The organism is Streptomyces sp. NPDC057900 (assembly GCF_042887885.1).
Classification (GTDB): domain Bacteria; phylum Actinomycetota; class Actinomycetes; order Streptomycetales; family Streptomycetaceae; genus Streptomyces.
This window is the reverse complement of the sequence record NZ_JBHVOI010000010.1, coordinates 56,243-256,801: the sequence shown is the minus strand read 5'-3', so window position 1 is coordinate 256,801 and position 200,559 is coordinate 56,243. Positions and strand designations below refer to the sequence as shown.

The 200,559-nt window shown below is 71.6% G+C and carries 176 protein-coding genes, 1 tRNA gene and 2 pseudogenes (1 of these 179 running past the window's edge); 102 read left to right on the top strand and 77 right to left on the bottom strand.

The annotated features are described in order from the left end of the window. Window positions 1–93 precede the first annotated feature (93 nt). Complete coding sequence (locus ACFVQ0_RS29625; RefSeq protein ID WP_390092256.1) at window positions 94–708, bottom strand: phosphatase PAP2 family protein; 615 nt, start codon at window positions 706–708, stop codon at window positions 94–96. Beyond that, window positions 708–1,352, bottom strand: coding sequence for a DedA family protein (locus ACFVQ0_RS29620; RefSeq protein ID WP_390092267.1), 645 nt, complete (start codon window positions 1,350–1,352; stop codon window positions 708–710). Before ACFVQ0_RS29620 ends, ACFVQ0_RS29625 begins: the two co-directional genes overlap by 1 nt. Before the next feature lie 267 nt (window positions 1,353–1,619). Here ACFVQ0_RS29620 and ACFVQ0_RS29615 point away from each other — a divergent pair, with 267 nt between their 5' ends. From ACFVQ0_RS29615 to abc-f, 3 genes are all read left to right on the top strand, one after another. After that, a complete protein-coding gene (locus tag ACFVQ0_RS29615) occupies window positions 1,620–1,976 on the top strand; it encodes a BlaI/MecI/CopY family transcriptional regulator (protein ID WP_390092266.1) in 357 nt (118 codons plus the stop codon). Then, a complete protein-coding gene (locus ACFVQ0_RS29610) occupies window positions 1,973–2,911 on the top strand; it encodes a M56 family metallopeptidase (RefSeq protein WP_390092255.1) in 939 nt (312 codons plus the stop codon). Before ACFVQ0_RS29615 ends, ACFVQ0_RS29610 begins: the two co-directional genes overlap by 4 nt. Window positions 2,912–3,178: 267 nt before the next feature. Continuing rightward, the gene (gene abc-f / locus ACFVQ0_RS29605) at window positions 3,179–4,822 is read left to right on the top strand and encodes a ribosomal protection-like ABC-F family protein (protein ID WP_390092254.1); all 1,644 of its coding nucleotides are present in this window, start codon (window positions 3,179–3,181) and stop codon (window positions 4,820–4,822) included. Window positions 4,823–4,834: 12 nt separating this feature from the next. Here the strand turns inward: abc-f and ACFVQ0_RS29600 are convergent, their stop codons facing one another. The 5 genes from ACFVQ0_RS29600 to ACFVQ0_RS29580 form a co-directional block, all read right to left on the bottom strand. Next, complete coding sequence (locus ACFVQ0_RS29600; RefSeq protein WP_390092253.1) at window positions 4,835–5,341, bottom strand: NUDIX domain-containing protein; 507 nt, start codon at window positions 5,339–5,341, stop codon at window positions 4,835–4,837. Between the two features lie 58 nt (window positions 5,342–5,399). Beyond that, window positions 5,400–5,810, bottom strand: coding sequence for a PTS fructose transporter subunit IIA (locus tag ACFVQ0_RS29595; RefSeq protein ID WP_390092252.1), 411 nt, complete (start codon window positions 5,808–5,810; stop codon window positions 5,400–5,402). Then, complete coding sequence (dhaL, locus tag ACFVQ0_RS29590; protein WP_390092251.1) at window positions 5,807–6,421, bottom strand: dihydroxyacetone kinase subunit DhaL; 615 nt, start codon at window positions 6,419–6,421, stop codon at window positions 5,807–5,809. Before dhaL ends, ACFVQ0_RS29595 begins: the two co-directional genes overlap by 4 nt. Before the next feature lie 56 nt (window positions 6,422–6,477). Then, on the bottom strand, window positions 6,478–7,464 hold the full coding sequence (dhaK, locus tag ACFVQ0_RS29585; protein WP_390092250.1) for a dihydroxyacetone kinase subunit DhaK: 987 nt from the start codon (window positions 7,462–7,464) through the stop codon (window positions 6,478–6,480). 344 nt (window positions 7,465–7,808) lie between these two features. Next, entirely contained in the window at window positions 7,809–8,204 is a 396-nt protein-coding gene (locus ACFVQ0_RS29580) for a molybdopterin-binding protein (protein ID WP_123467041.1), read from the bottom strand. Between the two features lie 229 nt (window positions 8,205–8,433). On the opposite strand from ACFVQ0_RS29580, the gene ACFVQ0_RS29575 reads away from it, so the two are divergent. Together ACFVQ0_RS29575 and ACFVQ0_RS29570 are read left to right on the top strand one after the other, a co-directional pair. After that, window positions 8,434–9,927, top strand: a complete 1,494-nt coding sequence (locus tag ACFVQ0_RS29575; protein WP_390092249.1) for an MFS transporter — start codon at window positions 8,434–8,436, stop codon at window positions 9,925–9,927. A gap of 82 nt (window positions 9,928–10,009) precedes the next feature. Continuing rightward, window positions 10,010–11,041, top strand: coding sequence for a glutathione S-transferase family protein (locus tag ACFVQ0_RS29570; RefSeq protein ID WP_390092248.1), 1,032 nt, complete (start codon window positions 10,010–10,012; stop codon window positions 11,039–11,041). 14 nt (window positions 11,042–11,055) lie between these two features. Here the strand turns inward: ACFVQ0_RS29570 and ACFVQ0_RS29565 are convergent, their stop codons facing one another. Then, a complete protein-coding gene (locus ACFVQ0_RS29565) occupies window positions 11,056–11,556 on the bottom strand; it encodes a tetratricopeptide repeat protein (protein WP_390092247.1) in 501 nt (166 codons plus the stop codon). 205 nt (window positions 11,557–11,761) lie between these two features. On the opposite strand from ACFVQ0_RS29565, the gene ACFVQ0_RS29560 reads away from it, so the two are divergent. The 4 genes from ACFVQ0_RS29560 (at window position 11,762) to ACFVQ0_RS29545 (ending at window position 17,913) form a co-directional block, all read left to right on the top strand. Further along, window positions 11,762–13,984 (top strand): NADP-dependent isocitrate dehydrogenase, encoded by a 2,223-nt coding sequence (locus ACFVQ0_RS29560; protein WP_390092246.1) that lies wholly within the window; start codon window positions 11,762–11,764, stop codon window positions 13,982–13,984. Window positions 13,985–14,309: 325 nt separating this feature from the next. Beyond that, entirely contained in the window at window positions 14,310–16,040 is a 1,731-nt protein-coding gene (gene ctaD / locus ACFVQ0_RS29555; RefSeq protein WP_390092245.1) for a cytochrome c oxidase subunit I, read from the top strand. A gap of 35 nt (window positions 16,041–16,075) precedes the next feature. Continuing rightward, complete coding sequence (locus ACFVQ0_RS29550) at window positions 16,076–16,420, top strand: hypothetical protein (RefSeq protein WP_390092265.1); 345 nt, start codon at window positions 16,076–16,078, stop codon at window positions 16,418–16,420. Between the two features lie 131 nt (window positions 16,421–16,551). Further along, on the top strand, window positions 16,552–17,913 hold the full coding sequence (locus tag ACFVQ0_RS29545) for an NAD(P)/FAD-dependent oxidoreductase (protein ID WP_390092244.1): 1,362 nt from the start codon (window positions 16,552–16,554) through the stop codon (window positions 17,911–17,913). 63 nt (window positions 17,914–17,976) lie between these two features. Here the strand turns inward: ACFVQ0_RS29545 and ACFVQ0_RS29540 are convergent, their stop codons facing one another. The 5 genes from ACFVQ0_RS29540 to mutA form a co-directional block, all read right to left on the bottom strand. Beyond that, window positions 17,977–18,975 (bottom strand): aldo/keto reductase family protein, encoded by a 999-nt coding sequence (locus tag ACFVQ0_RS29540; protein WP_390092243.1) that lies wholly within the window; start codon window positions 18,973–18,975, stop codon window positions 17,977–17,979. Window positions 18,976–19,033: 58 nt separating this feature from the next. Next, entirely contained in the window at window positions 19,034–20,278 is a 1,245-nt protein-coding gene (gene rho / locus ACFVQ0_RS29535; protein ID WP_390092264.1) for a transcription termination factor Rho, read from the bottom strand. 244 nt (window positions 20,279–20,522) lie between these two features. Beyond that, complete coding sequence (gene meaB / locus ACFVQ0_RS29530; protein ID WP_390092242.1) at window positions 20,523–21,506, bottom strand: methylmalonyl Co-A mutase-associated GTPase MeaB; 984 nt, start codon at window positions 21,504–21,506, stop codon at window positions 20,523–20,525. A 12-nt stretch (window positions 21,507–21,518) separates the two neighbouring features. Next, window positions 21,519–23,720, bottom strand: a complete 2,202-nt coding sequence (gene scpA / locus ACFVQ0_RS29525) for a methylmalonyl-CoA mutase (RefSeq protein ID WP_390092241.1) — start codon at window positions 23,718–23,720, stop codon at window positions 21,519–21,521. After that, entirely contained in the window at window positions 23,720–25,579 is a 1,860-nt protein-coding gene (gene mutA / locus ACFVQ0_RS29520; RefSeq protein WP_390092239.1) for a methylmalonyl-CoA mutase small subunit, read from the bottom strand. Before mutA ends, scpA begins: the two co-directional genes overlap by 1 nt. A 220-nt stretch (window positions 25,580–25,799) precedes the next feature. Between mutA and ACFVQ0_RS29515 the strand changes: the two genes are divergently transcribed. From ACFVQ0_RS29515 to ACFVQ0_RS29505, 3 genes are all read left to right on the top strand, one after another. After that, complete coding sequence (locus ACFVQ0_RS29515; RefSeq protein WP_390092238.1) at window positions 25,800–26,228, top strand: DUF6325 family protein; 429 nt, start codon at window positions 25,800–25,802, stop codon at window positions 26,226–26,228. A gap of 69 nt (window positions 26,229–26,297) precedes the next feature. After that, window positions 26,298–26,591: an SHOCT domain-containing protein gene (locus ACFVQ0_RS29510; RefSeq protein ID WP_390092263.1), complete on the top strand. Its 294-nt coding sequence runs from the start codon at window positions 26,298–26,300 to the stop codon at window positions 26,589–26,591. A 337-nt stretch (window positions 26,592–26,928) separates the two neighbouring features. Beyond that, on the top strand, window positions 26,929–27,726 hold the full coding sequence (locus tag ACFVQ0_RS29505; protein WP_390092237.1) for a tyrosine-protein phosphatase: 798 nt from the start codon (window positions 26,929–26,931) through the stop codon (window positions 27,724–27,726). Window positions 27,727–27,775: 49 nt separating this feature from the next. On the opposite strand, the gene ACFVQ0_RS29500 is transcribed toward ACFVQ0_RS29505, so the two are convergent. Beyond that, window positions 27,776–28,270, bottom strand: coding sequence for a hypothetical protein (locus tag ACFVQ0_RS29500; RefSeq protein ID WP_390092236.1), 495 nt, complete (start codon window positions 28,268–28,270; stop codon window positions 27,776–27,778). Beyond that, complete coding sequence (locus ACFVQ0_RS29495; protein WP_390092235.1) at window positions 28,267–28,842, bottom strand: hypothetical protein; 576 nt, start codon at window positions 28,840–28,842, stop codon at window positions 28,267–28,269. Before ACFVQ0_RS29495 ends, ACFVQ0_RS29500 begins: the two co-directional genes overlap by 4 nt. Before the next feature lie 211 nt (window positions 28,843–29,053). Between ACFVQ0_RS29495 and ACFVQ0_RS29490 the strand changes: the two genes are divergently transcribed. Next, entirely contained in the window at window positions 29,054–29,458 is a 405-nt protein-coding gene (locus tag ACFVQ0_RS29490) for a DUF1992 domain-containing protein (RefSeq protein WP_390092234.1), read from the top strand. 57 nt (window positions 29,459–29,515) lie between these two features. Next, on the top strand, window positions 29,516–30,007 hold the full coding sequence (locus ACFVQ0_RS29485; protein WP_390092233.1) for a GNAT family N-acetyltransferase: 492 nt from the start codon (window positions 29,516–29,518) through the stop codon (window positions 30,005–30,007). 48 nt (window positions 30,008–30,055) lie between these two features. On the opposite strand, the gene ACFVQ0_RS29480 is transcribed toward ACFVQ0_RS29485, so the two are convergent. The 3 genes from ACFVQ0_RS29480 to ACFVQ0_RS29470 form a co-directional block, all read right to left on the bottom strand. Then, on the bottom strand, window positions 30,056–30,445 hold the full coding sequence (locus tag ACFVQ0_RS29480; protein ID WP_390092232.1) for a VOC family protein: 390 nt from the start codon (window positions 30,443–30,445) through the stop codon (window positions 30,056–30,058). 155 nt (window positions 30,446–30,600) lie between these two features. Then, window positions 30,601–31,428, bottom strand: coding sequence for a VOC family protein (locus tag ACFVQ0_RS29475; protein ID WP_390092231.1), 828 nt, complete (start codon window positions 31,426–31,428; stop codon window positions 30,601–30,603). A 128-nt stretch (window positions 31,429–31,556) separates the two neighbouring features. Continuing rightward, complete coding sequence (locus tag ACFVQ0_RS29470) at window positions 31,557–31,889, bottom strand: DUF6479 family protein (protein WP_390092230.1); 333 nt, start codon at window positions 31,887–31,889, stop codon at window positions 31,557–31,559. Between the two features lie 199 nt (window positions 31,890–32,088). On the opposite strand from ACFVQ0_RS29470, the gene ACFVQ0_RS29465 reads away from it, so the two are divergent. From ACFVQ0_RS29465 to ACFVQ0_RS29435, 7 genes are all read left to right on the top strand, one after another. Next, window positions 32,089–32,493 (top strand): hypothetical protein, encoded by a 405-nt coding sequence (locus ACFVQ0_RS29465; protein WP_390092229.1) that lies wholly within the window; start codon window positions 32,089–32,091, stop codon window positions 32,491–32,493. A 101-nt stretch (window positions 32,494–32,594) separates the two neighbouring features. Further along, window positions 32,595–33,161, top strand: a complete 567-nt coding sequence (locus tag ACFVQ0_RS29460; RefSeq protein ID WP_390092228.1) for a 2Fe-2S iron-sulfur cluster-binding protein — start codon at window positions 32,595–32,597, stop codon at window positions 33,159–33,161. Continuing rightward, the gene (locus ACFVQ0_RS29455; protein WP_390092227.1) at window positions 33,158–34,144 is read left to right on the top strand and encodes an FAD binding domain-containing protein; all 987 of its coding nucleotides are present in this window, start codon (window positions 33,158–33,160) and stop codon (window positions 34,142–34,144) included. Before ACFVQ0_RS29460 ends, ACFVQ0_RS29455 begins: the two co-directional genes overlap by 4 nt. Before the next feature lie 19 nt (window positions 34,145–34,163). Then, entirely contained in the window at window positions 34,164–36,263 is a 2,100-nt protein-coding gene (locus ACFVQ0_RS29450; protein ID WP_390092226.1) for a xanthine dehydrogenase family protein molybdopterin-binding subunit, read from the top strand. A 173-nt stretch (window positions 36,264–36,436) separates the two neighbouring features. After that, window positions 36,437–36,967: an ATP-binding protein gene (locus ACFVQ0_RS29445; protein ID WP_390092225.1), complete on the top strand. Its 531-nt coding sequence runs from the start codon at window positions 36,437–36,439 to the stop codon at window positions 36,965–36,967. A gap of 196 nt (window positions 36,968–37,163) precedes the next feature. Then, window positions 37,164–38,576, top strand: a complete 1,413-nt coding sequence (locus ACFVQ0_RS29440) for an NADP-dependent succinic semialdehyde dehydrogenase (protein WP_390092224.1) — start codon at window positions 37,164–37,166, stop codon at window positions 38,574–38,576. 49 nt (window positions 38,577–38,625) lie between these two features. Beyond that, window positions 38,626–41,013, top strand: a complete 2,388-nt coding sequence (locus tag ACFVQ0_RS29435; protein WP_390092223.1) for a phosphoketolase — start codon at window positions 38,626–38,628, stop codon at window positions 41,011–41,013. Between the two features lie 65 nt (window positions 41,014–41,078). On the opposite strand, the gene ACFVQ0_RS29430 is transcribed toward ACFVQ0_RS29435, so the two are convergent. Next, a complete protein-coding gene (locus ACFVQ0_RS29430; RefSeq protein ID WP_390092222.1) occupies window positions 41,079–42,194 on the bottom strand; it encodes a chemotaxis protein in 1,116 nt (371 codons plus the stop codon). A 195-nt stretch (window positions 42,195–42,389) separates the two neighbouring features. Here ACFVQ0_RS29430 and ACFVQ0_RS29425 point away from each other — a divergent pair, with 195 nt between their 5' ends. Next, window positions 42,390–42,956: a hypothetical protein gene (locus tag ACFVQ0_RS29425; RefSeq protein ID WP_390092221.1), complete on the top strand. Its 567-nt coding sequence runs from the start codon at window positions 42,390–42,392 to the stop codon at window positions 42,954–42,956. 10 nt (window positions 42,957–42,966) lie between these two features. Next, on the top strand, window positions 42,967–44,301 hold the full coding sequence (gene glsA, locus ACFVQ0_RS29420) for a glutaminase A (RefSeq protein WP_390092220.1): 1,335 nt from the start codon (window positions 42,967–42,969) through the stop codon (window positions 44,299–44,301). Window positions 44,302–44,334: 33 nt separating this feature from the next. Here the strand turns inward: glsA and ACFVQ0_RS29415 are convergent, their stop codons facing one another. Continuing rightward, complete coding sequence (locus ACFVQ0_RS29415) at window positions 44,335–45,159, bottom strand: endonuclease I family protein (protein WP_390092219.1); 825 nt, start codon at window positions 45,157–45,159, stop codon at window positions 44,335–44,337. A gap of 252 nt (window positions 45,160–45,411) precedes the next feature. On the opposite strand from ACFVQ0_RS29415, the gene ACFVQ0_RS29410 reads away from it, so the two are divergent. The 3 genes from ACFVQ0_RS29410 (at window position 45,412) to ACFVQ0_RS29400 (ending at window position 48,170) form a co-directional block, all read left to right on the top strand. Further along, entirely contained in the window at window positions 45,412–45,636 is a 225-nt protein-coding gene (locus ACFVQ0_RS29410) for a hypothetical protein (RefSeq protein ID WP_390092218.1), read from the top strand. Between the two features lie 92 nt (window positions 45,637–45,728). Continuing rightward, entirely contained in the window at window positions 45,729–46,886 is a 1,158-nt protein-coding gene (locus ACFVQ0_RS29405) for a methyltransferase (RefSeq protein ID WP_390092217.1), read from the top strand. A gap of 105 nt (window positions 46,887–46,991) precedes the next feature. Continuing rightward, window positions 46,992–48,170, top strand: a complete 1,179-nt coding sequence (locus tag ACFVQ0_RS29400) for an acyl-CoA dehydrogenase family protein (protein WP_390092216.1) — start codon at window positions 46,992–46,994, stop codon at window positions 48,168–48,170. Window positions 48,171–48,217: 47 nt separating this feature from the next. Here ACFVQ0_RS29400 and ACFVQ0_RS29395 read toward each other — a convergent pair whose 3' ends face one another. Continuing rightward, complete coding sequence (locus tag ACFVQ0_RS29395; RefSeq protein ID WP_390092215.1) at window positions 48,218–49,378, bottom strand: agmatine/peptidylarginine deiminase; 1,161 nt, start codon at window positions 49,376–49,378, stop codon at window positions 48,218–48,220. 255 nt (window positions 49,379–49,633) lie between these two features. Between ACFVQ0_RS29395 and ACFVQ0_RS29390 the strand changes: the two genes are divergently transcribed. Beyond that, window positions 49,634–50,170 carry a TetR/AcrR family transcriptional regulator gene (locus tag ACFVQ0_RS29390; RefSeq protein WP_390092214.1) on the top strand — a complete coding sequence of 179 codons (537 nt, stop codon included), beginning with the start codon at window positions 49,634–49,636 and terminating at the stop codon, window positions 50,168–50,170. On the opposite strand, the gene ACFVQ0_RS29385 is transcribed toward ACFVQ0_RS29390, so the two are convergent. The 8 genes from ACFVQ0_RS29385 to ACFVQ0_RS29350 all read right to left on the bottom strand — a co-directional run bounded on the left by ACFVQ0_RS29385 (window position 50,099) and on the right by ACFVQ0_RS29350 (window position 59,462). Then, on the bottom strand, window positions 50,099–50,995 hold the full coding sequence (locus ACFVQ0_RS29385) for an ABC transporter ATP-binding protein (RefSeq protein WP_390092213.1): 897 nt from the start codon (window positions 50,993–50,995) through the stop codon (window positions 50,099–50,101). The genes ACFVQ0_RS29390 and ACFVQ0_RS29385 overlap by 72 nt on opposite strands. Further along, complete coding sequence (locus ACFVQ0_RS29380) at window positions 50,988–51,965, bottom strand: ABC transporter ATP-binding protein (protein ID WP_390092212.1); 978 nt, start codon at window positions 51,963–51,965, stop codon at window positions 50,988–50,990. The genes ACFVQ0_RS29385 and ACFVQ0_RS29380 overlap by 8 nt, the downstream gene beginning before the upstream one ends. Continuing rightward, on the bottom strand, window positions 51,962–52,816 hold the full coding sequence (locus tag ACFVQ0_RS29375) for an ABC transporter permease (RefSeq protein WP_390092211.1): 855 nt from the start codon (window positions 52,814–52,816) through the stop codon (window positions 51,962–51,964). The genes ACFVQ0_RS29380 and ACFVQ0_RS29375 overlap by 4 nt, the downstream gene beginning before the upstream one ends. Further along, on the bottom strand, window positions 52,813–53,772 hold the full coding sequence (locus tag ACFVQ0_RS29370; protein ID WP_390092210.1) for an ABC transporter permease: 960 nt from the start codon (window positions 53,770–53,772) through the stop codon (window positions 52,813–52,815). The genes ACFVQ0_RS29375 and ACFVQ0_RS29370 overlap by 4 nt, the downstream gene beginning before the upstream one ends. After that, window positions 53,769–55,430: an ABC transporter substrate-binding protein gene (locus tag ACFVQ0_RS29365; protein ID WP_390092209.1), complete on the bottom strand. Its 1,662-nt coding sequence runs from the start codon at window positions 55,428–55,430 to the stop codon at window positions 53,769–53,771. Before ACFVQ0_RS29365 ends, ACFVQ0_RS29370 begins: the two co-directional genes overlap by 4 nt. Before the next feature lie 103 nt (window positions 55,431–55,533). Further along, the gene (locus ACFVQ0_RS29360) at window positions 55,534–56,547 is read right to left on the bottom strand and encodes an agmatine/peptidylarginine deiminase (protein WP_390092208.1); all 1,014 of its coding nucleotides are present in this window, start codon (window positions 56,545–56,547) and stop codon (window positions 55,534–55,536) included. A gap of 215 nt (window positions 56,548–56,762) precedes the next feature. Further along, window positions 56,763–58,520 carry an amidase gene (locus ACFVQ0_RS29355; protein WP_390092207.1) on the bottom strand — a complete coding sequence of 586 codons (1,758 nt, stop codon included), beginning with the start codon at window positions 58,518–58,520 and terminating at the stop codon, window positions 56,763–56,765. A gap of 360 nt (window positions 58,521–58,880) precedes the next feature. Further along, window positions 58,881–59,462 carry a TetR/AcrR family transcriptional regulator gene (locus tag ACFVQ0_RS29350; protein WP_390092206.1) on the bottom strand — a complete coding sequence of 194 codons (582 nt, stop codon included), beginning with the start codon at window positions 59,460–59,462 and terminating at the stop codon, window positions 58,881–58,883. A gap of 198 nt (window positions 59,463–59,660) precedes the next feature. Between ACFVQ0_RS29350 and ACFVQ0_RS29345 the strand changes: the two genes are divergently transcribed. Then, on the top strand, window positions 59,661–60,251 hold the full coding sequence (locus ACFVQ0_RS29345) for a TetR/AcrR family transcriptional regulator (RefSeq protein ID WP_390092205.1): 591 nt from the start codon (window positions 59,661–59,663) through the stop codon (window positions 60,249–60,251). Between the two features lie 181 nt (window positions 60,252–60,432). Then, window positions 60,433–61,626, top strand: coding sequence for an agmatine/peptidylarginine deiminase (locus ACFVQ0_RS29340; RefSeq protein WP_390092204.1), 1,194 nt, complete (start codon window positions 60,433–60,435; stop codon window positions 61,624–61,626). 441 nt (window positions 61,627–62,067) lie between these two features. On the opposite strand, the gene ACFVQ0_RS29335 is transcribed toward ACFVQ0_RS29340, so the two are convergent. Continuing rightward, window positions 62,068–63,045: an ArsR/SmtB family transcription factor gene (locus ACFVQ0_RS29335; RefSeq protein WP_390092262.1), complete on the bottom strand. Its 978-nt coding sequence runs from the start codon at window positions 63,043–63,045 to the stop codon at window positions 62,068–62,070. A gap of 84 nt (window positions 63,046–63,129) precedes the next feature. On the opposite strand from ACFVQ0_RS29335, the gene ACFVQ0_RS29330 reads away from it, so the two are divergent. The 7 genes from ACFVQ0_RS29330 to ACFVQ0_RS29300 all read left to right on the top strand — a co-directional run bounded on the left by ACFVQ0_RS29330 (window position 63,130) and on the right by ACFVQ0_RS29300 (window position 71,829). Beyond that, a complete protein-coding gene (locus ACFVQ0_RS29330; protein ID WP_390092203.1) occupies window positions 63,130–64,083 on the top strand; it encodes an aldo/keto reductase in 954 nt (317 codons plus the stop codon). A gap of 10 nt (window positions 64,084–64,093) precedes the next feature. Continuing rightward, the gene (locus tag ACFVQ0_RS29325; RefSeq protein ID WP_390092202.1) at window positions 64,094–64,963 is read left to right on the top strand and encodes a helix-turn-helix domain-containing protein; all 870 of its coding nucleotides are present in this window, start codon (window positions 64,094–64,096) and stop codon (window positions 64,961–64,963) included. Window positions 64,964–65,129: 166 nt separating this feature from the next. After that, window positions 65,130–65,996: an ABC transporter ATP-binding protein gene (locus ACFVQ0_RS29320; RefSeq protein WP_390092201.1), complete on the top strand. Its 867-nt coding sequence runs from the start codon at window positions 65,130–65,132 to the stop codon at window positions 65,994–65,996. Window positions 65,997–66,151: 155 nt separating this feature from the next. Next, window positions 66,152–67,216: an iron-siderophore ABC transporter substrate-binding protein gene (locus tag ACFVQ0_RS29315; RefSeq protein WP_390092200.1), complete on the top strand. Its 1,065-nt coding sequence runs from the start codon at window positions 66,152–66,154 to the stop codon at window positions 67,214–67,216. Continuing rightward, on the top strand, window positions 67,213–69,318 hold the full coding sequence (locus tag ACFVQ0_RS29310) for an iron ABC transporter permease (protein ID WP_390092199.1): 2,106 nt from the start codon (window positions 67,213–67,215) through the stop codon (window positions 69,316–69,318). Before ACFVQ0_RS29315 ends, ACFVQ0_RS29310 begins: the two co-directional genes overlap by 4 nt. A 103-nt stretch (window positions 69,319–69,421) precedes the next feature. Then, window positions 69,422–70,546: a peptidase C39 family protein gene (locus tag ACFVQ0_RS29305; RefSeq protein WP_390092198.1), complete on the top strand. Its 1,125-nt coding sequence runs from the start codon at window positions 69,422–69,424 to the stop codon at window positions 70,544–70,546. 50 nt (window positions 70,547–70,596) lie between these two features. Further along, on the top strand, window positions 70,597–71,829 hold the full coding sequence (locus ACFVQ0_RS29300; RefSeq protein ID WP_390092197.1) for a GNAT family N-acetyltransferase: 1,233 nt from the start codon (window positions 70,597–70,599) through the stop codon (window positions 71,827–71,829). Window positions 71,830–71,838: 9 nt separating this feature from the next. On the opposite strand, the gene ACFVQ0_RS29295 is transcribed toward ACFVQ0_RS29300, so the two are convergent. Beyond that, a complete protein-coding gene (locus tag ACFVQ0_RS29295; RefSeq protein WP_390092196.1) occupies window positions 71,839–72,453 on the bottom strand; it encodes a TetR/AcrR family transcriptional regulator in 615 nt (204 codons plus the stop codon). A 73-nt stretch (window positions 72,454–72,526) separates the two neighbouring features. Between ACFVQ0_RS29295 and ACFVQ0_RS29290 the strand changes: the two genes are divergently transcribed. The 5 genes from ACFVQ0_RS29290 to ACFVQ0_RS29270 all read left to right on the top strand — a co-directional run bounded on the left by ACFVQ0_RS29290 (window position 72,527) and on the right by ACFVQ0_RS29270 (window position 79,001). Then, window positions 72,527–73,354 carry a class I SAM-dependent methyltransferase gene (locus ACFVQ0_RS29290; RefSeq protein WP_390092195.1) on the top strand — a complete coding sequence of 276 codons (828 nt, stop codon included), beginning with the start codon at window positions 72,527–72,529 and terminating at the stop codon, window positions 73,352–73,354. A gap of 183 nt (window positions 73,355–73,537) precedes the next feature. Then, window positions 73,538–74,143 (top strand): GPP34 family phosphoprotein, encoded by a 606-nt coding sequence (locus ACFVQ0_RS29285; RefSeq protein ID WP_390092194.1) that lies wholly within the window; start codon window positions 73,538–73,540, stop codon window positions 74,141–74,143. Between the two features lie 58 nt (window positions 74,144–74,201). Further along, window positions 74,202–75,101, top strand: coding sequence for an oxygenase MpaB family protein (locus tag ACFVQ0_RS29280; RefSeq protein ID WP_390092193.1), 900 nt, complete (start codon window positions 74,202–74,204; stop codon window positions 75,099–75,101). 17 nt (window positions 75,102–75,118) lie between these two features. Beyond that, window positions 75,119–77,365, top strand: a complete 2,247-nt coding sequence (locus tag ACFVQ0_RS29275; RefSeq protein WP_390092192.1) for a tetratricopeptide repeat protein — start codon at window positions 75,119–75,121, stop codon at window positions 77,363–77,365. 91 nt (window positions 77,366–77,456) lie between these two features. Beyond that, entirely contained in the window at window positions 77,457–79,001 is a 1,545-nt protein-coding gene (locus ACFVQ0_RS29270; protein WP_390092191.1) for a phytoene desaturase family protein, read from the top strand. A 7-nt stretch (window positions 79,002–79,008) separates the two neighbouring features. Here ACFVQ0_RS29270 and ACFVQ0_RS29265 read toward each other — a convergent pair whose 3' ends face one another. The 11 genes from ACFVQ0_RS29265 to ACFVQ0_RS29215 form a co-directional block, all read right to left on the bottom strand. Next, window positions 79,009–79,983: an acetylxylan esterase gene (locus tag ACFVQ0_RS29265; RefSeq protein WP_390092190.1), complete on the bottom strand. Its 975-nt coding sequence runs from the start codon at window positions 79,981–79,983 to the stop codon at window positions 79,009–79,011. A 4-nt stretch (window positions 79,984–79,987) separates the two neighbouring features. Further along, window positions 79,988–82,420 carry a polysaccharide lyase 8 family protein gene (locus tag ACFVQ0_RS29260; RefSeq protein WP_390092189.1) on the bottom strand — a complete coding sequence of 811 codons (2,433 nt, stop codon included), beginning with the start codon at window positions 82,418–82,420 and terminating at the stop codon, window positions 79,988–79,990. Between the two features lie 10 nt (window positions 82,421–82,430). Then, window positions 82,431–83,591: an SGNH/GDSL hydrolase family protein gene (locus tag ACFVQ0_RS29255; RefSeq protein WP_390092188.1), complete on the bottom strand. Its 1,161-nt coding sequence runs from the start codon at window positions 83,589–83,591 to the stop codon at window positions 82,431–82,433. Further along, entirely contained in the window at window positions 83,579–84,658 is a 1,080-nt protein-coding gene (locus ACFVQ0_RS29250) for a DUF1565 domain-containing protein (protein ID WP_390092187.1), read from the bottom strand. The genes ACFVQ0_RS29255 and ACFVQ0_RS29250 overlap by 13 nt, the downstream gene beginning before the upstream one ends. Further along, window positions 84,655–85,257, bottom strand: a complete 603-nt coding sequence (locus tag ACFVQ0_RS29245) for a hypothetical protein (protein ID WP_390092186.1) — start codon at window positions 85,255–85,257, stop codon at window positions 84,655–84,657. Before ACFVQ0_RS29245 ends, ACFVQ0_RS29250 begins: the two co-directional genes overlap by 4 nt. A 3-nt stretch (window positions 85,258–85,260) precedes the next feature. Beyond that, on the bottom strand, window positions 85,261–87,240 hold the full coding sequence (locus tag ACFVQ0_RS29240; RefSeq protein ID WP_390092185.1) for a hypothetical protein: 1,980 nt from the start codon (window positions 87,238–87,240) through the stop codon (window positions 85,261–85,263). Between the two features lie 3 nt (window positions 87,241–87,243). Beyond that, the gene (locus tag ACFVQ0_RS29235; protein WP_390092184.1) at window positions 87,244–89,031 is read right to left on the bottom strand and encodes a heparinase II/III family protein; all 1,788 of its coding nucleotides are present in this window, start codon (window positions 89,029–89,031) and stop codon (window positions 87,244–87,246) included. After that, on the bottom strand, window positions 89,019–89,783 hold the full coding sequence (locus ACFVQ0_RS29230; RefSeq protein WP_390092183.1) for an SDR family NAD(P)-dependent oxidoreductase: 765 nt from the start codon (window positions 89,781–89,783) through the stop codon (window positions 89,019–89,021). Before ACFVQ0_RS29230 ends, ACFVQ0_RS29235 begins: the two co-directional genes overlap by 13 nt. A gap of 44 nt (window positions 89,784–89,827) precedes the next feature. After that, window positions 89,828–90,751, bottom strand: coding sequence for a carbohydrate ABC transporter permease (locus ACFVQ0_RS29225; protein WP_390092182.1), 924 nt, complete (start codon window positions 90,749–90,751; stop codon window positions 89,828–89,830). Beyond that, window positions 90,738–91,580 carry a carbohydrate ABC transporter permease gene (locus ACFVQ0_RS29220; protein WP_390092181.1) on the bottom strand — a complete coding sequence of 281 codons (843 nt, stop codon included), beginning with the start codon at window positions 91,578–91,580 and terminating at the stop codon, window positions 90,738–90,740. The genes ACFVQ0_RS29225 and ACFVQ0_RS29220 overlap by 14 nt, the downstream gene beginning before the upstream one ends. Before the next feature lie 138 nt (window positions 91,581–91,718). After that, a complete protein-coding gene (locus ACFVQ0_RS29215; RefSeq protein WP_390092180.1) occupies window positions 91,719–92,993 on the bottom strand; it encodes an ABC transporter substrate-binding protein in 1,275 nt (424 codons plus the stop codon). A 225-nt stretch (window positions 92,994–93,218) separates the two neighbouring features. Here ACFVQ0_RS29215 and ACFVQ0_RS29210 point away from each other — a divergent pair, with 225 nt between their 5' ends. Further along, window positions 93,219–94,346: a LacI family DNA-binding transcriptional regulator gene (locus ACFVQ0_RS29210; protein ID WP_390092179.1), complete on the top strand. Its 1,128-nt coding sequence runs from the start codon at window positions 93,219–93,221 to the stop codon at window positions 94,344–94,346. Between the two features lie 42 nt (window positions 94,347–94,388). Here the strand turns inward: ACFVQ0_RS29210 and ACFVQ0_RS29205 are convergent, their stop codons facing one another. Then, a complete protein-coding gene (locus tag ACFVQ0_RS29205; RefSeq protein WP_390092178.1) occupies window positions 94,389–95,012 on the bottom strand; it encodes a TetR/AcrR family transcriptional regulator in 624 nt (207 codons plus the stop codon). A gap of 122 nt (window positions 95,013–95,134) precedes the next feature. Between ACFVQ0_RS29205 and ACFVQ0_RS29200 the strand changes: the two genes are divergently transcribed. Then, entirely contained in the window at window positions 95,135–96,163 is a 1,029-nt protein-coding gene (locus ACFVQ0_RS29200; RefSeq protein WP_390092177.1) for an aldo/keto reductase, read from the top strand. Between the two features lie 42 nt (window positions 96,164–96,205). Here the strand turns inward: ACFVQ0_RS29200 and ACFVQ0_RS29195 are convergent, their stop codons facing one another. Beyond that, window positions 96,206–98,056, bottom strand: a complete 1,851-nt coding sequence (locus tag ACFVQ0_RS29195) for a serine hydrolase (protein WP_390092176.1) — start codon at window positions 98,054–98,056, stop codon at window positions 96,206–96,208. A 181-nt stretch (window positions 98,057–98,237) separates the two neighbouring features. Here ACFVQ0_RS29195 and ACFVQ0_RS29190 point away from each other — a divergent pair, with 181 nt between their 5' ends. From ACFVQ0_RS29190 to ACFVQ0_RS29180, 3 genes are all read left to right on the top strand, one after another. Continuing rightward, window positions 98,238–99,347 carry an NAD(P)H-dependent flavin oxidoreductase gene (locus ACFVQ0_RS29190; RefSeq protein ID WP_390092175.1) on the top strand — a complete coding sequence of 370 codons (1,110 nt, stop codon included), beginning with the start codon at window positions 98,238–98,240 and terminating at the stop codon, window positions 99,345–99,347. Then, window positions 99,344–100,885, top strand: a complete 1,542-nt coding sequence (locus ACFVQ0_RS29185) for an acyl-CoA synthetase (protein ID WP_390092174.1) — start codon at window positions 99,344–99,346, stop codon at window positions 100,883–100,885. The genes ACFVQ0_RS29190 and ACFVQ0_RS29185 overlap by 4 nt, the downstream gene beginning before the upstream one ends. 90 nt (window positions 100,886–100,975) lie before the next feature. Continuing rightward, a complete protein-coding gene (locus ACFVQ0_RS29180) occupies window positions 100,976–102,514 on the top strand; it encodes an acyl-CoA synthetase (protein ID WP_390092173.1) in 1,539 nt (512 codons plus the stop codon). On the opposite strand, the gene ACFVQ0_RS29175 is transcribed toward ACFVQ0_RS29180, so the two are convergent. Together ACFVQ0_RS29175 and paaK are read right to left on the bottom strand one after the other, a co-directional pair. After that, the gene (locus ACFVQ0_RS29175; RefSeq protein WP_390092172.1) at window positions 102,487–103,275 is read right to left on the bottom strand and encodes an SAM-dependent methyltransferase; all 789 of its coding nucleotides are present in this window, start codon (window positions 103,273–103,275) and stop codon (window positions 102,487–102,489) included. The two genes, ACFVQ0_RS29180 and ACFVQ0_RS29175, sit on opposite strands and share 28 nt — an antisense overlap. Window positions 103,276–103,446: 171 nt before the next feature. Then, window positions 103,447–104,742: a phenylacetate--CoA ligase PaaK gene (paaK, locus tag ACFVQ0_RS29170; RefSeq protein WP_390092171.1), complete on the bottom strand. Its 1,296-nt coding sequence runs from the start codon at window positions 104,740–104,742 to the stop codon at window positions 103,447–103,449. Between the two features lie 207 nt (window positions 104,743–104,949). Here paaK and ACFVQ0_RS29165 point away from each other — a divergent pair, with 207 nt between their 5' ends. Next, window positions 104,950–106,473: an alpha/beta fold hydrolase gene (locus tag ACFVQ0_RS29165; protein WP_390092170.1), complete on the top strand. Its 1,524-nt coding sequence runs from the start codon at window positions 104,950–104,952 to the stop codon at window positions 106,471–106,473. A 17-nt stretch (window positions 106,474–106,490) separates the two neighbouring features. Here the strand turns inward: ACFVQ0_RS29165 and ACFVQ0_RS29160 are convergent, their stop codons facing one another. Next, window positions 106,491–108,125, bottom strand: a complete 1,635-nt coding sequence (locus ACFVQ0_RS29160) for an FAD-dependent oxidoreductase (protein ID WP_390092169.1) — start codon at window positions 108,123–108,125, stop codon at window positions 106,491–106,493. Between the two features lie 276 nt (window positions 108,126–108,401). On the opposite strand from ACFVQ0_RS29160, the gene ACFVQ0_RS29155 reads away from it, so the two are divergent. The 7 genes from ACFVQ0_RS29155 (at window position 108,402) to ACFVQ0_RS29125 (ending at window position 113,730) form a co-directional block, all read left to right on the top strand. After that, window positions 108,402–109,523, top strand: a complete 1,122-nt coding sequence (locus tag ACFVQ0_RS29155) for a TcmI family type II polyketide cyclase (RefSeq protein WP_390092168.1) — start codon at window positions 108,402–108,404, stop codon at window positions 109,521–109,523. A gap of 76 nt (window positions 109,524–109,599) precedes the next feature. Beyond that, window positions 109,600–110,034 carry a cupin domain-containing protein gene (locus ACFVQ0_RS29150; RefSeq protein ID WP_390092167.1) on the top strand — a complete coding sequence of 145 codons (435 nt, stop codon included), beginning with the start codon at window positions 109,600–109,602 and terminating at the stop codon, window positions 110,032–110,034. Further along, on the top strand, window positions 110,031–111,299 hold the full coding sequence (locus ACFVQ0_RS29145) for a beta-ketoacyl-[acyl-carrier-protein] synthase family protein (protein ID WP_390092166.1): 1,269 nt from the start codon (window positions 110,031–110,033) through the stop codon (window positions 111,297–111,299). Before ACFVQ0_RS29150 ends, ACFVQ0_RS29145 begins: the two co-directional genes overlap by 4 nt. Further along, window positions 111,296–112,543, top strand: a complete 1,248-nt coding sequence (locus ACFVQ0_RS29140; RefSeq protein WP_390092165.1) for a beta-ketoacyl synthase N-terminal-like domain-containing protein — start codon at window positions 111,296–111,298, stop codon at window positions 112,541–112,543. The genes ACFVQ0_RS29145 and ACFVQ0_RS29140 overlap by 4 nt, the downstream gene beginning before the upstream one ends. A gap of 40 nt (window positions 112,544–112,583) precedes the next feature. Then, on the top strand, window positions 112,584–112,841 hold the full coding sequence (locus ACFVQ0_RS29135; protein WP_311307478.1) for an acyl carrier protein: 258 nt from the start codon (window positions 112,584–112,586) through the stop codon (window positions 112,839–112,841). A 1-nt stretch (window position 112,842) separates the two neighbouring features. Further along, window positions 112,843–113,322, top strand: a complete 480-nt coding sequence (locus ACFVQ0_RS29130; protein ID WP_390092164.1) for an SRPBCC family protein — start codon at window positions 112,843–112,845, stop codon at window positions 113,320–113,322. A gap of 75 nt (window positions 113,323–113,397) precedes the next feature. Next, window positions 113,398–113,730: a TcmI family type II polyketide cyclase gene (locus ACFVQ0_RS29125; RefSeq protein ID WP_073738915.1), complete on the top strand. Its 333-nt coding sequence runs from the start codon at window positions 113,398–113,400 to the stop codon at window positions 113,728–113,730. Between the two features lie 73 nt (window positions 113,731–113,803). Here ACFVQ0_RS29125 and ACFVQ0_RS29120 read toward each other — a convergent pair whose 3' ends face one another. From ACFVQ0_RS29120 to ACFVQ0_RS29110, 3 genes are all read right to left on the bottom strand, one after another. Next, a complete protein-coding gene (locus ACFVQ0_RS29120) occupies window positions 113,804–114,877 on the bottom strand; it encodes a methyltransferase (RefSeq protein WP_390092163.1) in 1,074 nt (357 codons plus the stop codon). 35 nt (window positions 114,878–114,912) lie between these two features. Then, window positions 114,913–115,986, bottom strand: coding sequence for a nitrous oxide reductase family maturation protein NosD (locus ACFVQ0_RS29115; protein WP_390092162.1), 1,074 nt, complete (start codon window positions 115,984–115,986; stop codon window positions 114,913–114,915). A 207-nt stretch (window positions 115,987–116,193) separates the two neighbouring features. Next, on the bottom strand, window positions 116,194–117,822 hold the full coding sequence (locus ACFVQ0_RS29110) for an acyl-CoA synthetase (RefSeq protein WP_390092161.1): 1,629 nt from the start codon (window positions 117,820–117,822) through the stop codon (window positions 116,194–116,196). Between the two features lie 166 nt (window positions 117,823–117,988). On the opposite strand from ACFVQ0_RS29110, the gene ACFVQ0_RS29105 reads away from it, so the two are divergent. The 7 genes from ACFVQ0_RS29105 to ACFVQ0_RS29075 all read left to right on the top strand — a co-directional run bounded on the left by ACFVQ0_RS29105 (window position 117,989) and on the right by ACFVQ0_RS29075 (window position 125,593). Beyond that, window positions 117,989–118,789, top strand: a complete 801-nt coding sequence (locus ACFVQ0_RS29105; protein WP_390092160.1) for a crotonase/enoyl-CoA hydratase family protein — start codon at window positions 117,989–117,991, stop codon at window positions 118,787–118,789. Window positions 118,790–118,804: 15 nt separating this feature from the next. Beyond that, window positions 118,805–119,746: a Zn-ribbon domain-containing OB-fold protein gene (locus ACFVQ0_RS29100; RefSeq protein ID WP_390092159.1), complete on the top strand. Its 942-nt coding sequence runs from the start codon at window positions 118,805–118,807 to the stop codon at window positions 119,744–119,746. Continuing rightward, window positions 119,747–120,799, top strand: a complete 1,053-nt coding sequence (locus tag ACFVQ0_RS29095; protein ID WP_390092158.1) for a thiolase domain-containing protein — start codon at window positions 119,747–119,749, stop codon at window positions 120,797–120,799. Continuing rightward, window positions 120,792–121,958: a thiolase domain-containing protein gene (locus tag ACFVQ0_RS29090; protein WP_390092157.1), complete on the top strand. Its 1,167-nt coding sequence runs from the start codon at window positions 120,792–120,794 to the stop codon at window positions 121,956–121,958. Before ACFVQ0_RS29095 ends, ACFVQ0_RS29090 begins: the two co-directional genes overlap by 8 nt. Window positions 121,959–122,025: 67 nt before the next feature. Beyond that, window positions 122,026–122,433: an ACT domain-containing protein gene (locus tag ACFVQ0_RS29085; RefSeq protein WP_390092156.1), complete on the top strand. Its 408-nt coding sequence runs from the start codon at window positions 122,026–122,028 to the stop codon at window positions 122,431–122,433. Between the two features lie 90 nt (window positions 122,434–122,523). Beyond that, window positions 122,524–123,024, top strand: coding sequence for a hypothetical protein (locus ACFVQ0_RS29080; RefSeq protein WP_207314634.1), 501 nt, complete (start codon window positions 122,524–122,526; stop codon window positions 123,022–123,024). A gap of 328 nt (window positions 123,025–123,352) precedes the next feature. Next, on the top strand, window positions 123,353–125,593 hold the full coding sequence (locus ACFVQ0_RS29075) for a glycoside hydrolase N-terminal domain-containing protein (protein ID WP_390092261.1): 2,241 nt from the start codon (window positions 123,353–123,355) through the stop codon (window positions 125,591–125,593). Here ACFVQ0_RS29075 and ACFVQ0_RS29070 read toward each other — a convergent pair. After that, on the bottom strand, window positions 125,569–127,782 hold the full coding sequence (locus ACFVQ0_RS29070) for a germacradienol/geosmin synthase (RefSeq protein WP_390092155.1): 2,214 nt from the start codon (window positions 127,780–127,782) through the stop codon (window positions 125,569–125,571). The two genes, ACFVQ0_RS29075 and ACFVQ0_RS29070, sit on opposite strands and share 25 nt — an antisense overlap. Window positions 127,783–128,079: 297 nt before the next feature. Here ACFVQ0_RS29070 and ACFVQ0_RS29065 point away from each other — a divergent pair, with 297 nt between their 5' ends. Then, window positions 128,080–129,411 (top strand): N-acetylmuramoyl-L-alanine amidase, encoded by a 1,332-nt coding sequence (locus ACFVQ0_RS29065; protein ID WP_390092154.1) that lies wholly within the window; start codon window positions 128,080–128,082, stop codon window positions 129,409–129,411. 100 nt (window positions 129,412–129,511) lie between these two features. Here the strand turns inward: ACFVQ0_RS29065 and ACFVQ0_RS29060 are convergent, their stop codons facing one another. Beyond that, window positions 129,512–130,648, bottom strand: a complete 1,137-nt coding sequence (locus ACFVQ0_RS29060) for an aminoglycoside phosphotransferase family protein (RefSeq protein WP_390092153.1) — start codon at window positions 130,646–130,648, stop codon at window positions 129,512–129,514. Window positions 130,649–130,879: 231 nt separating this feature from the next. Between ACFVQ0_RS29060 and ACFVQ0_RS29055 the strand changes: the two genes are divergently transcribed. Continuing rightward, entirely contained in the window at window positions 130,880–132,379 is a 1,500-nt protein-coding gene (locus ACFVQ0_RS29055; protein WP_390092152.1) for a hypothetical protein, read from the top strand. 25 nt (window positions 132,380–132,404) lie between these two features. Here ACFVQ0_RS29055 and ACFVQ0_RS29050 read toward each other — a convergent pair whose 3' ends face one another. After that, a complete protein-coding gene (locus tag ACFVQ0_RS29050) occupies window positions 132,405–133,862 on the bottom strand; it encodes a PP2C family protein-serine/threonine phosphatase (protein WP_390092151.1) in 1,458 nt (485 codons plus the stop codon). Between the two features lie 631 nt (window positions 133,863–134,493). On the opposite strand from ACFVQ0_RS29050, the gene rpmG reads away from it, so the two are divergent. Beyond that, a complete protein-coding gene (gene rpmG / locus ACFVQ0_RS29045; protein WP_390092150.1) occupies window positions 134,494–134,658 on the top strand; it encodes a 50S ribosomal protein L33 in 165 nt (54 codons plus the stop codon). Window positions 134,659–134,863: 205 nt separating this feature from the next. Here the strand turns inward: rpmG and ACFVQ0_RS29040 are convergent, their stop codons facing one another. The 4 genes from ACFVQ0_RS29040 to ACFVQ0_RS29025 form a co-directional block, all read right to left on the bottom strand. Further along, a complete protein-coding gene (locus ACFVQ0_RS29040; protein ID WP_390092149.1) occupies window positions 134,864–135,532 on the bottom strand; it encodes a DUF1275 family protein in 669 nt (222 codons plus the stop codon). A gap of 112 nt (window positions 135,533–135,644) precedes the next feature. Continuing rightward, window positions 135,645–137,018 (bottom strand): cryptochrome/photolyase family protein, encoded by a 1,374-nt coding sequence (locus tag ACFVQ0_RS29035; RefSeq protein WP_390092148.1) that lies wholly within the window; start codon window positions 137,016–137,018, stop codon window positions 135,645–135,647. Window positions 137,019–137,087: 69 nt separating this feature from the next. After that, window positions 137,088–138,632, bottom strand: coding sequence for an SDR family oxidoreductase (locus ACFVQ0_RS29030; RefSeq protein WP_390092147.1), 1,545 nt, complete (start codon window positions 138,630–138,632; stop codon window positions 137,088–137,090). Window positions 138,633–138,832: 200 nt separating this feature from the next. Next, window positions 138,833–139,450 carry a sigma-70 family RNA polymerase sigma factor gene (locus ACFVQ0_RS29025; protein WP_390092146.1) on the bottom strand — a complete coding sequence of 206 codons (618 nt, stop codon included), beginning with the start codon at window positions 139,448–139,450 and terminating at the stop codon, window positions 138,833–138,835. A gap of 161 nt (window positions 139,451–139,611) precedes the next feature. Between ACFVQ0_RS29025 and ACFVQ0_RS29020 the strand changes: the two genes are divergently transcribed. From ACFVQ0_RS29020 to ACFVQ0_RS28980, 9 genes are all read left to right on the top strand, one after another. Further along, window positions 139,612–140,613, top strand: a complete 1,002-nt coding sequence (locus ACFVQ0_RS29020) for a MerR family transcriptional regulator (RefSeq protein ID WP_390092145.1) — start codon at window positions 139,612–139,614, stop codon at window positions 140,611–140,613. Between the two features lie 135 nt (window positions 140,614–140,748). Further along, on the top strand, window positions 140,749–141,999 hold the full coding sequence (locus ACFVQ0_RS29015) for an NAD(P)/FAD-dependent oxidoreductase (RefSeq protein ID WP_390092144.1): 1,251 nt from the start codon (window positions 140,749–140,751) through the stop codon (window positions 141,997–141,999). 131 nt (window positions 142,000–142,130) lie between these two features. Continuing rightward, window positions 142,131–142,967, top strand: a complete 837-nt coding sequence (locus tag ACFVQ0_RS29010; RefSeq protein ID WP_390092143.1) for a VanZ family protein — start codon at window positions 142,131–142,133, stop codon at window positions 142,965–142,967. A gap of 130 nt (window positions 142,968–143,097) precedes the next feature. Further along, a complete protein-coding gene (locus ACFVQ0_RS29005) occupies window positions 143,098–143,997 on the top strand; it encodes a DUF4389 domain-containing protein (protein ID WP_390092142.1) in 900 nt (299 codons plus the stop codon). After that, the gene (locus tag ACFVQ0_RS29000) at window positions 143,994–144,716 is read left to right on the top strand and encodes a DUF4230 domain-containing protein (RefSeq protein WP_390092141.1); all 723 of its coding nucleotides are present in this window, start codon (window positions 143,994–143,996) and stop codon (window positions 144,714–144,716) included. Before ACFVQ0_RS29005 ends, ACFVQ0_RS29000 begins: the two co-directional genes overlap by 4 nt. A gap of 287 nt (window positions 144,717–145,003) precedes the next feature. Beyond that, a complete protein-coding gene (locus ACFVQ0_RS28995; RefSeq protein ID WP_390092140.1) occupies window positions 145,004–145,519 on the top strand; it encodes a lytic polysaccharide monooxygenase auxiliary activity family 9 protein in 516 nt (171 codons plus the stop codon). 263 nt (window positions 145,520–145,782) lie between these two features. After that, window positions 145,783–146,202 (top strand): hypothetical protein, encoded by a 420-nt coding sequence (locus ACFVQ0_RS28990; RefSeq protein WP_390092139.1) that lies wholly within the window; start codon window positions 145,783–145,785, stop codon window positions 146,200–146,202. 124 nt (window positions 146,203–146,326) lie between these two features. Continuing rightward, window positions 146,327–146,773 (top strand): nitroreductase family deazaflavin-dependent oxidoreductase, encoded by a 447-nt coding sequence (locus ACFVQ0_RS28985; RefSeq protein WP_390092260.1) that lies wholly within the window; start codon window positions 146,327–146,329, stop codon window positions 146,771–146,773. 193 nt (window positions 146,774–146,966) lie between these two features. Further along, the gene (locus tag ACFVQ0_RS28980; protein WP_311307504.1) at window positions 146,967–147,365 is read left to right on the top strand and encodes a DUF6221 family protein; all 399 of its coding nucleotides are present in this window, start codon (window positions 146,967–146,969) and stop codon (window positions 147,363–147,365) included. A 66-nt stretch (window positions 147,366–147,431) separates the two neighbouring features. Here ACFVQ0_RS28980 and ACFVQ0_RS28975 read toward each other — a convergent pair whose 3' ends face one another. After that, on the bottom strand, window positions 147,432–147,620 hold the full coding sequence (locus tag ACFVQ0_RS28975) for a DUF6381 family protein (protein ID WP_385038336.1): 189 nt from the start codon (window positions 147,618–147,620) through the stop codon (window positions 147,432–147,434). Between the two features lie 166 nt (window positions 147,621–147,786). On the opposite strand from ACFVQ0_RS28975, the gene ACFVQ0_RS28970 reads away from it, so the two are divergent. Next, a tRNA-Met gene (locus tag ACFVQ0_RS28970) sits at window positions 147,787–147,860 on the top strand. 59 nt (window positions 147,861–147,919) lie between these two features. Here the strand turns inward: ACFVQ0_RS28970 and ACFVQ0_RS28965 are convergent. Next, window positions 147,920–148,318, bottom strand: a complete 399-nt coding sequence (locus ACFVQ0_RS28965; RefSeq protein WP_390092138.1) for a MerR family transcriptional regulator — start codon at window positions 148,316–148,318, stop codon at window positions 147,920–147,922. Window positions 148,319–148,371: 53 nt separating this feature from the next. On the opposite strand from ACFVQ0_RS28965, the gene ACFVQ0_RS28960 reads away from it, so the two are divergent. Next, the gene (locus ACFVQ0_RS28960; protein ID WP_390092137.1) at window positions 148,372–149,484 is read left to right on the top strand and encodes an alkene reductase; all 1,113 of its coding nucleotides are present in this window, start codon (window positions 148,372–148,374) and stop codon (window positions 149,482–149,484) included. A 45-nt stretch (window positions 149,485–149,529) separates the two neighbouring features. Here ACFVQ0_RS28960 and ACFVQ0_RS28955 read toward each other — a convergent pair whose 3' ends face one another. Next, entirely contained in the window at window positions 149,530–150,273 is a 744-nt protein-coding gene (locus ACFVQ0_RS28955; RefSeq protein ID WP_390092136.1) for an AraC family transcriptional regulator, read from the bottom strand. A 54-nt stretch (window positions 150,274–150,327) separates the two neighbouring features. Here ACFVQ0_RS28955 and ACFVQ0_RS28950 point away from each other — a divergent pair, with 54 nt between their 5' ends. Further along, on the top strand, window positions 150,328–151,536 hold the full coding sequence (locus ACFVQ0_RS28950; RefSeq protein WP_390092135.1) for an MFS transporter: 1,209 nt from the start codon (window positions 150,328–150,330) through the stop codon (window positions 151,534–151,536). Here the strand turns inward: ACFVQ0_RS28950 and ACFVQ0_RS28945 are convergent. Further along, window positions 151,537–152,329: pseudogene (locus tag ACFVQ0_RS28945) on the bottom strand (AraC family transcriptional regulator). It abuts the gene before it with no gap. 93 nt (window positions 152,330–152,422) lie between these two features. On the opposite strand from ACFVQ0_RS28945, the gene ACFVQ0_RS28940 reads away from it, so the two are divergent. Further along, a complete protein-coding gene (locus tag ACFVQ0_RS28940) occupies window positions 152,423–153,229 on the top strand; it encodes a sulfite exporter TauE/SafE family protein (protein ID WP_390092134.1) in 807 nt (268 codons plus the stop codon). Window positions 153,230–153,270: 41 nt separating this feature from the next. Continuing rightward, window positions 153,271–153,810, top strand: coding sequence for an AAA family ATPase (locus ACFVQ0_RS28935; protein WP_390092133.1), 540 nt, complete (start codon window positions 153,271–153,273; stop codon window positions 153,808–153,810). Window positions 153,811–153,891: 81 nt separating this feature from the next. On the opposite strand, the gene ACFVQ0_RS28930 is transcribed toward ACFVQ0_RS28935, so the two are convergent. The 3 genes from ACFVQ0_RS28930 to ACFVQ0_RS28920 form a co-directional block, all read right to left on the bottom strand. After that, on the bottom strand, window positions 153,892–155,268 hold the full coding sequence (locus ACFVQ0_RS28930) for an MFS transporter (protein WP_390092132.1): 1,377 nt from the start codon (window positions 155,266–155,268) through the stop codon (window positions 153,892–153,894). 127 nt (window positions 155,269–155,395) lie between these two features. Beyond that, window positions 155,396–157,048, bottom strand: a complete 1,653-nt coding sequence (locus ACFVQ0_RS28925; RefSeq protein ID WP_390092131.1) for an amidohydrolase — start codon at window positions 157,046–157,048, stop codon at window positions 155,396–155,398. 204 nt (window positions 157,049–157,252) lie between these two features. Continuing rightward, a complete protein-coding gene (locus ACFVQ0_RS28920; protein WP_390092130.1) occupies window positions 157,253–158,152 on the bottom strand; it encodes an Lrp/AsnC family transcriptional regulator in 900 nt (299 codons plus the stop codon). A gap of 222 nt (window positions 158,153–158,374) precedes the next feature. Between ACFVQ0_RS28920 and ACFVQ0_RS28915 the strand changes: the two genes are divergently transcribed. Beyond that, window positions 158,375–159,391, top strand: a complete 1,017-nt coding sequence (locus ACFVQ0_RS28915; RefSeq protein WP_390092129.1) for a C-terminal binding protein — start codon at window positions 158,375–158,377, stop codon at window positions 159,389–159,391. Window positions 159,392–159,396: 5 nt separating this feature from the next. Continuing rightward, the gene (locus ACFVQ0_RS28910) at window positions 159,397–160,197 is read left to right on the top strand and encodes a class II aldolase/adducin family protein (RefSeq protein ID WP_390092259.1); all 801 of its coding nucleotides are present in this window, start codon (window positions 159,397–159,399) and stop codon (window positions 160,195–160,197) included. Here ACFVQ0_RS28910 and ACFVQ0_RS28905 read toward each other — a convergent pair whose 3' ends face one another. The 9 genes from ACFVQ0_RS28905 to yhfZ form a co-directional block, all read right to left on the bottom strand. Further along, window positions 160,198–160,449 carry a hypothetical protein gene (locus ACFVQ0_RS28905; protein WP_390092128.1) on the bottom strand — a complete coding sequence of 84 codons (252 nt, stop codon included), beginning with the start codon at window positions 160,447–160,449 and terminating at the stop codon, window positions 160,198–160,200. A gap of 88 nt (window positions 160,450–160,537) precedes the next feature. After that, on the bottom strand, window positions 160,538–161,779 hold the full coding sequence (locus ACFVQ0_RS28900; protein WP_390092127.1) for a phosphopentomutase: 1,242 nt from the start codon (window positions 161,777–161,779) through the stop codon (window positions 160,538–160,540). Window positions 161,780–161,789: 10 nt separating this feature from the next. Beyond that, window positions 161,790–162,953 (bottom strand): YhfX family PLP-dependent enzyme, encoded by a 1,164-nt coding sequence (locus ACFVQ0_RS28895; RefSeq protein WP_390092126.1) that lies wholly within the window; start codon window positions 162,951–162,953, stop codon window positions 161,790–161,792. Window positions 162,954–162,955: 2 nt separating this feature from the next. After that, a complete protein-coding gene (locus ACFVQ0_RS28890; RefSeq protein WP_390092125.1) occupies window positions 162,956–164,080 on the bottom strand; it encodes an aminotransferase class V-fold PLP-dependent enzyme in 1,125 nt (374 codons plus the stop codon). A gap of 1 nt (window position 164,081) precedes the next feature. Beyond that, entirely contained in the window at window positions 164,082–165,038 is a 957-nt protein-coding gene (locus tag ACFVQ0_RS28885; protein ID WP_390092124.1) for a phosphotriesterase, read from the bottom strand. 91 nt (window positions 165,039–165,129) lie between these two features. Then, window positions 165,130–166,464, bottom strand: a complete 1,335-nt coding sequence (locus tag ACFVQ0_RS28880) for a YhfT family protein (RefSeq protein ID WP_390092123.1) — start codon at window positions 166,462–166,464, stop codon at window positions 165,130–165,132. A gap of 43 nt (window positions 166,465–166,507) precedes the next feature. After that, the gene (locus ACFVQ0_RS28875; RefSeq protein ID WP_024491812.1) at window positions 166,508–166,864 is read right to left on the bottom strand and encodes a DUF2620 domain-containing protein; all 357 of its coding nucleotides are present in this window, start codon (window positions 166,862–166,864) and stop codon (window positions 166,508–166,510) included. Window positions 166,865–166,925: 61 nt separating this feature from the next. Then, the gene (locus ACFVQ0_RS28870) at window positions 166,926–167,312 is read right to left on the bottom strand and encodes a transcriptional antiterminator (RefSeq protein ID WP_390092122.1); all 387 of its coding nucleotides are present in this window, start codon (window positions 167,310–167,312) and stop codon (window positions 166,926–166,928) included. Between the two features lie 95 nt (window positions 167,313–167,407). Beyond that, entirely contained in the window at window positions 167,408–168,346 is a 939-nt protein-coding gene (yhfZ, locus tag ACFVQ0_RS28865; protein WP_390092121.1) for a GntR family transcriptional regulator YhfZ, read from the bottom strand. A gap of 129 nt (window positions 168,347–168,475) precedes the next feature. Between yhfZ and ACFVQ0_RS28860 the strand changes: the two genes are divergently transcribed. Next, the gene (locus ACFVQ0_RS28860; protein ID WP_390092120.1) at window positions 168,476–170,113 is read left to right on the top strand and encodes an MFS transporter; all 1,638 of its coding nucleotides are present in this window, start codon (window positions 168,476–168,478) and stop codon (window positions 170,111–170,113) included. Between the two features lie 48 nt (window positions 170,114–170,161). Here the strand turns inward: ACFVQ0_RS28860 and ACFVQ0_RS28855 are convergent, their stop codons facing one another. Continuing rightward, entirely contained in the window at window positions 170,162–170,818 is a 657-nt protein-coding gene (locus ACFVQ0_RS28855; RefSeq protein WP_390092119.1) for a class I SAM-dependent methyltransferase, read from the bottom strand. Window positions 170,819–171,220: 402 nt separating this feature from the next. On the opposite strand from ACFVQ0_RS28855, the gene ACFVQ0_RS28850 reads away from it, so the two are divergent. The 3 genes from ACFVQ0_RS28850 to ACFVQ0_RS28840 are packed head-to-tail and all read left to right on the top strand — an operon-like array spanning window position 171,221 to window position 172,811. Continuing rightward, on the top strand, window positions 171,221–171,382 hold the full coding sequence (locus ACFVQ0_RS28850) for a hypothetical protein (RefSeq protein ID WP_390092118.1): 162 nt from the start codon (window positions 171,221–171,223) through the stop codon (window positions 171,380–171,382). Beyond that, window positions 171,379–171,948 (top strand): sigma-70 family RNA polymerase sigma factor, encoded by a 570-nt coding sequence (locus ACFVQ0_RS28845; RefSeq protein ID WP_390092117.1) that lies wholly within the window; start codon window positions 171,379–171,381, stop codon window positions 171,946–171,948. The genes ACFVQ0_RS28850 and ACFVQ0_RS28845 overlap by 4 nt, the downstream gene beginning before the upstream one ends. Then, complete coding sequence (locus ACFVQ0_RS28840; protein WP_390092116.1) at window positions 171,945–172,811, top strand: hypothetical protein; 867 nt, start codon at window positions 171,945–171,947, stop codon at window positions 172,809–172,811. Before ACFVQ0_RS28845 ends, ACFVQ0_RS28840 begins: the two co-directional genes overlap by 4 nt. 37 nt (window positions 172,812–172,848) lie before the next feature. On the opposite strand, the gene ACFVQ0_RS28835 is transcribed toward ACFVQ0_RS28840, so the two are convergent. Then, window positions 172,849–173,787, bottom strand: coding sequence for a carbohydrate kinase (locus ACFVQ0_RS28835; protein WP_390092115.1), 939 nt, complete (start codon window positions 173,785–173,787; stop codon window positions 172,849–172,851). Window positions 173,788–173,879: 92 nt separating this feature from the next. Then, entirely contained in the window at window positions 173,880–174,629 is a 750-nt protein-coding gene (locus ACFVQ0_RS28830; protein ID WP_390092258.1) for a dienelactone hydrolase family protein, read from the bottom strand. Window positions 174,630–175,157: 528 nt separating this feature from the next. Between ACFVQ0_RS28830 and ACFVQ0_RS28825 the strand changes: the two genes are divergently transcribed. After that, window positions 175,158–175,958, top strand: a complete 801-nt coding sequence (locus ACFVQ0_RS28825; RefSeq protein ID WP_390092114.1) for an SAM-dependent methyltransferase — start codon at window positions 175,158–175,160, stop codon at window positions 175,956–175,958. 76 nt (window positions 175,959–176,034) lie between these two features. On the opposite strand, the gene ACFVQ0_RS28820 is transcribed toward ACFVQ0_RS28825, so the two are convergent. After that, entirely contained in the window at window positions 176,035–176,763 is a 729-nt protein-coding gene (locus ACFVQ0_RS28820; protein WP_390092113.1) for an alpha/beta hydrolase, read from the bottom strand. 311 nt (window positions 176,764–177,074) lie between these two features. Between ACFVQ0_RS28820 and ACFVQ0_RS28815 the strand changes: the two genes are divergently transcribed. The 17 genes and pseudogenes from ACFVQ0_RS28815 to ACFVQ0_RS28735 form a co-directional block, all read left to right on the top strand. Further along, window positions 177,075–178,928 (top strand): glycosyl hydrolase family 28-related protein, encoded by a 1,854-nt coding sequence (locus ACFVQ0_RS28815; RefSeq protein WP_390092112.1) that lies wholly within the window; start codon window positions 177,075–177,077, stop codon window positions 178,926–178,928. Between the two features lie 219 nt (window positions 178,929–179,147). Continuing rightward, window positions 179,148–179,804: a ThuA domain-containing protein gene (locus tag ACFVQ0_RS28810; RefSeq protein WP_390092111.1), complete on the top strand. Its 657-nt coding sequence runs from the start codon at window positions 179,148–179,150 to the stop codon at window positions 179,802–179,804. Next, the gene (locus ACFVQ0_RS28805; RefSeq protein WP_390092110.1) at window positions 179,789–180,886 is read left to right on the top strand and encodes a Gfo/Idh/MocA family protein; all 1,098 of its coding nucleotides are present in this window, start codon (window positions 179,789–179,791) and stop codon (window positions 180,884–180,886) included. The genes ACFVQ0_RS28810 and ACFVQ0_RS28805 overlap by 16 nt, the downstream gene beginning before the upstream one ends. Window positions 180,887–180,954: 68 nt before the next feature. Further along, window positions 180,955–183,987, top strand: a complete 3,033-nt coding sequence (locus ACFVQ0_RS28800) for an alpha-mannosidase (RefSeq protein ID WP_390092109.1) — start codon at window positions 180,955–180,957, stop codon at window positions 183,985–183,987. Between the two features lie 247 nt (window positions 183,988–184,234). Continuing rightward, a pseudogene (locus tag ACFVQ0_RS28795) lies at window positions 184,235–185,192 on the top strand (hydroxyacid dehydrogenase). A 130-nt stretch (window positions 185,193–185,322) separates the two neighbouring features. Continuing rightward, complete coding sequence (locus ACFVQ0_RS28790; RefSeq protein ID WP_390092108.1) at window positions 185,323–186,294, top strand: ABC transporter permease; 972 nt, start codon at window positions 185,323–185,325, stop codon at window positions 186,292–186,294. After that, a complete protein-coding gene (locus ACFVQ0_RS28785) occupies window positions 186,291–187,232 on the top strand; it encodes a carbohydrate ABC transporter permease (RefSeq protein WP_390092107.1) in 942 nt (313 codons plus the stop codon). Before ACFVQ0_RS28790 ends, ACFVQ0_RS28785 begins: the two co-directional genes overlap by 4 nt. Before the next feature lie 14 nt (window positions 187,233–187,246). Further along, entirely contained in the window at window positions 187,247–188,905 is a 1,659-nt protein-coding gene (locus ACFVQ0_RS28780) for a substrate-binding domain-containing protein (RefSeq protein WP_390092106.1), read from the top strand. Then, complete coding sequence (locus tag ACFVQ0_RS28775; RefSeq protein WP_390092105.1) at window positions 188,902–190,902, top strand: DUF2264 domain-containing protein; 2,001 nt, start codon at window positions 188,902–188,904, stop codon at window positions 190,900–190,902. Before ACFVQ0_RS28780 ends, ACFVQ0_RS28775 begins: the two co-directional genes overlap by 4 nt. After that, window positions 190,895–193,987 carry an alpha-mannosidase gene (locus ACFVQ0_RS28770; protein WP_390092104.1) on the top strand — a complete coding sequence of 1,031 codons (3,093 nt, stop codon included), beginning with the start codon at window positions 190,895–190,897 and terminating at the stop codon, window positions 193,985–193,987. Before ACFVQ0_RS28775 ends, ACFVQ0_RS28770 begins: the two co-directional genes overlap by 8 nt. A gap of 149 nt (window positions 193,988–194,136) precedes the next feature. Continuing rightward, window positions 194,137–195,351: an ROK family protein gene (locus ACFVQ0_RS28765; protein ID WP_390092103.1), complete on the top strand. Its 1,215-nt coding sequence runs from the start codon at window positions 194,137–194,139 to the stop codon at window positions 195,349–195,351. A gap of 189 nt (window positions 195,352–195,540) precedes the next feature. Then, window positions 195,541–196,365 carry an aldo/keto reductase gene (locus ACFVQ0_RS28760; RefSeq protein WP_390092102.1) on the top strand — a complete coding sequence of 275 codons (825 nt, stop codon included), beginning with the start codon at window positions 195,541–195,543 and terminating at the stop codon, window positions 196,363–196,365. A 50-nt stretch (window positions 196,366–196,415) separates the two neighbouring features. After that, window positions 196,416–197,435 (top strand): aldo/keto reductase, encoded by a 1,020-nt coding sequence (locus ACFVQ0_RS28755; protein ID WP_390092101.1) that lies wholly within the window; start codon window positions 196,416–196,418, stop codon window positions 197,433–197,435. Then, window positions 197,432–197,845, top strand: a complete 414-nt coding sequence (locus tag ACFVQ0_RS28750; RefSeq protein WP_390092100.1) for an SRPBCC family protein — start codon at window positions 197,432–197,434, stop codon at window positions 197,843–197,845. Before ACFVQ0_RS28755 ends, ACFVQ0_RS28750 begins: the two co-directional genes overlap by 4 nt. A 71-nt stretch (window positions 197,846–197,916) precedes the next feature. After that, the gene (locus ACFVQ0_RS28745) at window positions 197,917–198,549 is read left to right on the top strand and encodes an HAD family hydrolase (protein ID WP_390092099.1); all 633 of its coding nucleotides are present in this window, start codon (window positions 197,917–197,919) and stop codon (window positions 198,547–198,549) included. A gap of 89 nt (window positions 198,550–198,638) precedes the next feature. Beyond that, entirely contained in the window at window positions 198,639–199,079 is a 441-nt protein-coding gene (locus ACFVQ0_RS28740; RefSeq protein ID WP_390092098.1) for a MarR family winged helix-turn-helix transcriptional regulator, read from the top strand. Window positions 199,080–199,116: 37 nt separating this feature from the next. Continuing rightward, window positions 199,117–200,559: the 5' portion of an MFS transporter gene (locus ACFVQ0_RS28735; RefSeq protein WP_390092097.1), read on the top strand. 384 nt of this gene lie beyond the right edge of the window; only the first 1,443 of its 1,827 coding nucleotides appear in the window; its start codon is at window positions 199,117–199,119; the stop codon falls past the right edge of the window.

Sequence of the window (200,559 nt, the reverse complement as noted above, 5' to 3'; positions counted from 1 at the left end):
CCAGTACAGGGGCCTGGGGCCGGCACGCCGAGAGCACGCACCTGACGCCGCCCGGCCGCCCTACGGGCAACGACGGCAGTTTGACGACACGCCCTAGAGGCGGCTTGTCCCCACCGCCACCAGTGGTCGCAGCCGGGTGTCACGCAACCGGACCACCGCGGGTGCGCAGCGGCCGGCCGCGACAGTCAGCGGCCAGGCGACCAGCGCGCCGATCAGCAGCCCGAAGAGCACATCGTGCGGGTAGTGCGCGCCGATCCATACCCGGGACGCCGCCATCAGCAGCGCGGCCGGCACCGCGACCGCTCCGAGCCGCCGGTCGGCCAGCCAGATCGCCGTCGCGGCCGCCGCGGCGATGGCGGCGTGATTGCTGGGGAAGGACCAGTCGCCGAGCGCCGGGCACGCCTCCACCGTCACGACATGCAGCGTGTGGCAGGGGCGTTGCTCGTGAAAGGCGGACTTCACCACATCGTTGACGAGATACGTGGCCACGACGACGAGCGGGGCGCAGAGCGCCATGGCGGTACGCGCCGGGTCCGACGACCGGGAACGCCACCAGGACGCGAGCATGAGCACCGCGAACAGGGCGAGCCCGTAGTCCGACCACAGGCGGACGGCGGTGTCCAGGACGGCGGGGGAGCGCTGGGCCAGCTCGGTGACCCAGGTGTACAGCCCACCGTCGATCGAGGTGGCCGCGGAGGCGAGCGGCATCAGTTCTTGTCTCCTTCGGCAGCACTCCGGTTACGGGAGCGGAGCAGTTCGGCGGCGAGCGGGATGAGGGAGACCACGACCACGAGAGCCACGATCGGAAGCAGGTACCGGTCGACGTTCGGGACCGAGGACCCCAGCGCGTATCCGGCGAGGACCAGCCCGGCCGTCCAGACCACGCCACCGATGACCTGCCACAGGGCGAACACCCTGGCCGGGACGTCCAGCGCGCCGGCCAGCGGATTGAGCACCGTGCGTACGACGGGGACGAAGCGGGCCAGCACGATCGCGCGGGCGTGCCCGTATCTGGCGAGCAGCTCCGCGGCGCGCTCCGCACCCTCGTGCAGTCGCCCGGAGCGGGTGCGGGCGAGCAGGGCCCGGCCGCCCCGGCGGCCGAGCCAGTAGCCCGTCTGCGCGCCGAGCAGCGCTCCGGCCACCGCCGCGAGCAGCACCTGAGGCAGCGACAGCCCGACCGGGCCGTGGGCCCCGTCGACGCTCAGCAGGCCTGCCGTGAACAGCAGGGAATCGCCGGGCAGGAAGAAGCCGACAAGCAGCCCCGTCTCGGCGAAGAGCACGACGGCGACGCCGAGCGCGCCGAACGTGCCGAGCAGCGAACCGGCGTCCAGCAGGTTCACCGCTTGCGGCATGGCCGCCAGTGCAAGTACGGACACGGTGGAGGTTCTCCCATAATGGTGAGCGGGTGCCCCGGTGGAACACCCGGACTGACTACAGTGATGTAGACGGTCTACATCACTGTAGACGCTCGAAGGGGGAGGAGAGTTCCCATGCCACAGGTGAACGGAATATCCGACGGAGAATCCGCCCCCCGGCCGCACGAAGGACCGGGCACCGGGAAGACGCCCCCGGCCCGGCGGCAGCCCGCCCCGCAGGCACCGGACGCCGGTCAGACACCGGTGGAGCGGCGTCCGTCCGGTGAGCTCGAATCCACGATCCTGGCGGCCCTTTGGGCAGCGGGTGCACCGCTCACCGCCGGCCAGGTGCAGGGAGCGATCGGGGCGGAACTCGCGCGGACCACCGTCACCACCATCCTGTCGCGCCTCCACGAGAAGGGCTCGGTCGCCCGCACCAGGTCCGGACGCGGGTTCGCCTACACCCCCACGGAGGACGCCGCCGGGCTGACCGCCCGCCGGATGCACAGCGAACTTCGCAAGGACGAGGACCGCGGCACCGTACTGGCACGCTTCGTCTCGCAGCTCAGCGACGAGGACGAGCGGCTCCTGCGCGAGCTGCTCGACGGGGAGGCCGGATGATCTACGCCGTATGGATTCCGCTGCTGGTGCCGTTCCTGGTCGTTCCGGCCGCCCGCCGGCTCGCGGACGCGCTGTCTCCCCGGCGGGCCGTCCGGCTGCTCACCGCGACGGGCGCGGGCCTGGCCCTGTGCACCGTGTGCGCGCTGGCCCTGCTGGTGGTGCCCGGCGCCGCCCGGCTGTCCGCCGTGGCCGCCGCCGGAGAGTTCGTACGCCCGCTTGCCGCCGCCGAACCGGCCCTCGCCGTCCCGCTCGCCGCCGCCGCGCTCGTGCTGCTCCTCGGCTGCGCCGCGGCCGTGACCCGTGCGGCGCGCGGCCACTGGGCCCAGCTCCACCGGGGCGCCGGCCCGGAGCCGGACCGGGGGAGCGAGCTCGCCGTGCTGCGGGATGCCCGACCCGACGCCTACGCGCTGCCCGGACGGCCCGGCAGACCCGGCCGGATCGTCGTCACCACCGGGATGCTGAACGCCTTGGACCCCGTCGAACGTGACGCACTCCTGGCCCACGAGCGCGCGCACCTCACCGGGCGCCACCACCTGTACCTCGTCGCCGCCGAGCTGTCCGCCCGCTGCCACCCGGCGCTCCGCGCCCTGCGCGCACCCATGGGATACGCGCTGGAACGCTGCGCCGACGAGGCCGCCGCGCAAGCCGTCGGGAACCGCGCGGTCGCCGCCCGCGCCATCGGGCGCGCCGCCCTCGCCACCCGGACGGCCGGAGGAACAGCCCCGCCCCGCCCCGCACCGGCGCTCTCCGCGGCGGCCGGGCCCGTCCCGCGCAGGGTCGCCGCCCTCCTCGGCCGCACCGCCGCGCACCCGCGCGTCGGCCGCGCCGCGGCGGCGGCCCTGATCGCATGCCTGGCCGTCTCGGGAGCGGCCGCTCTCGACGCGACGCACGACCTGCACAGCAGCATCGAGACCGCCCAGGGCGAGACCCCGTAGCCGCTGCCCGGGACCGGACACGGCCGGGTACCGACGGGGCGGAAAGTGACCTGACAGCCCCGCGCCCCGTGCCTACACTGACACCCATGGGTTCGTACTACTTCTTCCGCTGATTCCGGCCCGGGGCGCCACCCCGCGCGACGCCGAGCGTCGCCGTCGGCCCGCGTGGCCCACCCACGTGGCACCGCCCCTCCGCCTGTCCGGCATCCCCGCCCGCCGCGCCCGGTCACGGGCCGCGTAGGCATGTCATCCGAGGAAGAGCGACCCATGTCCCCCAAGCACGACCGCGCCCAACTCGCCCTGAAGGACGTCTCCAAGGCGTACGGAGACCGCACCGTCCTCGACCAGGTGTCGCTCACCGTCCGCCCCGGCGACCGCGTCGGAGTCATCGGCGAGAACGGCTCCGGGAAGTCCACGCTCCTGCGGCTGCTGGCCGGGGCGGAGACACCGGACAGCGGCGAGATCACCGTCCGCTTCCCCGGCGGCACCGGCTACCTCTCCCAGACACTCGCGCTGGACCCCGCCCACACCGTTCAGGACGCCGTCGACACGGCCCTGTCCGGACTCCGCGCGCTGGAGCGGCGGATCCGCACGGCCGAAGCCGCACTCGCCGAACCCGGCGGCCCGGACGACGCCCGGCTCGCCGCATACGGAGACCTGCTGACCGAGTACGAGGAACGCGGCGGCTACCTGGCCGACACCCGGGTCGACGCGGCGTTGCACGGCCTAGGACTCGGACACCTCACCAGGGAGCGCCGGCTCGGCACCCTCTCCGGCGGCGAGCAGTCCCGGCTCGCGCTCGCCTGCGTGCTGGCGTCCGCCCCCGAACTGCTGCTGCTCGACGAACCGACCAACCACCTCGACCTCAAGGCCACCACCTGGCTGGAGGACCAGCTGCGCGCCCACCGGGGCACCGCCGTCGTGATCACCCATGACCGGGCGTTCCTGGAGCGGACCACCACGGTCATCGTCGAGGTGGACCGCGACCTGCGCGGCGTCGTCACCTACGGCGACGGCTGGCACGGCTACCGCACGGCGAAGGCGGCCGCCCGGCGCCGCTGGGCTCAGGACCATCAGGAGTGGCTGGACGAACTGGCCCGCACAGAAGAACTGGTGAGCGCCACGGGCCGGCGGCTCGCCGGTACCGGGAGCGACCCGGGGGAGGGTTTCGGCAAGCACCGCCGCTCGCACGAGGCCAAGCTCTCCGGTCAGGTCAGAGCCGCCAGGACCCGACTGGAGGCGCTGCACCGGGCCCCGGTTCCCGCCCCGCCCCGGCCACTGCGCTTCACCGCCCGACTGGACCTCGCCGCCGAGGGCGAACCGCCGCGGGGCCCACTGGTGGAGCTCGACTCCGTCTCGGTCGGACACCGGCTGCGCATGCCCGCACTGCGGGTGACGGCCGGGCAGCGCCTGCTGGTCACCGGGCCCAACGGCGCCGGCAAGTCGACCCTGCTGAGGATCCTGGCCGGAGACCTCGCCCCCGGGAGCGGCACGGTGCGCCGCCGGGCCCGGATCGGGTACCTCCCGCAGGAACTCCCCGCCCGGCCCACCCGCCGCACGCTCCTGGCGACCTTCGCGGCGGGACGCCCCGGTCACGCCGACGAACACACCGGTCCGCTTCTCGCTCTCGGACTGTTCCGCCCCGAGGATCTGGGCGTTCCGGTGGCCGACCTCTCCGTCGGCCAGCAGCGCAGGCTGGCGCTGGCCCGGCTGGTCACCCGCCCCGCCGATCTGCTGGTGCTCGACGAGCCGACGAACCACATCGCCCTCGACCTGGTGGAGGAGCTGGAAGCTGCCCTGGCGGCCTACCCGGGCGCTGTCGTGGTCGTCTCGCACGACCGGGGCTTCCGCGGCCGCTTCACCGGCGACCGGCTCGAACTCCGCGGGGGCGCGCCGGCCGGGGGCCCCTGACGGGTCGGCGGCTCAGGACCCGCCCGGCGCGGACGGCCTCCGCTCGCCCCTCAGCACTTCGCGCAGCCGGTCCACGAAGACCCGCTGCCCTTTGACGAGACGCTCGGCGGCCACCTCCGGGGGGCACCAGGCGAACCGGTCGATCTCCGGGAACTCCCGCCGCACGCCGGACCCCCGGGGCCACTCCATCGTGAACGTCCCCGGAACGGCCGTCGCCGGATCGAGGTCGGCCTCCAGCGCCCACACCGTCACGGTCTTGCCGCCGGACTGCCGGGACTCGCCCAGCGCCAGCCACGCTCCGGCCGGGGCCGGGTGGCCGAACTCCTCCCCGAACTCCCGCCGGGCCGCGGCCGCGGCCTCCTCCTCGGGGCCGTACTCGCCCTTCGGCACCGACCACGCCGCGCTCTCCCGGCCCGCCCAGAACGGGCCGCCCATGTGGCCGAGGAGGACTTCCAGGCCGGATTCCCCGGTGGTGCGGAAGAGGAGGAGCCCGGCGCTGCGCCGCTCGTTCGGTGACATGCCGTCAAGTGTGGGCGAAGGGGCCGGGGACCGCGCCCGGCGACACGGCGGCCCCGGCCTACAGCTTGCGGTAGTCGTACGCCTCCGTCGCGGCGGCCGCCACGGCGTCGAGGTCGCCGCCCGCCGACGCGGTGACCACCGCGGCCACCGCACCCTCCACCAGTGGGGCATCCACCAGCCGTGCCCCGTCCGGGAGTTCGTCGCCCTCGGCCAGCATCGCCTTGACCGTGAGCACCGCACTGCCCAGGTCGACGAGTACGGCGACACCGGCGCCTGCGTCCACCGATCTGGCCGCCTCCGCGATGAGCTCCGCACTTGTTCCGAGGCCGCCCGCGGGTGTGCCGCCCGCGGCGGCCACCGGGGCGGTCGCGCCACCGGCCGCGAGCCCCCTGGCCAGCGCGGCGACCGCCTCCGCCACCGGCCCGCTGTGCGAGACGAGCACGATTCCGACCTGCTTGTCCGCGCTCATGCGGCGCCCCCGGCGGCGTCGCCGGTCTCCGCCAGCGCGTCGATCAGCAGCGCGGAGGACGTGGCTCCCGGATCCTGGTGCCCGATGCTCCGTTCGCCCAGATAGCTCGCCCGGCCCTTGCGCGCCCGCAGGGGCACGGTCGCCAGCGCGCCCGCCCGTGCCGCGTCCCGCGCCGCCTCGAACGACGTCCCGAGCGCTTCGGCCGCCGGCAGCAGCGCATCGAGCATCGTCTTGTCCCCGGCCTGGGCCCCGCCCAGCTGGGCCACCGCCGCCACGCCCGCTCCGAGCGCCCGCGCCAGCTCGTCGCGGGTCACGGCGGGGGCGTCACCCAGCTCCTTTCCGGTACGCCGCAGCAGCGTCCCGTACAGCGGGCCGGACGCCCCTCCGACGGTGGAGATCAACTGCCGTCCGGCACATATCAGTACCGCCCCCGGCGTCTGCGGCGGTTCCTTGCCGAGGGCGGCCGTCACCGCGGTGAATCCGCGCTGGAGATTGCTGCCGTGGTCGGCGTCCCCGATCGCCGAGTCGAGGTCGGTGAGATTCGACGCCTCGCGGTCCACGGCGGCGGCGGTCGTGGTCATCCAGCGGCGGAAGAAGTCGGTGTCGAGCACATGATCTCCTTGGGTCCATCGGGGTGGGGCACAGGCAACGGCGGGGCGGGAGAGACTCAACGGCCCCAGCGCAGTGCGGGGGTCTCCACCGGCGCGTCCCAGAGCCGCACCAGCTCCTCGTCCACCTGGCAGAGCGTCACCGAACAGCCGGCCATGTCGAGCGAGGTCACGTAGTTTCCGACGAGCGTACGAGCCACGGCGACGCCCCGCTCGGACAGCACCCGCTGCACCTCGGCGTTGAACCCGTACAGCTCCAGCAGCGGTGTCGCCCCCATCCCGTTGACCAGGGCGATCACCGGGCCGTGCGGCCGCAGGTCCTCCAGCACCGCGTCCACCGCGAAGTCCGCGATCTCCCCCGACGTCATCATCGGACGCCGTTCACGCCCCGGTTCGCCGTGGATCCCGATCCCGAGTTCGAGTTCGCCCGCGGGCAGATCGAAGGTGGGCGAGCCCTTGGCGGGCGTGGTCACGGAGGTCAGCGCCACCCCGAAACTGCGCGACGACTCGTTCACCTGCCGCGCGATCGCCGCCACCCGGTCCAGCGGAGCACCCTCCTCGGCCGCCGCACCGGCGATCTTCTCGACGAACAGCGTCGCCCCCGTGCCCCGCCGCCCCGCCGTGAAGAGGCTGTCCGTGACCGCGACATCGTCGTTGACGAGCACCTGGGCGACCCGTACCCCCTCCTCCTCGGCCAGCTCCGCCGCCATCTCGAAGTTGAGCACGTCGCCGGTGTAGTTCTTGACGACGAAGAGCACGCCCGCTCCGCTGTCGACGGCGGCGGCGGCCCGCACCATCTGATCCGGCACCGGGGACGTGAACACCTCGCCCGCACACGCGGCCGACAGCATCCCCGGCCCGACGAACCCGGCATGCAACGGCTCGTGCCCGGAGCCGCCACCGGAGACCAGGGCGGCCTTTCCGGCCACGGGCGCGTCACGCCGTACGACGACGCGGTTCTCGACATCCACGGTCAGTTCCGGATGGGCGGCGGCCATCCCGCGCAGGGCATCCGCGACCACGGTCTCGGGGACGTTGATCAGCATCTTCAACGGTAACCTCCCAGTAGGGCCATCAGGTGGCGCCCTGATCAGGTTCTCGCAGCTCAGGGGCCGCTTCGTGAGTCGTTGATCCCGGTGGTGCACGGCCTTGCGCGGTCGGGGTCGGACGGGACCGTTGGCGGCTCGCGGCCGAGTCTACTGACGGGCCGTCCTCGCCGCGGTGAGGAGCGTCCCGAGGGCGCACCGAAGCGCCGCGGTCGGACGCGTAGTCGCGCTCATCGGCGCCCGTGGTGCAAGTGGTGTCGGTGGTGCCAGTGGTGTCGGCGTGTGCCGGTGGTGCCGGACGCCGTCATGCCGCAGACGCAGGGAGATAGACCGGTCGCGTCCGGTCAGGTGCGGTCGATGTGCACGCTGGTCGACTTCACCCGGGCGGTGGCCTGCATGCCCACCTCAAGCCCGAGCTCCTCGACCGCTTCCCTGGTCAGCAGCGACACGAGCCGGTGCGGACCGGCCTGGATCTCCACCTGGGCCGCCACGTCCCCGAGCTTGACGGCGGTGACGATGCCGGGGAACGCGTTGCGGGCCGAGGTGTAGGACGCGTCGTCCTCGCCGGCGCCGCCCTGGGCGACCTCCACGGAGAACGCCGCCAGATCGCGGCCGTCGATGAGGCGGCGCCCGCCGTCCTCGCGATGGGTCGCCACGCGGCCGGCGTCCGCCCAGCGGCGCGCGGTGTCCGGGCTGACGCCCAGCAGGCGGGCGGCCTGCCCGATTGTGTAGGACTGCATATGCCGCACCTTAGGTGAGTATTACTTGCATGTGCAAGCTTTTTCTTGGTATTTCGCGGCAGGCGCGAACAGTCGGCGCTCGTTCTCGCGACACCGGCCGGCGCAGGGCGGCCGGCCCCGTTCCGTCTCGCGTCCGCATAGCGGTGACCGCGCCAATGTAGCGCGCGGCGCACGGCCGGGTGGCCCTGCCGGGATGAGGAATCGGGGCGTGCGACCTAGGGTGCGAGCCATGGCAGACAGCGCGGCGTACCGGGGATCAGGGGGGCGGGGTGCGGAGTCCGCCGACGGGCCGGACGCGCCCGATCCCCGGCGGTGGCGGGCGCTCGCGGTGTGCCTGGTCGCAGGCTTCATGACCCTGTTGGACGTGTCGATCGTCAACGTGGCGCTGCCGTCCATCCGGGAGGGCCTGCACACCCCGGAGTCCGACCTGCAGTGGGTGCTGTCCGGTTACGCCCTCGCCTTCGGGCTCTTCCTGATTCCCGCCGGACGGCTCGGCGACGCCCGGGGGCGTCGCCAGGTCTTCATGGCCGGGCTGGCGCTCTTCACCCTGTCGTCCGCGGCCTGCGGAGCCGCCCAGTCAAGCCTCTGGCTGGTGATCGCCCGACTGGTCCAGGGCTTGGCGGGCGGCCTGGTGTCGCCGCAGATCTCCGCCCTCATCCAGCAGATGTTCTCCGGCCGAGAACGGGGCCGGGCCTTCGGCATGTTCGGCACCGTGGTCGGCATCTCCACCGCCGTCGGCCCGCTGCTGGGCGGACTCCTGATCCAGGCGGCCGGCGCGGAGGAGGGCTGGCGCTGGGTCTTCTACGTCAACCTGCCGCTCGGGGCCGTCTGCCTGCTCCTGGCCCACCGGCTGCTGCCGGACACTCCGTCCGCCGGCCCGGTGCGGCTGCGGGACCTGGACCCGGTCGGAGTGCTGCTGCTGGGCTCCGGGGTGCTGGCGCTGCTGCTGCCCTTCGTCCAGTCGCGCCAGTGGCCGGGCGACGGCAAATGGCTGTTCCTGCCCGTGGCCGCCGTGCTGCTCGCCGCCTTCGTCGGCTGGGAGGCCCGGTGCTCCCGCAGGGGCACCCAGCCGGTGGTGAACCTCTCGCTCTTCCGCGTCCGGTCCTACTGGCTGGGGTGTCTGCTGATCCTGCTGTACTTCGCGGGATTCACCTCGATCTTCTTCATCACCACGCTCTATCTGCAGAGCGGACTGCACTACACCGCCCTGATGGCGGGCCTCGCGATCACGCCCTTCGCCCTCGGGTCCGCCGTCGCCGCGAGCCCCGGCGGCAGGCTGGTCGGCCGGTACGGGCGCCCGCTCGTCGTCATCGGCATGGCGACCGTGGCCATCGGACTCGGGGCCACCGCGCTCGCCGTCCACCTGGTGCCCGGCAGGGGCGCGGGCTGGGCGATGGCAGCCCCGCTGTTGCTGGCCGGTCTCGGCAGCGGCCTGGTCATCGCACCCAACCAGACCCTGACCCTGTCCCAGGTGCCGGTGGCCACCGCGGGCAGCGCCGGCGGCACCCTCCAGACCGGCCAGCGCGTCGGCTCGGCGATCGGGATCGCCGCTGTCGGCTCGGTGTTCTTCGCCCGGATGGGTTCGGCCGGCTGGTCCAGCGCGTACGACCACGGGCTGGTCGTATCCGTCGCCTTCGTGCTGGCCGGGCTGATCGTGGCCCTGGCCGACGTCCGTGGGGTACGGCGGGGGAGAAGCCACGACCGGCAGCCCGCCGCCCCGTGAGGCGCCGTCACCACGATCCGCGATCCGCGAACCCGGCCTGATCCGGCACAAGTCCTCAGGCCCCGGCGCAGGGAGAAACACCATGAACGATTCAGCCGGCACCGAACCGGACGGCAACAACGAGTACGGGCACAAGCCCTTCAAGCGGTCCAGGAGCCATTTCGCCGACCGGATCACCGCCGACGGCCGGGACGGCTGGCCCGTCGAGGCGGGCCGCTACCGCCTGGTCGTCAGCCGCGCCTGCCCCTGGGCGAGCCGCGCCCTGGTCTCCCGGCGGCTGCTCGGGCTGGAGGACGCGCTCTCGCTCGCCGTCACCGATCCGCTGCAGGACGACCGCAGCTGGCGCTTCACGCTCGACGAGGACGACCGGGACCCGGTGCTCGGCATCAAGTACCTCAGCGAGGCGTACGACAAGCGGGAGAGCGGGTACCCCGGCGGAGTCAGCGTCCCCGCCGTCGTCGACATCCCCAGCGGCAAGCTCGTCACCAACGACTACCAGCGGATCACCCTGGACTTCGCCACCGAATGGACCGCGCTGCACCGTCCCGGGGCACCCGATCTCTACCCCGAGCCGCTGCGCGAGGAGATCGACGAGGTCATGGAGGGCGTCTACCGCGACGTGAACAACGGCGTGTACCGGGCCGGGTTCGCGGCCGGACAGCGGGAGTACGAGGCCGCGTACGCGGATGTGTTCCGCCGCCTGGACCTGGTGTCCCAGCGCCTCGCGGACCGGCGCTACCTGGTGGGCGACACCGTCACAGAGGCCGACATCCGGCTCTTCACCACACTCGTGCGCTTCGACGCCGTGTACCACGGCCACTTCAAGTGCAACCGCTCGAAACTGACCGAGGACCCGGTGCTGTGGGCCTACGCCAGGGACCTGTACCAGACCCCCGGCTTCGGTGACACGGTCGACTTCCACCACATCAAGCAGCACTACTACCGGGTCCACACGGGCATCAACCCCACCGGCATCGTGCCCGTCGGCCCCGACCTGTCGGGCTGGCTGTCCCCGCACCACCGCGAACAGCTGGGCGGCAGGCCCTTCGGCGACGGCACCCCGCCGGGGCCGGTGAAGGCCGGCGAGGAGGTCCCGGCCAAGGGGCGGCCCTGACAGCCACCGCGCCCTTACTCCGTCTCGTCCAGACGGTCGGCGTAGTACTCGATCGTCGGCCGGTACGACCGGACCCGGTCGTCCGCGCTGGTGGCCGCCGTGACCCTGAGCAGGGTCCGTACGGCTTCGCGGGAGTCACCGAGGTTGTACAGCGTCATGGCCAGGAAGGTCAGCAGCGAGGCATCGTGCGCGAACTCCTCCAGACCGCGGCGGAACACCCCGTGCGCCGCCTCGTAGCGGCCCAGCACCCGCAGCGTGCTGCCGAGGCCGAGGAAGGCCCCGTGACGGTCCTCGGCCAGAAGCCCCGGACCCGCCAGTGCCCGCTCGTAGAACGGCACGGCCTGCGCCTCCAGGCCGAGGGAGTCGTGCGACCAGGCGGTCTGGTAGGCGACCGCGGCGTCTTCGGGACAGCGCGCCGCCAGGGCCAGCAGCCGCTCGTGGGCCTCCGGGCTCTTCTGCTCGCGCAGCCGCACCGCCAGCGCCGCCGGGTCGCCGTGTTCGATTTCCGCGCTCATACCGCCACTCATACCGCCGCACGCTGCCAGGGCCGCGGCGATACGGCAAATCAAAGGCAAAGCCCGGCGGCGTACGCGCCGGCCGCCGGGCCGCGCGGCGGTGCGGCGGGTTCCGGCCCGTGCGGGGCAGGGCCCTGTCGAGGCAGCCGCGGTCACGAGATATCTTGATGTCAAGCAATGTTGCAGACGTGGAGCGGAGCACAGGGTGACTGACTCGACCATCATCTATACACACACCGACGAGGCCCCGGCCCTGGCGACGTATTCGTTCCTGCCGGTGATCGAGGCCTACGCCTCCAAGGCCGGGGTCACCGTGGAGAGCCGTGACATCTCCCTGGCGGGCCGGATCATCGCCAGCTTCCCCGACAGCCTCCAGGAGAACCAGCGCATCGACGACGCGCTCGCGGAGCTCGGCGCGCTGGCCACCACCCCCGGCGCCAACATCATCAAGCTGCCGAACGTCTCGGCGTCGATCCCGCAGCTGAAGGCCGCGATCGCGGAGCTCCAGGAGCAGGGCTATGCGCTCCCGGACTACCCGGACGACCCGCAGAGCGACGAGGACAAGGACGTCCGCGCGCGCTACGACAAGGTCAAGGGCAGCGCCGTCAACCCGGTCCTGCGCGAGGGCAACTCCGACCGCCGCGCCCCCGCGTCGGTCAAGAACTACGCCAAGACGCACCCGCACCGCATGGGCGCCTGGACCGCCGACTCGAAGACGAACGTCGCGACCATGGGCGTCGACGACTTCCGTTCCACCGAGAAGTCCGCCGTGATCACCGAGCCCGGCTCCCTGCGCATCGAGCTGGTGGGCGACGACGGCACCACCACCGTGCTGCGTGAGTCCGTACCCGTGCTCGCCGGTGAGGTCGTCGACGCCGCCGTCATGCGCGTCGCCGCGCTGCGCGAGTTCTTCACCGCGCAGATCGCCCGAGCCAAGTCCGAGGACGTCCTGTTCTCCGTGCACCTCAAGGCCACGATGATGAAGGTCTCCGACCCGATCATCTTCGGCCACGTGGTCCGCGCCTTCTTCCCGAACACCTTCGCCAAGTACGGCGACGTCCTCGCCGCCGCGGGCCTGACCCCGAACGACGGCCTCGGCGGGATCCTCAAGGGCCTCGACTCGGTGCCGCACGTCGGCGCCGAGATCAAGGCGTCCTTCGAGGCCGAGCTCGCCGAGGGTCCCGCCCTGGCGATGGTCGACTCGGACAAGGGCATCACCAACCTGCACGTCCCCAGCGACGTCATCGTGGACGCCTCCATGCCGGCCATGATCCGCACCTCCGGCCACATGTGGGGCCCGGACGGCGGCGAGGCCGACACCATCGCCGTCCTGCCGGACAGCAGCTACGCGGGTGTCTACCAGGTCGTGATCGACGACTGCCGTGCGCACGGCGCCTTCGACCCGGCCACCATGGGCTCGGTGCCCAACGTCGGTCTGATGGCACAGAAGGCCGAGGAGTACGGCAGCCACGACAAGACCTTCGAGATCCCCGCCACGGGCACCGTGCGCGTCGTCGACGCCGCCGGCAACGCCGTGCTGGAGCAGACCGTGGGTGCCGGTGACATCTTCCGGATGTGCCAGACCAAGGACCTGCCGATCCAGGACTGGGTCAAGCTCGCCGTCACCCGCGCCCGCGCGACCGGCAACCCGGCCGTGTTCTGGCTCGACGAGACCCGCGCCCACGACGCGCAGTTGATCGCCAAGGTCAGGACCTACCTGGCGGACCACGACACCGACGGTCTCCAGATCGAGATCATGACCCCGGAGAAGGCCACCGCGTTCTCCCTGGAGCGCATCCGCCGCGGCGAGGACACCATCTCGGTCACCGGCAACGTGCTGCGTGACTACCTCACCGACCTGTTCCCCATCCTTGAGCTGGGCACCAGCGCGAAGATGCTCTCCGTCGTCCCGCTGATGAACGGCGGCGGCCTGTTCGAGACGGGCGCCGGCGGTTCCGCGCCCAAGCACGTGCAGCAGCTCGTCAAGGAGAACTACCTGCGCTGGGACAGCCTGGGCGAGTTCCTCGCCCTCGCCGTCAGCTTCGAGCACCTCGCGCAGACGACGGACAACGCCGGCGCCCAGGTCCTCGCGGACACGCTGGACCGCGCGACCGCCACGTTCCTGAACGAGGACAAGTCGCCCAGCCGCAGGCTCGGCGGCATCGACAACCGCGGCAGCCACTTCTACCTGGCCCTGTACTGGGCCCAGGAGCTGGCGCAGCAGACCGCCGACGCCAAGCTGGCGGAGGCCTTCGCGCCGCTCGCCAAGACGCTGTCCGAGAATGAGGGGACCATCGTCGACGAGCTGGTCGCGGTCCAGGGCAAGCCGGTGGACATCGGCGGCTACTACCAGCCCGACCCGGCCAAGGCCTCGGCCGTCATGCGGCCGTCGGCCACGTTCAACCAGGCGATCGCGAGCCTCGTCTGACCGGATGCCGTGGACGGGGGGAGAGGCCCCGCCGCTCCCCCCACCCGCACCGCGTGACAGTTCCGCCCCGGCCGACACACCGTCGAGCCGGGGCGGCGCCGTTTCCGGCGGCGGACCGGTGCCGCGGAGTGCGCCGGGGGACACCCTGACGGGTGAATGTCGCGCCACGGCGGGCGCAGGGCCACGTCGGGCGGCCACCCGGCTGGTTTGCTGCAACCGGAATCGCGCGCGACGTGCGGGCAGGGCCGTTCGGCAGACCCCGGTGGAGGCGGCGCCACGCCGGGTGCGCGGTCCACCGGCGGCAGACAATCGAAGGAGCGTCCCAGTGACGACGACGGGCACAACAGGGACGGCGCAGGACGACGAGTCCTACGCCAACGAGCTTCCGGTACACAGCAGGGAACCGGGAAACGTCGTCATCAAGTGGATGACCACCACTGACCACAAGACGATCGGCTCGCTCTACCTGGTCACCTCGTTCGCGTTCTTCCTCATCGGCGGTCTGCTCGCGCTCTTCATGCGCGCCGAGCTGGCCCGTCCGGGTACGCAGATCATGTCGAACGAGCAGTTCAACCAGGCGTTCACGATGCACGGCACGATCATGCTGCTCATGTTCGCGACACCGCTGTTCGCCGGATTCACCAACTGGATCATGCCGCTGCAGATCGGCGCGCCCGACGTGGCGTTCCCGCGGCTGAACATGTTCGCGTACTGGCTCTACCTCTTCGGCTCGATCATCGCGGTGGCCGGCTTCCTCACCCCGCAGGGCGCGGCCGACTTCGGCTGGTTCGCCTACTCCCCGCTGACCGACGCGGTCCGCTCGCCGGGCGTCGGCGCCGATATGTGGATCATGGGTCTGGCCTTCTCCGGATTCGGCACGATCCTCGGCTCGGTCAACTTCATCACCACGATCATCTGCATGCGCGCACCCGGCATGACGATGTTCCGCATGCCGATCTTCGTCTGGAACGTCCTGCTGACCGCCGTCCTGGTCCTGCTGGCCTTCCCGGTCCTCGCCGCCGCGCTCCTGGCACTGGAGGCGGACCGGAAGTTCGGCGCGCACGTCTTCGACGCGGCCAACGGCGGCGCGCTGCTCTGGCAGCACCTCTTCTGGTTCTTCGGCCATCCGGAGGTCTACATCATCGCGCTCCCGTTCTTCGGGATCGTCACCGAGATCATCCCGGTCTTCAGCCGGAAACCGATCTTCGGATACATCGGCCTGGTCGGCGCGACGATCGCCATCGCGGGTCTGTCCGTGACCGTGTGGGCCCACCACATGTACGTCACCGGCGGTGTGCTGCTGCCGTTCTTCTCGTTCATGACGTTCCTCATCGCCGTGCCGACCGGGGTGAAGTTCTTCAACTGGATCGGCACGATGTGGAAGGGCTCGCTGTCCTTCGAGACCCCCATGCTCTGGTCCATCGGCTTTCTCGTCACCTTCCTCTTCGGCGGCCTGACCGGTGTGATCCTCGCGTCGCCCCCGATGGACTTCCACGTCTCGGACTCGTACTTCGTGGTGGCGCACTTCCACTACGTGGTCTTCGGCACCGTGGTCTTCGCGATGTTCGCCGGATTCCACTTCTGGTGGCCGAAGTTCACCGGCAAGATGCTGGACGAGCGTCTCGGCAAGATCACCTTCTGGACGCTGTTCGTGGGCTTCCACGGCACGTTCCTGGTGCAGCACTGGCTGGGCGCCGAGGGCATGCCGCGCCGCTACGCGGACTACCTCGCCGTGGACGGCTTCACCACGCTGAACACCATCTCGACGATCTCCTCGTTCCTGCTCGGACTGTCGATGCTCCCGTTCCTGTACAACGTGTGGAAGACGGCCAAGTACGGCGAGAAGATCGAGGTCGACGACCCGTGGGGCTACGGCCGTTCGCTGGAGTGGGCGACCTCCTGCCCGCCGCCCCGGCACAACTTCGTCACCCTGCCCCGGATCCGTTCCGAGTCCCCGGCGTTCGACGTGCACCACCCCTCCGTGCGTGAGCTCGATGACGTGTCCAACCGCCTCGACCGCTCGGTCACGGTCGCTCCGGGGGACAAGCAGGCGTGAGCGGGCGGGCCGGCGGAGAGGAGGACCGGGTGTCCATCGACCCCGAGAAGGACAGTGCCCGCGGGCTGGCCCAGATGGAGGGCTACCTGCTGTGGAACGCCGAGATCGAGCAGGCTCGCCGGTACGCCCGCCGCTTCACCGACGAGCTGCCCTGGCTCACCACCGCCCAGCGCGAGGACGTGGAACGGGTCTACGCCGCCGACCGGGCCGAGGCCTCGCGGGTCATGCTGCTCCGGGTCTGCGCCCGCGCCAGTGAGCTGCGCGGTGAGTACAGCCGGCGCTACCGCACGCTGCGGGCGCGCTGCGTCGCGGCCGCCGCCGTGGTCTGCCTGGGGACGGCCGGCGGCGCCTGCACAGTGGTGACGTACCTGGTCAGGTGAGCACCGGTCGTCCGTTCCGCCGCCCCAGCAGGCGAAGTCACCGCTGTCTCGTGAAGATGGGAGGTGACGTGCGCGTGCGACGGGGCAGGCGAACGGATGACCGTGCATGACCCCGAGAAGGGACGAACACTGTGGCACGACCCAGGATTCTCGTTGTCGGAGCCGGTTTTGCCGGGGTCGAGTGCGTACGCCGTCTGGAACGCCGGCTCCGTCCCGGCGAGGCCGACATCGCACTCGTGGCCCCGTTCTCCTACCAGCTCTATCTGCCCCTGCTGCCCCAGGTGGCCTCGGGCGTCCTCACCCCGCAGTCGGTCGCGGTATCACTGCGCCGCAGCAGCCGGCACCGCACCAGGATCATTCCCGGCGGGGCCATCGGAGTGGACCCGCTGGCGAAGGTCTGCGTGATCCGCAAGATCACCGACGAGGTCGTCAACGAGCGCTACGACTACATCGTGCTCAGCCCGGGAAGCGTCACCCGCACCTTCGACATCCCCGGGCTGCTCGACAACGCCCGGGGCATGAAGACCCTGGCGGAGGCCGCCTTCGTGCGCGATCACGTCATCGCTCAGCTCGATCTCGCGGACGCCAGCCACGACGAGGAGGAGCGGGCCTCGCGGCTGCAGTTCGTCGTGGTCGGCGGCGGTTACGCGGGCACCGAGACGGCGGCCTGCCTGCAGCGGCTGACCACCAACGCCGTCCGGCACTATCCCAGGCTCGATCCCAAGCTGATCAAATGGCATCTGATCGACATCGCCCCCAAGCTCATGCCCGAACTGGGCGACAAGCTCGGTGAGAGCGCGCTGAAGGTGCTGCGCGAGCGGGGGATCGAAGTGTCCCTCGGGGTGTCGATCGCCGAGGCCGGCCCCGACAAGGTGACCTTCACCGACGGCCGTGTGCTGCCCTGCCGCACGCTGATCTGGACGGCGGGCGTCACCGCCAGCCCGCTGGTCGCCACCTTCGACGCGGAGACGGTACGCGGCCGGCTGGCGGTCACCCCCGACATGAGCCTGCCCGGCCACGACGGCATCTTCGCCCTCGGTGACGCGGCGGCCGTCCCCGACCTGGTCAAGGGCGACGGCGCGGTCTGCCCGCCCACCGCGCAGCACGCGATGCGCCAGGGCCGCAAGGTCGCCGACAACCTGCTGGCCACCCTCCGCAACCAGCCACTCCAGCCATACGTCCATAAGGATCTCGGGCTCGTCGTGGACCTCGGCGGCAAGGACGCCGTCTCCAAGCCCCTCGGCATCGAGATGCACGGGATCGGCGCCCAGGCCGTGGCCCGCGGCTACCACTGGTCGGCGCTGCGGACCAATGTGGCCAAGGCGAGGGTCATGACCAACTGGCTGATCAACGCGGCCGCGGGCGACGACTTCGTCCGCACCGGATTCCAGTCCCGCAAACCCGCCACCCTGCGCGACTTCGAATACACGGACAGCTACCTCACTCCGGAACAGGTCCGCGAGCACACCGCCGCGCTGCACACCGGGATGTGACCCCGCGCAGCGGCACAGTAGCGGGGCCCGGCCGGAATCCGGCCGGGCCCCGCCACTCTCCTGTCAGCTGTTCTTCTCGTGCCCGGCGGTGAGCCCGGGGTCGCGCCGCGCCACCGGTTCCAGGATCTGGTCGACGGCCTTCAGCAGGTCCGCGTCCAGCCGGACACCGGCCGCCACGGCGTTCTCCGTGACCTGCTCGGGACGCGAGGCGCCGATGATCGCGGCGGAGACGTTGGAATTCTGCAGCACCCACGCGACCGCGAGCTGCGCCATGCTCAGACCGGCCTGCTCGGCCAGCGGACGCAGCAGCTGCACCTGCTCCAGCACCTCGTCGCGCAGCCAGTCGGCGACCATGTCGGCCCCGCCCTTGTCGTCCGTCGCACGCGAGCCCGCCGGCAGCGGCGCACCGGGCCGGTACTTGCCGGTGAGCGCGCCCTGGGCGATCGGCGACCAGACGATCTGGCCGATGCCGAGCTCCTCGGACGCGGGCACCACCTCGTCCTCGATGACCCGCCACAACGCCGAGTACTGCGGCTGGTTGGAGATGAACGGCACCCGCAGTTCGCGGGCCAGCGCGTGCCCGGCGCGCAGCTGCCCGGCCGTCCACTCCGATACGCCGATGTAGTGCGCCTTGCCGGAGCGGACGACGTCGGCGAACGCCTCCATCGTCTCCTCCAGCGGCGTGGTGTGGTCGTAGCGGTGCGCCTGGTAGAGGTCGACGTGGTCGGTCTGGAGCCGGCGCAGTGAGTTGTCGATCGACTCCATGATGTGCTTGCGGCCGAGCCCCCGGTCGTTCTGCCCGGGACCGGTCGGGAAGTAGACCTTGGTGAAGATCTCCAGCCCTTCGCGCCGTTCGTCCTTGAGGGCCCGTCCGAGCACCGCCTCCGCCCGCGTCTGCGCGTAGACGTCCGCGGTGTCGAAGGTGGTGATCCCGGCGTCCAGGGCGGCACGGATGCAGGCGAGCGCCGCGTCCTCCTCCACCTGGGAGCCGTGGGTGAGCCAGTTTCCGTACGCGATCTCGCTGATCGTCAGACCGCTGCGGCCGAGTCGGCGGAATTCCATGGGGCTGCTCTCCCTCTGCTGGTAAGTGCCGCTACATGGTAGGACGCGTGACCGCCGCTCAGGCGGTCGGCACCGTGTGGTGGATCAGTTCGAGGAAGGCGGCGTTGTCCGGGGTGCGCCGGAGCCGGTCCAGCAGCGTTTCGAGCGAGGTCTGCGCGTCCCTGGAGTGCAGGGCGCGCCGCAGACCGCGTACGGCGGTCAGTTCCTCGGCCGGTACGAGGAGTTCGTCGCGGCGGGTCCCGGAGGCGGCGATGTTCACGGCCGGGTGGACGCGCTTCTCGGCGAGGGCGCGGTCGAGCCGCAGCTCCATGTTGCCGGTCCCCTTCAGCTCCTCGAAGAAGTACTCGTCGGCGCGTGAGCCGGTCTCCACGAGTGCCGTGGCCAGGATGGTGAGGGAGCCGCCCTCCTCGGTGAGCCGCGCGGCTCCGAAGAGGCGCTTGGGCCCGAGCAGGGCCGCCGCGTCGACACCGCCGCTGAGGGTGCGGCCGCCGACCGAGGCCGCGTTGTTGTGGGCCCGGCACAGCCGGGTGAGGGAGTCCAGCAGGATGACGACGTCCCGGCCCTGCTCGACCAGCCGCTTGGCGCGTTCGAGTGCGAGCTCGGCCAGCGCGATGTGCTCCTTGGCGGGCCGGTCGAAGGTGGAGGCGTAGACCTCGCCCCGTACCGATCGCCGCATGTCGGTGACCTCCTCGGGGCGTTCGTCGAGCAGCACCACCATCAGGTGGCACTCGGGGTGGTTCTCGGCGACCGAGGCCGCGATCTGCTGGAGCAGGACCGTCTTGCCGGTCCTGGGCGGTGCCACGATGAGTCCGCGCTGGCCCTTGCCGACAGGTGCGACGAGGTCGACGACGCGTGTCGACGGGCTGCCCGAGGGGGTTTCCAGCCGCAGTCGCCGACGGGGGTGGAGCGGGGTGAGGTCACGGAAGTGCGGCCGGCCCCGAAGGGCCTGCGGGGGAAGGCCGTTGACGCGGACGACGGTGCTCAGGGCACGGGGCCGGTCGCAGGTCCCCTCGACGGCGTCGCCCTTGCGCAGGCCGTGCCGGCGGATGAGCGCGGCCGGTACCTGGACGTCGCGCGGGGTGGCGTGGCCGTCGGCGGGGCGCAGGGTGCCGTGCCCCTGCTGGGTGATGTCGAGGACACCGGCCGCGGCCGTGCGGGCGGCGGGTTCGGTGGTCACGGGGTGTTCGAGTGTGGTGGTCATGCGGGGTGGTCCTTTCGCGGACATGCGAATGAAGGGGCCCGGCAGAAACGGGGGCGGAGTCGTCACGCCCCGTGCGACGGGCAGGAAAGTCCGGTGGGACAGCCCGTGCCGGACTGAGGAATAGAACGCGATAACGCCGGATCGCCGACCGGAATGGGCGGGCGCGTCAGCGTGATGAGAAATGAACCGGTACCGGCGCCTGAATTTCAAGGCGTACACACGTACCAATGGCAATGTAGCACGGCCCGCGCCCGGAGGTCACGGGCCGGCGCGTTCGGCGAGGTGGCGACCCGCGTGCGGCGTCATGAGCTGACGCCGCACGCCGGGGGCGGCCACGGGACACGCTTCAGGCGCGGAACGCCTCCAGGATCTGTTCGGCGGCCAGCGTGGCGGGCAGGGTGCCTTCCCGGACCTTCAGTTCGAGTTCCGGTGCGAGCGCCCGGACTCCCGGGTGGCTGCGCAGGCTCTCCAGCAGCTCGTCGCGGACCATTGTCCAGGTCCAGTCGACCTGCTGCTCACGCCGTTTGGCCGCCAGCCGGCCGGTCGATTCGAGCAGGGTCCGGTGCTGTTCCAGCCGCTCCCACAGGGTGTCGAGGCCGCTGCCCTCGCGGGCGCTGCACGTCAGTACCGGCGGGGTCCAGGACGCGTCCGGAGGGTGCATCAGCCGCAGCGCGCCCGCGAGTTCACGTGCGGCGGAGCGGGCATCGCGTTCGTGCGGTCCGTCGGCCTTGTTCACCGCGATGGCGTCGGCGAGCTCCAGCACACCCTTCTTGATGCCCTGCAACTGGTCACCGGTCCGTGCCAGGGTCAGCAGCAGAAACGTGTCGACCATATTGGCGACCGCCGTCTCCGACTGGCCGACCCCCACCGTCTCCACCAGCACCACGTCGTACCCCGCCGCCTCCATCACCACGATGGACTCGCGGGTCGCCTTGGCGACCCCGCCCAGCGTGCCGGCGGTGGGGGAGGGGCGTACGAACGCCGCCGGGTCCACCGCGAGCCGCTCCATCCGGGTCTTGTCGCCCAGGATGGAGCCGCCGGTACGGCTGGACGACGGGTCGACGGCCAGCACCGCGACCCGGTGCCCGAGGCCGGTGAGCATCGTGCCGAGGGCGTCGATGAACGTGGACTTGCCGACTCCGGGCACCCCGCTGATGCCGATGCGGCGGGCGCTGCCGGAGTGCGGCAGGAGCTCCCGCAGCAGTTGCTGGGCCAGTGCGCGGTGGTCGGGGTGGGTGGACTCGACGAGCGTGATGGCGCGCGCGATATGCGCCCGCTTCCCGTCGAGTACGCCCTTCGCGTAGCTGTCGAGATCGATCTTCGGGGCCATGGGTTCAGCGGCTCACAGCTCGTGGCCGAGTGAGGCGCCGAGCCGCGTCACCAGATCGTGGGCCGCGTCCGGGATCACCGTGCCGGGCGGGAACACCGCCGCCGCGCCCGCCTCGTGCAGGGCCTCGATGTCCGACGGCGGAATGACTCCGCCCACCACGATCATGATGTCCTCCCGTCCCTCGGCCGCCAGCTCCTCACGGAGTGCGGGTACGAGGGTGAGGTGGCCGGCCGCCAGGGAGGAGACACCGACGATGTGTACGTCTGCTTCGACTGCCTGGCGGGCGACTTCGCCGGGCGTCTGGAAGAGGGGGCCGACATCGACGTCGAAGCCCAGGTCGGCGAAGGCGGTCGCGATGACCTTCTGGCCGCGGTCGTGGCCGTCCTGGCCCATCTTGGCGACCAGGATGCGCGGGCGCCGCCCCTCGGCCTCCTCGAACGCGTCGACCAGCGCGCGGGTGCGGTCCACCGACGGTGACTCCCCTGCCTCGTTGCGGTACACACCGGAGATCGTACGGATCTGGCCCGAGTGCCGCCCGTACTCCTTCTCCAGCGCGTCCGAGATCTCACCCACGGTCGCCATCGCCCGTGCCGCGTCCACGGCCAGCGCCAGCAGATTGCCCTCCAGCCCCGGACCGGGCTCCCGGCCCGCCGCCGCCGTCAGCGCGCGCAGCGCGTCCTGGCAGGCGGTCTCGTCGCGCTCTTCGCGCAGCCGGCGGAGTTTCTCGATCTGCTGGGTGCGGACCGAGGTGTTGTCGACCTTGAGGACGTCGATCTTCTCGTCGGTCTCGACGCGGTACTTGTTGACGCCGATGACGGGCTGGCGTCCGGAGTCGATACGGGCCTGGGTGCGGGCGGCGGCTTCCTCGATGCGGAGCTTGGGGATGCCGGCGTCGATGGCCTTGGCCATGCCGCCCGCCGCCTCGACCTCCTCGATGTGCTGCCAGGCCCGCCGCGCCAGGTCGTAGGTCAGCTTCTCGACGTAGGCGCTGCCGCCCCACGGGTCGATGACCCGGGTGGTGCCCGACTCCTGCTGGAGCAGGAGCTGGGTGTTGCGGGCGATCCGCGCGGAGAAGTCGGTCGGCAGGGCGAGTGCCTCGTCGAGCGCGTTGGTGTGCAGGGACTGGGTGTGTCCCTGGGTCGCGGCCATCGCCTCCACACAGGTGCGGGTGACGTTGTTGAACACGTCCTGCGCGGTCAGCGACCAGCCCGAGGTCTGCGAATGGGTGCGCAGGGACAACGACTTGGGGTTTTGCGGATCGAACTGCTTCACGAGCTTCGCCCACAGCAGCCGGGCGGCGCGGAGTTTCGCGATCTCCATGAAGAAGTTCATGCCGATCGCCCAGAAGAACGACAGCCGGGGCGCGAACGCGTCCACGTCCAGCCCGGTGTCCCGCCCGGCGCGCAGATACTCGACCCCGTCGGCCAGGGTGTAGGCCAGCTCCAGATCGGCCGTCGCCCCCGCCTCCTGGATGTGATAGCCGGAGATGGAGATCGAGTTGTAGCGCGGCATCCGCTGCGAGGTGAACGCGAAGATGTCGGAGATGATCCGCATCGACGGCTTCGGCGGATAGATATAGGTGTTCCGGACCATGAACTCCTTCAGAATGTCGTTCTGAATGGTCCCGGCCAGCTTCTCGGGCGGTACGCCCTGTTCCTCCGCGGCCACGATGTACAGGGCGAGGACGGGGAGCACCGCGCCGTTCATCGTCATCGACACCGACATCTTGTCCAGCGGGATGCCCTCGAACAGCTGGCGCATGTCGTAGATCGAGTCGATCGCCACCCCGGCCATGCCGACGTCGCCGGTCACCCGCGGATGATCGCTGTCGTAACCCCGGTGGGTCGGCAGGTCGAAGGCGACCGAGAGCCCCTTCTGACCGGCCGCCAGGTTACGGCGGTAGAAGGCGTTGGACTCCTCGGCGGTGGAGAATCCCGCGTACTGGCGGATCGTCCAGGGCTGGTTGACGTACATCGTCGGGTACGGCCCGCGCAGATACGGCGCGACGCCCGGGTACGTACCCAGGAAGTCCAGTCCCTCAAGATCCTGGCCCGTGTACAACGGTTTGACCGCGATGCCCTCCGGGGTCTCCCACCGGAGGTCGCCGTCGGAGCTCCCGGAGGACTCCTTCACCGCCGTACGCCACTGGTCCTCTGTCACCTCGGTGCCGCCGCCGGGGCCGAGGTCGATGTCGGAGAAATCGGGGATCCGCATTACGCCACACCCATACGGTCGAGAACGGAGGAGAGCACGGTCACCACATCGCAGCCGGCGAAGACGTACTCGTCGACACCGGTGTAATCGCCCGGCCGCCCCGCCAGGTACACGCGCCGCGCACCCGCGGCGACGAGCGCCGCGGCGACCTCGCCGGCCTGCTCGGCGTAGAGCGCGTCACTGGAACACAGGCACGCCACATCCGTCCCGGCGGCCGCGAAAGCCGCGGCGACCGAGGAGGCGTCCACTCGCACCGGCTCGTGGACCGGCTCGATGCCGCCCGCCTGGAAGAGGTTGGCTGCGAAGGAGGCCCGTGCGGTGTGCGCGGCGGCGGGGCCGAGCGCGGCGATGAACACCCGTGGCCGCCGGCCGGTTGCCGCCAGATGGGCGTCCGAACGGGACCGCAGCTCCTCGAACGCCTCGTCGCGTCGGACCACCGGCAGACCGCCCGGGGCGGCGGCGGTCGGCGCTGCCTCGCGTTCCACCACGCGCTCGGCGAGCTGCGGGAACTCGCTGACGCCGGTGATGGGTTCCTTGCGCCGCGCCAGGTTCTTCTTGCGCGCCGCCCAGGTCGCCGCGATCCGCTCCGCGATCATTCCGGACTCCAGCGCGGCCGCCTGGCCCCCCGCCCGCTCGATCTCCTGGAAGAAGGCCCAGGCGGACTCGGCGAGTTCGTCGGTGAGCCGCTCCACGTACCAGGAACCGCCGGCCGGGTCGATGACGCGGGCCAGATGCGACTCCTCCACCAGGATCGTCGAGGTGTTACGGGCGATGCGCCGCGCGAACGCGTCCGGCAGGCCCAGCGCGTGATCGAACGGCAGCACGGTCACCGTGTCGGCCCCGCCGACGCCCGCGCCCAGACAGGCCAGCGTGGTGCGGAGCATGTTCACCCACGGATCGCGCCGGGTCATCATCACCGGCGACGTCACGGCGTGCTGCCGCTGCGCCCCGGCCCGAGCGGCGCCGCAGACCTCGGCGACCCGCGCCCAGAGCCGGCGCGCGGCCCGCATCTTGGCGATCGTCAGGAACTGGTCGGCGGTGGCCGCGTACCGGAACTCCAGCTGCGCGCAGGCCTCTTCGACGCCGAGGCCGGCCTCGGTCAGCGCCCGCAGGTAGGCGACGCCCGTGGCGAGCGAACTGCCCAGCTCCTGCGCGGCCGAGCCGCCTGCCTCGTGGTACGGCATCGCGTCCACGGTCAGCGCCCGCAGTCCGGGGTACTCACGGGCGCAGCGCAGCGCCCAGCGGACCGCCGCCGTTGGCTCGGGCGCCGCGCCGCTGCGGGCGGCCTGCCCGAGCGGGTCGGCGCCGAGGCTGCCGCGCGCCGACTGCGGCGGCACCCCGCGCTCCGCGTAGAGCCGCAGCAACTCCGTTGCTGCGGCGTCGAGTTCGGAACCGGCATCCAGGACGACGGGAGCCAGGTCGAGAAGAACGCCGTCCAGCGCGCGGGCGAGACCGGAGACCGGCACGCCACCGCCGGCGTCCCCCACGGTCAGCCAGAGCGAGGTGACACCGTTCTCCAGATCCGCGAGCACGGCTTCGTTGAGCCGGGCGGGATCGGGCGTGGTGTGGCGTTGCCGGACACCCCAGCCGCCCGCCGTGTTCCCCGCGGGCTTGCCGCCGCGGGTGAAGGGGGCGAAGCCCGGAAGACCGGCATCGGGCGCGTCGTCGCGCGAGGTGTAGAGGGGGCGGGTGATGAGCCCGTCCTCCACCGTGGTGGACAGCGCTTCCTCGGCGGCCGAACCCGAAACGTCCTTGCCCGACTTGCGCAGCACACCCTCGACGAGGCTCTGCCACTGCTCATGGGCGGGGTCAGGGAATTCGGCGGCCAACGAAAGCCCGTCAGCAGGCAGGACCGTCATGCCCAGATGCTAGGGCAGGTTTCTAGAGGCGCAGCAGAGGCACCGGCTGTGACCTTGCCCTCTCCCGGCGCGCTTGATCCTTTACATACTGTGGAGTAACAAGCGGGGCGGGAATGCCCGGCGCCCTCGCCCCGGAGGCGGATGGGTGATTTGTCGCGGTGCGGCAGTAAATGACCAAAGTTATGCTGCTGGCAATCCATCCCCCCGGAGAGGACACCCCGTGGCTGTGGGACCTGTCGAGTACCTGGTCGTCGCCTTCCCCGGCAGCCGGTTCACCGGCGCCATCGCGCCTGCGCTGGCCGACGCGGTCGCCTCGAAGGCGGTCCGCATCATCGACCTGACCTTCGTGTACCGGGACGACGACGGCACCATCGAGACCGTTGAACTGGACGACCTCGACCCCGACGACCTGGTCTCGTTCGAGCGGGTGGAGGGCGAGGTCACCGGGATGCTGAACGAGGACGACATCCGGACGCTGGGTGAGAGCGTGCCGCCGGGCAGCTCCGCGGCGCTGATCGTGTGGGAGGACCTCTGGGCGGTGCCGCTCACCGCGGCTGTCCGCGCTTCGGGCGGACAGCTCGTCGCCCATGAGCGGATCCCGGCCGGCGTCGCGGAGGCCGCCCTGTCCGCCGCCGGTTCCGCCCGCTGACATCGCTCCCGCACGACATCGCTCCCGCACCGAAAGGCGTACGACATGCCGATTTTTCGAGGCCCCGGAATGAACCGGCGCGGACCCGGCCTGCTCGGCGCGATGGCTCGTACGGCCGTCGTCGCGGGCACCGCCTCCGCGGTCAGCGGCCGGGTCCAGCAGCGCCAGCAGGAGAAGTTCACCGAACGGGAGATGGAGCAGCGGCCCGCCCCCGCTCCCGAGCCGCCGGTGCGGCAGCAGGCGGCCGCGCCGGCCCCGGACGACCTGATCGATCAGCTGGAGCGGCTGGGTGAGCTGAAGAAGCAGGGCATCCTCACGGAAGCCGAGTTCGCGGCCCAGAAGAACAGACTTCTGGCTGAATGAACGCGACCGCCCCGGCGGGCCCGGTGAACGCGAATACGGAGAATTGACAGAAAGCGTGGCTCCGTAACGTTCATTCAGCCCGGCGGATGCGTAATTCGTGCCCAGCCCCGGCGTAATTCCGTACCCGATTCGGTAGCCGCTCCTCTGCCGTGTCCCGGTGAATCCCTGCCCGGCCCTGCCCTGCCCGTGGAGCCGGCGGCAGGCCGAGCGGCGCCCCGGCGTGCCCGGTCGATCATTCCCGGCGTTTTACATTGCCGATTTCCGGACCTCATGCGACTTTTGATCCGGCCAGGCCGAAATGAATTCGGATACGTGCCGGGAAAAGAGGAAGTTCATCGTGCAAACCGTCAGGGACGTCCCGGCAGTGTCCGTTCTCAACCTGCGTGACCTGGGAGGCATCGCCCTGCGGCACGGCCGTCGGGTCCGCCCCGGCCGGGTGCTGCGCTCCGGCCAGCTCAGCGGCCTCGGCCCGGCGGACGACGCCGCGGTGGCGGCGCTCGGCATCCGCACGGTCGTCGATCTGCGCACCGCGGACGAACGGGCGTCGGCCCCCGACCGCCTGCCGCCCGGAGCCCGGCTGTTCGTCGCGGATGTGCTCGGGGACAACCCGGGCGTGGCGCCCGCCCGGCTCCGGGCCCTGCTGGCCGACACCGTCGAGGCGGAGCGGCTGCTCGGCGACGGAAGGGCCGAGGAGATCTTCGCGGAGACGTACCGGCAGATGGTGCTCTCGCCCCGCGCCGCGGCCGCGTACCGGGCCTTCGTCGACACGGTCGCCGACAGCGCCGCCGGCCCGGTGCTCTTCCACTGCACGGCGGGCAAGGACCGTACGGGCTGGGCGGCGGCGCTGCTCCTGCTCCTGCTGGGCGCCTCCCGGGACACGGTGAGGATCGAGTACCTCGCGGTGAACCCGGTCGTTCGGGTCGCCTACCGGCCGTACGTGCAGAACTTTCTCGACGCGGGCGGCGACCCCGAGATCGCCTCCGCGATCATCGAGGTCCGCCCCCGCTATCTCGACACCGCACTGGACGCCATGGACGAACGGTGGGGAGGTCTCGACGGCTATGTACGCGACGGACTCCGCCTCCCCGAAGAGGCCCTGCGGCGCCTGCGTACCGAACTGGTGGCTCCCGCCTGAGGAGCGGTTCCTCGTCCCGGCCGTCCCGGCCTCCCGGTCTGCCGCCGTCTCAGACCTTCAGCAGCCGTTCGGTGAGGTCGCGATACTGCTGCAGAGCGATCCGGAGTTCCTCGGTCCGGGTCGCGGACTCGCCGCCCTGGCCCTGGACGTCCATCTCGCGCCGGCGCTCCTTGAGGGCGTGTGCGAGGCCGTCGACCGCCGCGTCGAAGACGCCTTCGGCTTCCTCCACCGCGCGCGTGGGGTTCTCGACGAATTCGGTCACCGCCCGCTGGAGCCGGAGCGCCAGCTGCTCCTGGTCGTCCTCCCGGAAGAGCGGCCGGTCGGCCGCAGAGACGGGTTCGCCTGCCGGGGACCGTTCTGCGGTGACCGGGGACCGCTCTGCGCTGACCGGGGGCTGCTCGGCAGGGACTGGGGGCTGCTCTGCGGTGACCGGGGAGCGCTCTGCAGTGACCGGGGGCTGCTCTGCGGTGACCGGGGGCTGCTCGGTGGCCGCGGTGGGCGATTCGTTGGGGATCCGAGGGGTGCGTTCGGTGTCGTAGGTCATGCTGTGCCCTTTCCTTCCGCATGGTGGTGGTCCTTGCGGACCGGGTTCTCGTTGCCGTTGGAGACCAGGACGTCGAAGAGGCCGCGGGCCTCGATCATGGCTTCGCGCATTTCCTCCGTGCTGCCCTCGCCCCGCTGGACGGCGTGCACCCGGCGGTAGCCGTTGAGGTGCTCGGCGTGGTGGACGGAGAGCGCCGCGGTCTGCTCCTCGAAGTCGCTGCCGTCCGGGAATCCCGTGTCCCGGGCCAGCTCCGCGAGGAGGGCGTCGGCCTCGGCGACGGCCTGTTGCGGCGAGTCGACGAACCCGCCCTGTATCCGGGTCCAGCGCTCCGCGTACCGCGCACGGTCCTCCGGCGACAGCGGGCGTTCGTCAAGTGAACGGTGACGCTTCAACCGCTCGCTCAGCTCGTGTTCTGCGGCCTTGGTGTCGCCGTCGTGACGGGCGACGGTCCGGTCGTACTCCGGACCGAAACGGCGCTGGAGACCGCGCCCGCCCGGCTGCCGGCCGAAGGCGAAGAAGAGTCCGGCGGCCACCACCAGGACGACCGCGACGATGATCACGACAGTGGTCATGCTCCATTTCCTTTCGGTCCGTGCCCGGACGAGAGTCGGTCCGGGCGTGCCGCTCGTGTACCCCGCCGCACGGATTCATGCGTGGAAACGGTGAGTTGCTCGCCGGAAGGCGGTGGTGCGAGCGCTTCGCGACGCCTCCCGGCGCGGGTTCGCCCGCGGCTCCTCGGTATCGTGAAGGGGCCATCAGGAATTCTCCGAGAGGGGCGTCACGGTGACCGAACGCAAACCCGCGGGCATCAGCTTCGAGTCCTGGGTCGACAAGCAGATCCGCGAATCCGAACAGCGCGGTGACTTCTCGCAGCTGCCGGGATTCGGCAAACCGCTCGACGGTCTCGACCGCCCGTACGACGAGACCTGGTGGATCAAGGCGAAGATGCAGCGCGAGGGCGTGTCCGTGCTGCCGCCGACGCTGGCCCTGCGCAAGGAGGCGGAAGACGTCCTCGCGGCTCTGCCCGGGGTCCGGACGGAGGCCGAGGTCCGGCGGATGCTGACCGAGGTGAACGAGAAGATCACCGAGGCCATCAGGCGCCCGCCGCCGGGACCGCTGCTGAACCTCAAGCCGTTCGACGTCGACGCCCTCGTGGGGGAGTGGCGCGCGGCGCGCGACTCCTCCTGAGCCGGCGGCAGGCGGATCACCGGCGGTCCCGTGCCCCGGATGCGTAATACTCGACGGATGAGATCAAGTGTTACGCAGTCGGGGCGCCGGGCGCCGGGCGAAGGCATGCGGATCAGGCGGGCGGTCGCCCGGGACGCGAGGCGGCTGACCCGACTGGTCCAGGCCTCGCGGGCCTATGAAGGGCCGTACGCCCCGATGGTCGCCGGATACCGGGTGGGACCCGATTACATCGAGGCGCACAGGGTCTTCGCGGCCGTCGAGGAGGCCACCGGGCGGCTGCTCGGCTTCTACTCCCTCGTCCTGGATCCGCCCGAGCTCGACCTCATGTTCGTCGCCGACGACGTACAGGGCGGCGGCATCGGCCGACTGCTCGCCCGACACCTGCTGGACGAGGCGCGGCAGGCCGGGCTCACCGGCGTCCGCATCGTCTCGCACCCGCCGGCCGAGGGCTTCTACCGCAGCGTGGGGGCCCTGCGCACCGGCACCGAGCGGGCCGCGCCGCCCGCCGTGATGTGGGACCGGCCCGAACTGCTGCTCCCGGTCACCTGAGGACGGCGAGGGCCCGGTGCGCAGGGCCCCTGCGGCCAACGGCCGTCGTCAGGACTCGTAGCCCCCGTACGGACGGGTGATGATCTCCATCCCGTGCCCGGCGGGATCGGTGAAGTAGATGCCCCGGCCGCCGTCGTTGTGGTTGATCTCGCCCGGGTGCTTACCGTGCGGATCCGCGAAGTACGGAGCCCCGAGCTCCCGGATGCGGGCGTACGCCGTATCGAACTCCGCCTCCGACACGAGGAAGGCGTAATGCTGGGGAGTGATCGATTCGGCGGGAACGGTCGCGAAATCCAGGGTGACCCCGTTGGCCGTGGTGAGCGGGATGAACGGGCCCCACTCCTGGCCGGTCTCCAGCCCCAGAACGCCGGCCAGGAACTCTGCTGATTCCCGGTTGTCCCGGGCGTGAACGATGGTGTGATTCAACTCGACTGACACTGTGGAATGCCTCCAACGGGCATCTCACGGGCACCTCCACGCCTCACCCGGCCGGTGACCGACGCGCGATGCCGTACCCAAGATCCTAGGCACGCCCTCCCCGGATCGTCGAGCCCTCCCGGCGATGCCCGGCGGCGGTGATCACGCCCGGTCGGTCACGCCGGGTCGGTCGCGGCGGGGTTGTGGACGTCCGTGAGGGTGAAGAGTCCGCCGTCCGGGTCGAGCAGCGTCGCCTCCCGGGCATCGGGCCGCGACAGCTCCTCGACGAGCGAACCGCCGTGCTCCCGCGCCGCCGCGACGGCGGCTGCCACGTCCGGGACCGGGAAGTTGACCTGCCAGCGCGGCCGGACCAGCGGATCGGGGGCCGCCTCGACCGCGCCCGAGCTGATCCGGGCCAGCTGACGCCCGCCGCACGTGACGATCACCTCGTCCTTCGCGTAGGACACCTCGCAGGAGCCGGGCTGCCCGCTGGCCCAGTCCAGCACCTCGCCGTAGAAGATCGCGGCGTCGAAGGCGTTCCTGGTGTGCAGCCGCAGCCAGGCGTGCGAATGGCCGTCCGGCGCGGGAGGCGAGGTCGCGGGTTCCGTCCGCTCCCAGATGCCGAACCCCGCCCCCTCGCGGTCGGCGGCCAGGGCGCCGCGCCCCTTGCCCAGGGCCAGCGGCCCCACCGCCACCGTGCCGCTGCGCTCACGGATGCGGGAAGCGGCCACATCGGCGTCCCGGACGGCGAAGTAGGGCGTCCACGCCACCGCGACGTGGAACGTGGTCGCCACCGCGCCGATACCGGCGACGGGCACATCCCCGCGGCGTGCCACGGAGAACTCCTGGCCGAGCCTGCCCGGCCGGAAGGTCCAGCCCATCACCGGGCCGTAGAACTCCTGGGCCGACTCCAGGTCCCGGGTCATGAGGTTGACCCAGCACGGTGCCGCGGGCCCGGTCAGAGGCGCGGGAGCGGGTGCCGTGCCGGAGGTGCTTGCGGTCATGGTCCTACTGCCTTCATGGGGTGTGCGGCAGATATGTGCCGATGGCCTGCGGGACCTCACCAGCCTCACCGCGGCCGCCCGCTCCCGCAACACGCGCGGCGGTGGACCGGACGCCCGCGCTTCCCGTCTCAGTCGCGCTTCTCGTCGTTCTCCCGGCGGACCGTCCCGTCCTGGTGCTCACCGAGCTCGTACGGCGAGAGCCCGTGGCCGTCGGCCGGGAAGCTGTCGTCCGCGTGGACGTCGGGCTCCTCCACGTGGGTGCGGTGGTCCGGCGCCACCGGCTGCTCCTCGGGCAGCGGCGGGGGCGGTTCCTGGGCGCGCCGCCGCCTGCCCAGCGCCACGGCACCGATCAGCATGGCCACCAGGACCACGCCTACGACGGCCATCACCACCCCGGTCGCCCCCCGCCCGTCCGCGAGGGTGACGGCCAGAGAATTCAGGGCTCCATTCGATACGTCCATGCATGCGGGATACCCCGGGACCGGGTCGTCATTCGGCACGAAGGTCGAATTCATGTTTTAAGTGGATATCGCGGTAGAAAACGTTTCGATCGGTACGAGTCGCCTCGCCGTCCCACCGGTGCGGCGGAGGGTCCCGCTCGCCTCGCAGACACCCGGCCGCGGGGAGAGCCTGGAAGTACACCCTCAGGAAGGAACCGCGGTGAACAGCACACGGGAAGCACAGACGGAGGAGAACCAGCGGGGCGGCGAGGTGTCGGTCGTCCTCAGCGGGTGCGCGAAGGACGACGCCGGCACGGTCTTCGACGTACTGCGGGCGGCGTTCGCCACCGACCGGGCCTCGGCCGACGTGCCGCAGGACGTCACGGGCAAGCGGCCCACCGTCTGGACCGCGACCGTCGACGTCACCGAGGAACGTGTCGTGTCCGGGACCGTACGGCTCGGCGAGACCGTCACGGTCGATGTCCAGGGCGGCTACTGGGCGGTCGAACGGCTCAGGCACAGCCTGGCGGGAGCCTTCGCGGTCCAGGTCGTGGGCACGGTCTCCGGCGACCAGGAGGAGGAAGTGCGGCTGCGGCTGGCGAGCAAGCAGGCCGCGACAGCGTGAAGCTGCGTGCCGCGACATGAGCTGAAGCGGGCCGAAGCGGCGTGACTCGGCAGGACACCTGTGGACACCTGAGACCGACCCCGAACGAAAGGCTGCGGTACGTGGATCCCACCATCCGGCGGGAGGACGGTGAAGGAGACCCGCGGGCAACCGCCGGCAGCTCCCCACTGACCCTGAACGTCAACGGAACCGAGCGGACCCTGACGCTGGATCACCGCACCACCGTCCTGGACGCGCTCCGTCACCACCTGGGCCTGACCGGTGCGAAGAAGGGCTGCGACCACGGCCAGTGCGGCGCCTGCACCGTCCTGGTGGACGGCCGGCGGGCCAACAGCTGCCTGCTGCTGGCCGTCGCGTACGACGGCGCCCGCGTCACCACGATCGAGGGACTGGCCGACGGGGACCGGCTGCACCCCCTCCAGGAGGCCTTCCTGGACCGTGACGCGCTTCAGTGCGGATACTGCACGCCCGGCCAGATCTGTTCCGCCGTCGGAGTGCTGGGCGAGGCGGCCGAGGGCTTCCCCTCCCACGCGACCGGGCACGACGCGCCCGTCACCGCTCCCGCGCACCTGGACGCCGCCGAGATCCGCGAGCGGATGAGCGGCAACCTGTGCCGGTGCGGCGCCTACCCGCACATCGTCGAGGCGATCAAGGACGTGGCACCGTGAAACCCTTCGGCTATCTGCGCGCCGGATCCGTCGCGGAGGCGGTCCGGGAGAGCGCCGCCAACCCCGGAGCCCGGTTCCTGGGCGGCGGCACCAACCTCGTCGACCTCATGAAGCTGGGGGTCGAGACCCCCGGCCTGCTCATCGACGTCAGCCGGCTCCCGCTCGACCGGGTCACGGAATCCGCCGACGGCGCGCTGCGCGTCGGCGGAACGGTACGCAACAGCGACCTGGCCGCCCATCCCGCCGTACGCACCCGCTATCCGGCCCTCTCGCAGGCATTGCTGGCCGGCGCCTCCGGGCAGCTGCGCAACACCGCCACCACCGGCGGCAACCTCCTTCAGCGCACCCGCTGCCCCTACTTCCAGGACACCTCCAAGCCCTGCAACAAACGCGAGCCCGGCAGCGGCTGCCCGGCACGCGAGGGGGCCCACCGCGACCTCGCCGTCCTCGGCCACTCCACCGCGTGCGTCGCCACCCACCCCTCGGACATGGCGGTCGCCCTCGCCGCCCTCGACGCGACGGTCGTACTGCACGGACCGGACGGCGAACGGACCGTGTCCGCCACCGCGTTCCACCGGCTGCCCGGGGACGACCCGGCCACCGACACCGTGATCCGGCCGGACGAACTCATCACCGAAGTCCTCCTGCCGCCGCAGCCCGACGGCACGGTCTCCCTCTACCGCAAGGCCCGCGACCGCGCCTCGTTCGCCTTCGCCCTGGCCTCCGTCGCCGTCGTCCTGAACGTCCGCGACGGCCGGACCGAGCACGCGGCGCTCGCCTTCGGGGGCCTCGCACACCGCCCCTGGCGGGCCCACGCCGCCGAGGAGATCCTCCGCGGCGCACCCGCCACCGACGGGACCTACGAAGCCGCGGTGGACGCCGAACTCGCCGCGGCCCGCCCGCTGCGCGACAACGCGTTCAAGGTCACCCTGGCGCGTCGGCTGGCCGTCGACGCCCTGGCCGAACTCGCCACCCGCCCCTGAAGAGCCGAGGACTCCCACCATGAGCGACACCCTCCAGCCCCTGGGCGCCCCCGTCGTCCGCCGCGAGGGCCGGGACAAGGTGACCGGCGCCGCCCGCTACTCCGCCGAACGCGGCCTGCCCGGCTGCCTGTACGCCTGGCCGGTGCCCGCCACCGTCCCGCGCGGCCGGGTCACCGCGATCGGCACCGCAGAGGCGATGGCCCTCCCCGGAGTCCACGCCGTCCTCACCCACGAGAACGCGCCGCGGACCCGCGAACCCGACGATCCGATCCTCGCCGTCCTCCAGGACGACCGCGTGCCGCACCGGGGCTGGCAGATCGCCCTCGTCGTGGCGGACACCCTGGAAGGCGCGCGGGCGGGCGCGGAGGCGCTGGACATCAGCTACGAGAGCGCCCCGCACGACGTCGTACTGACAGCGGACCACCCCGGCCTGTACACCCCGGAGACCGCCAACGGCGGCTACCCGGCCGCCCGCGAACGCGGCGACTTCGACCGGGCGTTCGCCGCCGCGCCGGTACGGATCGACGCCACGTACACGCTCGGCGCGCTGCACAACCACCCCATGGAACCGCACGCCACGACCGCCCACTGGTCGCCGGAGGGGCATCTCACCGTCCACGACTCCAGCCAGGGCGCCACCAAGGTGCGGGACAGCCTCGCCACCGTGTTCGGACTGCGGCCGGACCAGATCACCGTCGTCTCGGAACACGTGGGCGGCGGCTTCGGCTCCAAGGGCACTCCGCGCCCCCAGACCGTGCTCGCCGCCATGGCCGCACTGCACACCGGTCACCCCGTCGAACTCGCCATGCCCCGGCGCCAGATGCCCGCCGTAGTCGGGCACCGCGCGCCCACCGTCCAGCGCGTCCGGCTCGGCGCCGAGGCCGACGGCACCCTCACCTCGGTCGCCCACGAGGTCGTCACCCACACCTCCACCGTCAAGGAGTTCGTGGAGCAGGCCGCCGTACCGGCCCGGGTGATGTACGGCTCCGCGCACAGCCGCACCGTCCACCGGGTCACCGCCCTCGACGTCCCGAGCCCGTCCTGGATGCGCGCCCCGGGCGAGGCCCCCGGCATGTACGCGCTCGAATCGGCCCTGGACGAACTCGCCGCCGCCCTGGACATCGACCCCGTCGAACTGCGCCTGCGCAACGACCCGGCGGACGAGCCCGACTCCGGGAAACCCTTCAGCAGCCGGGGCCTGGCCGACTGCCTGCGGGAGGGCGCCGAGCGCTTCGGCTGGCACGGCCGCGATCCCCGCCCCGCGATCCGCCGGGAAGGGGCGCTGCTGCTCGGTACGGGCGTCGCCTCTGCCACGTACCCCGTCTACCTGAGCGGCTCCCACGCCTCGGCCCACGCGGCGGCCGACGGCTCGTTCCGCGTCGCGGTCAACGCCACCGACATCGGCACCGGTGCCCGCACCGTCCTCGCCCAGATCGCCGCGAGCGTGCTGGAGACCCCGGTGGAGAACGTGAGCATCGACATCGGCAACAGCGATCTGCCGGACGCCCCGCTGGCCGGCGGCTCCTCAGGCACCGGCTCCTGGGGCTGGTCGGTGCACAAGGCGGCGGCCGGCCTCGCGCGCCGGCTCGGTGAGCACACCGGAGCGCTGCCCGGGGAGGGGGTGACGGTGACCGCCGACACCGGGAGCGAGACGGCGGCGGAGTCCCCGTACGCCCGGCACGCCTTCGGCGCGCACTTCGCGGAGGTCGCCGTCGACAGCAGGACCGGCGAGGTCCGGGTGCGCCGGATGCTCGGGGTCTTCGCCGCCGGGAATATCCTCAACTCCCGTACCGCACGCTCCCAGTTCATCGGCGGGATGACCATGGGGCTCGGCATGGCGCTGACCGAGTCCAGCACCATGGACCCGGTCTTCGGGGACTTCACCGAGAGCGATCTCGCCTCCTACCACGTGCCGGCCTGCGCGGACGCGGTCGGCATCGAGGCGCACTGGATCGACGAGAAGGACCCGCACCTCAACCCGATGGGCAGCAAGGGCATCGGTGAGATCGGCATCGTCGGCGCTGCGGCGGCGATCGGCAACGCCGTCCGGCATGCCACGGGTGTCCGGTTCCGCACCCTTCCGCTCACCCCGGACCGGCTGCTGCCGCACCTGCCGTGAGGGAAGCAAAAGCGCCGGTCACCGGGGGTGCGCCGCAGGATGTGTTGCGCGACCGGCTCTACCGGGTCACCCTAAGGAGTGACCCAGAAGTGACATCTGCTCACTCTTTGCATTCGGGGGTCGTTCGTTCAACGGGGCGAAGTATGTGGGCCTCGATGTGAGGAGCCTCGACGATGACCGTTCCACTCGACCGGCATTATCTGGTCGAACTCCAGGTTTCGGCAGAGCGCGTGTCCCAGCTGCGGCGGATCATCGCCGCGCATCTGCGCCACTGGAGTCTCGAACTTCACGTACGGCCCGTGTGCCGTGCTGTGGAGGAGCTGCTGACCAACGTCCAGCGGCACGTCGGTGACGACAACACCTGTGTCCTCGAACTCCGCTGGTCCGGACGGCACCTCACGGTCTCCGTCGCTGACAACGGTGCCGAAATGCCCCGGCTGCTCCACGAGGGCGGGGGGCTGAGCCGGGTGATGGCCCTCAGCGACAGCTGGGGCACCTGCCGGACCGCCGAGGGCAAGGTCGTCTGGTTCACCCGGTACGCGCAGGAGCCGCAGCACATCGCGCTGGTGCCGCTCCCGCCGCTGCCCGGTGTCCGCGAGTTCCGCCGCCCGCCCGCGGTGGTCACGGACTTCCCGGCGGCCGAAGCCGCCGCGGCGGCCACCGCAGGGGCCGACGCCCCGGCCAAGGCCCCCGCCCTCGTCTGAGGCGCGCGCGTCCGAGGGCGCCCGCAATGGGGCGCGGCATGGGGCGCGGCCACCCCGCAGTCCTCCCGTCCGGCACGGATCGCATGCGTCCCGCACGCATGATCCGCGCCGGACGGGTACGCGTGTGCCCGGCCCGCGTTGCGTCACCGGACGCGGCGCGGCACGGTCGGAGTACCGAGGCAAGGAGGTCACAGTCATGCCCATCGCGACGGTCAACCCCGCGAACGGCGAGACCCTGAGGACGTTCGACGCCCTCGAAGAGGACGAGATCGAGCGGCGGCTCGCCGCGGCGGACAGCGCCTTCCGGGAATACCGCACCACCGGCTTCGGCGAACGGTCCAGGCTGCTGAACCGGGCCGCCGATCTCCTGGACGAGGACCAGCGGGACATCGCCCGCACCATGACCCTGGAGATGGGCAAGCCGGTCAAGGCGGCCCGCGCCGAGGCCGCGAAGTGCGCGAAGGCCATGCGCTGGTACGCCGCCCACGCGCGCGAGCTCCTCGCCGACGAGCACCCCGCGCCCGCCGACGTCGAGGACTCCGGCGCCTCCCGCGCCTATGTCCACTACCGGCCACTGGGCACCGTGCTCGCCGTGATGCCGTGGAACTTCCCGCTCTGGCAGGTCGTACGGTTCGCGGCCCCCGCCCTCATGGCGGGCAACACCGGGCTGCTGAAGCACGCCTCGAACGTGCCGCAGACCGCGCTCTACCTGGGTGATCTGTTCCGGCGGGCCGGATTCCCCGAAGGCTGCTTCCAGACCCTGCTGGTGGGCTCCTCCGCGGTCGAGTCGATCCTGCGCGACCGCAGGGTGGCCGCGGCCACCCTGACCGGCAGCGAACCGGCCGGGCGCGCCGTCGCGTCCGTCGCGGGCGACGAGGTCAAGCACACCGTCCTGGAGCTGGGCGGCAGCGACCCGTACCTCGTCCTGCCCTCCGCCGACGTCGCGCGGGCCGCCCGTACCGCCGTCACCGCCCGGGTCCAGAACAACGGCCAGTCCTGCATCGCCGCCAAGCGGTTCATCGTGCACACCGAGGTGTACGAGGAGTTCGCCGAACGCTTCACCGTGGGCATGCGCGACCTGACCGTCGGCGACCCGCTGGAGGAGTCCACCGACGTCGGCCCGCTCTCCAGCGAGCAGGGCCGCACAGACCTGGAGGAACTCGTCGACGACGCCGTACGGCAGGGCGCCGTCGCCCTGTGCGGCGGCGGCCGGCCCGAGGGGCTGGGCGGCGGCCTGGAGAACGGCTGGTTCTACGCGCCCACCGTCCTGACCGGCATCACGCCCGCCATGCGGATCCACCGCGAGGAGACCTTCGGTCCCGTCGCCACGCTCTACCGCGTCGACAGCCTCGACGAGGCGGTGGAGCTCGCCAACGACACCCCGTTCGGGCTCAGCTCCAACGTGTGGACCCGTGACGCGGAGGAGAGCCGGCGCTGCGTCCGCGACCTGGAGGCGGGCGGCGTCTTCTTCAACGGGATGACGGCCTCGCATCCCGCGCTGCCGTTCGGCGGCGTGAAACGCTCCGGCTACGGGCGTGAGCTCGCCGGACACGGCATCCGCGAGTTCTGCAACGCCACCACCGTCTGGTACGGCCCCGAGCCGGGGTGAACACGCCCCGGCGCCAGTGCCCGCTGTTCCGCCCGCTGAGAAGGTGACCATGAGCGACGCCCCACCGGCCTCACCGACGGCCGGCCCGTCCGACGAAGAGATCTCCGCGCTCGACGCCCACTGGCGGGCGGCCAACTACCTGGCCGTCGGCCAGATCTACCTAATGGCCAACCCGCTGCTCACCCGGCCGCTCGCCCCCGAGCACATCAAGCCCAGGCTGCTCGGCCACTGGGGCACCTCACCGGGCCTCAACCTCGTGTACACGCACCTCAACCGGGTCATCGCCGCACGCGGCATCCCCGCGCTGTGCGTCTGGGGCCCCGGCCACGGCGGTCCCGCGGTGCTCGCCAACTCCTGGCTGGAGGGCAGCTACTCGGAGACGTACCCCGACGTCAGCAGGGACGCGGCGGGCATGGGCCTGCTGTTCAAGCAGTTCTCCTTCCCCGGCGGGGTGCCCAGCCACGTCGCACCCGAGACCCCCGGCTCCATCCACGAGGGCGGCGAACTCGGCTACTCCCTCGCCCACGCCTACGGGGCCGCCCTCGACCACCCGGAGCTGCTCGTCACCTGCGTCATCGGGGACGGGGAGGCGGAGACCGGGCCGCTCGCCGGTTCCTGGCACGCCAACAAGTTCCTCGATCCGGTCCACGACGGCGCCGTCCTGCCGGTCCTCCACCTCAACGGCTACAAGATCGCCAACCCGACCGTGCTCGCGCGGCTGCCGGAGGCCGAGCTCGACGCCCTGCTGCGCGGCTACGGACACGAACCGCTGTACGTGGAGGGCGACGACCCGCTCACCGTGCACCGGGCGATGGCCGCCGCGATGGACCGGGCCGTCGACCGCATCGGAGAGCTCCAGCAGGCCGCCCGGACCGGCGGCGGCACCGACCGCCCGCGCTGGCCCATGATCGTGCTGCGCACCCCGAAGGGCTGGACCGGCCCCGCCGAGGTCGACGGGCTGCCCGTCGAAGGCACCTGGCGCGCCCACCAGGTCCCGCTGCCCGGAGTCCGCGACAACCCGGCCCATCTGCGCCAGCTGGAGGCGTGGCTGCGCTCCTACCGGCCCGAGGAGCTCTTCGACGCCGAAGGACGCCCCTCGGAGCAGGTCCTCAGCTGTGTGCCCGCGGGCCCGGACCGGCTCGGCTCCACCCCGTACGCCAACGGCGGGCTGCTCCTGCGCGACCTGCCCGTTCCGCCGCTCGACGCGCACGCGGTCCGGGTGGACCGGCCGGGCACCGTCCTGCACGAGCCGACCAGGGTCCTGGGCGGACTGCTGGAAGCCGTGATGGCGGCCACCGCGGACCGCAGGGACTTCCGGGTCGTCGGCCCCGACGAGACGGCCTCGAACCGGCTCGACGCCCTCTACGAGGCCACCGGGAAGGCCTGGCAGGCCGGGACGCTGCCCACCGACGAGCACCTGGCCCGCGACGGCCGCGTCATGGAGGTCCTCTCCGAGCACCTGTGCCAGGGCTGGCTGGAGGGCTACCTGCTCACCGGACGGCACGGACTGTTCTCCTGCTACGAGGCGTTCGCCCACATCGTCGACTCGATGGTCAACCAGCACATCAAATGGCTGCGGACCTCGCGCCGGCTGCCGTGGCGCCGCCCCATCGCCTCCCTCAACTACCTCCTCACCTCACACGTCTGGCGGCAGGACCACAACGGCTTCTCGCACCAGGACCCGGGCTTCGTCGACCACATCCTCAACAAGAGCCCCGAGGTCGTCCGCGTCTACCTGCCCCCGGACGCCAACACGCTGCTGTCCGTGGCCGACCACGCGCTGCGCAGCCGTGACTACGTCAATGTGATCGTGGCCGGAAAACAGCCCAGCTTCGACTGGCTCACCCTCGACCAGGCCCGTGCGCACTGCGCCCGTGGCGCCGGAACGTGGGAGTGGGCGGGTACGGACGACGGCAGCCGCGAACCCGATGTGGTGCTCGCCTGCGCCGGGGACGTCCCCACTCTGGAGGTCCTGGCGGCGGCCGGTCTGCTCCGGCACCACCTGCCCGAGCTGGCGGTGCGGGTGGTGAACGTCGTCGACATGGCCCGGCTCATGCCGCACGACGAGCATCCGCACGGGATGCCGGACTCCGAGTACGATGCGCTCTTCACCCGCGACAAGCCGGTGATCTTCGCGTACCACGGCTATCCCTGGCTGATCCACCGACTGGCCTACCGCCGTACCGGTCACGCCAACCTGCATGTGCGCGGCTACAAGGAGGAGGGCACGACCACCACGCCGTTCGACATGGTGGTCCGCAACGACCTAGACCGCTACCGGCTGGTCATGGACGTCATCGACCGGGTCCCCGGCCTCGGCGTCCGCGCCGTGGCGGTGCGTCAGGCGATGTCCGACACCCGTACCCGTCACCACGCCTGGATCCGCGAGCACGGCACCGACCTGCCCGAGGTCGCCGACTGGACCTGGGAGGGCTGAGGCCCACCCGGCGCGCACGGCAGGGGCCCGGACGGACGACCGTCCGGGCCCCTGCCGTGCGACGTTCAGTAGCGCAGCGCCGCCGCGATCCGCCCGTGCTCCCTGAGCGAGTCGTCCGCGACGAACACCACCTCCGCGCCGCTGTCCAGCGCCGCCTCGACCAGCTCGTCGACGATGTCCTCGCGGACAGTCTCGTCCGCCGGGTCCAGGGCGTCCGCGCTCACCGGCTCAAGGTGCTCATCGGCGATCCGGACCGTCTGCTGATAGTGCTCCTCCACCGCCACCAGACCGGCGCGCGCCTCCCGTACGGCGGCCCACACCTCGTCGAGGCCGCCGGCGAAGGCGTGACGGCCGCGTGCCTCGTCCAGCTTGCCGTCGATCTCGGCGGCGAACCGCTTCTGCCGGGCGTCCAGCGCGGGACGCAGCTCGGTGAGCAGGTCGCCGGGCGTCGTGTCGGCGGGAGCGCCCTTCGTCACCCGCCCGACCGCCGCCCCGGTGCTCTCCCCGACCTCGTCCAGCATCGCCAGCGCGGGAGCGAGGCCGACCAGGTACAGCGGGCGAGGATCCGTGGCCAGGACCCCGCGCAGCTTCTCGTCCACCGTCCGCAGGAACTGGCGGGTGTCCTCGTCGCTGAAGGTGCTCGGGGTGTCCCCGATCCGCTCCTCGCGCTGCGGGTTGGGCGGCTCGTGCGGAGCCGTCAGCGGGAAGCCGCCGATCCGCTCCTCGTGCGCCGCGTCCCCCGTACCGCTGAACAGGGCCGCGTGGTCGGCGGAGACGGTCAGCGCCCAGAACGGCCGGGCCTGTGCCTTGGCGGCGACCAGGTTGCGGGTGAGGTAGGTGTCGCTCAGCACCACTCGTTCGGGTGCGGTGCGGGGGAGCTGCCAGATCTGGTACTCGTCCGCCGTCGCGAGGACCACCAGCGAGTCCAGGGCCCGGCGCGGATCGATCTCCGCGACCGCCCGGTCGAGCTGCTGCTTGATGGCGGCCCTGGTCTCGCGGCCGACGTGGGGATCGGCGTCGAGCCGGTTTCCCGCGGCGGCGACCAGGTTGCGCAGCCGGACGGCGTCCTGAGCGTTGTCGGGGGCGCGCCGGTGGGTCGGCATGGTCAGGGACAGGGCGGGATAGGGCTTGGCCGCCCGGAGCTCCTGCAAGAGGCCGGCGGTCAGGGCATCCGTGTCCATCTGTTCCCTCCCGGGGACTTGGCGTACTGCGGTGCTGAGCGGGTGATTCGACGAGTCAATTCATACCTTTTGATCCTAATATGGGCGAATTGGTGTTCCCGGGTTCCAGCGGATGTGCGCGATGTCCACGCTCGCCCTGGAGCGTGGGAGCGAGAGCCGGCCCTTCCTTCGTACTTCCGAGCAGACGGAGCGTCCGTGAACCAGACCAGCCCCGTGCGGCGCGCCATCGGCCGCCGTGCCGCCCGCAGCCTGACCCCCGCCGTGCTGGCCGCGGTGATCGTCGCCGGCGTCGCCGCCTGCGACAGCTCCGACACCTCGTCGCGGGGGACCGCCAAGAGCACCCGTACGGTGTCGGCGGAGCCGAAGACCTCCCCGAGCGCCTCGGAGAGCCAGCGCACCCAGCGGGAGTTCGCGGCCTCGGTCTCCGCGGAGGTGGAGCGCAACCGGCAGAAGGCCGTCACCACGCTCAAGGGTGTGAAGGGCAAGGGCGACGCGGTCAAGGACGTCTCCGTCAACGGCCTCGCGGTCGAGCCCTCCGAACAGTTCCGCAGCGCCCTCGTCCGGGTGACCAACCCGACCGACAAGGCCGCCTTCTACGCGGTCAAGGTGGACTTCACCGACTCCTCCGGCAAGGTCTTGGACTCCGTGGTGCTCGGTTTCGCGGACGCCCCGCCCGGCCGCACCGTCAGCCAGCACGCCAACAGCCGCAAGGCCGCGGGCGTCAAGACGTTCCCGCGGATCGCGCAGGCCGAGCGCGGCTGACGGCCGGCCGGTGAACGCCGCGGACGCGGTCACGGACGCCCTGCGCGAACTGCACACCCGGTTCGGCGGACTGCGCGACGGCACGCTCGCCGACTACATCCCGCAGCTGGCGCTGGCCGACCCCGACGCGTTCGGGCTGGCCCTGATCAGCATGGACGGCCACCGCTACAGCACGGGTGACGTCGAGGTGCCGTTCACCGCCCAGTCCGTCTCGAAGCCGTTCGTCTACGCCCTGGCCCTGTCCGCGCTGGGGCTCGACGAGGTGGGCCGCTGGGTCGGCGCGGAGCCCAGCGGCGAGGCGTTCAACGCCATCAGTCTGGAACCGGGCACCGGACGACCCGCCAACGCCATGGTCAACGCCGGCGCCATCGTCACCACCGCGCTGGTCCCCGACACCCGGGACGCCCCGAGGTTCGACCGGATCCTCGGCTTCCTGAGCCGCTTCGCCGGCCGGCGGCTGGACGTCGACGAGCAGGTGTACGCCTCGGAGGCGCTCACCGGCGACCGCAACCGCGCCCTGGCGTATCTGATCCGCAGCGCGGGCCCGCTGCCCGTGGACCCGGTGGCGGCCGTGGAGACGTACTTCCGCCAGTGCGCGGTACGGGTCACGGCGCTGGACCTGGCCGCGATGGCGGCGACCCTGGCCAACGGGGGAGTCCAACCGGTCACCGGGGACGCGGTGGTGCCGGAACCCGTCGCCGCGCACGTCCTGGCGGTGATGGCGACCTGCGGGATGTACGACGCCTCGGGCGACTGGCTGCTCCGGGTGGGGCTGCCGGCCAAGAGCGGGGTCTCCGGGGGGCTGATCGCCGCCGGACCGGCCCGGTTCGGACTCGCGGCGTACAGTCCGCTCCTCGACCCGGCCGGAACCTCCGTGCGGGGACAGCTGGCGCTCGGCGCGCTGTCCGAGCGTTTCAAGCTGCACCTCATGCACAACCCGGCCCTGGCGGGTTCCACCGTCACCCTGGTCACCACGGCCGACGATCTGCCCTCCGCGCCTGCGGGGGAGCGGGAGCGCGCCCGCCGCGAGCGGGTGGCGGTCGTCGCGGCCCAGGGCGCGCTGGACTTCACCGCGGCAGAGCGGGTGCTGTTCGCCCTGGACGAGTCGGGCCCGGAGGACACGGCGGCCGTGGTGCTGGATCTGCGCCGGGTGACGGACATCGACACGGCGGCGCGGGCGATGCTGAACGGCGGGCTGGCCCGGCTCACGGCCGGCGGCCGGCGCGCCGCCGTGGTGGACCCGGCGGGCCGTCTCGCGGGGCAGGACGCCACCGCCGGGGCTCCCCGGCGCTTCGTCTCACGCGAGGACGCGGTGGAATGGTGCGCGCCGGGGCGGACCGGCTGAGTCCCGGCCCGCCCTTGCACACCGGCCGGCGGCCTACCAGATGGCGTCCACCCATTCGGGGTGGTCGACGAACGGGTTCCGGTTGTGCTGGTACTGGTCGAATATGACGTCGTTGCGCCGCTTCTCGAAGGTGTCCGGCGGGTCCTCCTGGCTCCACGCCTTCAGCACGGAGAGCTTGCCGATGTGCGGGGCGGAGCCGTTCGACACCTGGTCGTTGGGTTCGAGGTCGGCGAAGGAGTCGTCGCCCTCGTACCGCACGGCCATGTAGAGGATCATGCGGGCGACGTCGCCCTTGACGGCGTCGCGCGGTTCGAAGGAGTCGCTGTCGGTGTAGTTGCCGGGCGCCCCGCTCACCTCGCTGCCGCCGTTGTCGAAGTCCTTGTTGCCGCGCACGGAGTTGACCGACACGTCCTCCGGGCGCAGATGGTGGATATCGGTGCCGGGGCCGGTGGCCGTGCCGAAGTCGCCGTGCGACTTGGCCCAGACGTGTTCCCGGTTCCACTGGCCGGTGCCGCCGCCGTTGTCGCTCTTGGGCTCGGAGATCCCGGAGTAGAGGAGGATCACGTTCGAGGAGTTCGACGGATCCTCGTCGGTGTCCTTGAGCGCGTCCCAGACCTGGCTGTAGGTGAGCTTGGACTGGTCGCTGATGATCGTGTGCAGGGCGGCCTTGAGCGCGGTGCCGGTCTTGCCGAGCGCGTCCTGGTAGTACGTGTCGTCCAGTGCGCGGAGCGGGGTGGCGGCAGTCGCCGGAGCCGGCGGGGTGTCGGCCGGTGCGGCGGCCGCGGTGCCGGTGAGCACCGCGAAGGCGGCGAGAGTGGCCAGCAGCGGGCGCCGGTACGAAAGGTGACGACGGGACATGTGGGGTGTCCTCTCCGGAAATACGGGCACCGCGGCGCCGGCGAAGGGTGGGGGGCGGCTGCCGCGGTGGTCGTGTGATGGGTGGTCAGCGGGAGCCTTCCACACGCACCGTGACCCGGGTGTGAACGCTGCGTACCTATCATGTGCAGGTCAAGTGAGCGTCGGTGTCCGGCCGGACGGACGCTGCGGCCGGGCACCGGATGCGCCCCCGTCGGCGCGGGGCGAGAATTGCCGCAAGGACGAGGAGGCGGCATGAGCGACGAGCCCGAATCCGTATCCGAACCGCTGCGAGCGGACCCATCCGCGCTGCGGGGCGTGACCCCCGACAGCCTCCTGCACACCGGCGCGAGCGATGATCCGTCGCCCGAGGACCTGGTGCTCGCCTCCGGGCGGGACCTGACTCCGCAGACCCTTGAGTGGGCGCGGCGCAGGCTGGCCGAGGAGGGCCGGTCGGCGATCGACAAGCAGCTGCCGTAGCCGCGGCCGGGCGGCGCGGCGGCGGCCGCGCGCCCTCGTGGCGGCCGGAAGTGTTCGGGTGTATCCCGCCGCTCGGTTAGCCTGAACGCTATATGAACCGTTTGACGACGTCAGGGGCCGGTTACGACCTCGCCCGATTCCCGGAGGACCCCCGCGACCCCTTCCGTGCCTGGGACGCGGCCGACGAATACCTGCTGCGGCACCTGGAGGGGATCGACGGGGCGAGTCCGGTCGACCTGTCCGGCGTTGTCGTCGTGGTCGGTGACCGCTGGGGCGCGCTGAGCACGGTACTGGCCGGTCACCGGCCGGTACAGATCACCGACTCCTACCTCGCGCAGCGTGCGACAGCGGCGAACCTGGAACGCAACGGGGCCGACGCGGACGCCGTACGGCTGCTGTCCGCGCGCGACACCCCGCCGGACCGCATCGACGTCCTGCTCGTACGCGTGCCCAAGAGCCTCGCGCTCCTGGAGGACCAGCTGTACCGGCTCGCGCCCGCCGTCCACCCCGGGACCGTCGTCATCGGCACCGGGATGGTCAAGGAGATCCACACCTCCACCCTCAAGCTGTTCGAGCGCATCATCGGCCCCACCCGCACCTCCCTCGCGGTCAAGAAGGCCCGGCTCATCCACTGCACACCCGACCCGGCCCCGGTCCGCGTGAGCAGCCCGTGGCCCCACCGCTACGAGCTGCCCGACGACGTCGGGGCCGTCGCGGGGCGGACCGTCACCAACCACGCCGGGATCTTCTGCGCGGAGCGGCTCGATATCGGCACCCGCTTCTTCCTGAAGCACCTGCCGGTGCGCAGCGGCCCGGAACGGGTCGTCGACCTCGGCTGCGGAAACGGCGTCCTCGGGCTGTCCGCCGCACTCGCCAACCCCGAGGCCGAGCTCACCTTCATCGACGAGTCGTACCAGGCGGTCGCCTCGGCCGAGGCGACCTTCCGGGCCAATGCCGACGCCGCCACCGAGGCCCGCTTCGTCGTCGGCGACGGGCTGGCCGACACCGCGCCCGCGAGCGTCGACCTGATCCTCAACAATCCGCCGTTCCACTCGCACCAGGCCACCACGGACGCCACCGCCCGGAACATGTTCCACGGGGCGCGTGCCGCGCTGCGCCAGGGCGGCGAGCTATGGGTCGTGGGCAACCGGCACCTCGGCTACCACACCCAGCTGCGCCGCACGTTCGGCAACTGCGTCACGGTGGCGGGCGACTCCAAGTTCGTGGTGCTGCGCGCCGTGAAACGCTGACGCCCGGCCGCCGGGGCTCCGTGCCCCTTCCGGATTCTTGCAACACGTTCTACTGTGTGCGCCGCCGCACACGGGCGACGCGACCGCGAGACTCCTGGAGGGGCCGTGCACCTCGAATACACGCCTGAGCAGCAGCAGTTGCGCGCCGAACTGCGCGCGTACTTCGCTGCCCTGGTCCCCGACAACGCCTACGCGCGGTACGCCGACCCCGCGGCCCAGAAGCGCTTCTACCGGGACACCATCCGACGCCTCGGCTCCGACGGATGGCTCGGCGTCGGCTGGCCCACGGAGTACGGCGGGCGCGGCCTCTCCCCGATGGAGCAGTTCATCTTCTTCGACGAGGCCGCGCAGGCCGGTGTACCGCTGCCGCTGATGGCCCTCAACACCGTCGGCCCCACGATCATGCAGTTCGGCACCGACGAGCAGAAGGCCTACTTCCTGCCCAAGGTGCTCGCCGGGGAGCTCGACTTCGCGATCGGCTACAGCGAACCCGACGCGGGCACCGACCTCGCGGCCCTGAAGACCCGCGCGGTGCGCGAGGGCGACACGTATGTCGTCAACGGCCAGAAGATCTGGACGACCAACGGCGACACCGCCGACTGGGTCTGGCTCGCCGCCCGCACCGACCCGGAGGCGCCGCCGCACAAGGGCATCACCATGCTCCTGGTCCCGACGTCCGACCCCGGCTACTCCTGCACCCTGATCAACACCCTCGCCTCGCACGACACCACCGCGAGCTACTACGAGAACATCCGCGTCCCCGTCTCCCGCCGCGTCGGTGAGGAGAACAAGGGCTGGCGGCTCATCACCAACCAGCTCAACCACGAACGCGTCACCCTCGCCGCCCACGGCACCATGGCCATCCGGGCCCTGCACAACGTCCGCCGCTGGGCAGCGGACACCCGGCTGGCCGACGGCCGCCGCGTCATCGACCTCGGCTGGGTCCGCGCCCGCCTCGCCCGCACCCACACCCGCCTCGATGCCATGAAGCTGCTCAACTGGCAGATGGTGTCGGCCGTCCAGCACAACACCCTCACCCCGCAGGACGCCTCCGCCGTCAAGGTCTACGGCTCCGAGGCGCGCCGCGACGCCTACGCCTGGCTCATGGAGGTGGTCGGCTCGGCCGGCCCCCTCAAGGAGGGCTCGGCCGGCGCCGTCCTGCACGGCGAACTCGAACGCGGATACCGCTCCGCCGTCATCTTCACCTTCGGCGGGGGCAACAACGAGATCCAGCGGGAGATCATCTCGTGGATCGGCCTCGGGATGCCGCGCGTACGGCGCTGAGCGGGTGCGACGAGGATTCTCGGCCGGTCTTCGTGCGGGATCCCCGGTTACGGCACCGGCTGCTGCTGGGTGACGCAGTGGATTCCGCCGCCGCCGGTGCCGAGACGGTCGATGTCGAGCTGTTGGACGACCCGGCCGGGGTAGAGCCTGGCCAGTGTGGCCTTGGCTGCCGCGTCGGCCCCGTCGTCGCCGAACTGGCCGGAGATGACGGCGCCGTTGCATACGTAGTAGTTGGCGTAGGAGGCGAGGAAGTCCCGGTCGGTGGAGCGGATCCTGTCGTAGTCGGGGCCCTGGAGCTTCGACACCGACATCCGGCCTCCGCTCGCCGTGGTGGCGGAGGACAGCGTCTGGTACTGCTGGCGCGCGTCCTTGGCGTAGACGTCCGTGTCCGTCGACAGGGGCATCTGGACGAGCGCCTGCCCGGGGGCAAGGAAGCGTGAGGTGGCGTCCACGTGGTCGTCGGTGATGTCCTGCCCGGACACGCCGTCGAACCAGATGACCTTGGAGGCCCCGTACGCGGCGCACATGGCGGTTTCGAGCTGCGTCTGCGACTTCCCGGGGTTGCGCTTGGTGCTGATGAGGCTGCTGCGGGTCGCCATCAAGGTGCCGGCGCCATCCTGTTCGATCGCGCCGCCCTCTCCGACCAGGCCCGCGGAGGTGAAGGGGACACCGACGTAGGCGGCGATCCTCTGGGCGACGAGTGCGTCCTTGGCGTGGGTCTGCTTCTTCCCCCAGCCGTTGAAGTTCAGCCCGACCGCGTCGAGGCCGCCGGCCCCGTCGGTGCGGAAGACCGGGCCGCTGTCGCGCATCCAGCAGTCGTCGACCGGGATGGAGGTGATCACGGTGACCGAGGAACCGCACATCGAACGGGCGCCGGCGGCGCTGCCGGAGTTGGCGCACATGATGACCGGTTCGTACCGTGCGACGGTGCGCGCGATCAGCGCGATGTCGGCCTGGATTCCGCTCAGGAGCCGACGGCCCCAGATCGCGGTGCTGTCCGGCCAGGCCATCCAGGTGCGGGTGTGGGGGGCGTCCTCTATCGGGACCCTGAGGGAGCCCGCCGAAGCGGTCCGGCCGCGCGGGGACGCGGCACGGGCCCGCCCCTCGGCAGCGCCGAGGGCGGCGCCCGCGGCGGTGAGCCCAGCTGCCGCGAGGAACCCGCGCCTGCGCAGACTCCCGTAGGAACGGTTCACTGCGTGCTCGTTCATGGTGGTTCTCCTCTGCCGTTTCAACCGGCCGCAGGGGCGCGGTGGGAGCCTGAAAACTAAAACTGACCGAGCGCTCGGTCAATAGTTTTGGCAATGGATTCTGCGGATGCGCGCAACTACGCAGGTGGGGGCCGGGGCGCTCGTTAGAGTGACGCCATGGCAGCATCAGCGAAAGGCCCCCAGAAACCCTCCGCGGCTCCTGTCCGGCCGGGGCGGCCGCGTGTGTCGGCGAAGGGTGAGCAGACTCGGGGGCGCTTGGTCTCGGCCGCCCGGACCCTGCTGGCCGGTGAGATGAGCGAGCGGTTCACCACTCGTAACGTGGCGGCACTGTGTGGGGTTTCGCACGGAATGTGCCACTACCACTTCCAGGATCGAACCGACCTCATTCTGGCGGTCCTCGAAGACATGCGCCCCGAGTGGATCTCCCCGTTGGAGGCCGCGGTCTCCGCACCCGGCACGTTCGCCGAACGCGCTGAACGCGTGGTCGTTCTGCTCGGACGGCCCGAGAGCACGGACCTCGCGCACCTGCACTCGGCGCTGCACTGGCACGCGTTGAACGACGACCGGGTGCGGTACGCGCTTGAGGCCGAGTACCGGCGCTGGCGCACCGCTTTCGTCGACCTGTTCCAGGTCCTGGCCGACGAGCGGGGCACCCCGCTCGATCCCCGGCCGCTGGGCGAGGCCGTCGCCGCCGCCGTCGACGGCCTCGCCGCCGCGGAGTCACTGGACGCGGGACTCGACACCGGGCCGGTTCTGCGGACCCTGGTCCTCACGCTCGCGGCCGGTGCCTGAACCGGTCACCGCCGGCAGCCGCGCCCGGCGCGTGGCCGAGATCACTTCCGGGTCCCAGCCGGGCCGGGGCACGGAATCCAGGAGGAGCCGGGTGTAGGGGTGTTGGGGCGCGGCGAGGACCTCGGCCGTGGGACCAGCCTCGACGACGGCACCGTGGCGCATGACGACGATCTCGTCGGTGACACACCGGACCACCCCCAGGTCGTGGGTGATGAACAGGTACCCGACCGAGGTCTCCTCCCTGATGTCGGCCAGGAGGTTGAGGATCTGCGCCTGCACCGACACGTCGAGTGCGGCGACCGCTTCGTCCAGGACGAGCACGGCGGGCTCGACGGCGAGAGCGCGCGCGATGGCCACACGTTGCCGCTGCCCGCCGGAGAGCCGGCGCGGCAGCGCGTCGGCGGCGCGGGTTCCCAGGCCCACTTGGTCGAGGAGCTGGCGTATGCGCTTCTTCGGGTCCCGCTCGGGAAAATGAAGGCGCAGCGTCTCGCGGAGGACCGCCTCGACACTCGTCCTCGGGTCGAGGGAGAGGTAAGGGTCCTGGAAGACCATCTGGATCTCGCGGGCCCGGGCCAGACGCCGTGCCCGGCCCCGCCCCGCACCGCGCTCCCGCTCGGCGCGGGACCGGCCGCGCACCAGGACCTCGCCCTCGTCAGCCTGTTCCAGGCCGACGACGATCCGTGCGGTGGTGGTCTTACCGGAACCGGATTCGCCCACGATGCCGAGGGAGCCGCCCTCCGGCAGCGTGAAGGACACATCGTCCACGGCGCGTACGGTCCCGAAGGTCCGTCGCAGGCCCTTGACGACCAGGGTGTTCTCAGGCATCGACGGCGCTCCCTTCGAGCCGGTCGCTGTGGTGACAGGAGGCCCGGTGGTCCGGCCTGCCGGGGGCGGGCAGCGCGGGCGGTGCCTCCTGCTCGCAGAGTTCGCTCGCGAGGGGGCACCGGGCGGCGAAGGCACAGCCCCGCAGCTCCTGACGCAGGTCGGGGGGCTGGCCGTCGATGGCGGCGAGGCGGTGCCGGGGCCCCTCCATCCGAGGGGTCGAGGCGAGAAGAGCGGACGTGTACGGGTGGCGGGGATGCCTGAAGAGGACATCGGCGGGGCCGCTCTCGGCGATTCGTCCGGCGTACATGACGTAGACACGGTCACTGATGGCCGCGGCGAGGTCGAGATCGTGGGTGACGAAGAGGAGCCCGGTACCGAAGCGTTCCCGCAGCCGGCTCAGGAGGGCGATGACCTCTGCCTGGGTGGTGACGTCCAGCGCGGTGGTGGGTTCGTCGGCGAGCAGGAGGGCCGGGTCTCCCATGAGGGCTGCGGCGATCATGACGCGCTGGAGCATGCCGCCGGACATCTGCCCGGGATACTTGCGCAGCGCGGAGGCGTCCAGACCCACCGCGTCGAGGAGTTCACCGGCCCGGACGGTGGCCTCCGTCCGGTTCATGGCCTTGGTCAGCCGGACGCTCTCGGTGAGGAAGTCTCCGATGCGGCGCAGCGGGTTGATGGCGGCCCGCGGGTCCTGGAAGATCATGGCGACCGTGCCGGTGCGCAGGGCGCGCAGTTGCCGGGCGTCCATGGTGAGCACGTCGTGGCCGTCGACGCGGACGGTGCCTTCGGTGACGGCGCCCGGCGGCAGCAGCCGCAGCGCGCTGCGTGAGGTGAGCGTCTTTCCGGAGCCGGACTCGCCGACGAGTGCCACGGTCTCGCCGACGCCGACGGTGAGGTCGATCCCGTCGAGGACCGGGCGGGCGGTGCCGGGCAGGGTGATGCGCAGTCCCTGGATGTCGAGAGTGTTCATTGGTCTCTCCTGGCGACGCGGTCGGCCCAGCGTTCCCCGACCACGTTGAACGCGACGACGGTCAGCATGATGAGCACGCAGGGCAGAATCGCGGACAGCGGGTAGCCGCGCTGGATGGCGGTCTGTCCGTCGAACACCATGCGGCCCCAGTCGGGGGTGAGCGCGGGAATGCCGAGCCCGAGGAAGGACAGCCCCGCGAGGTCCATCAGGGCGTAACCGAAGTTGATGGCGGACTGGGCGAGGACGACGGGGGCGACGTTGGGCAGGATGTGGCGCAGGCAGATCTGGAGGCCGGAGTGCCCCTGGACCCGGTAGGCGCTGACATAGGGGCGTTGGCGTTCGGCCAGGACCAGTGAGCGCGTCAGCCGGCTGACATAGGGCAGATAGGCGATCGCCAGGGCGATGACCGGCGCGAGCAGCCCCTCTCCGTAGATCGAGATGATGAGGATCGCCAGCAGCATTCCGGGGAAGGCGAAGACCAGTTCGGTGCTCCGGGAGAGCACCGAGTCCAGCCAGCCGCCCCGCCAGGCCGCGGCCATTCCGACGAGGACGCCGACGACGGTGGAGAAGGCGATCACCCCCAGCGGGCCCAGCAGGGAGGCGCGTGCGCCGGTCAGCAGATGCGAGAGGGTGTCGCGGCCCGCCTCGTCCACACCGAGCGGATGATCGGCAGAGGGCCCCGCGAGCGCGTTTCCCAGGTCGACGGCGTTGGGGTCGTGCGGTGCCACCACACCGGCGAGCAGCGCCCCGGCGACGACGAGGACCACGAACCCCAGACAGCAGAGGTGGAGCGGCGACCCGGCCGAGCGGATCCGGGCGAGACCGGGCCGGCGGGTGAGAACGGCGGTCATGCGGCAGACCTCCTCGATCCGAGGGTGATCCGCGGGTCGACCAGCGGCATCAGCAGGTCGACGACGAGGTTCACGGTCATGAACAGGCCCACGATGATGAGGGAGATGGCCTGGACGGTGGGGAAGTCCTTGGTGGTGGTCGACAGTTCGAGGAGCTGTCCGATGCCACCGATGCTGAAGGCGCTCTCCACCAGGATCGTGCAGACGAGCAGCGTCGAGACGATCAGACCGCCGGTGGTCAGCACGGTGCCCAGCGAGTTGCGGAACACATGCCGTCGGATGACCTCGCGCTCCGGCACGCCCCGGCTGCGGGCCACGGTGACGTGTTCGCCGGCGAGGGCCTCCAGCATCGCCGAGCGGGTGACCCGGGCGAGCAGACCGATCAGATAGAGGGCGAGCGCGATGGCCGGGAGCGTCAGATGCCAGACCTGGTCGAGGAAGCCGTCGCCGGCGCCGCCGCTGGGGAACCAGCCGAGCTTGACGGCGAACAGGCCCTGGAGCAGCACGGCCGCGACGAAGGACGGGGTGCCGACGGCGAACGTGGTGGTGACCAGGACCACGGAGTCGGTGCCGCCGCCGCGTACGGCCGCGAGCCGGCCGAGTGCCAGGCCGACGACGATCACCACGGCCAATGACATGCCGACCAGCAGCAGGGTGGTGGGCAGGCGGTCGGCCAGCAGCCGGGAGACATCGGTGCGGTAGGTGATCGACCGCCCGAAGTCGCCGTGTGCCATGTCGCCCAGCCAGTGCAGGTACCGGACGATGAAGGGATCGTTCAGGTGGTACTGCGCGTTGATCGCGGCGAGGGCCTCCGGTGAGGCCGAGCGGCCCGAGAGCAGAAAGCTCGCGGGGCTGCCCGGCGCCAGATACATCGCACCGAACACCACGAACGACGCGCAGAGCAGGGTGGCGATCATCTCCGCCAGCCGCCGTACGGCGAATCTCGTGAAGCTCACTGGGCGGCCCCCACATCGGCTGCCCACGGGTAGTACATGTACGAGATGGTGGTAGGCGCTCCGGTGATCCTCTTGTTGAGGAACAGGGAGGTCGGCCACTCGGCGACCGGGATCCACAGCAGCTGGTCGGCGGCGTGCTTCTGCAGCTGCGCCTCGATCTTCGACCGCGTCCTGGGGTCGTAGGCGGCGGTCGCCCGGTCGACGAGGTCGTCGTACCGCTTGTCGTGGTAGCCGGCGAAATTCATGTACGAACCCGTTTTGAAGTTGGAGAGCAGGTCCAGTGGGTCGGTGATCGAGTCGTAGTAGGTGAGCGGGAACATATCGATGCCCTCGCGCGCCTTGGGGTCGGTGAACAGCGCGGTGAACGCGTTCGGGGCGATGGTCTTCAGCTTGATGTCCAGGCCGATCCGGGTGCCCGCGGCCTGCACCGCGGTGGCGAGCACGGAGACGTCCTGACCGATGGAGCTGGTGGCGACGGTCAGGGTCTTCCCGGTGGCACCGGCCTGTTTGATCAGCGCCTTGGCCTTCTCGATGTCCGGGGTGGCCGGCGGCAGGCCGTTCAGCGCGGCCTTCCTGGCCGTTTCCGGGGCGCCGGCCCAGGCGGCACGGGTGGTGAGAGAACCGGTGACGGTCCCCACGCCCCCGAGGGCGGATCCGACGAATCCGCCGCGGTCCAGGGCCAGGGAGAGAGCGCGGCGGACCCGGACGTCGCCGAGCGGGCCCTTCATGTCGGTGATGTTGACGTTGACGGTGCTCAGACCCTCGCCGAAGTACAGGGTGCCGGTCCTGCTCCTGCGCAGCCGGTCGTAGCTCTCGGTGGGGATCAGGTAGCCGCCGTCGGCTTCGCCGCTGAGGAACGCGTTGGTGCGGGCGGAAGGGTCGGTCAGGAAGCGGAAGACGACCTTGCCGGACTTGGGCCTGGTGCCCCAGTACTTGTCGAAGCGGTCGAGCTCGATCGATTCGCCCTTGTTCCAGGTGCCGAGCTTGAACGGCCCGGTGCAGTCGAGCCCGCCTGAGGTGCCGTAGTTCCTGCCCGCCGCCTCGACGCCGGCCTTGGAGGCCACCACGCCGGCGGCGGTCGCCATGTACTGGGGGAACTGGGAGTCGGGCTTCCTGAGCTTGACGGTGACCTGGAGCGGACCGCTCTTCCTGACCGAGGTGACGTTCTTGAACACGTCGGCCCACGCGGCGGCCGTGTGCGGGTCCATCTGCCGGCCCAGGCTGAAGACCACGTCGTCAGCGGTCATCACCCGGCCGTTGTGGAAGCGCACGTTCGGACGGAGGTCGTAGACCCAGGTGGTGGGGTCGGGATTCGTCGCCTTCCGCGCCAGGCCGGGTTCGGCCGTGAGCCCGGGCGTCCAGCGCATCAGGCTCTCGCACACGTTGGAGAGGATCGTGTTCTGCGGATAGTCGAACGCCACGGTGTAGTCGAGTGTGGGCGGCTCGGCGTAGGTGGCCCAGGTGAAGGAGTCGAGGTCCCCCTTGGCCTTGGGCGTCTGCCGGGAGAGGGTGAAGCCGCCGGAGCCGTCCCCGCCGTTCCTGGGCGGTCCGGAGCAGGCCGCGAGCAGAGCCACCGAGGACAGGACGGCCGTCGCGGTGGCGATCCGACCGGTCAGGACACGTGTGTGTCTGCCGGCGCGGGGTGGGGGTGTGGTCATCGTCGCGCTCTCTTTCCGTACGTGGTTGGCCGTATGTGGATACGGGAGGCCGCCGGACCGCGACGACCGGTCCGGCAGGAGCTGGCGGTACGGTCGGACACCCCTAGGCGAGGGGGCGGGCGGTGGGGATCTGCTGAGTGATGCAGTGGACGCCGCCCCCGCCGAACGCGACCACGGGTGTCCGCACCCCGACGACCTTGCGGCCGGGGTAGGCGGCGGCGATCACCGCGAGCGCGTCCTCGTCCTGCGGCACCCCGGCGACGGGGACGACGACACCGCCGTTGGCGACGTAGTAGTTCAGGTACGACACCTCGACCTCGTCACCGGCCACCTCGGCGTAGGCCACCTGCGGGACGTCGATGATCTCCAGGCGCCGGCCCCGGGCGTCGGTGGCGACCTCCAGCACCGCGCGGTTGGCGCGCATCCGCGCGTAGTCGGGGTGGTCGGGGTCATCGGGGAGGGAGACCACGACCTTGCCGGGTGCCGCGAAGGCGCAGACCCCGTCGACGTGTCCGTCCGTCTCGGTGTCGAGCAGGCCGCCGTAGGGCAGCCAGACGATCTTGCTGACGCCGAGCCGGGACTTCAGCTCGCCCTCGATCTCGTCCCGGCTCAGGCCCGGATTGCGGTTGGGGTGGAGCAGGCACTGCTCGGTGGTGATCAGGGTCCCCTCGCCGTCGACCGTGATCGCTCCGCCTTCGAGGATCATGCCGGAGTGGACGCGCTCCACACCGAGGTGCTCCAGGAGCAGGCCACTGACCCGGTCGTCCGCATCGTACGGGTGGTGCTTCTCGCCCCAGGCGTTGAAGCGGAAGTCGACCCCGGCACGGTGGCCGTCGCCGTCCAGGACGAACAGCGGGGCGGAGTCACGGAACCAGGAGTCGTCCACCGGCAGTTCCACCACGGTGATCTCCGGGCCGCACCAGGTCCGGGCGTCGTCGCCGTGGCCGGGAGGGGCGACCATCGTGACCGGTTCGAACCCGGCTATGGCGCGGGCTACGTTCGCATACTCCTCCTTGACCTCGTCCAGCACGCTGCCCCACAAATCCGGGCGGGTGGGCCATGCCATCAGGCACCCCTCGTGCTCGGACCACTCGGCGGGCATACGGAATGCGGTCATCACGTCTCATTTCTTCTCGCCAGATGTACTCGTCGACAGTCGAAGGTCGAGCACAAGGCTGGTTCAAGCCATGGGGCCAGTACGGGGATGTGGGGGAATCCTCCTCTCAACTGAAAATTCAGTCAAGAGAAGTGGATGTCTGAAATCGCCGCCGGATCGACGGCGTGGACCAGGCGTACTCACGGAGCGCGCCCGCTTCTCACGCCGCGCTCGGCTCAGCGGGTGCCGGTGATCCGTCGGCCGGGCGCGAGCCGCGGGGTGCGCTGCGGCTCCGTGCGGCGTTGCCCGGTCGCCTCGAAGGCTGCGGCGAGTCGGAGCAGCGCGTTGTCGTCGTAGGCACGGCCCGCGAATGTCAGCCCGGCGGGCATGCCGGTGTCGGTCATGGTGCCCATCGGAACGGTCACGGTCGGTATGCCGAGGTGGCGCGGTACGAGGTTGCCGTTCGCGACCCACACGCCGTTGCGCCAGCCGAGGTCGGCGGAGGTCTCGTTCACGTCCATGTCGGCCGGCCCGACATCGGCGACCGCGGGGAACACCACGGCGTCCAGGCGCAGTTCGTCCATCCACGTCTCCAGGTCGATCCTGCGGGTCTCCTCAAGCCCGCGCAGCCCCTGCTCAAGGTGCGGGATCTCGGTGACCGACCCGTACGGCTGATCACGCACCAGCTGGGGGTAGTCGGCGATCACGTCGTCGAAGCCGTCGTAGCGGTCCGGTAGTTCGCCGGGGTGCTTGGGCCAGATCCGTGCGCCGTCCACGTCGGCGAGGGACGGGAGCGCCGGGTCGGCGTTGGCGCGCAGGAAGTCGTCCCAGGCCCAGGCCGACAGGTTGAGGGCCTCGCAGGCGAGGAAGCCGCGGCCGACCAGGCCCCGGGTGAGGAGGGACGGCGCTCCGGGGCGGTCGGACTCATAGTTGGTCACCACGGGGAAATCGACCTCGACGACCTCGGCGCCCGCAGCCTCCAGGACACCGCGGGCGGCCTGCCACAGCACGATGACCGAGGCACGCGTGTCGATCCGCTGCCCGGTCTGACCGCCGATGCCGCCGTGCGGGTTGGTCCCGGCCTCGGGGTCGGCGTTGATGTACATCCTGGGCACGCCGACGCGCTTGCCGACGAGCGTCGCGCGCGCCGACACCGCGTCCGCGGGGGCCAGCGCCGGATACGAGGCCGGGCGCACCTGGGACGGTGCGGGCAGCGGCACCCACGGCTGGGACCGCCACAGGTCGCCGCGCGTGTCCGGATCGTCGGCGACGAGGACGTCGAGGAGGTCCAGGAGGTCGGCCATGGTGCGGGTGTGGGGGACCACGACGTCCATGGTCGGCACGAGCGGCCAGTTGCCGCGCACCGAGATCACGCCGCGGCTGGGGGTGTAGGCGCACAGCGCGTTGTTCGACGCGGGCGCCCGGCCCGAGGACCAGGTCTCCTCGCCGAGGCCGAACGCGGCGAACGAGGCGGCGGTGGCGGTGCCCGAGCCGTTGGACGAGCCGGAGCCGTAGGTGCTGGTGAGCCAGTCGGCGCTGTACGGGCTTTCGGCGCGGCCGTAGACGCCGCGCTGCATACCGCCGTTCGCCATCGGGGGCATGTTGGTCAGGCCGATGAGTACGGCCCCCGCTGCGCGCAGCCGCTCGATGGCGAAGGCGTCGCGTCGGGCGACGAGGTCCTCGAACGCGGGCGAGCCGGCCGCGGAGGTCAGCCCCTTGGCGAGGTAGCTGTCCTTGGCGGTGTAGGGGATGCCGTCGAGAGGGCCGAGGATCCGGCCGCGTGCGCGGCGGGCGTCGGAAGCCTCGGCGTCGGCGCGGGCGTCGGGATTCATCACGACGAGCGAGTTGAGCGCGGTGGCGGTGCCGGGCCGGTCATAGGCCTCGATCCGGGCGAGGTAGGCGTCGAGCAGGCCGACGGCGGTGGTCTCGCCCTTCTCCAGTGCCGAGCGGAGGTCGGCGATGCCTGTCTCGACGACGTCGAATGGGGGTGCCATGCGGGTGCCTCCAAGGTGGTTGGTCGGACGGTGCGGTGTGAGGTGTCGGCCTCGAAGGGTGCGGTGCCGGGCCGCCGGCGTAAGGCGTCCGCGGCTGCGGCCCGGGGCGGATGTGCGCGGCGAACAGCAACAGCCGGTCCGCTCGGTGGGAGGCGGGGCGCGATGGCCTGCGACCCACGTCGTGGCCTGAAACAGCCTGGGCTCGGTGGGATCATGGTGGCACTGACTGAAAAATCAGTCAATAGACAAGATGTGAAGCCATCAGGGCTCACCCGCACCATGGACCTTCTGGGATCTGCTCCGGTGATCGAATAGGCGCCGGTGTTGCCCGGCGCCACCGGGCGCCTCCTGGCGGACGCGCTAGATCTGCTCCAGGCGCGCCAGCTCGGCGTCGATGGCACCGCGCATCAGATCGCGGGCGTGGCCGATCCGGATCCCGCCGCTCAGCCAGCGCATGCTCAGGCCCTCCAGAAGGGCGGTGAGCCGCTCAGCGGTCGCGGCCAGCGACGAGGCGGACGCCATCGGCTGCACCTGGCCCAGAAGCGCGGCCACGTCCTGCACCCATGTCAAGGTCGCTCGGGCGAGGTCCTCGCGCAGCTCCTCGTCGAAGACGGCGCTGGCCCGCAGCTCCCCCCAGGCCGAGCTGTTCTCCCGCACCTCGACGGTGTCCTGGAGTTCCAGCAGGAGTGTCTCGTCGAGTTCCTCGCGGGGACTGGGCGGCGGGGCGTCCGGGTCGCGGCTGGTGGTGTAACGCTCGGCGCGGTTGTTGATGAACTCAAGCGTCTGGCGCAGGATCCCGGTGCGGTCCTTGAAGTGGTAGTAGATCAGCGCGGTGGACACACCCGCCTCGGCTGCGAGCTCCTCCACGCGCAGCCCGCGGACCCCGCGCCGGGCGATCACCCGGGCGGCCGCTTCGAGGATCTGAGTACTGCGTGAGGCCATGAAGCGAACCCTACCGGCCCCTTGACGCTCTCATGGTGGCGGCCCGGGAGCCGGACGTTCGGGACAGGGCCCCGGTTCGGACGTCCGGCGACCGGGCGTGCCGGCGGAGACGTGCGGGCGGCTGCCATCCGATCGTTCTAACTGAAATTTCAGTCAATATATGGCAGCATGGTCATGCGGAACACCAGGAGGGATCAAGTGGCGACGGACCGCAGAACGGCAATCCTGGCAGGGGCCGCGCGGCTCATAGCCCGCCGCGGGGTGCGAGGCCTGCGGGTGGAGGAGCTGGCGGCGGAGGCTGGCGTCTCCGCCGCACTGATCTACTACCACTTCACGGACCGGGCCGGCATCCTGCTGCGCACCCTGGAGTTCATCAGTGAACGGGCGGAAAGGTACACCGCCGAGCGATGTGGCGGCAGCGCGCCCGCCTGTCGCAGGCGCGAGCTGGAGCAGTCCTTCCTGCTGGAGCTGCAGGACCTGCCCGAGGTGCGTGAGAACAGCATCGCCTGGGGCGAGCTGCGGGCCAGTGCGGTCTTCGACCCCGCGCTGCGGGGTGACCTGGCCGAAGCCGGTACGGCCTGGACCCGCGAGGTCGCGGGGCTTCTCGGCGCAGTGCTCCCCGGCGCCTCGGCAACGGCCCTCGCCGAGTCGGCCGAACGGCTCACCGCACTGCTGGAAGGGCTCAGTATGCGCTGGCTGAGCGGCGTCCTTTCGCTGGAGCACGCCCAGGAACTCATAATGGAGGCGATAGCGGTGGAAATAGGGCGGTCGGGTGTCCTTCCCGCGTAGTGGCTTCCTTGGTGAAGACTGCCCGGGAGTCCGGGAGCCCGGTGAGAATTGACTGAAATTACAGTCAATGACACTGTGACGGTCCGAAGGGGCTCGTATCCGAGTCCGTACGCCATACCGCCTCGTGACCCCCACTGCGGCCGGATGCCTTCATCCTGTCCACCCACGATCGGAGTCCACTGTGACCGCACTTCCTCGCTCCCGCCGTTCTGCCCTGCTGACGTTTGCCGGAGTCGGCGCGGCCGTTCTCGGCGTCTCCGCCTGCGGCCCCGGCGAACTCGCGCGGAAGGGCGATGCTTCCGGTGCCCCGAGCGAGGACGCCCCGAGTGAGGACGCCCCGAGCAGGGACAGCGAGGGCACGGGCGGGCGCCACATGGGCGCCGAGTGGGAGAGTCACACGCGGACCTTCATGTCGTGGCCCGCGCTGGAGTCGGTCTGGGGAGAGGACCTGCCCTACGTACGGGAGGACATCGCGCGGGTGGCGCGGGCGGTCGCCGAATACGAAGAGGTCGTCCTGATGGCCCGGCCCTCGCAGCGGGCCGCGGCCCAGAAGGCGTGCGGCTCCCAGGTCGAGGCCATCCCCCTGGAGGTCGACGACCTGTGGGCCCGTGACACCGTGCCCGTCTTCGTGAAGGACAGCGGCAAGGTCACAGGCGTCGACTTCAACTTCAACGGGTGGGGCAACAAGCAGGTGCACAGGAACGACGCCCGCGTCGGCCGCACCCTGCTGCGGGAGTACGGAATCCCCCGCGTCCAGGCGCCGCTGGTCGCCGAGGGAGGGTCCTTCGAGAGCGACGGTGAGGGGACCCTGCTCGTCACCGAGAGCTCGATCGTCAACAAGAACCGCAACCCCGGTAGGACCCGGGACCAGATCGAGGCCGAACTCAAGCGGACCCTGGGCCTGCAGAAGGTGATCTGGCTGGCCGGAGTGCGCGGCGAGGACATCACCGATGCGCACGTCGACAGCCTCGTGCGGTTCGCCGCACCCGGTGTGGTCCTCTTGGACAAGTCGTTCCCCGGGATGCCTGCCGACTCCTGGTCGCGCTCCTCCGACCAGGCGAGGTCCGTGCTCTCCAGGGCCACCGACGCCAGGGGGCGGCGATTCCAGATCATTGACCTGCCGCAGCCCGACCTCGACAGGATCACGGGCCGGGGCGACGACTTCGTGTCGAGCTACGCCAACTTCTACGTCGCCAACGGCGCTGTGTTCATGCCCAAGTTCGGAGACCGCGCAGCCGACGACCGCGCCCGGGGGATCCTGCAGGAGCAGTACCCCGAGCGCGACATCGTGCAGGTCAAGATCGACGCCATCGCCTCCGGCGGCGGCGGTATCCACTGCTCGACCCACGACCAGCCCGGCAAACCCGCCGCCTGACACGGCGCCCCGAGAGCGCACGGTGACCCGGACCGCGGTGGTGGCCGGGTCCAGTGCCGCGTCCCGCAAGGTCTCCCGCAGCTCCTCGGTGGCGACTGGGGCGCCGTCCGAGGGCAGCCGCATCTCCAGTACGCGCAGTTCCCTGGGGGTCGGTTTCAGCGGCCTGCCGTTACGTCCGGCGATCCGGCGCACGGTGTCCAGGCCGATGCCGCGCCTGCTCAGCACCGTGGGATCCCGCTCTGCACGGTCGCCGCCGGACCGCTGGTCTCCGTACTGGTTGCCGCCGTCGCCGGTATCTACCCGGCTCTTCGCGCGGCCGGGGCATCTCCGACAGACGCCCTGCGTTCGGCCTGACCGGTGCTGAGCGGAAGCGGCGCCGTCCGACTCGCAGGCGCGGCGACCGCGTCACAACCGGCCTCCTCCGCACCCCCGCGGAGGAGGTCAGCGGCGGGCGGCTTCGAGGAGGGACTCGGCCGCGGCGGTCCGGGCGTAGAGGACGGAGCGGCCGGCCCGGTGGGCACTGACCAGGCCCGCTTCGCGCATCGCGGTCAGATACTGGGAGACACCGGGAGCGGAGAGGCCCGTGCGATGGGCCAACTGTGTGGTGGAGGCCGGGATTTCCAGTTCGGTCAGCAGCAGGGCCCGCGAGCGGCCGAGCACGGCGGAGAGGGCGTCGGAGGGGGTGGCGGGCCGCGTCTGCCAGAGCGAGCCGACACCGCGCGCGGGATAGGCGAGTTGCGGTGGATCGGGCAGCGTCGTCCGGGTGCGCAGTCGCGGTCCGGTGAAGGCCGAGGGGATCAGCAGCAGGCCGGTGCCTGCCGTCGCGCGGGCCAGCGGCTGCTTGCGGCCGGACATCCGCAGCGCGCTGCCGTCCCAGCTCAGCGACGTGTGCAGGTCGTTGAGGAGGTGGCCGGTGCCGTGCTCGGCGGCCGCTCGGGCCCGGTAGAGGATGTCCGCCTCCAGTACGGACCGGATCCTGGCCCAGTAGGGGGCGAGTGCCAGCTCCCAGTACGTTTCGATCTCCTCGGTGACCTTGGCCAGGCGGGCCCGCGGGTCGGCGTGCAGGGTGCGCAGCCGGGGACCGAGGCTCCCCTGGTGGCGGGCCAGGTGGTCGAGGTCCTGGCGTACCCGGTCGGCGTGCGAGGTCCGGATCGCGTCCCGTTCCGACTCCGCTGTGGGGGCCGGGGCGGCGGGTGCGGGGTTCAGGAAGTCGGGGACGTAGCCCGTGGGCGGGATCAGCTCGGACAGCCAGCCCCGGTCCAGCCCGGCGGCCAGCAGACGCGGCCGTACCTGGTCGGCCCAGGTCCGGTGGACCGGATGTGTGCTGCCGGAGACCAGCAGCCGGAAGCTGGGCGCTATCTCCCACATCGGCGAGACGGCGAACCGTACCTGCGCCAGGTCGCTCGCCGAGAACGCCAGCTCCGCCACGACGACCACCCCTTGTTGGATTCAGGTATGCCTTAATCAATGGCGGCCACCCTACCGCGCGGACATCATCGCGCCATGACTTCACAGACGACCAACGCGGCGGCATCCGGCACCTGGACGCTCGGCGACCGCACGGTCAACCGGATCGGCTTCGGCGCGATGCGGCTGACTCAGCACGGCGAAGCGTTCGCGGCCGACGCCGCCCCACGCGACCGGGACCAGGCGATCGCCGTGCTTCGTCGCGCGCTCGACCTGGGCGTGAACCATATCGACACCGCCGCGTTCTACTTCTCACCACTGCGCTCGGCCAACGAGTTGATCAACAGGGCACTGGCCCCCTATCCGGACGACCTCGTCATCACCACCAAGGTCGGCCCCGGCCGCGATCCCTCGGGCCAGTGGCTGCCGCACGCCACCCCCGCGCAGCTGCGCGGCCAGGTCGAGGAGAACCTGCGCCAGCTCGGCCGCGACCACCTCGACGTGGTGAACCTGCGCATCGTCGGCACCGACTCCATCGCCGAACGCTTCGGCGCGCTCTCCGAACTGCGCGCGGCAGGACTCATCCGGCACCTGGGCCTGTCCAATGTCCGCCCCCACCACCTCGCCGAGGCCCAGGGCATCGCTCCGGTGGTCTGCGTCCAGAACATGTACGGCCTCGGCTCATCACCCGAGCAGAAGGAGCTTGTGGACAGCTGCGGTGAGCAGCGCATCGCGTTCGTGCCCTTCTACTCCATCGCCGGCACCGGACGCACCGCCGGTGCGACCGCCGACCACAGCCCTCAGGTGCAAGCCGTCGCTCGCGCCCGCGGCGTTAGCGCGGCCCAGATCCGGCTGGCGTGGACCCTGAACCAGGGCTCCCACGTCCTGGCCATCCCCGGCACCGGCGACCTCGACCACCTCGCCCAGAACGTCGCCGTCGCCACTCTGCGCCTGTCCCGGGATGAACTCGCCGCCCTGGATCCCCTTCCCGCGAGAGGGTATGGACGCGTGTGCCATGGCTCCGGAACCGGTGCTGACCGGCACCGATAGACTCCTCGTCATGGTTCGAGCGTCCCGTGGTGCGGTGACCCCCGGGATGTGGCGGCGTGAGGCGGGCACGGTGGTGCGGCCGGCCGCACCGGTCCCGGAGGCGGCGGCGGGTGCCATCCTCGCCGGGTCCCGGATCGTCCCCGGCCCCACGGAGTGGTCGCCGCACTCGCACTCCCTGCACGAACTCGTCTGGGTGCGCGGGGGAACGCTGACGTCCCGGGTGGGGGACCGGGTGCTGACCGTGGTCGAGGGGCACGGGCTCTGGATGCCCGCGGGGATGGTCCACGGGGGCCGGGCGACGGCGGGCGCCGAGTTCTCCGACGCCTTCTTCGCCCCCGAGCGCACCCCGTTCGCGTTCGCGGAACCCATGGCGATCGCGATGACCCCCTTGCTGGAGTCGCTGCTGACCTATCTGGCCTCCGCGCGGCTCGACGCGGAGGCCAGGGCGCGGGCGGAGTCGGTCGTCTTCGATGTGATCCGGCCCTCGGAGCGTCAGTTCGCGTTGCAGCTGCCCGGCGATCCGAGGATCGACGCCATCGCCGAAACCCTGCTGGACGATCCCTCCGACGGCCGCTCGCTGGAGGACTGGGCGCGGCGGCTCGGGATCAGCGACCGCACGATCACGCGCGCCTTCCGGCAGGCGACGGGTCTCTCCTTCGCGCAGTGGCGCCAGATGCTGCGCGTGCACCGGGCGCTGATGCTCCTCGCCGAAGGCTTCGAGGTGACCACGGTTTCCGAGGTGCTCGGCTACGCGCAGCCCAGTACCTTCATCGTCGCCTTTCGGCGGGTCACGGGAGTCACGCCGGGTGCGTTCTTCGACGCGGCCGCCGGACCGTCGCGGGATGTCCGGAATCCCGTATCGCGTGACCAGAACTCCTGATTGTCCACCCGGCAAGCGGAATGCTACCTTCACGGAGTTAGGTAACCCTTAGTTGGTGCTCGCCGCGCAGGACGCTGTCCGTGCGTGGGCCGGCGCGCGTCCTGTTCCGGTCGGACCGGACGGCGGTTACCGCGGTCCCCGCCCCTCCGATCGTCCGGACACCGTCATGCTCACAAGCCCCTTCCGGTCTGCCGGAGAACCCGCGGCCGCCCCTGCCGCCGCCCCGGTGGCCGCGCTCATCGGGCACGACCTGGTGCTGCGCTACGGCGGCAAACCCGTCGTCCACGGTGTCTCGGTCGCGCTGGAACCCGGCCGTGCGACCGCCCTGGTGGGGCCGAACGGCAGCGGGAAGTCCACGCTGCTGCGGGCGCTCTCCCGGCTGCACCGGCTGGACGGCGGCCGGGTGACGCTCGGCGCCCCCGAGGGAGAGCCCGAACGCGACGCGTCCCTGCTCAGCTCCCGTGGGTTCGCCCGCGAGGTCACCCTGTTCTCCCAGTCGAGGCCCGCTCCCCAAGGGCTGACGGTCGCCGAGGTCGTCGCGTTCGGGCGCCATCCCTACCGGCGTGGCTTCGCCGGGCCGACCGCGGAGGACCGGACCGCCGTCGACCACGCCATGGGGGTCACCGGAGTGCGCGACATGGCCGCGCGGCAGGTCGGAGAACTCTCCGGCGGGGAGATGCAGCGTGTCTGGCTCGCGGCCTGTCTGGCCCAGGGCACCGACGTCGTCCTGCTGGACGAGCCGACCAACCACCTCGACCTGCGCTACCAGTTCGAGACGCTCGACCTGGTGCGGGACCTCGTCGAGGAACACGGCATCGCGGTCGGGATCGTGCTGCACGACCTCGACCAGGCCTCCCGTGTCGCCGACACGCTCGTCCTGATGCGCTCGGGCCGGGTGTACGCGGCGGGCGCACCCGCGGACGTCCTCACCGCCGAGAACATCGGTGAGGTCTACGACATCCGCGTCGAGGTGGCCGTGGACCCACGAACGGGGCGGCTCCGCATCGACCCACTCGGACGCCACCTCTCCTGACACGGCGACACCTCTCACCTGCCACTTCTCCCGAATACGGCGGTACCTCCCCGGAACGGCACTTCGGCCGCTCCGGGGAGGTACAGGGCCGGCCTGAAACACCGACGCACCGTCCCCGCGTCGACCACCCCTCACCTGTGAAAGAGGAACCCCTCATGAACCGTGCCCGTCGCCTGGCGGCGTCAGCCGCGACCGGGATCGCCCTGCTCGCCGCAACGGCCTGCGGAACGACCGACGTCGACAAGGCAACGGCCGGCAGCAGCGCCGCCGCGTCCCCCGCGTCGAAGGACTGCGCCCAGGACACCACCACCCCCTCGACGGAGCCCGTCTCCTTCAAGGACGGCGTCGGCCGGCAGGTGAAACTCGACAAGCCCGCCAAGCGGATCGCGGTCCTCGAATGGCAGCAGGTCGAAGACGCGCTGACGCTGTGCGTCACCCCCACCGCCGTCTCCGACGCCAAGGGATACCGCACCTGGACCAGCGCGGAGAAGCTGCCTGCTGGCGTGACGGACATCGGCACCCGCGAGGAGCCCGACCTCGACACCCTCTACGCGGCCAAGCCCGATCTCATCGTCGTGGAGGCGTTCGACGCCAAGGACGAGACGATCAAGAAGCTGGAGAAGCGCGGCGTCCCCGTGATGGCCACGCGTGGGGCGGACCCGAAGGACCCGATCGGGAACATGCGCAAGGTGTTCAGCATGATCGGCGAGGCGACAGGACGCACGGAGCGGGCGGACCAGGTCCTCAAGGAGTTCGACCAGCACCTCGCGACGGCGAAGCGGCAGGTCACGGAGGCGGACCTGCCGACGAAGGACTTCCTGTTCTTCGACGGCTGGCTCGAAGGCGGCAACCTGACCGTACGCCCCTACGCGAACGGCGCCCTGTTCACCGAGATAGGCAAGGAACTCGGCATGACCCCGGCGTGGAGCAACGAGATCAACAAGAAGCACGGCGACGGAGGCGTGGACGCCGCCTACGGCCTCGCGCAGACCGACGTCGAGGGACTCACCGCCGTGGGCGACGCCAACCTCTTCTACGCCAACGACGACGGCGCCGGCGGATACGTCGCGGCGCTCAACAAGAACCCGATCTGGAAGAAGCTCCCCGCCGTGAAGGAAGGCCGCGCCCACGCGTTCCCGGCACGGGTCTGGGGCGCCGGCGGCCCGCGCTCCTGCGCGCAGGCGATCGACGCGTACGTCGACGTACTCGACAAGAAGTGAGCACGGTACGCACAGCGGCACCCGGGGCCGGGCCGCTGCCGGGCGCGAAGCGCGGCGGCAGCGGCCCCGCCGGGGCGGCCGTCCTGGCCCTCCTGCTCGCCGCCACCGTCCTGGTCGGCCTGTGGCACCTGACCCAGGGGACATCGGGCGTCGGCGTCGGCGATCTGGTACGCCACCTCGCCGGGGGACACGAGAGCGCGGACGGGGCGCCCGTCGGCGAGATCCTCACCGGATCGCGCCTGCCGCGCCTGTTCGCGGGCGTCGCGGTGGGCTTCGCCCTCGGCTGCGCCGGCACGCTGCTCCAGTCCGTCACCCACAACACGCTCGCCTCGCCGGACACCCTCGCGGTCACGGCCGGGGCCTACTTCACCCTCACGCTCGTCGCCGCCTTCGGCCTCGCCGTCCCGCTGTGGGCGTCGGGCGCCGTCGCCTTCGCCGGCGGCCTCGTCGCGGCGGCACTCGTGCTGCTCCTCGCGGGCCGTGCCGCGGGCACCGCGGGCACCCGCCTCATCCTCGCCGGATCCGCGACCGCGTTGGCCCTGGACGCGGCGACCGGGATGCTCCTCATCCTGTTCAACCAGAACACGACCGGTCTCTTCGCCTGGGGGAGCGGCTCGCTGGCGCAGCTGAACATCGACGCGTCGGTACGCGCCGCACCGCTCGTCGTCGTGGTGCTCTGCGTCGCCCTGGCACTGTCCCGGCGGCTGGACGTGATGAACCTCGGCGACGACGCCGCCGCCACCGTCGGCGTGCCGATCCGGACCACCCGGGTGACCGCCGTGATCTGCGCGGTGCTGCTGACCAGCACGGCGGTGACCCTCGCCGGCCCGATCGGCTTCGTCGGTCTCGGCGCGCCCGTCGTGGCCCGCCTGATCGCGGGGCGGGTTCGCGCCCTGCGCCGGCACCTGCTTCTGATCCCGGCGGCCGGACTGCTCGGCGCGCTGCTCGTCCTGCTCGCGGACGCGTCCCTGCGCGCGGTGCAGGGGGCTGACGGGGCCGCCTCCATCCCCACCGGCGTGCCGACCGCGCTGCTCGGCTCCGTCGTGATCGTGGTCCTCGCCCTGCGGCTGCGGGACACGGGCGGACTCCGGCAGCCCCCGAAAGCGCGGGTCGCCGCACGCTCACGCCGTGCCTTCCTCCTCGTCACGTCCGGCGCGGTGGCCCTGCTGGTCGCGGCGGCCCTCACCGCCGTCCTGGCGGGAAGCCTCTGGCTGCGGACCGGGGACATCGTGCTCTGGCTCCAGGGCGCCGCCCCGGACCTGATCGGCCAGGCGCTCGACGACCGGGTCCCGCGCGTGACCGCCGCGATCCTCGCGGGCGCGGCGCTCGGACTGGCCGGCTGCGTCGTACAGAGCTCGGTGCGCAACCCGCTGGCGGAGCCCGGGGTGCTCGGCATCTCGGCGGGCGCCGGCCTCGGCGCGGCGAGCGTCGCCACCTCGGGTCTGTCCGGCAGTCGGCCGGTGCTCATCGCGGTCGCGGTCACGGCGGGGCTGGCCACCTTCGCGCTGATCGCCCTGCTGGCCCGGCGCGGCGGGTTCCTGCCCGACCGGTTCGTCCTGATCGGCATCGGCATGGGGTACGGACTCAGCGCCGTCACCACCTTCCTCCTGCTGCGCGCGGACCCGTACAACACGCCCCGGATCTTCACCTGGCTCTCCGGGACGACCTACGGCCGCACCTTCCCCGACGTCGTCCCGGTCGCGGTGGCCCTGGCTCTCGCCCTGCCCGTACTGCTGTTCATGCGTGGCCGGCTCGATCTGCTCGCCGTCGATGAGGACACCCCGCGCATCGTCGGCGTCAAGGTGGAGCGCACCCGCTTCACCGCCCTGTCGATCGCCGCGGTCCTCGCGGCCCTCAGCGTGATCGCCGTCGGCGTCGTCGGTTTCGTGGGGCTCGTCGCCCCGCACCTCGCCCGTTCCCTGGTGGGTGCCCGGCACGGCCGCGCGATCCCGGTCTCGATGGTGCTCGGCGGGCTGCTGGTGTGCGTGGCGGACGCCCTCGGCCGCACGGTCGTCGCCCCCGCCCAGGTGCCGGCGGGCCTCATGATCGCGTTGGTGGGCGCACCGTACTTCGTGTGGGTGCTCCGGAAGTCCGGCGCGTGACCCGGGGGAGGGGCGGGGCCCGCGCCGACAGGTTCGGGCTGCTCCCTCCCCCCTTTCCAAGTCCACCCCGTCCCCGTCCCCCCGTCCCTTCAGGAGCACCGGAATGCTGCCCCATCAGGAATCGCCCACGCGGCCCGCTGAGCCCGTGCGGGGTGCCAACAGCATCGTCGTCCCCTATGAGCCCGACGCCCCGCCGGCTCAGCTGGCGGGCCTCGTCGGCCGTGAGGTGTCGGAGCGCTGGCGTACCGTCGACCGCTCCGCCCACGCCCCTCACCTCGTGGCCGTTCCCGGAGCCGACGGTGAGCGCTGGACCGCTGCTGCGCTCGTGACGGCCCGTCCGGACACGGCCTACCTGAAGATCGTCGATGCCGTCGGTGACGTACGCGCGGCCGTAGAAGCCGTCGTCGCCCACGCGAAGCGCCGATCACTCGCGCAGGTCAAGTGGGAAGGGTGGACGGCGCGTCCCGAGGACGTCGCCGCCACCGGCTTCGCGGCCCTGACCCAGCCGCTCACGCAGCCGGAGGGCGCGGCGGGGCCGGCCGCCGGATACGTCCGCTGGCTGTGCGACGGCATCACGACCGCACCCGCGTACTACGGGCAGACCACGCACTTCACCTGCGGCGCCGTCACCGCTCTGGTCGCGCAGGCGCACGCGGGCGCGCTGGAGTGGGAGACGCTCGACCGGCAGGCGGAACTGACGCTGTGGCGCGACGCCACCAACTTCCTCGCGTGCGAGCCCGTCGGGCTCGGCGTCGCCCTGCGCCGGGCCTGGCCCTCGTCCCCGGTCACGGTCCATCTGGACACCGACCGGCCGGTGTTGCTCGGCCACCTCCAGGAGAGCGACCAGGAGTGGCGTGCCCTGCTCCAGAGCGCCTCCCGGACGGAGGCGGAGCGCACCGGTGTCCCCGTTGACCCGAGCCGCCTCTCCCTCGCCGCGATCCGGGACGCGCTCGGCCGGCGCGAGCACGTGCTGCTCCTGCTCTCGCTCGCCCGGATGCAGGGATTCGACGTGCCGCACTGGGTGCTGTGCCACGGCACCGTTCCCGGCGCCATAGTGATCGAAGACCCCTGGGCCAACGCGACGACGGGGGACACCTGGGTCGACGCCCACCTCCTGCCGGTCCCCGACGCGTCACTCGGCACGATGTCGGTGATCGCGCCGGAGGACTTCCGGGGAGCGGTGACCATCGGGCGCCCGGACGGGCGGGACGCGGCGCCATCCTTGTGAACGAACACCATGACCGACCGTGCCGGTACGGCGAGAGGGAAGCGACAGCGATGGAGATCCGACCCACGACCGATGCGGACCTGGACGTCTTCGTCGACACGGTCCACACAGCGTTCGGGCTGTTCCCGGAAACCCCCGTCGCGGCCGGCGGACGCTGGTGGTCCGCGCTCGAAATGGAGCGCGGCCTGCTCGCCCTGTCCGAGGACGGCCGGCCCGTAGGCACCGCCGCCGCGTACTCCTTCGAACTCACCCTGCCCGGCCGGACCCTCGCTCCGGTCTCCGGGGTGAGCGCGGTCGGCGTCCTGCCCTCGCACCGGCGGCGCGGTGTGCTCGGCGAGCTGATGCGGCGCCAGCTCTCCGACGTACGGTCCCGGGGTGAGTTCCTCTCGGTGCTGCTGGCTTCCGAGGCTCCGATCTACGGCAGGTTCGGCTACGGGCCCGCGACCTTCACCACCCGGCTGACGGTGCCGCGCCACCGGGCCGCCCTCGCCGTTCCCCGGGCTCCCGGTACGGCCGACGCACCGGCGACCGGAACGGCCGGCGGAACGGTCGAGGTGCTGCGGCGTGCCGAGTGCGGCGAGATCCTCGAAGAGGTCTACGACCGGTACCGGCGTGCCCAGCCCGGCGCGCTGTCCCGGCCGCACCGCTGGTGGGCCCTGGGCGCGGGGCAGTCGCCGGTCTCCTCCACGCCGCGCTACGTCGCCGTCCACCGGGACGCCGACGGGGCGGCGGACGGGTACGCCAGCTACTCGATCGGCGAGCACACGACGTTGACGGTCGACGAGACCATCGCCACCGACGACGCGGTCTTCACGGACCTGGCCCGGTTCGTACTCGGCCACGACCTGGTCTCACAGGTCGTGTTCCGGCACGTCCCGCCCGAGCACCCGCTGCGCTGGCAACTCGCGGACATCCGCGCCGGTGAGATCGGCGACCACGCCGACTGGCTGTGGGTGCGTCTGCTCGATGTCCCGCGCGCCCTGACCGCACGCGGCTGGTTCGCGGACGGTGAGCTCGTCCTCGATGTGGACGACCCGTTCCTCGGCGAGCGTGGCCGCTATCTGCTGACCGTCCGCGCGGGCGAGGCAGCCTGTGTCCCCACGGACCGGCAGCCCGACCTGGCGCTGGACGTGCGCGACCTGGGCTCGCTCTACCTGGGAGGCATCGCCCCGAGCACGCTCGTGCGCGCGGGACACATCCGGGCCTGCCGACCGGGCGCCGCCGCCCTCGCGGACGCGCTCTTCCGTACGGAGAACGCACCGCACTGCCTGCACTGGTTCTAGCCAGACGGCTCAGGGAGTCGATCCGGCCGGTCGTCTCCGTACGGCGTCGGCGATGACCGCTGTCACCAGCTTGTTGACGGCCTCCGTGGACGGCGGCCCCGCGGAGCTGTCCGCGAACAGGAGATGGCCGCCGCCGACCAGGGAGAGGGTGAGCGAGTCGATGTCGGCGTCGGCCGCGATGCGGCCCAGCTCGCGCTCGGCCGCCAGGCACGCGGAGACCGTGGTCGTCGCCTGGGCCAGGATCGCGATGCCGCCTCCAGGCATCGCCTCCCGCAGCCGTGCGCGCAGCTCGTCCCGGAAGGTGATCAGCGGGATGATCGCCACCGGAACCGGGCCGAAGAGGGTGGCCAGCGCAGAGGTGAGGTTGTCCGCCACCGTGCCGGTGCCGACGGCCCCTGCCAGCGCGTCCGACTCCCGCTCAAGCCGCGCCGCCCGGTCGAGCACCAGGTCGACGAGGAAGGCGTCGAAGTCGCTGAAGTGCCGGTGCAGGACGCCCTTGGCGCAGCCCGCCTCGTCGGTGACGGCCCGGCTGGTCAGGCCGTTCGCCCCGGCCCGCAGAAGCACGCGTTCGGCAGCGTCGAACAACTGCTGCCGCGCGTCGCGCATGTGTACCCCGGTCGGCACGTGCGGCTCCTCCCGTGCGGTCTGCCCGTCGGCACCCGTTGTCCAGTGGGCATGCGCCCACTATGGTGGGCGCATGCCCACTCTACCGCGAGAACAGTCTGAGCCGGCCCCGCAGGAGCCGCACCGGGCCCGGCGGATGGCGGAGTCGTTCGGTGTGGACGCGCACCGCTACGACACGGCCCGGCCCGGATACCCGGACGCGCTGGTGGCACGGATCGTCGCCGGGAGCCCCGGACGCGAGGTGCTCGATATCGGCTGCGGCACCGGCATCGCCGCCCGGCAGTTCCAGGCCGCGGGCTGCGCCGTGCTCGGCGTCGAGCCCGATGCGCGGATGGCCGACTTCGCGCGGGCGCGCGGGCTGCCGGTCGAGGTGGCGGCGTTCGAGGCCTGGCAGCCGGCCGGGCGGAGGTTCGACACGGTCGTCGCCGCCCAGTCGTGGCACTGGGTGGACCCGGTCGTCGGCGCCGCGAAGGCGGCCCGCGTGCTCCGTCCGGGAGGACGGCTGGCGATCTTCGGGCACGCGTACGAGCCACCTGCCGAGGTGGCCGAACCGTTCGCCGCCGCGTACCGCCGGGTGGTGCCCGACTCCCCGTTCAACGGCACGCCGTCCCGGCGGCCGCTCGATCTCTACCGGGCGGCGTACGCGAAGTCCGCCGACACGATCCGCGGGACCGGACACTTCGAGGAGCCCGAACAGTGGCGGTTCGACTGGCGGCGGTCCTACACACGCGGCCAATGGCTCGATCTGCTGCCCACCACCGGCGGCCTCACACAGCTCCGTCCGGAGCAGCTGGCCGAAGTACTGGACGCGGTCGGGGCAGCCATCGACTCCCTCGGCGGGCAGTTCACGATGGAGTACACCACCCTGGCCGCCACCGCTGTGCGTGCCGGAACTTCTTGAGGCCGTCCGTCCGTTCGTACCGCAGGCCGGAATATCTCCCCGGTCCTCGGCGGGATCCGGCACCGCCGCGTGAAAGCGCTCCGGAGCGCGGGGGCGGGAGCGATACTGATCGTGACAGCCGTTCCGCCGCCGGGCCGGCCCGGCGGGGCGCACCATTGTCGATGTCTCCGAGGGGAGCCGTTCATGACCACGGCGAAGGACCTGTTCACGATCGCCACGGACCCGGGGCCGAAGAATTCCGTGGGCCAGGGGGACCTGTCGCTCGCGCTCGCGGGAGCCGAGCTGATCGATCTCATCGGGGTGGAGGCGGTCGCGGTGGACGGTGACCGCATCGTTCCGGGTATGGCACCGGCGCAGGACGACCGGCTCATGGGCGAGGCCGTCGAGGCGCTCGTCCGGCAGGCGCCCTACGAGCGGATCGAGGACTGGCTGTGGCGCCGGGGCCGGGACCTCTCGGCCGCGTACCAGAGCGCCCTGGAGGAGGCCGGTGAGCTGACGCCGAAGCGCGGCGGCCGGCTCTCCTTCGGCTCCCAGCGCGTGGAACCGGCCGACACACCCGCGCGCCGCCGGGCAGCCGAGCGCTGGGAGCAGCGGGAGCCCGTCCTGACCGCCCTCGCCGCAGTCGTGGGCCTCGGCGGCGAAGACGCCGACGAGGAGCCCGGCTTCGACGACGAGGCGGTGACGACCGTCGTGGCCATCGTCCACGACGCGGTGATGGAGCTGGAGGCCGTTCGCCAGCGGAGGTCCATCGAGAACGCGGCGTTCGCCAACGTCTGGCGCGGTCCGTGAGCCGGGCGGCGGGGGAACGCTAGCGGGGGGTGCACGGCCGAGCGGGAGGCGGGACCACATGACGGAAGCCGACCCCGGGCTCTTCGGGCCCGAATCGGTCACCTGGCAGATCCACGGCGACCCGATGATGTGGGTGGCGGGGGTGCGCGCCCTGTACCTCCAGGCGCTGCACCCCCGGGCGGTGCGCGGCGTCATGCAGAACTCCGACTTCCGCGAGGACGCCTGGGGCCGGCTGATGCGCACGGCCGGATTCGTCGGGACCATCACCTACGGCACCACCGAAGCAGCCGAGCGGGCGGGCGCCCGGGTCCGCCGGATCCACCGCCTCCTCAAGGCCACCGACCCGCGCACCGGCGAGACGTACGGCATCGACGACCCCGAACTGCTGCTGTGGGTCCACTGCGCGGAGGCCGACTCCTACCTCCAGGTCGAACGGCGCTCCGGCTTCCCGCTCACCGGCGCGCAGGCCGACCGGTACGTGGACGAACACCGCACAGGCGCCCGGCTCGTCGGCCTCGACCCGGCCGGCGTACCCGCCACCACCGCACAGCTCGCCGCGTACTTCGATCGGGTACGGCCTCAACTGGCCGCCTCACCCGATGCGCTGGACGTCGACGACTTCCTGCGGAGGCCACCGGTCCACCCGCTGCTGGTGCCCGCCCGCGCCCTGCTCTGGCGGCGCGTCGCGACGCTCGCCTACCAGTCGCTGCCCCCGTACGCCCACGAGTTGTACGGCAGACCCGCGCCCCCGGCCGCCACTGTCGACCGGCGGCTGCGCACCGCCGGGACGCTGCTGCGGGGCATCCCGGCACGGCTGCGCTGGCAGCTCCCGCCGGGCCATATTCTGAACGCGATGGCAAGGCTGGGCCCCGGCAGCCGCCCCACCCCGTACAAACTGAAGAGGCAGGCAGCCATACTGGACGGGCCGGGGAGGGCGCAGCGACAGCAGGCGGAGTGACGGGGGCGACAGCGGGGATGGCGGAAACCAGGCTGATCCAGAGCCGGTACCGACTGCTCGATCTGATCGGGCGCGGCGGCATGGGCGAGGTGTGGCGCGCCCGTGACGAGTCACTCGGCCGCCAGGTCGCCGTCAAATGCCTGAAGCCGATGGGCCCCCAGCACGACCAGGACTTCACCCGCATCCTGCGCGAGCGCTTCCGCCGGGAGGCCAGGGTCGCCGCCGCGCTCCAGCACCGGGGCGTCACCGTCGTCCACGACTTCGGTGAGTACGAGGGCGTGCTCTACCTGGTGATGGAGCTCCTCGACGGCCGCAACCTCAGCCAGCTCCTGGAGGACAACGAACAGCACCCGCTGCCGGTCGACGACGTCGTCGACATCGCCGAACAGGTCGCCGACGCCCTCGGCTACACCCACCAGCAGGGCATCGTCCACCGCGACCTCAAGCCCGCCAACATCATGCGGCTGTCCGACGGGACGGTGAAGATCTGCGACTTCGGCATAGCGCGACTCGGCCACGACATCAGCGTCACCTCACGCCTCACCGGTGTCGGCATCGCCATGGGCACCCCCCACTACATGTCGCCCGAGCAGATCAGCGGCGGCCAGATCGACCACCGCAGCGACCTCTACTCGCTGGGCTGCGTGCTGTACGAGATCGCCACCGGGGCGCCGCCGTTCGACCTCGACGACGCCTGGGGCGTGCTCGTCGGACACCGCGACACGGAGCCGGAGCCGCCGCGCAGCCACCGCGCGGAACTCCCCGTCTTCTTCGACCGCGTCGTCCTGGAGCTGCTCGCCAAGACCCCCGAGCAGCGGCCCGCCGACGCCGGCGACCTGCGCCGCCGCATCGCCCTCGGCCGCACCGGCGGACAGCCGTACCTGGAGCCGGCCGGCCGGGTGCCGCTCGCGCCGCCCCTCCCCGTCACGCGTCCCGGCGGACGGACCGGCCCGCTGCCCCGGCTGCCCGACTGGACCCAGGGCATGACCAGCGGCATCAAGGCGACGGGCAGCACCTCACCAGGCCTCCCGATGCCCGGCCACTCGACGGGCCTGACCGGGCAGTGGACCACCGGCAGCACAGGACCGGCACCGGCGGCCGAGCGGCACACGCCCTCACCGGAACACCTCGCGCTTCTGGCCGGCCGCCACAGCGCGGGGCTCGACCTGGGCCGCCTCGGCCACTGGGACGAGGCGGGCGAGGTCCACCGGGCCGTCGCCGCGGAACGCGCGCACGCCCTGGGCGCCGACCACCCCGACACCCTCGCCAGCCGCTACGAGGTCGGGTTCACCCTCAGCCGCACCGGGCGGGCGTCGGACGCGCTGCGGGAGTTCGGCCTCGTCGCGGAGGGCCGCGGCAGGACGCTCGGCCCCGACCACCCGGAGACCCTCGCAGCCCGCCAGGAAGTGGCCTACGTGCTGGGGCAGCTCGACCGTCACTTCGAGGCCCACCAGATCTACACCGCCGTCCTCGCCTCCCGGGAACGCTCGATGGGACCCGACCACCCCGACACCCTGCGCTGCCGCCACAACCTTGCGTTCAACCTCAGCCGGCTCGGGCGCCTTGAGGAGTCGTACCGGATGGCCCACGACGTGGCGGAGGCCCGCGCCCGGCTGCTCGGCGCGACCCACCCCGACACCCTGGTCACCCGTTACGAGGTCGGCTACACCCTGGGCCGGCTCGGCCGGTGGGCAGAGGCCCTGCAGACCTACCGGGAGGTCGTCGAGGGCCGCTCGCAGGTGCTGGGCGCCGACCACCCCGACACCCTCGCGGCCCGCTACGAGGTAGGCATCAGCCTCGGCCGGCTGGGCCGCAGCGCCGAGGCGCTGGAGCTGTACCGGCTGCTCGTCGACGACCGGACCAGGGTCAGCGGTCCCGACGACCCCGAGACCCTCCGCGCCCGCCACGGACTGGGCGTCAACCTGGGCCGGCTGGCGCGCTGGGAGGAGGCGCTGGCCGAATCGCGCGAGGTGTGCGCGACCCGCACCCGTGTCCTGGGCGCCGACCACGCGGACACCCTCGTCAGCCGCCGCGAGGTCGCCGTCGGCCTCGGCTGGCTCGGCCGCTGGGGCGAGGCGCTCACCGTCTACCGGCAGGTCGCGGAGGTGCGCACCCGGCTGCTCGGCGCCGACCACCCGGACGTGCTCGCCAGCCGCAACGACGAGGCGCACTGCCTGGAACAGCTCGGCCGGGGGACGGAAGCGGTCGGGCTGTACCGGCAGGTCGCGGCGTTGCGCCGGCAGCGGGTCGTGCCGCCCGCCTGACGCACGGCTCCGCCGTTCTGACGCACCCCCGCCCCCGCACCGCCCCTGCGCCCGCTCTGGCCCGCGGCCGCCGTCCGTGCTACCAAGAGCCATGCCCGTACCCGACAGCTATGACGCAGTCATCGTGGGCGGCGGCCACAACGGTCTCGTCGCCGCCGCCTACCTCGCCCGGTCCGGGCAGTCCGTCCTGGTCCTGGAACGCCTGGGCACCACCGGGGGAGCGGCCGTCTCGACCCGGCCCTTCGCGGGCGTCGACGCCCGGCTGTCGCGCTACTCGTACCTGGTGTCCCTGCTGCCGCCGAAGATCGTCCGGGAGCTCGGCCTCGACTTCGCCGTACGCAAACGGACCGTCTCCTCCTACACCCCGGCCGTCCGCGACGGGCGCGCGACCGGGCTGCTCGTCGGCGGCGACGGGACCCGCGAGTCCTTCGCCGCGCTCACCGGCTCGGAGCGGGAGTACGAGGCGTGGCAGCGGTTCTACCGCCGTACCGGGCAGGTCGCGGAGCGGGTCTTTCCCACCCTCACGGAGCCGCTGCCGTCCCGCGACGCGCTGCGGGAGCGGATCGGTGACGCCGACGCCTGGCGGATGCTCTTCGAAGAGCCCATCGGCGTCGCCGTCGAGGAGAACTTCGACGACGACCTCGTACGCGGCGTCGTGCTCACCGACGCGCTGATCGGCACCTTCGCCGACGCACACGATCCCTCACTGCTCCAGAACCGCTGCTTCCTCTACCACGTCATCGGCGGCGGCACCGGCGACTGGGACGTGCCGGTCGGCGGCATGGGCGCGCTCACCGACGCCCTCGCGGCGGCGGCGCGCGCGGCCGGGGCCCACATCCGCACCGGCCACGAGGCGATCCGCGTCGAAACCGACGGCACGCACGCCGAGGTGACGGTACGGACGGACGGCGGCGAGCGGACCATCGGCGCCCGCCGGGTCCTGGTCAACGCCTCGCCCCAGGCACTCGCGGCGCTCCTCGGGGACGAACCGCCGGCGCCCGCCGAGGGTGCCCAGCTGAAGGTGAACATGCTGCTCACCCGGCTGCCCCGGCTGCGCGACCGCTCGGTGGACCCGCGTGCGGCGTTCGCCGGGACGTTCCACATCGCGGAGGGGTACGGGCAGCTGGCCGACGCCTACCGGGACGCGGCGGCGGGACGGCTGCCCGCCGCCCCGCCCTCCGAGATCTACTGCCACTCGCTGACGGACCCCTCGATCCTCGGCCCGGATCTCGCCGCCCGCGGCTACCAGACGCTGACCCTGTTCGGCCTGCACACCCCGGCCCGGCTGTTCGCCGCGGACAACGGGGCGACGCGCGCGGCCCTGCTCAAGGCCACCCTCGCGGAACTCGACTCCCACCTGGAGGAGCCGATCGCGGACTGCCTGGCCCTCGACGGGAACGGCGAGCCCTGCGTCGAGGCGAAGACCCCGCTGGACCTGGAGCAGGAGCTGCGGCTGCCCGGCGGCCACATCTTCCACCGGGACCTCGCCTTCCCGTACGCCACGGAGGCGACCGGCCGCTGGGGTGTGGAGACCGCGCACCCCAACATCCTGCTGTGCGGCGCGGGCGCGGTGCGCGGCGGCGGCGTCAGCGGGGTGCCCGGCCACAACGCCGCGATGGCGGCGCTGGGCCGGTGACCGGGCCCTACTGCCCGAACACGCCGCGCAGGGCCGCGATCTTGCGCGGCAGGTCGTACTCCGCGCCGCCCTCGTGGCCGTTGTACGTGAACACCTCGATCTCGGCCGGACCCGCGTAGCGGTGGTAGGCGGCGAACACCGTGGACGACGGGCAGACCTTGTCCATCAGGCCCACGGAGAACCAGGCCGGGACGGTGGCCCGCGCCGCGAAGTTCACCCCGTCGAAGTACGACAGGGTCTCCATCGCCTCGTCGATCCGGAACCGGTGCCCGGAGAGCCAGCGCGCGATCTCCGCGTACGGACCCGCGTCCGTGATCTGCGAGGCACGCCGGTAGTGGCAGAGGAACGGCACATCGGCGACGGCCGCCACGACGTCGTCCCGCAGCCCGGCCACGGCGAGCGCGAGGCCGCCGCCCTGGCTGCCGCCGAGCACCGCGACGCGTGAGGCGTCCACCGCGTCGTGCGCCTTCACCGCGTCCACGGCCCGCACCGCGTCCGTGATCAGCCGGCGGTAGTAGTGCCGGTAGGGGTCCTCGATGCCCCGGGTCAGGAAGCCGGGGGAGGAGGAGCCGTTGCCGTCGGGCCCGATGTCCACGGTGTCGGCGGTGTTCTTGCCGCCGCCGCCCTGACCCCGGTTGTCCATGATCAGGTGCGCGTAGCCGAGGGCGCTCCAGGTCAGCCAGGAGTACGGGATGCCCCGGCCGCCGTTGTAGCCGATGTACTGCACCACGGCGGGCAGCGGACCCGAGCGGGCCCTGGGCAGCATCAGCCACGCCTTCACCGGCTGTCCGCCCCAGCCGGTGAACGTCACGTCGAGGACGTCGACGGTGGCGAATCCGGCGTCGTACGGGACGAACTCGGCGTCGAGTCCGTGCCTGGACGCCTCGGTGAGGGTCTTCTCCCAGAAGGCGTCGAAGTCGGCCGGCTCCTCCGGCTCCGGCCGGTAGTCGCGCAGCCGGTCCAGTGGCATGTCGAACAGCAAGGGTCTAGCTCCTCTTCAGGGTGAGGTTGAGGGTCGCGCCGTGGCGTCCGGCGGTGTCGGCGGTGATCCGGATGCCGCTGCCGGACGGTGCGGTGCTCACACCCGGATCGGCGGAGACCACGGTCAGCCCCCGCAGCGCCAGGTCGAGCACGACGGAGGAGCGCAGCTGGGTCGGGTCGGAGAGGGAGACGGTCACCGTCTTTCCGTCGGGCCTGACCAGGACCGAGGCCGGGCCGTCCGAGGTGAGCTCCTGCGCGGTTCCCGCCGCCCAGAAGTTCGCCGCGAGCAGTCCGTCCGCCGCGCGGCGGACCGCGTGTACGGCGGTGGAGTCCGCGACCAGGGTCACCGGGGGCGCGGACGACCACTGCTCCGTGCGCTCCGCGGACGCCGCCGGGGCCTGCAGCCAGAAGTAGCCGGCCCCGTCCGGTGCGGTCCCGTGGTCCTGCCACAGCGTCAGATAGGGGCGGGTGACGGAGGTGTCCGTGCCGTACTTCAGGTTGATCTCGCGCCAGGTCGCGGTCCGGTCTTCCCGGAGCCCGTGCACGGTGACGGGCTGCGGGAAGACGTATCCGCCGGTCCCGGCGACGTGCAGCCACCGCACCTCGTCCAGCCGCGCCGACCAGCCGGAGTCCGAGGGGGCGGCCTCGCCGTTGACGAGCAGGGCCGCCGCCGGGTCGCGCAGCTTGCGGTTCTCCACGACCGTCTCGGCCGTACCGGCGTCGGAGGTGATGCCGGAACCGACGCACGCGATGACGTCATCAAGGCAGAACCAGCTCTTGAGCCCCTCCAGCGAACTGCCGAACGCCCGCAGCTCCATTCCGTACGCGCCGAGCGTCGTGCCCGGCAGCGCGGTGCCGCCCGCCCAGTCGGCGGTGCTGGTGGTGCGCTGCCCCGCGGCGTCGGCGGGCCGGCCCGCGATGACCGTGGTGCCGGGCAGCCGCGCCGGGTCGACCGTCGGCCAGTAGTCCTCGCTGTAGTGACCGAGGTCGTCCGTGTAGAGGAGCACCATGCCGTCGGAGAGGTGCCAGGCGTGCAGGTTCTCGTTCTGGATCGACTCGTAGTTGTAGATCCGGGACGAGTACGCGGAGATGCCCAGCGCGAACGAGGGGCGGTGGTGGGCCGCCTTGTCCATCCTGGGGTGCTGCTTGTGCGCGACCAGCGGACCGCGCGCCGGTACCGGAGAGGCGATGACCTGCCGGGCGGCGACGAGCGAGGCGAGGTCGGTGACGGCGAGGAAGTCCCGGTAGGTGTCCTCCGCGATCCACTGCTTGACCAGGGCGGTGAACCGGTCGGCGGTCTCGCCGGGGAACCCCGGGATCAGCCGGACCACCGCCTCGATGACCGTCTGTGCCGAGACGTGGCCCTGCTTGCTCGGGCGGGCGATCTCGCGCCCGCACACCGACGCCATCACGTCGCCGCGTGCCAGCAACGGATCGAAGCCCTCGTCGACCCAGCCCCGGACGTTGTCCAGGTCGGGATCGGTGACCGTCCACGCCGTACCGGCCAGGAGGTTCAGCAGCCGGGAGAGGTTGTTGAGCAGCTCCTTGCCGTAGCCGCCGTTGTACGGGTGCTTGTAGTGCTGGAGGAACGAGCCGTCGGAGTAGAAGCCCTCGCCGGTTCCCTCGGCCGCCGCGCTCGCGTCGTTGTACGCGAGGACGCTGTTGGCGCCCGAACCCTCGACGTCCGAAAGAGCGTCACGGACCCTGGCCAGGTCGTCCCCGCTGTCGCGCAGCACCGCGTTGACGGCGACGACGGTGGAGATCCACACCCGGTTGGCGCCGGTCGCGATCTGCCGGTCGGCCCGCCACAGGTTGGGGTCGGGCGTGTAGTGCTGGACGGCCGAGGTGATCCGGGCGAGCCGCTCTGCGCCCAGCGCGTCGTACAGCAGGACCGTCGCGTCGTTGAGGGCGAGCGCGGAGCCGATCTCCCAGTCCCAGTCGTTGTCGAACCGGGTGTGCTCGGGGCCGTAGCGGTTGGCCAGCATCCAGTCGATGCCGCCCAGCAGCAGATCGCGCAAGGCGGTGTCGCCGTACTGGGGAGTGCCGGGCACGGCCCACGCGGTCGCGACCGTGGCGAGCCGCTTGAACGAGGTGGTGACGTGGTTGGAGAGCGTGGTGCTGGTCAGGTCCGGGAACAGCCCGTCGGTGCGCGTGGGGTCCAGGCCCTTGGCGGAGGTCGTCGCGGCCTTGCCGATCCGGGCCACGGCGGCGGCGATCCGCTGGTCCGTCAGGTCGAGGCCGGGGCCGCCGGTGAGCAGGGTGTGCCACCGGACGCGCAGCGAGGCGGCGTCGTCGGCCGGGTCCGCGGCGGCGGCCCGCGCGCTGCCCGCAGGGAGTACGAGCGGCAGGGCGGCGGCCGCGCCGAGGGCCGCCGCGCCCGCCAGGACGGTGCGGCGGGTGGTGGTGCCGTTGGTGCCGTGGGTGGTGCCTGGGTTCATGGCGCTGCCCTCACAGAAGGTGTCGGCGGTCGACGGCCGCGGCGAGCGCCGCATGGCCGGAAGGGTTGGGGTGGAGCCCGTCGCCGCTGTCGTACGCGGACCGCAGCCGCTCCGGACGGTCCGGGTCCCGCAGCGCCGCGTCGAAGTCGGCCACGGCGTCGAAGACGCGGCCGGTCCGCACCGCCGCGTTGATCCGCAGCCGCACCGTCTCCAGCTCGGGCGTCCAGCGGGTCCAGCCCCCGAACGGGGCGATGGTCGCGCCGACCGCCCGCAGCCCGGCGTCCCGTGAGCGCAGCACCAGCTGCCGGTAGCCGGCCAGCACGAGCGCGGGGTCCGTCTGGCTCGGCGGCTGCTGGAGGTCGTTGACGCCGAGGTGGACCAGGACGGTACGCAGTCCGGGCAGCGACAGCACGTCGCGGTCGAACCTGGCCTGTCCGCCGGGGCCGAACCGGGCGTCGTCCAGCAGCACCCGGTTGCCGCTGATCCCGAGATCCGCGACCGCGGAGCCGGGCAGCCGCCGGGCGAGCTGGTCCGGCCAGCGGAGATCGGAGTCGTCCGGCGTGCCGACGCCCTCCGCGATGGAGTCGCCGAGCACCGCCACCACCGGCCCGTGCGCGCCCGTCACCTCGACGCCGGTCAGCAGGTACACCGAAGTGGTGCGCTCCCCGTCGACGTCGTGCGAGGCGTGGGTGTTGCGGTGGAAGGACAACGGCCCGGTGGGGCCCGGCAGTTCGGTACGCACGGTCAGCAGGGAGCCCTCCGCCGCCCGCGGTCCGGCGACCGCGTCACTGGTCAGCGAGGCGCCCGCGGCGAGCCACGCCTGCCGCTGCCCGCCGAACGTCACGGGCCTGCCGCCCGCGGTCACCGGGCCGATCAGTACGGGTACGGTGCCGAAGGCGTGCCCGTAGCGCAGCCGCACCTGTCCGCCGGCCGACAACCGGACCCGCGCGGTGAACGTCGCGTCCGTCAGCCCGGCGCTCGCCACCGGGTCGGTCTCGGTCGGCGCGGTCTGCGCGGTCGCCCAGGAGGTCGTCCAGCGCGAGCGGCGCGCGTCGCCGCCCGTGCCTCCGGCGGCCTGCGCGCCCGGCGCCGCCACCGCGACGGCGGCCAGTCCGGCGGCGGCCGTCAGTACCCCGCGTCTCGCGGGCCCCCGGCCGCTCACTGCGGGCACGCGCCGGTCGGGGCGTACTCGCTGCCGTAGGTGCCGACCGCGTCGCCGCCGGTGTTCCCGCTCATCGTGTTGGTGCAGACGGGGCCCTGCGGGGTCCGCATGAACTTGATGCCGCCGCCCGCGTTGCCGGTGATGGTGTTGCCGTAGACGCTGGTCGCGGTGCCGTCGGTGGCGGTGTCACCGCCGAGCCGGATGCCCGCGCCGACGTTGTCGTGGATGGTGTTGTAGCGGAAGATGTTGCCGCTGCCGCGTGCGTCGAGCCCGCCGGAGCTGGGGTCCTGCTGCTGGCTGCAGTCGTTGTACTCGACGTAGTTGTTGGTCGAGTTCTCCTTCACGTCGACGCACTCGTTGCCACGGGTGGTGATCGTGTTGTGGTGGATGCGGTTGTCGCGGCTGATGTCGGGGGCCGAGTCCGGGGCACCGTTCGCGCCCTGCTGCTCGGGGGCCGTGCCGAGGTAGATGCCCTCGCCGTTCTTGCCGCCGCCGCCGAACTTGAAGTCCGCGACACCGCAGTCCCTGATCGTGTTGCCGGAGATCTCGGCGCCGGTCACCAGGTAGCGCACCCGCAGACATTCGTCCGCCGCGTTCTTCAGGGTCATATCGGTGATGCGCAGACCGCCCACACCGTCCCCCGGAGTCGTGCTCATGACATATATGAGCTTGAGGCGGTACCCCGACACATCGCTGGACGAGCCGTGCAGCCCGTCCACGGTGAATCCGCTCAGCGTCGTCGAGTCGTGCCGCACCTGGATGATCCGGGCGTCGCCGGCGCCCTTCACCACCGCGTTCGACGGGCCGGTGAGCGTGACCCCGGCGCGCTCCGTGACGACGTCCTGCTTGTACGTGCCCGCGGCGAGGTTCACCACCGCGCCCGCCGGCGCCAGGTCGAGGGCCTTCTGGATGGTGGCGAACGGGGACCCCGCCGACGTACCGGAGTTGGTGTCGCTGCCGGACGGCGACACGTAGTAGGAGGTGGCGGCCGTGGCTGCCACCGACGGCGGGGCGAGGGCGAGCGGGGTACCGACCGCGAGTGCGGCGACGAGGGTGGTGCGCAGTGCGTGGCTCATGAGGTGTGCCTCCTGGGATCAGCGAAGGACAGAGCGAGCAGTACGGGGATGCTCGGGCCGAGAAGCAGTGGCCCCAGCGGTACGACGAGGGAGAGCAGTACGGCGGAGATCACCGCGCCGAGCAGGGCGGTGCCCCGGGCGGCCGAGCCGAAACCGAGCGCCAGCGCCCGGCGGGTCCAGTCGCGGAGGGTCCCGCCCGGCGTACGGGCGGCCTCGGCCGCGAGCGCCACATGGTGGATGACCAGGGCGGCCGCGATGCCCGCCTGGGCGGCGAGCAGCACGAATGTCCACGGCTCAGAACGGCCCAGCAGATAGGCGATGTTGGCGGTCAGGACGGCGGCCGCCGCCGTGGAGGCCAGCCCGTGCCGCCACAGGGAGCGCCAGTACCGGGGGAAGGACGCGAAGGTGTTGGCGAAGCAGTGGCTGTCTCCCTCGGCCCGCCACCGCTGGAGACCGTGCGCCATCGCGGCGAGCGCGGGCAGCCAGGTGACCACCCCCAGCGACAGCACGACGAACGCGGCCCCGGCGGCGGCCGGGTAGGCCACGAACTCCAGCCGCCGCAGCAGCGTCGGCCAGTTGGACGAGAGAGTTGCCCGCATCGGTCAGCCGACCTTTCCTGTGTACGGTTCCGGCACGTCGAGGACGACCACGCCGTCCAGTTCGAGCCGGGTGGCCGCCACCACGTACGGGGCGCCGTCCGTGGTGAGCAGTACGGCCGCGGCGTCGGCGCCGACGCCTTCGGTACGGATCCGGCGGACGACGGGGGAGAGCAGCACGGTCTCCGTACCGAACGTCACTCCGTGCCCCGCCGCACAGGGGACCTGCGCGGCGTCCGCCCCCGTCCGCGGGCCGATCGCCGTGAGGAAGAGCCCCTCGGCGGACCTGGCGGTCGTCGAACGCAGCGTGTGCAGGGTCCGGGTGAGGCTCAGTTCCGGCGTGCTGGACGTCGGGTTGGCCACCACCTCTGTGACCTCGCTGACGGTCTCGCCATCGGTGGGCGCGAACTGCCGCACCCGTGCGCAGGCCTCGCCGGAGCGGATCAGCCGGCTGCCGTCGGGCCGGACCTCCGTGGGCCCGTCCGTCTGGAGCAGGAACGTCCACTCACGTGCCGCGTCCGCCTCTGCGAGGTCCAGCAGCACCAGCCGGCCGGACGGGGTGAACACCAGCGTCCGGTCCAGCCTCCGCACCCCGAGCGCGGGGTCGTACATCGCGGCGATCTCCGCCGTCGCGTGCGCCCATCCGCAGTCGGCGGAGAGCAGCACATCGCGCTGCCGGGCCTGCCGTTCGAAGGGGATGTCGCGGTACACGTGGTACCGGTCCTCGTCCGCGTACCCCTGCCCGTCCACCAGCAGCAGATTGTGGTGCGCGGCCTTCTTGCGGTTGCTGTAGCCCTCGTCCACCGCGAGGAACGCGCCCTGCGAGACCAGCACGAACGAGCCCGAATCGGGGTGGTGGTGGCCCTGGTTGAGGGTCTCCCAGCCCTTCTCCGCCCGGTGTTTCGCGGCCGTCTCCCAGGCCCGGTGGCCCCCGCCGGGGCTCGCCTTGAACGAGACCAGGGTGGCGTCGTCGTCCCATCCGGTACGGGCGGCGAGCAGCCCCAGGTCCGGGAAGAACGCCCGCGTCTCGGTGGGCCTCGCGGCCGCCACGGACGGGTCGTACCAGAGGTATTCGAGGTAGGCCTCCGGCAGGATCCCCGGCCGCACACCGCTCTCGGCCGCCTCCTTCCACAGCAGCTCGCCCGAGGCCAGATCACCCATCCACTGGGCCTCAGGGATGCCGTACTGCGCACCGAGGCGGTAGTAGAGCCCGGCGCTGTGGCCGCTGCGCCGGTCGTGGCAGTCACCGTGGTCGACGTTGAACGCGAAGCCGGGCGCGGTCTGGTGCAGCCGGTAGCGGAACGTGTGGGACATGAACCCGCCGCGGTCCCACCAGTCGATGCCCTCGGCCTCCTTCAGGAGGTCAAGATGGATGGCGAGGAAGGGCACGCCGTAGCGCCAGTACACGACGCCCTCCGCGTGCGAGCCGTCCTCCGGCATCAGGTCGAGCACGGTCCCGAGATTGTCCTTGGCGCGCTCGGTCCACTCCTCCTTGCCGAGCACGTACCCGGCCGTCGCCAGCCCCGCGTAGCAGATCCAGTTGTGGTTCTGCCAGTACGAGGAGGACCACCAGCTGCCCTCGCTCGCCACCGCGTACTCGTACATCCGCCGCCCCTGGAGCAGCAGCTTGTACCGCAGCAGCGCCCGTACCCCGTCCGGCAGTTCGTCGCCGATCCACTTGTACGCGAGGGACAGGTGGTGCAGCAGCCAGCCGGCGTCCAGGTCGTGGTCCGGCATATGGGCCTTGCCCCAGTGGGGCAGCCGCACCGCGGCCTCGATCCACCGCAGGCTCTCCGCCAGATGGGCCGGATCGCCGCCCACCCGGTAGGCCAGGGCCGGGTTGGACGCCGCCGGGCCCAGCCAGGTGATGCTGGCCAGCGGGTGCGTACGGGGCGGGGTCAGCCCGCGGTGACGGGCGGCCTCCTCGTACAGCCGGGCCTCCTGTGCGGGGCGCGGTCCTGGCGGCGGGGTAGCCGAGAGCAACAAGGGTCAGTCCTCCGATCGGAACCGTGTGGTGCCGCCGTCCGCGAGCCGGACCGTCAGCCCGTCCTCCGTCAGCGTCACGTCGGTGACGGCGGGCCCGGCGGACCCGGCCTGGTACACCGAGGCGAAGGTGACCCGGTCGGTGACGGCGGTGAAGTCGACCCGGGTCCGCACCCGCTGGGGGTCGTCGGCCGGGCCGGGGCCCGGGGTGCTCACCGGGCGCACCGGCACCCCGGCGAGGTGCGTGTGCCAGCCGTGCAACGTCTCGTCGCCGTACCAGGTGGTGCGCACCGGGCCCGCCCCCTGCGACTGGACGTCCAGGGCGGTGCCGGGGCGCAGCTGCGCGGTGATGCGCCGGTCATCCACGGCGGCCACGGTCAGCAGGTCCACCAGATAGCCGTCGCCCGCCACGATCCGCCGGACCGCCCGTACGCCCTCGTACGCGGTGGTCACCTCCGCGGTCACCGAGCGGTCGTCCGAGTGCAACAGCGTGCCCGTGCACTCGGCCTGCTCGCCGCCGTCCACCCGGAACGCCGGATGCGCCTCGGTCGACGCGTACAGATCACGGAACTCGGCGTGGGCGTAGGGGACCTGACCGGGGTCGGGCTGCCACGGAGTCGTATCGCCGTAGAGATAAAGAGACAACTTGTCCCGGTGGCCGTGCGAACCGCCGTGCGGGCCGAAGTCCAGCAGCGCGTGGATGCCCGCGACCCGCAGCACCCCGTACCCCGCAGCCCCGAACACCGTCAGCGCACCGGGCGCGGTCCGCTCCGGGAGCGGCGGGCCGGTGAACCAGCCGCCCAGCTCCCGGTCGAGACCGTCGTCCGCGTCACCGAGCTCGGCACGGGCCCGCCCGGCCACCGCCTCCAGTGCGGGGGACGGCACCAACTGCTGAGCGAGCGCGATGAGTTCGAGCCATTCCAGGGCCAGCGGACCGCGCAGGTACGGACCGTCGTGCAGCGCGGGCAGAATGCCGCCCGGTGTCGCGATCGTCGCCAGCACGTCCGTCATCCCGGCCAGCACGCCCACCACATCGGCCGGGACCGCCGCCGGATCGGTCCCCCGGAGCGCGAGCAGCGCCGCCCGCAGCACGAACCCGTGGTAGTAGGTGCTGCCCTCCCACTCCCAGCCGTCCTGCGCGACCGCGACCCGCAGATGCGCGTACAGGCCGTGCTCGCCCTCCAGCCACTCCTTGCCGCCGTCCCACTCCTGCCCGCGCGCCGCGGCGGCGCCGCGACCGGCGGCCACCCCCGCGGCGTTGAGCCACGCGGTGTAGTTCGAGGCGAGCTGCCCCTTACCGGTCAGCACGGTCCGGGCGTCCAGGGCCGCCCGCTCCAACGCGTCCAGCAGCGGCAGCACTCCGGCCAGATCATCCGTGCCGTGCTCGGCGAGCGTGCTGACCGCGTGACCGATGTTCACCGCCCAGATCGCGTCGGTCAGCGCCTGGTGGAAGAGCCGGCCGCGCAGCATCCAGCCCTGCGCCTCGCCGTGCTGCGCGGTGGCCAGCTCCTCGTACAGACCCGCGTACTCGACGAGCCGGGCCACCGCCTCCGCGCGCTCACCGCGGTGGGCGAGCACCCGCAGGTGCCGTGCCCACGCCTGGTGCGACAGCACCAGCCAGGCCCCGCGCACCGCCTCGTCGTCCACCCGGCAGCCGTACGCGCAGCGCGCGCCGCCCTCGGGGAACACCCCGCCGAGCACATCGCCGTGATCCAGCTCCACCCCGTGCGCCGGGCACACGTACGCGTGCCACCAGCCGCCCCGCTCCCGGGCGATCCCCCTCAACGCGGCCACACGCCACCGTCGATGTCCACCGTGGTGGCGGTCAGGAAGCCGGACGCGGGCGACGCGAGGTGGACGACGGCGGAGCCGACGTCCTGCGGAGTGCCGGCCCGGCCCACCGGGATGCCCGCCTCCATCGCCTCCTGCGCCTGGGGCGCGGTGAACGTGTCGTGGAAGGCGGTGCCCTTGATGAAGCCGGGCGCCACGGCGTTCACCGTGATGCCGGTGGAGCCGAGCTCCTTGGCCAAGCCCTTGGTGAAGCCGACGACTCCGGCCTTGGCCGCCGCGTAGGCGACCGAGCCGGGGCCGCCGCCGTTGTGCGCGGCGAGCGAGGCCATGGTGATGACGCGCCCGGCCGGCGACTTCGTCAGATGCGGCAGAGCGGCCCGCACGGTGCGGAATGTCGAGGTCAGGTTGGTGGAGATGACCCGCTCGAAGTGGTCGTCGGACATCTCGGCGATCTTCGCCCGGCCGATCAGATGGCCCGCGTTGCAGACCAGGACGTCCAGGCCGCCGAGGAATCCGGTCGCCTCCTCGACGAAGCGGTCCACCTCGGACGTCACCGTCACATCGGCCTGGAACGCCTTGGCCCGGCGGCCCAGCGCCTCGATCTCGGAGACCGTCTTCGCGGCCTCCTCCGCGGAGGAGTGGTAGTGGACGGCGACATCGGCGCCGGCCTCCGCGAGGGCGACGGCGATGGCACGGCCGATGCCGTGGCCCGCTCCGGTCACCAGCGCGCGGGAACCTTGGAGATCAGCAGACATGGGGGGAAACCTTTCGATATCCGGTCACTCAGGACCGGGACCGGTCACTTGAGACCGGCGGTTGCGAAGCCCTGCACGAAATAGCGCTGGCCGATGAGGAAGAGAACGACCATGGGCAGGGTGGCGAGCGTGGTGCCCGCCATCAGGAAGTGCCACTGGGTGCCGTTCTCGGTCTTGAAGACGGAGAGCCCGACCTGGATCACCCGGAGGTTGTCCGAATGGGTCACCAGCAACGGCCACAGGAAGTTGTTCCAGGAGGACTCGAAGGTCAGCAGCGCCACCGTGATGAAGGCCGGCTTGACCTGCGGGGACATGATCCTGGAGTAGATCCGGAACTCCCCGAGCCCGTCGAGCCGGGCGGCCTCCTCCAGCTCCACCGGCAGGTCCAGGTAGAACTGCCGGAAGAGGAAGACTGCGAACGGGGTGACCGCGCCGGGCACGATGAGCGCCCACCAGGAGTCCAGCCAGCCGCTGCCGCCCTGGCCGAAGAGGTCGTTGCCCCCGGCCAGCGGCATGAAGCGGACGATCAGGAACTCCGGCAGCACCTTGGTGTACGTCGGGATCATCAGCGCCGCGATGAACAGGTAGAAGATGACCTCGCTGCCCCGGAACCTGATCCGGGCCAGTGAGTACCCCGCCATCGACGCCACCAGGACGTTGATGAGGGTGTGGCTGAACGCGATGATGAAGCTGTTGCGGGCGTACGTGGCGAAGGGCGCGGCCTTCAGCGCGTCGACGTAGTTGCCGAACTCCCAGTGTTCCGGCAGCAGTCCGGCGTCCTGCGACGCGATCTCCACCGGTGTCTTGAGGGAGGTCAGCACCATCCAGACGAACGGCACCACCATCAGCAGCGAGACGACGCAGAGTGTCAGGAACAGCGCGATCCGGCCGGCGGAGCGGCGGCCGCCCTTCGCGGCGGGCCGGGGCGGACGCAGGGCCCCGGGCTTGTGCAGCTCAGCTGTGGCCACGGGTGCCTCCCATGATCCGCCGGTTGACCAGGGTGAAGCCCATCAGCAGGACGAACAGCACCAGGGACTGGGCGCAGGCGTAGCCGACGCGGAACTCCCGGAAGGCGGACTTGTAGATCTCGTACGTCATCATCGTGGTGCTGTTGGCCGGTCCGCCGTCGGTCAGGATGTAGATCTGGTCGAAGGACTGGAACGCGTTGATCATCGAGGTGATGAGCACGAAGAACGTCGCCGGTTTCAGCAGCGGCAGGGTGATCGAGAAGAACTGCCGGACCTTCGAGGCGCCGTCCACCGAGGCCGCTTCGTACAGCTCCTTCGGCAGGGACTGCAGGGCGGCCAAGTAGATGAGCATCTTCATGCCGATGCCCTGCCAGATGCCGACCAGGATCACCGACGGCATCGCCCACGAGGTCGAGGAGAGCCAGGCCGGCCCCTGGACGCCGACGAAGGAGAGCAGGGTGTTGAACAGCCCGTTGCCCGGGTTGTAGATCCACAGCCAGACCAGGGCGATGGCCACCGTCGCGGTGACCTGCGGCAGGAAGATCGCGGTGCGGAAGACGCCGCGAGCCTTGAGGCCCGTGTGCAGGGCGAGCGCCGCCAGCAGCCCCAGCGCCATGCCGAACGGCACGGTGAAGAAGGTGTAGATGACGGTGTTCACGATGGACTTGCGGAAGACCGCGTCGTCCAGCATGTCCCGGAAGTTGTCGAACCCCACGAACTGCGGCGGCGTCAGCACGTCGTACTTGGTGAAGGCCAGGACGACCGCCGCGACGACCGGGAGCCCGATCCAGAGCGAGGCGTGCAGCAGGGCGGGTGCCACCATGAGCATGCCGGCCCGTCGCCTGCGACGACCGGGGCCCGTCGGGGTCCTGCGCGAGCGCCGGGTCGCCGGCGCGCTGTGCTCAGTCGGGGAAGGAGGCCGCGCGGGCCGTGCCTTCAGTACGGATACAGCTCCCACAGTGACGCCTCACATCCGGCCGATGGCGGCCTCGGCCAGCCGGCCGAGTTCCGCGATGGCGTCCTTCGCGGACTGTCCGCCCACGATCGCGGGCTCAAGCGTCGGCTTGATCTTCTCGCGGATCTCCATCCACGCGGCCGTGCCGCCCTCGGAGCGCGCGGCGCTCATGTTCCGCAGCGACAGATCGACGAACTTGTTCTCCTTCACATAGCCGGATTCGTTGAGGTCCTTGAGCCCCGGCACGGAACCGCGCTGCTTGGCCGCGCCCAGGATCGATTCCGGCGTGGCGAGGTACTCGACCAGCGCACGGGCGGCCGCGGGGTGCTTGGAACTCGCCGACTGGGAGACCAGCGTGCCGCCCTGGAGCATCGCCGGACGGCGGTTGGCGAGGACGAAGCAGCCGAGCGTGTCGTTCTTCAGGAGGTCAGGCGACTGCTCACGGCACTGTTCCCACAGGGCGCTGGTCGTCATCATCATCGACGCCTTGCCGGTCTGGACGTTCGACGGTGCGCCGGCGTCCGTCTTCTTCGTGTAGTCGGCGGAACCGTCCTTCGACAGATCCTTGAAGAACTGCAGCGCCTCGACGCCCCGGTTGTCGGTGAACAGCACCTTCTTGCCGTCCTCGCTGAACAGCTGACCGCCGTTGGCGAAGAGGAAGGTCTCCCAGCACTGCCGCAGATCGATGGAGAACGGGTCGAAGCCGATCCGGCCGCCCTTCGTCAGCTGCTTGGCGACGGCCCGCAGCTCCGCCCAGTTGGCCGGGGTCTTCTTGATCCCGGCCTCGGCGAAGTGATCCTTGCGGTAGACGACGATGCGGGTGTCCAGCACCACCGGCAGCGCGTACAGCTTGCCGTCGTAGCGCGAGGGCTCCAGCACCCGCTTCTCGTAGTCGTGCGCGGTGGCGAACTTCTCGGGCAGCGGGGCGATCGCCTTCTTGGCCGCGAACGGCGGGATCCAGCCGACGCCCATCATCAGCACGTCGGGCAGCAGACCGCCCGCGAGTCCCGTGGTGATCTTCTCGTTGAGCTGCGCGTACGTGGTGTAGTCCACGTTCACCTTGACGTCCGGATACTTCTTCCGGAAGCCGCCGAGGATCTGCTTCTCCAACAGCGTCTTGCCGTCGGCGCCCTCGTAGATCGGGGTGAGCAGCGTGATCTCGCCCTCGGCGGGACCGTCGGCGGAGCCGCCGGCGGCCGAGGAGGAGCCGGTGCCGCAGCCGGAGAGTGCGGCCGCGGCGGTACCGGCGCCGATGGCAGCGAGCAGCGACCGTCGTTTGAGTTCCATGGGCACCCCTTTTGAGGTGGAGGCAGTGGATCGATCCAGCGATGGCAACCCGGCCATGGCTGGGAAGCGCTGGTAAATCGATGCACTGAGACTAGGAACGCCCTAAGAGGCGCGTCAACAGCTGATGCACAACAATTTTCAGGGAAGTTAACAGGTGTACCGGTGAAGAGAGTTCAGTAAATCGGTACACTAGTCTGGCTGAACGCGTTCCGAACCGGAGGTGGCATGAGCGGGGTAACGATCCATCAGGTCGCGGAGGCCGCGGGTGTATCCGCGAGCACCGTGTCGAACGTCCTCAACGGGCGTACGGACCGTATGCAGGCGGCCACCCTGGCGCGCGTGGAGCAGGTGATCGAGCAGCTCAGCTACCGGCCCAACCGTGCGGCGCGGATGCTGCGCACCGGCCGGATCAAGGTCATCGGCCTGATCGTGCCGTCCGTCGCCAACCCCTTCTGGGGGTCGCTCGCCCGCGAGCTGGAGGCCATCGCGCTGGCCGACGGCTACCACGTACTGCTCTGCAACAGCGAGCGCGACCCGGCCCGCGAGCTCAAGTACAGCGAGGAGCTGCTGGCCGACGGGGTGAGCGGTGTGGTGCTCTGTTCCTCGCTGCCCTCGCTCGACCATGTCGCGCCGCTGCTCGGGCGCGGCCTGAAGATGGTGGCGTTCGACCGCACCGCCCAGGCGGGCGACCCGCCCTCGCTGTCCTCCATCAGCGTCGACAACGCGATGGGCGCCGAGCTGGCCACCCGGCATCTGCTTGAGCTGGGCCACCGCAGGCTGGCGTTCGTCTCCGGCTCGGTCAACAGTGTCAACCGCCGCGACCGACTGCGCGGATTCCGGGCCGCCCTGGAGTCGGCCGGTCTCGATCCCGCCGACGCGATCGTCTGGCCCGGCGCCGACACCGCCGAGTTCGGTGACAAGGACGCCGCGGAGCTGGGCCGCAACGCCGCCCGCGAGCTTCTCGGCAGGCCGCGCCCGCCCACCGCGTTCGTCGCCATCAACGACATGTGCGCGATCGGGATCTGCCGGGGTGCGAAGGACGCCGGACGCAGCGCCGGGCAGGACGTCTCCGTGGTCGGGTTCGACGACATCCTGCTCGCCGACCTCTTCGAGCCACCGCTCACCACGGTCCGCCAGCCGCTGACGGAGATGGCCGCCGAGACGTTTCAGCAGCTGCGCGCACGCATCGACTCCGAGCCGGTCGCGGGGCGTTCGCTGCTCATCAGGCCGAGGCTCGTCGTACGGAAGTCGACCGCGCAGGCGCCCGACGCGGCGGCGGTGCCGGCGAGCCGGACCCGCGTCGGTGAGCCGGCGGCCCCGAAGGCCGCCTCGACGGCGGGGGCGCGCGGCTGACCGGGCGGCGGTGAACGCGGGGACGCCGCCCAGGGCGCGCGGTCAGTTCCCCCGTGGCCGGGCGCCGTAGCGCAGCCCGTCGACGAGTAGCGCGACCATCCGCTGGGTGTGGCCCTCCCCGTCGTCGTGGGCGGGCATGGCCAGGTTGCCCGTGGCGCGCAGCAGATCGTCCGGGCCGATGTCGGACCGGATCTCGCCCGCCCGCGCCGCGGTGTCCAGGAGTGCGCCGAGTACGGGCACGAATCGCTGCTGGAAGTAATCGGGCAGGCTGTCGTAGGCCCGGTCGCCCGAGTGGAGGGCGGCGCCCAGCCCGCGCTTCGTGCCGATGAAGACCGCGAAGCGCTGCAGCCATCCGACGAGCGCCTCGGCCGGCTCGTGCTGCGCCGCGAGGGGTTCCGCGGCGTCGGCGCAGGCGTCGACCTCGTTGCGGAAGACCGCGGCGATGAGGTCGGAGCGCTGCGGGAAGTGCCGGTAGAGAGTGCCGGCACCCACGCCGGCCTTGGCGGTGATCTGACGTACGGGCGCGTCGACCCCAGAGGTGGCGAAGACCTCCGCGGCCGCTGTCAGCAGGGCGTCGGTGCTGCGCCGCGCGTCGGCGCGCAGGCGCTTGCCGGGCCGCGCCCCGGTCGTTCCGGCACAGGTCTCCCGGTCCGTTTCCTCGTGCACGCTGCTCCCCTTGCTAAGCGGAACGCTGTTCCGTATCGTTCTAGGTCGAACGCTGTTCCGTTTGTCCCAGCGTAGCGCCTGGGTGCGCTCTGCCGGGCATCGGTCAAGGTACGAGGAGAACCATGAACTACCGCACACTGGGCCGAACAGGCATCAAGGTCAGCCCGTACTGTCTCGGCGCGATGATGTTCGGTGCCGCGGGCAACCGCGATCACGACGAGTCCGTCCGGATCATCCACAAGGCGCTGGATGCGGGGATCAACTTCGTCGACACCGCCGACGCCTACTCGCGCGGTGAGTCCGAGGAGATCGTCGGAAAGGCGCTCAAGGGCCGCCGCGACACGGTGGTGCTGGCTACCAAGGCGCACCTCCCGATGGGCGACGACCCCAACCAGCAGGGCAATTCGCGGCGCTGGCTGGTCCGCGCGCTGGAGGACTCCCTGCGCAGGCTGGGCACCGACCACGTCGACCTCTTCCAGGTCCACCGGCCCGCCCCCGACACCGACGTGGAGGAGACCCTCTCCGCCCTCACCGACCTGGTGCGCGCGGGCAAGGTACGCGCCATCGGCTCCTCCACCTTCCCCGCGTCGGACATCGTCGAGGCGCAGTGGACCGCCGAGCGGCGCGGCCTGGAGCGCTTCCGCACCGAGCAGCCGCCGTACTCGATCCTCAACCGGGGGATCGAACGCGAGGTGCTGCCCGTCTGTGAGCGCTACGGCATGGGCGCCATGGTCTGGAGCCCGCTCGCGCAGGGGCTGCTCACCGGCCGCTTCCGCAAGGGCGCCGGGACCGACAGCGTCCGGGCGGCCCGCGGTTACCGGCACCTGAGCGACGAGCGGCGGCTCGACACGGTCGAACAGCTCATCCCGGTGGCCCAGGAGGCGGGGATGTCCCTGACCCACCTGGCGATGGCCTTCGCCATCGCCCACCCCGGTGTCACCTCGGCGATCATCGGCCCGCGCACCATGGAGCACCTCGACGACCTGCTCGCCGGTGAGGGGACCGTACTCACCGACGAGGTCTTCGACCGGATCGACGCCATCGTGCCGCCCGGCACCGACGTCGGGATGCTCGACATGGCCTACGACCCGCCCGCCATCGGGCAGGCCGCGCTGCGCCGGCGCGTGGCCGGCGAGCGCTCCGCCGCCTGATCGGGCCGTCCGGCGGCCGGACCGGGTCCGCGCCGCACCGGATCAGTTCGCCGAGGGGGCCCAGCCGTTCGCCTCGATGCGGCGGGCGTCGCCGGGCCGGCCCTCGTCGAAGACCGCGCGGCCGCCGTCCTCGACCCGGATCGCGTCGACGTAGACCCCGCGCCCGACGTACAGCTGGTCCGTGGCGTACCGCCACCGCAGCCGCAGCTCGGTGCCGTGCCAGGCCGACAGGTCCGCGTCCAGCCGGTGCCAGACCCGGCCCGACCAGCCGGACACGGAGCCGGCCGGATGGGGTTCCGGCCGGGGCCGTCCGTCCTGCGGCGCCGCAACGGTGCTGAAGGGCACCGGCTGCCAGCTCTTCCCGGCGTCGGAGGAGCCCTCCAGGAACAGGAAGTCGGAGTCCGGCTCGGTGTCCCACCACAGGGCGCAGCTCAGCCGGGCGCGCGAAGTGGTGAGGGCCAGCGGCGGGAGCGCCAGGGTGACGGAGGACGCACTGGCCAGGCCGGAGAACCAGGCCGTACGGCCACGGGCGGGCGGGACCGCGACGGCCCGCGCCATCTGGTTGGCGGTGGCGACGCGCGGGGCGCTGCCGGAGCGCCAGTCGCGCACCGGGTGGACCGAGTTGCCCAGCACGATCAGGAACGAGTCGGTGCTCGGGTCCAGCACCAGGCTGGTGCCGGTGAACCCGGTGTGGCCCGCGGTGCGCGGGGTGGCCATCGCCCCCATGTACCAGTGCTGGTAGAGCTCGAAGCCGAGGCCGTGCGCGTCGCCGGGGAACGCCGTGTTGAAGTCGGTGAACAGCAGGTCCACCGAGTGGGCGGAGAGGATCCGCGCGCGCCCGTAGACCCCGCCGTTGAGGAGCGTGCGGGCGAGAACCGCCAGGTCCCAGGCGCAGGAGAAGACCCCGGCGTGACCGGCGACGCCGTCGAGGCTGTACGCGTTCTCGTCGTGCACCTCGCCCCAGACGAGTCCCCGGTCGAGGCCGGACCACGGCGGCCGCTCGTCCTCGGTCGCGGCGATCTTCGGCTTCCAGGAGGCGGGCGGGTTGTAACGGGTGCGGTGCATCCCGAGCGGAGCGGTGATCTGCTCGCGGAGCAGGACGTCCTGCGTACGGCCGGTGATCTTCTCCAGCACCAGTTGGAGCGAGATCAGATTGAGGTCGGAGTAGAGGTACACCGTGCCCGGCGGGCCGGCCGGCACCTCGTTCCAGATCAGCGCCAGCTTCCCCTCCCGGGTGGGCGCCGAGTAGAGCGGAATCCAGGCGCGGAAGCCCGAGGTGTGGGTGAGCAGCTGACGGATCGTGATGTCCTGCTTGCCGCCGCCGGCGAAGTCGGGGAGGTAGGAGGCGACCGTCGCCTCCAGCTCCAGCGTGCCCCGTTCGATCTGCTGCACGGCCAGGATCGAGGTGAAGAGCTTCGACACCGACGCCAGGTCGAAGACCGTGTCCTCGGCCATGGCGATCTGCTGCTCCGCCGGGAACTCCACCCCGGTGTCGGTCTTCTCGTCGTACGCCGCATAGCGCACCGCCTTGCCGATGGGCCGGTGCAGCGCGACCGTCCCGCCCCGCCCGGCGAGCAGTACCGCGCCCGCGTACCAGGGGTGCTCGGGGGAGGCGCCGAGGTATCTCTCGGCCTCGGTGACGAGCTGGTCCAGCGGCCCCTGGAGCAGTCCGGCCCGTGCGGCCGAGCCGCGCCGCAGCGTCGGCCGGTGCTGCCCGGACGGCGATCCCGCCGCGGTTCCTGCCCGCATCTCTGCCGCCCCCGCCTCCCGCTCCGTGGCAGCCGCCCGCTCCGCGAACGGAATCGGCGCCAGGGCGAGTGCTCCGCCCAGGGCCAGCATCCCACCGCCCAGCCTCCGCCGGCTGATGCCCCCGCCCGCCGTGTCCTCGGCCATCCGGAACCCCTTCTCTGGGTGAAAGTAACTTTCGAAATCTCTTCCGAGCCTGAAACTTCCTGCCGGACCAGAGAGTACTCACACCCTCCGCCGCCCCACAGGTCTCCGGAGCCACAAAGAATCTGACACTGCATCAGAAAATCTCTTCCTTCGGCTGTCCGACTGCGGCATCCTGCCGCCCATGGAGACGGAGCTGAGCAAGAAACTGGGGATCGAGCACGCCATCTTCGGCTTCACGCCGTTCCCCGCGGTGGCCGCGGCGATCACCCGGGCCGGCGGATTCGGTGTGCTCGGAGCGGTCCGCTACACCGCCCCCGACGACCTCGCACGCGACCTCGACTGGATGCAGGAACACACCGACGGCAAGCCCTACGGCCTCGACGTCGTGATGCCCGCGAAGAAGGTGGAGGGCGTCAGCGAGGCCGATGTCGAGGCGATGATCCCGGCCGGGCACCGGCAGTTCGTCCAGGACACCCTCACCAAGCACGGCGTCCCCGAACTCGCCGAGGGCGAGGCCTCCGGCTGGCGCATCACCGGCTGGATGGAGGAGGTCGCCCGCAACCAGCTCGACGTCGCGTTCGGCTACCCCATCAAGCTGCTCGCCAACGCACTGGGCTCGCCGCCCGCCGACGTCATCGCCCGCGCCCACGAGCAGGACGTGCTCGTCGCCGCCCTCGCCGGCAGCGCCCGGCACGCCAGGCACCACGCCGACGCCGGCATCGACGTCGTCGTCGCCCAGGGCTACGAAGCGGGCGGCCACACCGGGGAGATCGCCTCCATGGTCCTCGTTCCCGACGTCGTCGACGCGGTGGGCCCGCTCCCCGTCCTCGCGGCGGGCGGCATCGGCAGCGGCGAACAGGTCGCCGCCGGGCTCGCCCTGGGCGCCCAGGGCGTCTGGCTCGGCTCCCTCTGGCTCACCACCGAGGAGGCCGACATGCACTCCCGCGCCCTGACCGCCAAACTCCTCGCCGCGGGATCCGGCGACACCGTCCGCTCCCGCGCCCTCACCGGAAAACCCGCGCGCCAGCTGCGTACCGAATGGACCGACGCCTGGGACGACCCGGCGGGACCCGGCCCGCTGCCCATGCCGCTCCAGGGACTCCTGGTGGCCGAGGCCGTCTCCCGTATCCAGAAGTACGAGACGGGCGCCCTGCTGGGCACCCCGGTCGGCCAGATCGTCGGCCGGATGAACACCGAACGCGGCGTGCAGGCCGTCTTCGACGACCTGACCCGGGGGTTCGAGCGCGCCGTGGACCGGATCAACCGCATCGCCGGACGGAGCACCTCATGAACCAGCCGCCCAACGGCTTCTGGGCCCAGGCCACCGCAGACCCCGACCGTACGATCCTGATCGCACCCGACGGCGAGGAGTGGCCGGCCGGCCGGCTGCACGCCGACGCCAACCGGATGGTCCACGGACTGCGCGCCGCGGGGCTGGAGGAGGGCGACTCCTTCGCCGTCGTGCTGCCCAACGGCGTCGAGTTCCTCACCGCCTATCTCGCCGCCTCGCAGGCCGGTTTCTACCTCGTCCCGGTCAACCACCACCTGATGGGGCCCGAGATCGCCTGGATCGTCTCCGACTCGGGCGCCAAGGTCCTCATCGCCCACGAACGCTTCGCGGACGCCGCGACCGCCGCCGCCGACGAGGCGAAGCTGCCCACCAGCCACCGCTACGGCGTCGGCGGGATCGACGGCTTCCGCCCGTACGCCGAACTGCTGGAGAACCGGCCGGTATCGCCCCCCGAGGGACGCACCCTCGGCTGGGTCATGAACTACACCTCCGGCACCACGGGACGGCCGCGCGGCATCCGGCGCCCGTTGCCCGGAAAGCTCCCGGAGGAGACCTATCTCGGCGGCTTCCTCGGCATCTTCGGCATCAAGCCGTTCGACGGCAACGTCCACCTGGTCTGCTCACCGCTCTACCACACGGCGGTGCTCCAGTTCGCGGGCGCCGCCCTGCACATCGGCCACCCGCTGGTCCTGATGGACAAGTGGTCGCCCGAGGAGATGCTGCGGGCGATGGACACCCACCGCTGCACCCACACGCACATGGTTCCGACCCAGTTCCACCGTCTCCTCGCGCTGCCCGAAGAGGTGAAGCGGGGTTACGACGTCACGGCGATGCGCCACGCCATCCACGGGGCGGCCCCCTGCCCCGACCACGTCAAACGGGCCATGATCGACTGGTGGGGCAGTTGCGTCGAGGAGTACTACGCGGCCAGCGAGGGCGGCGGCGCGTTCGCCACCGCGGAGGACTGGCTGCGGAAACCGGGCACGGTCGGCAGGGCCTGGCCGATCAGCGAACTCGCGGTCTTCGACGACGAGGGCAACCGCCTCGCGCCCGGCGAGCTCGGCACCGTCTACATGAAGATGAGCACCGGCGGATTCAGCTACCACAAGGACGAGGGCAAGACGCGGAAGAACCGCATCGGGGACTTCTTCACGGTGGGCGATCTCGGCATCCTCGACGAGGACGGCTACCTGTTCCTCCGCGACCGCAAGATCGACATGATCATCTCGGGCGGGGTCAACATCTACCCCGCGGAGATCGAGAGCGAACTGCTCACCCATCCCGCCGTCGCGGACGCCGCGGTCTTCGGCATTCCGCACGCCGACTGGGGCGAAGAGGTCAGAGCGGTCGTCGAAGTCGCCGAGGGATACCCCGAGGGTGACGCGCTCGCCGCCGAGATCCTCGGCCACTGCGCCGAGCGGCTCGCCGGGTACAAACGCCCCAAGACCCTCGGCTTCATCACGACGATGCCCCGCGACCCCAACGGCAAGCTGTACAAACGGCGTCTGCGCGAGCCGTACTGGGAGGGGCACAGCTGACCCGACCCCCCGGGCGCGCCGGACGTCTTCGACACCCCGAGCGGTATCCGGACCCTTGACCGCCGGGCCCGGCCCGCACAGGATCACGCCATGACAGGTGTACGAAGCAGCACAGTCGACGGCGTCCTGACCCGCAGCGCACGGCGCACCCCAGACCGCACCGCCCTGCGGTACGCGGAGCGGGCCTGGTCCTACCGGGAGCTGGAGGAGGCCGTCAGCACCGCGGCCGCCGTCCTGATGGACGGCCACGGGCTGAGCCCGGGGGACCGGGTGGCCTCCTACGCCCACAACTCCGACGCGTACCTGATCGGCTTCCTCGCCTGCGCCCGCGCCGGACTCGTCCACGTGCCCGTCAACCAGAACCTCACGGGCGAGGACCTGGCGTACATCCTGGGCCAGTCCGGCAGCTCCCTGGTCCTCACGGACCCGGACCTGTCCGGCCGGGTCCCGGACGGCTACGCCGTGCGCGCGCTGCGCGACGCCCCGGACTCCCTGCTGGCCGCCCTTGCCACGCCGCGCGCCTTCACACCCGGCCGCGAACCGGGCGCCGACGATCTGGTCCAGCTGCTGTACACCTCGGGGACCACCGCACTCCCCAAGGGCGCGATGATGACGCACGGCGCCCTCGTCCACGAGTACGTCAGCGCCGTCACCGCCCTCGACCTCCGCGCCGACGACCGCCCGGTCCACGCGCTGCCGCTCTACCACTCCGCGCAGATGCACGTGTTCCTGCTGCCCTACCTCGCGGTCGGGGCGCGGAACACGGTCCTGGACGCCCCGGACGCCGGCCGGATCTTCGACCTCGTCGAGTCCGGACAGGCCGACAGCGTCTTCGCCCCGCCCACCGTCTGGATCGGCCTCGCCAACCACCCGGAGTTCGAGCGGCGCGATCTCGGCGGGCTGCGCAAGGCGTACTACGGCGCGTCGATCATGCCCGTACCGGTACTGGAACGGCTCCGCGACCGGCTGCCCCGACTGGCCTTCTACAACTGCTTCGGGCAGAGCGAGATCGGCCCGCTCGCCACCGTCCTCGGACCCGACGAGCACGAGGGCCGGATGGACTCCTGCGGCCGCCCCGTCCTCTTCGTCGAGGCCAAGGTGGTCGACGAGGACGGCGCGGACGTCCCCGACGGCACGGCCGGCGAAGTGGTGTTCCGCTCACCGCAGCTGTGCGGCGGCTACTGGGACAAGCCGCAGGAGAGCGCGGAGGCGTTCCGCGAGGGCTGGTTCCACTCCGGTGACCTCGCCGTACGCGATGCGGAGGGCTACTTCACCATCGTCGACCGGGTGAAGGACGTCATCAACTCCGGCGGCGTCCTCGTCGCCTCCCGCCAGGTCGAGGACGCCCTCTACACCCACCCGGCGGTCGCGGAGGCGGCCGTCGTCGGACTGCCCGACGAACGCTGGATCGAGGCCGTGACCGCCGTCGTCGTGCTGCGGGGCGAGGCGACGGAGGCCGAACTGATCGGCCACGCCCGTGAGCGGCTCGCCCACTTCAAGGCCCCCAAGAGGATCCTTTTCGTGGACGGACTGCCGCGCAACGCCAGCGGCAAGATCCTCAAGCGCGAACTGCGCGACCGCTTCGGGACAGCCCGTGGAGCTCAGACCACGCGGGCGACCCCGGCGTAGAAGCTTTCGGCCGCCCCGGTGCTCTCCTGTTGCGGGGTGTCCTGATGCCACCGGGGAGCCGTGGTCAGACCGGGCTCGACGAGGTCGAGTCCGTCGAAGAACCGGGCGACCTCCGCGCGCGTGCGCGGCCGCAGGCTGATGCCGCTCGACCTGTACTCGTCGGTCTTGTCCTGCTCGGCGGAGAGGAAGTCCTTGGTGAAGTGCGAGAGCACCAGGCAGCTGCCGGAAGGCAGCGCGTCCAGGAGGGTGCGGGTGATGCCGTAGGGATCCTCCTCGTCGGGAACGAAGTGCATGAGGGCGACCAGGGACAGCGCGACGGGCCGGCCGAAGTCCAGCAGCCCCCGGGCGTGGTCCAGGATCTTTTCCGGCTCACGCACATCGGCGTCGAGGTAGTGGGTGGCGCCCTCGGGGGTACTGACGAGCAGCGCCTCCGCGTGGCGCAGAACGATCGGATCGTTGTCCGTGTAGACGACCCTGGCCGCCGGGTCGATCTCCTGCGCCACCTGATGGAGGTTCGGCCGGGTCGGAATACCCGTGCCGATGTCGAGGAACTGGTCGACGCCCGCGTGCGCGGCCCACGCCACCGCCCGGTGCATGAAGGCGCGGTTCTGCGCGACGGCGGCCTTCGCCACGGCCGGCATCTGCTCCCCGAGTGCCTGGTCCACGGGGTAGTTGTCCTTGCCGCCCAGCAGATAGTCGTAGACACGCGCCGGGTGCGGCCTGCTGGTGTCGATGGGAGAGCCGGCCGTGCCAGACGTCATGGAGAGCTCCGGAGTGTTCGGGCGCGCGGCCGGTAGGCCTGCGCGGAACTGGCGGGACGGGCGAGGGACAGTGCGCGGCCACGCAGCGGCCCCTCACCGCACCGCCGTATCCTGTCACAGCAACATGGCGGACAACGTGGTGAGTTCAGCCGAAATGGCGGCCGGACAACGTCAACTGCCCGGCCGGTCGCGCTCGTCCACGATCCTCCTGAACTTGCCGACCGACCTCTCCAGCGTCTCCGGATCGAGGATCTCCACCCCCACCGAGACCCCGATCCCGTCCTTGACGGCCGCCGCGACCGACACGGCGGCGGCCGCGCGCTGCTCGGGCGTCGCCCCGGCCCTGGCCTCCGCCCGTACCGTCAGCACGTCCAGCCGCCCCTCGCGGGTCAGCCGCAGCTGGAAGTGCGGCGAGACGGCCGGGGTACGGAGCACGATCTCCTCGATCTGCGTCGGGAAGAGGTTCACCCCGCGCAGGATCACCAGGTCGTCGCTGCGCCCGGTGACCTTCTCCATGCGCCGGAAGACCCGCGCCGTCCCGGGCAGCAGCCGGGTCAGGTCCCGCGTCCGGTAACGGATCACCGGCATGGCCTCCTTGGTGAGCGAGGTGAACACCAGCTCGCCCTCCGCCCCCTCGGGCAGCACCTCGCCGGTGAACGGGTCGACCACCTCCGGATAGAAGTGGTCCTCCCAGATGTGCAGCCCGTCCTTCGTCTCCACGCACTCCTGGGCGACGCCCGGCCCCATCACCTCCGACAGCCCGTAGATGTCGACGGCGTCGATCGCGAACCGCTCCTCGATCTCGCGCCGCATCTCCTGCGTCCACGGCTCCGCCCCGAAGATCCCCACCTTCAGGGAGGTTGCCCGCGGATCGACGCCCTGGCGCTCGAACTCGTCCAGGAGCGTCAGCATGTACGACGGCGTCACCATGATGATCTCGGGCCGGAAGTCCTGGATCAGCTGCACCTGCCGGGCCGTCATGCCGCCGGACGCGGGAATCACCGTGCAGCCGAGCCGCTCCGCGCCGTAGTGCGCGCCGAGCCCGCCGGTGAACAGGCCGTAGCCGTAGGCGACATGGACCTTCTGCCCGGGGCGGCCGCCCGCCGCCCGGATCGAGCGGGCGACCACGTCGGCCCAGGTGTCCAGATCCCCCTGGGTGTAGCCGACGACGGTCGGGCGGCCGGTCGTGCCGCTGGAGGCGTGGATCCGGCGCACCCGCTCCTCGGGCACCGCGAACATCCCGAACGGATAGTTGTCCCGCAGATCCGCCTTGGTGGTGAACGGGAACCGGGCCAGATCACCGAGCGAGCGGCAGTCGTCGGGGTGCAGCCCCGCCCGGTCGAACGCGGCCCGGTAGTGGCCGACGTGGGTGTACGCGTGCCGCAGTGTCGCCCGCAGTCGTTCGAGCTGGAGCGCCCGCAGCTCCTCGCGGTCCATCCGTTCCGCCGCGTCCAGCAGAGCCGTCATGCGGATCTCCTCTTCCGTGCGCATCGTGCAGACGACCGATCATTCGGTCGCTCCTCCCGGGAGCAGTAATTCAGGATCTTCCGCCCGCTGGCAAGAGGTGGGACCGCACGCATGTCGCGGAGGCGCCCCCGACGCGGCCCGCCCTCGCGGATACGCTCGTACCGAACAGAGCCGCATCACCCGGTCGGCCCTGTTTGGATGGTTTCCATGCCGACTTTCCACACGTACGACGGAACCGAGCTCGCGTACCACCTCGAAGGACAGGGCGCGCCCCTGATCTGCCTGCCGGGCGGGGCCATGCGGGCCAGTGCCTATCTCGGACGCCTGGGCGGACTCGACGGCCACCGGCAACTGGTGCTGCTCGATCTGCGCGGCACCGGGGACTCCGCCGTACCGGACGACACCGCCACCTACCGCTGCGACCGGCTGGTCGACGACGTCGAGGCACTGCGTGAACACCTCGGGCTGGAACACATCGACCTGCTCGCCCACTCGGCGGCGGCGGACCTCGCCGTGCTCTACGCCGCGCGATACCCGGGGGCGCTGCGCCGCCTGCTCCTCGTCGCCCCCACGACGCGGGCCGCCGGAATCGGATTCGCCGAGCGCGAGGCCCGCGAGGCCGCCGCGCTGCGGAGATCGGAACCGTGGTACGAGGAAGCGCTCCCGGCCCTGGAAGAGATCTGGGCCGGACGCCTGGACGACGAACTGCGCGCCGCCTCCCGGCCGTTCCTCTACGGCCGCTGGGACGCTGCCGCGCGGGCCCACGCCGCCTCTTCCGCCGCACAGATCAACGCCGTTGCCGCACAGGGCTATTACGCGCCCGGGGCCTTCGACCCGGCCGCGACGGTGGCCGCACTCCACGAGCTGACGTCCCCGGTGCTCGTCCTCGCCGGGGAGTACGACGGCGTGACGACCCCCGACCGTGCCGCCGAACTGGCCGCGCTCTTCCCGGAAGCCGAGTTCGCGGTACAGCGTGGTGCCGCGCACTTCCCGTGGCTGGACGACCCCGGGGCCTTCGTCCGCACCGCCGCCGCCTTCCTGGACCCCGAGGTGCACAGTGTGCAGGCAGGCGGGACCCGGCTCGCCTACCGGGTGTGGGGAGACCCGTCGGCACCGCCGGTGGTGCTGGTCCACGGACGCTGCGACGACAGCCGCACCTGGACCCGCATCGCCGGACAACTGGCCGCCCGGAACCGGGTGTACGCCATCGACTTCCGCGGTCACGGCCTCAGCGACTGGCCCGGCCGCTACTCCTTCGAGCTGTTCCGCGACGACCTGCACGCGTTCCTGGAGGCCCGCAACCTCGCCGGCGCCACCGTCGTCGGGCACTCCATGGGCGGCGCGGCGGCCTATCTGCTGGCAGCGCGGCAGCCCGGACTCATCGGCCGGCTCGTCCTGGAGGAGGCCCCGCCGCCCTTTCCGCTGGACCCGCCCCGCGGGCCCGCCGAACGCCCCGAAGGGGAGCTCGGCTTCGACTGGCCCGTGGTGCCGTCCATCAACGCCCAGCTCAATCAGCCCGATCCGGCGATCGGGGAACGCCTCGGTGAGATCACCGTACCCACCCTGGTCATCGGCGGCGGGCCACGCAGCCAGATCGACCAGGAGGACCTCGCCCGGATGGCCCGGCGGATCCCCGGCGGCCGGCTCGTCACCATCGACGCCGGCCACCTCGTCCACACCGAACGACCGGAGGAATTCCTCGCGGCGCTCCGGTCGTTCGGCGTGGCCTGAGTCGGCCGCCCGGCGGGTCAGCCCCGGCGCAGCAGCGACACCATGACGTCGCGCAGCGTCGCCTCCGCGTCCGCGACGCCCGCCGGTGAACGCCAGGCGACGAACCCGTCGGGGCGGACCAGCACCGCGCCCTCGGTGCTCGTCCCGTGCGCCTCGGCCCAGTCGGCACCGGCCTCCGGCTCCAGATCGCCGCCGGGACCGGTGCCGATGCCGAACGCGTCCAGCCGCACCGACAGCTGGTCACCGACCCGGGCCGCCGCCCGCCGCCACGCCACGTCCGCGCCATCGGTGAGCAGCACGAAGGAGCGCTCGTACAGGTCCAGGGTGGAGATCCGCTCACCGGCCCGCCGGACCCACAGGTGCGGTGCGCGGCTGCCCGGTTCACCCGTCAGCTGCATTCCCTGCGGCACGACCGGCTGATCCGGGGCGACGCCCAGCACCGCACCCTCCACATAGCGGTAGCCCAGCGCCACGTTGAGCATGCCCCCGCGCTTGCCGCCGCCCACCGTGGGCGGCGGCGCGTACCCCGGGTGGCTGTGCTCGCCGGACCGCGCGGAGGCCCGCTCGCTCGTCGCCCGCGCCACCGGCAGCCGCTCCGCCCCGTAGGTGTCCAGCAGCCCCGGACCGGCCTCACCGCGCAGCACGGCGGCCAGTTTCCACGCCAGGTTGTGCGCGTCCTGGATGCCGGTGTTGGAGCCGAACGCCCCGGTGGGCGACATCTCGTGCGCCGAGTCACCGGCCAGGAACACCCGGCCCCGTGAGTAGCGGTCCGCCACCCGCTCCGCCGCGTGCCACGGCGCCTTGCCGGTGATCTCCACATCGATGTCCGGGGCACCGACCGCCTTGCGGATGTGCTCGGCGCACCGCTCGTCCGTGAAGTCCTCCAGCGTCTCGCCCCGGTCGGGCTGCCACGGCGCGTGGAACACCCACTGCTCCTCGTTGTCGACCGGCAGCAGGGCGCCGTCCGCCTCCGGGTTGGTGAGGTAGCAGACGATGAAGCGCCGGTCACCGAGCACATCGGCGAGCCGGCGGGAACGGAAGGTGATACTCACGTTGTGGAACAGGTCCCCGGCACCCGAACGGCCGATGCGCAGCTGCTCGCGGACCGGACTGCGCGGGCCGTCGGCGGCGATGAGATAGTCCGCCCGAACGGTGGTGTGCTCGCCGGTCTCCCGGTTCTTCAGGACCGCCCCGACACCTGAGCCGTCCGGGTCGAACGACAGCAGTTCGGTGGAGAACCGCAGGTCACCGCCCTGCTCCCGGGCCCGGTCCAGCAGCACGGGCTCCAGGTCGTTCTGGCTGCACAGGCACCAGCCCGTCGGGCTGAACCGGGCGAGTGCGCCACCCGGGTCGATTTCCTTGAACAGCCACTCCTGGTCGTCACCGGTCAGCGAACCGGCCTGGAGGATGCCGTGGTTCTCCGCCAGCACCGACGCGGCCGCCCGGATGCGCTCCTCCACCCCCGCCCGGCGGAAGACCTCCATCGTGCGGACGTTGTTGCCGCGGCCACGCGGATGCGTCGAGGTGGCCGCGTGCTTCTCGACCAGCAGATGCTCGACGCCGAGCCGGCCGAGGAAGAGGGACGCGGACAGGCCCACCAGGGAGCCGCCCACGATGAGGACCGGTACATGGAGGTCGACGTTCTCGTTCATGAGTTGCTCCAGCTCGGACACCGTACAGATGCAGTGTTCATGCCCCTGCCGGAGCCCTGTCGGAGCGGTTCGGACGCCCGCTCACCTGAACGGTTCATAAATCTCGCGTCAGCCGGACCAGCGTTTCACGATCGGTGACGGAGACGACGCCCGCGGTCCGGGGCGGACCGTGCGCAGCTGCCGGGAGACTCCCCGCTCCGATTCCACTCGACAGCCACCGGTTACCCAGCGAACCGGCGGGCCGGGCCGCCCCACCGTCTCGAAGGAGTTCGAAAGATGACCACCACCCTCTCGGAACGGACCTCCCAGTCCGCCTTCGACGGATCAAGGCTGCGGGTCATCCTGCTGCTTGACCTGCACGACGGCGCCCAGAAGCAGTTCCTGGAGGCCTACGAGCACATGCGCAACCAGGTGGCCTCCATCCCCGGCCACATCAGCGACCAGCTGTGCCAGTCCATCGAGAACCCCTCCCAGTGGCTCATCACCAGCGAGTGGGAGAGCGCCCCGCCCTTCCTGGCCTGGGTCAACAGCGAGGACCACGTCGCCACGGTCCAGCCCCTGCACAGCTGCGTGCGCGACACCCGCTCGCTGCGCTTCAGCGTCCTGCGCGAGACCGGCGCAGCCTTCGAGGAGAGCTTCGAGCCCGCCAAGGGCGGCCTGCAGGCCGCGCCCCGCCTCGGGGACGGGATCGTGCGCCACGCGCTCACCTTCACCGTGAAGCCGGGCACGGAGGAGCGGGTCGCCAAGATCCTCGCCGACTACGACCCCCCAAAGGCACGGGTCGACGAGCACACCCGGCTGCGCCGCACCTCGCTCTTCATGCACGGCAACCGCGTCGTGCGCGCGGTCGAGGTGGAGGGCGACCTCCTCGCGGCCCTGCGCCACGTCTCCCGGCAGCCGGAGATCCGGGCCGTCGAGGAAGCGCTCAACCCGTACCTGGAGCAGGACCGCGACCTGGCCGACCCCGACTCCGCCCGGATGTTCTTCACCCGGGCGGCGCTGCCCACCGTCCACCACGTGACGACGGGCCGCCACCCCGACCGGGACCTCAAGCGCCACGCGCTGTTCTACCAGGCCAAGGAGGGCTGCGGCATGGCCCTGGCCCGCCTCCTGGCCGAGCACGACGAGGAGGAGGCCGACGACACCGGCAGCCCCATCGACAGCAGCACCATCTTCCAGCGCGACGACGTCGTCGTCCGGCTCCTGGAAGTGGACGGCCCGCTCGACGCCCAGCCCGACCGGTCGCTGGGCATCCACGGCCCCGGCAAGGCGGCCAGGCTCGCCCGTCTCCTCGACGGGGAGGCGAACCCCGTGCCCACCGGCGACCAGGACGCCACGCGCTTCCTCGGCCGCGCCGGGATGCACCTGATCACCGACCGGCGGGCCGCGGAGTCCTGATCCGCGTACCAGCAGAGCGGGGGGTTCTCGCTCGACCCGTCGACACAACGCGCAACGCGCCAGGAGGAAGACACTCATGACCACGCACCGGCCACGCATCGTGGACCTCAGTGAGACCCAGCCCAACACCAGGCGCGGAGGAGACCTGCGCGCCGTGCTCACTCCGACGGCCGTAGGCGCGACCAGCGGCTTCATGGGGCTGGCCATCATCCAGCCCGGCGACCGCATCGCAGAGCACTACCACCCGTACTCGGAGGAGTTCGTGTACGTGGTGAACGGGCTCCTGGAGGTCGACCTGGACGGTGAGCCGTACGCGATGCGGCCCGACCAGGGGCTGCTGATCCCGCTGAACGTACGCCACCGCTTCCGCAACGTCGGTGACACCGAGGTCCGCATGGTCTTCCACCTCGGCCCCCTCGCACCCCGCCCGGAGCTCGGGCACGTCGACACCGAGCAGACAGAGGCCCCCGAGCAGGGCGCGCCGCCAGAACGAACTGAGGCCGCTTCATGACCCGGCGGGTGGCGGTCACCGGGGTCGGGGTCGTCGCTCCGGGCGGGATCGGCGCACCGGCGTTCTGGGACCTCCTCGCCAACGGCCGCACCGCGACGCGCGGCATCACGCTCTTCGACCCGGCCGGCTTCCGGTCCCGGATCGCCGCCGAGTGCGACTTCGACCCGGCGGCCCACGGCCTCGACGCGGACGAGGTCGCCCGCTCCGACCGGTACGTCCAGTTCGCGATGGTGGCCGCCCGCGAGGCACTCGCGGACGCGGGCCTGGACCAGGAGCACATCGATCCCTGGCGGATGGGCGTCTCGCTCGGGACGGCCGTCGGCGGAACCACCCGGCTGGAGCACGACTACGTCGCGGTCAGCGGCAGCGGCGCACGCTGGGACGTCGACCACCGTCCGGCCGGGCCCCATCTGGAGCGGGCGTTCTCCCCGAGTTCGCTGGCCTCCGCCGTCGCCGAGCAGGTCGGGGCACACGGCCCGGTGCAGACCGTCTCCACGGGCTGCACCTCCGGTCTCGACGCGATCGGCTACGCCTTCCACTCCATCGAGGACGGCCGCGTCGATGTGTGCGTCGCGGGGGCGTCGGACTCCCCGATCACCCCGATCACGGTGGCGTGCTTCGACGCGATCAAGGCGACCTCCGCCAACAACGAGGACGCGGAGCACGCCTCCCGGCCCTTCGACTCCCGCCGCGACGGCTTCGTGATGGGCGAGGGCGGGGCCGTACTCGTGCTGGAGGAACTGGAGCACGCCCGCGCCCGGGGCGCGACGGTGTACTGCGAGATCGCCGGGTACGCGACCTTCGGCAACGCCTACCACATGACCGGGCTCACCCCGGAGGGACTGGAGATGGCCGAGGCCATCAACCGGGCGCTCGGCCACGCCGGGATCGCCGCGTCGGACATCGACTACGTCAACGCGCACGGCTCCGGCACCAAGCAGAACGACCGGCACGAGACGGCCGCCGTGAAGCGGGCGCTCGGCGCGCACGCCCACGACGTACCGATGAGCTCCATCAAGTCGATGGTCGGCCACTCGCTCGGCGCGATCGGGGCGATAGAGATCGCGGCCTGCGTGCTCGCGCTGGTGCACCAGACGGTCCCGCCGACGGCGAACTACGAGTCTCCGGACCCCGAGTGCGACCTCGACTACGTGCCGCGCACCGCACGCCCCCTGAAGCTGCGCAGTGTTCTCTCCGTCGGCAGCGGCTTCGGTGGCTTCCAGTCCGCTGTCGCCCTGACCAGAACCGGTGGGAGGACACCATGAGCACCGACAAGGCCCGGCAGACCGTCATCACCGGCATCGGCGTCGTCGCCCCCAACGGCACGTCCACCGAGACCTTCTGGAAGCGGACGCAGGAAGGCATGAGCGTCCTGGACCGGGTCAGCCGCGAAGGGTGCGAGGAGCTCCCGCTGCATGTGGCCGGCGAGGTCAGGGGCTTCGACCCGGTCAGCCTGATCGAGGAGCGCTACCTCGTCCAGACCGACCGGTTCACGCACTTCGCGATGGCCGCGGCGGACATGGCCCTGGACGACGCCCGGCTGGGCCGCGCCGACTACGAGGACAAACCGTTCAGCGTGGGCGTGGTCACCGCCGCCGGGTCCGGCGGCGGCGAGTTCGGCCAGCGCGAGCTGCAACGGCTGTGGGGCCAGGGATCCAAGTACGTCGGTCCCTACCAGTCGATCGCCTGGTTCTACGCCGCGAGCACCGGCCAGATCTCCATCCGGGGCGGCTTCAAGGGCCCCTGCGCGGTGGTGGCCAGTGACGAGGCCGGCGGCCTGGACGCCCTGGCCCACGCGGCCCGGTCCGTCCGGCGCGGCACCGACGCGGTGGTCGTCGGCGCGGCGGAGGCCCCGCTCGCGCCGTACTCCGTCGTCTGCCAGCTCGGATACCGCGACCTGAGCACCGCCGAGGACCCGACGCGGGCCTACCGCCCGTTCACCTCGGACGCCTGCGGATTCGTGCCCGCGGAGGGCGGCGCGATGTTCGTGGTCGAGGAGGAGGACGTGGCCCGGGAGCGCGGCGCCCGGGTCAGGGCCGAGATCGCCGGTCACGCGGCCACCTTCACCACCGCGATGCGCTGGGAGGAGTCCCGCGAGGGGCTCGCCCACGCCATCGAGGGCGCGCTGCGGGAGGCCGGGTGCGCGCCCGAGGAGATCGACGTGGTCTTCGCGGACGCCCTCGGCGTACCCGCCGCCGACCGTGCGGAGGCGCTGGCGCTGGCCGACGCGCTCGGTGCGCACGGCGGGCGGGTTCCGGTGACGGCGCCCAAGACCGGCATCGGGCGGGCGTACTGCGGTGGCCCCGTCCTCGACGCGGCGGCCGCCGTGCTCGCCATGGAGAACGGTCTGATCCCGCCGACGCCGAACGTGTTCGAGGTCTGCCACGACCTCGACGTCGTCACCGGACGGGCCCGAGCCGCCGAACTGCGGACCGCGCTCGTGCTCAGCCGCGGCCTCATGGGCTCCAACGCGGCGATGGTGCTGCGGCGCCCCGTCCACGGCGCGTGAGAGCCCGCCGAAAATCCCCGCGAGAAGGAAGAAGCCCCTCATGACCGACCGACTGACCTACGACGAACTCGCCGCCCTCATGAAGAAGGGAGCCGGACTGACCGTCGACCCCCGGGAGATGGAGAACCGCTCCGGCACCGCCTTCGACGAGTTCGGCCTCGACTCCCTGGGCCTCCTCGGCATCGTCGGCGTGCTGGAGAACCGGCACGGACAGCCGCTGCCGGCCGACGCCGACCGGTGCAAGACGCCCCGTGAGTTCCTCGACCTCGTCAACAACAGCCTCATGACAGGAGCCTGACGTGTCCGGACACACCGAGAACGAGATCATCATCGCCGCCCCCCTGGACCTCGTCTGGGACATGACGAACGACCTCGCGAACTGGCCCGACCTGTTCAGCGAGTACGCCGCGGTCGAGATCATCGAACGCGACGGCGAGCGGACCACGTTCCGCCTGACCATGCACCCCGACGACAACGACAAGGTGTGGAGCTGGGTCTCCGAGCGCACCACCGACCGCCGCGCCCGCAAGGTCCGCGCCCGTCGCGTCGAGCCCGGCCCGTTCCAGCACATGGACATCCACTGGGAGTACTCGGAGGTCCCCGGCGGTACGCGCATGCACTGGGCGCAGGACTTCGCGATGCGCCCGGACGCCCCGGTCGACGACGCCTGGATGACCGACAACATCAACCGCAACTCGCGCGTCCAGATGGAGCTCATCCGGGACAAGATCGAGCAGCGCGACCGTGAGCGCCGTTCGGCGTCCGTCACGGCCGGCTGACGTCCCGTCCGCCGACGGTCCGGCCACCCGGCCCCGTGCCGGGTACCGGGCCGGGTATCAGAAAGGCACCACCCGATGCACCACGCACTGATCGTCGCCCGGATGGCACCGGAGTCGGCGCCGGACATCGCGGAACTGTTCGCCGCCTCCGACAGCAGCGAGCTGCCGCATCTGGTCGGCGTCACCCGGCGCAAGCTCTTCCAGTTCGGCGACGTCTACCTGCACATGATCGAGTCCGAGCGGCCGCCCGGCCCGGAGATCGCGAAGGTGACAGAGCACCCGGAGTTCAGGGGACTGAGTGACCGGCTGACCGCCTTCATCAGCCCGTACGACCCGCAGACCTGGCGGGGTCCCAAGGACGCGATGGCCCAGGAGTTCTACCGCTGGGAGCGCGACGCCTCCGCCTGACGACGACGATCGCCCCGGGCCCGGCCAATCGGCCGGGCCCGGGGCGATCCGCGTGCCGTCCGGAGCGGACGGGTCAGTCCGGGACCACGCATTCGAACGCGTGGAGGTAGGGGTTGACCTGCCGGACCTCGCCGATGAGCAGCCCGGCCTCCGACAGCCGGTCCACCAGACTCTGCCGGGTGTGCTTGGCGCCGCCGACGTTCAGCAGGAGCAGCAGGTCCATGGCGGTGGTGAACCGCATCGAGGGGGTGTCGTCGACGAGGTTCTCGATGACGACGACGCGGGCCCCCGGACGGGCGGCCGCGACGACGCTGCGCAGCGCCCGGCGGGTGCTGTCGTCGTCCCACTCCAGGATGTTCTTGATGATGTAGAGATCGGCCGCCACCGGGATGCCCTCACGGCAGTCCCCGGCCACGATGGCGGCCCGCCCGGCGAGCGGGCCGCCGTCCCGCAGCCGCTCGTCGGCCCGTGCCACCACACCCGGCAGGTCCATCAGGGTGCCGCTCACCGAGGGGTGCTTCTCCAGCAGGCTCGCCAGGACGTGCCCCTGACCGCCGCCGATGTCGGCGACCACGGACACCCCGGTGAGGTCGAGGAGCTCGGCGACGTCCAGCGCGGACTGCACGCTGGACGTGGTCATGGCCCGGTTGAAGACCTGGGCCGACTCGTGCGCGTTCTGGTGGAGGTAGTCGAAGAACTCCTTGCCGTGCACGTCCTCGAAGACATTGCGGCCGGAGCGCACCGCGTCGTCCAGCCGGGGCCAGACGTCCCAGGTCCAGGGCTCGGTGCACCAGAGCGAGATGTACCGGAGGCTGTGCGGGTCGTCCTCGCGCAGCAGCCGCGACATCTCGGTGTGGGCGAACGCGCCGTCCGGGGTCTCGGTGAAGACGCCGTAGCAGGACAGGGCGCGCAGTAGCCGCTCCATCGGTACCGGTTCGGTCTTCACCGCCGCGGCCAGCTCGGCCGCGGTGGCGGGTGTCTCGCCCAGCGCGTCCGCGACACCGAGCCGGCACGCGGCGCGCACGGCGGCGGCGCAGGCGGCGCCGAACACGATCTCGCGCAGCCGCATCGCCGGCTGCGGTGCTGCCGCCGCGGCCGGCGGGCCGGGAGCGGTGGCGGGGGTGGGGGTGGTACTCACGGTGGTCATGCGCTCTCGCTTCTCCTCGTACGGGGGCGCACCGGTCAGCACATTCCGGCCGGTGCGGACGTCGTGCAGACGTTGCCGGTGAAGTCGTTGCCCGTGCCGGTGTCCTCGTTGGCCAGGTCGGCGGGCCGGTTGCCCGTGACCACGTTGCCGGTGATCGTGTTGTCGGTGTTCTTCGCTCCGACGAAGCTCTTGAACAGCACGACGCCGCCCGAGAGCGGGGTGGCGCCCACGTTGTCCCGGATCACGTTGGAGCGCACCTGGGTGGTCTCGGTGCCGGTGAGGACGATGCCGGAGCCCTGGAGGGCGGGCAGCCGGTCGGTGGCATCGCAGAACTTGTTGTTCCCAGTGATCCGGTTGGACCGGATGGTCATGGCGCCGGCCTTCGGCGTTCCCTCGTCGCCCACGACGAACACGCCGGTGCAGTTGGCGGTGAGGGTGTTGTCGTCGACGAGCAGGTTCCGCACGCGGCGCGCGGTGAACCCGATCCGGTTGTCGGTCAGCGTGTTGCCCCGGACCCGGGTGCCGAGGGTGTCCGTGGCGCCGCCCTCCTCGTCCACGCTGTTGGCGACGAAGATGCCCGCGTCGCCGTTGGCGCGGGCGGTGTTGTCGCGGATGTCGGAGCGGGTGGAGCGCTGCTGGGCGATGCCCCAGGTGCCGTTGGAGCCGGCGGTCACGTCCCGGACCTCCAGCCCGTCCGTCCAGGAGGCCCAGACGCCGTTCTTGGCGAACCCGGTGACCGCGAGGGACCGGACGGACACGTGGTCCACGGTGTGCTCGGCCGTGCCCAGGACGCAGACGCCGTTGCCGGCCTTCGCGCAGGCGTTGTCCGGCTGCGCGCGGCCGGTGTCCGGCACGATGACCGTACGGTCCCCGGAGCCGCGCAGGGTCAGGCCCGGCGTGCTGATGAGCACGCTCTCGCGGTAGGTGCCGGGCCGGACGACGATGGTGTCACCGGTCCGTGCGGCGTCCACGGCTGCCTGGATCGACTGGCCCGGATACACCACGCGGTCGCCGGCGGCAGCGGCCGAGGCGGACGGAACGGCCGTGCCCAGTCCGGCGGCCGAGACGGCCGCGATGCTCACGAGGGATGTGAAGTGTCGTTTCCTCATGAGCCGAAGCTATGGGCGATCACCCCCCGATGCCACGCAGGGTGAGCGGTTGGGTACCGGACGTGCCCGAATGGCTTACGCCGTGCCCCGCGGCCCCCGTCCGCGACGGACGCGGGGCCGCGCACTCGGGTGACAACGGCGCCGACCGCCACGCCCGTCCCGTCCGTCGGCCGGGCGGGCTTCTCGGCTGTCGGCGGGGTGAAGCTCTCAGCCGTCGGCCGGGCGCGCGGGAGCGACGACCGAGCGGGCCCACCGGTAGTCCGCCTTGCCGCTGGGGGAGCGCCGGATCTGCGGGGCGATCACCAGGTGCCGGGGGATCTTGTAGCCGGCCAGCCGGGTCCGGCAGTGCGCCTGGACGTCGTCGAGCGAGGGTGCCCGAGCGCCCTCGCGCAGCTGCACCACGGCGGCCACCTGGCTGCCCCAGCGCTCGTCGGGCGCGCCGGCGACCAGCGCGTCGTACACGTCCGGATGGGCCTTGAGGGCCTGCTCGACCTCCTCCGGATACACCTTCTCGCCGCCGGTGTTGATGCACTGCGAACCCCGGCCCAGCACGGTCACGATGCCCTCGGCGTCGACCGTCGCCATGTCGCCGAGCAGCACCCACCGCTCCTCGCCCTTGCGGAAGAACGTCTCGGCGGTCTTGCGGGGGTCGTTGTAGTAACCGAGCGGCACATGGCCGCGCTGCGCGATCCTTCCCGGCTCGCCGGGGGAGACCGGCTCGTACGTCGCCGGGTCGACCACCGCCGTACGGGAGTTCATCCGCAGCCGGAAGCCGTTCTCCGGCCCCGAGTCGGCCGTCGCGGTGCCGTTGAATCCGGACTCGGACGAGCCGAAGTTGTTGAGCAGCATCACCGTGGGCACCAGCGCCTGGAACTCCGCGCGTACCGAGTCGGACATCACGGCGCCCGAGCTGGAGACGGAGAACAGCGATGAGCAGTCGGTGCCCTTCAGCGGCCCCTTCAGCGCGTCGATCAGCGGCCGCAGCATCGCGTCGCCGACCAGCGACACACTGGTGACCTTCTCCCGCTCGATCGTGCGGAGCACCTCGTGCGGTACGAACTTGCGGTGCAGCACGATGCGCTGACCGAAGTTGAAGCCGATGAACGCCGTGAGCGTCGAGGTGCCGTGCATCAGCGGGGGAGTGGGGAAGAAGGTGATGCCGTCCCCGCCCGCCGCGACCCGCTCGGCCAGCTCCTGCGGGGTCTTCACCGCCTCACCGGTCGGCGCGCCGCCGCCGAGACCGGAGAAGAAGAGGTCCTCCTGGCGCCACATCACGCCCTTGGGCATGCCCGTGGTGCCGCCCGTGTAGATGATGAACTGGTCGTCGGGCGAGCGGGGGGCGAAGCCGCGCCCCGGATCCCCGGCGGCCTCGGCCGCCGCGAACGCGACGGCGTCCGGACCGGGTACCCCTTCGGAGGGTGCTCCCACCCGGACGAGATGGCGGAGCTTCGGTGCCTGCGGCGCGGCGGCGGCCACCCGCTCGTCGAACTCGGCGTCGAAGACGAGCGCCGCCAGGTCCGCGTCCCGGTAGAGGTAGGCCAGCTCCTCCTCCACGTAGCGGTAGTTGACGTTGACCGGGACGATCCGCGCCTTCAGGCAGGCCAGCACCGTCTGGAGGTACTCGACCCCGTTGTACAGATGCAGCCCCAGATGTTCGCCGGGGGCGATGCCGGCCTCGATCAGGTGATGGGCGACGCGGTTCGCCGCGGCGTCCAGCTCCGCGTAGGTGAGCCTGCGCTCGGCGCCGCTCCCGGGATGGTCGAGGTAGACGAGCGCCTCGCGTTCCGGGACAGCGTCGACGACCGATTCGAACAGGTCGGCAAGGTTGTACTCCACCGTTCCTCCTGACCCCGGTTGCTGAGTGGCCCGGCGGTCATTAGAGCGCCGACCGGCACAAGTGGGAAGGGGGCCCGGCGAAGAAAACTGACTGACTGTCAGAAAACTATTGAACTGCCTCCCCGACTACTGCAACCTGTTCTAGCCTTACGACGGGAGACAGACCATGGGCGGTACGGAACACCTCACCGTGCAGCGCGAAGGCGCCACACTGGTGCTCACCCTGAACAGGCCGGAAGCCAAGAACGCGCTCTCGCTGCCGATGCTGGTCGGCCTGTACGACGGCTGGCTGGCCGCCGACGCGGACGACGGGATCCGCTCCGTCGTCCTCACCGGCTCCGGCGGCTGCTTCTGCGCCGGCATGGACCTCAAGGCCCTCGCGGGCGACGGCATGGACGGCGAGAGCTACCGGGACCGGATGAAGGCCGACCCCGACCTGCACTGGAAGGCCATGCTGCGCCACCACCGCCCCCGCAAACCGGTCATCGCCGCGGTCGAGGGCCACTGCGTGGCGGGCGGCACCGAGATCCTCCAGGGCACCGACATCCGCATCGCGGGGGAGAGCGCCACCTTCGGCCTCTTCGAGGTCAGACGCGGCCTCTTCCCCATCGGCGGCTCCACCGTCCGGCTGCCCCGGCAGATCGCCCGGACCCACGCACTCGAAATGCTCCTCACCGGACGCCCGTACGACGCCGGGGAAGCGGCCCGGATCGGACTGATCGGCCGGGTCGTCCCCGACGGGACCGCGCTGGAAGCGGCCCTCGCGGTCGCCGAGCAGATCAACGCCTGCGGCCCGCTCGCCGTCGAGGAGGTCAAGGCATCGGTGTACGAGACCGCCGAGATGACCGAGACCGACGGCCTCGCCGCCGAACTCAAGCGCGGCTGGCCGGTCTTCGCCACCGCCGACGCCAAGGAGGGCGCCCGCGCCTTCGCCGAGAAGCGCCCGCCGGTCTACCGACGCGCCTGACCCATAGGAGCCCCCGTGCCCGACATCCTCAGCGCACCGCTGGTGGTCGAATTCCCCTTCACCCGCTCCCTCGGCCCGGTCCAGAGCGCGTTCCTCACCGGGCTGCGCGAACGCACCGTGCTCGGCGTGCGGACCGGTGACGGCAAGGTCCTGGTCCCGCCCGTCGAGTACGACCCGGTCACCGCGGAGGAGATCCACGACCTGGTCGAGGTCGCCGCCACCGGTACGGTCACCACCTGGGCCTGGAACCCGCGGCCCCGCCGCGACCAGCCCCTGGACACCCCCTTCGCCTGGGTGCTCGTACGGCTCGACGGAGCCGACACCGCGCTCCTGCACGTCCTGGACGCACCCGGTCCCGAATCCGTCCGCACCGGCATGCGCGTCCGCGTCCGCTGGGCGCGGGACCGCACCGGAGCCATCACGGACATCGCCTGCTTCGAGCCGTACGAGAGCGAACCCGGCGAACCCGCCCCGCACGACGGCGAGTTCAGCGACCCCGTCACCGGGATCGTCACCCCCGCCCGGCTCGACTACACCTACAGTCCGGGCCGCGCCCAGAGCGCCTACCTCGAAGCGCTGGCGGACCGACGCGTCGTCGGTGAACGCTGCCCGTCCTGCCGCAAGGTGTACGTACCCCCGCGCGGCGCCTGCCCCACCTGCGGCGTCGCCACCGACGAACGGGTCGAGGTCGGACCGCGCGGCACGGTCACCACCTACTGCGTCGTCAACATCAAGGCCAAGAACCTCGACATCGAAGTTCCCTACGTCTACGCGCACATCGCCCTGGACGGCGCCGACCTCGCCCTGCACGCGCGGATCGGCGGCATCCCGTACGACCAGGTGCGGATGGGCCTGCGCGTCGAACCCGTATGGAGCGAGGGAAGCCGCCACCCCGACCACTACCGGCCGACCGGAGAACCGGACGCCGACTACGACGCGTACAAGGAGCTGGTCTAGATGCGGGACGTAGCGATCGTCGCCTTCGCGCAGACCGACCATCTGCGCCGCACCGACGAACTCTCCGAAGTCGAGATGCTGATGCCCGTCCTGCACCAGGTCCTCGACGCGACCGGACTGCGGACCAGCGGCATCGACTTCACCTGCTCCGGGTCCAGCGACTACCTCGCGGGCCGCGCCTTCTCCTTCACCATGGCGCTCGACGGCGTCGGCGCGCACCCCCCGATCTCCGAGTCCCACGTGGAGATGGACGGGGCCTGGGCGCTGTACGAGGCCTGGGTGAAGATCCAGACCGGCGAGGCCGACACCGCACTCGTCTACGCGTACGGGAAATCCTCGCCCGGCCAGGTGCGCGACGTCCTCACCCGCCAGCTGGACCCCTACTACACCGCCCCGCTGTGGCCCGACTCCGTCGCACTCGCCGCCCTCCAGGCCCAGGCGCTCATCGACGCGGGCGACACCGACGAGAGCGCGCTCACAGCCATCGCCACCCGCAGCCGCGCGGCCGCGTCCGACAACCCGCACGCCCAGCTCGCCGGAGACGTACCGGCCGGCGACTACCTCGTACAGCCGCTGCGCACCGGCGACTGCCCGCCCATCGGCGACGGCGCCGCCGCCGTCATCCTCGCCGCGGGCGACACCGCGCGGGCGCTGTGCGCGCGGCCCGCCTGGATCCGGGGCATCGACCACCGCATCGAGGCGCACGGACTCGGCGTGCGCGAGCTGACCGAGTCTCCGTCGACCCGGCTCGCCGCCGAACGGGCCGGGGTCTTCGAACGGCCCGTCGACACCGCGGAGCTGCACGCCCCGTTCAGCTCCCAGGAAGTGGTGCTGCGCAAGGCGCTCGGCCTCGGCGACGAGGTCAGCGTCAACCCGTCCGGCGGCGCGCTCGCCGCCAACCCGGTGATGGCCGCCGGGCTGATCCGCCTCGGAGAGGCCGCCGCCCGCATCCACCGCGGCGAGTCGGACCGGGCGGTCGCCCACGCCACGTCCGGCCCCTGCCTCCAGCAGAACCTGGTCGCCGTCCTCGAAGGGGAGAGCACCCATGCCTAAGGAGCCCGTGGCCGTCGTCGGCGTCGGCCAGACCAAGCACGTCGCGGCCCGCCACGACGTCTCGCTCGCCGGACTCGTCCGCGAGGCCGCTGTCGCCGCCCTGAAGGACGCCGCGCTGACCTGGGCGGACATCGACGCCGTGGTCATCGGAAAGGCCCCCGACTTCTTCGAGGGCGTGATGATGCCGGAGCTCTACCTGGCGGACGCCCTCGGCGCGGTCGGCAAACCCATGCTCCGGGTCCACACCGCCGGCTCGGTCGGCGGCTCGACGGCACTCGTCGCCGCGAACCTGGTCGCCGCCCGGGTGCACCGCGCCGTCCTCACCCTCGCCTTCGAGAAGCAGTCGGAGTCCAACGCGATGTGGGGCCTCTCGCTGCCCATCCCGTTCCAGCAGCCCCTGCTGGCCGGTGCGGGCGGGTTCTTCGCCCCGCACGTGCGCGCCTACATGCGCCGGACCGGAGCGCCCGACACCGTCGGCTCGCTGGTCGCCTACAAGGACCGGCGCAACGCGCTGAAGAACCCGTACGCGCACATCCACGATCCGGACATCACCCTGGAGAAGGTCCAGTCCGCACCGATGCTCTGGGACCCCATCCGCTACTCGGAGACCTGCCCGTCCTCCGACGGGGCCTGCGCGATGATCCTCACCGACCGGGCCGGCGCGGAGCGGTCACCGCAGCCGCCCGCCTGGGTGCACGGCGGTGCGATGCGCAGCGAACCGACCCTCTTCGCGGGCAAGGACTTCGTCTCGCCGCAGGCCGGCAAGGACTGCGCCGCCGACGTCTACCGGCAGGCCGGGATCAGCGACCCGCGCCGGGAGATCGACGCCGTCGAGATGTACGTCCCGTTCTCCTGGTACGAGCCGATGTGGCTGGAGAACCTCGGCTTCGCGGACGAGGGCGAGGGGTGGAAGCTGACCGAGGCCGGGGTCACCGAACTCGACGGCGACCTGCCGGTGAACCCCTCGGGCGGAGTGCTCTCCACCAATCCCATCGGCGCCTCCGGCATGATCCGCTTCGCGGAGGCGGCCCTCCAGGTGCGCGGCGGCGCGGGGGAGCACCAGGTGGAAGGCGCGCGCCGGGCGCTCGGCCACGCCTACGGGGGCGGGGCGCAGTTCTTCTCGATGTGGCTGGTCGGCGCCGAACCGCCCACGCGCTGACCACCCACGGTCCGGGCGGGCCGCGACATGCGGTCCGCCCGGGGTCACCGTGGGTAGCCTGGCGGATGTGACCGCTGAGAGTGACCTTCGAACCCTGCTGAGAGACCTGCGCCCGGAGCTGCATCCCGGCCGGTACGTCTTCGCGACCGTGCCCGACGGTGTGGTGCCCGCCGGAGCCACCCCTGTCGTCACGGTCGGTGAGACCGAGGGGCTCACGCTGGTGCTGCCGGAGAAGGAGGCCGTGGCGGCGGGGCTGAACCATTCCTACCCGGCGGGCTGGATCACGCTCCGTGTGCACTCGGCGCTGGACGCCGTCGGGCTGACCGCCGCGATCTCCCTCGCCCTCACCGACGCGGGGATCAGCTGCAACGTGGTGGCCGGATTCCACCACGACCACCTCTTCGTGCCCCACAACCGGGCCCCGGAGGCCGTCGCCGTACTGGAGAGGCTGGCGGCGGAGTCGGACGGAGGGTGACCTGATGCCGGACGGGCGCACCGCCGGTGCCGTCCGGGCCCCTGCGGGACCGGGCTCCGCGAGGTGAGCCCGGCCACGTAACATGTCCACATGTCCTTCCTCCGCCGCCGTAGCGCCGCCACCCCCGCGGGCCCCGACTTCGACGTCCTGGCCATGGACCCGGGGGACTGGCCCGGAAACCTCGGCGCCGGTCTGCTGCCCGCCCCCGACGGGAGCTGCCAGGGCGTCTTCCTCCGCTACGACCTGTTCGGCGGCCGCGGCCCCGCGATGATCATCGGTAACCTCCCGGAGGGCTCGCCCGCCCGCGAGACCGAGGAGGGCCAGGTCCCCTTCGAGGTGGCCCAGCTGCTGCTCGCGCTGGAGAACGACGAGCCGGTCGAGGTCACCGCAACCGAGGACATGCCCGTGATGCAGGGCGACAACCTGCTGATCGTCCGCCGCGTCAAGCTCTCCGAGAGCCGGATCGCCTGCGTCCAGTTCGACCGCAGCGACGGCGTGCTCGTCACGATCGCCAGCTGGGACCGTCCGATCACCGATGACCTGTACACGCTTCTGAAGCCGCTGCCCGCGGAACTCTTCCAGCAGGGCTGAGCCGCACCCACGGTGGTTTGACGACACGTCCCAGGCCGGGCCGTCGTACAGCCCGCGCTGTCCGGTCCGGCCGCCGCACTCTCGGCCGAGCGCGACCCACCGCTGCCCGAGAGGCGACTTTGTCATTCGTCTTGTCTAAGTAGTCGTCGGACCTCTACCGTCTTTCGGCATGACATCCGGGATGACGCGACGCACCACGATGAAGACTGCGATCGGCGCAACTGGAGCTCTGGCACTGGGAGTTCCAGGCTTGTCCGGTACCGCGGCCGCCGCCGGTACCTCCGATGAATCAGCGAAGGTGAGAGACGCGAGGGAGCTACCGAACCCGGTGCTCCACTACCTCGCCCCGGCCGCCGACTGGGAGAGCGAATCCCTGCCGATCGGGGGCGGCGCCCTCGGCGCGAGCGTCCACGGCACGCTCGCCACCGAACGCCTCACCTTCAACGAGAAGACCCTGTGGTCGGGCGGGCCCGGCTCGGCCGACGGATACGACTTCGGGAACTGGACCTCCCCCAGACCCGGCGTCCTCGACGCCGTCCGGCAGCGCCTCGACACCGAGGGCGCCCTCGGCCCCGACGCCGTGGCCGCCGAACTCGGCCAGTCCCGCCGCGGCTACGGCGCCTACCAGGTCTTCGGGGACCTCCTGATCGACGTGCCGGGCGCCCCGGCCACCCCCGACGCCTCCTACCGCCGCGCCCTCGACCTGCGTACCGCGCTCGCGACCGTCGGCTACACCCGGGACGGGGCCGCCCACACCAGGGAGTACTTCGCCTCGCACCCCGGTGCGGTCATCGGCGGACGGTTCACGGCGGACCGGCCGGGACAGGTGACCCTCACGCTGCGCTACACCTCGCCGCGCGCCGACTTCACCGCGACCGCCACCGGCGACCGGCTCACCGTACGCGGAGCGCTCCAGGACAACGGGCTCCGCTTCGAAGCCCAGATCCGGGTCCGCACCGAGGGCGGCACCGTCACCGCCGGCGCCGACGGGAGCCTCACCGTCACCGGCGCCGACAGCGCCTGGTTCTTCCTCGCCGCCGGGACCGACTACGCGGACACGTATCCGGACTACCGGGGCGCGGACCCGCACGACAGGGTCACCGCCGCCGTCGACGCCGCGGCCGGCGCCACGTACGAGCAGGTCCGCGACGCCCACACGGCCGACCACCGCGCCCTCTTCGACCGGGTGGCACTCGACGTCGGCCAGCAACTGCCCGACCCCGGCCTGCCGACCGACCAGCTGCTCAGCGGGTACACCGGCGGGACCACCGCGGCCGACCGGGCCCTGGAGGTGCTGTTCTTCCAGTACGGGCGCTACCTGCTGATCGCCTCCTCGCGCGAGGGCTCACTGCCCGCCAACCTCCAGGGCGTGTGGAACAACTCCACCACCCCGCCCTGGTCCGCCGACTACCACACCAACATCAACCTCCAGATGAACTACTGGCTCGCCGAGGTCACCAACCTCGCCGAGACCACCGCGCCCTACGACCGCTACGTCGACTCCATGCGCGAACCGGGCCGCCGGACGGCGAAGGAGATGTTCGGGAGCGCCGGCTGGGTCGTGCACAACGAGACCAACCCCTACGGCTTCACCGGCGTCCACGACTACTCCACCTCGTTCTGGTTCCCCGAGGCCGCCGCCTGGCTCACCCAGCAGATGTACGAGCACTACCGGTTCAACGGCTCCACCGACTATCTGCGCGCCACCGCGTACCCGGCGATGAAGGAGGCCGCGGAATTCTGGCTGGACAGCCTGCGCACCGACCCCCGTGACGGACTGCTCGTCGTCACCCCGAGCTACTCGCCCGAGCACGGCGACTTCACCGCCGGGGCCGCGATGTCCCAGCAGATCGTCCACGACCTGCTGACCAGCACGCTGGAGGCCGCCCGCACCCTGGGCGACGACGCGGCCTTCCGGGGCAGGCTGGAGGCGGCCCTCGGCCGGCTCGACCCCGGGCTGCGGACCGGTTCGTGGGGCCAGCTCCAGGAGTGGAAGACCGACCGGGACGACCCGGCCGACGACCACCGCCACGTGTCCCACCTCTTCGGCCTCCACCCCGGACGGCAGATCGAGGCCGGGAGCCAGTGGGCCGAGGCGGCCAAGGTCTCCCTCGGCGCCCGCGGTGACGGCGGCACCGGCTGGTCCAAGGCCTGGAAGATCAACTTCTGGGCGCGGCTGCGGGACGGCGACCACGCCCACAAGATGCTCTCCGAGCAGCTGAAGAGCTCCACCCTGCCCAACCTCTGGGACAACCACCCGCCGTTCCAGATCGACGGGAACTTCGGCGCGGCCTCCGGCGTCGCGGAGATGCTGCTGCAGAGCCAGCACGACACGGTCGAGATCCTCCCCGCCCTCCCGGCCGGCTGGCCGGACGGATCGGTGCGCGGGCTGCGCGCCCGGGGCGGGTTCACCGTCGACATCGAGTGGGCCTCGGGAACGGCCCGCCGCGTGGTCATCACGGCGAGCCGCACCCGCGAGGTGACGGTCAGCAGCACCCTGTTCCGGAGCGGCACGAAGACCTTCAGGGCGCTCGCCGGGCAGAGCTACCCGCTGACCCCGGAGAGCTGACCGAAGAGCGAGGACACCCGGGCGGCGGAAGTGCCGAGCCCCGTGGGACCGCTGAGGTGCCACGGGGCAGCCGCGCCCTGCCGCAGATCCTCCTCGCGATAGCGCCGGCAGCCCCGGTGCCAGATCAGGATGCCCGCGATCCAGTGCTTCAGCTCCAGCACGTACCCCGCCAGGATCTCCCGTGCTTCGTCATCCAGGCCGAAGTCGTCGTACAGCAACGGGAGTTCGTGCTCGGCGACATGCAGGAACTGCCGCAGCCGCGACTTCATCAGGTCGTACACGAGCCGCATCCCGGTCGGGTAGTCCACCCCGAAGAAGTTCTGCACCACCAGGACGCCGTTGTGCACCTCACCCTCGTACTCGATCTCCTTCTGGTACGAGAAGAGGTCGTTGAGCAGCGCGGCGTAGTCCGCCGCCGCGTTCTCCAGGGAGCGCAGCGGGCCGCTGTCGTAGATCTCCGCAGGAACCTTCCTGCCGTGTCCGAGCCGGCACAGACTCATCGTCAGGTCGGAACCGAAGGTCATCCGCCGCATCTCGACGTAGTCCACCGGATCGGGAATCCGGTTCTGCGCCTGGTTCGCCAGCTCCCACACCCAGCTCGCCGTCATGTCCTCGACGCAGGTACGGAAGGCACACCGGCCGCTCTCGTCCATCGGCGCCGCCGTGCGCTCCCACAGATCGGCCAGGCCGCGCTCCAGCGCGTTGACCGGCTCGGGCACGGGCGTCCCGTCCAACGGCATGAACCGCGACAGCCGCGCGTTGGCCACCTTCGCCCCCGCCAGGTCACGGGCCCGCCCGTGCACCACCGGGAACCAGTCGTCGCCATAGGTCCCCCAGGCCAGCCACTGCGACGAGAGGTCGAGCTCGTCCGGGGTGGCGTCGGGATGGATCCCCGCCGCGCACAGCGGCAGGTCGATCGCCAGCAGCCGCCGCTCGTCCCAGATGTGCGAGCCGGGCACCCCCGGCTGCGCCTCCAGGATGCCCATCCGGGACGACCAGTCGACGAGCCGCAGCCGGGCCCCCGCCAGATGCGGGCTGAGCGTCGTACCGAACGGCAGGTCGAAATCGGGCAGCAGGGACGGGCCGACGTGCTGGTAGGGCAGATACGTGTGACTGCGCAGCCTGGCCGCTTCGGAGCGGGGGGTGAACCGGATCGGCGCGGCCGCCATCGCGAAGCCGGGCGCCGCCTGTTCGGCTCCTCCGCCGTTCATGTAGCGGCTGGAGCGCATGTGCCACTCGTGGCCCCCGGACTGCCAGTCCTGGAGGCCCTTGACGTAGGCCAGGACCGCCGCCGTCCGCGCGGGATCCAGCGCCTTCTCCGAGCAGAGCGGACCGAGCTCGGTCAGGGCGGTGTTCTCGAACTGCTGGAGCCGCGACGTCAGCAGATCGTTGACCGCCTCCGCCGCCTCCTGGGTCGAGCACTCCAGGAAGTGCTCAAGGACCAGCACACCGTTGCTGTTCTCGCCCTCCTCCTCGACCTCGCGCTGGTACGAGAAGAGGTCGTTGCGCAGATGGACGGCGTCGGAGAAGGCGTCACGCAGCACCCGCAACGCCCGCTCACCGGCCACCGCCTCGGGCACCTCGGCACCGGCCGCGTACTCCACCAGACCCGCCGACCACGGGGCGCCGCCCACCTTTCGGCGCATCTCGATGTACTCGACGGGGTTCGCGATGCGGCCCTCGTTGATGTTCGCGAGCTCCCACAGCGACTCGTTGAGGAGGTTCCTGGTCGCCTCGGCGAACCGGGCCCGCCAGCCGTCGGACATCGCCGGCACGGTCCGTGCCCACAGGTCGGCCAGCCCCGCCTCCACCGGGTTCTCCGGCTCGGGCGTCGGCGCGCCGCGCTCCATCGGCATGAAGGCGGGCAGCCGGTCCAGATAGCGTTTGCCGCCCTCGCGGTCCGGGGTGCGTTTGAACAGCTCCAGGAAGTGGTCGTCGAAGAAGAAGACCCACACGTACCAGTCGGTCACCAGCGACAGCACCTCGGCCGCGCAGTCGGGGTGGGTGTACGCGCACAGCAGCGCGTAGTCGTGGGAATCGAGGTCCTTCTCCTCCCAGATGCCCGACCCCTCCAGCATCCCTATGGCCCGCGCCCACTCCTTGGTGTGCTGCCGGGCCTCCTCGACATGAGGATTGAGCCGCGCCGGATACGGAACATAGAAGTCCGGCAGGGTGAAGGGCTGAGCCATGTGCGTACGGCCTTTCGATGAGCCTTCGCGTGAGCGTCACGCGGTTCACGGTGTCCGCGCGAGCACTACCCTTCGGCCGTTCGGGGCACGCACAGCCTGGAATAGTCATACAAAACTTGATGTTGCCAGAAAGACGTCACCCGTCGCCCTTCGCAGGTCAGCGCCCCTGCCAGTGGTCTGGTCCACTGGCTCAACCCCTCTGTTCCACAGTGCTCTTGACGACCTCTCACCTCAGGTCACAGAGTGTGCGCGCACGACGCAAAGCCCGGAAAGCGCACAGCTCCAAGAAGGGTTGTCATGACGTCCAAGCAGAGGACCGGACTCGCGGTCGCGTTCACCACCGTCGGCGCGCTGAGCCTCGCGCTGCTCAGTCCCACGGCACAGGCCGGTGCGGACGGGGTGCGGCCGGAGTGCCCGCGCGGCCTCGAATGCGACTGGGTCCCGGCCGCCTACCAGCAGACCGGAGACCCGGCCGACAAGGAGACGTACGGCAACTACGACACCGCCGACCGGCCGCACACCAACAAGATCAGATTCATCGTCCTCCATGACACCGAGGAGGACTTCGACACCACCCTGGACATCTTCCGGAACCCGCTGAAGCAGACCTCCGCCCACTACGTGGTGCGCTCCGGCGACGGCCACGTCACCCAGATGGTGAAGAACAAGGACGTCGCCTGGCAGGCCGGGAACTGGTACCTCAACTCCAACTCCATCGGCATCGAGCAGGAGGGCGTCGCCGTCGACGGCGCCAAGTGGTACACCCCCGAGATGTACCGCTCGACCGCCGCACTGGTGCGCTACCTCGCCGCCAAGTACGACATCCCGCTCGACCGGCAGCACATCATCGGCCACGACGGCGTACCGCCCACCAGCGCCGCCGGCACCGCGGGCATGCACTGGGACCCGGGCACCTACTGGGACTGGAACCGCTTCATGGCCCTGCTCGGCAGGCCCACCGTGCCGACGGCCCGCAAGAGCAGCGAACTCATCACCGTCAACCCGAGGTTCAAGGACAACAAGCAGGCGTTCCGCGACTGCGAGAAGAACGTCGACCTGCCCGTCCAGGGCTCCAGCGCCGTTCCGCTCCACACGGGACCTTCCGCCGACGCACCGCTCTTCTCCGACCCGGGGCTGCACACCGACGGCTCGCCCGGCACCAACTGCGTCGCCGACTGGGGCAGCAAGATCAGCGCGACCCAGCAGGCCGTCGTCGCCGGCCACGCGCCCGGCTGGACCGCGATCTGGTGGTACGGCCAGAAGGCCTGGTTCGAGACCCCGGCCCGCACCCGCACCACCACCCCCACCGCAGGCTATGTCGTGAGGCCGAAGGCCGGCAGGGCGGAGGTGCCCGTGTACGGGGTGGCGTACCCGGAGAAGTCCGAGTACCCCGCCGGCTTCGCCGACCAGCGGGTGGGCACGCCGCTCCAGTACACGATCAAGGCGGGCCAGTCCTACCCCGGCGGCGGCGAGGCCCCCACCGGATTCTTCTACGCGCCGACGATCGACGCCTCCTACCCGCTGGACCACTCCTTCTTCAAGGGCAAGGAGAAGTACGTGACCGTCCAGATCGGCCACCGCATCGCCTTCGTGAAGGCTGCCGACGTGGACATCGTCCGCGCGCACTGAGAGCGCGCCCGTCCGGCGGCGGGCGCAACACGGCGCGCTGCGGGTCCGGTGTGTCGGCACCTGACCCGCAGCGCGCGTCCCCCTGGAGGGTCTGGAGGGTCTAGCGAGTGCCGACCGCGGCCCGCACGGCCCGCCGGGCCAGCGCGCAGTCGTCGTGCAGCCGACGCAGCAGCAGCCGCTGCTCCTCGCCCGACGAGAGCGCGCCGGGCCGGTCCTGTGCGGGCCGGGGACCCGCGGTGTCCCGCATGGCCCGCTGCACGGCCGTCTCGTACGTACGGATCTCCCGCGTCAGCACGAGCATCAGATTGACGAGGAAGGCGTCCCGCGCCGCCGGGCCCGCGACCTGGGCCAGCTGGCTGATCTGGCGCCGCGCCACCGGAGCGTCACCCAGCACCGTCCACAGCGTCGCCAGGTCGTACCCCGGCAGATACCAGCCGGCGTGCTCCCAGTCGACCAGCACCGGACCGGTGGGCGACAGCAGGATGTTGGAGAGCAGCGCGTCACCGTGGCAGAACTGCCCCATCCCCTGGCGGCCGCCGGCGTGGGCCAGACCGTGCAGGAGCTTCTGCAGGTCGCCCAGGTCTCGGTCGGTGAACAGCCCCAGCTCGTGATAGCGGCTGATGCGCGCCGCGTAGTCGAGCGGGGCCTCGAAGAGACCGGACGGGGGCCGCCAGGCGTTGACCCGGCTGACCGCTCCGAGCACCGCCCGCAGATCGGCCCGCGGCGGCGCCTCCGACGGATGCCGCGTCAGCGCCGCCACCCGGCCGGGCATCCGTTCGATGACCAGGGTGCAGTTCTCCGGGTCCGCCGCGATGAGCCGGGGAACCCGTACCGGCGGACGGTGCCGGACGAACGCCCGGTATGCCGCTATTTCGTGGCGGAACCGCTCCGACCACGCCGGGGAGTGGTCCAGTAAGCACTTGGCGACCGCGGTCGCGCGTCCGGTCGAACCGACGAGCAGCACCGAACGGCCGCTGCGCCGCAGCACCTGCACCGGATTGAACTCCGGGCAGATCCGGTGCACAGAGGCGATCGCCATCCTCAGCTGCGCGCCCTGCGGCCCCGACAGGTCCAGTCTTCCGCTGAGCGAGGGGGTGCCCGGCCCTGCCATACGCCGGGCCCGACCCATGCCGGGCGCCGGAACAGCGGCGCGGGGGTCGAGATACGGTCCGCCGCCCGACCCGAGAGGACGGAGCGGCCGGGGCGGGGCGGACACGGAGGACGATGCTGTGTACATGGGCGAGACAGATCCCTTCGCGCGCCGACAAGTTGCGTGCGCCGCCCCGGCCGGCGGCCGTTCGGCACCCTGGGGAGTACCTAGGGCTGCCGGGCGGGGTGGCGCTTTCCTACCTGACACCGGGGCGCGGGTGGCAGACCATGTGGCGGACCCTGGCGAACCCTGGCGAATAGTCGCAGGGCATCTGACAGGGGGTTACTGTCAACACAGCCGAGAACCTGGGGGCTTGACGTGACCGGAGAACCCAACACCCGTCTGTCGGACCTGTTCGGCCTTGCCGGCTGGTCCAAGGGCGAACTCGCGAGAATGGTGAACAGGCAGGCGGCGGCCATGGGCCACCCCCAGCTCGCCACCGACACCTCGCGGGTGAGACGCTGGATCGACATGGGGGAGTCCCCCCGCGATCCCGTCCCTGAAGTGCTGGCAGCCCTGTTCACCGAGCGGCTCGGTCGTGTCGTGACCATCGAGGACCTCGGGTTCGGCCGGCGCGGGCGTGTGGGGAAACGGCGAGAGACCGGGACGGAACACAATCCCGACCAACTCCCCTGGGCGCCCGAGCGGACGGCCGCGGTCCTCACCGAATTCACGGGAATGGACCTCATGCTCAACCGACGCGGCTTGGTGAGCGCGGGCGCCGCGCTCGCCGCCGGCTCCACCATCGCCGGCCCCATGCACGACTGGCTGCACACCGACCCCGTACTGGCGGCCGACGCCCCACGCACCGACGATCCCGTGCACGCGGACCCGGCCGGTTTCGACCGGTACGAGGCCGCGCCCATCGGTTCGCAGGAGATCGAGGCGCTGGAGCGGTCCGTGGAGGTGTTCCGTGCCTGGGACGCCTCCCGGGGCGGCGGTCTCCAGCGCAAGGCCGTGGTGGGCCAGCTCAACGAGGTGGGCGGCATGCTGGCCTACCGCCACCCCGACCATCTGCAGCGACGCCTCTGGGGCGTGGCTGCCAACCTCGCCGTTCTGGCGGGGTGGATGTCCCACGACATCGGCCTCGAACCAACGGCCCAGAAGTACTTCGTCATCGCGGCGCACGCGGCGCGTGAGGGCGGCGACCGGCCCCGCGCGGGCGAGGCGCTGTCCAGGGCGGCCCGCCAGATGGTCCACCTGGGCCGTCCGGACGACGCGCTCGACCTCATGAAGCTCGCCAAGTCCGGCTCCGGCGACATGGTCCTGCCGCGCACCCAGGCGATGCTCCACACCATCGAGGCCTGGGCGCAGGCGTCCATGGGACGTGGCCAGGCCATGCGGAGGACCCTGGGCCTGGCCGAGGAGCTCTTCGTCTCGGACAAGAGCGATGTCCCTGCGCCCAGTTGGATGCAGATGTTCGACGAGGCGGATCTGCACGGAATGCAGGCACTGGCGTTCCGCACCCTTGCCGAGCACGAGCCCTCGGCGGCCGTCATGGCCCAGCGGCACGCGAAACAAGCACTCGAACTGCGGGTCAACGGGCGCCAGCGGTCGAAGATCTTCGACTACATCTCGCTCGCCTCCGCGTGCTTCATCGCCGACGACCCCGAGCAGGCCGACCGCTACGCCCGGCTCGCCCTGGTGTCGATGGGGGAGACCTCCTCGCACCGCACCTGGGATCGGCTGCGCGAGATGTACCGGCTCACCGGCCAGTTCGCGGGCCACGGGAAGACCGAGGACCTGCGCGAGGAGATCGAGCGTTCACTGCCGCAGCGGACCCTCATCAAGCAGCGGACGAGGAGCTCCGAGATCTGACCCCGGGCACTGACCCGTCCTGGGACTACGCCCCGATGCGGGCGATCAGCACGCAGGCATCGTCCAGCCGGCTCGCGCCGCCGAACTCCTCCGCGACGGCGCGTACGCAGTCCTGCGCGGTACGGGCCTCGGCGAAACGCGGCGCCAGTCCGAGCAGTGCCTCCGTGCCCTGACGGAGGCCGCCCCGACCGTCGTCGGTCCTGGCCAGTCCGTCGGTGTGGAGCACCAGCACATCGCCGGGCAGCAGGGCCGCCTCGTCCTGCTCGTAGGCGACCCCGGAGGCCGCTCCGAGCAGGACGCCGTCGGGCTGCGGCAGCGGGCGCCCGGTCCCGTCGCGGAACAGCAGCGGTGCGGGGTGCCCGGCCTGCGCCCAGTCCAGGGTGCGGGTCGCGGGGTCGAACCGGCAGCACACCGCGCTGCCCAGCGCGGGCTGGACCGACGTCTCCAGCAACTGGTTCAGATGCCCCATCAGGGCTCCCGGGTCGATGCCGGCCATCGCCATGCCGCGCAGCGCCCCGAGGATCATCGCCATGGCCGACGTGGCCGGGATGCCGTGACCGGTCAGATCACCGACCGTGAGCAGCGTCCGGCCGTCCGGCAGCTCCATGGCGTCGTACCAGCCGCCGCCGATCAGGTCGCCGGTCCCGGAGGGGAGGTAGTGCGCCGCGATGTCCAGGGCTCCGGGCCCCTGGTCCGGGAGGCGCAGCGAACCCCGCCACGGCGGCAGCACGGCCTGCTGGAGCTCGACCGCGATCCGGCGCTCGGCCCGGTCGATGTGCTGCTGGCGGCGGAGCGAGTCATGGCTGCGGCGCAGCGTCCGCTGGCTGCGCCGCAGCTCGCTGACGTCGCGCAGGACCGCCCACATGGAGGCGGTGCAGCCGTCCGCGTCGAGGACGGGCTCGCCCATCATGTGCAGCGTCCGGGTCTCCCCGTCGGGGCGGTTGATCCGGAACTCCCCGTCTATCGACTCTCCGTCGACCAGGCAGTCCGTCACCAGAGCGGTGAGCAAGGGCTGGTCCTCAGGGAACAGCACGGTGGGCAGGTCGTCCAGGGAGAGCGGTCCGGCCTCCGCGGTCCGGCCGAAGATCTGGAGGAGTTCGTCGGACCAGCTGACCTCGTCCGTCAGCAGATTCCACTCGGCGCTGCCCACCCGGCCGATCAGCGAGCCCGCCCGCTCCTCGCTGAGGGGCACCGGGCCCGTTCCCAGCGAGAGTTCGGCCGCGAGCTGCTGCGCGGCCTCCGGTGGGAGCCCCTCCCTTAGCTGTCCCAGGTGCGCGCCGAGATCGTCCAGGTGATGGACCGCCAGATCGCAGAGCGCGCGCTGCCAGCGCAGCTGCGGATCGTCCTCGTCGACAGCCACGGCGTCGCGCCGCACCGCCTCCACATCGCCGCGCAGCCGACGCGTCCGGTTGATCAACGCGTCGACGGCATCGCGCTCCGGCGGCTGGGGGGCGGGGCGGTCCGCGGACAGATGGGGCGGCATGACGTACTCCGATACAGGCGCGGTACAACCAGGTCTGAGGGTGGACCGAATACGACTGTCGCACAGCCGGCTGGGGCCCGTAAGCGGTTTGGCGACACTCGACGCGTTCTTGCTTCTGACATATGCCAGCGGCTGGACGGCGCGGCGATCTTTCGAACAGCCTTTCCTTCAAAGCCTGTTGAGCCGGGCGATCCGGGGCGCGGCGGCCTTTCGCGCACCCTTTCGCGCCGGACCCGAGCGGTGCGGGCGTGGCGCGTCGGGGCATATGCGGGACGCGGGCCACGGGGGCGGCGGGCGCCGCCTGGCCCGCCGCCGTCAGTGCGCGGGCGGGGGTGTCGCGGTGGTCGCGAAGGCGGAGACGGGGCTCTTCCGGTGCATGGGTCACATCCTCGTGCGGTCGTTCGCTGGGCCGGGCACTGCGGTCAACGAGCGTGACGGCCTCACGTGACGGCGTCGCGGAAGAGTGCCGGACCTGTCGTGGACGAGAACCGGAACCGTGGCCGCCCGCTCCGGAATCCGGGCCGGGTCCGGGCGGGAATGCGGGCGCCCGTTGCCGCGTTGCACCGGCAGAACGAAAACGAATCCCGTTCCCATCAAGGGGCGGATTCGGTCCGCCAGTACGGAGGTTCCCATGGCCCGAAGTGAAACCCGCCCCGTTGTCACGCTCCGCTCGACCGCGGGAACGGGACAGAGCTACGTGACCCGCAAGAGCCGCCGGAACAACCCCGACCGGCTGGTGCTGCGCAAGTACGACCCGGCCGCCGGGCGGCACGTCCTCTTCCGTGAGGAGCGCTGACCGACCGTCCAGTGGCTCGCGGCTCCCGCGCGTCCGTGCTTCGGATCACAGTCCAGGGTGCGGATGTCCGGGAACGAGAAACGATGGTTTATCGTTCACCTATATGTGATGGCGCGCTGAGCGCGTCCACCAAGAACCGCCCCGGCTGGATTCCCCCGATCCGGCCGGGGCTTCCCTTTTGCCCGGTCGCGGCCCCGGCCCCGGTTCACCGCCGACGCGGTGCGGCCTCGATCAGCAGCGCAGCCGCCGCGAGCGCCGCGGCGGCCACGGCCCCGGTGCCCGGCCGCTCGCGCACGGCCAGCGCGGCCGTCGCCGCGCCCGCCACCAAGGCGGCCAGCCGGCCGGCCACCCAGCCGTCGCCCCGCCGCCAGGAGCCCACGGCCACCCTGCCGACGAGGGAGGTCAGCGTGCCGGTGAAGTAGTTCGTCGGCGTGGCACGGAGACGGGCCTGGATCCCCATCGCGAGCCCCATGAGAGCCAGCAGGCCCAGCCGGTCCGCGTCCGAAGTGATCAGACCCAGCCCCCACAGCACGGCGGCGGAGGCGAGCAGCGCCACCTCTGCCGTCAGCATCACCGGCAGCCGCCGCCACACCCGCTCGCCCGCCACCGCACCGCACGCCACCCCGAAGCCGTACGAGACGAGCGCCGTGACCACCCGCAGCGCCACCCCCGCCTCGCCCGCCCCGGCAGCGGAGGCTCCCAGCAGGACCAGGTTCCCCGTCATCACCCCGGCGAAGACCTGGCCGACGCAGATGAAGACGAACGCGTCCGCCGCGCCGGACGCCGCGGACAGCAGGAGCAGGGCCGCATGACCGCGCGGTCCGTCCACGGTGGCACGGCCGGCCGGGACGGAGGGCGCGTCAGGAGTCGGCATGGCCGCATTTTCGCTGGCGCCGGGCCCGCAGGGGTGTGTTGCCCGCAGGCCCGGCGTGCCGCGCGGGGCGGCGCCGCACCGGCCGCCGGTACCCCGACGCGCGCTGCGGCGTTCACTCCAGGCCGCGCGCCTGCTTGAACCGCCCCAGCCCGTCGGCCAGGTCCACCACCGGATCCGGGTAGTCCAGCCGGGCGCGCTCCGCGCCGCGCAGCTTCCACGGCTCGTGCACGGCGGGCCCTGCCAGCGCCGCCAGCTCCGGCACCCACCGCCGTACGTAGGCGCCGTCCGGGTCGTAGCGCTTGGCCTGGAGCACCGGGTTGAGCACCCGGTTGGGGCGGCTGTCCGTGCCCGTTCCGGCCATCCACTGCCAGTTCAGCTGGTTGTTGGCGACGTCTCCGTCCACCAGCAGGTCCAGGAAGTGCCGGGCGCCGACGCGCCAGTCCACGTACAGGGTCTTGGTCAGGAAGCCCGCCGCGAGCAGCCGTCCTCGGTTGTGCATCCAGCCCTCGTGGCGCAGTTGGCGCATCGCGGCGTCGACCACCGGGTAGCCGGTGCGGCCCTGGCGCCAGGCCTCGGTCTCCTCCGCGGCGGCGGTCCCGGACCGCCAGTGGTCGTGCCGGGTCCGGTAGTCGAGGCGGGCCGCGCCGGGCCTGGCCGCGAGGACCTGGTGGTGGAACTCGCGCCAGCAGAGCTGCCGGACGAACGCGTCGGCTCCGGTTCCACCGGCCGCGCGCGCCCGGTGGATCAGTTCCGCGGGGGAGAGGGTGCCGAAGTGCAGATGCGGCGAGAGGCGGGACGTGGCGTCCCCCGGCAGGTCGTCGTGGCGGTCCTCGTACGCCGCGAGCCCGTGGCGCCGCCAGGCCGTGAACCGCTTGCGGGCCTCCCGCTCGCCGCCCTCCGCGAGCCCTGCCGAGACGCCGGACACGGCGGCGCGGACCGGCACGTCCTGCGACCCCGGACCCGGCGGGACCCGTACGGCTCGCGGCGCACCGAAGGGATCGCGCACCCGCTCCCCGGACCAGCGCCTGAAGTACGGGGTGAACACGGCGAAGTGGTCGGAGCCCGCGGGGGTCACGGCGCCCGGCGCGACCGCGGTGACCACGCCGTCGTGGACGTGCAGCCGCGTCCCGCCGGACTCCAGGGCCGCGCGCAGCCGTTCCTCGCGGCGGCGGGCGTAGGCGCTGACCCCCGCGGCCAGATGGACATCGCCCGCACCGGTCTCCGAGACGATCCGGCACACCTCCGTCACCACGTCGCCCGAGCGGACCACCAGCCGGCCGCCCCGCTCGCGCAGCCCGGCGTCGAGGTCCCGGAGGCAGTCGGCGAGGAAGGCGAGGCGGTTCGGGGCGCCGAACCCCGCCGCGTCGATCCCCGTGTCGCGGACGAACAGCGGCACGACCTCGTCGCAGGACGCGAGCGCGGCGTGCATCGGCGGATGGTCGTGCAGACGGAGATCGGAGGTGTAGAGGACGACCGCTACGGTCATGGCGCGACTCCTGGTGGGGGGCGTGGACACGCTTGTGTTCCGTTCTTCGGCCCCCGGCGGATGCGGTGGTCACCGGGACAGTGCGCCGTGTTCCCCGGCCGCCGGTGAGGACGGCAGCGCCGCGGCGGCCCGTGCGATGTTGCGGGCCATGCCGCCGAACACGATCGCGTGGAACGGTGACACGCTCCACCAGTACGCGTGGCCGAGCAGTCCGCGCGGGTGGAACAGCGCCCGCTGCCGGTAGTGCGCCCGGCCCCGCTCGTCCCGTTCCGCGTACATCTCCAGCCAGGCCAGGCCGGGCAGCCGCATCTCCGCGCGCAGCCGCAGCAGGCGGCCGGGCTCGATCTCCTCGACCCGCCAGAAGTCCAGGGAGTCACCCACCCGCAGCCGGTCGGTGTCCCGGCGCCCGCGGCGCAGGCCCACCCCTCCCACCAGCCGGTCGAGCCAGCCCCGTACGGCCCATGCCAGCGGGAACGAATACCAGCCGTGATCGCCGCCGATGCCCTCGACGACCTTCCAGAGGGCCTCCGGCGACGCCGCGACGTCGAGTTCCCGCACATCGGTGTAGAGGCTGCCGCCCGCCCAGTCCGGGTCGGTGGGCAACGGGTCGCTCGGCACACCGGGCACCGACGCCGACGACCAGCGGGTGGTGACCCGGGCCTCGCGCACCCGCTGGAGGGCGAGGTGCAGGGCCTTCTCGAACGTGAAGGGCTGCCCCGGCCCGTCGGGCACGTACCGCACGATGTCGTGCTCCTGGCACACGACCTCGTACCGCAGCGACTCCGCGAGCGGCCGCGCGATCGACCTGGGGACGGGTGTGACCAGCCCGATCCAGTGACTGGACAGCCGTGGCGTCAGCATCGGGACGGGCAGGATCAGCCGGTGCGGGAGCGCCGCGATCTCCGCGTACCGCTGCATCATCTCGCGGTACGTGATGATGTCGGGGCCGCCGATGTCGAACGCGCGGTTCACGTCCCGGGGCATCCGGGCGCTGCCCACGAGGTAGCGCAGCACGTCCCGGACCGCGATCGGCTGGATCCGGGTCGAGACCCAGCTCGGCGTCACCATGACCGGCAGCCGTTCCGTGAGATAGCGCAGCATCTCGAACGACGCCGAACCGGATCCGATGATGACCGCCGCCCGCAGGGCCGCTGTCGGTACCCCGGAATCCAGCAGGATCTTGCCGACCTCGGCGCGCGAGCGCAGATGCGGCGAGAGCTCCCGCTCGGGTACGCCGGGCGGTGTGAGCCCGCCGAGATAGATGATCCGGCCGACGCCTTCCCCGGCGGCCGACTCCGCGAAGACGGTGGCCGCCCTGCGGTCCGTCTCCTCGAAGTCCGCACCGGTCGTCAGCGCGTGGACCAGGTAGTAGGCCACGTCGATGTCCGCCATGGCGGAGGCGACCGAGTCAGCGTCGGTGACATCGCCCCGGACGATCTCGACGTCCGGGGCCCACGGGTAGTCCCGCAGTTTCCGGGGGGTGCGCACCATGCACCGCACCCGGTGCCCGGCCTTCAGGAGCTCGGGGACCAGCCGGCCCCCGATGTATCCGGTGGCCCCGGTCACCAGGCAGTGCAGGGGCTTCTCTGGCTTGTCCGTGCTGTTGGTGCTCATGGGTTCTCCGCATCGGCCGGTTACCGCTCGCTTCACCGTGCCCCGTCGTCACGCATCACGCTCTTCGAGGCGTCCGGATGCGGCGGACGCACCCGCCCATGGTCACATTCGCGGGATCCCGGAGCATGCTGCGTCGGTTGTGCGTCGGTGGCCTCGCCGCGCCCGGTCGGCGATCCGTCCGGGATGCCGAGCCTTGCCGGTCACCGCTCGGTGTCGCCGCCGGACAGCGAGCGCCGGATCCGGTGCAGCGCCCGGCGCACATGGCTCTTGACCGTGCCGAGCGGGAGCCCCGTCAGTTCCGCGATACGGGTCTGGGGGAGGCCGTCGTAATAGGCCATGTGCAGGATGCGCCGCTGTACCTGGGGTAGTTTCCCCAGCTCCGTACCGACCAGGACCCGGTCCAGCGCCGAGTCCGGACCCCCGGCCGCGCCGGATTCCACGAGCCGCAGCCGCGCCGCCGTCGCCGCTGCCAGTTCGGCACGGCGGGTACGCGCGGCGAGGGCGTCCGCGATCTTGCGCCGGGTGATGCCGACGAGCCAGCCGGGCAGCGGGCCGCGCTCCGGGCGGTAGCCGAGCCTGCCGCGCCAGGCGGCCATGAAGACCTGCTGGGTGACGTCCTCCGCCTCACGGCTGTCACCGAGGGACCGGGCGGCCAGGGAGTGCACGAGCGCGCCCCACCTCCGGTAGGCGGCGGCGAAGCAGTCCTCGCTGCCACCCACCAGACCGGCGGCCAGCTCCTCGTCGGTGAGGTCCTGCGCGGCGCACGGTCGCGGACCGGGCCTGCCGGGCCGGGTGGCCCGCGGTGCGAGCGCGGTCATCGCTGTCCTTCCTCCGGGCGCCCCTGCCCGGGAGCCGCGTCCACGGCCGGAGACGTCCGGTGTGCTCTCCGGGCCTCCGACGGTGGCCCGCGACGGGCAGCGTTCCAACAGCGAACCCGCCCGGACAACCTGCGTCGATTCTGCGTCGTATGATCAAACGCATGCCGTCCTCCACGGAACGGGCCCAGGCGGGAACCGACGAGCATGGCCTGACCACCGGCACAGTGGCACGCCGGCTCGGCGTCGCGCCGACGACACTCCGGACCTGGGACCGCCGCTACGGCATCGGCCCCGCCCGCAGGCAGGGCGGCAGGCACCGGCGGTGGACAGCCGAGGACATCGCCGTACTAAAACGCATGTGCGAGCTGACCGGCTCCGGTGTACCCCCGGCAGAGGCCGCCCGCACGGCACTGAACGCGGCTCCCGGTACGCGGGCCCCGGCCGCCGCACACCACCCCGTGCTCCCCGCACCCCCACCGCGCCCACTGCCCTCCGACGCAGAGCCGGACGGGCTCGGCCCGGACGCCGCGCGCCACGAACGCCGAGGGCTCATGAGCGCGGCACTCCGGCTGGACGCGTCGACCATCGACGACCGGCTGACCGCCGCGATCGACCGGTACGGACCGGTGGCCGCCTGGGACCAGGTGATCATGCCGACGCTGCACGCGGTGGGACGCAAATGGCAGACGTCCGGCGAGAAGTACGTCGAGGTCGAGCACCTGCTGTCCTGGCACGTCTCCAGCGCCCTGCGGCGGGTCGCCGTGCGGCCCGCCGCCGCCGGGGACGCCACCGGGCTCACCCTGCTGGCCTGCACACCGGGCGAGACGCACACGCTTCCGCTGGAGGCGCTCGCCGCCTGCCTGACCCAGCGGGGCCTGGGCGTACGGATGTTCGGTGCGTCGGTGCCGGGGGAGGCGCTGAGCGAGGCCGTGCGCAGAACCGGCCCGTCGGCCGTGGTGCTGTGGTCCCAGTCGCGGAACACGGCGGCGCGCCCGCTGGCACAGCACGTGGCCTCCAGCGAACGGGGGGTACGGGGCGCCAGGACCCGTCCGGCCGTGCTGGTCGCCGGACCCGGCTGGGCGGGCCCCCCGATGCCAGGCACCCACCGGCCGCGGGAGCTTGCCGAGGCGATCAGGATGCTCACCGGACTGTGCGCCCGGTGAGACGCGCCGCCCGCCGCCTGCCGGGCAGGTCCGGCCCGAGCTGGGAACATGCGCGATGAGCCCGGTCCGGACCGACCCGGTCGGACGGGCCCGGCTCCCGGCCGTGGCCGGCAGCCCGTACGAAAGGTGCATCCCATGGCGAACCCCGCGGAGCCCCGGCCCGATGTCATCGTGATCGGAGCGGGAGCGGCAGGCCTCGCCTGTGCGGCCGATCTGACCGCTGCCGGACTCTCCGTCCAGCTCCTGGAGGCGTCGGACGAAGTGGGCGGCCGCATGCGTACCGACCGCCGGGACGGCTTCCTCCTCGACCGGGGCTTCCAGGTGTTCAACACCTCCTACCCGCAGGTCAGGAAGCGCCTGACCCTCCGTGAGCTGCGGCTGCGCCCCTTCACCCCCGGCGTGCTCGTGCAGACCGGGACCGGCGCCACCGGCCGGGTACGGTTCAGCGACCCGACCCGCCGCCCCGGTTCTGTCGGTGAACTGCTGCCCGGACGACTGGCCTCCGGCCGAGATCTGCTGGCGCTCGGGGTGCTCTCGGCGCGGGACATGCTCGGCCCGGCGAGCGCGATCAGGCGGCGCGCCGATCGCACGACCCGCACCGAACTGGCCGATGCGGGCATCTCGGAGGAACTGGTGCGGACCCTGTTCCAGCCGTTCCTGTCGGGCGTCTTCCTGGAGGAGGAACTGGAGACCTCGTCCCGCGTCTTCCACCTCGTCTGGCGCAGCATGCTGCGCGGCACCCTCTGCCTGCCCTCGGCCGGAATCGGAGCCGTACCGGCGGCGCTCGCACGGGCGCTGCCGCCGCGCACCCTGGCCCTGGACACCCCCGTGCGCAGCCTCACCGACGACGGTGTGCTCTGCGAGGACGGTACGGAGCGTGCCGCGCCCGTCGTGGTGGTGGCGACGGGCCCGGAGAGGGCCGCGCGGCTGCTGCCCGGCCTGACGGTCCCGGCGACCCGCACCGTCACGACGTACTACCACGTGGCCCGTTCGTCCCCGCTGCGGGAACCGACCCTGCTCGTCGACAGCAGGCGCCGCTTCCTGAACACCATGGTCCTCAGCGAGGCCGTACCCGGCTGCGCCCCCGCCGGGTACGCGCTGGTCTCGACCTCGGTGACGGGCCCCGACGCCCCGGACCGGGAAGCGCGGGTGCGGCGGGATCTCGCGGAGGTCCACGCCACCGACACCGCCGACTGGGACCTGCTCGCCACCTACTCGGTGCCGGGGGCGCTGCCCGCCATGCCGCCGCCGTGGCCGTTGTCCCGCACCTCACGCGTCCGGCCGGGCCGGTACGTGTGCGGGGATCACCGAGCGACCGGATCGGTGCAGGGAGCGCTCGCCTCCGGGGCCCGTGCGGCCCGTGAGGTTCTCGCGGACCGGGGCTGATCGCACGGCGGCCGACAACGGCCAGGTGTGGTCCGACCGGACCGGGGCACCTGTCGCCCATGAACGCAGAGGCTGAGAGTGGTACGCAGAGCGGAACGCGGCGCAGAACATGGGGCAGCATCCTCCTGCAGGTGACCTTCCTGGTGCTGGCCTTCCTGGCCATGGTCGGTTTCTCCGTGGTGCTGGCGAAGGTGACGCTGACCCCGTCGCCCGCCTCGGAGGAACTCGTGAAGTCGAATCTGCGTCCCGGCCGCTCGCTGCGGCAGTACGCCGAGGACTACACCTTTCTCGCGGCCTGCAAGCAGGCGGGCGGGAACCTGGTACTGGGCATGCCGTTCGGCGTGCTCCTGCCCATTCTCGTACCGCGCCGCCTGCGGATGATCCGCATGGTCCTGCTGACCGTGCTGGTCATAGCGATTGTCGAACTGGTGCAGGGCGCGCTCGTCGCCGGGCGGGCCTTCGACGTCGATGACGTCATTCTCAACACCGCGGGAGCTCTCCTCGGCTACCTGCTGCTGGGCCGTCGCCTGAGCCACCGCTACCACGTGCTCGCGGCCGGACCGGAGCCCGTGCCGGAGCCGGAGCCGGTGGCCCGCGACGCGCACGAGACGGATTCGCGCCGTCGGCCCTGGCAGGGGGCGTGGGCGAAGGCCGGGGCACGGACGAAGCAGACGAAGAAGCAGACGACGAAACCGACAGCGAAACGGACGACCAAGCCGACGACGAAACCGGTGGCGAAGGCCGGGGCGAACGCGAAGCCCGAGCCCGTCGCGACGAACAAGCCCAAGGCCGCCACCACAGCGCCCAAGCCCAAGACCCAGCCGAAGCCGAAAACCGGTGCCACGACGTCCAAGCCCAAACCCAAGCCGCAGCCCAAGCCCGCAGCCGCACGCGGCAAGGCCCCGCGTGACGACAAGGAGGGCACCAACCCGGGCCGTGCGCTGCTGGACCGGTTCCGCGGTCGCTGACCGTCCGGGCCGGGACCGGCGGGCACCCGATCGGCCCGTGGCCATTTGCGGGCCGCTTTCCCGCGCCCGAGCGTAGGGGGCGCGGAGTACGCAGAGGGCGTACACGATCACCCTGCCGGAGGCGAGCGCCATGGCCGACGCCCAGTGGAGCCCGGGGCGAAGGGCGGGCGACGCGGATGAATTCCTGCCCGTGCTGGATCTCATCGAGCCCATCCGCCAGCGTCGGCTCACCGTCCTGGTCCGGCTGATTCTGCTGATCCCGCACTTCGTCGTGCTGTTCTTCCTGGAGATCGCGGCCTTCTTCACCGCCGTGTTCGGCTGGTTCGCCGCCCTCGTGCTGGGGCGGCTGCCGGAGCCCGTCTTCCGCTTCCTCGCCGGAGTGCTCGGCTACCGAACTAGGGTCGGGGCGAGCGGCATGCTGCTCATCGACCGCTACCCGCCCTTCGCGCTGAACCCGCCGCCCGACTATCCGGTTCAGATCGACGTCCGCCCGACCCGGCTGAACCGGCTGGCCGTATTCTTCCGGCTGATCCTGGTGATCCCCGCCGCGATCGTGCAGAGCCTCGTCACGTCCGGCTGGTCCGTCCTGGCGATCCTGTGGTGGCTGATCACACTGATCCTGGGACGTATGCCCCGCCCCCTCTTCCAGGCCACGGCCGCCACGCTGCGCTACGACATGCGCGTGACCGCCTACATGTCGCTGCTCAGCCCCGCCTACCCCAAGCGCCTCTTCGGCGAGGACGCGCTGTCCGTGCCGGAGCGGCAGGGGCACTCCGCCACCCGGCCGCTGGTCATGAGCGGCGCGGCCAAGGCGCTGGTGGTGCTCTTCCTGGTTCTCGGGCTCGCGAGCGCCATCTCGACATCGTTCACCAGGTCATCGTCCGACGACACCGATACGTGGATGCGGCAGCAGAGCGACCGCGGTGTGAGGGCCGGCTCGGCCGGCCGTCTGTATCAAGGTACGGAATCGAGCGGAACCGCGGCGGGCGGCGGAGTGAATCCGGACAGCCGGGTCACACGGGGAGTATGACTTCCACCGACTTACCGACAGACGCACCGGGCGGGTCCGACGGGCAAGCGGGCGGCGGCCGGGACAACGGCCCCCGCCGCGCCCGACGATGGGGAAGGGCGGTCGCCATCGGCGCGGTCGCCGTCGCGCTGCTTCTCCTCGGCACGCGGCTCAGTCTGCTGCCGGGGCTGGGCGACATCTTCGGCGAGAAGACCCATGACCGCTCGGGTCCGGCCGTACTCAAGTCGATTCGCGACATGAGCAGGTACGAGGCGGCGGCGGGCAATTTCCAGGTCGTCGTCGATCTGGAGAAGGACACCAAGTTCCTCCCCGACGTGATCCGGGGCTCCCGCACGCTGTACGTCGGTGCGGGCACGGTCGGCGCCTCCGTCGACCTGGGCGACGTCGCCGACAACGGAGTCGTCGTCAACGACGACCGGACCACGGCCGAGCTCCGGCTGCCGCACGCCGTCCTCGGGAAACCGGCGCTCGATCCCGACCGCTCCTACGCGGTGTCCAAACAGCGCGGGCTCTTCGACCGGATCGGGGACTTCTTCTCCGACAACCCCGGCAGCGAGCAGGCGGTGAACAAACTGGCGGCCCAGCACATCGGCGAGGCGGCGAAGGAGAGCGGGCTGACCCAGCGCGCCGAGAAGAACACCACCGCCATGCTCCAGGGGCTGCTCGGCTCGCTCGGCTTCACGGAGGTCACGGTCCATTACGGTGACGCCCGGAAGTAGGACACGGCCACCGGGCGGACGGGGCTGCGCCGGCCCGCCGGCGGCCGGCTCCGGTCCCTCGCTCAACTCCCCTGAAGTGTCGCACCCTTGACGGTCACGTCTCGATGGGTATGGTCTAGTCCAAGTGCAGGGACGGCGTCGGACATCCGCATTCCGGGGTGTGTCCGGTCATGGATCCTGCCGTTCCCTTCGCGCCTCTTGGCCCCACACCTGAGAGGCTGGACTGCCGCTATCGGGCTCCCCACAGTCCGCCCGCGTCGCAGCGATGCCTCATGTGAAGGAGAAGCATGCACGCGAAAAGGAAGACCGCCGTAGCCGTCGGTGCCGTACTCGCACCGGTACTCGCCCTGTCCCTCCCGGCAGGGTCGGCCAGCGCCCACGGCTACATCTCGTCACCGCCGAGCAGGCAGGCGCAGTGTGCCGCCGGAACGGTCAGCTGCGGTTCCATCACCTACGAGCCCCAGAGCGTGGAAGGCCCCAAGGGGCTGACCAGTTGCAGCGGCGGCAACAGCGGGTTCGCCGAGCTCGACGACGACGCCAAGGGCTGGAAGGTCACTCCGGTGAGTTCCAGCACCTCGTTCCAGTGGGTACTGACGGCTCGTCACTCCACCAGCACATGGCAGTACTTCGCGAGCGGCCAGAAGATCGCGGAGTTCAACGACAACGGCGCCCAGCCCGGTGCGACCGTCACCCACCAGGTCGATTTCGGCAGCCTCAAGGGACAGCAGAAGGTCCTCGCGGTCTGGAACATCGCCGACACGGCCAACGCCTTCTACGCGTGCATCGACGTCAACGTCAGCTGATCCCGCACGCACCGCCCCGCCGTTCCGGAGCGCCGCGGCCGGCCACGGCGCCGCCCTCGGCGGGCGCGTAGGAGGAGGGACCCCTGCCCCGTACCGGGCGGGGGTCCTTTTCGTGCCACCACGGCCCCGGCGGTGGGGCGGGGCACCGGGCGGGCGGCACCCGGATGGCAGGCCCCGTCACCCGCATGCTGTCCGGGCCGCGCCGATCCGGCCGGGCGCCGCGACGCTGAATCCGTCACCGCGTCGGCAGAAACGGATCCAGCATGCTCATATCGAACCTCCTCGGCCCCGGCCGCCCCCGCCGCCCGGGTCCCTCCGGGGCGTGGGCGCGTTCGCGTCGCGGATACGCCTTCGCGGTCGCCCTCACCGTGGCGCTGAGCGCGGGAGCGGTGCCGGTCGCGGCGGCGTCGGCGGAGGTCGCGCGCACCGCGCCGGACCGGGACGGAGACACCAGGGCCGCAGCGGTGCCCGGTCCCGGTCCGCTCGACGCGTCCGGACCGGGCGGGAGCGATGCCCTCGGTACCCGGTTCGGGGGCGCGCGCGAGCCGATCGCCCCGAGACGGACCAGGACCTTGGTGCCCGCGGTGATCGGAGGCGCCGCCGGGCTGGCGGTGTTCGCGGTCGGCGGCTTCGTGACGGCCGCCCGCAGGCGCGGCGGCTACGGACGCGGGCCCCACGGCTGACCCCGCCCGACGCGACACGTCGGCCGCGCACGGGGTTCGGGGCGGCCGATACGGTTGAAGCGATGATGAGGAACCGCGGCCGATGAAGTGTCACGGCCGGATCGTCGACGACGGGACAGACGTCATGCCTCTCCAGGGTGAGTACGAGCCCAGCCCCTCCCAGTGGGTTCGGGACCAGGTCGAGCAGTACGAGAGTTCGGGCGGCACGGAAGGGACGACGATGCGGGACCTGCCCGTCATCATCCTGACCACCCGTGGCGCCAGGAGCGGGAAGATCCGCAAGACCCCGCTCATGCGCGTGGAGCACGACGGGGTGTACGCGGTGGTCGCCTCGAAGGGCGGAGCCCCCGAGCACCCCGTCTGGTACTACAACCTCACCGCCGACCCGCGTGCCGAACTGCAGGACGGCCCGGTGCGCCAGGACATGAACGTCCGCGAGGTGACCGGGGACGAGAAGGCGCTCTGGTGGGAGCGGGCCGTCGAGGCGTTCCCCGACTACGCCGACTACCAGAAGAAGACCGACCGGCAGATCCCGGTCTTCGTCCTGGAACCGGCCCAGTCCGGCCACTGACCGGCCGGGCACGGTACGAGAACGGGGCGGCGGCCGTATCGCCGAGCGCGCCCCGGAGGCCCCACCGGTTCCGCTTCCCGGAACCGTGGGGCCTCCGGCCGTCTCTCGCCGCTACGGGGCACACGGCGTGGCGGGATACTCTCCAGCACGGCCCCTTGAGGTGCGGGGCCGAGTGGGAAGGATTCAGAACCTGATGACAGACAATGTCCGCCTGGTCGCGTTCGTCCGGGCACGTCTCGACGAGGAAGAAGACGTCGCGCGTGCGGCCGGTGGCGAGGGCTGGCGGTGTCCGGCCGAGGTGCCGGGCGAAATCCACGACCGCAGCGGCGCGATCGCGTTCAGCCTGCGGACTCACGGCTACAACCACCACATCGCCCGGCAGGATCCCGCGCGCACGCTCCAGCGCATCGAGACCAGCCGCGTGCTCCTGGACGAGTACGCGGAGGTGGCCGCGCTGGACACCGACCGCCCCGAACGGGACTTCGCCTCCGGGCGCGCCTTCGGTCTGGGGTTCGTGGTCCGGCAGATGGCCGCTGAGCACGCGGGGCACCCCGAATACCAGGTGAAGTGGCTTCCCCGGTTCACCCAGTAGCGCCGCGGCCGGGACGCCGCGGCGCTCGTGCCCGGCCGCCCCCGGTGACCACCGCCGAGAGGGTGCTCAGAGGGGATTCACGCCTCGGTCGCCCTTCGTGCTCACCTGATCGCTTCGCTCCTGGAGCCGGCGGGCCTTGTCCTTGAGACGCTCCCGCTCCTGTGGGTCGGAGGCCCGCTCGGCGGCCTCCTGCATTTCCTGCGCCTTGGCGCGAATGCGCTCGGCGCGGCCTCCGGATTCATCCGCAACGCTCATGATCACTCCTGGATCTCGGGGGAGGGCCGACGCCACCAGCGAATCAGCGCTCCCGCGCACCTGCATCTCGAACGGTGACCGACCGCGACGGTGACCGGCCGCGACGCATGCGCCGCGAGGTGGTCGGGGCGCTCGCCGAGGTGGCGTAGGGTGGGGATCACAACGACGCGGGGTGGAGCAGCTCGGTAGCTCGCTGGGCTCATAACCCAGAGGTCGCAGGTTCAAATCCTGTCCCCGCTACTCTCGAAGCAGGGCCCGGAACCGTACGGTTCCGGGCCCTGCTCGTTTCTCGCTGCCACTCACCGTCGGGACCGCTCCTGGTCCTGCGGGCCGGGAGTGCTCGCGCCCGCCGCGGTGCTGATCACCTGGTCCAGGACCTCGCGCGAGCGGAGCAGGTCATTGACGGTGCGGTCGATCCGGTCCCGCTCGGTGGTGAGCTCCGCGACCAGCGCCGGAGTGGCGTTGGCGGCCGGACCGCCGTCGTCGTCACGCATGCAGGGCAGGATCCGCCCGATCGCCGAGCTGTGGAGCCCTGCCGCGTAGAGCTCCTGGATGCGGATGACGCGGTCGACGGCACGTTCGGAAAAGTCCCGGTGGCCGCCGGGTGTCCGGCCGGACGTGAGCAGGCCCTGCTCCTCGTAATAACGCAGCGACCGCTCGCTGACACCCGTGCGTGACGCCAGTTCCCCGATACGCATGTCCCACCCCGCGACTTGAACTTGACATCAATGTCAGGTTCTACGTTACCGGCATGACGAACACACAGCAGGCCCCCGCCGTATCCCGGCTGTTCGAACCCGCCCGCCTCGGCACGCTGGAGCTGTCCAGCCGGCTCGTGATGGCACCGCTCAGCCGCAACCGGGCCGGGGCCGACGGGGTTCCCGGCGAACTGATGGCAACCCACTACGCGCAGCGCTCCTCGGCCGGCCTCATCATCGCGGAGGGTACGACGCCGAACCCCGTCGGCCAGACCTACCCCCACATCCCCGGCATCCACAGCTCCGCGCAGATCGCCGGCTGGCGCCGGGTCACCGACGCGGTGCGCGCCGCTTCCGGCACCCGGATGTTCCTCCAGCTGCAGCACGGCGGCCGGGTCGGCCATCCCGATACCAGCGGCCACATCCCGCTCGCCCCGTCCGCCGTGCGGTTTCCGGAAGAACTGCACACCCCCGGCGGGCCGCGGAGCGGTGTCGAGCCCCGTGAGATGAGTGCCAGGGACATCGGGTCCACCATCGCGGACTTCGCCACCGCCGCACGCAACGCCGTCGAGGCCGGTTTCGCCGGTGTGGAGGTGCACTCCGCCAACGGCCACCTGCTCCACCAGTTCCTGGCGAAGAACACCAACCGCCGGACCGACGGCTGGGGCGGACCGGCGGAGGGACGGATCCGGTTCACCACCGAGGTGGTGCGCGCCGTCGCCGAAGCCATCGGCCCCGACCGAGTCGGGGTACGGATCTCGCCCGGAGTGGGCGTCAACAGCATCGAGGAGGGCGACACGGAGGACATCTACCGGGCGCTTCTTCCCGCCCTCGCGCGCATCGGCCCGGCCTATCTGCACCTGATCTACGCCGACCCGGACAGCGCGCTCTTCGCCGGGATCCGCAAGGCCTGGCCCGGCACGCTGATGGCGAACCCGGTGCTCTCCCGCGAGGAGGGCGCCGCCGACGGCGGCAAGCGGCGGGGCGAGCGCCTGCTCGCCGAGGGCGCCGACCTGATCGCGCTGGGCCGGGGTTTCCTCGCCAACCCCGACTTCGTCGAGAGGCTGCGCACCGGCGCGCCTCTCAACGAGATCCGCCCGGAACTGCTGATGCACGTGCACGGGGCGGAGGGCTACAACGACTACCCCGCACTGGGCCGCCGGTGACCACGCGCACCGGACGACGGCGGCCCGGCCGCGGTGAGGCGTTGGTCAGCGGGGCCGGTGCGTGCCCGGCGTGTGCCCGAACGCGCGGCGGAAGACATCGATGAACGCGCTGGCGGACGACCAGCCGCACCGGTGGGCCACGGTGGTCACCGGGACGTTCTCGGCGAGCAGGACCAGCGCGTGGTACAGGCGCAGCTGGGTGCGCCACTGCGTGAACGTCATCCCGAGATCGGCCTTGAAGAGCCGGGAGAGCGTACGGTCGCTGGCACCGGCCTCCCTGCCCAGCGCGGCCAGCGTGCGGTCGTCGGCCGGATTCGTGCGCAGGATCTCGCACACCGCCCGCAGTTGAGGAGCGGTCGGAGTGGGCAGATGCAGCGGTTCCTGGGGCGAGGTCCGCAACTGGTCGAGCAGCACGGCCCGCAGCCTGCCGCGTTCGGGTCCGTCGTCGTACGGGGTACGCGTGTGGGCGAGGATCAGTTCGCGCAGGAGGGGGCCGACCGCCAGCACGGTCGGCTCGTCCAGGCCGAGCGGGTTGTCACTCGCGTCCAGGCCGACCAGGTGCAGTTCGAGTTCGCCATGGGCCTGGTGGGCGTGCGCGGTCCCGGCCGGCACCCAGATGGCGCGCGTGCCCGGCGCGATCCAGGTGCCCGCGCCGGTGGTCACGGCCAGTACTCCCCGGCCCGCGTAGACGATCTGATGGCCGTCGTGGCGGTGGGCGTCGATGGCCGCTCCGGACGCCAGCCACTCGGTGCGGGTCGGTGCCACCGGCTCGTGGCGGATTTCCGTCATTGGTTGGCAGCATATCGGAAGCGCGTCACACTCTTCGGCCATGAACATGGCGATGTGCCCAGAAACAGGACCATCCTCATGCTGTCGGTCGGCCACGCCTGCGTGGACATCTACCAGGGCGCCGTCGCGTCGCTCGTACCGTTCTTCGTCGCCGAACGCGCCTACAGCTACGCCGCTGTCTCGGGTGTCGTGCTCGCCGCGTCGCTGCTGTCCTCGGTGGCCCAGCCGGTGTTCGGTGTCCTCACCGACCGCTGGGCGATGCCCTGGCTGCTGCCGGTGAGCACGATCCTCGGCGGGCTGGGCATCGCCCTGAGCTGCGTGAGCGGTTCCTACGCCCTGACCCTGACGTTCGTCGCCGTGTCCGGTATCGGTGTCGCCGCCTACCATCCCGAGTCCGCCCGCGTCGCGCGGCTCGTCAGCCGGGGCAGCCATACCGCGATGGGCTGGTTCTCGGTCGGCGGCAACCTCGGCTTCGCCGCCGCCCCGCTCATGGTCACCGCGGTCGTCTCTTCCGGCGGGCTGCGGCTGGCGCCGCTGTTCGTGATCCCGGCCCTGGTCGGCAGCGTGCTGTGCCTGCCCGTCCTGCGTGCGCTGGAGAAGACGGCACCGGGCGGCCCCGGCAGCACGATCGGGGCCGGGGCCGACGACAAGGCGTCGTTCGTGAAGCTGTCGCTGGCCGTGGTCTTCCGGTCCATCGCCTTCATCGGCCTGAGCACCTTCATCTCGCTCTACGTCAAGCAGCGCCTCGGCGGCAGTACGGCGGCCGGCACCGCGGCGCTGTTCGTGCTCTATCTCGGCGGCGCGGTGGGTTCGGTACTGGGCGGCGGTCTGGCCAACCGCTGGGACCGGGTCGCCGTCGCCCGCTGGTCGTACCTCGTCTCGGTGGCCGCCGTCGCGGGGGTCGTGTACGTGCCCGGCCCGGCGGTCTACGTATGCGTGGCGCTGACCTCCGCCGGTCTGTACGTCCCCTTCTCGCTCCAGGTCACGCTCGGCCAGGACTACCTGCCCACCCGCGTCGGCACCGCGAGCGGTATCACCCTCGGGCTGACCGTCAGCATCGGCGGCCTGGCCAGCCCCCTGATCGGCGGCCTCGCCGACGCGACCTCCCTGCGCACCGCCCTGACCCCGCTGATCCTGATGCCCGCCCTGAGCTGGCTGCTGTTCCGTACCCTGCCCGAGCCCACCGCGCCGGGACGCACCGTCGCGAAGCCCGCACCGGCGGCGCGGCAGCCCGGCCCGCCTGTCCGGCGCGGGTCCGTCTGATCAGGAGCGGCGGCCGCTCCCGGCGCCCCGGCGGTTCGCGGTGAAGCGGGACGGTGGCCGGCCGAAGGTACGGGTGAAGGCGGCGGTGAACGCGGCGGGGGAGGCGTAGCCGAGCCGCCCGCCGACCTCGCTCACCGACGCGGTCCGCAACAGCGCGACGGCCGCGAGCAGCCGGGCGCGGGCCCGCCAGACAGCGGGGCTGTCGCCCGTCTCGGAGCGGAAGCGCCGGGTGAAGGCCCGTTCGCTCATGGCCGTCCGCGCCGCCCATTCGGTGTTGGTGACCGTGGCGTCAGGGGCGTCCAGATACTCGCGGCAGAGCCTCGCGAGGTCGGCCGAGGCGGGAATCCCGACGTGGAACGGCAGCGGGGCGCGCTCGGCGATCTCGTGGAGGAGGAGCGCGGCCACGGCCCCCTCCCGGCCGGACAGCCCGTAGTCCGCCTCGAACTCGACCGCGGCCAGCAGCAGTTCGCGCAGCAGCGCGGAGACGTCCACGACCATGCAGGTCACCGGCCACCAGGGGGACCGCCCCCGGCTCGATGTACAGACTCCTGGTGCTCACTCCCAGCATGTGGACCCGGTGCCGGGTGGCCGCCGGGATCAGCACCGCGCGTTCCGGCGGAACGGTCCAGCTGCCGTCGGCGGTGTCGACGACCATCACCCCGGTGGCGCCGTAGAGGAACTGCGCGCGCCGGTGTTCGTGCCAGTCCAGCACGTGCCCGGGCGGGTAGTCGGTGCCGATCGGCAGGACCGCCCGGTCGATGTGGTCGACGTCGGCGAGAGAAACGTTCTTCACCGTTCCAGCCTTCCACGCCACTGGCCGAAACGCGAAGGAATGGTGCCGGTCATCGAATGCGGGCATCCCGTCCGCGCTGGTGGAGTGGTGCCCATGGACGTGGTGGCATTGGTGGGGATCGGACTCCTCACGGGGATGACGACGGTGTTGTTCGGGTTCGGCGGCGGATTCGTCGCGGTGCCGGTCGTGGTGTGGGCGGACGCCGCACTCGGCGGGGACGCGATGCGGGTGGCGACGGCCACCTCGGCGCTGGTGATGGTGGTGAACGCGGGCTTCGCGACGGCCGTCACGCCCCGCCAGGTGCTCCGCGCGCTCCGCGGCAGCGGCGCGCTGCTCCTCCTCCTGGCGGCCGGCGCCTCTGCCGGAGCCGTCGCCGCCGCGCTCGCCCCGGCCGGTCCGACGCGCTGGGCCTTCGTCGCGTACGTCGCCCTCACCATCGTCGACCTGCTCCTGCGCCCGGGGTTCCTGCGCCCGCGCGCGCGTGCGGAGCTGGAGGACGCGGCCCCTGGCACTCCGCGCCCGCTGCCCGCGCTCCTGGGCGCCCCGGTCGGGGCGGTCGCGGCCTTCCTGGGCGTGGGCGGCAGCGTGATGACCGTCCCCGCGATGCGGCGCGCCGGGCACCCGATGCGGGTGGCGACCGCCCTGGCCAACCCGCTGACCCTGGCCATCGCGCTCCCGGCCACCGCGGTGTCCCTGTTCGGGGCCACGGTCCCCGCCGCCGCGCACGCGCACCTGGCCGGTCTCGTCGACGTCCGCGCCGCCTCGGCGCTGCTCCTCGGAGCTCTGCCGGTGATCGCGGTGCTGCGCCGGCGCCCGCCGCGGATCCCGGACCGTACCCATGCCTGGGCGTACGTCGGACTGCTGGCCACGGTGATGGTGGCGATGCCGCTGGCGGCGTAGGGCCGGGCCGTTGGCCGGGACGCCGGCGTTACGATGCCGCAATGCGTGTACACGGCAACGGAGATGGGTCCGCACTTCTGATCAACGGCACCGTCGGCGTGGGCAAGACGACCGCCGCAGAGGCCGTGGGCGATCTCCTCGCCGACGCCGGGATTCCTCACGCGGTGCTCGATCTCGACAGTCTGAGGCGGTCGTGGCCCGCCCCGACCGGTGACCGCTTCAACTTCGGCATGCTGCTGCGGAACGTGCGGAGCGTCGCCGCCAACTATCTCGACGCGGGCGCGACACGTCTCGTGCTCGCGGGTGTGATCGAGCAGCCGGACGAGCGCCGACGGCTGGCGGAGGCGGTGGGCGCCGAACTCACGGTATGCCGTCTCAGGGCCGATCCCGCTGTCCTCCGTGAGCGTCTGACCCGCCGCCATGACCGGGAACCCGAAGCGCTGCGATGGCATCTGGACCGGTGCGGCGAACTGGACGCCGTCCTCGACCGTTCGACGGTGAACGACTTCACCGTCGACACGACCAAGGGTTCGGTCACCGACATCGCCGCATCGGTCGTCGGACAAGCAGGCTGGCTGTGACCGGCCGGCTGTGAGCGGCTGACGGAGGGGCCGGGCTGTTCCGTGGAGGCGACAGCCCGGCCGGTGGTGCGTGGTGAGCCGTCAGTTCCCGGCGGTGACCGCGGTCGTCGGGAGCTGCGGCGCCGGGCGGGCGGCAGCGGCGGACTCGGCGGTGAGCCGGAGCTGGTGGTAGGTCCGCAGCCGCAGGGTGCACCAGATGCCGATGACCGAGACGACCATCAGCGCCACCGCGGGCGGCCAGTACGCGCCGCCCGCCAGGGACGAGAGCCATACCGCTGTGACGGGCGCGAAACCGGCGAAGATCATGTTGCAGATCTGGTAGGAGAGCGAGATACCGGTGTAGCGCACGTGCGGGGCGAAGCCGTCGGCGAGGATCGCCGCGATCGGCCCGTACAGCGCGGACATCACGAGCCGCATGGCCAGCATCGACAGGTAGATCAGCACGACGCTGCCGGTGCCCATCACCATGAACTGCGGCAGCGAGAACAGCACGACCCCGGTCAGCCCCGCGACGACGACCCGGTGCGCGCCGACGCGGTCCCCGAGCAGCGCCAGGAACGGGGTGACGACGAGTTCCAGGAACGCGGCCAGCGAGAGCCCGTTGAGCAGCATCGACTCGGACAGGTGCAGCTCGTCGGTGCCGTACGAGAGCAGATAGCTGGTCACGACGTAGTAGCCGCCGGTGGCCGTGGCCAGCGCGAACACGCCCACCAGGACGGTCTTCCAGTCCTTGGTCAGCACCTCGGTGACCGGCAGCCTGCCGCCGGTCGCGCCGGGCTCCGGCTGCGAGGCGTGGATGTCGTCCATCACCGGGGAGTCCTCCAGCTTCGTGCGGACCACGAGACCGATGACGACGAGGACGGAGGAGGCGAGGAACGGCACGCGCCAGCCCCAGCTGTGGAAGGCCTCGCTCCCGAACAGGTTCATGAGGCTGAACGCGCCGGTGGACAGCAGTGCGCCGACCGAGGAGCCGAGCTGGGCGAAGGAGCCGAAGAACGTGGCCCTTCCCTTGGGCGCGTTCTCGACCGCGATGAGAACCGCGCCGCCCCACTCGCCGCCGATCGCTATGCCCTGCACCAGTCGGAGCGTGATGAGCAGGATCGGGGAGAGGGCGCCGACCTGTGCGTAGGTGGGCAGCAGTCCGATGGCGAACGACGCGATGCCCATCATCAACAACGTGATGACCAGGGTTTTCTTGCGGCCGACCCGGTCACCGATATGACCGAAGACGATGCCGCCGAGAGGCCGCAGCAGGAAACCCACGGCGAAGGTGGCGAAGGCGGCGATCGTCCGGAGCGCCGGCGGCATGTCGGAGGGGAAGAAGACGTCGTCGAACACGATCGCCGCGGCGGTGGCGAACGCGTAGAAGTCGTACCACTCGATCGACGTGCCGGCCAGGGCGGCCAGCGCCGACCGGTACGGGCTCTGGGGCTTGCTCGGGGTGGTGCGGTCCGGCATGGGGACCTCCGGCAGGAAGGTTTACGGGGACGGGGAGGGGCGGGCCGGGGCGGGGCGGGGCGGGTGGCGCGGTGGCGGCACCCGCCCAGGCCGGCCCGGGGCGGTTCTGCGGTGGCTGTCGGACGGGTCAGCGGCCGGGTGCGGCCCAGGCGCGGCGCCCGCCGACCCAGGTCTCACGCACCCGGATACCGGTGAGCTCGTCGGCGGAGACCGTCAGCGGATCGGCGTCCAGGACGGTGAAGTCGGCGAGCATGCCGGGGGCGAGGGCGCCGACCGCGTCCTCCCGGTGCAGGGCATGGGCCGCGGCCGCCGTGTGGGCGTGCAGTCCCGCCTCCACCGGCAGCCTCAGCGCCTCGTCACCGAGGACCGTGCCGAGCACGGTGCGGCGGGTCGCGGCGGCGGCGACAGCCTCCAGCGGGGCGGGCGGCGCGACCGGAGCGTCGGAGGAGAAGACCACCGGGACACCGGCCTCCGGGCAGCGGCCCGCCGGGTTGTACCGGTGACCGAGCTCCCCGACGGCGGTCAGGGTGCCGTCGCCGGTGCGCAGGTGGTGCTGGGGCTGCATGACCGGGACGACACCGAGCTCGCCCATGCGGTCGATCTGCTCGTCGGTGGGCAGCCCGCAGTGCTCGATGCGGTGCCGCATCCCGGGCCGCTCCCGGTCCGCCTGGGCCTTCTCGACCGCGTCGAGGACCATGCCGATGGCGTACGGGGACTGGGCGTGGGTGGCCGTCTGCAACCCTGCCGCGTGAGCGCGCCGGACGATGTCGGCGTACTCCTCGACCGAGTGGTAGAGCTGCCCGTGGTGGCAGCAGTCCGCGGCGTAGCCCTCGGGGAAGTACGCGGTCCAGCCGCCGAGCGTGCCGTCGGCGTAGAACTTCACGCCCTGGACGCGGAAGTGGTCGTCGCCGAAGCCGCGCACGGCGCCGAGCTCCAGAGCGGTGTCGAGCAGCGCGGACGTCAGATACGCCGAGACCCGCATTCGCAGGCTGCCGTCGGCGTTCGCCCGCAGGTACGTCTCCATCTCGCGCCGCGACACCTGGGCGTCCCCGACGGTGGTGACACCGGCCGCGAGGAACACCTCCTGGGCGCGCAGCAGATGGTCGGCCATGATGTCCTCGGGCTCCGAGAGGTGGAAGTTCGGCCCGTGGTTGCCGATCTTCACCCCGGCCGGCCCGGTCAGCAGGTCGCAGGCGGCGTCCCACAGCTGCCCGTCCGGTTCGCCGTCCTCGAAGTGGCCGATGCTGCCGCCCTCGGGCGACGTGGTGCCCGCGGTGATGCCGCAGGTGCGCAGGGTGTGGGAGTTGACGACGCCGCCGTGTCCGGAGGCGTTCATCACGTAGACCTCGCGGTCCTCCGCGACCCGGTCCAGATCGTGGCAGGTGGGGTGGCGCTGCTCGGCGAGCCGTCGGTGTTCGTAGCCGAAGCCGCGGACCGGGACGCCGGCCGGCAGCTCGCGTCCGGCCTCGCGCAGGACCTCCACCATCGTCGCGATGTCCGGCACGCGTTCCGGCCGCAGGTCGACCCAGGCCAGCGCCTGCCCGTACATGACGGGGTGGCAGTGCGCGTCGATGAATCCCGGGTGGACGAGTCCGCCGTCCAGCCGGAGTTCCTCGTCGACCCGGCCCAGCGACGCGCGGGCGTCCTCGGCGGTGCCGACGTACACGATGCGGTCGCCGCGCACGGCCAGCGCCTCGGCGCGGACCGAGGTGCCCGCGGCGGCGACGGCGGCACCGGTGACGAGCAGGGTGCGGTCGGGGTTGTCGGGGTGGCGGGGCATGGCAGGCCTGCTTTCGACCGGAGAGGTACGGGGGAGTGCCGACAGACGATTCGGCTCGCTGAACGATATGAAACGAACGAAGAATTGACCATAGGAAGAGGTGGGCAATTTTTGTAAAGTTCGATCGTTAGCTTGATTACGAATCGACTGCGGCCACCCTCTCCGGGTGGTGGTCTGTCGCCGTACGCCGTCGCGGCGCGCCGTTCAGGCGGGGCGCGACGCGGTGTCGTAGCGCTCCTTCACCAGCTCCAGGTGCAGCCAGCTCTCGACCTCGCGCACCGCCGGCAGGGCCCGCATCTCCTCCAGCGTGGCGCGCACCGCGTCGAAGGACTCCGCCGTGATCGTGCCGACCAGCTCCGCCCTGCCCAGGCATGTCGACAGGAAGGTCACCCGTGCGAACCGCTCCACCTGTGCGGCGACGGCGGCGGCCTCGCCGGCGACCCGGAGGGCGAATCCGCAGAGGAAGCCCATGCCCAGCACGTCGGGCCGCACCAGGGCGACCACCTTGGCCACCCCGCCGTCGAGCAGGCGCAGGGTCCGGGACCGGGTGGCTCCGGCGGACAGCCCCACCCGGACCGCCAGTTCGGCGAAGGGCAGCCGCCCGTCGTCCTCCAGCGCGGCCAGGATCCGCTCGTCGACGTCGTCCTGGAGCGTCACCGTCGGCTCGTCCGTCAGCAGGTACGGGTCCTTGACGTGCCGGGTGGCGATCAGCGGGTCCACGGTGCGCACCCCGGGAAGCGCGCGGATGTGCTCGATGGTCCGCTCCAGCTCCTGGAAACCGGCGGTCCGCAGCTCGCTCATGATGGCCCGGCGCCCGCTCGTCAGGGTGACGAACGGGGCCTGGGGGAGGGCCGCGATCTCCCGGGCGACCGGTGCGGCGGCCCCCTCGGTGTCGATGGCGAGATGGGCGGAGGCCGACAGCTGGCGCACCGCCGGGTGCACGATCGCCACCACGCGCACGGCACCGGACTCCGTCAGCCGCTGCACCCGCATCCGGGCCGCCGGGCGGGAGAGGCCCACCCGCTGGGCCAGCGTCTCGTAGGTGAGCCGCCCGTCGCTCTGCAGCTCCCGCACGATCGACAGGTCGGTCCCGTCCAGTTCCATCTGCTGTCCCCTCGGTGGATCGGTGCGGCCCGGCCGTGTCCGGCCCGGCGCCCGCTCATTGTCGGTCAACGCCTGCGGCACTCCACCGGGGAGTCCCGAGGTCGCCACCGGGCCTGCTCAGACGGCCATTCCGACAACCATGTCGTCAGCCATGGACAAATAATGCAGCGGAAACGTAAGTTTGGCAGCGCCGAAACGATCGAATCATCCATGGAGACCGAAATGACGCGCCCTGTCGCCGTGATCACCGACCCGGAGGAGCTCGACCCGGAACCGGCTGTCCGGCTCCTGACCGAGGGCGGCTTCGAGGTCCGGGTGGTGGGCAGTCGCGATCCCGAGGCGATCGTCGCGGCCGCGCACGACGCCGACGCGCTGATCGTCGGCTACGCGCGGGTCGACGCCGCGCTCCTCGACCGCCTGCCCGGGGTCCGGCTCCTCGCCACCATGTCCGCGGGCTACGACATGATCGACACCGCCGAGGCAGCCCGCCGCGGCCTGTGGGTCACCAACCTGCCGCACTCGGCCACCGAGGACGTCGCCGTCCACGCGCTGGCCGCGGCACTCTCGCTGATCCGCCGCCTCCCGCAGGCGGACGCGGTGGTGCGCTCCGGCGGCTGGAGCCGCGACTTCACGGAGGTGCCGCGCCGGGCGAGCGAGATCACCCTCGGCCTGATCGGCTTCGGCCGCATCGCCCGTACGCTCGCCCGCATCGCCGCCCCGGTCTTCGGCCGCGTCACCGCCTACGACCCCCACGCCGCCGACGGCGACTGGCCCGCAGGCGTCGAACGGCTGGACCTGGACACCCTCGTGGCCCAGGCCGACGTGCTCTCCCTGCACACCCCGTCCACGCCTGCCACCCGTGGGATGGTCAACGCGGATCTGCTCGCCCGGACGCGTCCGGGCAGCCTGCTGGTGAACGTGTCGCGCGGCGACCTCGTCGATCCGCAGGCACTGCTCGCCGCCCTCGACAGCGGCCGGCTGGCCGGCGCGGCCCTCGACGTCCTCCCCGTCGAACCCCCGGCCCGCGACGACCCCCTGCGCGCCCACCCGCGCCTCCAACTGTCCCCGCACAGCGCGTTCCTCACCGACGCCTCGCTGCGCGCGTACGTACTCGAACCCGCCCACAACGTCCTCGCGTGGTGGACCACAGGCCGCCCGCACACCCCCGTCGTCGTCCCGGCCGGAGCCCCGGCCGGCGCACCGCAGCAGGCCCCCGGCCGGCAAGGAGCATCCGCGTGACCGAGATCCTCACCACCCCCGCCCCCGCCCCCGCCCCCGCATTCGCCACGGCCGAAGCGCTCGCGGCCGAGGAGCTGCGACTGCGGCGCGAACTGGCCGCCGTCTACCGCCTGGTCGCGCACTTCCGCATGACGGACCTGATCTTCACGCACATCTCGCAGCGGCTGCCCGGCCCGGACAACCACTTCCTGATCAACCCCTACGGACTCCTGTTCGAGGAGATCACCGCGTCCAGCCTGGTCAAGATCGACCTGGACGGCAATCCCGTCGGACCCTCCGCGCACCCGGTCAACCCGGCCGGATTCGTGATCCACAGCGCGATCCACAAGGCCCGCCCGGACGCCCACTGCGTCCTGCACACCCATACCAAGGCGGGCTGTGCCGTGGCCGCCCAGCAAGGCGGGCTGCTCCCGCTGAACCAGATGTCGATGGAGTTCCACAACCGCGTCGGCTACCACGCCTACGAGGGCGTCGCGCTCAACCTCGACGAGCAGGAACGCCTGGTCGGGGACCTCGGCGGGCACCCGGCGCTCATCCTGCGCAACCACGGACTGCTCACCGTCGGTGAGAGCGCCGCTCAGGCGTTCCTGCGGATGTACTACCTGGAGAAGGCCTGCGAGATCCAGGTCACCGCCCAGGCGGCGGGCACCGCGCTCGTCCTGCCCCCGGAGGAGATCTGCGAGTACACCGCGCGGCAGCTGGCGGGGGAGGCCACCGCGGACTTCCAGGACGACATCGCCTACGACCTGGCCTGGGCGGCGCTGCTGCGCCTCGTCGAGCGGATCGCCCCCGACCACAAGGACTGATCAGGCGGTGCGGGCCCGGCCCGGCGGCCACGGGGCGGACAGGACCGGCACGATGTCGTACTGGTCGCACGGCGTCGTGAAGCACTGTTTGGGCGCCGGGACGCAGACGGAGCCGAGCGGTGCGACGACGGTGGCGCACGGGTTCGCCCGGTGCGCCGCCGCGCCCTCCACTGCGTGGGCGGGACCGGTCAGTGTGAGCGACAGGGCGGCGAGGGCGACCGGCGCCCCGGCGCGCAGCAGGTTCTTGAGCATGGGCAACAGGCATAGCCGGTCCGCCGCCGCCGGGGAAGGCTACGGAGGACCAAGTCACCCGTCCGGGGCCCGGAGCCTCTCGTTCGGATCAGGCCGCGCGGCGGCCCGTGTGCAGCGGGCTGCCCGCGGCGAGGCCCTCGGGGTCCAGCGCCAGTGACAGGGCGGCGGTCGCGCCGACGTCCGCCAGGCTGTGCGCGTCGGGCAGGAGTTCCACGCCGTCCGCGCCGGGCCGGTGGATCAGCACCGGGACGTACTCCCGGGTGTGGTTGGCGTGGCCGATGGTGGGGTCGTTGCCGTGGTCGCCGGTGACGATCAGCCGGTCACCGGGGTCCGCGAGCAGGGCCACGAGCCCGGCCAGCCCGGCGTCCACCTGTTCCAGCAGCTGCCCGTACCGCACGGTGTCCTGCTGATGGCCCGCCAGGTCCGTCTCCTGGACGTTCGCGACCACCAGGGCGTCGCCCTCCGCGCGCACCGCGTCCAGGGTGTGCGAGAGTACGTCGGCCGTGACGACGGCCGGATGACGTACCGCCGCCCCGCACACCAGGATGTCGGCGGCCTTGCCCACCAGGGTGACCGGGATCCCGGCCCGTGCCGCCAGTTCGGGGAGCTGGCGGGTGTGGTCGAGCGGGGCGCCCAGGTGCTGCACCTGGAGCCCGCCGTTGCGGTAGAAGCCGGTGGCGGGGGTGTCGAGACCGACCGTTCCCCCGTCGCCGGGGCGGACGAAGTCGCTGAGCGGGCCGTCCGCATGGCCGCCGACCGCGATGACCCGCGCGACCGGGGCGACGGCGCGCACCGTACGGGCGATCGCGAGGATCCCGCCGGGCCCGTCGAACGGGAGGTCGTCCAGGCGGCCGGACGCGTTCCAGTTGATGCCGGGATCGGCCTCCAGGTTGTCGTGGACCAGCACCGCCCCGTCGACGACGAGCAGTGGCTTGCCGTCCAGGCGCTCGACCCGGTGACCGGCGGCCGTGAGAGCGCCGGACACCTCGTCGAGGTGGTCGGCGAGCCGGGCCACCGTCACCCGGCTGAAGTCGGCGCCCATCATCGTCTGGTGGCCGGCGAAGGTGTCCGCGCCCGGATAGCCGAGCGCGGCCCGGCCCGCGGCGACGGGCAGATGGGTGCGGCGCACCAGGTCCGGGTGCGGGTGGACAAGACCGAGCCCCAGCGCCCCGAGCACCGGCAGGCGCAACGGCCGCCCGAACGCGGCCCGGCAGTGGTCGAGTACGTGTCCGCAGGTATCGGCGGTGAGGTCGCCGGGGCGCAGGGTGCCCGCGTCGGGCATGGCGCCGACGCCGAATCCGTCGATGACGACGATGACGGTCTTGGCCATGAGGTGCTCCTTACAGGGCTCGGCCATGTGCGTCGTAGAGCCCGTTCAACCGGGGGGCGCCGGAGGCGAGCCCGGAGACGACGGCGACGGTCGAGCGGGTGACGAAGATCTGGGTACGGAAGGCGAGCAGCGCGGTGTCCCCGACCCGGGCGTCCGCCGCGCGGCCGGGCGCGTCGAGCAGCCGGTAGTAGTCGATGTTCTCGGCGGGCGCGTCCTGCACGCCCAGGCGGATGCCGGTGCGTGGCAGCAGGGCGCTGCGGATGTGCGCACGGCTGTAGAAGCCGCCGCCGAATATCGCCGGACGGCCGTCGTCGAGGGTGTGGGCGACCTCGCTCACGTACACGTACGCGGGCTGCTCGGGCTGTGCCGGATCGACGGCGTGCAGCGGGGTGGTGCCGGTGAGGGCGTGGCCCGGCTCGCCGTGGGTCGCGCCCAGTTCGGCGAGCAGCGGGAGGGACGCCATCGAGGTGGCGCTGGGGGCGCTGAGCTTGAGGTCGTGGTGCCCGCGCGCGGCCAGCAGTTCACGGGCACGGATCGCCAGGCCGAAGTTGGGGGTCGCGGCGGGCACGCCCGTCGCCGGGTCGCACAGTACGCAGGGGAAGGCGGTGACGCCCGCGATCCGGATGCCGTCCAGCGCCTCGGCCTCCTTGGCGAAGGACTCCAGGCGGTCGAGCGGCACGCCGCCCTCCTGACCGGGATAGACGTCGCCCTCGGCCCCTTCGAGCCTGATCAGGACGGGCTGTACGAAGCCCAGTTCGCGGGCCGCCTCCGACACCGCGCGGGCGTTGGCCAGGTCGAAGACCGTGACGGTCTCCGGGCGCCAGGCCAGCATCTCGGGCAGCGCGCGCCGGGGGATCTGGACCAGGTGTCCCAGGTTGCCGGGCCGGGCTCCGGCGGCGTGCAGGGTGCGGGCCTCCGCCGGGTCGATGGCGGCCGAGCGGGGGATGTGCCGGGCGATGGCCCGGATCAGTTCGGGGTTGCGGCCCAGCTGCTTGACGACGAACCAGAGGCTGATCCCGAGGCGGTCGGCCTCGGCCGCCAGCAGCGCGGCGTTGGCCTCGACGGCGTCCAGGTCGACGACATAGGTGTCGGGCGGGATGTCGCCGTTCCGGTGCAGCGCGGCCGCGGCGTCGACGAGCCCGGGATTGCGGGTGAGTACGGTGTCGAGGAACACGGTCAGTCGTCCTTCGGGTCGTCCAGGGCGGCGAGCGAGCGGCGCAGGATGTCGATGACGAGGTCCGCGCCCGCCCGCATCGGGTTGATGCGTACGGTCCAGTCGGCCAGTTCGGGGGAGTCGTCGAGAGCCGAGCTGGACATCCGGTAGAAGAGCGGCGCGATCTCGTACCTGGAGTTGGAACCGACGGGGTAGGGGGCGGCTCCGAACCGGGCGGCGACGGCGGGCAGTCCCGCCGCGACCGGCCGGTCGAGCCGTACGAGCAGGCAGCGGTCCTGGGCGTTGGCGATGCGCACCTCCGCCACCCCCGCCACCTCGCCGGCGGCCAGCCGCCGTGCGACCTCCGCGCCCACCCGGGACTGCACGGACCACATGACGGGAACGTGGGTCAGGGAGCGCAGGGCGTCGAGCGCCTGGTGGCCCTGGACCTGCCCGCCGCCGGAGTAGTTGTCGCGCCGGACGTGCTCGACCAGGTCGCGGGCGCCGACGACGAGGCCGACGCCCTCCGGACCGTGCAGCTTGAAGAGGGAGAAGCAGGAGGCGTCGGCTCCCAGCTCCACCCCGGCGGCGGGCGTGCGCATCACGGCGTAGTTGTCGTCGACGATCGTGCGCACCCCGGCGGCCCGGCAGGCCGCGATGACCTCGGCCGGGTCGTACGAGTCGGCCAGCCGCTGCCGGGTGTGCTGGATGTACGCCCACCGGAACCGGCCGGACTCCAGGGCCTCGCGGAGTGCCGACGCGTCGTTGAAATCGGCCTCGACGGTGTCCACGCCGATGCCCCGCAGGGTGACCTCTGTGGTGCGGTAGACCGGCGCGCGGTGGATGAGCAGCGGGTCGCCCGCCCGGACGGCCGCGTTGAGGGCGGCCCGGATCGCGCCGGTGCCCGCGCCCTGGACGAAGGCGGCGTCCTGGGCTCCGAAGAAGTCCGCGAGCACGGCCTCCACCCGGGCGGTGGTGCGCGGCCGGCCGAGGCCGGGGACGACGCCCGCGTCGGACGAGAACAGCTGCTGTCCCTCGAAGTGGGCGGCGGTGGCCTCCAGCAGCCGGAACTGCCTGGCGACGGCGTCGTCCAGCTCCACGGTCGCCAGCGGGAAGGTGGCGGGGAGCACGGGAGGTACGGGGCTCATGTCAGTTCTCCTCCACGCTCGCGCCGGTCAGGAAGCGCAGCGGATTGCGTCGGGTCAGCAGGTCGATCAGATCGTCGTCGGCGCCCGCCGCGCGCAGCTCGGGCAGGAAGCCGCGGAAGAGGTGCCCGTAGCCCTGGCCGCCCTCGTCCAGCAGGTAGCCGTGGCGGGAGATGTCGCAGCTCAGCAGCGCCCGGTCCGCGTGCCCGGCCTCGACCAGGGCCAGCAGCAGCCGCAGCCGCGTCCGGTCGCTCTGGTAGGCCGACTTGCCCACGGTGTCGAAGGCGACGTACGCCCCGCGCGCCGCGAGCTCCCGGTGGACGCCCGGATCGTCGAGCAGATCCTGATGGCCGATGCTGACGCGGTGGGCGGGCAGCCCCTCACCGGTGAGCAGTTCCAGCTGGGCGAGCCCGCCCCGGCCCAGCTGCGCGTGGGTGGCGAGGGAGAGCCCGGTGGCCCGCGCCGCCCGTGCGCCGGCCCGCAGCACCTTGGCCTCGGGAGCCGTGGGGACGTCCCCGTGGCTGCCGATCTCACCGAGGACGCCGGGCCGGATGCCGGTCGTGCCGATGCCGTCCTCGATCTCGCGGACGAGGACCTCGGTGAGCTGTTCCACGTCGGCGGTGTCGATCTCCGGGGTGTGGAACGGCTCGTAGTACCAGCCGGTCGCGGCGACCACCGCGACCCGCGCGTCCCGGGCGATCGCCGCCAGGGCGCCGGCGTCGCGTCCCATGCCCCGGCAGGTCAGCTCGACGACGACGGAGAGGCCGAACTCCTCGCGCAGGGCGCTCAGCTCGGCGGTCACGGCCGCCGCGTGGCGTCGCGGGTCGAGGACGGCCGCACCGTCGCCCCGCTGGTCCAGATCGAGGACCAGGTGCTCGTGGGCGAGGGCCGGGCCGCGTACCGAAGAGGTCGCGATATCGCCGGTGACGGTGCGCAGGGTGTGCGGGGCGGGGTGATTCATCGTGGGGGTTCCTTCTACGTGTACGGGCCCGGTCCGGTCAGTGGGCGCGGCGGCCCCGACGCGGGGTGAACAGCTCCCGGTCGCGGGGGCGTCAGCCCTTGACCGGGGTGAACAGATCGAGCCAGTACAGGATGTTGAGCAGGATGCCGCCGATGATCACGGCCGCGGGTGCGGCGGCCATCTTCACGACGGGGCGGCCCATCGCCTCGTTCAGCAGGTAGAGCCCGCCGACGACGAGGATGCCGAGTCCGCCGCCCATGGCGTTGGCGGCCATCAGCGAACCGAAGAGGATCGCGAGCTGGAGGGTGTCACCGATGGCGCTGCGCAGGTGCTCAGAGGAGTCCCGGACGCTGGGCAGCTTGCCGAGGACCCGGCCGATCCAGGAGAGGGCCAGCACCTCGGCCGCGAACACGAGCGCGCCGACGACCGCGGCCAGGAAGGGGTTCGGCATGAGGTAGCCGATCGGGTACACCAGCGTGAAACCGGCGATGCCGTACGCCCCGGAGGCGAGCGCGGTGGTCGCGATCAGCGGGATGAAGCCGAACACCCGGTAGAAGTCGACCTGGGCGGCCTCCGAGTACTGCCCCTTCGCGATGAGGAAGCTGGTGGCCTCACCGCCGCCGAATATGTGCATCTGGGCGAGCACACAGACCCCGGCCCCGAGCACCATGAACAGCGGCAGGTACCTGCGCAGCCGGGCCGCGCTCGCACTGAACAGCGACGCCATCGGATCGTCCTCCAGGACGACCTCCTCGACGCCCGCCGCCCGGTCGGCCCGGCGCTGCCGGACGTCCTTGGCGACCGCGAGACCGATGAGCATCAGCACGCCGACGGCCATGGCCAGCGCCCCGGCGAACATGTTCGGCCACAGCTTCATCGTCATGACGACGAGCGCCAGTTCGAGGACGCCCGCGATCCCGCCCCACTTGCGGCCGAACTGCTTGGTGATGGCGAGCACCGGGAACAGCGAGAAGAGGAAGAGGATCGGCGTCGACATCTGCTGCATCGCGGTCAGGAAGTCGACCGGCAGATCGTGGGCGACGTTGTTCGCGCCGTTCAGGCCGAACACGACGACCGCGCCCCAGGCGGCACCGAGGATGGGGGCGAGCCACTTCTTCGGCGCCAGCATCCCGAGGATGTCCGTGGGCAGGAAGACCAGCCACGGGTTCAGCACACCCGTGGACAGGGCCATCGGCGCACCCAGTCCGAAAATGAACCCGGCGGACAGACCGAACGAGACAGCGGTCGTCGCGCTACGGGTGGTGCGCCCCTGGATGAAGTCCAGCATGAAGGGGCGTACCCCGTCGTTGAAGACGGCCAGGGCCATGTGCGAGATGTAGGCCGTCAGCGCACAGAGGGCTATCACGGTCAGTTGCTGGGCCAGCGTGAAGTCGAGGCTGGCGCCGGCGGCGAGTGTGGTGCTCACGAGTCACTCCTTGGTGCCCGGGATGATGAGAACAGGCTGTTGATCAGCCGCGGGCGGCGATGGCGCGCGCCATGAGGGGGGCGATGATGTCGATCTGGTCCATCGAGAAGCCGAAGACCTTCTTGCCTTCGGCGAGCAGGGCGGTGACCTGCTCCTCCGTCGGGACGCTGCGCCCGAAGGTGTGGCAGGCGGCACTGCCCATGAGGCCGACGAGCACGCCCAGCGAGGCGCCGGCGCCCGTGTGGCAGGTGCCCAGGTAGTAGTCGGCCTGGCCGGCCCGGAGCTTCATCGCCGCGTCCATGTCGCTGGAGGCGACGACGTCGAGCGAGTCGATGCCGAGCTTGCCGATGGCCGCGGTGACCTCGACCTTGCCGACTCCACCGGTGAGGATCTTCGTCATGGCTGTTCTTCTCTCTGCGTCGGTGTCTGCTGCGGGGATGGGGGACGCCTGCCGCGACCGGTCAGGACGCGGGGGCGGCGGGGGGCTGCTGCGCCAGGACGGCCAGGTGCATCCCGAGGAAGTTGACCTCGGACTCCGGGAGCGCGGCCCCCAGCTCCCGTTCGGCGCGGGCCGATACGGCACGGGCGCGGGCGACGGCGTCGGGATGTCCGGCCAGCTCGGCGGCGACCTGGTCGTCGGTGAGGAACTGCTCGATCGCCTCGCCGTCCAGGATCCGGCCGAGCGCCATCATCAGATGGCTGGTCAGCATGCCTGCCGTCGCTTCGGTGACCGTGCGGCCCTCCGCCTCCAGGGCGGTCAGCTCGGCGGTGACGAAATCGGCCACCTCCGGCCTGACCGTGCCGCCCTCGCGAAAGAGCTGGATCCGCAGTGCGAGCTGGTCGTCCATGGTGAGCCTCCTAAAATCAACAGTAACCAGGATTTTGTATTTTGAGGGCGAGCGACGCCCCGGAGTTATGAGACCCCGGTCACGGAGCCCGCCGGTCAGTACGAGGGGACGCGCTCACCGCGCAGCACCTCGCTCTGCAGCCGGGTCACCAGTGACAGATCGAGCGAGTCGCGGACCGCGGCGAGCGCCTTGGCCCCCTCGGACCGGCCGATCACGGCGGCGGTGGAGTTGCGCAGTGCCAGCTCCCGGTTGACCTCGTCCCCGAGCGGGAGCACGTCGACGCCGATCCCGAGCCGGTCCTGCGCCTCGTCCAGGTTCCAGACGGTCGCGTCCACCTCGTTCCGCGCGAACAGATCGCTCAGCTGCATGTACGACGCCTCCCGCCACTCGACGTCCTCCCGGCCGGCGAAGACCCGCTCCACGAGCATCCGCAGATCCTCCGAGGCGTGGTCGACCGCCACCCGCAGTCCGGGCGAGTCCAGGTCCACCCCGTGCCGGACCAGCATGCCGTGCGCGCCGACATAGGTGGCGGGGCCGAGATCGGCCACCAGCTCCACCGGGTGCTCCGCGATCAGCTGGTCGGCGGCGAACCGGGACAGGACGACCAGGTCGACCTTGCCCTCCAGCAGCGCCGCGGTCCGGGCCCCCGCGCCTCGCATGAACGTGATCGCGAACGGTGCGCCGGCCTCCTCGAACGCGCTGCGCAGCCCGGTCGCCAGGCCCTCGTACCGCCGTGAGTAGGGGAGCGGCATCGCCGCGAGCAGGGTGCCCAGACCGGACAGCCGCCACAGGACGGTACGGTCCGAGTGGACGAGGAACGTGCCGAGATGGCCGCGTGCGGTCGTCGAGATCGCACCGGCCTCCTCCAGCAGGTGGAGAGCGGCCTGAACGGTTCCGTTTCCGCAGCCCAGCTCCTGCGAGAAGTCGCGCACACGGGGCAGGCGGGTGTCCGGCTCGTGGTGCAGGAGCAGGACGGCGAGCTGCCGCGCGGCGAGGCCGTTGCGGGTGAGGAAGCGGTCGTCGAAGTCGTTCACGAATCAAACAGTAACCAGGATTCTGGATACTGACAAGGCCCCTTCCGGGAGCCGCTCCGGTCGCCCCCCGGTTCCTCCTGCTGGTCCGCCCGGCGTGCGCGGGGTGGTGGGCGCGGAGAACATGAGGCCATGAGCAACTCGGCGCCCCGGGCGCAGGGTCCGGACCGTCCTGCGAAGGCCGGTGCGAGCGGGCCGCCGAACCAGACGCTGGCACTGGCCGCGATGATGTTCGCCGTGTCGATGACGTTCATCGACCAGACCATCGTGGCGATCGCCGCGCCCGACATCATTCACGAGCTGGGTCTCACCTCCTCGCAGATGCAGTGGGTCATCAACGCCTACCTGCTGACGCTCGCCGCGTTCTTCGCGTTCGGCGGCCGGCTGTCCGACATCCTCGGTCACCGCCGCGTCATGCTCTGCGGCACGCTCGTCTTCGTCATCGCCTCGGCGCTCTGCGGTGCCGTGCCGTCGGGGGACTACGCCCAGGCGTGGCTGATCGGGTTCCGGGCGATCCAGGGGTTCGGAGCCGCCCTGATGTTCCCGGCGGCGCTCGCCGTGGTCATCGCGGTGTTCCCGGTGGAACGGCGCGGGCGCGCGCTGGCGCTGTTCTTCGGCGTCTCCGGCGGGCTCACGGCCATCGGCCCGCTGCTGGGCGGCTGGCTCACCGAATGGACCTGGCGGGCCATCTTCTGGATCAACGTCCCGGTCGCCGTGGTCGCCATCGTCCTGGCACTGCTCGCGCACATCCCCGAGAGCTCCAACCGGGAACCCCTGGACGTGCCGGGCACCGTACTGATGGCGGTCGGCATGGGGCTGACCGTGCTGGGACTCCAGCAGTCCGTGTCCTGGGGCTGGGACGCCTGGTCGACCTGGACGTGCATCGTGGTGGGGCTCGCGGTCCTGGCCTTCTTCTGCCGCTTCGAACTGCGCCGGCGTCACCCGCTCGTCAGACTCCAGGTCTTCCGGGACCGGGCGTTCTCCGTCGACATGCTCGTGCTCTTCTTCGCCATGACGGCCTTCGTGCCGGTGCTCTTCTTCGCCTCGGTGTACGCGCAGGTCTCCCTGAGCGCCTCGCCCAACCAGGCGGCGCTCTACCTCCTCTACTTCTTCGTGGGGTTCGCCCTCGCCTCCCAGTGGGGCGGCCGCATCCTGGACAAGCGCGGCGCCCGCCCGGCCCTCAAGATCGGCTCCGCGCTCGGCGCGGTCGGCTTCGCACTCTGGGCCGCCAAGCTGACGACGCTCTCGATGCACGACCAGTGGCCGTACGCGGCGCTCGCGGGCGCGGGCATCGGCTTCCTGCTCGCACCCGCCTCGACCGACGCCGTCAACCGGTCGATCGGCGCCTCCTACGGCGAGGTCACCGGCATCACGCAGACCGTCCGCAACTTCGCCGCCAGCATCGGTCTCGCGGTGTTCGGCACGGTGCTGACGCATGTCACGGTCAACCGGGTCGCCGGGACGCTCCGGGGCGAGGGCGTGCCGTCCGGCCCCGCCCACACCGCCGCCCGGCACATCGCGGAAGCCGTCACCGGGAACGCCGACGCGCGACAGCCCACGGGACACGGCAGGGCCGCCGAGCTCACCCGGGAGTCGATGCAGGCGATCCGGCTGGACTTCGCCGAGGCGAACCAGTGGGTGTTCTACTCCATGGCGGGTGCCCTCGTGCTCGCCTTCATCTGTTCGCTCCGGCACCCGGGCACACGTGTGACGGAGGAGGCCGGCGCCGCGCCTCCCGAGAACCCGGCGCCGCACCCGTCCGGGCGCTAGACGAAACGGCCGGCCCGTCGCAGTCCTGGAACTTCCCCGCGAGGCCGGTCAGTTCCGGTGCCAGACCAGGGTGTACCGCCAGAAGACCCTGCGGCGGAGCCGGGCACCCGGCAGCGACTGCCGGGCCTCATGGGCGATGTCGGCGAAGGTCATCACGGCGGGCCGGGTGGGAGCGGTCATCGACGCCGGCCGTGCCGAGCGGCGTCCCCGGTTCTTGATCAAGGCCATGGCGACGTTCAGCGGAACAGCGGCCGCACCTAAGAGCCGGTCACCGGTCGACCGCGCGCGGGACAGCCCCACGACAACCAGCGTCCCGCCCGGCGCCAGGTGCCGGCGAAACACGTCGAGGGCGTCGGAGAACGGCAGATGGTGGAGGGCGGCGACACAGGTGATCACGTCGTAGGAGCCGGACGGTATGTCGGTGAGCGCGTCTCCGACAGTGAACGCGACGGGCGCGTCCGGCCCGGTGAGCGCGCGTGCCCGAGCGACGATCGCGGGGTCGGCGTCCAGGCCCCGCACGTTTCCGGCACGCGTGGCCAGCAGCCGGGCCAGCTCCCCGCTGCCCGAACCGATGTCGAGGGCGGTACCGAAGCGCTTCGGGAGCTGCCGCATGATCCAGCGGTGGTAGTGGGCGTTGTGGTCCCAGGGGTGGGCGGCGTGGAACCGTTCCAGGGCCGCGAGGAGCCGGGGCAGCGGTGTCGTCATCGCGCCAGTCCATCATCCGGCGGCCAGGGGCGGGGTACCGGCTCCGCGCGACCGTCAGCTCGGGGCGGCGTCCCGCACCGCCATGCCGAACCCACGCTCCGGTGTGACCTGGATCACCATTGATGTTTGCTCGATTTGCGCAAATTTATGCAAAGCGATGATCGCGGAGCGTGTGCCCTGGTGACGGTACCGACGAGCACCCGGCGCGGGGTCGCTGATGGTGCCGGATGAGCAAGCGGGAACGTCCGCACCTCGCCGATTCTGCCGATCCGTCACTTTCTCCGAATTACGCCTGCACAGTTGTTCGTTGCCAGGTGTTGTTGAGAGTGAAGGGCGCACGACCGCGCACTTCCCGGGCTCGAAGAAGCGCCCGGCTCTCCGCACGAACAGAGGCTCGCGCCTGTGACGATCCACCTCGTAGGTGACCTGATGATCCTGGCGGTCACGATCCGCGTCTTCGGCAAGGACGCCCACACCCTGCTGCGCCACCTGGCGGCCGCGGGAGTCCGGGTCGGGGTGAGCGAGCTGAGCCGCCGTCCCCGTGACCGGAAGGAAGGCCGGTGACCGAGTACCGAAGCCGCACCCGTCCGGGCACAGAGCCGATGACCCAGCAGCTCCCCGACCTCTCGTTCACCGCCTTCCACCAGATGAACCGGCCGCGCTACATCCACTACGCCGAGACGTTCCTGCACAACCGCCACGACGCGGAGGAAGCGATCGACAGCGCCTTCGAGCAGCTGCTGCGCACCTGGGACAAGGTCCTGCTCGTCGAGAACCCGTCCGGCTACGCGTGGACCGTCATGCGCAACAAGGTCAACGATCACAGCCGCGCGCGCAGGCGCCGGCCCCCGCTCCTCGACGACGAGGCCTTCAACACCTTCGCCCTGCGCGACGCCGTGGATCCGTACGGACAGATCACCGAGACCCTCGCCCTCATGAGGGCGATGCGGCAGCTCACCGAGCGTCAGCTCGACGTCATGGTGATGACCTACCTCCATGGGCTCAACGCCCCCGAAGTGGCCGACGTACTCGGCATCACCAGCGCCACCGTGCGCTCCACGGTCCGGCACGCGACGCGCCGGCTGCGGGACATCCTGGGACCGGACCGCGCCATGGAAGGACGACGATGACACGCCACATCACGGAGTTCCTCTCCCGCGCACGCCTCGTCACCACCCCCTACACCCAGGACGACATAAACGCAGCGGAGACCCGCCTCCTCGCCCGACTCCACGCCGCCGGCCCGTCCAGCGCCCCGCCACCGCCGGCCACTCCCGTACCGGAGGAGCCGACGGAGCAGGAAGCCGCCCAGAACCTGCAGACCCTCTGCGAGACCGTCGTCACCCGCAACACCGCACTCAGCACCCTGGATACCTTCCTCACCCCGCAACTCCCCGAACCCCCCGGCGCACGGGTCCTGGGCTGCATTCTCCAGCTCGCGGAATCCGAGGAGAACGCCCGCTTCTGGTGGCAGTACGCGGCCGGCGCCGGCGACCCCGCGGCCTCCTACTGCCTCTACCTCCACCACCTCGCACTCGGTGAGCACGGCGAAGCCCGCTGGTGGTACGAGCAGACCGAGCAGATCCAGAGCGCGCCCCCCTCCACCGACGACTTCACCGACGCCGTGCCCGACGTCACCACCGACGACGTGCCGGGCATCGTCAGCGACGCGCTCAACGCCGTGACGACCACCGACGCGAGCCTGCTGCCCACAGCGCTGCGCATCCTCGGCGCGCTCAAGACCGAACCGGCCCCGGTGCCCGCGATGGTCGGAGCCGTGCTCGACTACGTACCGGCGGCGGTCTGCCACATAGACGACTTCGAGCTGCCGCTGCCCGCCCCCGGCTTCACCGACCACATCCGCAGCCTGACCGCCGGCAGCGCGCCCGCTCCGGGACGGCCCTCCGTGCGCAACCGGCTCCAGCCCCGCCCCAAGTCCGCCCGCCCGCTGATCGCCGCCGCCCGCCGGGAACCCAAGTGGTGCTGGGGGTAGCGGCGGTCGTCAGCGGTGCGCCGCACCGGCCCCGGCGTCAGCGGCCGGTCCGGCCGAGGGCCGCGGCGAGCTCCGGCACGTCGGGCGGGTTGGCACCGGCCCTCGCGACGGTCACGGCCGCGGACGCCACCGCGTGGCGAAGGACGTCGGTGACAGTGGCCCGGTCCACCGCGCGGAGCCGCTCCCGCCCCTGCGCGCCGAGCAGCCCGTGCGCGGCGAGTGCGTGGAGGGTGCCCGACATGAAGGCGTCCCCGGCCCCCACCGTGTCCGCGACCTCGACGGGTGGCGCGCCGGCCGGGACCCGGCCGCCGGGCAGGACCGCCAGGGCCCCGTCGCCGCCCCGGGTGACCAGCACGAGGGCCGGCCCGGCGGCGAGCCACCGCTCGGCGACCCGCTCGGGTTCCTGACCGGGGTACAGCCACTCCAGATCCTCGTCGCTGGCCTTGACCACATCGCTGAGCGCCACACAGCGCTCGACCTCGCGCACGGCCGCCTCGTGGTCCCCCATCAACTCCGGCCGCACATTGGGGTCGTAACTGACCGTCGCGGCCGTCCGCAGCGACTCGACGGCGGCGACGACCGCGGAGGCACCCGGCTCCATCACGGCCGCGATCGACCCGGTGTGGACGTGCCGGGGCTGCCGTTCCAGGGAGACCGGGCCCAGCGTCCAGGTGATCTCGAAGGTGTACGCGGCCCGCCCGGCGCCGTCCAGGGTGACGGCGGCGGACGGGGTCGGAGCCGTCGAACCGTCCGTGCGGACCGCTACCCCGGCACCGGCCAGATGGTCGCGGATCAGGCGCCCGTGAGCGTCCGGACCGAGCTGGGTGAGCAGGGTGACGTCGTGCCCGAGCCTGGCCAGGCCGTACGCGACATTGGCCGGGCTGCCTCCCGGGTGGACCCGGTCGGCGGCACCCGGCAGCCGGACGATGTCGGCGACGCACTCACCGATGACCAGCAGGTCGATTCCTTCGAGCATGAGGGTGGGGTCTCCTGGAGTGCGGTGACGTAGGTGTCCTGGCAGGCGGCACGGCCTTTGAACACCCTGGGGCCCGGCCGGGACCCGTTGCCTCAGCGGCCGGCCAGCGCGCGGTCGAGAAGCGGCAGCAGGCGGTCCCAGTGCCGCTGCAGCCCGGAGGCGCTGAACGCGTCGGTGTCGGACATGGTGAAGCCGTGGGTGGTTTCCGGGTAGACCTCGCAGGTGTGGCTGACGCCTGCGGCGTCCAGCGCCCGGTTGAGCTCACTCAGGGTTTCCGGCGTCATGTCGCCCTCGGCGAGGCCGAGGTGGACCTGGGCGGATACCTCGGGGAACCCGTGGTGCGGGCTGTCGGGCGCGTCGGTGACCAGGGCGCCGGGGTGGAATCCGGCGACGGCCGCCACCTGGTCGGGATACGCGGCAGCGGTGCGCATCGCCAAAGTTCCGCCCATGCAGTAGCCGATCGCCGCGACCGGCCCGGCGCTGACCTCGGGCCGGCCGGTGAGGAACCCGAGGTAGGCCTCGGCGTCGCGCAGGGCGCGTTCGCTCGTGTGTGCCTTGATCAAGGGCATCACCTGGGCGAAGATCGCGGGCCGGGCCTCGGCGCCGATGTGCTCGGGGAGCTCGATCACCGGTGCCGGACCGTGCCGGTAGAAGATGTTGGGGACGAGCACGTAGTACCCGTGCCCGGCCAGTTCACGGGCCATTTCCGCCAGCACCGGCCGCACGCCGAAGGCGTCGGGGTACAGCAGCACGCCCGGGTGCCGCTCATCACTGTCGGGGAAGGCGGCGAGTGCGTCGGCCCGGCCGTCGGCGGTGGGAATCAACAGCGTCTTGGTAGGCACGTTCTGCACGTTCTTCCTTCTTCGGACCGGTGCGTATTCACCGTCGGAGGGGCGACGGATCGAAGACCTCAACCCGTGGTTCCGGGAAGTCAGTTCACTTTCGCCAGCAAAGTACAACCTGTACGGCAGCAAACGCAATGACCGTTGTGCCCCGCTCACGGTGAATGCCCCGCCCTCCGGCGGCGGCGGTGGCCGAGGGGAAATCAATCCATGAGAGGGAGCGCGGCGGGGGAGCGGCGGGCCATTTTTTCCGGGGCCGCGGTGGGCGCGGGCGGACCGGGATTTGCTGCCGCTCACGGATCTCATCCCCGGGCGGATCACGCCCCCATGGGTGAACGGCCCTTGCTGTCGTGCCGCTACGAGTCGGGGAGCGCCGTGTGAGCGGAGCCCGAGCAGGGCAATTGCCGCGCCGGGAAGGTCCGGAACCAAGTGGCGTGCTCCGGTGGGTGATGAGCGGTGGATCACGGATGTACCGTGTCCGTACTTGAGTTCGAGCTGGCTGTGGCGGCCGCACGAGGAGACAGAAAAATGAATGAGAACACGCTTTCCGCACCGCATCCCGTGAGCGCGCATCCCGCCCGCGTGTACAACGTCTGGCTGGGCGGAAAGGACCACTACGTCGTGGATCAGGAGGCGGCGGAGCTCGCCGCCCAGGCCAACCCGACGATCGTGCCGTCGGTCCGGGCCAACCGCGCCTTCCTCGGCCGCGCCGTACGTCTCCTCACGGACCTCGGTGTCCGCCAGTTCCTCGATATCGGTACGGGAATTCCCGCCGCGGCGAACACCCACGAGGTAGCGCAGCAGGCGGCGCCGGAATCGCGTGTCGTCTACGTCGACAACGACCCGATCGTGCTGACCCACGCGCGGGCACTCCTGGTCAGCGGCCCCGAGGGGCAGACCGACTACGTGCAGGCCGATGTGCGCGACGTGGACGCGATCCTCGAAGCGGCCGCCCGGAACCTGGACCTCGACCAGCCGGTCGGCCTCATGCTCGTGGCGATCCTTCAGTACATCAAGGACACCGAAGATCCGTGGGACATCACCCGCCGGCTGCTGGACCGCCTGGCCCCCGGCAGTTACCTGGTGCTGTCGCACCCGGCCGCCGACGTCACCGCGCCCGAGGTCGCCGAGTCCATGCGGATCTACAACGAGCGGGCCGCCAGCCACGCTTCGGCGACCCCCCGCACCCATGCCGAGGTGCAGCGCTTCTTCGATGGCCTGGAGATCCTGGAACCGGGACTCGTCACTCTGACCCGCTGGCGTCCCGCCCCGTCCGACATCGCGGACGACACCCTGCCCATGTGGTGCGCCGTGGCCCGCAAGGCGTAACGGCTCGCTTCGCCGCCACCAACTGCCTTGCCGGCTTACCCGGTTGGTCGGTGCCGGGGCCGGCCGGGTCGTCGGATCACTCCATCGGCCCGGCGGCCCTGACGGCCTCGGCATCGGAGTCATGGTTTCCCACCGGCCGTTGCAGCGTGCGGAGAACTGCCGCGAGGCCGACCGGGTCGCGGCGGGCGATGTTGTGACCGACGGGAAGTTCGTGAACCCGCCACGCCGCGTCGTCGCGCAACCGTTCGGTCAGGGCGAGGAACGGGCTGCCCGGCCACACGCCACCGCTGATGAACGTCCGGGCGGGCCGCGCGTGTCCGGGGTCGTCCCGCAGCCTGACCGACTGGATGAAGCTCGCCAGCGGGTGCGGTCGCGCGCGCGGATCGAGCCCGTCGGGGACCGCGACCCATCGGCCGTCGGCGCGGGAACCGGCGATGAACAACTCCCGGAAGGTGTCGCTGGTCAGGGACCAGCACGAATCCCCGTCGTCCGGAACATAGGCGTCGATGAAGACGAGGTGGTCGAGGCGGGCGCCGAGCCTGTCCGCGACACCGGCGATCACCATCCCGCCGTAGCTGTGCCCGCACAGCGCCAGCGGTGCCCCCGCGCACCGGTCGACGATCTCCGCCACCTGGTCGACATGTGTGTCGAGGTTAGGCGTACGGTCCGCGTGGGCCTGGCCGTCCGGTTCCAGCCCCGCCAGGGTCACCGCCTCGACCTCATGACCGGCCCGGTTCAACTCGACGGCCACTGAGTCGAAGGCCCACCCGCCCTGCCAGCCGCCCGGCACCATGACGAATTTCATCGGGCCATCGTAGGCGGCGAGGAGCGCGTTCGATACGGCTCGGAGCCGGATGCGACCGTGTTAGTACAACGTCTTGACAAAGCGTGCTGACGGTTCCTAGGTTCTCAGGCGATCCCGCCCGTCACTGATGGCTCCCAACTCTGAGTATTCGCAAGGCAGTTGACCTGTCTCTGTTGAGTACGCGCCCTGCTTCCGGGCCCCGGTGGCCACCTGCGGCGTGTGATCGCCCCTGCGCAAGAAGCGCCGCCAGGCGCGGCCCAGCCTTCCGGCTCTGCCGCGTATCCATGGCCTACTCCCACACGAGGTGAACCATGCACCGCAGAAGGTTTCGAGGAAAGTCCCGCCGGCTCGGCGGCGTCGCCGCTGTCGTCGCCGGCACGCTGTTCGGTGTGCTCCCCGGCTCCGGAGGCCACGCGGAGGCCGCGGCCGGGGCTTCGGCGGGGGCCTCCGCGGGCGCTCCTGCCGGGAAGGCCGCGACGGCCGGTGCCACGACGCCGTTCGTGACGGTCGAGGCCGAATCCGGGACGCTCGGCGGCGCCGCCCGCGTCCGTTCGATCAGGCCCGGAGCGACGGTCCCGGCCTCGGCCTCCCTGGAGACCGAGGCGTCGGGCAACGCGCTGGTTGAGCTGAAGAACACCGGGGACGCGGTGTCGGTGCCCAACAGTTCGGGCCGGAGCGCCAACACCCTCGTCGTGCGTGCCTCCATCCCCGACGCGCCGCAGGGCGGCGGGATCAGCGCGTCGTTGGACCTGTACGTCAACGGCACGTTCCGTCAGGCGATCACGCTGAGTTCCGCGCAGGCGTGGAACTACCGCGAGGCGACGACCGACCCGGACGACCCCAAGGCCGGCGGTATGCCCTACCGCTTCTACAACGACTTCCCCGTCTGGGTCTCGGGCGCCCCGATCCCGGTCGGCGGTACCGTCACGTTCCGTAAGGGATCCGGCGATACGGCCTCGGTCTACGACATCGACTCCGTCGACCTGGAGAACGTGGGGCCCGCGCGGCCCCAGCCGGCGAACTCCCTCTCCGTGGTGACTTATGGCGCCGACCCGGAGTCCGGGAAGGACTCCACGGTCGCCATCCAGAACGCGGTGAACGCCGCCCGCCGGCAGGGGAAGACGGTGTGGATCCCGCGCGGCAGGTATCTGACGAACAGCCTCGAACCCACCCCGCTCGACTTCACGGGTGTGACGGTGGAGGGCGCCGGGATGTGGTACTCGACGCTCTACCGCAAGAGCCCGCTGCCTGCCACGTCGTGGCGATCGAAGACCCTGGTGGGATCGGGGACCACGCTGCGCGACATCCAGATCGATTCGAACGCCGTGTGGCGCGGGGTCGGCGGCACCGGCGGCGCGGACTACGGCATCAACGCCAGCGGTGCCGGCGGATGGCTGGTCCAGCGGATCTGGACGCGGCACACCGACGCCAACTGGCTCTCCGGATCGAACGGTCTCATCGAGGACAGCCGGACCTCGGACGGCTACGGCGACGGGTTCAACATCAACAACGGCAACACGAAGGATCCGGACAAGCGGGGCGACAACATCACCGTACGCGACAACTTCGCCCGGAACACCGGTGACGATTCCTTCGCGACGTACTCCGACGCGGGCGCGAGCGGTACCAACGGGCAGGTGACAGGGGCGAAGATCCTCAACAACACCGCGATCGCGCCCTGGTGGGCCAACGGCATCCGGGTGGCCGGCGGCGAGCACGTAGAGGTGCGCGACAACCTCGTGAACAGTGTGTCCTCGAACAGTGCCCTGGACATCGGCGTGTTCGGGGATACCGGACACCCCCTGGAGTCCGCCACGATCAGCGGCAACGTCCTGATCGGCGGTGGTGGCTGGAACAGCGTGCGGCACGGGGTACGGATCGGCTCCCCGAACAGCGCCTCGCTGTTCCCCGACGCCTATACGCATGTGACCCTGAGCGACAACGTGATGCGCGGAGCCTTCCGGGCCGGCCTCTTCATCGACCTGGCTCGGGTCGATGTGACGCTGAAGAACAACACCATCGACGGCCCCGCGACGCAGGGAATCCTGGTCGCTCCCGGCGTCACCGGCACCGGAGCCTTCGCGGGCAACACGGTGACGAATCTCCGGCCGGGCCAAGCGGCGCTGCGGAACGATTCCCCGGCGACGTTCCACATCACCGACTGACATCACGTCAGGCCGGGACGGCCCGACCGGGCCTCCCCGGCGCACTTCGTAAAGTGTATTGACAAAGTATGTTCACCGTTCGTACGTTCTTATCGCACCCAGCCGACGACCGGCCTGAGCAGCGGTAACCCCCGCTTCATACCCATCGGTCGGCCAACTCGCCCAGACCCCTACCGCCGCACCCGGCATGTGCGGCGCCGACGGGAGCGTGCAATCACCGTGACCACCAACACCAGGCGGGCGCTCGTCGTCCGCGGCGGCTGGAACGGGCACCAGCCCGTGACGATCAGCGACGGATTCCTGCCGTTCCTCAAGGAACGGGGGTTCGCCGTCGAGACCTCCGAGGACCTCGCGGTGTACGAGGACGCGGAGAAGCTCGCCGCGACCGACCTCATCGTGCACTGCTGGACGATGGGCACCATCACCCCCGAGCAGCGCGAGAACCTGTCCGAGGCCGTACGGGCGGGCACCGGTCTCGCGGGCTGGCACGGCGGCATCGTCGACTGCTTCCACGACCACGGCTACCACCTGCTCACCGGCGGCAAGTTCGTGATGCACCCGCCGGGCTTCCACGACCACACCTACAACTTCCGGCCCGAGCACGCGGACCACCCGGTCATCGCGGGCCTCGATGACTTCTCCGTGCACACCGAGCAGTACTGGGTCCTCACCGATCCGCGTATCGAGGTGCTGGCCACCACCACCTTCCCGGCCGCGGAACCGCACGACGGGCCCGCTGTGATGCCCGCCGTGTGGACCAGGACCTGGGGGGCCGGCCGGGTCTTCGTCTCGACCATCGGGCACAAGCCCGACGACTTCGACGTGCCCCAGGTCCGCACGCTGACCGAGAGGGGGCTGCTGTGGGCGAGCCGCTGAAGCCTTTGAACATCGGCATCGTGGGCGCCGGGAAGATCAGCGGCGCCTATCTGTCCACGCTGGAGCGGCTGACGTCCGTGCGGCTCACCGCCGTCACCGACCTCGACGTCGGCCGTGCGCGGGCCGTCGCGGAGCGGGCCGGTGACGGGGTCTCCCTCGCGCCGACCGTCGCCGCCCTGGTCGCCCGCGACGACGTGGACGCCGTCCTCAATCTGACCGTCCCCGCCGCGCACGCGGACGTCGCTCTGACGGCGCTCGCCGCCGGCAAGCACGTGTACGGCGAGAAGCCCCTCGCCGCCGACCGAGAGGCGGCCGACGCGGTGCTCGGCGCGGCGCGGGCGGCCGGACTGCGGCTCTGCTGTGCCCCCGACACCGTCCTGGGCACCGGAACGCAGACCGCGCGCAAGGCCGTTGACGACGGCCTGATCGGCCGGCCGGTCGCGGCCACCGCCTTCATGACGACCGCGGGCCACGAGAAGTGGCACCCGGACCCCGAGTTCTACTACCGCCCCGGCGGCGGCCCCCTGCTCGACATGGGGCCGTACTACCTGTCGGCTCTGGTCCACCTGCTCGGCCCCGTGGTCAAGGTGACCGGTGCGTCCTCCCGGCCCCGCGCCGAGCGGACCATCGGCAGCGGGCCCCGTGCGGGGCAGACCTTCCCGGTCGAGGTGGACACCCACATCACGGGCGTCCTGGAGCACGCCGACGGGGCGCTGTCCACGCTGGTGATGAGCTTCGACGTGCGCGCCGCGCGGCTGCCGCGCATCGAGGTGCACGGCACCGGCGCCTCGCTGTCCGTGCCCGACCCGAACCACTTCGACGGCCCCGTCGAGATCCACCGCGGCGACGGCTGGGAGACGCTGCCCGTATCGGCCGGCTACCGGGGCGCGGGCCGCGGCGTGGGCCTGGCGGATCTGGCCGAGGCGCTCCACGGCGGCCGCCCGCACCGTGCGTCCGCGGAACTCGCCGCACACGTCCTGGACGTCATGCTCACGCTCATGGACGCGGCGGACGAGGGCCGGGCACTGCCGGTGACGACCACCTGCGAGCGCCCCGCTCCGGTGGCGGACACCGGACTCTGACCCTGCGTCGACCGCCGCAGAGCCCCCGACAGCACCCCGCCCGCTCGCAGCAACAGGAGACCCCTTTCATGCACGACGACCGGAACCTGGTCGAAGCACGTCTGGACCGCGTCCTCAGGGAACGCATCCGTCCGGCCGTCCACCCCGTCACCACCCCGCTGAACGTGGAGATCTGGTCCACGTCGGGCGAACCCGTCCCCGTGGCCGAGGGCCTCACGGCGCCGAACCGTCCCATCACCCCGGGCACCGCGTGGGGCGCGCCATGGGGGACCAGCTGGTTCAAGGTCACCGGGACGGTCCCCGCCGAGTGGGCGGGCCGCACGGTCGAGGCCGTGCTCGACCTCGGCTTCACCCCGCGCACGCCCGGCTTCCAGTGCGAGGGCCTCGTCCACCGGCCCGACGGCACCCCGGTCAAGGGCCTTCACCCGCGCAACTCGTACGTCCGCGTCGGATCACCGGTGGCCGGCGGGGAGCAGGTCGACTGGCGGATCGAGGCCGCCTCCAACCCCGACATCGACGCGAGCGGCGTGCCGTTCCAGCCGACACCGATGGGCGACAGATCCACCTCCGGCGACGCGCCGCAGTACGTGCTGGGCGAGATGAACCTGGCCGTGTTCGACGAGACGGTGTGGAACCTGGTCATGGACCTGGAGGTCCTCGGCGAGCTGATGGCGGAACTCCCGGTCGAGGGGGCGCGCCGCTGGGAGATCCTGCGGGCGGTCGGCCGGGCGCTGGACGCCGTCGACCTCCAGGACGTGAACGGTACGGCGCAGGCCGCGCGGGACGAACTGGCCGGTGTGCTCGCCGCCCCGGCCGTTCCCGCCGCGCACCGGATCAGCGCGGTCGGGCACGCGCACATCGACTCCGCCTGGCTGTGGCCGCTGCGTGAGACGGTGCGCAAGGTCGCCCGTACGACGTCGAACATGACGGCCCTCCTGGAGGAGGAGCCGGACTTCGTCTTCGCGATGTCGCAGGCGCAGCAGTTCGCCTGGATCAAGGAGCACCGGCCGGAGGTCTACACGAAGGTCAAGAAGGCGGTCGCGGACGGCCGGTTCGTGCCGACCGGCGGGATGTGGGTGGAGTCGGACACGAACATGCCGGGCTCGGAGGCGATGGCCCGTCAGTTCGTGCACGGCAAGCGGTTCTTCCTGGACGAGTTCGGGATCGAGAACGACGAGGCGTGGCTGCCCGACACCTTCGGCTTCGCGGCCGGACTGCCGCAGATCATCAAGGCGGCGGGCTCCAAGTGGCTGCTGACGCAGAAGATCTCCTGGAGCAGGACGAACACGTTCCCGCACCACACCTTCCAGTGGGAGGGCATCGACGGCACCCGGATCTTCACCCACTTCCCGCCGGTCGATTCGTACAACTGCGAGATGAGCGGCCGGCAGATCGCCCACGCGGCACGGAATTTCAAGGAGAAGGGGGTCGCCTCCCGGTCGCTCGCGCCGACCGGATTCGGTGACGGAGGGGGTGGCACCACCCGCGAGATGGTCGCCAAGGCCGCCCGGATGGGCAGTCTCGAAGGTTCGGCGGCCGTGGAGTGGGAGACCCCCGCCGGCTTCTTCACGAAGGCCGAGGCCGAGTACCCCGACCCGCCCGTCTGGGTCGGGGAGCTGTACCTGGAACTGCACCGCGCCACCCTCACCAGCCAGGCACAGACGAAGCGCGGCAACCGGCGCAGCGAATCGCTGCTGGCGGAGGCCGAGCTGTGGGCCACGACGGCCGCGGTACGGACCGGGTTCCCCTACCCGTACGAGGAGCTGGACCGGATCTGGAAGACGGTGCTGCTGCACCAGTTCCACGACATCCTGCCCGGCTCGTCCATCGCCTGGGTCCACCGCGAGGCGCGCGAGACCTACGCGCGGCTCGCCGCGGAGCTGGAGGGCATCATCGGCGGGGCGCAGCGCGCGCTGGCCGGTGACGCGTCCGGTGGCACGGACCTGGCCTTCAACTCGGCCCCGCACAGCCGTGGTTCGGTACCGGCAGGCGGTGCCTCGCCTCAGCCGGTCCACAACGAGGCGGTGGTTCCCGTACCGCTCGACGGTGGCGGATACGTCCTGGACAACGGGCTGTTGCGGGTCGAGATCGACGGACGCGGCCTGGTCGTCTCCGTGTACGACCACGGCGCGGAGCGCGAGGCGATCGCGCCCGGCCAGGCGGCGAACCTCCTCCAGCTCCACCCCGACTTCCCCAACCAGTGGGACGCCTGGGACGTCGACGCCTTCTACCGGAACGTCGGCAGTGACCTCACCGCCGTCACCGAACTGGGCGTCGAGGGAGCGGCGGTGCGCGTGGAGCGCTCCTTCGGCGACTCCCGCGTCGTCCAGCTCCTTACGGTCCCGGCCCGCGCCAAGCGGCTCGACATCGCCACCGAGGTGGACTGGCACGAGACCGAACGCTTCCTGAAACTCGCCTTCCCCCTGGACGTGAAGGCCGACCGGTACGCCTCCGAGACCCAGTTCGGCCATGTGTACCGTCCCACCCACCAGAACACGAGCTGGGAGTGGGCCAAGTTCGAGGCCTGCAACCACCGTTTCGTGCACGTCGACGAGCCGGGCTGGGGTGTCGCGATCGTGAACGACGCGACGTACGGCCACGACGTGACGCGTGCCGTGCGGACCGGGACCGACGCCGGCACGACCACGACCGTCCGGGCGTCACTGCTCCGGGCACCCCGCTACCCCGACCCCGAGACCGACCAGGGCGTCCACCGGTTCCACCACGCGCTGGTGCCGGGCGCGACGATCGGAGACGCGGTCCGCGAGGGCCACCGGGCCAACCTGCCGGAGCGCCGGGTCACCGGCAGCGCCGCGGAGGTCGCGCCCCTGGTGACCGTTGACAACGATGCCGTCGTGGTCAGCGCGGTGAAACTGGCCGACGACCGCAGCGGTGACCTGGTCGTCCGTCTCTACGAGGCGCAGGGCGGACGGGCCCGCGCCACCGTGCGCGTCGACGGCTTCGCCACCGCGAGGGCCGTTCCGGCCGATCTCCTGGAGCGACCGCTGACCGACGCCGAACGGCCGATGGAGAACGCCGGCGGCGTGGTGCTCGCGCTGCGGCCGTTCCAGCTGGTCACCCTGCGTCTGCCCCGCGCCTGACGGCGTGCCGCCCGGGACGGCGGCACCCGTTCCGGGACGTCGGCGGCGCACCGTACGCCGCCGACGTCCCGGTGGGCCGGACGGCCGGTACATACCGGAAGAGGACCGGAAGAGGACCGAGAGAGAACCGAGAGAAGGCCCCCGCATGACAGCCAGAGCCGCACACCCCGGACCACCAGAACCACCAGAACCACAGGAACCCCCCGACCCACCCGAGCCGTCCGAGCAGCCGGTCGCGGTATGCGTCATGGACCCCGCCGTGGCCGATTCCGTACTCCCCGCAGACCTGCGCACCCGCCTCTCCGGTGTCGTCCGTCTCGCCCCCGCCCCCGTCGGACACGATCCGGCGGCCGTGCCGGGCGACGCGGAGATCCTGATCAGCGGCTGGGGCTGCCCCCGGCTCACCGCTGGGGTCCTCGCGCGCGCACCCCGGCTGCGCGCCGTCATCCACGCCGCGGGGACCGTCAAGTCCCTGGTGAGCGACGCGGTGTGGGAACGCGGCATCGTGGTCTCGTCGGCCGCCGATGCCAATGCCGGGCCCGTCGCCTCGTACACCGTCGCCCTCATCGGACTCGCCGCCCGCCGGACCCTGACGATGGCCGCCGGATACCCCGGCGTGTGGCCCGGCGCCGCCGACCGCTCCGGCGCCGACGGCCTCACCGTGGGCATCGTCGGCGCCTCGCGCATCGGCCGCCGGGTGATGGCCGAACTGGCCCGGTCCGGCGCCGGTTACGAGATCCTGCTGTACGACCCGTACGTCACGGACGAGGCCGCGAACCGGCTCGGCGCGCGGCGGACCGGTCTCGCCGAGCTGTGCCGGCTGTCCCGGGTGGTGAGCGTGCACGTCCCGCTGCTGCCGGAGACGGAGGGGCTGATCGACGCCGCCATGCTCGCGCTCCTGCCCGACGGCGGCGCGCTGATCAACACGGCCCGTGGCGCCGTCGTCGACACGGACGCCCTCGCCCGGGAGTGCGCGACCGGCCGCATCGAGATCTACCTCGACGTGACGGACCCCGAACCGCTGCCCGTGGGCCATCCGCTGGCGGCCCTGCCGAACGTGCTGCTCAACTCCGCACATCGCCGGCGCACAGGGCAGCGAGGTGCGACGGCTCGGACAGTACGCGGTCGAGGAGACCGAGCGCTGGGTGGCCGGGAAGCCGCTGCTCGGTGAGGTCACCCGCGAGGCACTCCCGCGGCTGGCCTGACCGGCGGCGCGCCCCCGCGCGCGCACTTCCCCGTACCCATGGACGTCACATCACTCATCGCACCACCTCACGCAGCCGGTCCCGAAAGGCGGCCGGCGACGCCTGATCCCCGGTGAAAGGGCTTGATGTCATGACAACACTTGAGCAACCGGCCGCCCGCGCGGCCGAGGAGGGCGGGCAGGCGGGCCGCGAGCGGCCCGGCCGCCCACGCCGCCGACGCGACACGGGCCTGTTCTGGTTCCTGATCCCGGGCATCGTGGTCCTGCTGCTGTTCCACTACGTACCGCTGCTGGGCAACGTCATCGCGTTCCAGGACTATCAGCCCTACATCGGCATACTGCACAGTCCGTGGAACGGGCTGAAGAACTTCGAGGTCCTCTTCAACGGTGACGACCAGTTCGTCCGGGCGCTCGTCAACACGCTCGAACTGACTCTGATCCAGGTCGTGTTCGTCTTCCCCGTGCCGATCCTGCTGGCCCTGGCGCTGAACAGCCTGGTGAGCGAACGGGTCAAGAAGTGGGTGCAGAACGTCCTGTACCTGCCGCACTTCCTGTCCTGGGTGGTCGTCGTCGCCCTCTTCCAGCAACTGCTGGGCAACGGCGGCATGCTCAACCTGTTCCTCCAGGCCCACGACATGGGCACCTGGAACATCATCGGGAACCCCGAGCTGTTCAAGACCCTGCTCACCTCCCAGGTCATCTGGAAGGACACCGGCTGGGGCACGATCCTCTTCCTGGCCGCGCTCTCCCGCGTCGACAACGACCTCTACGAGGCGGCGGCCATGGACGGCGCCAGCCGCCTGCGGCAGACCTGGCACGTCACCCTGCCCGCCCTGCGCGGCCTGGTGATCCTGCTGCTCATCCTCCGCCTCGGTGACGCCCTGTCCGTCGGCTTCGAACAGATCCTGCTGCAACAGGGGGGTGTCGGCCTGGAGAACAGCGAGGTCCTGGACACCTACGTCTACAACCACGGCCTCATCGGCGGGGACTGGGGCGTCAGCGCCGCCGTCGGACTCGTCAAGGGAGTCATCGGAGTCGCGCTCGTCCTGGGCGCCAACAAGATCGCCCACCTGTTCGGCGAGGAAGGAGTGTACAAGTCATGACAACCCTGTCACCCGCACACCCGGTACGCCGCAGGCCCCGCAGGTCCTACAGCGCCATCCCCGGGGAGACCCCCGGCTCCCCGCCGTGGCGCGCCCTCAAATCGCTGATCCTGCTGATCTGCGTCGTGCTGGTCCTGCTGCCGTTCCTCGCGATCATCTCGACCTCCCTCGCCGACACCGGCCAGGTCACCAGGGCGGGCGGCTACGTCCTGTGGCCCGACAACCCCAGCTGGTCCGCCTACTCGGCGCTGCTCTCCGGCGGCCTGGTGTCCAAGGCCATGCTGGTCAGCGTCGGCATCACCGTGGTCGGCACCGCGCTGAGCCTCGTCTGCTCCATCATGCTGGCGTACGGGCTCAGCCGGCCCGGCTCCTTCGGTCACCGGCCGGTCCTCATCATGCTGCTGATGACCATGCTGTTCGCCCCGGGCGTCATCCCCAGCTATCTGATGGTCAAACAGCTCGGCCTGATCAACAGCTACTGGTCGCTGATCCTGCCGACCATGATCAACGCGTTCAACGTGATCGTGCTGCGGTCCTTCTTCATGAGCATCCCCAAGGAGCTGCTGGACTCCGCGCGCATCGACGGCGCCTCCGAGACGACGATCCTCACCAGGATCGTGCTCCCGCTCTCCAAGGCCGCCGTGGCCGTCATCGGCCTGTTCTACGCGGTGACCTACTGGAACGCGTTCTTCAACGCGCTGCTCTACATCAACGACGCGTCCAAGTGGCCCATGCAGCTCGTGCTGCGTACTTACGTCGTCAACAACGCGGCGCTCAGCGGCGGTCAGGTCGACGTCGCCGCCGGGGCGCCGCTGCCGCCCGCCCAGTCCCTCCAGGCCGCGATCCTCGTGCTCTCGATCGTGCCCATCGTGATCGTCTACCCCTTCCTCCAGCGCCACATGAACAAGGGCGTGATGGTCGGAGCGGTGAAGGGATAAGGGGATAAACTGTCATGAACTCATCACTCGGTCGCTCGTCACTCGGTCACTCATCACTCAGCCGCCGCGGCTTCCTCGCCTCGGCCGCCGGCGTCACGGCCGGCCTGACCCTGGCCGGCTGCGGGGACTACCGCCCCGTCTCGACCAAGGCCGCCAACGCCAAGGTCCCGCTGCCCGCCTACATCCCGTACAACGGCGTCCCGACGTCCATGCCCGCCACCGCGGCCGGTGTCGCGCCCGGATACCTCAACTTCCCGGCCGAGCCGGTGAAGTCACTGCCCGGCGGCCCGCCCGCCAAGGGCCCGGCCATCGACATCATGACGCTGATCTTCAACCCGGTGCCGCCGCCGGTGTCGGACAACGTCATGTGGCAGGCCCTGAACAGGAGCGTCGGGTGCGATCTCAACTTCCAGATCTCACCGGTCAGCGACTACCCGAACAAGTTCGCCGTGACCGTCGCGGGCGGCGATCTGCCCGACACCATGCTGATGCTGCCGCCGAGCCAGAACTCCGCCGCCACACCGGGCATGCTGGACGCGCTCTTCCAGGACCTCACCGAGCATCTCTCCGGTGACAGCATCCGGGACTATCCCTACCTCGCGAACATCCCGTCGCCCTCCTGGGCGCCCTGCGTGCTCAACGGCGGCATCTACGCCATCCCGATGCCCCGCCCGCTCTCCGGCGGCCCGGTCTTCACCCGGCTCGACCTGATCCGCGCACGCGGTCTCGATCCGGAACCGAAGAGCTGGCGGGAGTTCTTCCAGCTGTGCAAGGACGTCACCGACCGCAAGCACAGCCAGTACGCCATGGGCGACCCCATCACCGCGTTCGACACCGTGATGCAGATGCTCAAGGGACCCAACAAGTGGCGTGAGGAAGGAGGGAAGTTCACCTGGTGGTTCGAGACGGAGGAGGCCAAGCAGACCCTGGACGCGGTCCGCCGGATGACCAAGGCCGGTGTGATGCACCCGGACGCCTACAGCGTCACCGGGAAGGTCAAGGACTGGTTCGGCACCGGACAGACCGTCCTGAACCCCGACGGTCCCGTGGCCTGGAACGACTACTACTCCATGTACGCCCCGGCCACCAAGGGCTTCGAGCTCGGCTACCTGCTCGCGCCCGGCTGGGACGGCGGCGAGGGCGTCCAATGGCAGGGCCAGTCCTACTACGGCATGCTCATCATCAAGAAGGCGCCCAAGGAGCGGATCAAGCAGATCCTGCGCGCGATGAACGCACTCGCGTCGCCCTTCGGTACGGACGGCTACCTGCTGCGCAAGTACGGCGTCCCCGGCGCGGACCACACCCTCAAGGGGACCGACCCGATCCTCACCCCGAAGGGCCAGGCCGAGGTCACCCTGCCGACCATCTTCGCCACCGACGCGCCCTTCACGCTGTACTACCCCTCCAGGCCGGAGATCGTGAAGACGCAGTACGCGTTCCAGAAGGAAGCGGTCGAACGGCTGCTCGCCAATCCGACCGAGGACCTGTACTCGCCGACCAACGCCAAGATGTCCGCGCTGCTCCAGAAGACCCTGGACGACACCCGCAAGGGCATCATGCAGGGCCGCGTCCCCCTCAAGGAGTGGGACGAGACGATGCGGAACTGGCGCAAGCAGGCCGGCGACCAAATCCGCGCGGAGTACGAACAGGCATGGGAGAGCCGCCAGTCATGAACCGCACCCCCACCGAGGACCGCGCCCACTGGGAGCGCACCGCGGACCGGATGCTGCTCGCCGTACGGCCGTACGCCACCGACGAGCACGCCCTGATCGGCCTGCCCGGCGTGCCGAGCCACAACGGCGCGCACAGCGACGGTCTCGAAGGCTTCGCCCGCACCTTCCTGCTGGCCGGATTCCGGTTGGCGGGAGCGGGCGGAGCCGACCCGCTGGACCTCGCCGGCTGGTACGCCGCCGGCCTGTCCGCCGGCACAGACCCCGCGAACCCGGAGCGCTGGCCGGCCTTCGCCGAGCGCGGCCAGGCGAAGGTCGAGGCCGCGTCGATCGTGATCGCCCTGCACGAGACCCGGCCGTGGATCTGGGACCGCCTCGACGACCGGGTCAGGCAGCGGGTCCTGGACTGGCTGGCGCCCATGGTGGGCGACCCGATGCCGGGCAACAACTGGATCTGGTTCCAGGGCGTCACCGAGGCGTTCGCCCGCACGGCCGGCGGACAGTGGCGCCAGCAGGACATCGACCGGGTCATCGCCCTCACCGACGGCTGGTACGCGGGCGAGGGCTGGTACTCGGACGGGCTCACCGGCGCCGCCCACCGCAACTTCGACCACTACAACGGCTGGGCCATGCACCTGTACCCGCTGTGGTTCTGCCGCATCCTCGGCGACGCCGCGCCCAGTGGACTCCTCGACCGCTACCGGGCCAGGCTGCACCGTTTCCTGACGGACCAGCGCCTCCTGACCGGCGCCAACGGCTCACCGCTCGTCCACGGCCGTTCCCTCACCTACCGGCACGCCGCGCTCGCCCCGCTGTGGACCGGCGCACTGTTCGACGCCACACCGCTGGCACCGGGGGAGACCCGGGCGCTCGCCAGCCGGACGCTGGACCACTTCACCGGCCACGGCGCCACCGACGAGCACGGCCTGCTGACACTCGGCTGGCACCGGCCCTTCCGGGGCATTCTGCAGGGGTACTCGGGCCCCGCCTCCCCGTACTGGGCGAGCAAGGGGTTCATCGGCCTCGCCCTGCCGCCCGAGCACCCGGTCTGGACAGCGGAGGAACCCCCGCTGCCCGTCGAACAGGGCGACTTCACGCGGACCCTGACCGCGCCGGGCTGGCTCGTCTCGGGCACCGCCGCCGACGGCGTCGTCCGTGTCGTCAACCACGGCGGCGACCACGCGGACCCGGCCCGCCCGCACGCCGACGACCCCGCCTACGCCCGTTTCGCCTACTCGACGCACACCGCCCCGGAGACTTTTGGCGACCCGACGGTCCCCGGCGGCAGCGCGGACGCGGACCCGCTCGACAACGCGGTCGTCCTGCTGGACGCGGCGGGACGCGCCTCGCACCGGCGCCCCGCGGAGAGGATCTCCATCGACGGCGCCACGGCCGTCTCCCGGTCCCGCGCGCACTGGCCGAAGGACGCGACCTGGGACGTCTTCGGCGGGCCGGACACCCCCTACGCCCTCGGCCCCTGGATCACCACGGGTTCGGCCCTGCGAGGCTCCGTCGAGGTGCGCGCCGTACGGGTCGACCGCTGCGCGGAGGACTCCGCGGACGGCGGCGCCGCGTCCGGCCACCGGCTGCGGGTCGGCGGCTGGGCGCTGGCCGTCGATCCCCGCTCCGGTTCCGGCGCCGCAGCCGTCGAGGGAGCCACGGCCCGGGTCGCGGGGACCGACGGGCTGGTCTCCGTCGTCATCGGAGCCCACCGGCTGCCCCGCGCGGACTCGGTGGCCGGCGCCGGCAGCAACGCCCTCGGCGCCTCCTCCGCCACCCCGGTCGTGGCGACCGAGGGACCCGTCACGCACGGCGCGATCCACGTCGCCCTCATCCACCTGGGCGGCACAGAGCCCGGCGCCCTGCCCCGGGTCACCACCCGCGCCGAGGACAACGCCCTGCTCGCCGACGTGTCCTGGCCCGACGGCGCGCACGACACCATCCGGCTGCCCGCCCCCGACTCCGCGTACGACCCCTGGAAGGACCAGTTCCGTGCATGACGACCGCCGGATCATCGAGGCCAGGATCCGCAAGCTGCTCGACCGGACCGTCCGCCCCGCCGTCTACAGCGCCGTACGCCCGCTGGCCCTGAGCGCCTGGCGCGTGGACGGCGAGCCCGTCCCCGTCACCGAGGCACTGGACGCCGACTACGAACCCTTCACGATCGGTGACGCCTGGGGCAGCCCTTGGCGGACGACCTGGATGCGGGCCCGCGCCGACATCCCCGGCGACTGGTCGGGGCGCCGCGTGGAGGCCGTCTTCGACCTCGACTTCGACCTGTCCAAGGGGCCCGGCGGCCAGGCAGAGGGCCTGGTCCACGACGCCCAGGGCGCGCCGCTCCAGGGCCTTCACCCGTACAACCGCAGCGTGCTCCTCGACGACTCCGCCACCGGCGGCGCCGCCGTCGACCTGCTGATCGAGCTGGCCGCCAACCCGCCGATCGTCGGCAGCGCCGGACTCCACCTGCACCACGGCTCCCTGGAAACCGCCGGAGACGCGCCCCTCTACCGCCTGAAGCAGGCCGACATCGCGGTGCGCGAGGAAGACGTGTGGCACCTCGTCCACGACATCGAGGTCCTCGACGAGCTGATGCACGAACTGCCGCTCACCTCCACCCGGCGCCACGAGATCCTCTACGCCCTGCGCCGCGCCGCCGACGCCGTCGACCCGGCCGACGTCGCCGGAACGGCGGCGCGCGCCAGGGCACTCCTGGCCGACGTGCTGTCCCGGCCCGCGCACGCCTCCGCGCACACCCTCTCCGCCGTCGGCCACGCGCACATCGACTCGGCCTGGCTGTGGCCGGTCCGCGAGACCGTACGCAAGTGCGCGCGCACCTTCACCAACATGACCACCCTCGCCCAGGAGTACCCCGAGCTGGTCTTCGCCTGCTCCTCCGCACAGCAGTACGCGTGGATGAAGCAGCAGCGCCCGGACATCTACGCCCGCATGAAGAAGGCGGCCGCCGACGGCAACTGGGTCCCGGTCGGCGGCATGTGGGTCGAGGCGGACGGGAACCTGCCGGGCGGAGAGGCACTCGCCCGCCAACTCGTCTACGGGCGGCGCTTCTTCGCCGAGGAGTTCGGCGTCGGGCAGCCCGGGATCTGGCTGCCCGACTCGTTCGGGTACACCGCCGCCTACCCGCAGCTCGCCAAGCTGGCGGGCGCCGAGTGGTTCCTCACCCAGAAGCTCTCCTGGAACGAGACGAACCGGCTGCCCCACCACACCTTCGAATGGGAGGGCATCGACGGCTCGCGCGTCTTCACCCACTGCCCGCCCGTCGACAGCTACAACGCCTCACTGACGGCCGGTGAGAACGCCCACGCCGAGGGCAACTTCAGCGACAAGGGCGTCGCCACCCGCTCGCTCGTCCCGTTCGGCTACGGGGACGGCGGCGGCGGCCCCAGCCGCTCGATGTTGGAGAAGGCCCGCCGGCTGCGCGACCTCGAAGGCTCACCGAAGGTCGTGGTCGAGTCGCCCGACGCCTTCTTCGAGGCGGCACGCGCCGAACGCGAGGACGCGCGACTGCCCGTCTGGCGCGGCGAGTTGTACCTGGAGAACCACCGGGGCACCTACACCAGCCAGGCCCGCACCAAACGGGGCAACCGGCGCAGCGAGGCGCTGCTGCGAGAGGCGGAACTGTGGGCGGCCACCGCCGCCGTACGGTCCGGCGCGCCCTACCCGTACGAGCGGCTCGAATCGCTGTGGCAGCGGGTCCTGCTCAACCAGTTCCACGACATCCTGCCCGGCTCGTCCATCGCCTGGGTGCACCAGCAGGCCGAGCGGGAGTACGGGGAGATCCACGCCGAACTGGAGACGCTGATCGCGGACGCGGCGGAGCGGCTGCCGGGCCGGCCCGCACTCCTCAACGCCGGACCGTACGCGCGCCGCGAGGTCGCCGTCCTCGCGGGCGATCCGGGGTTCGCGGGCGCACAGCGCCTGGCGGACGGGCGTACGGCCGTCCTCGCGGAGGCCGGGCCGCTGGCCTCAGGCGGCACGGCGGGGGCCCGCGAGCCCGTCACGGCCCGTGCGCAGGACGGCGGATTCGTCCTCGGCAACGGGGCGCTGACCGTCGTCGTGGACCGGCGCGGGCTGATCACCTCGGTGTACGACCACGCGGCACGGCGGGAAGCGATCGCCCCCGGCACCGTCGGCAACCTCCTCCAGCTCCACCCGGACGACCCGAACCTGTGGTCGGCGTGGAACATCGACTCCTACTACCGCGACGTCGTGCACGACGTCGACACGTGCGAGTCGCTGGCACTCGCGGACGGGGGCCCGCTGCTCGCGTCGGTCCGGGTCGAACGCGTCCACGGCGACTCGCGATTCGTCCAGCACATCGAACTCGCCGCCGAGAGCCGCCGGGTGACCGTCCGCAACGACATCGACTGGCAGGAGCGCGACACGGTGCTGAAGGCCGCCTGGCCGCTGGACGTGCACGCGGAACGGGAGAGCGCGGAGATCCAGTTCGGCCATGTGCAGCGGCCCACCCACGAGAACACCAGCTGGGACGCCGCCCGCTTCGAACTGTGGGCGCACCGCTGGGTGCATGTGGGCGAACGGCACTGGGGCGCCGCACTGCTGACCGACTCGACCTACGGTCACGACGTGCGCCGCGACACCCGCCCGGACGGCGGAACCACCACCACACTGCGGCTCTCCCTGCTGCGCTCCCCGCACAGCCCCGACCCGCAGGCCGACCGGGGCACCCACCGCTTCAGCTACGCGCTGCTCGCCGGCGCCGGGATCGAGGAGGCCGTCGCGGGAGGCTACGCGCTGAACCTGCCGCTGCGGGCCGCCCCGGCGGAGGCGGCCGCACTGGTCACGCTCGACACCACGGATGTGGTGGTGGAGTCGGTCAAGCTCGCCGACGACCGGAGCGGCGACGTCGTGGTGCGGCTGTACGAGGCGTGCGGGGGAGCGGTCCGGGCCCGGCTGAGCGCCGGATTCCCGCTCGCCGGGGCACAGGACTGCGACCTGCTGGAGCGGCCGGAGCGGGAGCTGGCGCCGGAGGACGGGGGAGTCGGCCTCGCGTTCCGGCCCTTCCAGATCCGCACGGTGCGCCTGCGGCCGACGGTGCGGAAGTGAAGTCATCCGGCGAGAGGGACAGTTGTGCCGAGGGGCGCGTCCGCCCCCGGCGCGCTGTCCCGCCCGCGTCGTACCATTCCATCGATTCTGTTGCCGTCGCAGGCGGGGCGGCGATCGCGCCGCCGCCCGCAGAGGCTGGGAGAGACACGTTGACGAGCAAGACGGCGAGCACGGAGAAGGGCGCCATCCGGCGTGGCACCAATCTGCCGAGGATGGGGGACTTCAACGAGTCCGTGATCCTCGACGCCATCCGCCGGCGGGGGCGCGGCGGACTGAGCCGGGTGGAGCTCGCGCAGGCCACCGGCCTGTCCGCGCAGACCGTCTCCAACATCACCCGACGACTGCTCGACCAGGGCCTCGCCCGTGAGTCGGGCAAGCACAACACCGGCAGCGGAAAGCCCCGCACCCTGCTGGAGATCGTCCCCACCTCCCGGTACGCGGTGGGCGTCCACCTCGACCCCGCCGTGATCACCTGCGTCCTGGTGGACCTGCTCGGGAAGGTCGTCGCCCAGCGCAGCCGGCGTACCCCCAGTGGCGGCGACACCGACGGCACCGTCGCGGACATGGCCGCGTCCGTGTCCGGGATCGTGGCGGAGTCCGGGATCGACGACGGACGGATCCTCGGCCTCGGCATCGCCGCGCCGGGTCCCATCGACGTCACCGCGGGGTGGGTGGTGGAACCGCCCGAGCTGCATGGCTGGGGCCGCTATCCGCTGCGCGACCGGCTGAGCGAGGCGACCGGGTTCCCGGCCCTGCTCGACAAGGACGTCACGGCCGCCGTCGTCGCCGAGCGCTGGGCGGGGACGGGCACCGACAGCCGCAACCTGCTCTTCTTCTACCTCGGTACGGGTTCCGGCATGGGGCTCGTGGTGGACGACACCGTGCTGCGCGGCGTCTCCGGGAACGCGGGCGAGGTGGGCGGGCTCGGCGCCGCCTGCTCGACGCGGACCCTGGTCGAGGAGGCCATCGCTCTCGGCGTGCTCGGTGGCGAGTACACCGTGCTCGATCCGGCCGACGCGCAGAGCGGCCTGGAGCGCCTCGGGCAGCTCGCCGCGGAGGGGGACGCCCAGGCGGACGGCATCATCGAGCGGCTGGGGCTGCGCGTAGGGCGGGGGGTGTGCGCGGCGGCGACGCTGCTGGACGTCGACAGCATCGTCTTCGGGGGGCCTGCCTGGCACGTACTGGGCGAGCGTCTGCTGACCACCATCGAGCCGATGGTGGCGAGGTCCCCGTTCGTCAGGGCGGCCCACGCCACGACCGTCGCCTCGACCGTCCTGGGCGAGAACGTGGCCGCCGTCGGAGCGGCCTCCCTCGTCCTCGACCAGGCGCTCTCAGCCCAGCCGAGGTCCCTGCTGCTGGGCTGAGGACACGACGGGCGAGGCGAGAGGACAACGGGCGGGGAGACGACGGGCGAGGGGACACGCGGACCGGAGAGCTCCGGGACATAAGGCGTACGCCAGCATGGTGCGTTTGCAATAGCCCGCGCTTGCAATTATTGTTTTCGCTTGTAAGGCGCTGTTGCACGCGTGTCCCCCCGGAGAGAACGAGACATCATGAGCTCCATCCCGAACATCACCCTCAACAACGGCGTCACCATGCCGCAGCTCGGCTTCGGGGTCTTCCAGGTCCCCGACGAGGAGACCACCGCCGCCGTCGCCACGGCCCTGGACGCCGGATACCGCAGCATCGACACCGCCGCGATCTACGGCAACGAGCGGGACGTCGGCCGCGCCCTCGCCGAATCCGGCGTCGCCCGTGACGAGCTGTTCATCACCACCAAGCTGTGGAACGCCGACCAGGGCTACGACGCCGCGCTGGCCGCCTTCGACGCCTCCCTGGAAAAGCTCGGGCTCGACCACGTCGACCTCTACCTGATCCACTGGCCGACCCCGGCCCGCGACCTCTACTCCGACACCTGGCGCGCCCTGGAGAAGCTCCTCGCGGACGGACGCACCCGCGCCATCGGCGTCTCCAACTTCCAGCCCGCCCACCTGGACCGCCTGCTGAAGAGCGCCACCGTCGTTCCGGCCGTCAACCAGATCGAGCTGCACCCCGGCCTCCAGCAGCGGGAACTGCGCGAATTCCACGCCCGCCACGGCATCGCCACCGAGGCCTGGAGCCCGCTCGCCCAGGGCGCCGTCCTGAGCGACGAGGCGGTCGTCTCCCTCGCGGCGAAGCACGGCAGGAGCCCGGCCCAGATCGTCCTGCGCTGGCACCTGCAGACCGGCAACGTGGTCATCCCCAAGTCGGTGACAGAGGCCCGCATCCGCGAGAACCTCGACGTCTTCGGCTTCCGGCTGAGCACCGAGGACATCGCGGCCCTCACCACCCTGGACCGCGCCCTGCGCACCGGCCCGGACCCCGACACCCTCAACTGACCCTCCCCGGCCACCGCCGCACCCCCCACGCACAAGATCGAGGCACCACCATGACCATCCGCTCCCTGCTGCCCGGCCGCATCGGCTTCGGCACCGCCCCCCTGGGCAACATGTTCCGCGCCATCCCCGACGAAGAGGCCGCCGCCACCGTGCAGGCCGCCTGGGACCAGGGCATCCGCTACTTCGACACCGCCCCGCTGTACGGCGCCGGACTCGCCGAGATCCGCCTCGGCGACGTCCTCGCCGACAAGCCGCGCGACGAGTACGTCCTGTCCACCAAGGTCGGCCGGGTCATCCTCGACGAGACCGAGGACCCCGCGAGCCGCCGACTCGGAGAGAAGGGCGCCCTCTTCGAGCACGGACGCCCCAACAGGATCGTCAACGACTACAGCGCCGACGCGACGCTGCGCTCCGTCGAGGACAGCCTCAAGCGCCTCGGGACGGACCGCCTCGACATCGTCTGGGTCCACGACATCGCCCAGGACTTCTACGGCGACGACTGGATCGCCATGTACGAGAGCGCCCGCACCGGTGCGTTCCGCGCCCTGACCCGGCTGCGCGAGGAGGGGGTCATCAAGGCCTGGGGCCTCGGCGTCAACAAGGTCGAGCCGCTGGAGATGACCCTGGACCTGGACGAGCCGCGTCCCGACGCGTTCCTCCTCGCCGGCCGCTACACCCTGCTCGACCACGCGCGGGCCCTGCAGCGCCTCCTGCCCGCCGCGGCCGAGCGACACGTCGACATCGTCGTCGGCGGCCCCTACAGCTCCGGTATCCTCGCCGGCGGCAACCACTACGAGTACGCCGAGGCGCCCGCGGAGATCGTCGAGAAGGTGAGCCGGATCAAGGCGCTGGCACAGGAGAACGGCATCGGCATCAAGTCCGCCGCGCTCCAGTTCGTCCTGGCGCACCCGGCCGTCGCCGCGGCCATCCCCGGCGCGACCCGCCCCAGCCGGATAGCCGAGGACCTCGGCGCCCTCACCGAGAACGTGCCGTACGCCTTCTGGAAGGCGCTGCGGGACCAGAAGATCATCGCCCACGACGCGCCCGTTCCCGTCCGGGAAGCGTCATGACCGCCACCACCGTCACCCTCACCACAGCGTCGTCCGCGGACCGGGTCTGGCAGCTCATCGGCGGCTTCGGCTCCCTGCCGGACTGGCTCCCCTACATCAAGGAGAGCCGGCTCGGCGAGGGTGCCCGGCTGCGCACTCTGACGAACGAGGAGGGCGGCGTCATCGTGGAACGCCTGGAGTCCTTCGACGAGCGGGCCCGCAGCTACGCCTACTCCATAGTCCGGGCCCCCTTCCCGGTTACGGGCTACCGCTCCACCCTCCGGGTCGTCGACCTGGGCGTGGCGGGATCCAGGGTGGAGTGGTCGGGAACGTTCACCCCGGACGGAGTCACGGACGGAGAGGCGACCGCACTCTTCGAGGGCATCTACCGCGACGGACTCGCCGCGCTGGAGAGAACCCTCTCCGCCTGACCCGGCGGGCACCCGGGAACAAGAACACCTGAGACACCAGCCGCTCACCGCCCCTGTGCTATCCAGGGGCGGTGACGACTACTCACCCCTCTCGCAGGGCTTTCGACGCGGTGTTGTGCGATTTCGACAACGTGATCCGGTTCTATGACACGACACGGTTGACGAGCCTGGAGCGCCTCGCGGGGCTGGCTCCGGGCACGACCATGGAAGTGGCCTTTGCGCCGGAGACGGATCTGCCACTGCTTCTCGGTGAGATCACTCAGAACCAGTGGGTGGAGTCCATCGCGCTCGGCCTGTCCTGCCGGGTGCCGCGGGCGCGGGCTCACGAGCTGGGCGCGGCGCTCGCCGAGGCGCCGTTCCGTGCCGACGAGGTGGTGGTGGGCCTGCTCCGCCGGGTGCGCGCTCACGTCCCCCTGGTCCTGGTGACCAACGCGACCCTGGAGTTGGAGAGCGATCTGGTGTCGCTGGGGCTGGCGGACCTCGCTGACCATGTCGTGAGCAGTGCCCGGGTGGGGGTCGCCAAGCCGGACCCGAAGATCTACGAGATCGCTGCCGAGCGGGCCGGAGTCGCCGTGGACCGATGCCTTTTCGTGGACGACCGGCTGGAGAACATCGAAGCCGCGGTCGCGCTCGGGATGACCGGCGTGCACTTCCGCGGACCATCGGACCTCCAGGCGTCGCTCGGGCCCCTGCTGGACGGCTGAGTTCCCTCGGCCGACGCGGCAACAGGTGCGCCGAGAGGCCGATCGCTCCCGAAAACTAATAAGGCTGCTTGATAAGGTAGCCTTATTAGATGAACGAAGATCTTGATCCGGGAAAGGTCGCCGCCTCCCTGCTCGTGGGCGTCGGAGCGCTGCTGCGGCGCGTGCGGCAGGTGCCCACCGGAGGCGGGCTCACGATGCCCGAGCGGACCGCCCTGTCACATCTGGAGCGTTCGGGGCCCACCACCTCCTCCGCACTGGCCCGGGAAGTACAGATCACCGCCCAGGCCATGGGGGCGACGCTCGCCGCGCTGAGGTCCCGGGGCCTGGTCGAGCGCAACCCCGACCCGGACGACGGCAGGCGCGTGGTGCTGTCGGTGAGCGAGGCCGGCCGGCGGGAGCTGAGCAACAAACGCAACGCGCGCACCGAGCTCATCGCCCAGGCCCTGGCCGGCGGCGCGTTCACTCAGACCGAGCTGGAGCGGCTCGCGGCGGCAGGGCCACTGCTGGACCGGCTGGCCCAGAACATCTGAACATCCGGCACCGACGCGACCACGAGGAGTCAGACGGATGACGGACCCAGCCAGGACGCACGCCACTGGCGGCTCGCCCGGTGACCGGTACAAATGGACGGCGCTGACGAATACGACCGCCGCGGTCTTCATGTCCGCGCTGGACGGCTCCATCGTGCTGATCGCCCTGCCTGCCATCTTCCGGGGCGTGCACCTGGACCCGCTCGCCCCGGGCAACATCGCCTACCTGCTGTGGATGATCATGGGATACCGGCTGGTCCAGGCCGTCCTGGTGGTCACGGTAGGGCGACTGGGAGACATGTACGGCCGGGTCCTGATCTACAACTCAGGGTTCGCGGTCTTCACCTTCGCCTCGATATTGCTGTCCTTCGACCCGTTCGACGGGGGCCACGGAGCGATGTGGCTGATCGCCTGGCGCCTGTTGCAGGCCGTCGGCGGCTCGATGCTGACGGCGAACTCGGCCGCGATCCTGACCGACGCGTTCCCCGAGGAACAGCGCGGCTTCGCCCTGGGCATCAATCAGGTCGCCGCCCTGGCCGGGATGTTCATCGGTCTGGTCGCCGGGGGACTGCTGGCGGCCTGGGACTGGCGGGCGGTGTTCTGGGTGAACGTGCCGGTCGGAGTGTTCTTCACGGTCTGGGCCTACCGCACCCTCCGGGAGACCGGAAAGCGCGGCGGCGGCCGGATCGACTGGTGGGGCAACGTCACCTTCGCGGTCGGACTCAGCGCGGTCCTGATCGCGGTCACCTTCGGCCTCCAGCCCTACGGCGGGCACACCATGGGCTGGACCAATCCGCTGGCCGACGGGCTGATAGCCGGGGGACTGATCCTCCTGGCGGTGTTCGTCGTCATCGAGAACCGTGTTTCCGCCCCCATGATCGAACTGAGTCTGTTCCGCCTGCGGGCCTTCACCTTCGGCAACCTGGCGGGCCTGGCCATCTCGATCGGCCGGGGCGGGATGCAGTTCGTACTGATCATCTGGCTCCAGGGCATCTGGCTGCCGTTGCACGGCTACGACTACAGCGACACGCCCCTGTGGGCCGGCATCTTCATGCTGCCGCTGACAGCCGGCTTTCTCGCCGCCGGGCCGGTATCCGGCTACCTGTCCGACCGGATCGGCTCCCGGGGCCTGGCCACCGGCGGCGCGCTGCTCTTCGGCGCGAGCTTCCTGGGGCTGATGTTCCTGCCGATCGACTTCAGTTACTGGATATTCGCTGTGCTGATCACGCTCAACGGGATCGCCAGCGGCATGTTCGCCTCGCCCAACTCCTCCTCGATCATGGGCAGTGTGCCCGCGAGGCTACGTGGCGTCGCTTCCGGCATGCGCGCCACATTCCAGAATTCCGGCACCGCCGTATCCATCGGCGTGTTCTTCTCCCTCATGATCGCCGGACTGGCCGGCAGCCTCCCGCACACGCTGACCGGCGCACTGCGGCAGCAAGGCGTACCGGCGCATATCGCCGGCCAGGTCGGCAACCTG

What these genes read in the sequence shown, in the direction of transcription:
- ACFVQ0_RS29005 (WP_390092142.1), top strand. Translation starts at nt 143,098, where the DNA reads ATGGCCGACGCCCAGTGGAGCCCGGGGCGAAGGGCGGGCGACGCGGAT.
- ACFVQ0_RS29165 (WP_390092170.1), top strand. Translation starts at nt 104,950, where the DNA reads ATGCCGACTTTCCACACGTACGACGGAACCGAGCTCGCGTACCACCTC.
- ACFVQ0_RS29350 (WP_390092206.1), bottom strand. Translation starts at nt 59,462, where the DNA reads ATGGCCTCACGCAGTACTCAGATCCTCGAAGCGGCCGCCCGGGTGATC.
- ACFVQ0_RS29135 (WP_311307478.1), top strand. Translation starts at nt 112,584, where the DNA reads ATGACCGACCGACTGACCTACGACGAACTCGCCGCCCTCATGAAGAAG.
- ACFVQ0_RS28995 (WP_390092140.1), top strand. Translation starts at nt 145,004, where the DNA reads ATGCACGCGAAAAGGAAGACCGCCGTAGCCGTCGGTGCCGTACTCGCA.
- ACFVQ0_RS28870 (WP_390092122.1), bottom strand. Translation starts at nt 167,312, where the DNA reads ATGGACGACCAGCTCGCACTGCGGATCCAGCTCTTTCGCGAGGGCGGC.
- ACFVQ0_RS28940 (WP_390092134.1), top strand. Translation starts at nt 152,423, where the DNA reads ATGGACGTGGTGGCATTGGTGGGGATCGGACTCCTCACGGGGATGACG.
- ACFVQ0_RS29180 (WP_390092173.1), top strand. Translation starts at nt 100,976, where the DNA reads ATGACAGGTGTACGAAGCAGCACAGTCGACGGCGTCCTGACCCGCAGC.
- ACFVQ0_RS29510 (WP_390092263.1), top strand. Translation starts at nt 26,298, where the DNA reads ATGAACCGGCGCGGACCCGGCCTGCTCGGCGCGATGGCTCGTACGGCC.
- ACFVQ0_RS29385 (WP_390092213.1), bottom strand. Translation starts at nt 50,995, where the DNA reads ATGCCTGAGAACACCCTGGTCGTCAAGGGCCTGCGACGGACCTTCGGG.
- ACFVQ0_RS28860 (WP_390092120.1), top strand. Translation starts at nt 168,476, where the DNA reads ATGAGCAACTCGGCGCCCCGGGCGCAGGGTCCGGACCGTCCTGCGAAG.
- ACFVQ0_RS29155 (WP_390092168.1), top strand. Translation starts at nt 108,402, where the DNA reads ATGACCACCACCCTCTCGGAACGGACCTCCCAGTCCGCCTTCGACGGA.
- ACFVQ0_RS28990 (WP_390092139.1), top strand. Translation starts at nt 145,783, where the DNA reads ATGCTCATATCGAACCTCCTCGGCCCCGGCCGCCCCCGCCGCCCGGGT.
- ACFVQ0_RS29030 (WP_390092147.1), bottom strand. Translation starts at nt 138,632, where the DNA reads ATGAGCACCAACAGCACGGACAAGCCAGAGAAGCCCCTGCACTGCCTG.
- ACFVQ0_RS29080 (WP_207314634.1), top strand. Translation starts at nt 122,524, where the DNA reads ATGTCCTTCCTCCGCCGCCGTAGCGCCGCCACCCCCGCGGGCCCCGAC.
- mutA (WP_390092239.1), bottom strand. Translation starts at nt 25,579, where the DNA reads ATGACGGTCCTGCCTGCTGACGGGCTTTCGTTGGCCGCCGAATTCCCT.
- ACFVQ0_RS29260 (WP_390092189.1), bottom strand. Translation starts at nt 82,420, where the DNA reads ATGAACCCAGGCACCACCCACGGCACCAACGGCACCACCACCCGCCGC.
- ACFVQ0_RS28840 (WP_390092116.1), top strand. Translation starts at nt 171,945, where the DNA reads ATGACACGCCACATCACGGAGTTCCTCTCCCGCGCACGCCTCGTCACC.
- ACFVQ0_RS29285 (WP_390092194.1), top strand. Translation starts at nt 73,538, where the DNA reads ATGACCACGGCGAAGGACCTGTTCACGATCGCCACGGACCCGGGGCCG.
- ACFVQ0_RS29575 (WP_390092249.1), top strand. Translation starts at nt 8,434, where the DNA reads ATGGCAGACAGCGCGGCGTACCGGGGATCAGGGGGGCGGGGTGCGGAG.
- ACFVQ0_RS29330 (WP_390092203.1), top strand. Translation starts at nt 63,130, where the DNA reads ATGACTTCACAGACGACCAACGCGGCGGCATCCGGCACCTGGACGCTC.
- ACFVQ0_RS28965 (WP_390092138.1), bottom strand. Translation starts at nt 148,318, where the DNA reads ATGCGTATCGGGGAACTGGCGTCACGCACGGGTGTCAGCGAGCGGTCG.
- ACFVQ0_RS29140 (WP_390092165.1), top strand. Translation starts at nt 111,296, where the DNA reads ATGAGCACCGACAAGGCCCGGCAGACCGTCATCACCGGCATCGGCGTC.
- ACFVQ0_RS29035 (WP_390092148.1), bottom strand. Translation starts at nt 137,018, where the DNA reads ATGACCGTAGCGGTCGTCCTCTACACCTCCGATCTCCGTCTGCACGAC.
- ACFVQ0_RS28985 (WP_390092260.1), top strand. Translation starts at nt 146,327, where the DNA reads ATGCCTCTCCAGGGTGAGTACGAGCCCAGCCCCTCCCAGTGGGTTCGG.
- meaB (WP_390092242.1), bottom strand. Translation starts at nt 21,506, where the DNA reads ATGGCCCCGAAGATCGATCTCGACAGCTACGCGAAGGGCGTACTCGAC.
- ACFVQ0_RS28930 (WP_390092132.1), bottom strand. Translation starts at nt 155,268, where the DNA reads ATGCCGGACCGCACCACCCCGAGCAAGCCCCAGAGCCCGTACCGGTCG.
- ACFVQ0_RS29595 (WP_390092252.1), bottom strand. Translation starts at nt 5,810, where the DNA reads ATGAGCGCGGACAAGCAGGTCGGAATCGTGCTCGTCTCGCACAGCGGG.
- ACFVQ0_RS29115 (WP_390092162.1), bottom strand. Translation starts at nt 115,986, where the DNA reads ATGAGGAAACGACACTTCACATCCCTCGTGAGCATCGCGGCCGTCTCG.
- ACFVQ0_RS29445 (WP_390092225.1), top strand. Translation starts at nt 36,437, where the DNA reads ATGACCGTTCCACTCGACCGGCATTATCTGGTCGAACTCCAGGTTTCG.
- ACFVQ0_RS29020 (WP_390092145.1), top strand. Translation starts at nt 139,612, where the DNA reads ATGCCGTCCTCCACGGAACGGGCCCAGGCGGGAACCGACGAGCATGGC.
- ACFVQ0_RS29580 (WP_123467041.1), bottom strand. Translation starts at nt 8,204, where the DNA reads ATGCAGTCCTACACAATCGGGCAGGCCGCCCGCCTGCTGGGCGTCAGC.
- ACFVQ0_RS28835 (WP_390092115.1), bottom strand. Translation starts at nt 173,787, where the DNA reads ATGCTCGAAGGAATCGACCTGCTGGTCATCGGTGAGTGCGTCGCCGAC.
- ACFVQ0_RS29230 (WP_390092183.1), bottom strand. Translation starts at nt 89,783, where the DNA reads ATGTCTGCTGATCTCCAAGGTTCCCGCGCGCTGGTGACCGGAGCGGGC.
- ACFVQ0_RS29120 (WP_390092163.1), bottom strand. Translation starts at nt 114,877, where the DNA reads ATGACCACCGTGAGTACCACCCCCACCCCCGCCACCGCTCCCGGCCCG.
- ACFVQ0_RS29015 (WP_390092144.1), top strand. Translation starts at nt 140,749, where the DNA reads ATGGCGAACCCCGCGGAGCCCCGGCCCGATGTCATCGTGATCGGAGCG.
- ACFVQ0_RS29050 (WP_390092151.1), bottom strand. Translation starts at nt 133,862, where the DNA reads ATGCCGCCCCATCTGTCCGCGGACCGCCCCGCCCCCCAGCCGCCGGAG.
- ACFVQ0_RS28885 (WP_390092124.1), bottom strand. Translation starts at nt 165,038, where the DNA reads ATGAATCACCCCGCCCCGCACACCCTGCGCACCGTCACCGGCGATATC.
- ACFVQ0_RS28815 (WP_390092112.1), top strand. Translation starts at nt 177,075, where the DNA reads ATGCACCGCAGAAGGTTTCGAGGAAAGTCCCGCCGGCTCGGCGGCGTC.
- ACFVQ0_RS28925 (WP_390092131.1), bottom strand. Translation starts at nt 157,048, where the DNA reads ATGCCCCGCCACCCCGACAACCCCGACCGCACCCTGCTCGTCACCGGT.
- ACFVQ0_RS29375 (WP_390092211.1), bottom strand. Translation starts at nt 52,816, where the DNA reads ATGACCGCCGTTCTCACCCGCCGGCCCGGTCTCGCCCGGATCCGCTCG.
- ACFVQ0_RS29570 (WP_390092248.1), top strand. Translation starts at nt 10,010, where the DNA reads ATGAACGATTCAGCCGGCACCGAACCGGACGGCAACAACGAGTACGGG.
- ACFVQ0_RS29435 (WP_390092223.1), top strand. Translation starts at nt 38,626, where the DNA reads ATGAGCGACGCCCCACCGGCCTCACCGACGGCCGGCCCGTCCGACGAA.
- ACFVQ0_RS28900 (WP_390092127.1), bottom strand. Translation starts at nt 161,779, where the DNA reads ATGGCCAAGACCGTCATCGTCGTCATCGACGGATTCGGCGTCGGCGCC.
- ACFVQ0_RS29395 (WP_390092215.1), bottom strand. Translation starts at nt 49,378, where the DNA reads ATGAACGAGCACGCAGTGAACCGTTCCTACGGGAGTCTGCGCAGGCGC.
- ACFVQ0_RS28955 (WP_390092136.1), bottom strand. Translation starts at nt 150,273, where the DNA reads ATGACGGAAATCCGCCACGAGCCGGTGGCACCGACCCGCACCGAGTGG.
- ACFVQ0_RS29245 (WP_390092186.1), bottom strand. Translation starts at nt 85,257, where the DNA reads ATGCGGGCAACTCTCTCGTCCAACTGGCCGACGCTGCTGCGGCGGCTG.
- ACFVQ0_RS29540 (WP_390092243.1), bottom strand. Translation starts at nt 18,975, where the DNA reads ATGGAATTCCGCCGACTCGGCCGCAGCGGTCTGACGATCAGCGAGATC.
- ACFVQ0_RS28875 (WP_024491812.1), bottom strand. Translation starts at nt 166,864, where the DNA reads ATGACGAAGATCCTCACCGGTGGAGTCGGCAAGGTCGAGGTCACCGCG.
- ACFVQ0_RS28890 (WP_390092125.1), bottom strand. Translation starts at nt 164,080, where the DNA reads ATGAGCCCCGTACCTCCCGTGCTCCCCGCCACCTTCCCGCTGGCGACC.
- ACFVQ0_RS28740 (WP_390092098.1), top strand. Translation starts at nt 198,639, where the DNA reads ATGAACGAAGATCTTGATCCGGGAAAGGTCGCCGCCTCCCTGCTCGTG.
- rpmG (WP_390092150.1), top strand. Translation starts at nt 134,494, where the DNA reads ATGGCCCGAAGTGAAACCCGCCCCGTTGTCACGCTCCGCTCGACCGCG.
- ACFVQ0_RS28935 (WP_390092133.1), top strand. Translation starts at nt 153,271, where the DNA reads ATGCGTGTACACGGCAACGGAGATGGGTCCGCACTTCTGATCAACGGC.
- ACFVQ0_RS29360 (WP_390092208.1), bottom strand. Translation starts at nt 56,547, where the DNA reads ATGACCGCATTCCGTATGCCCGCCGAGTGGTCCGAGCACGAGGGGTGC.
- ACFVQ0_RS29215 (WP_390092180.1), bottom strand. Translation starts at nt 92,993, where the DNA reads ATGGAACTCAAACGACGGTCGCTGCTCGCTGCCATCGGCGCCGGTACC.
- ACFVQ0_RS29040 (WP_390092149.1), bottom strand. Translation starts at nt 135,532, where the DNA reads ATGCCGACTCCTGACGCGCCCTCCGTCCCGGCCGGCCGTGCCACCGTG.
- ACFVQ0_RS29620 (WP_390092267.1), bottom strand. Translation starts at nt 1,352, where the DNA reads ATGCCGCAAGCGGTGAACCTGCTGGACGCCGGTTCGCTGCTCGGCACG.
- ACFVQ0_RS29145 (WP_390092166.1), top strand. Translation starts at nt 110,031, where the DNA reads ATGACCCGGCGGGTGGCGGTCACCGGGGTCGGGGTCGTCGCTCCGGGC.
- ACFVQ0_RS28780 (WP_390092106.1), top strand. Translation starts at nt 187,247, where the DNA reads ATGAACTCATCACTCGGTCGCTCGTCACTCGGTCACTCATCACTCAGC.
- ACFVQ0_RS29190 (WP_390092175.1), top strand. Translation starts at nt 98,238, where the DNA reads ATGGAGACGGAGCTGAGCAAGAAACTGGGGATCGAGCACGCCATCTTC.
- ACFVQ0_RS29220 (WP_390092181.1), bottom strand. Translation starts at nt 91,580, where the DNA reads ATGCTCATGGTGGCACCCGCCCTGCTGCACGCCTCGCTCTGGATCGGG.
- ACFVQ0_RS29305 (WP_390092198.1), top strand. Translation starts at nt 69,422, where the DNA reads ATGCTGCCCCATCAGGAATCGCCCACGCGGCCCGCTGAGCCCGTGCGG.
- ACFVQ0_RS29275 (WP_390092192.1), top strand. Translation starts at nt 75,119, where the DNA reads ATGGCGGAAACCAGGCTGATCCAGAGCCGGTACCGACTGCTCGATCTG.
- paaK (WP_390092171.1), bottom strand. Translation starts at nt 104,742, where the DNA reads ATGACGGCTCTGCTGGACGCGGCGGAACGGATGGACCGCGAGGAGCTG.
- ACFVQ0_RS29025 (WP_390092146.1), bottom strand. Translation starts at nt 139,450, where the DNA reads ATGACCGCGCTCGCACCGCGGGCCACCCGGCCCGGCAGGCCCGGTCCG.
- dhaK (WP_390092250.1), bottom strand. Translation starts at nt 7,464, where the DNA reads ATGCTGATCAACGTCCCCGAGACCGTGGTCGCGGATGCCCTGCGCGGG.
- ACFVQ0_RS29150 (WP_390092167.1), top strand. Translation starts at nt 109,600, where the DNA reads ATGACCACGCACCGGCCACGCATCGTGGACCTCAGTGAGACCCAGCCC.
- ACFVQ0_RS29495 (WP_390092235.1), bottom strand. Translation starts at nt 28,842, where the DNA reads ATGACCACTGTCGTGATCATCGTCGCGGTCGTCCTGGTGGTGGCCGCC.
- ACFVQ0_RS28855 (WP_390092119.1), bottom strand. Translation starts at nt 170,818, where the DNA reads ATGACGACACCGCTGCCCCGGCTCCTCGCGGCCCTGGAACGGTTCCAC.
- ACFVQ0_RS29250 (WP_390092187.1), bottom strand. Translation starts at nt 84,658, where the DNA reads ATGAGCCACGCACTGCGCACCACCCTCGTCGCCGCACTCGCGGTCGGT.
- ACFVQ0_RS29160 (WP_390092169.1), bottom strand. Translation starts at nt 108,125, where the DNA reads ATGAACGAGAACGTCGACCTCCATGTACCGGTCCTCATCGTGGGCGGC.
- ACFVQ0_RS28975 (WP_385038336.1), bottom strand. Translation starts at nt 147,620, where the DNA reads ATGAGCGTTGCGGATGAATCCGGAGGCCGCGCCGAGCGCATTCGCGCC.
- ACFVQ0_RS29195 (WP_390092176.1), bottom strand. Translation starts at nt 98,056, where the DNA reads ATGGCCGAGGACACGGCGGGCGGGGGCATCAGCCGGCGGAGGCTGGGC.
- ACFVQ0_RS28760 (WP_390092102.1), top strand. Translation starts at nt 195,541, where the DNA reads ATGAGCTCCATCCCGAACATCACCCTCAACAACGGCGTCACCATGCCG.
- ACFVQ0_RS29355 (WP_390092207.1), bottom strand. Translation starts at nt 58,520, where the DNA reads ATGGCACCCCCATTCGACGTCGTCGAGACAGGCATCGCCGACCTCCGC.
- ACFVQ0_RS28980 (WP_311307504.1), top strand. Translation starts at nt 146,967, where the DNA reads ATGACAGACAATGTCCGCCTGGTCGCGTTCGTCCGGGCACGTCTCGAC.
- ACFVQ0_RS28820 (WP_390092113.1), bottom strand. Translation starts at nt 176,763, where the DNA reads ATGAAATTCGTCATGGTGCCGGGCGGCTGGCAGGGCGGGTGGGCCTTC.
- ACFVQ0_RS29565 (WP_390092247.1), bottom strand. Translation starts at nt 11,556, where the DNA reads ATGAGCGCGGAAATCGAACACGGCGACCCGGCGGCGCTGGCGGTGCGG.
- ACFVQ0_RS28775 (WP_390092105.1), top strand. Translation starts at nt 188,902, where the DNA reads ATGAACCGCACCCCCACCGAGGACCGCGCCCACTGGGAGCGCACCGCG.
- ACFVQ0_RS29380 (WP_390092212.1), bottom strand. Translation starts at nt 51,965, where the DNA reads ATGAACACTCTCGACATCCAGGGACTGCGCATCACCCTGCCCGGCACC.
- ACFVQ0_RS29430 (WP_390092222.1), bottom strand. Translation starts at nt 42,194, where the DNA reads ATGGACACGGATGCCCTGACCGCCGGCCTCTTGCAGGAGCTCCGGGCG.
- ACFVQ0_RS29415 (WP_390092219.1), bottom strand. Translation starts at nt 45,159, where the DNA reads ATGTCCCGTCGTCACCTTTCGTACCGGCGCCCGCTGCTGGCCACTCTC.
- ACFVQ0_RS29320 (WP_390092201.1), top strand. Translation starts at nt 65,130, where the DNA reads ATGCTCACAAGCCCCTTCCGGTCTGCCGGAGAACCCGCGGCCGCCCCT.
- ACFVQ0_RS29290 (WP_390092195.1), top strand. Translation starts at nt 72,527, where the DNA reads ATGCCCACTCTACCGCGAGAACAGTCTGAGCCGGCCCCGCAGGAGCCG.
- ACFVQ0_RS28960 (WP_390092137.1), top strand. Translation starts at nt 148,372, where the DNA reads ATGACGAACACACAGCAGGCCCCCGCCGTATCCCGGCTGTTCGAACCC.
- ACFVQ0_RS28790 (WP_390092108.1), top strand. Translation starts at nt 185,323, where the DNA reads ATGACAACACTTGAGCAACCGGCCGCCCGCGCGGCCGAGGAGGGCGGG.
- ACFVQ0_RS29060 (WP_390092153.1), bottom strand. Translation starts at nt 130,648, where the DNA reads ATGTACACAGCATCGTCCTCCGTGTCCGCCCCGCCCCGGCCGCTCCGT.
- ACFVQ0_RS29470 (WP_390092230.1), bottom strand. Translation starts at nt 31,889, where the DNA reads ATGGACGTATCGAATGGAGCCCTGAATTCTCTGGCCGTCACCCTCGCG.
- ACFVQ0_RS29280 (WP_390092193.1), top strand. Translation starts at nt 74,202, where the DNA reads ATGACGGAAGCCGACCCCGGGCTCTTCGGGCCCGAATCGGTCACCTGG.
- ACFVQ0_RS29200 (WP_390092177.1), top strand. Translation starts at nt 95,135, where the DNA reads ATGAACTACCGCACACTGGGCCGAACAGGCATCAAGGTCAGCCCGTAC.
- ACFVQ0_RS29210 (WP_390092179.1), top strand. Translation starts at nt 93,219, where the DNA reads ATGAGCGGGGTAACGATCCATCAGGTCGCGGAGGCCGCGGGTGTATCC.
- abc-f (WP_390092254.1), top strand. Translation starts at nt 3,179, where the DNA reads ATGTCCCCCAAGCACGACCGCGCCCAACTCGCCCTGAAGGACGTCTCC.
- ACFVQ0_RS29475 (WP_390092231.1), bottom strand. Translation starts at nt 31,428, where the DNA reads ATGACCGCAAGCACCTCCGGCACGGCACCCGCTCCCGCGCCTCTGACC.
- ACFVQ0_RS29365 (WP_390092209.1), bottom strand. Translation starts at nt 55,430, where the DNA reads ATGACCACACCCCCACCCCGCGCCGGCAGACACACACGTGTCCTGACC.
- ACFVQ0_RS29175 (WP_390092172.1), bottom strand. Translation starts at nt 103,275, where the DNA reads ATGACGTCTGGCACGGCCGGCTCTCCCATCGACACCAGCAGGCCGCAC.
- ACFVQ0_RS28825 (WP_390092114.1), top strand. Translation starts at nt 175,158, where the DNA reads ATGAATGAGAACACGCTTTCCGCACCGCATCCCGTGAGCGCGCATCCC.
- ACFVQ0_RS29270 (WP_390092191.1), top strand. Translation starts at nt 77,457, where the DNA reads ATGCCCGTACCCGACAGCTATGACGCAGTCATCGTGGGCGGCGGCCAC.
- ACFVQ0_RS29105 (WP_390092160.1), top strand. Translation starts at nt 117,989, where the DNA reads ATGGGCGGTACGGAACACCTCACCGTGCAGCGCGAAGGCGCCACACTG.
- ACFVQ0_RS28915 (WP_390092129.1), top strand. Translation starts at nt 158,375, where the DNA reads ATGACGCGCCCTGTCGCCGTGATCACCGACCCGGAGGAGCTCGACCCG.
- ACFVQ0_RS29410 (WP_390092218.1), top strand. Translation starts at nt 45,412, where the DNA reads ATGAGCGACGAGCCCGAATCCGTATCCGAACCGCTGCGAGCGGACCCA.
- ACFVQ0_RS29440 (WP_390092224.1), top strand. Translation starts at nt 37,164, where the DNA reads ATGCCCATCGCGACGGTCAACCCCGCGAACGGCGAGACCCTGAGGACG.
- ACFVQ0_RS29185 (WP_390092174.1), top strand. Translation starts at nt 99,344, where the DNA reads ATGAACCAGCCGCCCAACGGCTTCTGGGCCCAGGCCACCGCAGACCCC.
- ACFVQ0_RS29070 (WP_390092155.1), bottom strand. Translation starts at nt 127,782, where the DNA reads ATGGCTCAGCCCTTCACCCTGCCGGACTTCTATGTTCCGTATCCGGCG.
- ACFVQ0_RS29125 (WP_073738915.1), top strand. Translation starts at nt 113,398, where the DNA reads ATGCACCACGCACTGATCGTCGCCCGGATGGCACCGGAGTCGGCGCCG.
- ACFVQ0_RS29450 (WP_390092226.1), top strand. Translation starts at nt 34,164, where the DNA reads ATGAGCGACACCCTCCAGCCCCTGGGCGCCCCCGTCGTCCGCCGCGAG.
- ACFVQ0_RS29065 (WP_390092154.1), top strand. Translation starts at nt 128,080, where the DNA reads ATGACGTCCAAGCAGAGGACCGGACTCGCGGTCGCGTTCACCACCGTC.
- ACFVQ0_RS29500 (WP_390092236.1), bottom strand. Translation starts at nt 28,270, where the DNA reads ATGACCTACGACACCGAACGCACCCCTCGGATCCCCAACGAATCGCCC.
- ACFVQ0_RS29625 (WP_390092256.1), bottom strand. Translation starts at nt 708, where the DNA reads ATGCCGCTCGCCTCCGCGGCCACCTCGATCGACGGTGGGCTGTACACC.
- ACFVQ0_RS28800 (WP_390092109.1), top strand. Translation starts at nt 180,955, where the DNA reads ATGCACGACGACCGGAACCTGGTCGAAGCACGTCTGGACCGCGTCCTC.
- ACFVQ0_RS29315 (WP_390092200.1), top strand. Translation starts at nt 66,152, where the DNA reads ATGAACCGTGCCCGTCGCCTGGCGGCGTCAGCCGCGACCGGGATCGCC.
- ACFVQ0_RS28920 (WP_390092130.1), bottom strand. Translation starts at nt 158,152, where the DNA reads ATGGAACTGGACGGGACCGACCTGTCGATCGTGCGGGAGCTGCAGAGC.
- ACFVQ0_RS28750 (WP_390092100.1), top strand. Translation starts at nt 197,432, where the DNA reads ATGACCGCCACCACCGTCACCCTCACCACAGCGTCGTCCGCGGACCGG.
- ACFVQ0_RS29300 (WP_390092197.1), top strand. Translation starts at nt 70,597, where the DNA reads ATGGAGATCCGACCCACGACCGATGCGGACCTGGACGTCTTCGTCGAC.
- ACFVQ0_RS29610 (WP_390092255.1), top strand. Translation starts at nt 1,973, where the DNA reads ATGATCTACGCCGTATGGATTCCGCTGCTGGTGCCGTTCCTGGTCGTT.
- ACFVQ0_RS29095 (WP_390092158.1), top strand. Translation starts at nt 119,747, where the DNA reads ATGCGGGACGTAGCGATCGTCGCCTTCGCGCAGACCGACCATCTGCGC.
- ACFVQ0_RS29405 (WP_390092217.1), top strand. Translation starts at nt 45,729, where the DNA reads ATGAACCGTTTGACGACGTCAGGGGCCGGTTACGACCTCGCCCGATTC.
- ACFVQ0_RS28785 (WP_390092107.1), top strand. Translation starts at nt 186,291, where the DNA reads ATGACAACCCTGTCACCCGCACACCCGGTACGCCGCAGGCCCCGCAGG.
- ACFVQ0_RS28905 (WP_390092128.1), bottom strand. Translation starts at nt 160,449, where the DNA reads ATGCTCAAGAACCTGCTGCGCGCCGGGGCGCCGGTCGCCCTCGCCGCC.
- ACFVQ0_RS29325 (WP_390092202.1), top strand. Translation starts at nt 64,094, where the DNA reads ATGGTTCGAGCGTCCCGTGGTGCGGTGACCCCCGGGATGTGGCGGCGT.
- ACFVQ0_RS29090 (WP_390092157.1), top strand. Translation starts at nt 120,792, where the DNA reads ATGCCTAAGGAGCCCGTGGCCGTCGTCGGCGTCGGCCAGACCAAGCAC.
- ACFVQ0_RS29600 (WP_390092253.1), bottom strand. Translation starts at nt 5,341, where the DNA reads ATGTCACCGAACGAGCGGCGCAGCGCCGGGCTCCTCCTCTTCCGCACC.
- ACFVQ0_RS28755 (WP_390092101.1), top strand. Translation starts at nt 196,416, where the DNA reads ATGACCATCCGCTCCCTGCTGCCCGGCCGCATCGGCTTCGGCACCGCC.
- ACFVQ0_RS29485 (WP_390092233.1), top strand. Translation starts at nt 29,516, where the DNA reads ATGAGATCAAGTGTTACGCAGTCGGGGCGCCGGGCGCCGGGCGAAGGC.
- scpA (WP_390092241.1), bottom strand. Translation starts at nt 23,720, where the DNA reads ATGCGGATCCCCGATTTCTCCGACATCGACCTCGGCCCCGGCGGCGGC.
- ACFVQ0_RS29000 (WP_390092141.1), top strand. Translation starts at nt 143,994, where the DNA reads ATGACTTCCACCGACTTACCGACAGACGCACCGGGCGGGTCCGACGGG.